Annotated in this window: 193 protein-coding genes and 7 pseudogenes (2 of these 200 only partly in view); 108 read left to right on the plus strand and 92 right to left on the minus strand. The window is 69.9% G+C overall.

Features of this window, described 5'->3' with window-relative positions; translation table 11 throughout:
* Both OG883_RS08200 and OG883_RS08205 read left to right on the plus strand, forming a co-directional pair.
* A protein-coding gene (locus OG883_RS08200; RefSeq protein ID WP_266536988.1) for an OB-fold nucleic acid binding domain-containing protein crosses the window boundary here: on the plus strand, positions 1-63 show its final stretch. It extends 354 nt beyond the left edge of the window; only the last 63 of its 417 coding nucleotides appear in the window; its start codon lies beyond the left edge, outside the window; the stop codon is at positions 61-63.
* Between the two features lie 3 nt (positions 64-66).
* Complete coding sequence (locus tag OG883_RS08205) at positions 67-810, plus strand: DUF3159 domain-containing protein (protein ID WP_266536990.1); 744 nt, start codon at positions 67-69, stop codon at positions 808-810.
* 67 nt (positions 811-877) lie between these two features.
* On the opposite strand, the gene OG883_RS08210 is transcribed toward OG883_RS08205, so the two are convergent.
* Both OG883_RS08210 and OG883_RS08215 read right to left on the minus strand, forming a co-directional pair.
* On the minus strand, positions 878-1,558 hold the full coding sequence (locus OG883_RS08210; RefSeq protein ID WP_266536992.1) for a TrkA family potassium uptake protein: 681 nt from the start codon (positions 1,556-1,558) through the stop codon (positions 878-880).
* A complete protein-coding gene (locus tag OG883_RS08215) occupies positions 1,558-2,226 on the minus strand; it encodes a TrkA family potassium uptake protein (RefSeq protein WP_266536994.1) in 669 nt (222 codons plus the stop codon). The genes OG883_RS08210 and OG883_RS08215 overlap by 1 nt, the downstream gene beginning before the upstream one ends.
* A 178-nt stretch (positions 2,227-2,404) precedes the next feature.
* Between OG883_RS08215 and OG883_RS08220 the strand changes: the two genes are divergently transcribed.
* Both OG883_RS08220 and OG883_RS08225 read left to right on the plus strand, forming a co-directional pair.
* Complete coding sequence (locus OG883_RS08220; RefSeq protein WP_266536996.1) at positions 2,405-4,453, plus strand: APC family permease; 2,049 nt, start codon at positions 2,405-2,407, stop codon at positions 4,451-4,453.
* Positions 4,454-4,572: 119 nt separating this feature from the next.
* Positions 4,573-5,901 (plus strand): class I SAM-dependent RNA methyltransferase, encoded by a 1,329-nt coding sequence (locus OG883_RS08225; protein ID WP_266536998.1) that lies wholly within the window; start codon positions 4,573-4,575, stop codon positions 5,899-5,901.
* 477 nt (positions 5,902-6,378) lie between these two features.
* On the opposite strand, the gene OG883_RS08230 is transcribed toward OG883_RS08225, so the two are convergent.
* The 6 genes from OG883_RS08230 to OG883_RS08255 form a co-directional block, all read right to left on the minus strand.
* A complete protein-coding gene (locus OG883_RS08230; RefSeq protein ID WP_266536999.1) occupies positions 6,379-6,483 on the minus strand; it encodes a hypothetical protein in 105 nt (34 codons plus the stop codon).
* Positions 6,484-6,681: 198 nt separating this feature from the next.
* Positions 6,682-7,923, minus strand: a complete 1,242-nt coding sequence (locus OG883_RS08235; RefSeq protein WP_266541352.1) for a glycosyltransferase — start codon at positions 7,921-7,923, stop codon at positions 6,682-6,684.
* A 174-nt stretch (positions 7,924-8,097) separates the two neighbouring features.
* Entirely contained in the window at positions 8,098-8,880 is a 783-nt protein-coding gene (locus OG883_RS08240; protein WP_266537001.1) for a VOC family protein, read from the minus strand.
* A 64-nt stretch (positions 8,881-8,944) separates the two neighbouring features.
* A complete protein-coding gene (locus tag OG883_RS08245) occupies positions 8,945-9,538 on the minus strand; it encodes a dihydrofolate reductase family protein (protein ID WP_266537003.1) in 594 nt (197 codons plus the stop codon).
* A gap of 26 nt (positions 9,539-9,564) precedes the next feature.
* Positions 9,565-10,566, minus strand: coding sequence for a GNAT family N-acetyltransferase (locus OG883_RS08250; protein WP_266537005.1), 1,002 nt, complete (start codon positions 10,564-10,566; stop codon positions 9,565-9,567).
* A gap of 632 nt (positions 10,567-11,198) precedes the next feature.
* Positions 11,199-12,167 (minus strand): helix-turn-helix domain-containing protein, encoded by a 969-nt coding sequence (locus tag OG883_RS08255; RefSeq protein ID WP_266537007.1) that lies wholly within the window; start codon positions 12,165-12,167, stop codon positions 11,199-11,201.
* A gap of 477 nt (positions 12,168-12,644) precedes the next feature.
* Here OG883_RS08255 and OG883_RS08260 point away from each other — a divergent pair, with 477 nt between their 5' ends.
* The 5 genes from OG883_RS08260 to OG883_RS08280 all read left to right on the plus strand — a co-directional run bounded on the left by OG883_RS08260 (position 12,645) and on the right by OG883_RS08280 (position 16,677).
* Positions 12,645-13,376, plus strand: a complete 732-nt coding sequence (locus tag OG883_RS08260; RefSeq protein ID WP_266537009.1) for a flavodoxin family protein — start codon at positions 12,645-12,647, stop codon at positions 13,374-13,376.
* Between the two features lie 283 nt (positions 13,377-13,659).
* Entirely contained in the window at positions 13,660-14,718 is a 1,059-nt protein-coding gene (locus OG883_RS08265) for an NAD(P)-dependent oxidoreductase (protein WP_266537010.1), read from the plus strand.
* Complete coding sequence (locus tag OG883_RS08270; RefSeq protein ID WP_266537011.1) at positions 14,715-15,392, plus strand: glycosyltransferase family 2 protein; 678 nt, start codon at positions 14,715-14,717, stop codon at positions 15,390-15,392. Before OG883_RS08265 ends, OG883_RS08270 begins: the two co-directional genes overlap by 4 nt.
* Positions 15,389-16,012 (plus strand): DUF2064 domain-containing protein, encoded by a 624-nt coding sequence (locus tag OG883_RS08275; protein ID WP_266537014.1) that lies wholly within the window; start codon positions 15,389-15,391, stop codon positions 16,010-16,012. The genes OG883_RS08270 and OG883_RS08275 overlap by 4 nt, the downstream gene beginning before the upstream one ends.
* Positions 16,009-16,677, plus strand: a complete 669-nt coding sequence (locus OG883_RS08280; protein WP_266537016.1) for a methyltransferase domain-containing protein — start codon at positions 16,009-16,011, stop codon at positions 16,675-16,677. Before OG883_RS08275 ends, OG883_RS08280 begins: the two co-directional genes overlap by 4 nt.
* Before the next feature lie 37 nt (positions 16,678-16,714).
* Here the strand turns inward: OG883_RS08280 and OG883_RS08285 are convergent, their stop codons facing one another.
* Together OG883_RS08285 and OG883_RS08290 are read right to left on the minus strand one after the other, a co-directional pair.
* Positions 16,715-17,191 (minus strand): hypothetical protein, encoded by a 477-nt coding sequence (locus OG883_RS08285; protein ID WP_266537019.1) that lies wholly within the window; start codon positions 17,189-17,191, stop codon positions 16,715-16,717.
* Complete coding sequence (locus OG883_RS08290; RefSeq protein ID WP_266537021.1) at positions 17,191-18,408, minus strand: molybdopterin-dependent oxidoreductase; 1,218 nt, start codon at positions 18,406-18,408, stop codon at positions 17,191-17,193. Before OG883_RS08290 ends, OG883_RS08285 begins: the two co-directional genes overlap by 1 nt.
* 114 nt (positions 18,409-18,522) lie before the next feature.
* Between OG883_RS08290 and OG883_RS08295 the strand changes: the two genes are divergently transcribed.
* Positions 18,523-19,929, plus strand: a complete 1,407-nt coding sequence (locus tag OG883_RS08295; protein WP_323180892.1) for a glycosyltransferase 87 family protein — start codon at positions 18,523-18,525, stop codon at positions 19,927-19,929.
* Positions 19,930-19,961: 32 nt separating this feature from the next.
* Here OG883_RS08295 and OG883_RS08300 read toward each other — a convergent pair whose 3' ends face one another.
* Both OG883_RS08300 and OG883_RS08305 read right to left on the minus strand, forming a co-directional pair.
* The gene (locus OG883_RS08300; protein ID WP_266537024.1) at positions 19,962-21,083 is read right to left on the minus strand and encodes an IS630 family transposase; all 1,122 of its coding nucleotides are present in this window, start codon (positions 21,081-21,083) and stop codon (positions 19,962-19,964) included.
* Positions 21,084-21,353: 270 nt separating this feature from the next.
* Positions 21,354-21,938 (minus strand): helix-turn-helix domain-containing protein, encoded by a 585-nt coding sequence (locus OG883_RS08305; RefSeq protein ID WP_266537026.1) that lies wholly within the window; start codon positions 21,936-21,938, stop codon positions 21,354-21,356.
* 77 nt (positions 21,939-22,015) lie between these two features.
* On the opposite strand from OG883_RS08305, the gene OG883_RS08310 reads away from it, so the two are divergent.
* From OG883_RS08310 to OG883_RS08325, 4 genes are all read left to right on the plus strand, one after another.
* Positions 22,016-22,942: a trans-aconitate 2-methyltransferase gene (locus tag OG883_RS08310; RefSeq protein WP_266537027.1), complete on the plus strand. Its 927-nt coding sequence runs from the start codon at positions 22,016-22,018 to the stop codon at positions 22,940-22,942.
* 283 nt (positions 22,943-23,225) lie between these two features.
* Positions 23,226-24,674 carry an MFS transporter gene (locus tag OG883_RS08315; RefSeq protein WP_266537030.1) on the plus strand — a complete coding sequence of 483 codons (1,449 nt, stop codon included), beginning with the start codon at positions 23,226-23,228 and terminating at the stop codon, positions 24,672-24,674.
* A 2-nt stretch (positions 24,675-24,676) separates the two neighbouring features.
* Positions 24,677-25,024, plus strand: coding sequence for a hypothetical protein (locus tag OG883_RS08320; protein ID WP_266537033.1), 348 nt, complete (start codon positions 24,677-24,679; stop codon positions 25,022-25,024).
* Positions 25,025-25,144: 120 nt separating this feature from the next.
* Positions 25,145-26,209: a serine hydrolase gene (locus OG883_RS08325; protein ID WP_266537036.1), complete on the plus strand. Its 1,065-nt coding sequence runs from the start codon at positions 25,145-25,147 to the stop codon at positions 26,207-26,209.
* A 163-nt stretch (positions 26,210-26,372) separates the two neighbouring features.
* Here OG883_RS08325 and OG883_RS08330 read toward each other — a convergent pair whose 3' ends face one another.
* The 7 genes from OG883_RS08330 to OG883_RS08360 form a co-directional block, all read right to left on the minus strand.
* On the minus strand, positions 26,373-26,561 hold the full coding sequence (locus OG883_RS08330) for a DUF397 domain-containing protein (protein ID WP_266537038.1): 189 nt from the start codon (positions 26,559-26,561) through the stop codon (positions 26,373-26,375).
* Entirely contained in the window at positions 26,558-27,439 is an 882-nt protein-coding gene (locus tag OG883_RS08335) for a helix-turn-helix transcriptional regulator (RefSeq protein WP_266537040.1), read from the minus strand. The genes OG883_RS08330 and OG883_RS08335 overlap by 4 nt, the downstream gene beginning before the upstream one ends.
* A 252-nt stretch (positions 27,440-27,691) precedes the next feature.
* Positions 27,692-29,107 (minus strand): MATE family efflux transporter, encoded by a 1,416-nt coding sequence (locus OG883_RS08340; RefSeq protein WP_266537042.1) that lies wholly within the window; start codon positions 29,105-29,107, stop codon positions 27,692-27,694.
* Between the two features lie 5 nt (positions 29,108-29,112).
* Positions 29,113-30,141 (minus strand): cysteine synthase family protein, encoded by a 1,029-nt coding sequence (locus tag OG883_RS08345; RefSeq protein ID WP_266537045.1) that lies wholly within the window; start codon positions 30,139-30,141, stop codon positions 29,113-29,115.
* A gap of 42 nt (positions 30,142-30,183) precedes the next feature.
* A complete protein-coding gene (locus tag OG883_RS08350) occupies positions 30,184-31,554 on the minus strand; it encodes a Y4yA family PLP-dependent enzyme (protein ID WP_266537047.1) in 1,371 nt (456 codons plus the stop codon).
* The gene (locus OG883_RS08355; RefSeq protein WP_266537049.1) at positions 31,545-32,570 is read right to left on the minus strand and encodes an ornithine cyclodeaminase family protein; all 1,026 of its coding nucleotides are present in this window, start codon (positions 32,568-32,570) and stop codon (positions 31,545-31,547) included. The genes OG883_RS08350 and OG883_RS08355 overlap by 10 nt, the downstream gene beginning before the upstream one ends.
* 28 nt (positions 32,571-32,598) lie before the next feature.
* Positions 32,599-33,594 carry a TauD/TfdA family dioxygenase gene (locus OG883_RS08360; protein ID WP_266537051.1) on the minus strand — a complete coding sequence of 332 codons (996 nt, stop codon included), beginning with the start codon at positions 33,592-33,594 and terminating at the stop codon, positions 32,599-32,601.
* Positions 33,595-33,974: 380 nt separating this feature from the next.
* Between OG883_RS08360 and OG883_RS08365 the strand changes: the two genes are divergently transcribed.
* From OG883_RS08365 to OG883_RS08380, 4 genes are read left to right on the plus strand one after another with little or no spacing between them, the layout of a single operon-like run.
* Complete coding sequence (locus tag OG883_RS08365) at positions 33,975-35,522, plus strand: ABC transporter substrate-binding protein (protein WP_266537053.1); 1,548 nt, start codon at positions 33,975-33,977, stop codon at positions 35,520-35,522.
* Positions 35,507-36,529 (plus strand): ABC transporter permease, encoded by a 1,023-nt coding sequence (locus OG883_RS08370; protein WP_266537055.1) that lies wholly within the window; start codon positions 35,507-35,509, stop codon positions 36,527-36,529. Before OG883_RS08365 ends, OG883_RS08370 begins: the two co-directional genes overlap by 16 nt.
* A complete protein-coding gene (locus OG883_RS08375; protein WP_266537057.1) occupies positions 36,526-37,374 on the plus strand; it encodes an ABC transporter permease in 849 nt (282 codons plus the stop codon). The genes OG883_RS08370 and OG883_RS08375 overlap by 4 nt, the downstream gene beginning before the upstream one ends.
* The gene (locus OG883_RS08380; protein ID WP_266537086.1) at positions 37,371-38,894 is read left to right on the plus strand and encodes an ABC transporter ATP-binding protein; all 1,524 of its coding nucleotides are present in this window, start codon (positions 37,371-37,373) and stop codon (positions 38,892-38,894) included. The genes OG883_RS08375 and OG883_RS08380 overlap by 4 nt, the downstream gene beginning before the upstream one ends.
* A 36-nt stretch (positions 38,895-38,930) precedes the next feature.
* Here the strand turns inward: OG883_RS08380 and OG883_RS08385 are convergent, their stop codons facing one another.
* On the minus strand, positions 38,931-40,361 hold the full coding sequence (locus OG883_RS08385) for a short-chain fatty acyl-CoA regulator family protein (protein WP_266537089.1): 1,431 nt from the start codon (positions 40,359-40,361) through the stop codon (positions 38,931-38,933).
* Positions 40,362-40,722: 361 nt separating this feature from the next.
* Between OG883_RS08385 and aceA the strand changes: the two genes are divergently transcribed.
* The 3 genes from aceA to OG883_RS08400 all read left to right on the plus strand — a co-directional run bounded on the left by aceA (position 40,723) and on the right by OG883_RS08400 (position 44,627).
* Positions 40,723-42,012: an isocitrate lyase gene (gene aceA, locus OG883_RS08390; protein ID WP_266537092.1), complete on the plus strand. Its 1,290-nt coding sequence runs from the start codon at positions 40,723-40,725 to the stop codon at positions 42,010-42,012.
* A 156-nt stretch (positions 42,013-42,168) separates the two neighbouring features.
* Positions 42,169-43,761, plus strand: a complete 1,593-nt coding sequence (gene aceB / locus OG883_RS08395; RefSeq protein ID WP_266537095.1) for a malate synthase A — start codon at positions 42,169-42,171, stop codon at positions 43,759-43,761.
* Positions 43,758-44,627, plus strand: coding sequence for a 3-hydroxybutyryl-CoA dehydrogenase (locus OG883_RS08400; protein ID WP_266537098.1), 870 nt, complete (start codon positions 43,758-43,760; stop codon positions 44,625-44,627). Before aceB ends, OG883_RS08400 begins: the two co-directional genes overlap by 4 nt.
* Positions 44,628-44,898: 271 nt before the next feature.
* Here the strand turns inward: OG883_RS08400 and OG883_RS08405 are convergent, their stop codons facing one another.
* Positions 44,899-45,594, minus strand: a complete 696-nt coding sequence (locus tag OG883_RS08405) for a type 1 glutamine amidotransferase domain-containing protein (RefSeq protein ID WP_266537101.1) — start codon at positions 45,592-45,594, stop codon at positions 44,899-44,901.
* A 178-nt stretch (positions 45,595-45,772) separates the two neighbouring features.
* Between OG883_RS08405 and OG883_RS08410 the strand changes: the two genes are divergently transcribed.
* The 13 genes and pseudogenes from OG883_RS08410 to OG883_RS08470 all read left to right on the plus strand — a co-directional run bounded on the left by OG883_RS08410 (position 45,773) and on the right by OG883_RS08470 (position 60,508).
* Entirely contained in the window at positions 45,773-46,711 is a 939-nt protein-coding gene (locus tag OG883_RS08410) for a LysR family transcriptional regulator (protein WP_266537104.1), read from the plus strand.
* Between the two features lie 127 nt (positions 46,712-46,838).
* Positions 46,839-47,237: a cell division protein SepF gene (locus OG883_RS08415; protein ID WP_266537111.1), complete on the plus strand. Its 399-nt coding sequence runs from the start codon at positions 46,839-46,841 to the stop codon at positions 47,235-47,237.
* 56 nt (positions 47,238-47,293) lie between these two features.
* Positions 47,294-48,466, plus strand: coding sequence for an ATP-binding protein (locus OG883_RS08420; protein WP_266537113.1), 1,173 nt, complete (start codon positions 47,294-47,296; stop codon positions 48,464-48,466).
* Positions 48,463-48,795: a nucleotide pyrophosphohydrolase gene (locus OG883_RS08425; protein ID WP_266537115.1), complete on the plus strand. Its 333-nt coding sequence runs from the start codon at positions 48,463-48,465 to the stop codon at positions 48,793-48,795. Before OG883_RS08420 ends, OG883_RS08425 begins: the two co-directional genes overlap by 4 nt.
* Positions 48,796-49,064: 269 nt before the next feature.
* Positions 49,065-49,514, plus strand: a pseudogene (locus OG883_RS08430) (DUF6099 family protein); the annotation flags it as partial.
* A gap of 313 nt (positions 49,515-49,827) precedes the next feature.
* Positions 49,828-50,754, plus strand: coding sequence for an LLM class F420-dependent oxidoreductase (locus OG883_RS08435; protein WP_266537118.1), 927 nt, complete (start codon positions 49,828-49,830; stop codon positions 50,752-50,754).
* 18 nt (positions 50,755-50,772) lie between these two features.
* Positions 50,773-51,678, plus strand: coding sequence for a homocysteine S-methyltransferase (gene mmuM / locus OG883_RS08440; protein WP_266537120.1), 906 nt, complete (start codon positions 50,773-50,775; stop codon positions 51,676-51,678).
* A gap of 154 nt (positions 51,679-51,832) precedes the next feature.
* On the plus strand, positions 51,833-53,320 hold the full coding sequence (locus tag OG883_RS08445; RefSeq protein WP_266537122.1) for a 3' terminal RNA ribose 2'-O-methyltransferase Hen1: 1,488 nt from the start codon (positions 51,833-51,835) through the stop codon (positions 53,318-53,320).
* Positions 53,317-55,878, plus strand: a complete 2,562-nt coding sequence (locus OG883_RS08450) for a polynucleotide kinase-phosphatase (protein WP_266537125.1) — start codon at positions 53,317-53,319, stop codon at positions 55,876-55,878. The genes OG883_RS08445 and OG883_RS08450 overlap by 4 nt, the downstream gene beginning before the upstream one ends.
* Before the next feature lie 322 nt (positions 55,879-56,200).
* A complete protein-coding gene (locus OG883_RS08455) occupies positions 56,201-56,470 on the plus strand; it encodes a hypothetical protein (protein ID WP_266537128.1) in 270 nt (89 codons plus the stop codon).
* A gap of 58 nt (positions 56,471-56,528) precedes the next feature.
* Positions 56,529-57,761: an arginine deiminase gene (locus OG883_RS08460; RefSeq protein ID WP_266537131.1), complete on the plus strand. Its 1,233-nt coding sequence runs from the start codon at positions 56,529-56,531 to the stop codon at positions 57,759-57,761.
* Positions 57,762-57,868: 107 nt separating this feature from the next.
* Entirely contained in the window at positions 57,869-58,888 is a 1,020-nt protein-coding gene (argF, locus tag OG883_RS08465; RefSeq protein WP_266537134.1) for an ornithine carbamoyltransferase, read from the plus strand.
* Positions 58,889-59,017: 129 nt separating this feature from the next.
* Positions 59,018-60,508: an amino acid permease gene (locus OG883_RS08470; RefSeq protein ID WP_266537137.1), complete on the plus strand. Its 1,491-nt coding sequence runs from the start codon at positions 59,018-59,020 to the stop codon at positions 60,506-60,508.
* On the opposite strand, the gene OG883_RS08475 is transcribed toward OG883_RS08470, so the two are convergent.
* On the minus strand, positions 60,486-60,905 hold the full coding sequence (locus OG883_RS08475; protein ID WP_266537140.1) for an ATP-binding protein: 420 nt from the start codon (positions 60,903-60,905) through the stop codon (positions 60,486-60,488). The two genes, OG883_RS08470 and OG883_RS08475, sit on opposite strands and share 23 nt — an antisense overlap.
* Positions 60,906-61,132: 227 nt before the next feature.
* Here OG883_RS08475 and OG883_RS08480 point away from each other — a divergent pair, with 227 nt between their 5' ends.
* Entirely contained in the window at positions 61,133-61,960 is an 828-nt protein-coding gene (locus OG883_RS08480; protein ID WP_266537143.1) for an enoyl-CoA hydratase family protein, read from the plus strand.
* A 152-nt stretch (positions 61,961-62,112) separates the two neighbouring features.
* On the plus strand, positions 62,113-64,458 hold the full coding sequence (locus tag OG883_RS08485; protein ID WP_266537146.1) for a bifunctional salicylyl-CoA 5-hydroxylase/oxidoreductase: 2,346 nt from the start codon (positions 62,113-62,115) through the stop codon (positions 64,456-64,458).
* On the opposite strand, the gene OG883_RS08490 is transcribed toward OG883_RS08485, so the two are convergent.
* The 3 genes from OG883_RS08490 to OG883_RS08500 form a co-directional block, all read right to left on the minus strand.
* Positions 64,445-64,900, minus strand: coding sequence for a hypothetical protein (locus tag OG883_RS08490; protein ID WP_266537149.1), 456 nt, complete (start codon positions 64,898-64,900; stop codon positions 64,445-64,447). The two genes, OG883_RS08485 and OG883_RS08490, sit on opposite strands and share 14 nt — an antisense overlap.
* A gap of 73 nt (positions 64,901-64,973) precedes the next feature.
* The gene (locus OG883_RS08495) at positions 64,974-65,780 is read right to left on the minus strand and encodes a PaaX family transcriptional regulator C-terminal domain-containing protein (RefSeq protein ID WP_266537151.1); all 807 of its coding nucleotides are present in this window, start codon (positions 65,778-65,780) and stop codon (positions 64,974-64,976) included.
* Positions 65,781-65,784: 4 nt separating this feature from the next.
* A complete protein-coding gene (locus OG883_RS08500) occupies positions 65,785-67,401 on the minus strand; it encodes an AMP-binding protein (protein WP_266537154.1) in 1,617 nt (538 codons plus the stop codon).
* Positions 67,402-67,531: 130 nt separating this feature from the next.
* Between OG883_RS08500 and OG883_RS08505 the strand changes: the two genes are divergently transcribed.
* The 8 genes and pseudogenes from OG883_RS08505 (at position 67,532) to OG883_RS08540 (ending at position 78,876) form a co-directional block, all read left to right on the plus strand.
* Complete coding sequence (locus tag OG883_RS08505; protein ID WP_266537157.1) at positions 67,532-68,686, plus strand: acyl-CoA dehydrogenase family protein; 1,155 nt, start codon at positions 67,532-67,534, stop codon at positions 68,684-68,686.
* Positions 68,683-69,081, plus strand: coding sequence for a RidA family protein (locus tag OG883_RS08510; protein WP_266537160.1), 399 nt, complete (start codon positions 68,683-68,685; stop codon positions 69,079-69,081). Before OG883_RS08505 ends, OG883_RS08510 begins: the two co-directional genes overlap by 4 nt.
* A gap of 289 nt (positions 69,082-69,370) precedes the next feature.
* Complete coding sequence (locus OG883_RS08515; protein WP_266537162.1) at positions 69,371-70,918, plus strand: MFS transporter; 1,548 nt, start codon at positions 69,371-69,373, stop codon at positions 70,916-70,918.
* 272 nt (positions 70,919-71,190) lie between these two features.
* A complete protein-coding gene (locus OG883_RS08520; RefSeq protein ID WP_266537165.1) occupies positions 71,191-72,612 on the plus strand; it encodes an acyl-CoA synthetase in 1,422 nt (473 codons plus the stop codon).
* Positions 72,605-74,110, plus strand: a complete 1,506-nt coding sequence (locus OG883_RS08525) for a carboxyl transferase domain-containing protein (protein ID WP_266537167.1) — start codon at positions 72,605-72,607, stop codon at positions 74,108-74,110. Before OG883_RS08520 ends, OG883_RS08525 begins: the two co-directional genes overlap by 8 nt.
* 315 nt (positions 74,111-74,425) lie before the next feature.
* Positions 74,426-76,132: pseudogene (locus tag OG883_RS08530) on the plus strand (DNRLRE domain-containing protein); the annotation flags it as partial.
* A 258-nt stretch (positions 76,133-76,390) separates the two neighbouring features.
* Positions 76,391-78,361, plus strand: a complete 1,971-nt coding sequence (locus OG883_RS08535; protein ID WP_266541356.1) for an amidase domain-containing protein — start codon at positions 76,391-76,393, stop codon at positions 78,359-78,361.
* A 2-nt stretch (positions 78,362-78,363) separates the two neighbouring features.
* A complete protein-coding gene (locus OG883_RS08540; RefSeq protein WP_266537170.1) occupies positions 78,364-78,876 on the plus strand; it encodes a hypothetical protein in 513 nt (170 codons plus the stop codon).
* Positions 78,877-79,178: 302 nt separating this feature from the next.
* Here the strand turns inward: OG883_RS08540 and OG883_RS08545 are convergent, their stop codons facing one another.
* Both OG883_RS08545 and OG883_RS08550 read right to left on the minus strand, forming a co-directional pair.
* Complete coding sequence (locus OG883_RS08545) at positions 79,179-79,724, minus strand: SMI1/KNR4 family protein (RefSeq protein WP_266537173.1); 546 nt, start codon at positions 79,722-79,724, stop codon at positions 79,179-79,181.
* Between the two features lie 176 nt (positions 79,725-79,900).
* Positions 79,901-81,658 carry an alpha/beta hydrolase gene (locus tag OG883_RS08550; protein WP_266537175.1) on the minus strand — a complete coding sequence of 586 codons (1,758 nt, stop codon included), beginning with the start codon at positions 81,656-81,658 and terminating at the stop codon, positions 79,901-79,903.
* Between the two features lie 488 nt (positions 81,659-82,146).
* Here OG883_RS08550 and OG883_RS08555 point away from each other — a divergent pair, with 488 nt between their 5' ends.
* Together OG883_RS08555 and OG883_RS08560 are read left to right on the plus strand one after the other, a co-directional pair.
* Positions 82,147-83,370, plus strand: a complete 1,224-nt coding sequence (locus OG883_RS08555) for a serine hydrolase (protein WP_266537177.1) — start codon at positions 82,147-82,149, stop codon at positions 83,368-83,370.
* Positions 83,371-83,612: 242 nt separating this feature from the next.
* Entirely contained in the window at positions 83,613-84,044 is a 432-nt protein-coding gene (locus tag OG883_RS08560; protein ID WP_266537180.1) for a hypothetical protein, read from the plus strand.
* Between the two features lie 12 nt (positions 84,045-84,056).
* Here the strand turns inward: OG883_RS08560 and OG883_RS08565 are convergent, their stop codons facing one another.
* The gene (locus OG883_RS08565; RefSeq protein ID WP_266537186.1) at positions 84,057-84,326 is read right to left on the minus strand and encodes a transposase; all 270 of its coding nucleotides are present in this window, start codon (positions 84,324-84,326) and stop codon (positions 84,057-84,059) included.
* A 1,568-nt stretch (positions 84,327-85,894) separates the two neighbouring features.
* Between OG883_RS08565 and OG883_RS08570 the strand changes: the two genes are divergently transcribed.
* The 6 genes and pseudogenes from OG883_RS08570 (at position 85,895) to OG883_RS08595 (ending at position 94,515) form a co-directional block, all read left to right on the plus strand.
* On the plus strand, positions 85,895-86,662 hold the full coding sequence (locus OG883_RS08570; protein WP_266534967.1) for a transposase: 768 nt from the start codon (positions 85,895-85,897) through the stop codon (positions 86,660-86,662).
* 711 nt (positions 86,663-87,373) lie between these two features.
* Complete coding sequence (locus OG883_RS08575) at positions 87,374-89,470, plus strand: site-specific DNA-methyltransferase (RefSeq protein ID WP_266537188.1); 2,097 nt, start codon at positions 87,374-87,376, stop codon at positions 89,468-89,470.
* On the plus strand, positions 89,470-92,022 hold the full coding sequence (locus OG883_RS08580; protein WP_266537191.1) for a DEAD/DEAH box helicase family protein: 2,553 nt from the start codon (positions 89,470-89,472) through the stop codon (positions 92,020-92,022). Before OG883_RS08575 ends, OG883_RS08580 begins: the two co-directional genes overlap by 1 nt.
* 176 nt (positions 92,023-92,198) lie before the next feature.
* Positions 92,199-92,501, plus strand: a pseudogene (locus OG883_RS08585) (replication initiator); the annotation flags it as partial.
* A 327-nt stretch (positions 92,502-92,828) separates the two neighbouring features.
* A complete protein-coding gene (locus OG883_RS08590; RefSeq protein ID WP_266534967.1) occupies positions 92,829-93,596 on the plus strand; it encodes a transposase in 768 nt (255 codons plus the stop codon).
* A gap of 196 nt (positions 93,597-93,792) precedes the next feature.
* A complete protein-coding gene (locus OG883_RS08595) occupies positions 93,793-94,515 on the plus strand; it encodes a hypothetical protein (RefSeq protein WP_266537194.1) in 723 nt (240 codons plus the stop codon).
* An 849-nt stretch (positions 94,516-95,364) separates the two neighbouring features.
* On the opposite strand, the gene OG883_RS08600 is transcribed toward OG883_RS08595, so the two are convergent.
* Together OG883_RS08600 and OG883_RS08605 are read right to left on the minus strand one after the other, a co-directional pair.
* Positions 95,365-96,132, minus strand: a complete 768-nt coding sequence (locus OG883_RS08600; RefSeq protein ID WP_266537196.1) for a transposase — start codon at positions 96,130-96,132, stop codon at positions 95,365-95,367.
* Positions 96,133-96,718: 586 nt separating this feature from the next.
* Positions 96,719-97,294: a hypothetical protein gene (locus OG883_RS08605; RefSeq protein ID WP_266537199.1), complete on the minus strand. Its 576-nt coding sequence runs from the start codon at positions 97,292-97,294 to the stop codon at positions 96,719-96,721.
* 683 nt (positions 97,295-97,977) lie between these two features.
* Between OG883_RS08605 and OG883_RS08610 the strand changes: the two genes are divergently transcribed.
* From OG883_RS08610 to OG883_RS08635, 6 genes and pseudogenes are all read left to right on the plus strand, one after another.
* On the plus strand, positions 97,978-98,625 hold the full coding sequence (locus OG883_RS08610) for an IS5 family transposase (RefSeq protein WP_266537201.1): 648 nt from the start codon (positions 97,978-97,980) through the stop codon (positions 98,623-98,625).
* On the plus strand, positions 98,577-99,731 hold the full coding sequence (locus OG883_RS08615) for a hypothetical protein (protein WP_266537204.1): 1,155 nt from the start codon (positions 98,577-98,579) through the stop codon (positions 99,729-99,731). The genes OG883_RS08610 and OG883_RS08615 overlap by 49 nt, the downstream gene beginning before the upstream one ends.
* A complete protein-coding gene (locus tag OG883_RS08620; protein ID WP_266537207.1) occupies positions 99,640-99,834 on the plus strand; it encodes an AlpA family transcriptional regulator in 195 nt (64 codons plus the stop codon). The genes OG883_RS08615 and OG883_RS08620 overlap by 92 nt, the downstream gene beginning before the upstream one ends.
* Position 99,835: 1 nt before the next feature.
* Positions 99,836-101,052, plus strand: a pseudogene (locus OG883_RS08625) (tyrosine-type recombinase/integrase); the annotation flags it as partial.
* Positions 101,053-101,625: 573 nt separating this feature from the next.
* On the plus strand, positions 101,626-102,231 hold the full coding sequence (locus OG883_RS08630; RefSeq protein WP_266537210.1) for a hypothetical protein: 606 nt from the start codon (positions 101,626-101,628) through the stop codon (positions 102,229-102,231).
* A 134-nt stretch (positions 102,232-102,365) separates the two neighbouring features.
* On the plus strand, positions 102,366-104,849 hold the full coding sequence (locus tag OG883_RS08635) for an AAA family ATPase (protein ID WP_266537212.1): 2,484 nt from the start codon (positions 102,366-102,368) through the stop codon (positions 104,847-104,849).
* On the opposite strand, the gene OG883_RS08640 is transcribed toward OG883_RS08635, so the two are convergent.
* Complete coding sequence (locus tag OG883_RS08640) at positions 104,830-105,825, minus strand: hypothetical protein (RefSeq protein ID WP_266537214.1); 996 nt, start codon at positions 105,823-105,825, stop codon at positions 104,830-104,832. The two genes, OG883_RS08635 and OG883_RS08640, sit on opposite strands and share 20 nt — an antisense overlap.
* A gap of 687 nt (positions 105,826-106,512) precedes the next feature.
* Between OG883_RS08640 and OG883_RS08645 the strand changes: the two genes are divergently transcribed.
* The 3 genes and pseudogenes from OG883_RS08645 to OG883_RS08655 all read left to right on the plus strand — a co-directional run.
* Positions 106,513-106,932 (plus strand): hypothetical protein, encoded by a 420-nt coding sequence (locus tag OG883_RS08645; protein WP_266537216.1) that lies wholly within the window; start codon positions 106,513-106,515, stop codon positions 106,930-106,932.
* 80 nt (positions 106,933-107,012) lie between these two features.
* Positions 107,013-107,906, plus strand: a complete 894-nt coding sequence (locus OG883_RS08650) for a hypothetical protein (protein ID WP_266537218.1) — start codon at positions 107,013-107,015, stop codon at positions 107,904-107,906.
* A gap of 103 nt (positions 107,907-108,009) precedes the next feature.
* A pseudogene (locus OG883_RS08655) lies at positions 108,010-108,363 on the plus strand (site-specific integrase); the annotation flags it as partial.
* Here OG883_RS08655 and OG883_RS08660 read toward each other — a convergent pair.
* The 3 genes from OG883_RS08660 to OG883_RS08670 all read right to left on the minus strand — a co-directional run bounded on the left by OG883_RS08660 (position 108,360) and on the right by OG883_RS08670 (position 110,707).
* Positions 108,360-109,889 (minus strand): UDP-N-acetylglucosamine 1-carboxyvinyltransferase, encoded by a 1,530-nt coding sequence (locus OG883_RS08660; protein ID WP_266537221.1) that lies wholly within the window; start codon positions 109,887-109,889, stop codon positions 108,360-108,362. The pseudogene OG883_RS08655 and the gene OG883_RS08660 overlap by 4 nt on opposite strands.
* Positions 109,890-109,904: 15 nt before the next feature.
* On the minus strand, positions 109,905-110,255 hold the full coding sequence (locus OG883_RS08665) for a cold-shock protein (protein ID WP_266537224.1): 351 nt from the start codon (positions 110,253-110,255) through the stop codon (positions 109,905-109,907).
* Positions 110,256-110,332: 77 nt separating this feature from the next.
* Positions 110,333-110,707 carry a VOC family protein gene (locus tag OG883_RS08670; RefSeq protein WP_266537227.1) on the minus strand — a complete coding sequence of 125 codons (375 nt, stop codon included), beginning with the start codon at positions 110,705-110,707 and terminating at the stop codon, positions 110,333-110,335.
* A 937-nt stretch (positions 110,708-111,644) separates the two neighbouring features.
* Here OG883_RS08670 and acnA point away from each other — a divergent pair.
* Positions 111,645-114,374, plus strand: coding sequence for an aconitate hydratase AcnA (gene acnA, locus OG883_RS08675; RefSeq protein ID WP_266537230.1), 2,730 nt, complete (start codon positions 111,645-111,647; stop codon positions 114,372-114,374).
* Between the two features lie 73 nt (positions 114,375-114,447).
* Here acnA and OG883_RS08680 read toward each other — a convergent pair whose 3' ends face one another.
* The 3 genes from OG883_RS08680 to OG883_RS08690 form a co-directional block, all read right to left on the minus strand.
* Entirely contained in the window at positions 114,448-114,654 is a 207-nt protein-coding gene (locus OG883_RS08680; protein WP_266537232.1) for a DUF397 domain-containing protein, read from the minus strand.
* Entirely contained in the window at positions 114,651-115,481 is an 831-nt protein-coding gene (locus OG883_RS08685; protein WP_266537234.1) for a helix-turn-helix transcriptional regulator, read from the minus strand. The genes OG883_RS08680 and OG883_RS08685 overlap by 4 nt, the downstream gene beginning before the upstream one ends.
* Before the next feature lie 92 nt (positions 115,482-115,573).
* On the minus strand, positions 115,574-119,413 hold the full coding sequence (locus OG883_RS08690) for a GH92 family glycosyl hydrolase (protein ID WP_266537235.1): 3,840 nt from the start codon (positions 119,411-119,413) through the stop codon (positions 115,574-115,576).
* 480 nt (positions 119,414-119,893) lie between these two features.
* Here OG883_RS08690 and ngcE point away from each other — a divergent pair, with 480 nt between their 5' ends.
* From ngcE to OG883_RS08740, 10 genes are all read left to right on the plus strand, one after another.
* Positions 119,894-121,342: an N-acetylglucosamine/diacetylchitobiose ABC transporter substrate-binding protein gene (ngcE, locus tag OG883_RS08695; protein WP_266537237.1), complete on the plus strand. Its 1,449-nt coding sequence runs from the start codon at positions 119,894-119,896 to the stop codon at positions 121,340-121,342.
* A 48-nt stretch (positions 121,343-121,390) separates the two neighbouring features.
* Complete coding sequence (locus tag OG883_RS08700) at positions 121,391-122,320, plus strand: carbohydrate ABC transporter permease (protein WP_266537239.1); 930 nt, start codon at positions 121,391-121,393, stop codon at positions 122,318-122,320.
* The gene (locus OG883_RS08705; protein WP_266537242.1) at positions 122,320-123,237 is read left to right on the plus strand and encodes a carbohydrate ABC transporter permease; all 918 of its coding nucleotides are present in this window, start codon (positions 122,320-122,322) and stop codon (positions 123,235-123,237) included. The genes OG883_RS08700 and OG883_RS08705 overlap by 1 nt, the downstream gene beginning before the upstream one ends.
* Positions 123,238-123,559: 322 nt before the next feature.
* The gene (locus OG883_RS08710) at positions 123,560-124,759 is read left to right on the plus strand and encodes an ROK family transcriptional regulator (RefSeq protein WP_266537246.1); all 1,200 of its coding nucleotides are present in this window, start codon (positions 123,560-123,562) and stop codon (positions 124,757-124,759) included.
* Positions 124,760-124,881: 122 nt separating this feature from the next.
* Positions 124,882-125,994, plus strand: coding sequence for a substrate-binding domain-containing protein (locus OG883_RS08715; protein ID WP_266537248.1), 1,113 nt, complete (start codon positions 124,882-124,884; stop codon positions 125,992-125,994).
* 204 nt (positions 125,995-126,198) lie between these two features.
* On the plus strand, positions 126,199-126,987 hold the full coding sequence (locus tag OG883_RS08720) for an ATP-binding cassette domain-containing protein (protein WP_266537251.1): 789 nt from the start codon (positions 126,199-126,201) through the stop codon (positions 126,985-126,987).
* Positions 126,984-128,273: a sugar ABC transporter permease gene (locus OG883_RS08725; protein ID WP_266537254.1), complete on the plus strand. Its 1,290-nt coding sequence runs from the start codon at positions 126,984-126,986 to the stop codon at positions 128,271-128,273. The genes OG883_RS08720 and OG883_RS08725 overlap by 4 nt, the downstream gene beginning before the upstream one ends.
* Positions 128,274-128,441: 168 nt before the next feature.
* Complete coding sequence (gene dxs / locus OG883_RS08730) at positions 128,442-130,355, plus strand: 1-deoxy-D-xylulose-5-phosphate synthase (RefSeq protein WP_266541358.1); 1,914 nt, start codon at positions 128,442-128,444, stop codon at positions 130,353-130,355.
* A 153-nt stretch (positions 130,356-130,508) separates the two neighbouring features.
* A complete protein-coding gene (locus OG883_RS08735; protein WP_266537257.1) occupies positions 130,509-132,026 on the plus strand; it encodes an amino acid permease in 1,518 nt (505 codons plus the stop codon).
* A 98-nt stretch (positions 132,027-132,124) separates the two neighbouring features.
* Complete coding sequence (locus OG883_RS08740) at positions 132,125-133,618, plus strand: glycosyltransferase family 39 protein (RefSeq protein ID WP_266537260.1); 1,494 nt, start codon at positions 132,125-132,127, stop codon at positions 133,616-133,618.
* Here the strand turns inward: OG883_RS08740 and OG883_RS08745 are convergent.
* Positions 133,597-133,983, minus strand: a complete 387-nt coding sequence (locus OG883_RS08745) for an NYN domain-containing protein (protein ID WP_266537262.1) — start codon at positions 133,981-133,983, stop codon at positions 133,597-133,599. The two genes, OG883_RS08740 and OG883_RS08745, sit on opposite strands and share 22 nt — an antisense overlap.
* A gap of 232 nt (positions 133,984-134,215) precedes the next feature.
* Between OG883_RS08745 and galU the strand changes: the two genes are divergently transcribed.
* Together galU and OG883_RS08755 are read left to right on the plus strand one after the other, a co-directional pair.
* The gene (gene galU / locus OG883_RS08750) at positions 134,216-135,118 is read left to right on the plus strand and encodes a UTP--glucose-1-phosphate uridylyltransferase GalU (protein ID WP_266537266.1); all 903 of its coding nucleotides are present in this window, start codon (positions 134,216-134,218) and stop codon (positions 135,116-135,118) included.
* An 82-nt stretch (positions 135,119-135,200) separates the two neighbouring features.
* Positions 135,201-135,626, plus strand: a complete 426-nt coding sequence (locus OG883_RS08755) for a hypothetical protein (RefSeq protein ID WP_266537269.1) — start codon at positions 135,201-135,203, stop codon at positions 135,624-135,626.
* Positions 135,627-135,715: 89 nt separating this feature from the next.
* On the opposite strand, the gene OG883_RS08760 is transcribed toward OG883_RS08755, so the two are convergent.
* The 5 genes from OG883_RS08760 to OG883_RS08780 form a co-directional block, all read right to left on the minus strand.
* Positions 135,716-137,854: a 3-hydroxyacyl-CoA dehydrogenase NAD-binding domain-containing protein gene (locus tag OG883_RS08760; RefSeq protein WP_266537272.1), complete on the minus strand. Its 2,139-nt coding sequence runs from the start codon at positions 137,852-137,854 to the stop codon at positions 135,716-135,718.
* Positions 137,851-139,071 carry an acetyl-CoA C-acyltransferase gene (locus OG883_RS08765; protein ID WP_266537275.1) on the minus strand — a complete coding sequence of 407 codons (1,221 nt, stop codon included), beginning with the start codon at positions 139,069-139,071 and terminating at the stop codon, positions 137,851-137,853. Before OG883_RS08765 ends, OG883_RS08760 begins: the two co-directional genes overlap by 4 nt.
* A gap of 290 nt (positions 139,072-139,361) precedes the next feature.
* Positions 139,362-140,636 carry a ribonuclease D gene (locus OG883_RS08770; RefSeq protein WP_266537278.1) on the minus strand — a complete coding sequence of 425 codons (1,275 nt, stop codon included), beginning with the start codon at positions 140,634-140,636 and terminating at the stop codon, positions 139,362-139,364.
* 78 nt (positions 140,637-140,714) lie between these two features.
* Positions 140,715-141,377, minus strand: coding sequence for a response regulator transcription factor (locus OG883_RS08775; RefSeq protein ID WP_108153209.1), 663 nt, complete (start codon positions 141,375-141,377; stop codon positions 140,715-140,717).
* A 232-nt stretch (positions 141,378-141,609) separates the two neighbouring features.
* Positions 141,610-142,287, minus strand: coding sequence for a DUF3000 domain-containing protein (locus tag OG883_RS08780; RefSeq protein WP_266537281.1), 678 nt, complete (start codon positions 142,285-142,287; stop codon positions 141,610-141,612).
* A gap of 188 nt (positions 142,288-142,475) precedes the next feature.
* Between OG883_RS08780 and hemE the strand changes: the two genes are divergently transcribed.
* On the plus strand, positions 142,476-143,483 hold the full coding sequence (gene hemE, locus OG883_RS08785) for a uroporphyrinogen decarboxylase (RefSeq protein ID WP_266541360.1): 1,008 nt from the start codon (positions 142,476-142,478) through the stop codon (positions 143,481-143,483).
* 89 nt (positions 143,484-143,572) lie between these two features.
* On the opposite strand, the gene OG883_RS08790 is transcribed toward hemE, so the two are convergent.
* Both OG883_RS08790 and OG883_RS08795 read right to left on the minus strand, forming a co-directional pair.
* Positions 143,573-144,961 carry an FAD-dependent oxidoreductase gene (locus OG883_RS08790; RefSeq protein ID WP_266537284.1) on the minus strand — a complete coding sequence of 463 codons (1,389 nt, stop codon included), beginning with the start codon at positions 144,959-144,961 and terminating at the stop codon, positions 143,573-143,575.
* A 28-nt stretch (positions 144,962-144,989) separates the two neighbouring features.
* Positions 144,990-145,916 (minus strand): DUF4349 domain-containing protein, encoded by a 927-nt coding sequence (locus OG883_RS08795; protein WP_266537286.1) that lies wholly within the window; start codon positions 145,914-145,916, stop codon positions 144,990-144,992.
* A 129-nt stretch (positions 145,917-146,045) separates the two neighbouring features.
* Between OG883_RS08795 and hemG the strand changes: the two genes are divergently transcribed.
* Together hemG and hemQ are read left to right on the plus strand one after the other, a co-directional pair.
* Entirely contained in the window at positions 146,046-147,494 is a 1,449-nt protein-coding gene (gene hemG / locus OG883_RS08800; RefSeq protein ID WP_266537289.1) for a protoporphyrinogen oxidase, read from the plus strand.
* Between the two features lie 4 nt (positions 147,495-147,498).
* A complete protein-coding gene (gene hemQ / locus OG883_RS08805) occupies positions 147,499-148,218 on the plus strand; it encodes a hydrogen peroxide-dependent heme synthase (protein WP_266537292.1) in 720 nt (239 codons plus the stop codon).
* A gap of 57 nt (positions 148,219-148,275) precedes the next feature.
* Here hemQ and OG883_RS08810 read toward each other — a convergent pair whose 3' ends face one another.
* The 6 genes from OG883_RS08810 to OG883_RS08835 all read right to left on the minus strand — a co-directional run bounded on the left by OG883_RS08810 (position 148,276) and on the right by OG883_RS08835 (position 155,362).
* Positions 148,276-149,892, minus strand: a complete 1,617-nt coding sequence (locus tag OG883_RS08810; RefSeq protein WP_266537295.1) for an alpha/beta hydrolase — start codon at positions 149,890-149,892, stop codon at positions 148,276-148,278.
* Positions 149,893-149,995: 103 nt separating this feature from the next.
* Positions 149,996-150,772: a TIGR04222 domain-containing membrane protein gene (locus OG883_RS08815; protein WP_266537298.1), complete on the minus strand. Its 777-nt coding sequence runs from the start codon at positions 150,770-150,772 to the stop codon at positions 149,996-149,998.
* A 235-nt stretch (positions 150,773-151,007) separates the two neighbouring features.
* Positions 151,008-151,985 carry a TIGR04222 domain-containing membrane protein gene (locus OG883_RS08820; RefSeq protein ID WP_266537301.1) on the minus strand — a complete coding sequence of 326 codons (978 nt, stop codon included), beginning with the start codon at positions 151,983-151,985 and terminating at the stop codon, positions 151,008-151,010.
* Between the two features lie 5 nt (positions 151,986-151,990).
* Complete coding sequence (locus OG883_RS08825) at positions 151,991-153,655, minus strand: DUF692 domain-containing protein (RefSeq protein ID WP_266537304.1); 1,665 nt, start codon at positions 153,653-153,655, stop codon at positions 151,991-151,993.
* A gap of 119 nt (positions 153,656-153,774) precedes the next feature.
* Positions 153,775-154,536, minus strand: coding sequence for a DUF4142 domain-containing protein (locus OG883_RS08830; protein WP_266537307.1), 762 nt, complete (start codon positions 154,534-154,536; stop codon positions 153,775-153,777).
* Between the two features lie 109 nt (positions 154,537-154,645).
* Positions 154,646-155,362, minus strand: a complete 717-nt coding sequence (locus OG883_RS08835; RefSeq protein ID WP_266537310.1) for an aminoacyl-tRNA hydrolase — start codon at positions 155,360-155,362, stop codon at positions 154,646-154,648.
* 71 nt (positions 155,363-155,433) lie between these two features.
* Between OG883_RS08835 and OG883_RS08840 the strand changes: the two genes are divergently transcribed.
* The 4 genes from OG883_RS08840 to OG883_RS08855 all read left to right on the plus strand — a co-directional run bounded on the left by OG883_RS08840 (position 155,434) and on the right by OG883_RS08855 (position 157,993).
* Positions 155,434-156,111 (plus strand): AIM24 family protein, encoded by a 678-nt coding sequence (locus OG883_RS08840; RefSeq protein WP_266537312.1) that lies wholly within the window; start codon positions 155,434-155,436, stop codon positions 156,109-156,111.
* A gap of 44 nt (positions 156,112-156,155) precedes the next feature.
* Positions 156,156-157,013, plus strand: coding sequence for an ATP-binding cassette domain-containing protein (locus OG883_RS08845; protein ID WP_266537315.1), 858 nt, complete (start codon positions 156,156-156,158; stop codon positions 157,011-157,013).
* A complete protein-coding gene (locus OG883_RS08850; protein WP_266537318.1) occupies positions 157,010-157,693 on the plus strand; it encodes an ABC transporter in 684 nt (227 codons plus the stop codon). The genes OG883_RS08845 and OG883_RS08850 overlap by 4 nt, the downstream gene beginning before the upstream one ends.
* A gap of 108 nt (positions 157,694-157,801) precedes the next feature.
* Complete coding sequence (locus OG883_RS08855; RefSeq protein WP_266537319.1) at positions 157,802-157,993, plus strand: hypothetical protein; 192 nt, start codon at positions 157,802-157,804, stop codon at positions 157,991-157,993.
* 28 nt (positions 157,994-158,021) lie between these two features.
* Here the strand turns inward: OG883_RS08855 and OG883_RS08860 are convergent, their stop codons facing one another.
* Complete coding sequence (locus OG883_RS08860; RefSeq protein WP_266541363.1) at positions 158,022-158,894, minus strand: polysaccharide deacetylase family protein; 873 nt, start codon at positions 158,892-158,894, stop codon at positions 158,022-158,024.
* A gap of 214 nt (positions 158,895-159,108) precedes the next feature.
* On the opposite strand from OG883_RS08860, the gene OG883_RS08865 reads away from it, so the two are divergent.
* Positions 159,109-160,437 (plus strand): S1 family peptidase, encoded by a 1,329-nt coding sequence (locus OG883_RS08865; protein WP_266537322.1) that lies wholly within the window; start codon positions 159,109-159,111, stop codon positions 160,435-160,437.
* 95 nt (positions 160,438-160,532) lie between these two features.
* Here the strand turns inward: OG883_RS08865 and OG883_RS08870 are convergent, their stop codons facing one another.
* Complete coding sequence (locus tag OG883_RS08870; protein ID WP_266537325.1) at positions 160,533-161,030, minus strand: MarR family winged helix-turn-helix transcriptional regulator; 498 nt, start codon at positions 161,028-161,030, stop codon at positions 160,533-160,535.
* A gap of 99 nt (positions 161,031-161,129) precedes the next feature.
* Here OG883_RS08870 and OG883_RS08875 point away from each other — a divergent pair, with 99 nt between their 5' ends.
* A complete protein-coding gene (locus tag OG883_RS08875; protein ID WP_266541366.1) occupies positions 161,130-161,543 on the plus strand; it encodes an organic hydroperoxide resistance protein in 414 nt (137 codons plus the stop codon).
* Positions 161,544-161,626: 83 nt separating this feature from the next.
* Here the strand turns inward: OG883_RS08875 and OG883_RS08880 are convergent, their stop codons facing one another.
* Positions 161,627-162,211 carry a hypothetical protein gene (locus OG883_RS08880; protein ID WP_266537328.1) on the minus strand — a complete coding sequence of 195 codons (585 nt, stop codon included), beginning with the start codon at positions 162,209-162,211 and terminating at the stop codon, positions 161,627-161,629.
* Positions 162,212-162,727: 516 nt separating this feature from the next.
* On the opposite strand from OG883_RS08880, the gene OG883_RS08885 reads away from it, so the two are divergent.
* Positions 162,728-163,477, plus strand: coding sequence for an SDR family NAD(P)-dependent oxidoreductase (locus tag OG883_RS08885; RefSeq protein WP_266537331.1), 750 nt, complete (start codon positions 162,728-162,730; stop codon positions 163,475-163,477).
* Positions 163,478-164,769: 1,292 nt separating this feature from the next.
* Here the strand turns inward: OG883_RS08885 and OG883_RS08890 are convergent.
* From OG883_RS08890 to zapE, 3 genes and pseudogenes are all read right to left on the minus strand, one after another.
* Positions 164,770-166,128 carry an alkaline phosphatase PhoX gene (locus OG883_RS08890; RefSeq protein WP_266537333.1) on the minus strand — a complete coding sequence of 453 codons (1,359 nt, stop codon included), beginning with the start codon at positions 166,126-166,128 and terminating at the stop codon, positions 164,770-164,772.
* 111 nt (positions 166,129-166,239) lie between these two features.
* Positions 166,240-166,665, minus strand: a pseudogene (locus tag OG883_RS08895) (OsmC family protein).
* Between the two features lie 43 nt (positions 166,666-166,708).
* On the minus strand, positions 166,709-167,818 hold the full coding sequence (gene zapE, locus OG883_RS08900; protein ID WP_266537336.1) for a cell division protein ZapE: 1,110 nt from the start codon (positions 167,816-167,818) through the stop codon (positions 166,709-166,711).
* Between zapE and OG883_RS08905 the strand changes: the two genes are divergently transcribed.
* The 4 genes from OG883_RS08905 (at position 167,817) to msrB (ending at position 171,040) form a co-directional block, all read left to right on the plus strand.
* A complete protein-coding gene (locus tag OG883_RS08905) occupies positions 167,817-168,602 on the plus strand; it encodes a pyrimidine reductase family protein (RefSeq protein ID WP_266537340.1) in 786 nt (261 codons plus the stop codon). The two genes, zapE and OG883_RS08905, sit on opposite strands and share 2 nt — an antisense overlap.
* Positions 168,603-168,708: 106 nt before the next feature.
* Positions 168,709-169,179 carry an indole-3-glycerol phosphate synthase gene (locus tag OG883_RS08910; RefSeq protein WP_266537349.1) on the plus strand — a complete coding sequence of 157 codons (471 nt, stop codon included), beginning with the start codon at positions 168,709-168,711 and terminating at the stop codon, positions 169,177-169,179.
* 44 nt (positions 169,180-169,223) lie between these two features.
* Positions 169,224-170,618, plus strand: coding sequence for a UDP-N-acetylmuramate--L-alanine ligase (gene murC / locus OG883_RS08915; protein WP_266537352.1), 1,395 nt, complete (start codon positions 169,224-169,226; stop codon positions 170,616-170,618).
* 14 nt (positions 170,619-170,632) lie between these two features.
* Positions 170,633-171,040, plus strand: a complete 408-nt coding sequence (gene msrB, locus OG883_RS08920; protein ID WP_266537355.1) for a peptide-methionine (R)-S-oxide reductase MsrB — start codon at positions 170,633-170,635, stop codon at positions 171,038-171,040.
* Positions 171,041-171,104: 64 nt separating this feature from the next.
* Here the strand turns inward: msrB and OG883_RS08925 are convergent, their stop codons facing one another.
* The 10 genes from OG883_RS08925 to OG883_RS08970 form a co-directional block, all read right to left on the minus strand.
* On the minus strand, positions 171,105-172,370 hold the full coding sequence (locus OG883_RS08925) for a DUF1266 domain-containing protein (protein ID WP_266537357.1): 1,266 nt from the start codon (positions 172,368-172,370) through the stop codon (positions 171,105-171,107).
* Positions 172,371-172,477: 107 nt separating this feature from the next.
* A complete protein-coding gene (locus tag OG883_RS08930; protein WP_266537359.1) occupies positions 172,478-173,410 on the minus strand; it encodes an NAD(P)-dependent oxidoreductase in 933 nt (310 codons plus the stop codon).
* Positions 173,407-174,525 carry a cytochrome P450 gene (locus OG883_RS08935; RefSeq protein WP_266537362.1) on the minus strand — a complete coding sequence of 373 codons (1,119 nt, stop codon included), beginning with the start codon at positions 174,523-174,525 and terminating at the stop codon, positions 173,407-173,409. The genes OG883_RS08930 and OG883_RS08935 overlap by 4 nt, the downstream gene beginning before the upstream one ends.
* Entirely contained in the window at positions 174,522-175,277 is a 756-nt protein-coding gene (locus OG883_RS08940; RefSeq protein ID WP_266537365.1) for a glycosyltransferase family 2 protein, read from the minus strand. Before OG883_RS08940 ends, OG883_RS08935 begins: the two co-directional genes overlap by 4 nt.
* Positions 175,274-176,110: a YhjD/YihY/BrkB family envelope integrity protein gene (locus OG883_RS08945; protein WP_266537368.1), complete on the minus strand. Its 837-nt coding sequence runs from the start codon at positions 176,108-176,110 to the stop codon at positions 175,274-175,276. Before OG883_RS08945 ends, OG883_RS08940 begins: the two co-directional genes overlap by 4 nt.
* Positions 176,107-177,633 carry a class I adenylate-forming enzyme family protein gene (locus OG883_RS08950; RefSeq protein ID WP_266537371.1) on the minus strand — a complete coding sequence of 509 codons (1,527 nt, stop codon included), beginning with the start codon at positions 177,631-177,633 and terminating at the stop codon, positions 176,107-176,109. Before OG883_RS08950 ends, OG883_RS08945 begins: the two co-directional genes overlap by 4 nt.
* 271 nt (positions 177,634-177,904) lie before the next feature.
* Complete coding sequence (locus OG883_RS08955) at positions 177,905-178,660, minus strand: glycosyltransferase (RefSeq protein ID WP_266537373.1); 756 nt, start codon at positions 178,658-178,660, stop codon at positions 177,905-177,907.
* Positions 178,657-179,679: a 3-oxoacyl-ACP synthase III family protein gene (locus OG883_RS08960; RefSeq protein ID WP_266537376.1), complete on the minus strand. Its 1,023-nt coding sequence runs from the start codon at positions 179,677-179,679 to the stop codon at positions 178,657-178,659. The genes OG883_RS08955 and OG883_RS08960 overlap by 4 nt, the downstream gene beginning before the upstream one ends.
* A gap of 152 nt (positions 179,680-179,831) precedes the next feature.
* Positions 179,832-181,445 (minus strand): hypothetical protein, encoded by a 1,614-nt coding sequence (locus OG883_RS08965; RefSeq protein WP_266537379.1) that lies wholly within the window; start codon positions 181,443-181,445, stop codon positions 179,832-179,834.
* An 11-nt stretch (positions 181,446-181,456) separates the two neighbouring features.
* Positions 181,457-181,846 carry a VOC family protein gene (locus tag OG883_RS08970; RefSeq protein WP_266537381.1) on the minus strand — a complete coding sequence of 130 codons (390 nt, stop codon included), beginning with the start codon at positions 181,844-181,846 and terminating at the stop codon, positions 181,457-181,459.
* A gap of 58 nt (positions 181,847-181,904) precedes the next feature.
* Here OG883_RS08970 and OG883_RS08975 point away from each other — a divergent pair, with 58 nt between their 5' ends.
* The 3 genes from OG883_RS08975 (at position 181,905) to OG883_RS08985 (ending at position 184,848) form a co-directional block, all read left to right on the plus strand.
* The gene (locus OG883_RS08975) at positions 181,905-182,555 is read left to right on the plus strand and encodes a nucleoside/nucleotide kinase family protein (protein ID WP_266537383.1); all 651 of its coding nucleotides are present in this window, start codon (positions 181,905-181,907) and stop codon (positions 182,553-182,555) included.
* Positions 182,556-182,613: 58 nt separating this feature from the next.
* A complete protein-coding gene (locus OG883_RS08980; protein ID WP_266537385.1) occupies positions 182,614-183,588 on the plus strand; it encodes a hypothetical protein in 975 nt (324 codons plus the stop codon).
* Positions 183,589-183,726: 138 nt separating this feature from the next.
* Positions 183,727-184,848 (plus strand): aminopeptidase P family protein, encoded by a 1,122-nt coding sequence (locus tag OG883_RS08985; RefSeq protein ID WP_266537387.1) that lies wholly within the window; start codon positions 183,727-183,729, stop codon positions 184,846-184,848.
* 129 nt (positions 184,849-184,977) lie between these two features.
* Here OG883_RS08985 and treZ read toward each other — a convergent pair whose 3' ends face one another.
* Positions 184,978-186,723: a malto-oligosyltrehalose trehalohydrolase gene (treZ, locus tag OG883_RS08990; RefSeq protein ID WP_266537389.1), complete on the minus strand. Its 1,746-nt coding sequence runs from the start codon at positions 186,721-186,723 to the stop codon at positions 184,978-184,980.
* Between the two features lie 103 nt (positions 186,724-186,826).
* On the opposite strand from treZ, the gene OG883_RS08995 reads away from it, so the two are divergent.
* Positions 186,827-188,197, plus strand: a complete 1,371-nt coding sequence (locus OG883_RS08995) for a GH1 family beta-glucosidase (protein ID WP_266537392.1) — start codon at positions 186,827-186,829, stop codon at positions 188,195-188,197.
* On the opposite strand, the gene OG883_RS09000 is transcribed toward OG883_RS08995, so the two are convergent.
* Complete coding sequence (locus tag OG883_RS09000; protein WP_266537395.1) at positions 188,186-189,460, minus strand: MFS transporter; 1,275 nt, start codon at positions 189,458-189,460, stop codon at positions 188,186-188,188. The genes OG883_RS08995 and OG883_RS09000 overlap by 12 nt on opposite strands.
* A gap of 145 nt (positions 189,461-189,605) precedes the next feature.
* On the minus strand, positions 189,606-190,496 hold the full coding sequence (locus OG883_RS09005) for a GNAT family N-acetyltransferase (protein WP_266537398.1): 891 nt from the start codon (positions 190,494-190,496) through the stop codon (positions 189,606-189,608).
* A gap of 360 nt (positions 190,497-190,856) precedes the next feature.
* Here OG883_RS09005 and OG883_RS09010 point away from each other — a divergent pair, with 360 nt between their 5' ends.
* Both OG883_RS09010 and OG883_RS09015 read left to right on the plus strand, forming a co-directional pair.
* A complete protein-coding gene (locus OG883_RS09010) occupies positions 190,857-191,405 on the plus strand; it encodes a DUF1707 and FHA domain-containing protein (RefSeq protein WP_266537400.1) in 549 nt (182 codons plus the stop codon).
* A 183-nt stretch (positions 191,406-191,588) separates the two neighbouring features.
* Positions 191,589-193,781 (plus strand): MMPL family transporter, encoded by a 2,193-nt coding sequence (locus OG883_RS09015; protein ID WP_266537401.1) that lies wholly within the window; start codon positions 191,589-191,591, stop codon positions 193,779-193,781.
* A 55-nt stretch (positions 193,782-193,836) separates the two neighbouring features.
* Here OG883_RS09015 and lpdA read toward each other — a convergent pair whose 3' ends face one another.
* Positions 193,837-195,252, minus strand: coding sequence for a dihydrolipoyl dehydrogenase (gene lpdA, locus OG883_RS09020; protein ID WP_266537404.1), 1,416 nt, complete (start codon positions 195,250-195,252; stop codon positions 193,837-193,839).
* 91 nt (positions 195,253-195,343) lie between these two features.
* Between lpdA and OG883_RS09025 the strand changes: the two genes are divergently transcribed.
* On the plus strand, positions 195,344-196,291 hold the full coding sequence (locus OG883_RS09025; protein WP_266537406.1) for a LysR family transcriptional regulator: 948 nt from the start codon (positions 195,344-195,346) through the stop codon (positions 196,289-196,291).
* A gap of 62 nt (positions 196,292-196,353) precedes the next feature.
* On the opposite strand, the gene treY is transcribed toward OG883_RS09025, so the two are convergent.
* Together treY and glgX are read right to left on the minus strand one after the other, a co-directional pair.
* Positions 196,354-198,699 carry a malto-oligosyltrehalose synthase gene (treY, locus tag OG883_RS09030; RefSeq protein ID WP_266537408.1) on the minus strand — a complete coding sequence of 782 codons (2,346 nt, stop codon included), beginning with the start codon at positions 198,697-198,699 and terminating at the stop codon, positions 196,354-196,356.
* A gap of 185 nt (positions 198,700-198,884) precedes the next feature.
* Entirely contained in the window at positions 198,885-201,017 is a 2,133-nt protein-coding gene (gene glgX / locus OG883_RS09035; protein ID WP_266537410.1) for a glycogen debranching protein GlgX, read from the minus strand.
* Positions 201,018-201,315: 298 nt separating this feature from the next.
* On the opposite strand from glgX, the gene OG883_RS09040 reads away from it, so the two are divergent.
* A complete protein-coding gene (locus tag OG883_RS09040) occupies positions 201,316-202,548 on the plus strand; it encodes an SAV2148 family HEPN domain-containing protein (protein ID WP_266537412.1) in 1,233 nt (410 codons plus the stop codon).
* Between the two features lie 73 nt (positions 202,549-202,621).
* Entirely contained in the window at positions 202,622-203,344 is a 723-nt protein-coding gene (locus tag OG883_RS09045; protein ID WP_266537414.1) for a 3'-5' exonuclease, read from the plus strand.
* 99 nt (positions 203,345-203,443) lie between these two features.
* Here OG883_RS09045 and OG883_RS09050 read toward each other — a convergent pair whose 3' ends face one another.
* Positions 203,444-204,295, minus strand: coding sequence for a phosphotransferase enzyme family protein (locus tag OG883_RS09050; RefSeq protein WP_266537416.1), 852 nt, complete (start codon positions 204,293-204,295; stop codon positions 203,444-203,446).
* A gap of 149 nt (positions 204,296-204,444) precedes the next feature.
* Here OG883_RS09050 and OG883_RS09055 point away from each other — a divergent pair, with 149 nt between their 5' ends.
* The 3 genes and pseudogenes from OG883_RS09055 (at position 204,445) to OG883_RS09065 (ending at position 207,501) form a co-directional block, all read left to right on the plus strand.
* Positions 204,445-205,359 carry a carbohydrate ABC transporter permease gene (locus OG883_RS09055; protein WP_266541369.1) on the plus strand — a complete coding sequence of 305 codons (915 nt, stop codon included), beginning with the start codon at positions 204,445-204,447 and terminating at the stop codon, positions 205,357-205,359.
* Positions 205,356-206,198, plus strand: a complete 843-nt coding sequence (locus OG883_RS09060; protein ID WP_266537417.1) for a carbohydrate ABC transporter permease — start codon at positions 205,356-205,358, stop codon at positions 206,196-206,198. The genes OG883_RS09055 and OG883_RS09060 overlap by 4 nt, the downstream gene beginning before the upstream one ends.
* Positions 206,198-207,501: pseudogene (locus tag OG883_RS09065) on the plus strand (ABC transporter substrate-binding protein). The gene OG883_RS09060 and the pseudogene OG883_RS09065 overlap by 1 nt, the downstream one beginning before the upstream one ends.
* 214 nt (positions 207,502-207,715) lie before the next feature.
* Here OG883_RS09065 and OG883_RS09070 read toward each other — a convergent pair.
* On the minus strand, positions 207,716-207,946 hold the full coding sequence (locus tag OG883_RS09070) for a hypothetical protein (protein ID WP_266537419.1): 231 nt from the start codon (positions 207,944-207,946) through the stop codon (positions 207,716-207,718).
* Between the two features lie 213 nt (positions 207,947-208,159).
* Here OG883_RS09070 and mgt point away from each other — a divergent pair, with 213 nt between their 5' ends.
* From mgt to OG883_RS46755, 4 genes are all read left to right on the plus strand, one after another.
* Entirely contained in the window at positions 208,160-209,410 is a 1,251-nt protein-coding gene (gene mgt, locus OG883_RS09075; protein WP_266537420.1) for a macrolide-inactivating glycosyltransferase, read from the plus strand.
* 348 nt (positions 209,411-209,758) lie between these two features.
* Complete coding sequence (locus tag OG883_RS09080) at positions 209,759-210,958, plus strand: S8 family peptidase (protein ID WP_266537422.1); 1,200 nt, start codon at positions 209,759-209,761, stop codon at positions 210,956-210,958.
* Between the two features lie 77 nt (positions 210,959-211,035).
* Entirely contained in the window at positions 211,036-211,584 is a 549-nt protein-coding gene (locus OG883_RS09085) for a DUF1697 domain-containing protein (RefSeq protein WP_266537424.1), read from the plus strand.
* Positions 211,577-211,723, plus strand: a complete 147-nt coding sequence (locus OG883_RS46755) for a hypothetical protein (RefSeq protein ID WP_323180893.1) — start codon at positions 211,577-211,579, stop codon at positions 211,721-211,723. The genes OG883_RS09085 and OG883_RS46755 overlap by 8 nt, the downstream gene beginning before the upstream one ends.
* A gap of 223 nt (positions 211,724-211,946) precedes the next feature.
* On the opposite strand, the gene OG883_RS09095 is transcribed toward OG883_RS46755, so the two are convergent.
* Together OG883_RS09095 and OG883_RS09100 are read right to left on the minus strand one after the other, a co-directional pair.
* Positions 211,947-212,138 carry a DUF4236 domain-containing protein gene (locus OG883_RS09095; RefSeq protein ID WP_266537426.1) on the minus strand — a complete coding sequence of 64 codons (192 nt, stop codon included), beginning with the start codon at positions 212,136-212,138 and terminating at the stop codon, positions 211,947-211,949.
* A 46-nt stretch (positions 212,139-212,184) separates the two neighbouring features.
* Positions 212,185-212,310 carry a hypothetical protein gene (locus OG883_RS09100; RefSeq protein WP_266537428.1) on the minus strand — a complete coding sequence of 42 codons (126 nt, stop codon included), beginning with the start codon at positions 212,308-212,310 and terminating at the stop codon, positions 212,185-212,187.
* 426 nt (positions 212,311-212,736) lie between these two features.
* Between OG883_RS09100 and OG883_RS09105 the strand changes: the two genes are divergently transcribed.
* Both OG883_RS09105 and OG883_RS09110 read left to right on the plus strand, forming a co-directional pair.
* Positions 212,737-213,372 carry a DsbA family protein gene (locus OG883_RS09105; protein ID WP_266537430.1) on the plus strand — a complete coding sequence of 212 codons (636 nt, stop codon included), beginning with the start codon at positions 212,737-212,739 and terminating at the stop codon, positions 213,370-213,372.
* A 67-nt stretch (positions 213,373-213,439) separates the two neighbouring features.
* Complete coding sequence (locus OG883_RS09110) at positions 213,440-214,060, plus strand: TIGR03086 family metal-binding protein (RefSeq protein ID WP_266537432.1); 621 nt, start codon at positions 213,440-213,442, stop codon at positions 214,058-214,060.
* On the opposite strand, the gene OG883_RS09115 is transcribed toward OG883_RS09110, so the two are convergent.
* The 15 genes from OG883_RS09115 to OG883_RS09180 form a co-directional block, all read right to left on the minus strand.
* Entirely contained in the window at positions 214,050-214,793 is a 744-nt protein-coding gene (locus OG883_RS09115) for a sirohydrochlorin chelatase (RefSeq protein WP_266537434.1), read from the minus strand. The genes OG883_RS09110 and OG883_RS09115 overlap by 11 nt on opposite strands.
* Before the next feature lie 8 nt (positions 214,794-214,801).
* Positions 214,802-215,686, minus strand: a complete 885-nt coding sequence (locus OG883_RS09120) for an ABC transporter permease (RefSeq protein ID WP_266537436.1) — start codon at positions 215,684-215,686, stop codon at positions 214,802-214,804.
* A complete protein-coding gene (locus OG883_RS09125) occupies positions 215,673-216,467 on the minus strand; it encodes an ABC transporter ATP-binding protein (RefSeq protein WP_266537439.1) in 795 nt (264 codons plus the stop codon). The genes OG883_RS09120 and OG883_RS09125 overlap by 14 nt, the downstream gene beginning before the upstream one ends.
* A gap of 40 nt (positions 216,468-216,507) precedes the next feature.
* Complete coding sequence (locus OG883_RS09130; RefSeq protein ID WP_266537442.1) at positions 216,508-217,620, minus strand: aliphatic sulfonate ABC transporter substrate-binding protein; 1,113 nt, start codon at positions 217,618-217,620, stop codon at positions 216,508-216,510.
* Between the two features lie 234 nt (positions 217,621-217,854).
* Positions 217,855-219,198 carry a sulfate adenylyltransferase subunit 1 gene (locus OG883_RS09135; RefSeq protein WP_266537445.1) on the minus strand — a complete coding sequence of 448 codons (1,344 nt, stop codon included), beginning with the start codon at positions 219,196-219,198 and terminating at the stop codon, positions 217,855-217,857.
* 2 nt (positions 219,199-219,200) lie between these two features.
* Positions 219,201-220,151, minus strand: a complete 951-nt coding sequence (gene cysD, locus OG883_RS09140; protein ID WP_266537448.1) for a sulfate adenylyltransferase subunit CysD — start codon at positions 220,149-220,151, stop codon at positions 219,201-219,203.
* On the minus strand, positions 220,148-220,723 hold the full coding sequence (cysC, locus tag OG883_RS09145; protein ID WP_266537451.1) for an adenylyl-sulfate kinase: 576 nt from the start codon (positions 220,721-220,723) through the stop codon (positions 220,148-220,150). The genes cysD and cysC overlap by 4 nt, the downstream gene beginning before the upstream one ends.
* Complete coding sequence (locus tag OG883_RS09150) at positions 220,723-221,418, minus strand: phosphoadenylyl-sulfate reductase (RefSeq protein ID WP_266537454.1); 696 nt, start codon at positions 221,416-221,418, stop codon at positions 220,723-220,725. Before OG883_RS09150 ends, cysC begins: the two co-directional genes overlap by 1 nt.
* A complete protein-coding gene (locus OG883_RS09155; RefSeq protein WP_266537456.1) occupies positions 221,415-221,594 on the minus strand; it encodes a hypothetical protein in 180 nt (59 codons plus the stop codon). The genes OG883_RS09150 and OG883_RS09155 overlap by 4 nt, the downstream gene beginning before the upstream one ends.
* Positions 221,591-223,288: a nitrite/sulfite reductase gene (locus OG883_RS09160; protein WP_266537458.1), complete on the minus strand. Its 1,698-nt coding sequence runs from the start codon at positions 223,286-223,288 to the stop codon at positions 221,591-221,593. Before OG883_RS09160 ends, OG883_RS09155 begins: the two co-directional genes overlap by 4 nt.
* Before the next feature lie 116 nt (positions 223,289-223,404).
* Positions 223,405-223,488 (minus strand): putative leader peptide, encoded by an 84-nt coding sequence (locus OG883_RS46760; protein WP_323180923.1) that lies wholly within the window; start codon positions 223,486-223,488, stop codon positions 223,405-223,407.
* 96 nt (positions 223,489-223,584) lie between these two features.
* Positions 223,585-224,151 carry a GNAT family N-acetyltransferase gene (locus tag OG883_RS09165; RefSeq protein WP_266537460.1) on the minus strand — a complete coding sequence of 189 codons (567 nt, stop codon included), beginning with the start codon at positions 224,149-224,151 and terminating at the stop codon, positions 223,585-223,587.
* A gap of 37 nt (positions 224,152-224,188) precedes the next feature.
* On the minus strand, positions 224,189-225,472 hold the full coding sequence (locus OG883_RS09170; RefSeq protein WP_266537463.1) for a helix-turn-helix domain-containing protein: 1,284 nt from the start codon (positions 225,470-225,472) through the stop codon (positions 224,189-224,191).
* A gap of 74 nt (positions 225,473-225,546) precedes the next feature.
* Complete coding sequence (locus OG883_RS09175; protein ID WP_266534610.1) at positions 225,547-226,755, minus strand: IS110 family transposase; 1,209 nt, start codon at positions 226,753-226,755, stop codon at positions 225,547-225,549.
* A 545-nt stretch (positions 226,756-227,300) separates the two neighbouring features.
* Positions 227,301-228,938 carry an acyl-CoA dehydrogenase family protein gene (locus tag OG883_RS09180; RefSeq protein ID WP_266537470.1) on the minus strand — a complete coding sequence of 546 codons (1,638 nt, stop codon included), beginning with the start codon at positions 228,936-228,938 and terminating at the stop codon, positions 227,301-227,303.
* A gap of 17 nt (positions 228,939-228,955) precedes the next feature.
* Between OG883_RS09180 and OG883_RS09185 the strand changes: the two genes are divergently transcribed.
* Positions 228,956-230,116 carry a YihY/virulence factor BrkB family protein gene (locus OG883_RS09185; RefSeq protein ID WP_266537473.1) on the plus strand — a complete coding sequence of 387 codons (1,161 nt, stop codon included), beginning with the start codon at positions 228,956-228,958 and terminating at the stop codon, positions 230,114-230,116.
* Positions 230,117-230,171: 55 nt separating this feature from the next.
* Positions 230,172-230,686, plus strand: the 5' portion of a protein-coding gene (locus OG883_RS09190; RefSeq protein WP_266537475.1) for a DUF6597 domain-containing transcriptional factor. Its footprint extends 223 nt past the window's final position; the window shows 515 of its 738 coding nt (coding positions 1-515); the start codon lies at positions 230,172-230,174; its stop codon lies off the right edge, out of view.

Genomic DNA, 230,686 nt, shown 5'->3' on the forward strand with positions numbered 1-230,686 from the left:
AGCCACGGCCGCCGTGTGCTGTTCAATCCCAAATACGAACTCCGACCGCTCGGACAGGAGTAGCCGGTGACGTCTCTCGACAAGCCGACCACCACGACGAACGACCAGCAGCAGCCGGACAGCCACGACGCCAAAGCCGTCACGGAGGCTGCGCTGTTCGAAGCCTTCGGCGGCGTGCGCGGCATGGTGGAGACGGTCCTGCCCGGACTGCTCTTCGTCACGATCTTCACGATCAACAAGGACCTCCATATCGCGGCCGTCGCGGCCCTGGCGGTCTCGGTGCTGCTCGTCGCGGTCCGGTTGATCCGCAGGGACACCGTCAAGCACGCCTTCAGTGGCGTCTTCGGGGTGGCCTTCGGCGTCGTCTTCGCGATGATGACCGGCAACGCCAAGGACTTCTATCTGCCGGGCATGATCTACACCCTCGGCCTGGCCCTCGCGTACATCGTGACGACGATCGCGGGCGTCCCGCTGATCGGCCTGATCCTCGGTCCGGTCTTCAAGGAGAACCTCTCCTGGCGGACGCGTAACCCCGGCAGGAAGAAGGCCTACGCCAAGGCCAGCTGGGCCTGGGGCCTGATCCTGCTCGCCAAGTGCGCGATCCTTTTCCCGCTCTACTGGTGGGCCGACACCGCTCAGCTCGGCTGGGTGCTGGTGGCGCTGAAGATCCCGCCGTTCCTGCTCGCGGTGTACCTGACCTGGGTGTTCCTGGCGAAGGCGCCGCCGCCCATCGATGTCTTCGCCGAGATGGAGGCCGAGGAGCGCGCCGAGAAGGAGCGCGAGGCGGCCGCCCGGCGGAGCGAGGGGTAAGCACCACGTACGCGAGGGGCCCAGGACCGCATGCGGTCCTGGGCCCCTCGCGTACGTCTCCCGAGCGTCAGCTCGAGGGCTCCTCCTCGCGGCGGACCGAGAGCAGGTCCTCCAGCTGCTCCTCGCGGGCCTGGGCAGCGACGAACAGCAGCTCGTCGCCCGCCTCCAGCGTCTCCTCGGAGCTCGGCGTCAGCACCCGTGAACCGCGGATGATCGTGACCAGCGTGGTGTCCTCCGGCCACGCCACATCGCCGACCGAGGTGCCGGCCAGCGCCGACTCCGGGGGCAGCGTCAGCTCGACCAGGTTCGCGTCGCCGTGACTGAAGCGGAGCAGCCGTACGAGATCGCCGACGCTCACCGCCTCCTCCACCAGCGCCGACATCAGACGCGGGGTGGAGACCGCCACATCGACGCCCCACGACTCGTTGAAGAGCCATTCGTTCTTGGGGTTGTTGACCCGGGCCACCACCCGCGGCACCCCGTACTCGGTCTTCGCGAGCAGCGAGACGACCAGATTGACCTTGTCGTCACCGGTTGCCGCGATCACGACGTTGCAGCGCTGCAGCGCCGCCTCGTCCAGCGAAGTGATCTCGCACGCGTCCGCCAGCAGCCACTCGGCCTGTGGCACCCGCTCCACCGAGATGGCGGTCGGCGCCTTGTCGACCAGGAGCACCTCGTGCCCGTTCTCCAGCAGCTCGGCCGCGATGGAACGGCCCACCGCGCCGGCGCCCGCAATAGCGACCCGCATCAGTGACCGCCCTCCTCAGGGCCCTCGGCGAAGGCCGCCTCGACCTTCTCGATCTCGTCCGTACGCATCATCACGTGGACGAGATCGCCCTCCTGCAGCACGGTCTGCGACGTCGGCAGCACCGCTTCGCCCAGCCGGGTGAGGAAGGCGACGCGCACGCCGGTCTCCTCCTGGAGGGTGCTGACTTTGTGACCGATCCAGGAGGCCGCGGTGTGTACTTCGGCAAGCTGTACGCCGCCGCTCGGATCGCGCCACAGCGGCTCCGAGCCGGACGGCAGCAGCCGCCGGAGCATCTGGTCGGCGGTCCAGCGGACCGTGGCGACGGTTGGGATGCCCAGGCGCTGGTACACCTCGGCGCGCCGCGGGTCGTAGATCCGGGCCGCGACATTCTCGATGCCGAACATCTCGCGCGCCACCCGGGCGGCGATGATGTTGGAGTTGTCGCCGCTGCTGACCGCGGCGAAGGCGCCGGCATCCTCGATCCCGGCTTCGCGCAGCGTGTCCTGGTCGAAACCGACCCCGGTGACGCGGCGGCCGCCGAACCCGGAGCCCAAGCGGCGGAAGGCCGTGGGGTCCTGGTCGACGACGGCGACCGTGTGCCCCTGCTGCTCCAGGGTCTGCGCGAGAGCGGCTCCCACTCGCCCGCATCCCATGATGACGATGTGCACGACCGTCCTTCCGGCTGTCAATGGTCTTTGCTCAGGCTTAACAGGGTCTCAGACCGCTGCCCAAGCTACACACACGCGGTCCGCCCCGGGACCCCTGCGTGACGGGAGCGGGAGATTCCGCGCAGGAAGGGGGGTGGTGGGTGGGCCTGGCCGATTCCGAACGCTTACGATCCTCTGCGTGCCCAAACTGACCGACGTGCCCAAACGGATCCTGATCGGGCGGGCGCTGCGCAGCGACCGACTGGGGGAAACGCTCCTCCCCAAGCGCATCGCCCTCCCCGTCTTTGCCTCCGACCCGCTCTCCTCGGTGGCGTACGCGCCGGGTGAAGTCCTTCTGGTGCTCTCCATCGCGGGTGTGTCGGCCTATCACTTCAGCCCGTGGATCGCGGTTGCCGTCGTGGTGCTGATGTTCACCGTGGTCGCCTCCTACCGGCAGAACGTGCACGCCTACCCGAGCGGTGGCGGCGACTACGAGGTCGCCAACACCAACCTCGGGCCCAGGGCCGGTCTCACCGTCGCCAGCGCCCTGCTGGTCGACTACGTCCTCACGGTGGCCGTGTCGATCTCCTCCGGAGTGGAGAACCTCGGCTCCGCGATCCCCTTCGTCGTCGAGCACAAGGTTCTCTGCGCCATCGGGATAATCGTGCTCCTGACGCTGATGAACCTGCGCGGCGTGAAGGAGTCGGGCAAGCTCTTCGCCATCCCGACATACGTCTTCGTCGCGGGCGTGTTCATCATGATCGCCTGGGGTGCCTACAAGGGCCTCGTCCTCGACGACACGATGAAGGCACCGACCGCCGACTTCACCATCAAGGCGGAGCAGGAGGGCCTGGCAGGCTTCGCCCTGCTCTTCCTGCTGCTGCGGGCCTTCTCCTCCGGCTGTGCGGCCCTGACGGGTGTCGAGGCGATCAGCAACGGCGTCCCGGCCTTCCGCAAGCCGAAGAGCAAGAACGCCGCGACCACGCTGCTGCTGATGGGCGGCCTCGCCGTCACCATGTTCTGCGGCATCATCGGCCTGGCCATGGCCACCGATGTGAAGATGGCCGAGCAGCCGGCGCACGATCTGCTCCAGAACGGCACCCCGGTGGGCGACGACTATGTCCAGGACCCGGTGATCTCCCAGGTGGCTGCCGCCGTCTTCGGTGACGGGACGTTCTTCTTCATCGTGCTCGCCGCCGCCACCGCGCTGGTGCTGTTCCTGGCCGCCAACACGGCGTACAACGGCTTCCCGCTGCTCGGTTCGATCCTCGCGCAGGACCGCTACCTGCCGCGCCAGCTGCACACCCGCGGCGACCGGCTCGCCTTCTCCAACGGCATCGTGCTGCTGGCCGGCGCCGCCATCCTGCTGGTCTGGGTCTACGGCGCCGACTCCACCAAGCTGATCCAGCTGTACATCGTCGGTGTCTTCGTCTCCTTCACGCTCAGCCAGACCGGCATGGTGCGGCACTGGAACCGCCATCTGAAGACCGAGAAGGACGCTGCCAAGCGCCGCCACATGATCCGCTCCCGCGCGATCAACACCTTCGGAGCCTTCTTCACCGGCCTGGTGCTCGTCGTCGTACTCGCCACCAAGTTCACGCACGGCGCCTGGGTGGCGCTGCTGGGCATGGTGATCTTCTACGGGACGATGTCCGCGATCCGCAGGCACTACGACCGGGTGTCGGAGGAGATCGCGGCTCCGGACGAGCCGAGCGACGACACCGTGCGCCCCTCACGTGTGCACGCGATCGTGCTGGTCTCCAAGATCCACCGGCCGACCCTGCGTGCCCTCGCCTACGCCAAGCTGATGCGCGTCGACAAACTCGAGGCGCTCAGCATCAGCGTGGACGCCGCCGAGACCAAGGCGCTGCAGGCGGAGTGGGACCGGCGCGGCATCAATGTGCCGCTGAAGGTCCTCGACTCCCCGTACCGCGAGATCACCAGGCCGATCATCGAGTACGTCAGGGGACTGCGGCGCGAGAGCCCGCGGGACGTGGTCAGCGTCGTCATCCCCGAGTACGTGGTGGGCCACTGGTACGAGCATCTGCTGCACAACCAGAGCGCGCTGCGCCTCAAGGGCCGGCTGCTGTTCACACCGGGAGTGATGGTGACCTCGGTGCCGTACCAGCTGGTGTCCTCGGAGGCCGCGAAGAAGCGGGCCAGGAAGCGCCAGGAATGGAACGCTCCGGGCTCGGTCCGGCGCGGTCCCGTGGACCGGCGTCCCAAGGAGCCCAGCGGGAAGAGCTGAGGCCCCACATGCCTGTGTGAGGCCCCACGTGCCTGTTGGTGAGCGGCCGGGCAACACCCACGTAGAGTGGTGGGTTGTTGTCCGGCCGTTTTCCCTTGATCTTCTGGAGTCACCCCACCATGCAGAACGCATCTGAGTCTTCGCTGGTCGGGGAGGAGTACGAGGTCGAGGTCGGGCCCGTCGCGCACGGCGGCCACTGCATCGCCCGTACCGAGGAGGGGCGCGTGCTGTTCGTACGGCACACGCTGCCCGGCGAGAAGATCGTGGCCCGCATCACCGAGGGCGAGGAGGGCTCCCGCTTTCTGCGCGCCGACGCGGTACGGATCCTCGAGGCCTCCAAGGACCGCGTCGAGGCCCCCTGCCCCTACTCCGGCCCCGGTAACTGCGGCGGCTGCGACTGGCAGCACGCCAAGCCCGGCGCCCAGCGACGGCTCAAGGGCGAGGTGATCGCCGAGCAGCTGCAGCGGCTCGCGGGCCTCACTCCTGAGGAGGCCGGCTGGGACGGCACGGTCATGCCCGCCGCCGGCGACAAGCTGCCGCAGGGCGAAGTACCGGCCTGGCGCACGCGTGTGCAGTACGCGATCGACACGGAGGGCCGCGCGGGGCTGCGCAAGCACCGCTCGCACGACGTCCAGCCGATCGACCACTGCATGATCGCCGCCCCGGGGGTCACCGAACTCGGCATCGAGAAGCAGGACTGGCCGCAGATGGCCACGGTCGAGGCGATCGCGGCGACCGGATCGAACGACCGGCAGGTCATCCTCACCCCGCGCCCCGGCGGCCGGCTCCCGCTGGTGGAGCTGGACAAGCCGGTCTCGGTGCTCCGGGTCGACGAGCGCGACGGCGGAGTGCACCGGGTGCACGGCCGCGCCTTCGTACGGGAGCGCGCGGACGAGCGCACGTACCGCGTCGGCATGGGCGGCTTCTGGCAGGTACACCCGCAGGCCGCCGACACCCTGGTCAAGGCCGTGATGCAGGGTCTGATGCCGCGCAAGGGCGAGACGGCGCTCGACCTGTACTGCGGTGTGGGCCTGTTCGCAGGCGCGATCGCGGAACGGATCGGCGAGAACGGCGCGGTGCTCGGCATCGAGTCCACCAAGCGCGCGGTCGAGGACGCCCGGCACAACCTCCAGGACCTGGAGCGCGTGCGCATCGAGCACGGCAAGGTCGAGCAGGTACTGCCGCGCACGAAGATCACCGAAGCGGACCTGATCGTGCTGGACCCGCCGCGCGCGGGGGCGGGCAAGCAGACGGTGAAGCACCTGGCGGGCTTGGGCGCACGGCGCATCGCGTACGTGGCCTGCGACCCGGCGGCGCTGGCGCGGGACTTGGCGTACTTCGGGGAGAACGGCTACCGGGTGCGGACGCTGCGGGCGTTCGACCTGTTCCCGATGACGCAGCATGTGGAGTGCGTGGCGATTCTGGAGCCGGCTGACAAGGGCGCCTGACCTGCGAGTTCGGTAGGTGTGCGTTACGGGCGATATCTTGACGCATGTTCGACGCGCGTGACGCACGTCTGACGCCCGACCGGGACGTGTTCTGACGGAGCATCATCAGCGGTGATTGTCTCCGGACGGAGTGGTGTTCCGTTGCGGAGGCGCTGCCTTCCCGAAGGGGGGAGGCCGACCGCACCCTGTCGGCGCATTTCGCCAGTCGCATCCGGCCGTGACGTTCCGTGACGGTGCAGTCCGATTCCTGGTGGCGGATGCCGGGCCCCGCCGGCCAGCGGGGCCGATGCCGGTCACCTCGTCTACGGGCAGGCTGCGGCGCTGCGCGCGATACGAGACCCGTAGTGGGAGCGGGAGGGGCCGACGGTGGCTGGAGGGCACGTGCTCTTGGCGCAGCCCGGGACGAGAAACATTCAGAGCCCCTGCTCCGCAAATTGAGTGGGGAGGCAGGAGCCCTGAAGGAGTCTCAGGCGAGAACTACTCGATCCACATCTCCACAGCTTCGAGGTTCAGAGCCTGACCTGTGGTGCCCAGCAGGATCTCCCATCCGGCATCCGGGTCCATCCAGCCCTTGTTCTGCACGTGAGCCGTTGGCGGCCGGAGGTACCGGTATTCAGTGAGACCTCCTCACAGAATGATCCTGGATGCCGGCGCTGTTGATCGCCGGGTGCGTAGGGATGTCGGGCTGCTGCCGCGGCGTGCGCCGTCTCTTCGGGGATGCCGAGTTGACGGTGCAGCCGGGCGCGGGGCACTGGTCCTGCCTTGACAATCCGGTGTGGTTCACGCAGTCATGGGCGGCCTTTCTTGGCTGACCGCGTCGAGCAGCAGCTTCGCGGCCACCGTTGTCCCGTCGGTGCGGATCGTGCCGGCCACGGCGGTCGCTCGTGCGCTGGTCTCCGGTGTCAGGGCCGTCCTGAGGGCGGCCGACAGGGAGTCGAAGGTCGGGGTCGGACCGTCGTGTGCCGCGCCGATGCCGAGCTCGGCCACCCGGCCGGCCCAGTACGGCTGGTCCGCCAACTGGGGCACCACCACCTGGGGAGCGCCGGCCCGAGCGGCCGTCGTCGTCGTCCCCGCGCCACCGTGGTGCACGACGGCAGCCACCCGTCCGAACAACTGCTGGTGGTTGACCTCGCCGACGGCGAAGCAGTCGTCCCGGTCGTCGATGAGGCCCAGATCCGCCCAGCCACGCCCGACGAGTACCCGGCGGCCCTTCGCGCGAACCGCCTCGATGGCCACCCGGGCCGCCTCCTCCCCTGCGCGCACGGCCATGCTGCCGAAGCCCACGTACACGGGCGGCGCGCCGGCGTCCAGGAAGGCCACCAGCTCCGCCGGGAGCGGCCGCTCGTCGGGCACCACCCACGCGCCGGTCTGTACGACGTCGAGATCCGGCGTCTCCAGCCACGGGTCCAGCGCCGGGTCCGTCGCCAGCCACGGCCGGTCGCCGAAGGCGTAGTCGCGGACGTTGTCCACCGGGGGCAGGCCGATCGACGCCCGGCTGGTGTTGAGCGCCTCACCGAACAGCGCATTGATGCTCTGGGCGTCCAGCTCCCACAGTGCCCGGTTGTCGGTCACCTCCGGCGGGAACGGCCGCCCCGGGTACGCCAGCGGCGGGCGCTGCGGCGAGGGCAGGGTCAGCTGCTGGAAGATCACGGACACGTAGCCGATGCCCAGCTTCTCGGCCACCGACCGCGCCCCGGCGATAGCCGGCATCGCGCCCGTCGCCACCAGCACGTCGCACCCCTCTGCCGCCGCGGGTATCACCTGGAACTGACTGGCAATCAATTCGGCCGCACGCTGGGGCAGATTGCCCTTCGACGGTGGCGGCGCCGCGGTCGTCAGCGCGCGCGCCGACTGCCCGACGCCCACCATGGACACGCCGACCCCGGCCAGCCGCTCCGCGAAGTCCTCGTCCGGCGGCGCGCACACCCGCACCTCGGCGCCGAGTTCCCGCAACCGCACCGCGAGTCCCACCAGCGGTTCGACGTCCCCGCGTGACCCATACGTCGACAACAGCACACGCACTTCGTGAATCTCCAATTTCCGTAGTTTCTTGGCCGGGCCGACCATCCTGAGGCACGACCCGGGTCTTGCCCCCGGTGCGCTACGCGTTGAGAGTGGCGAGGAAGGAGTACTCCTCCTTGCCCTTAACGCCCGTAGTCAGCGCGGCCGTGGGGGCGATCAACCATCTCTCTTGAGCTACTGGGCCCAGGGCAGTTCGCGCGTGCCCTCGGTGCCGGGAACGGAGGCGACCCCGTCGGAACGCATCGAGACGTGGACCTCGGCCCGCGCGGGCGCGTGGATCCGGCGGACCAGGTCGGCCGGCAGAATCAGGGTCTGGCCGGCCGAGACCTTCTCGGTACGGCCGTCGCAGGTCACCTCCAGGGCGCCCGCGGTGACCGTCCAGACCTGTTCACGGCTGATGGAGTGCTCGGGGCCGGTCGCACCGGCGTCCATCGCGACCGTCCAGGTGCTGAGTTCGGCGCTGCCGCGGCTGGGGGCCGCCAGGCCGGTCATGGTGGCGTTCGGGGAGACGGTGACGCTCTCGGTCGACGGAGTGAGTACGTGAAGGGCGGTGTCCTCGTCCGGGTCGGCGGGGTGGGCGGGGACGGCCCATTCGACGAGCTGGACGACGACCCCGTTGGGGTCGGTCAGCTGGAACAGGCGCTCGCCCCAGGGCTCTTCGCGCAGCGGCATGGTGATGGGGGCGCCCGCCGCGCGCAGACGGGCCTCCTCGGCATCGAGGTCGGGGACCGTGAGCGCGAGGATCAGGCCGCCCGCGTCCCGGTCCCGCTGCTCGGCGGGGAGGACCGCGGTGCCCTTGCGGAGCAGGACGATGTCGACGGCGGCGCCCTCGCGGGTCAGGGAGGCGAAGCCGTCCTGGGCCATGGCCACTTCGTAGCCGAGGTGGGTGCAGAGGAAGTCACGGGAGGCGTCGACGTCGGCGACGGTCAGGGAGAGGGTGGAGGCTGAGACGTTCACGGCGGCTCCTCGGAAGGTATGCGTGGGGTGCGTGGGTCGGAGGCGTGTCGGAGGGGCGGTCAGGTCAGTTCCGGCCGTCCTTTGACGACAGCGCCTTCGAGAAGGTGGTGATGGTGAGACCGGAGTCGAAGGATCGCGTGGCGACCGGCGCGAAGTTCGTCGGGGTGAAGGGGCCGTCGAACAGGGGGATGCCGGATCCGATGGTGATCGGATGGCGCTTGATGATCAGTTCGTCGATCTCGTCGCGCAGAGCGGCCGCCAGTTTGCCGCCTCCGCACAGCCAGATCCCCATGCCGTCCTGCTTCTTGAGCTCGCGGACCAGTGCGGCGGGGTTGTCGTCGACGACGGTGATCGCCGGATCGGGGCTGGTGAGCGTACGGGAGACGACGTACTGCTTCAGATGGGCGTACGGGCTGGTGAGCCCCGCCTTGAAGCCCGGGTCGTAGGTGCCGCGACCCATGATGACGGTGTCGAACCGTTCGGGGGCGCGGTCGGCGACGCCATACGGCTGGCGCGCGGGGGTGGGCATCGTCTCGGGGAATTCGGCCAGGATCGCCGCGGCTTCCTCCCCTTCGAAGGGGAGGAAGCCGTACTGGCCGTCGGGGCCGGCGATGTAGCCGTCGAGGGTGGCGGCGATGTAGTAGGTCAGCTTGCGCATGGGGAGGCTCGTTTTCTCGGGAGGGATCAGGCCGTCGGCAGGTCGAGTTGGAATTCGCGGGTGCGCCGGTAGGAGCGGAAGCCCAGCTCTCGGTTGACCGCGAGCATGTGGACGTTGTCCTCGGCGTTGTCGGTCTCGACCTCGACGACACCGGGGTGCTCGGCGCGCAGCCGCTGCACCATGGCGGCCTTGAGCCACAGCCCCAGACCGTGGCCCCGGTGTGCGGGCACGACCGCGGTGTCGTATTGCTGGGCCCGTGGCGGTACGCCCTGGGGGAGCAGGATCTCGGTGTAGCCGGCCATGGTGCCGTCGTCGTGGACGGCGGCGATGGTCAGCAGGGTGTCCCCGCGGCCGGCGATCACCTGGGCCATGGCCCGTACGCGGTCGGCGTCCCAGTCCACGCTGCCGTAGTCCAGGTCTCCGACGGGCATGTCGTTCATCGCATTCTTGGCCGCGGCGAAGGCGGCGGCGAGGTCGTCGGGCACCGTGCCGGTCCAACCGGTCAGCCGGTAGCCGGGGTGCTCAGCATCGCCGAGCCGGTGAACCTTGTCCTCGTCCAACTCGTCGAAGCGCAGGATCAGGTGGTCCAGGGCCAGCGCCAGGCGGAACTTCCACCTCTCGCAGAAGGCTTCGCCCGGGCTGTCGGCCGGGGCTTCGACGATCAGGCTGCGCCGGTCCTCGGTGCGGCAGGCCGCCACGACCGCCGACAGCAGGCGTGAGCCGGTGCCCTGGCGCCGGTGCGCGGGGTCGACGTGGAGTTCCAGTTCGGCCAGGTGATCCCTCCCCGGGGAGGTGAACAGCCGCAGGCCCGCGACTCCGACCGGGACGCCGTCCGCCCCGGTGGCCAGCCAGGTCAGCCGGTGGCTGTCCAGGGTGGGCTTGGTGAGCTGGGCGTGGATCTGCTCGGGACCGGGAGGCGGTACGCCCGGCAGGTCGTGGGCCATCGAGGCGGCGACGACCTGATGCCAGGCGGCGGCGTCGGTGACGGAGATGTGATCGAGCGGAGTGGGATGGATGTGCTCGGACAAGGCGGTGACTCCCGAATTCAAGGTGATCGAATTGCTCTGAAGGCATGGGGGGCTGATGGCTCGGCACATCGGTCGACCCGTGCGAGTGAGGTGCCGCCTGCGTCAGCGAGTGCGTCGAGGCGGCGGTTTCCGGCATCTTCTCCGCGAAGGCGGCGGCTTCGTCGCGGTTGGGGCCGGATCGGTTCTTGGGAACGGCCCGCCTGCCCCGACCGCCGAAAGTCCCGGCGCTCCAGAGCGCCGGGCCGCTGCAACGTGCGGCTCTGCATCGACAGATGTTGTCGAACAACCGGAATGTCTATCCGGTCGACAGTTCTGTCGCCTGAGTCCGCACAGCAATTGAACACGGACGCCCCAGGGTGGCCGAACAAGCAACCAGCAGCGCGAGACGCCCTCTGCAGAACGAGACTGCACAGCGTCGCGGTCCTAAGCCACCACGCACATGGTGCATCACTGTTCCCCCAGGGCTGATCCAGCTTGAACGACGTCGCCCTGGCGTGCGCTGAACCCCCAGGCCGAGATCGCTGGAGCAGCACCACTCACTTCGAGGGGTTGCCTCCAGCGATCTTCAACCTATGACCACGTGACGCGCGGCGGTGTGCATGACGTGCAGGCACGTTCGACACTCCGTGCACCTACGTGTGCAGGGCATTCATGCGGTATTCGGTGGGGGACATGCCGTGCGCCTCGCGGAAGGCGCGACCGAAGGCTGTGGCGCTGGAAAACCCCCACCGTGCCGCAATGGCCTGAACAGGCCGGCTACTCAGGTCTCGACACGCCAGGTCAACGCGACAGCGTTCGATCCGCTCTCTGCGGATGGTTGCCGCGACGCTGAAGGGCTCCTCGCGGAACAGGTTGTAGAGAGTGCGCAGGGAGATGTTGTGCCGGTCCGCAATCGACTGAGGCGTCAGGTCCGGGTCCCCGAGGTTGTGCTCGATGAATGCGGTGATGCGCCGCCGCATCACCTGTGCGCGGGCCTCTGCCGGTGCCTCGTCCAGCGCTCCCAATTGCTGGGCCAGGCAGGCGGTGGCCAGGTCGAGCGTCATGGAGCCCAGTCGGTTCATCTCCTCGACGCCGCAGTGCGGGCCGCTACTGAGCAGCGTGCCGAGAAACTCGGCGAGGATCGCCGTAGTTCCCGCGCTCACGGGGATGCGCTGCCCGAGGAGGCGGTCCACTCTGTCCGACCGTAGAGGCAGGACGGTCCGGGGTATCTGCAGCACGACCGCCTCAACCTGCCCGTCGGCGCCGACCCCTTCGTTCTCCATCGGATGCGAAGTGTTGGTCAACACCAGATCCCCGGCGATCACCGACTCGTGGCCAAGCTGAGAAACCCTGAAGGCCCCTCGTGTGACCAGCGCCAGCTGGTACTGCTCGGGATCGCCCCTGCGCACGTGAGCCGAAGTACGGTGCGACAGCACCGGCGAGAAAGCGAAGGTCGACAATCGCACGGCGCCGAGCTCCAGCTCCGTAATCTTTGCCCGGAAGTCGGTCGTGTGCTGGGTGCTGAGACTGACAGGCATCAGGTCACTGGACACCGTCTCGCAGAACCACTCGAACCTGTCTCCACAGGGCACAGCCGCAGCCGATACATCCAACGATCCCACTCAGTCCCCCCACACCCTGCACACCTTCTGCGTGGCATCGATTATCAGCCATGGTTCGCGGGGCACCCGGGCAGGAGTACGGGCCTCCGGAGCGGGACCGCTTGGCGGAGCCGGCCATTGCGGCGCGTTGGTGGCCGGCACCTGTCCGTGCGCGGTGATGCCCATGACCAGCGGCGGGGACGATCCGTACGATCCGCGCGTCCGGACCCGGTGCCACAGGCCGGGGCTCGGACCAGGTGCCGGTGCTCAGTCGGGTGGAGGCGTGCCGCCCGCTCCGAAGCGTCGATGGTGTGCCGGGACGGAAGCGGTCGTCGGGGCGGGCCATGGCCATAGGGCTTGGTTTTCCGGGCCGTTGGGCCGGTGGGGTGGTCATCGGCGGCTGCCCGTGCCGTAGGGGCCATGGCAGTTGTCCGGCCAGCACGATGGACGGCGTTGCGCCGCCGTGAACGGCACGGCGCCAGAAGCCAGGAGGACTCCGTGACCGCCCAGCCGCAGTCTGTCGAGTCACCCCGTTACGACGACCTGCGTGCCCTCGTCGTCAACTGCACTCTCAAGCGGTCGCCCGACGTGAGCAACACGCAAGGACTCATCGACAAGAGCCGGTCGGTGATGGAGGCGCAGGGGGTCCAGGTCGACGTCGTGCGGGCTGTCGACCACGACATCGCGACCGGAGTGTGGCCGGACATGACCGAGCACGGGTGGGCCACCGACGAGTGGCCCGCTCTGTACGAGCGGGTGATGGCCGCCGACATCCTGGTGCTGGCCGGGCCGATCTGGCTGGGCGACAACAGCTCCGTCATGAAGCAGGTCATCGAGCGGCTGTACGCGTGCTCGTCGCTGCTCAACGACCGGGGACAGTACGCGTATTACGGCCGGGTCGGCGGGTGTCTGATCACCGGGAACGAGGACGGCGCGAAGCATTGCGCGATGAACGTCCTGTACAGCCTCCAGCACCTCGGGTACACGATCCCGCCGCAGGCCGACGCGGGATGGATCGGCGAGGCGGGTCCGGGCCCCTCGTACCTCGATCCCGGCTCCGGCGGGCCGGAGAACGATTTCACCAACCGCAACACCACCTTCATGACCTGGAACCTCATGCACCTCGGCGCCATGCTCAAGCAGGCGGGCGGCGTTCCCGCGCACGGCAACCAACGCGCCGAGTGGGACGCAGGCTGCCGGTTCGACTACCCGAACCCCGAACACCGGTAAGCGAGCAGGTGGCCGTGCCGGGTCGGCACTCGGCCGGAAGGACGCGGACCCGGTGGGGCTCGGCGTCCCCGGAGCGGGCCCGCTGTCGTCGCGGCAACGATCGCTGTCCTGGCGACCGGTCTGACGTTCGGTCTCCAGCGTGCCCCCGAAGTACCGAAGTACCGAAGTGCCGAAGTGCCGAAGTGCCGAAGTCGGCATGGCCGGCAGGGGCAGTCCTTACGGACCTGTGACGGCCCGGCGCGGGTCAGGGGCGGATCGTGATCCGCGCCGTAGCGTCGGTGACATGCGAGTACTCCTTACTGGTGGCGCGGGCTTCATCGGTGCGCAGGTCGTGGCCGCCCTTGTCGCGCGCGGCCACGATCCGATCGTCCTTGATGCCCTGCTCCCCTCGGCCCATCCCGTTTCCCCGCTGATGGCTGCCGATGCCGACTGGGTCCACGGGGACATCAGGGACCGCGAGGTCCTTGCGCGGGCGCTGCATGGCGTGGACGCGGTGTGCCATCAGGCGGCGATGGTCGGCCTCGGCAAGGACTTCGCCGACGCACCCGAGTACGTCTCCTGCAATGACCTGGGCACGGCGGTACTGCTCGCGGCCATGGCGGAGGCCGGGGTCCGCGATCTGGTGCTGGCCTCTTCGATGGTCGTGTACGGCGAAGGCCGCTACGACTGTCCGGTCCACGGCCGGGTCCGGCCCGGCCCGCGGCCGGTCGCGGTGCTCGAGGCGGGCCGGTTCGAGCCCGAGTGTCCCGTCTGCGGGCATGAACTGGCGCCCGGTCTGGTGGAGGAGGACACCCCCGCCGATCCGCGCAATGTGTACGCGACGACCAAGCTCGCCCAGGAACATCTCGCGGCGGCCTGGGCCCGGTCGACGGACGGCAGGGCCGTGGCGCTGCGCTACCACAACGTGTACGGACCGGGGATGCCGCGCGACACCCTGTACGCGGGCGTGGCGTCATTCTTCCGCTCGGCGCTGGAGCGCGGCGAGGCGCCGCGTGTCTTCGAGGACGGGCGCCAGCGGCGGGACTTCGTGCATGTACGGGATGTCGCGGCCGCCAACGTGCTGGCGCTGGAGGCGGTGGGCGGCCGCGAGCCCGGCGTACTGACGGCGTACAACACGGGCAGCGGAACACCACACACGGTGGGGGACATGGCGGCCGAGCTGGCTTCCGCGCACGGCGGTCCGGCACCGGTGGTGACAGGGGAGTTCCGGCTCGGCGACGTACGCCACATCACCGCCGACTCGCGCCGTCTGAAGGCCGAGCTGAGCTGGCAGCCGGCGGTCGGCTTCGCTGCGGGCATGGCGGAGTTCGCGACGGCGGGACTGAGGGGTGCGAACGCGTGAGCGTGACGGTGGATGTCGTCCTGCCGTGTCTGGACGAGGCTCAGGCGCTTCCCTGGGTCCTGGAACGGATTCCGGCCGGGTGGAGGGCGGTTGTCGTCGACAACGGTTCGACCGACGGGTCCGCGGACCTTGCACGGTCGCTGGGCGCGACGGTGGTGCACGAACCGCGCCGCGGTTTCGGCGCGGCCTGCCACGCGGGCCTGCTGGCCGCCGATGCGGAGTACGTCTGCTTCTGCGACTGCGACGCCTCGCTGGACCCCGGGCTGCTGCCGGACCTCGTACGACGGGTCGCGGACGGTGAGACGGACCTGGTCCTGGGCCGGCGACGGCCACAGGCGCCGGGTGCATGGCCTCTGCATGCCCGCGCCGGAAATCTGGTGCTGGCGCGCATGCTGCGCCGCCGCACCGGGCTGTCGCTCCGGGACCTCGGCCCGATGCGGGCGGCGCGCCGCAAGGACCTGCTGGGCCTCGGCCTCACGGACCGGCGCAGCGGCTACCCGCTGCAGATGGTCGTCCGGGCCGCTGACGCGGGCTGGCGGGTGACCGAGCTGGACGTGCCGTATCTGCCCAGGACCGGCAGGTCGAAGGTGACCGGGACCTGGCGGGGCACGTGGCAGACGGTCCACGACATGCGGGCGGTGCTGGCGAAGTCGCCCGGGAAGGAGACAGCATGACCACGCTGCTCGTCATCGCGAAGGAACCCGTGCCGGGACGGGTCAAGACCCGGCTCACCCCCCGGTACACGCCCCAGCAAGCCGCCGCGCTGGCCGAGGCGGCACTGGCCGACACTCTGGAGGCGGTACGGGCCACCGCTGCGGCGCGGCACGTACTGGTGCTCGACGGAGTGCCGGGCGCCTGGCTGCCGGCCGGGATCGACGTCGTACCGCAGGTCGGGGGTGGGCTGGACGAGCGGCTGGCCGCCGCGTTCGCAGCCTGCTCGGGACCCGCCCTGCTGATCGGCATGGACACCCCGCAGGTGACACCCGCCCTGCTCGCCCACGGGCTGGAACTCGCCACGAGCGGGGCCGTGATCGGGCCTGCTGAGGATGGTGGCTTCTGGGCGCTGGGCCTGGCCGAGCCCGATCCGGGGCTGCTGCTGGGCGTGCCCATGTCCGTGCCGGAGACCGGGGCCGTCCAACGGCGGCGGCTGGTCGATGCGGGTCTGACGGTGCGCGATCTTCCCCAGCTGCGGGACGTCGACACACCCGACGACGCGCGTCAGGTGGCCGCCGAAACGCCGGGCGGCCGGTTCGCCGCCGCAGTGGCGCGGCTGACCGGGGCGGGGGCTCGATGACGCCGACGGTCCCCATGGGAACGACCCCTGGCACGGCGTGGCGGGCCGATCCCTACACCGCCGCGCTGCGTACCGGCCGCGGCCCGCTGTTCCTGCGTCGCCCGGACGGCTGGCTGTTGCCGCTGGAGGTCGAACGCTGGTGCGCCGCCCCGGACGCGGCGGACCTGACCGTGCTGGACCGCTGCCGGGGGCCTGTCCTGGACATCGGCTGCGGTCCTGGCCGGCTGGTGGCCGCGCTGGCCGAGCTGGGCCGGCCGACCCTGGGGGTGGACGTCAGTCCGGCGGCCGTCGCCCGCACGGTGGTCTCGGGCGGCAGCGCGCTGTGCCGGTCGGTCTTCGATCCGCTGCCGAGGGAGGGCAGTTGGGGTACGGCGCTGCTCATCGACGGCAACATCGGTATCGGCGGCGACCCTCGTGCCCTGCTGTCCCGGATTGCCCAACTCGTCGCCCCGGACGGCCTGCTGATAGCCGAGGCGGCTCCGGTGGACGTCGACGAGCGGGTCGACGTCCGTGTCGTGGACGGCGAGGGGACCCCGGGCGCGGCTTTCCCGTGGGCCCGGTTGGGCTTGGCCGCGCTCCTCGTCTGCGCCACCGAGTCAGGCTGGAGCCACGCGGTGCCGTGGACGGTCGCCGGGCGCACGTTCGCGACCCTCTCCCGCGGCTGACGGCCGTCGAAGGACGCAGCCACGGCCGGGGCAAGCTCTACGACATGCCGTCTCCGGCATCCTCGTCGCTGTCGTTCTCCCGGGTCCCCTCACGGCGGGAACGTCGGCGAACCGGCCACGCGGCCAGTGCCCGGGCGGCCCGGGGCAGGATCAGCACGGCGGCCGCCAGGGCCGCGACGACGCCCAGGGCCAGCAGCCAGTTGCGCAGGTAGTCCAGCGGCAATGCGGACGGGTTCGTCGGGGTACCTGGGCGCAGCAGCGGGGGCAGGGCGATCAGGGTCAGCGCACCGCAGACGATCAGCGCCGCCCGGAGCGCGCCGCGCGCGGGCAGGGCCGCCAGCACGAAGCCCACCGCCAGGACCAGCGGCGCGATGAGTCCGTCGTGGAGGACGATCGCCCCTCCCAGCCAGACCACGACCTCCCACGGATCCCGCACGCCGCCCGCGCCGAACAGCAGCCAGGCTCCGAAGCCCATCACCGCGACGCCGACCGCGCCCACCACGAACCGCAGCATCAGAGCACCTCCAGCCGGGTAACCCACTTGGTCTGGAGAACGCCGGGGCGGTTCGGGGCGATGACGCGGGCCGGGAAGCCGTGATCCAGGGAGAGGATCTCGCCGTTGAGCCGCAGCGCGAGCAGGGTCAGCGGGTCGCGTGCGTAGCCGCGGCCCATCTCCATGATCCGGTAGGCCCCGCGCTTCTCCAGCGACACCACGCGCAGCAGCGCCCCGGGCGGGGCACCCGCCCGGTCCAGCAGATCCCGGATCCGTACACCCGTCCAGTCGGCGGACTTGCTCCAGCCTTCGACGCAGGCGATCGGCAGGGTCACGGTGCGCTGGGGCATGGCCCGGAGCTCGTCGAGTGAGAGCTCGTAAGGGCGTGGCCCGGCAACCGACAGCCGCCATTGGCCCGCCGGGACCCCGGCAGCGAGCCCGGCCGCCGCCGCGGTGCGGTTGACCGGGAGGCCCTGCGGGCCGTGGTCGGGGTGGCGCGGGGCCAGCAGGTCGAAACGCTTCAGCGGGGTGAACGACTGCCCCACCGTGACGACGGTGACCGCGCCGACGGCCGCTGCGACCCCCGTCAGGAACGACCGTCGGTCCGGCCCGTCCTCTGCGGGGAGCTCCAGTGTCCCGGGCGAGCGACGGGTCCAGTGCGCCTTGATCTCCGGTGCCTTGACCGCGATGTGCAGCAGCAGGGCGCCCACCAGCACCCAGGCCACCGCGAAGTGCACCGGGACGAAGGAGAACGGCCACGGGTACCACTGGAAGGTGTTCAAGAGCCCGCTGAACAGCTGGAACACGGCCGCTGCCACCAGCACCGCCACCGACAGCCGCTCCAGCGCGTGCCGGAGGGAGCGGGCCGGCGGCCACACGAACAACCGCGGGTACACGGTCCACAGCTTCGCCATCAGCAGCGGGATCGCCGCGATTCCGCTTGCCACGTGCAGCCCCTGGGTCAGCCGGTAGCCCCAGACCGGGCGCGGCGGCAGCAGCGGCTGCAGCCAGTCCGGCGGCGTCTGCAGAAAGTGGCTGATCAGCCCGGTCAGGAAACACACCGCAATCGCGACACCCAGCCAGCGGCCGACGGCCGTCGCGGTACGCGGATCATGCAGCCGGCCTTTGAAGGACGGCAACCACGCCCCGACGGACGGTGCTTGCCGCGTGAACCCGTGCAGCCGGTCCCTGAGGGATGTCGCGGCACCGCGCGTCGGCTCCGTTGGTCGCAGTCTCATGTCTCCATCACACCCCCGACCGCGGCGTCCGGCGCTGCTTCGACACCTTACGAATCGCTGACGTCAGGCGATGGCAGCCCGTCCGCGAATGCGCGGACTGGCACGCTGAGCAGCGTGATCAGCCCGCGCACACTCGGCACCGGCCTGCTGCTGGCCGCCCTCACCACCACGCTCGCCCTCACTGTCCGCCACGACGGCTACGTCACGGATTCCGTTGGCCTGGCCTGCTGGTACGGGGCCTGCTGGCTGCTGTTCGCACTGGCGGCCTGGTGCCTGAGGAAAGTCCCCGTCCGCCATGCCGTGGCGATGATCCTCGGCGGCTCCGTGATCGTCGCGGCGACCGGTCTCCTCGCTCCCCCACGCACCAGCAGCGACTCGTACCGCTACGCATGGGACGGCCGGGTGCAGGCGGCCGGGATCTCCCCGTACGACCACACGCCCGCCGGCCCCGCCCTCGCCCCGCTGCGCGACCCGTGGCTCTTCCCGACAGGCGCGGGATGCGCAGGCCCGGAACGCGTGCGGATCCCCGGCCCCGCGGGCGAGATCCACTGCACCCGCCTCAACCGGCCGAACGTCCACACCATCTACCCCCCGGTGGCGGAGGGCTACTTCCTGCTGGTCCACGCGCTCTCCCCGGAGGGCTCCCGGAACAAGCCCCTCCAGATGGGAAACGCGCTGTTGTCCGTGGGCGTGACCGGCGCGCTGCTGCTGGTGCTGCGCCGACGTGGCAACCCGCGCGACGCCGCGTACTGGGCCTGGTGTCCGGCCGTGCCCATCGAAGCGGTCAACAACGCCCACGCCGACATCCTCGGTGTGCTCCTGGGCGTGGCCGGTCTCGCCGTCGTCGTACGGCACCGTGCGGCGGGCGGCGCCCTCCTCGGAGCCGCCACCGCCACCAAGCTGCTGCCCGCGATCCTGCTGCCCGGCGCGCTGTCCGGGGTGCGCAGATGGCGTGACGCCGCCGCGGTCGTAGTGCCCGCCGCGGCCGTCGTCGCGCTGACGTACCTCCCGTATGCGCTGCTGTCCGAGGGCTCGGTCCTCGGCTATCTCAGCGGCTACGTCGAGGAGGAGGGGTACGAAGACGCCTCGGCCCGCAGCCGGTACGCCCTGCTGCGGCTCGTGCTGCCCGACAGCTGGGCAGTCCCGGCGGTCGCCGTCGTCATGCTGTGCGTCGTCGCACACGTCCTGCTCCGCGGCGACCCCTGCCGGCCGTGGCGCGGGGCCCTGCTGGTCACCGGCACGGCGTTCCTCCTGCTGACACCCGGCTACTCGTGGTACGGGCTGCTGCTCGTCGCGCTCGTGGCCATGGACGGCGGCTGGGAGTGGCTGACGGTCGCCGCGGCCGGGGCCGCCAAGTACGTCACGGTGCACTCGGGCGGCGACCCGGACGTCATCGGCACGACGGCCTACGCCGTCGCAGCCGTCGCGGTGCTCACCGGCTGTGTCCTGCGCCGCGTGCGACATGTGCGCGGCTCCGACGGACGGGTCAGCACCGACCCCGCCCACTCGATCCCGTCCTAGTGCTGTGGCCGGGATGGTTCACCGTTGGCTGTTCACGCGGCGGTCACGAGGGGGTGTCCGCCCCAGCGGATGCCTTTCTCGCTGCGGATGCGTGCGCGCTCCTTTCGTTGGGCGGCCAGGACGTCGGGGTGGCGGGCGTTGGTGTTGCGCCAGCGCAGGTAGGCGTGCAGGGCGCGGGTCTGGACGGTGTGGTTGGGGTGGTGGGAGTTGGCGAGGGTGAACTGCCGCAGCGGCCCGAAGTGCGCCTCGACGGGGTTGGCCCAGGAGGCGTTGGTCGGGGTGAAGCACAGCTCCACCCTGTTCTTCTTCGCCCAGACGCGGATCTTGGTGCCCTTGTGTGCGGAGAGGTTGTCCATGATCACGTAGATCGGGGCGCCGTCCGGGCGGGCGGCACGGATCGACTTCAGCGCGGCCAGGGAGTTCGCGGCACCTTTGTGGCGGCGGTTGACGCCCCACAGAGTGTCGTCGCCGACCGAGTAGCAGCCGTGGAAGTAGGTGACCCCGTGGGTGCGGTGGTAGGTCGCCGGGACCCGTTCGGGACGGTTCTGCTTCGCCCAGCAGGACCCGCCGGTGGGGCGGATGCCCAGCGGGCCGAACTCGTCGAAGGCGAAAACGCGGTCGGGGAAGTTGTCCAGGATGTGCTCGATGCGGTCGAGCTTGGTGTCGCGCTCGGGGTCGGTGGATTCCTTCCAGGTCTTGGTCCGCTGGAAGGTGACCCCACGGCGGGCGAGCAGGCAGCGCAGGGCCTCGCGGCCGATGCGGATCACCCGGCCGTGGACCTTGCGCAGGTAGGCGGCGAGTTTGCGGATGGACCAGCGGGTGAAGGGCTGGCCGAGTTTGGCCGGGCGGGTAGTGGCCGTCGCCACGACGAAGTCCTCGTCATCACGGCTGAGCAGGCGGGGACGGCCTCCCGCCCACCGAGGGTCCAGGCAGGCCAGGCCGATCTCGTTGAACCGGTGGATCACATCGCGCACCGTGTCCTCATCGGCCTGCACCAGCTGGGCGATGACCGGCACCCGGTTCCCGCCGGCCGAGGCCAGCAGCATCATCGCCCGCCGGTAGCGCACCGTGCTGGTGCTGCCCCGGCGCACGATCTGCTGCAGCCGCTGCCCCTCCTGGTCGGTCAGCCTGCGGACTCGAACGGGCTCTGCCACTACGCGCCTCCACGGTGCCGGATCGGATATGTCCTCACATCCAACCGGCCCAGCACCTACCAACGCGACCAGCAACCCGGTGAACCATCCCGGTCACAGCACTAGCTCCGGAGATCCCGAGGTCCCCCGTATAGAGCAGAGTCGCCCCGACCGGCTGCCTCGATGAGCAGTGCGGGCCTCTGGGCGATGCGGCCAGGACCTGCGCCGTGAGCCCCATGTCGACTCGGCCCGGCGACGTGCCGGTCGTCGCTCCGCCGAGGTGTCATGCCGTCATCCGCGGGGCTTCGCGCGGACGTGCATGCGCTCCCCCTGTCTCCCGAAGAGGCTGAGGATCTCGACGGGCCGTCCGTCCGCGCTGCTGAACCAGTGGGGCAGCCGCGTGTCGAACTCCGCGGCCTCGCCGGGGCCGAGGACCAGATCGTGCTCGGCGAGGACGAGCCGTAGCCGTCCGTCCAGCACATACAGCCACTCGTAGCCCTCGTGCGTACGGAGCTCCGGCTCGGCACCCCGGTCGGGGATGAGCATCTTGTACGCCTGGAGGGGGCCCGGGCTCCGGGTCAGGGGGACGAACGTACCGCCGTTCGGCATCGTGCGGGGTGTCAGCCGTACCCGAGGATCGCCCACTTCGGGGGCGCCGACCAGGTCGTCCAGGGGCACGTGGTACGCGCCGGCGAGCGGCAGCAGCAGTTCCAGGCTGGGGCGGCGCTGTCCGGATTCCAGCCGGGAAAGGGTGCTCTTGGAAATGCCGGTCGCCTCGGAGAGCGCGGCCAGGGTGAGACCGCTCTTGGCACGCATGCGTCTGAGCCGGGGGGCGACCTCGTCGAGGACCGCTTGGTAGGCCGGTGGCTTGTCCATGCGGGCATTCCACCCCGCCGTCCCGGAATCGGCAACAAGATTTGCCGTCACGACCCGGCGAGGGCACGCTCCTCGGCATGAGCCCACACAACGATTCCGGACATGGTCACGGACACGGACACCACCACACCGACATCGACTGGGAGGTCATGGCCACCGAGCTGGAGAACAGCGGCGAACTGCAACTCCCGGTCCTCCGCCGGACGGCGGCCCGCCTGGGGGAACTGCTCGGCCCGGAGAAGGAGGTCCGGCGCATCCTCGACATCGGCAGCGGCCCGGGCGTGATGACCTGCGTGTTCGCCGAGGCTTTCGCGGACGCCGAGGCGGTCGCCGTGGACGGCACGCCCGGGCTGCTGGACCGCGCCCTGGCTCGCGCCGAGCGGCTCGGCCTGGGTGGCAGGGTGGCCGTCCGGCACGCGGAACTGCCCGAGGGCCTGGACGGCGGTGACGAGCACCGGGAGGGTGGCCTCGGCACGGCGGATCTGATCTGGAGCAGCAAGGCCGTGCACCACCTCGGCGATCAGCAGGGCGCGTTGAACGCGCTCGCCGGTGTGCTGAGGCCCGGCGGGCTGCTCGCCGTAGCGGAGGGCGGCCTGCCCGTGCGCTTCCTCCCGCGCGACATCGGCATCGGCAGGCCTGGCCTTCAGGCCCGGCTCGACGCCGCCCAGGAGGACTGGTTCGAGATCATGCGAGTCGAGCTGCCCGGCAGCACCAACCTGGTCGAGGACTGGCCCGCGATGCTCAGCCGCGCCGGGCTCACCCGCGTCGGCAGCTTCACTTCCCTCCTCGACCTGCCGGCACCTCTGGGCGAGATGCCCCGCGCCTTCCTGCACGCCCATCTGACCCGGCTGCGGGAGATGATGAGCGAGTCCCTGGACCTGGAGGACCGCAGGACACTCGACGTACTGCTCGATCCCCGGGCGGCGGAGAACATTCTGCGGCGGCCCGACGTCTTCCTCCTCTCCGCCACCACTGTCTTCACGGGTGTGCGCGCGGCACGGTGACGTGCCGGACACGGGGGCGGCGGCGCACGAGCGGGAACTGGCCCGCGCACGCCGAGGGCCGGGCGGATGAATCCGATGGGGAAGGTGACGCCGTACCGCCGGCCCTCACGGTCGGTCGCGTCCGTTGCCCGGCACAACCCGCATCCCTGGAATCCGGCCGGACTCCTCCGGCCATCCCCTCAGCCTCGGGCCACAGCGTTCACCACCCTGCGGGCAACGCCTGGCTGCCCGGCCCGCAGTCACCTGGCGACCGGGCTTCGAAAGTCACCAGAGAACGGAGTTCATGTTGAAGCCGAGCAGTGCAGGACAAGATGAGGCAGCAGTCGAAAGTGCGGAGCGGACACCTTCGGTGCGGTGGGCGCTCGTCGGCCTTTCGCTGTCCATGTTGCTGTCCTCGCTCGGCACCAGCATCGCCAATGTTGGCCTGCCGACGTTGGCACAGGCGTTCACCGCCTCTTTCCAGGAAGTCCAGTGGATCGTCCTCGCTTATCTCCTCGTCATCACCACCGTGATCGTCAGCGTTGGACGGCTCGGTGACATCACCGGCCGCCGACGACTGCTACTGGCCGGAATCCTCCTGTTCACGGCGGCCTCGGTCCTGTGCGGCGTCGCGCCCACGCTCTGGCTGCTGATTGCCGCCCGGGCGGCGCAGGGCCTCGGAGCGGCCATCATGATGGCCCTCACCATGGCGTTTGTCGTTGAGACGGTTCCGAAGGCAAAGACCGGGAGCGCCATGGGGCTACTCGGAACGATGTCCGCGATCGGCACCGCTCTCGGTCCGTCGCTGGGCGGCGCTCTGATCTCCGGACTCAGTTGGCGGGCAATCTTCCTCGTCAACGCTCCGCTGGGGATCCTGACTCTTCTTCTCGCGCACCGCCACCTGCCCGTTGATCGGCGGGAGCCCAGAACAGACCGGGCCGGCTTCGACCACGTGGGCACACTGCTGCTTGCTCTGACACTCGCGGCCTATGCACTCGCCATGACAGTTGGGCGCGGCAGTTTCGGTTCGCTCAACACGGCTCTGCTGTTGGCTGCCGCCTTCGGAGTCGGCCTCTTCGTCCACGCCGAGGCGAGAGCAGCATCACCCTTGATCCGACTGGCAATGTTCCGCGATCCAGTACTGAGTGCGAGCCTCGCCATGAGCGCGCTCGTCTCGACGGTGATGATGGCCACGCTGGTGGTCGGGCCGTTCTATCTCGCTCGTACGCTCGGGCTCGAGGAGGCTCTTGTCGGACTCGCCTTGTCGGTCGGTCCGCTTGTCACTGCGCTGACCGGTGTGCCGGCCGGTCGCATTGCGGACCGTTTTGGCGCACAACGCATGACCATCGTTGGGCTCATCGTAATGGCGGCCGGTTCCATCATTCTCTCCATGACGTCAGAGACGCTCGGCGTCTCCGGCTACATTGCCCCCATCGTGGTCATCACCGTCGGCTATGCGGTGTTCCAGACGGCCAACAACACCGCCGTGATGACAGATGTCCGCCCGGATCAGCGGGGCGTCATTTCCGGCATGCTCAACCTGTCGCGCAATCTCGGGCTCATCACCGGTGCATCCGTCATGGGCGCTGTGTTCGCGCTCGCATCGGCGACGATGGACGTCACAGCGGCGCGTCCCGAGGCCGTTGCCACCGGTATGCGGCTCACGTTCGCCGTCGCGGCGATTCTGATCGTCGTCGCGCTGACCATTGCGGTGGGAAGCCGTGCTCTCTCGCGACGAAGTTCGAGGGAATGAGGATGCTCGCACTGCTGCCAGGGATAGGGATCCTGCTGCCGGACGGCGCGGGAACACTCCGCTTCGGCATGGACGATGACGCCACGCAGGAGACCTTGGCCCGCCTCGGTCGGGTCCGCGGCGAGGATGTCCTCGAGGCAACGTGGACATACACCGTCCAGTGGGGCGACCTTGAGCTGGCCGCCGGCGCGTACGGCATCGACCGGCCCGACCTGCAACCGGCCGACCTGCTGAAGTGGGGATGCAGGCAGCCAGTGGGCGCGCGGTTGCCGGGGCGTGGTGTCCATCCGGCTGGCACCCGTTCGATCAGGGGTACGGCCTCCATGGCCGGTAACACGTGCCGTCCCTAGCCTCGGATCATGATCTCTCGTCGCTTGTGCTTATCAGCTGCCGTGCTGACGCTGGTTGTGTCCGCTTCACCATCCACTGCCGCCGCGGCCGCGCCGCATCCTGCGGCCGCGGATTCGTCCGTGCAGCGCGACGCCGACGCGCTGCGCGATGCCGGGGTCACGGGGGTGTCGGTCCGGCTGGAAACCCCGCGCGGGACAGTTACGGCGCGTTCCGGTGTAGGAGACCTGGTCAGCCGCCGCCCGGTTCCGAAGGACGGCTATCTACGTCTGGGCAGCACCACCAAGACGTTCGTCGCCACCGTCATGCTGCAACTGGTGGGCGAGAAACGGCTGTCCCTTGACCAGACGGTGGAACAGTTGCTGCCCGGAACCGTTTCCGGCGCCGGCAACGACGGCCGGACCATCACGGTCCGCAACCTGCTGCAGCACACCAGCGGCCTGCACGACTACATCTACGACGTGTTCCCCAACCCCAGTGCCCAGACGTACTACGCCAACCGGTGGCATGCGTACCGGCCCGAACAGCTGGTCGCCATGGCCATGCGCCATGAGCCTGCCTTCCCGGCGGGCACACGCTGGGCGTATTCCAACACGAACTACGTCCTCGCCGGAATGATCATCGAGAAGGTCACCGGCCGTTCATGGGAACAGCAGGTCCACGACCGCATCCTGCGTCCCCTCGGCATGCGGGACACCGACACCCCCGGCACCCGGCCCTTCCTCCCGCATCCGTATACGGCCAACTACCAGCAGTTCACCGCGGACGGCCCTATGGCCGACACCACGATCCCCTACCGTCCCTTCGACAGCGGGGCCGACGGCTCGATGACCGGCACGGCCCGCGACCTCAACCGCTTCTTCGCCGCCCTGACCTCCGGACGGCTGCTGGAGCCCACTGAACTCGCTGCGATGAGGACAACCGTCCCGGTGCCGCAGGACAGCGGCCATCCAGCAGGCACCGGGGACGGCCTGGGCCTGTTCTTCACGCCCCTGTCCTGCGGCGGCGGATACCTCGGGCACGGGGGAAGCGGTTTCGGCTACGTCATCCGGGGCGCCGCCACCACGGATGGCCGGCGCGCCATCACTGTCTCCGCGCACAGCCGCTCCGCAGACCCGCACACCGCGGCCCGCCAGGAAGACGCACTGCGCAACCTGATCGACCACGCCCTCTGCCGCACCGAGTGAAACAGTCGGACAGAAACCGGTGGCCGGGGGAAGCCTCCGGCCACCGATGGGGCCAGCGCCCGTCTACCGGGCGCTCGCCGAGTACGAGAAAGCTCAGGCGTATCCCGAAGCCTGAGCGCTACGCGCCACCTGGCCGCAGTTATACGCATACAGGGCCGTGAAGTCAGGCCCGGGTGGCGTACGAGACGAAGCTCGTCCACGACGAGGGGGAGACGGCGAGCTGCGGGCTCTGCTCGACCTTGGAGTCCCGGACGTGGATCGTCTCGGGTGTCGTCGCCACTTCGACGCAGCTGTCGCCCTGCGTACCGCTGTAGCTGCTCTTGAACCAGGCCAGATCAGAGGTGGTGCTCATAGCGCTCCTCGCATTCGCTCCAGCAGGCTCACGGAGTCCGCGGGGTTGAGAGCCTGTGAGCGCAGTTTTGCATACCGCTGAAGCAGGACGCTGACCTGTTTCGGGTCCGCAATCAGCTGTCCCGACTGTTGCCCTTCGGTGTAGGCGAGCCACTTGTTGTCGGGTGTCTCCAGCAGCTGCATGGGCCCGTCAAGTCCCGCATGATGCTGCTGGTTCGACGGCATCAGCTGCACCTCGACGTTCCGCAGCGCCACACAGTCCAGCACATGCTCCAGTAAGCCCCGCATGACCGGCTCACCCCCGAGGCACCGCATGAGGATGGCCTCCTCGACAATGAAGCTGAAGGGCACATTGGGCCGTTCACGGAACAGCCGCTGACGATCCAGCCGAGCGGTGACCTGCGCTTCGAGCTGGTTGTCCGTCAGCGGCGGCACACTCTGCGCGAACACCGCTCGCGCGTAGCCCTCCGACTGCAACAACCCCGGCACCAACCGGCACTCGTAGGTGTCGAGAGTGACCGCTTCCGCCTCCAACTGCGCCCACTGCCGGAACCAACTGGCCAGCCCCGGCCGCCGCGACAAGTGCCTCGCCGCACCCCTCAGCGCTCCGAACGCGTCCAGGACCTCCTCAGCCCGGTCCACGAAGTCCGCCGGCGGGAAGCGACGCCCCTGCTCGATCGAGGCGACCGTCGGCACCGAGTAGCGCACGCGTGGCGCGAACTGTTCCTGCGTCAGCCGCGCCCGTTTCCGGAAGGCCTTCACGACCTCCCCGAATCCCTTCAAACTGTCGGAGCTCTCCGGCTCCCCGCCGTTCGCCGGACCCGCACAGGCAGGCGTCCCGCCTGTGCCGTCCGTCCCGCTGTTCCCGCCTGCCGCCATACCCGGCCACCTCCACGTACCGTGTCGCAACTGGCCCAGCGTCACGCTTCGTTACGTATGCCGTCCACCGTTCGTACCCGTACGCTGACTCGGCGTACGGGTCCCCGAGCTGGTGAACTGGCATACGCCGCAGGTGGATCAACGCCACACGCCCCCTGCACCGCCGACGAGCGGCCAGGATTCGGTCACCGTACGTACGTGCCCACGCTCACGCGATCGTGATCCTCCGTGGCCTTCGTCGCCGACTGCCGGTCACCCCGGGACCTGTCGCGGCTGGGCAGCGCGAGCGTTCATCAGGCCGGCCCGGACCGTGAGGGATGCCGAGTAGCGGCGCAGGAGGAGTACGGCGGTGGTGGCGAGGCCGATGAGAAGGCCGAGCCAGATGCCCAGGGTGTCGAGGCCCAGGGCATAGGCGAGGAGCCAGGAGGCGGGGAGTCCGACGGCCCAGTAGCCGATGAGGGTGATCCGGAAGCCGCTCTTGGTGTCGTCGAGGCCGCGCAGGAGTCCGACGCCGATGTTCTGTGCGCAGTCGAAGAACTGCAGGAAGGCGGTGACGATGAGCAGATGGGTGGCGATGGTCAAGGCCTGGTCGGAGCCGGAGCCGGAGCCGGAGTCCAGGAAGGGGGCCAGGACCAGCTGGGGAAGTGCGAGGTAGGCGATGCCGACGACGGTCATGACGGCTGCGGCGCAGGCGAGTGCGGTGTTCTTGATGCGGCGTGCGTCGTCGGTGCGGCCGAGAGCGAGTTCGCGGCTGACGTTGATGGACGCGGCGTGGGAGAGTCCGACGGCGACCTGGAAGACGATGTAGACGAGCTGGTTGACCGCGGTGTGCGCGGCGAGGGCGGCGGGACCGAAGGATCCGGCCATCAGCGCCGTGATGGAGAAGAAGCCGGCTTCCGAGCCGTAGGTGGCGGCGATCGGCACGCCGAGGCTGATGAGCCGCTTGACGGTGGCCGGGTCGGCCTTGGCGGCGTTCAGGGTGAGCAGCGGCGCCAGTTCGCGGTCCTTCTTCGCCGAGACGTACAGGGCGACGAAGGACAGAAGGTAGACGGTGGAGGTCGCGACGCCGATGCCGGTCAGTCCCAGGCGGGGTAGTCCCCAAGTGCCGTGGATGAGCACCCAGTTCAGGCCGGCGTTGACGGCGATGGACGCGATGGTGATCTGCAGCAGGGCCTGGGGGCGTCGCATGCCGACGGTGAACTGGCGGATGGCCTGGAACCAGAGGCACGGCAGCAGTCCGGGGGCCAGCGCGATCAGCAGGGTCCGGGTGCGTTCGACGACGGCGGCGTCCTGCCCGAGCCAGGTCAGGGCCTGGCCGATGAGGATCATGAGGACGGCTCCGGCGATGCCGGCGAGCGTGGCCACGGCAAGGCTCGCGCGGACGATCCCACGGACCTCTTCGTGATCCCCTTTTTCCTCCGTCTGCTCGGCGCGAGCTGCTGCGGCGGCTATCTGGTTGCCGACGGAGGTGACCAGGCCGACGCCCATGGTGCGCAGCTGGTTGAAGATGACGATGGCCAGGCCGCCGGCCGCCAGTTCCTGGGTGCCGAGCAGGCCCATCATCAGGGTGTCGGTGGTGGTCAGGGCGACCTGGGCGAGCTGGGTGAGGATGAGCGGGACGGCGAGGGTGGCCAGGGCGCGGCTGTCGCGGAGCAGGGTGGTCAGCATGGGAGTTATCGGTTCCTGCGGAGTTTGGTGAGGAGCTCGTCGACTTCCCGTTCCGCGTCGGGGTCGAGGAGTCCGCGGGCTTGCATCCAGTCGTCGTTGAAGACGGTGTCCATGTACTTCTCCCCGCCGTCGTTGACGAGCGCGACCATAGTCGTGTCCGGGGGAAGCGAGGACAGGCGGGTCAGGGCCTCGTGGACGACGCCGCCTGCGGAGCCGCCGATGAGCAGGCCGGTACGGGCGACGGCGCGGCAGGTCGCGAACGCCTCGATGTCGCCGACCTTGACCCCTTCGTCGATGAGGCCGAAATCGACGAGGGCGCCGATCTCGGCTCCTTCGGGGGTGCCGGTGCCGGACTGGTAGTAGTCGTGGGCGGGGCCGCCGAAGGCGATCGATCCCCTGGGCTCGACGCCGATGGTCGAGAAGCCGGATATGAGCGTGTGCAGTTCGCGTGCGGTGCCGCACAGCGCCCCGCCCGTGCCGACCGCTCCGACGAGGACGTCGATCTTGCCGTCGAGCGCCTCGTTGAGTTCGTGGGCGACAGGGAAGTAGCCGACGCCGTTGCTGGGGTTGTTGTGCTGTTCGGTGAAGATGGTGTTGTCCTGGCCGCGGGCCATGTCCTCGGCGAGTTCCTCGCGGGCGGCGGTGGCGAGCTCTTCGGTACCGTCGTCGACGACGTAGACGAGTTCGGTGCCCAGGGCCTTCATACCGCGCAGCTTGTCGGTGCAGGCGTGGTGGTCGACGACGGCGGTGAAGGTGTAGCCGCGTTCGGCGGCGATGACGGCGAGTCCGAGGCCGGTGTTGCCGGAGGTGGACTCGATGATCTGTCCGCCGGGCCGCAGTTCGCCGCGGTCCTCGGCGTCGGTGACCATCTGGCGGGCCATGCGGATCTTCGCGGTGCCGGTGGGGTTGAACATCTCCAGCTTCAGCAGCAGACGGCTGCCGGTTTCGGTGGTGGCGAGTTCCAGCAGAGGTGTGTACCCGATGAGGTCGGACACGCGGGAGACCACGGCGGGGCGCTGAAGTGCTCCGGTCATCGAATGCTCCTGTGAGGGGGGCGGTGGGGGAGTGGGCCGGGATCAGGTGAAGTGGCGGTCCAGCCGCCAGCGCGGCCGCGGGCGCTCGGTGTGGTCGATCACGACCTTGGGCGGCAGGGCCAGGTCGTGGAAGGGCGACTCGTTGGAGTCCATCTGATAGCCGGCCGTGTTGGGATAGACCAGCAGGTCACCGGCGCGCGGCCGGCGCGGGAAGGGAATCTTCCGCCAGGTGAGCATGTCCGACTCGAGGCAGGTGGCCGCTCCGACGGCGGCGGGGTACGTACCGACCGGGGCGTCCCTGTTCCGGGAGAGCAGATACGGGTCGGGCAGGTACTCGCTGTTGAACCACTGCTCGGACAGGCTCAGGCTGGTGCCGTCGACGGTCAGGAGCTGATAGCCGTTGCGGTCCTTGACTCCCTGGATCCGGAACACGGTGGCGCCCGCCTGGTCCAGCAGGGCGCGACCGGGCTCCATCAGCAGGACGACCCCGGAGTCCCTCAGGAGCTCGGCCAGACTCTGGCGATGCCCCTCGGGGTGGGCGATGAGCAGTGCCCGCAGCGCACCGGCTCCGGCGGCCGGGGAATGGTACGGATAGAAGTCGCCGGTGCTGAAACTCTTGCCCGCGTGGTAGTGGCTGTTGTTCTGCTCGGCGAGGAAGGTGTGCCAGCTGTCGGCGTCGGTGTAGCTGACCGCCAGGCCGCCGCCGATGCTGATCCTGCCGGCCTCCAGCCCCAGGACGCGGGCCTTGAGACAGAGGTCGACCAGCTGTCCGGCAAGGTCGGCGCGCGGCTGGATGGCGTAGCCGGACAAGTGGAAGCTGAAGCCCTCCATGCGTACCGCGTCGCCCGCCTCGACGCAGCGGTCCATGGCGGTGGCCAGTTCGGCGTCGTTCATGCCGAAGCGGCTGTGCGGCTGGGCCGGCGGAAGACACCGCAGCAGCAGCCGGGCCGGGCGGAGCGGCCCGGTCAGCACCGTCTCGATGAGCGCGTCGAGTTCGTCCAGCGCGTCCACGGCGATCAGCGCGCCCTGCTGAACCGCCAGACGCAGCAGGGCCCCGGACTTGGCCGGGCCGGTGACCACGAGGTTCTCCCCGCGCACCCCGTGCCCGAGGGCTTCGCGGAGCTCGCCGACGGAGGCGACGTCGACACCCGCACCACCGGCCTCGGAGCGTTCGACCCACACCGCGGCCTTGCCGGCTTTCTTCGCGAAGTAGACGAATCCCTCCACGCCCGCTTCCTCCAGAGCCGAACGCATCGACCGGAGGTTCGTGTCGAAGGCGTCGGGCAGCAGGAAGTGGAATGGGCCGCCCAGCGCGTACGAGAGTTCCTCGAGCAGCCCGCTGCCCACCACCGCGTCCGTGGCGGGGTCGGGCAGGACAGGCAGTGTGGGCAGGGCCTGTCCGCTCACTGCCACAGCGGCACCTCGGTGCCCAGGCCCTGGGAGAGGGCGAGTTGTGCGAAGCGGTGGCCGAGGGCGATGTCGGTGACGACGAGACCGCTGTTGTAGGCGAAGATCCGCTCCGTGGCCGAGCGGCGTCCCGGGGCGATGCCCGCGATCACCGGCGGGAACTCGGTGTCGACCGCGGGGAGTTTGCCGTCGGCGTCGGCCATGTCGGTGCCGGTGACGTTCATCTGTGCCTCGCTCGTGGCGACGACACGGTCGGCGTCGTGCAGCGTCGAGGGGGCGAGACCGTGACCGACGAGGATGGACAGCGCGCCGGGCTTGAGCCAGCCCGCCTCGACCGCGGCAGGCGTGTGGGCGCCCGCGGTTGCCACGATGACGTCCGCTTCCGCGGCGGCGGCCCGCAGATCGGTGACGAGCTCCACGTCCCGGTCCGGGAAGGAGGTGCGCAGCTGCTCGCGGACGGCGGCGATGCCCTCGGAGTGGGTGCCGAACAGCATCAGCCGGTCCAGGTCCGGGAGGGTGGTGAGCAGGAAGGGCAGGGCGAGACGGCCCTGGGTTCCGGTGCCGATGACCAGGGCGTTGCGCGCGCCGGGGGCGGCGCATTCACGCGCCAGCAGCGCCGAGACGGCCGGGGTGCGCAGCGACCCGATCCTGGAGCAGTCCATCATCGCCACCGGCAGCCCGGTGACATCGTCGTAGAGGGTGAGCGAGGTGTAGTAGTGCTGCTCCTCGCGGCCCTTGTCCAGACCGTGCTTGTACGAGGTCTTGATCGCGACGACGTTGCGGGAGCCGTCCCGGCCCAGCATGGCGTACGAGACGGAGTGCCCGTCCTGCGGTTTGACGGTCAGCTTCCGGGGGTTGTCGGACTGGCCGGCGTGGAGTGTGGAGTAGGCGCCCTCCACGGTGGCGACCACGTCGGCCAGGGATATGTCGATCCCGGCCAGATCTGTGGTCGAAAGGATCCGCAGGTGCTTGTCGTCGCCGGATATCGGCGGGCGGGTGTGGCCGGTCGAGGTGTCGGGCATGGTGTTCCTCCGGTCCGTGGGCGGGTGTTCAGCTCGCGTGCGCTTCGAGGGCGGCCTGACCGTAGCCGTGCTCATCGGCTTCGGCCGGGGGGCGACTGCTTCGCCCGGGGACGCGGACAGAGGCTCGCTTGAGCCACCGGTCGGTACCGTCGTAGCGGGCCTGGAACGGCACCCGGCCGTGGACGACGAGGTCGTTGTCGACGACGAGGACCTCGCCAGGGGTGAGGCTGACCGCGACGGATACGCGGGCGAGTTCGGCCTCCAGGCGCCGGTAGGCAGCCTGGTAGGTCTCGTCGGCGTCCTCCACCGGTGTGTACGCCGGGTCGAAGCGCAGGGTCATGCCCTCGTCGGTCGCGAACAGGGTGGGCACGGCGGGAGGTGCTTCCTCGGCATAGTCCTGCGCCGCGGCGTAGGCGTCGTCGGGGAGGATCGGCAGCGCGGGCCGCGTCAGGATGTCGATGTCCTCGTCCGCGAGGCGGGTTCTGCGGACGCTTGCCGCGGTGGTGGCGATGTTGTCGTGATTGCGCATGCAGCCGAGCATCAGCAGGTGCGCGCGGCCGGGGTGGAAGGCGTCCTCGGTGTGCGGGCTGAGGAGCACCGTGCTGCTGGCGCCGGTCTGCGCGGTCTCGTGGCCGGGCGAGGGAACGATGTTGTGGACGAACCGGCCGTCCTGCTGCCCCTCCCAGGCGATGGGATTGCCCATCACGCTGGCAAGCAGGAGCAGGGTGATGTCGTGGACCGCCCCGCTGTCACCGGCGCTCGCCCAGCCCGAAGGCGTGGGGCCGACGGCTTCGTCGTCGACGTCGAGGCCCCGCAGGACGAACAGGCCGTCGGCGGTGTCGACGGGGCGGCAGTGGTGGCGTAAGGCGTCACTGAACTCGCCGGCCGTCTGCGCCACCCGCTCGAGGAGCTGGGGAGACGTGGCGGACGTGCTGAATTCGGACAGTACTTTCTCCGCGGCCCGGCGGAGTTCGCCCGCGGTGCGGGCGTCGAGCTGGCGGACAGGTGCGGCTGCCGTGCTCATGGCGAAGTGATCCGTTTCCGTCGGATGGCATGGGGGAAGTGGGACTGCTGGCACCTGCCGTCACCGCGATCAGAGCTGCGGATCCGTGACGGGCAGGCTGAACGGGCGCTTGCAGGGGCGGTGTTGGTCTGTGGTCACCGAACGAACGTGTGAACGCTAGCAAGCTTGATTAGGCAAGGCAAACCTTACTCTTAGCCATGGAATGCATCTGCCGCGCCGTCAAGTCAGGGTGTCCACTGGGTAGTTGGCCGTCCGCGTGATATGCCCCTGCGTCATTCGGTCATACGTTCAACCAGTAGAGCGCTGGCTTGTGGGAATTATTATCATTAGGGTAGGCAACCCTAAGCCCCTGGTTACTCTGACGTGGATCGAGGACGTACGTGGACATCAACAGGCGCCAAGTGCTGTGGGCCGGCGGGGCAATTGGCGCGTCAGCGTTGCTTGCCGCCTGCTCGGGGGGCGGTGACACCTCTGCCAAGGCCGCCGCCGGCGCCAAGCCCAGGAAGGGCGGCACGCTCAGGGTCGGTGCACTCGGCCGCGCCTCGGCCGTCACCAGGGACCCGCACGCCACACAGGCCAACGAGAGCGACTACCTCATCATCTCGCTCGTCCACGACACCCTCACCACCCCGGGCGCCAAGACGAACACCGCCCCTCGCCTGGCCTCCGGTTGGAAGGCCTCCGACGACCTCAAGACGTGGCGCTTCACCATCGCCGAGGGTGCGAAGTTCCACGACGGTACTCCGGTCACCGCCGAGGACGCCGTCTGGTCGCTGCGCCGGCTGCGCGGCACTCCCTCCGGCGCCTCCCGCCTGCCCGGCATCAAGGCCGAGAACATCAAGGCCGAAGGCACCGGCACCGTCGTCATGGTGTCCGACTACGCCAACGCCGAACTGCCCGTGCTCACCCGTCTGACGACCTTCGTACTCAAGAAGGACACCAAGGACAGCGAGATCGACAAGGCCCCTGGCACCGGCCCGTTCACGCTGGACTGGTTCCGCTCCGGCAACGCCCGGCTCGTACGCAACGAGAACTGGCACGGCGGCGAGGTCCTGCTCGACGCCATCGAGGTCAAGATCTTCGAATCCCCGCAGGCGATGTCCAACGCCCTGCTCGCCGGGCAGATCGACGTGGCCTCCAACGTCGGTGCGGTCGCGGCCCGTACGGCCGAGAAGCGTGAGGACATCCAGGTCGTCCGCCGCCCCAACGACATGGCCATGCCGATCGTCATGCGCACTGCCGGTGGCCCGTTCGCGGACCCGAAGGTGCGCGAGGCGCTGCGGCTGGCCGTGGACCGCGAGGCCATGGTCAAGCAGGTCCTGTCCGGGTACGGCACTGTCGGCAACGACATCCTGGGCACCGGCGACCCCGCCTACGCCAAGGACATCCCGCAGCGCACCCGCGACCTGGCCAGGGCCAAGTCGCTGCTGGAGGAGGCAGGTTTCGACGTCTCCAGGACGTACAAGCTGGTGACCACCGAGGACATCTCCGGACTGGCCGAGTCCGCGACCCTGTTCGCCACCCAGGTACGCGAAGCCGGGGTGAAGATCGAGGTGGTCAAGCAGGAGTCCGCCACGTTCTGGGACAGGACCTGGCTCAAGGGTGACCTCTACACCACGTACTGGGGCACCAACGACTCCGTGCTGTTCCTGGCCTCCAAGACGATGGTCTCCGAGTCCGCACAGAACGAGGCCGGCTGGAAGAACACCGCGTTCGACGCGGCATACCGCAAGACCGTCGGCACCAAGGACGCCGCCGCCCGCGCCAAGGTGCTGCGAGAACTGCAACAGCTCGAACACGACGCGTCCGGCTACCTGTTGTGGGGGGTGGCCGACGGTATCGACCTGGCCGCCGCCCCGGTGCGCGGCCTGCCCACCCTGCCCGGCTACGGACGCGTACAGCTCGAGCGGGCATGGCTGGCTCGCTGAGCGGTACGGCGACGCGGCCCGGGACCGGGCCGGCCGGAGGCGAAGACCTCCGGCCGGCCCGGCCCGTGCTGTCCTGGGTGCTCCGGCTGGGCGGCCTGCTCGCCCGCCGGGCACTGCTGCTCGCCGTACTGCTCGCCACCGTCTTCGCCGCCGTCGAACTGCTGCCCGGAGACGCGGCCAACGCCACATCGGAACGCGGCGAGAGCGCGGCCGATCTCGCGCAGCGCCGCGAGCTCCTCGGTCTCGACCGCCCGGTCCTCACCCGTTTCACCGACTGGATGACGGGCCTGCCCACCGGCGATCTCGGCACCTCCGCCCGCGGCGAGTCCGTCGCGGAGCTGCTGTCCCGCCCCTTCCCCAACACCCTCCTCCTCGGCGGACTCGCCCTGTTGGCGACACTCGGCGTCTCGCTCGCACTGGGCTGCTGGGCGGCGCTCAAGCCCGGCGGCAAGGCCGACCGAGCCGTCTCGGCCACGGCCACCGGCATCCTCGCGCTGCCCGAATTCGTCGTCGCGGTCGCCCTCGTCCTGGTCTTCGCGCTGTGGACCGACTGGCTGCCCGCCGTCACCCTCACCGACGCCGACGGCTCGCCCGCCTCCTGGCAGATGCTCGTCCTGCCGGTACTGGCCCTGTCGATCCCGCAGATCGGCTGGAACACCCGCATCGTGCGCGCGGCCCTCGCCGACGAGGCCACGGCACCGCACGTGGAGACCGCGGTGATCGACGGGCTGCCCCGCCACCGCATCCTCACCCACCATCTGCTGCCGGGGGCGATGCCCACCATCGCGGCGGGCATCGCCACCTCGACCGGCATGCTGCTGGGCGGAGCTGTGGTGGTGGAGACCATCTTCAACTACCCCGGCATCGGCTCGGTGCTGGCAGGGGCCGTCACCGACCGGGACAGCCCGGTCATCGCGGGGGTCGTCGCCGTCACCGGGGCCGTCATCACCGGCGTGCTCCTGCTCGCCGATCTCGTAAGGACCTGGGCCTCCGGAGGCCGCATATGACCGCTGTGACCGCCCTGAAACAGGCCGTACGGCGGCGCGCCCGCCGTGGCGTCGTGCTGCGCACCCTTCCCGCCCTCCTGCTCATCGCCGTCGCCGTCGCCGGGCCGTGGCTCGCCCCGCACGCCATCGACGTCCCGGTCACCGCTCCGTACGCCGAACCGGGCGGCGAGGCACCCCTCGGTGGCGACGAGCTCGGCCGGGACGTGCTCACCCGCCTCCTCGCCGGCGGACGTGAACTCATCGGCACATCCCTCCTCGTAGCCGTCCTCGTCACCGCGGCGGCGGCCCTGCTCGGCGCGGTCGGCGCACTGCGCCCGGCCGTCGGGCGGATCGTCGAACGCTCGGCGGATGTCCTCATGCTGCTGCCCGCCGTGCTCGGCATCCTCCTCATCGCCCTGTCCTGGCCGGGCGGCGGCCGCTTCGCCGTGATCGCCGCCGCCGTCGTCATGGGTGTGCCCTATGCCGTACGGCTCGTCGCCGGGGCGGCGGCGCCCGTCGCGGCCACCGGCTACATCGAGGCGGCGGCGGTCGGCGGCGAACGGCTGTGGCATCTCGTCGTACGCGAGGTCCTGCCCAACCTGCGCGCCACCCTGCTCGCGCTCTTCGGGCTGCGCTTCGTCGCCGCCGTGTACCTCGTCGCCACAGCAGGCTTCCTGCAGGTCGGCCCCCAGCCACCCGCCGCCGACTGGGCGCTGATGATCCGTGAGAACGCCGGTGGGATCGTCCTCAATCCCTGGGCCGTGCTGGCCCCCAGCATCGCCATCGGCCTCCTGGCCATGAGCGTCAACATGGCGGCCTCGGCACTTGTCCCGCAGGCCGGCCGGAAAGCGGTGGCCGCGCTGTGAACCACCTGCCCCAGTGGTACCCCGAGGGCCAGGTCCTCGCCTCCGAAGCGGCGGTGACCGTCGAGGACTTGACCGTCGCCGCACCCGACGGCCGCCTCCTTCTGGACGGCGGCAGTCTGGAGGTCCGCCCCGGCCTCATCACCGCGCTCACCGGCCCTTCCGGCTGTGGCAAGACCACGCTGCTACGGGCCGTGGCCGGCGTTCTGCCCCCGGCGGCCCGGCGCACGGCCGGGCGTGTGGAGGTCCTCGGCCAGGACGTGCTGGCACTGGGCGCACCCGACCTGCGCGCCCTTCGTCGCCGCCTCGCCTACCTGGGACAGGACCCCGGCTCCGGCCTCAACCCCCGGATGAAGGTACGCCGCCTCCTCGGCGAAGTCGCCGTGGACCGCAGCCCCGAGGCACTGCGCGCCCTCCTCGCCGAGGTCCAGCTCCCCACGGACGACGGTTTCATGGGGCGCCGTACCGGAGAGCTCTCCGGAGGCCAGCAGCGCCGCGTGGCGCTGGCCAGGGCACTGGCCCGCCATCCGGCCGTACTGCTCCTCGACGAACCCACCGCCGGCCTCGACCCGGCGCTGCGGGACGAGATCGCCGAACTCCTGCGGCACCTGGCGGCCAGTCACCGGCTCGCTGTCGCACTGTCGTGCCACGACGCGGATCTGGTCGCCCGGCTGGCGGACGACGTCGTGGACCTGTCCCGGGGCGTGGCCACACCACCGGCCCCTGCACGCACCGTCGGCCGGCCGCTCCCTCAGGGCAGGGAGACGCTCTCCGTGTCCGGCCTGCACGCCGCTTTCGTACAACGTGGCCGCCGCATACCCGTCGTCCACGACATCGACCTGGCCGTTGCCGCCGGATCCAGCACCGGCATCGTCGGCGCCTCCGGCTCGGGCAAGACGACTCTGGTGCGCGCCGTCGTGGGACTCCACCGTCCCACCGGCGGCACGGTGACCCTCGACGGCGTACGCCTCGCCCCCGCCGCGCACGGCCGCACGCGTGATCAGCGGCGAAGGCTCCAACTCGTACCGCAGGACCCGCTGGGCACCCTCAACCCGAGCCGTACGGTCGGCGCGACGATCGGCCGCCCCCTGCAGTTGCACCGGCGCGCCGGACGCGAGCAGTCACCTGCCCGCGTCCTGGAACTCCTGGAGCACGTCGGGCTCCCCGCCAACTTCGCGCACCGCTACCCCCACGAACTCTCGGGCGGCCAGCGCCAGCGCGCTTCCATAGCCCGAGCACTGGCGGCCGACCCCGACGTGCTGGTCTGCGACGAGGTGACCTCCGCCCTGGACGACAGAACCGCCGGGGCGATCATGGACCTGCTGGAAGAACTGCGGGACAGCAGGGGCCTCGCGCTGGTCCTGATCAGCCACGACCTCCGCCTCATCGCAAGCCGTACCGACAGCCTCCTCGTCCTGTCCGCTGGCTGCGCTGTCGAATCGGGCCCCACCCCGCGGATATTCACGTCCCCGTCCCACCCGGTGACCGCCTCCCTGGTAGCCGGCGCGATCCACCCGGCCTGACGGCGGTCATCGGTCCGCATCCCGGATGCGGACCGGCTACGTGACCGGGGGCTGCCGAGGGCGCAGGCGCAGGTCCTCGACGGGATACGGCACGAAGGTGCTGCTGTTCTCGTCGATCGTGAGCGGTCGGCCAAGAGGCGGCACGGCGCGTTGCGGGCAGTCGAGGCGTTCACAGATCCGGCAGCCCATGCCGATCGGGGTGGCTGCGGCGGAGTTGTCGAGGTCGAGGCCGTCGGAGTAGACGAGCCGGGAGGCATGGCGGACCTCACAGCCGAGGCCGATGGCGAACGTCTTGCCGGGCTCGCCCCAGCCGCCGCGGTGCCGGGTCACGGCACGGGCAGTCCACAGGTAGCGCTGTCCGTCCGGCATGGCCGCGATCTGAACGTGGATGCGACCGGGGGCGGCGAATGCCTCGTAGACGTTCCAGAGGGGGCAGGTGCCGCCGGCACGGGAGAAGTGGAAGCCGGTGGCGGACTGGCGCTTGGACATATTGCCCGCGCGGTCGACTCGTACGAAGGAGAAGGGGACGCCGCGCAGTCGCGGGCGCTGGAGGGTGCTGAGGCGATGACAGACGGTCTCGTAGCCGAGGCCGAAGCGATCGGTGAGCCGTTCGATGTCGTAGCGGACCTCCTCGGCGGCGCTGTGGAATGCGCTGTACGGGAGGATCAGCGCGGCGGCGAAGTAGTTGGCGATGCCGATCCGGGCGAGGGACCAGGTCGCGGTGCCCTCCTCGTAGTCCTCCGACGCGAGCGCGGACAGCTGGTCGCCGAACTCGAGCAGAGCAAGCTGGGTGGCCATGCGGAAGGCCTGTTGGCCGGGGCGCAGCCGGTTGGACAGATGCAGGACCCGGGCGACGGGGTCGAAGTGATGCAGCCGGTCGGAGTCGCCGGCCAGGCGTACACCGTGCCGTTCGGCAAGCCGCCCGGAGAGCGCCTGCACCACCTCACCGGGGCGGACGCCGATGGCACGGGCCAGTTCCTCGGCGGCGAGGTCGGTGTCGTGGAGGTAGTTCTGCCGCCGGTAGAAGAACTCGCGAATCTCCTCGTGCGGGGAGCGCGGCAGGGCCGGGTCCTCGTTGCTGCGGCCGTCGGCCGCTTCGGCCAGCCGCTCGGTCAGGGCGTGGCTGCGCCGCCCGAGCTCGAGCAGGACCGCAGCCACGGCCGGCATGCGCGATGCCAGTTCCGCGAGGTCGGACGGGGACACCGCGGCCGCGGCGACCTGGTCGGCAAGGACTTCCCGCAGGTCGGCCAGGAGCCTGCTGGTGTCACGCTCCGAGAAGAAGCCCGGGTCGACACCGAATGCCTCGGTCAGTCGCAGGAGCACCGGCACGGTCAGGGGCCGCGAGTCGTGCTCCATCTGGTTGAGGTAGCTGGGCGAGATCGCCAGCATGCGCGCCAGCTCTGCCTGGCTGAGCCGCCGTTCCTCCCGTAGCCGCCTCAGACGCGCTCCCGCGTAGGTCTTGCTCATCCCGGCCCCTTCCGCCGCCCACAGCGTAAGAGCTTGAGGCACCCTGTGGATCTTTGCAACCTTGGCAAAATGACCAGTAAAGATTCGCAGAAGTTGGCAGACAGCCATGCTTGATGGCACTGAGTGCCGCTGCCAGAGTCTGAGTGCGGCCCGCCGGATCCGGCGACCGAGTCGGACACCGAGCGCGATTTCAAGCCCTGACGTCGTACATCTCGGCTTTCGGCCCGGCGACCGGGCGCATTGCTCACCGCTTCACACACCCGGCGGGGCGGCGGGCCGCACCAAGAGCACGTCACTCAGTGACATGCCTTACGCACACTTCACAAGAACCATGTGATTTCACGCGACCCGGGAGACGGTCATGGCGCAGGCAGGGACGACGACGGCGACGGCCGAGGAGCTGGCACAGCGGTGGGCGACGGACCCGCGCTGGTCGGGCATTGAGCGCACCTACAGTGCGCAGGAGGTCGTGCGGCTGTCGGGCAGTGTCCGTGAGGAGCACACGCTGGCCCGGCGCGGCGCCGAGCGGCTGTGGCGGCAGCTGCACGAAAAGGACTACATCCATGCGCTGGGTGCGCTCACCGGCGGCCAGGCCGTGCAGCAGGTCAAGGCCGGGCTGCAGGCCATCTATCTGTCCGGCTGGCAGGTCGCCGCCGACGCGAACCAGGCCGGTCACACCTACCCGGACCAGAGCCTCTATCCGGTGAACTCGGTGCCGCAGGTGGTCCGTCGGATCAACAACGCGCTGCTGCGAGCCGACCAGATCGCCACGGCCGAGGGTGGCGCGGACACCACGGACTGGCTGGCGCCGATCGTCGCCGACGCCGAGGCGGGCTTCGGCGGTCCGCTCAACGCCTTCGAGCTGACCAAGGCGATGATCGCCGCGGGCGCGGCGGGTATCCACTACGAGGACCAGCTGGCTTCCGAGAAGAAGTGCGGCCACCTCGGCGGCAAGGTCCTGGTGCCCACCGCCCAGCACATCCGTACCCTCAACGCAGCCCGCCTCGCCGCCGACATCGCCGATGTGCCGACGCTGATCGTGGCCCGCACCGACGCGCTTGCCGCGAACCTGCTGACCAGTGACGTGGATGAGCGCGACGCGCAGTTCGTCACCGGCGAGCGCACCGCCGAGGGCTTCTACCGGGTCCGCAACGGCATGGCGCCGGTCATCGCCCGTGGACTCGCCTACGCCCCGTACGCCGACCTCATCTGGGTCGAGACCGGCACCCCGGATCTCGCCCAGGCCAGGGAGTTCGCCGAGGCCATCCACGCCGAGCACCCCGACCAGATGCTCGCCTACAACTGCTCGCCGTCCTTCAACTGGCGTGCGGCGCTGGACGACGACCAGATCGCGAAGTTCCAGCGGGAGCTGGGCGCGATGGGCTACCGCTTCCAGTTCATCACCCTGGCGGGCTTCCACTCCCTCAACCACGGCATGTTCGACCTGGCCCGCGGCTACGCCGATCACGGCATGACCGCCTATGTCGACCTGCAGGAGCGCGAGTTCGCCGCGCAGGCGCAGGGCTTCACCGCCGTGAAGCACCAGCGTGAGGTGGGCACCGGCTACTTCGACCTGGTGTCCACGGCCGTCAACCCGGCCTCCTCGACCACCGCGCTGACCGGCTCCACCGAGGAAGAACAGTTCCACTAGGCCCCACCCGTGCCGGTCCCGTCCGCGGCCGGGACCGGCAGCTCCTCCGGCCTCGACGCGAGGCGCCTCACCCGCACGTCAAGCGAACCCGTGTCCAGGTGGTGGCCGGACGACCGTCCCCGCCCGGCCCTCACCGCTTCCGCTGAGGAGTTCCTCATGTCCACCACCGCACTGACCGGTCGTATCCAGGTCCTCGGCGCACCCGGCGACCGCTTCGACGAGATCCTCACACCCGAGGCGCTGGACTTCATCGCCCGCCTCGACGCCGCCTTCGTCGGCCGTCGCTTCGAGCTGTTCGCCGAGCGGCGGCGGCTGGCGGGCCGACTCACTTCCGGCTTCCCGCTCGACTTCTCCCGCGCCACCACGGGCACCCGTAACGACCCCGACTGGCGGGTCGCCCCGCCCGCCCCGGGCCTGACCGACCGCCGGGTGGAGATCACCGGACCGCCGGACCGGTGGACTGCGGTCGACGCGCTCAACTCCGGCGCCCAGGTGTGGATGGCCGACTTCGAGGACGCCACCTCCCCCACCTGGGACAACATCATCGGCGGTCAGCTGACCCTGCTGGATGCCGTCGAGCGGCGCATCGACTTCACCGCGCCCGACGGCGAGGAACAGCAGCGCGGCGGCGAACTCGCCACTATCATGGTCCGCCCCCGCGGCTGGCACCTCACCGAGAAGCACCTGGTGATCGACGACCGTCCGCTGTCCGCGTCCCTCGTCGACTTCGGCCTGTACTTCTTCCACTGCGCCCAGCGGCAGATCGACGCGGGCCACGGGCCGTACTTCTACCTCCCCAAGCTGGAGCACCGCGACGAAGCCCGCCTGTGGAACGACGTGTTCGTCCTTGCACAGGAGCTCCTGGACATCCCGCGCGGCACCATCCGCGCGACCGTCCTCATCGAGACCGTCACCGCGGCCCTGGAGATGGAGGAGATCCTCTTCGAACTGCGCGAACACAGCGCAGGACTCAACGCGGGCCGCTGGGACTACCTCTTCAGCCTGATCAAGAACTTCGCCCACCGCCCCGACTTCACCCTTCCCGACCGGGACCGGGTCACCATGACCGCCCCGTTCCTGCGGGCCTACACCGAACTGCTCGTCCGCACCTGCCACAAGCGCGGCGCCCACGCCATCGGCGGCATGGCCGCACACGTGCCCGTCCAGGACGCCACGGCACAGGAATCCTCACTCGCCAGGGTCCGGCTCGACAAGGAACGTGAGGCGGAGGACGGCTTCGACGGCACCTGGGTGGCCCACCCGGCACTCGTCCCCCTCTGCCGCGACATCTTCAACGGCGTCCTCGGCGGCCGGCCCCACCAGCTCGACCGCACGCGCGAAGACGTCAGCGTCGGCGCCGACGACCTCCTGGCCGTCCGCCGCACTGCAGGCCCGCCCACGCTGAACGGCGTCCGTTCCAACATCGCCCTCGCCCTGCGCTACTTCGACGCCTGGCTGCGCGGCCAGGGCGCCGTCCCCCTGGACGGCCACATGGAGGACGCCGCAACCGCCGAAATAGCCCGCAGTCAAGTCTGGCAGTGGCTACGACACGGCGCCGTCGACCGCGACAGCGTCCTCGCGATCCTGGACGAGGAGATCGCGGCGCTCGGCCGGGACTTCCCCTGGGCCCGCGTCGAGGAGGTCCGCGAGATCTTCGAACGCACCGCCCTCGCCAGAACACTGCCTGAGTTCTTCACCACCGACGCCTACGCCCGCCACCTCGTTCGCCGGCCGGAGGTGCGGTCATGAGCGCGCCCATCCGACGGGTCGGAGTGGTCGGTGGCGGCCAGATGGGGGCCGGAATCGCCGAGGTCTGCGCCCGCGCCGGGCTCCACACGGTGATCTGCGAGGCGGACGCCACGGCGGCCCGCGGGGCCCGGGAGCGGGTGGCAGACTCCCTCGAACGCGCCGTCCGGCGCGGCAAACTGGACCGTATCGCCGCCGAGGACGCCCTGGCCCGCATCATCTTCACGAGCAGCCTCGACGATCTGGCCGACCGTCAGCTCGTCGTCGAGGCCGTGGTCGAGAACACGGACACGAAGACCGGAATCTTCGCCTCGCTGGACAAGGTCGTCGAGGATCCGGAGGCGATTCTGGCCACCAACACCTCGTCCATCCCGGTCATGCGCCTGGGCATGGCCACCCACCGTGCCGACCGGGTCCTGGGACTGCATTTCTTCAACCCGGCGCCCGTCCTGCCGCTGGTGGAGGTCGTAGCATCCCTGCACACCGCGCCGGAGACCGTCACAGCCGTCGAGGAGTTCGCCCGGGACACCCTCGGCAAGACACCAATCCGCTCCCAGGACCGGGCCGGCTTCGTCGTCAACGCCCTGCTGATCCCGTATCTCCTGTCGGCGATCCGTATGGCCGAGTCGGGATTCGCCACCGCCGCCGACGTGGACGCCGGCATGGAACTGGGCTGCGCTCACCCGATGGGCCCGCTCAAGCTCGCCGACCTGATCGGCCTGGACACCGTTGCCTCCATCGCGGAATCGCTGTACGACGAGTTCAAGGAACCCCTGTACGCCCCGCCGCCGCTGCTCCAGCGGATGGTCGAGGCGGGGCTGCTCGGCCGCAAGGCCGGCCGCGGGTTCCACACCTACGACCGGGGCTGAGGGGCCCGGGTTCGGCGCCGGGGCTGAGGGGCCCGCGGCTGCTGTGGAGGGGCGCGGAGCAGTTGACTGAGCTGCTCCGCGCCCCGCCGTGCTGGAACGCGGTCCGGCGTGCTGCTCCGCGCCCCGCCGTGCTGGAACGCAGGCCGCCGTGCTGCTCCGCGGTCCGGCCGGAAGCCGGTCCAGGTGAAGGCGACCTGGCGGACCGGTCCTGGAGCGGTGGGCGTCAGCTCAGGTGGAGCGGGTGGGCGTCAGCCCGGTGAAGCGCGTGGTGTCAGCCCAGCGCCCGAAGAATCTCGGCGGCGAGCGGGGCGGACGACGCCGGGTTCTGGCCGGTGAACAGATTGCGGTCCACGGCGGTGTTGGGGGCCCACGGCTCGCCCTCCTGGAAATCGGCGCCGAGCTCCACGAGGCGGTTCTGGAGCAGCCACTTCGCCTTGTCGGCAAAGCCTGCCTGGGTCTCCTCGGCGTTGGTGAAACCGGTCAGCCTGTACCCGGCGAACGGGGAGGAACCGTCCGCACGCCTGGCGGCGAGCATCGCGGCCGGGCCGTGGCAGACCACGCCGAGCGGCTTGCCGGAGTCCAGCGCGGCGGTGATGAGGGCGCCGGATTCCGCGTTGACGGCCAGGTCCTCCATGGGGCCGTGGCCGCCGGGGTAGTAGACCGCGGCATAGTCGGCGAGGTCGGCCTTCTCCAGCTCGACCGGGTGTTCCAGCTCGGTCATCGCGCTCAGGCCGGCGGCCATCGAGGCGGCTCCCTCCTCGCCGCCGTTCACCTCGGGCGTCAGACTGCCCCGGTCCACGGTCGGCACCACACCGCCGGGGGTGGCGACGACGACCTCGTGGCCCGCCCCGGCGAAGGCACGGTAGGGGGCCACGGCCTCCTCCGCCCAGAAGCCGCTGGGGTGCTGCGTGCCGTCGGCCAGCGTCCAGTGGTCCGCGCCGGTCATTACGAACAGGATCTTCGCCATCTCACATCTCTCCGTGTGGTCTCACCGTGTGACGACGCCCCGGCGCTACGTACGCAGAGCGTCATCTCGCCGATGTCCTCTGTCCTCTGTCGTCCGTCCCGAACGTAGATGGCCCTGTCCATTGGAATCCAATAGGCTCGCCACCATGAGCCATAGGGAATCCAATGGATCGAGGGGAATGCGGTCGAGGGCAATACAGGAGGCCGCCTCGAACGGTCCGCTCGATCTGACCCTGCTGCGGACCTTCCTCGCCGTGCACCGGGCCGGTTCCTTCACCGCGGCCGCCCGGCTGCTCTCCCTGTCGCAGCCCACCGTCACCACCCAGATCCGTTCCCTGGAGCGGCAGTTGGGCCGTGAGCTGTTCGAGCGGCTGCCGCGCGGAGTCGCCGCCACCCCTTTCGCCGACGGCCTCGCAGCCCAGATCGCCGGCCCCCTGGACACCCTCGCCGCCGTTGCCGAGCGCGGACACCTCGGCGAGAGGGCTCCTGCCGATCCCGTCCATCTCGCGGGTCCGGCCGAGCTGCTCTGCGTACGCGCCCTGCCTTCACTCGCGCCCCTGGTCGAGCAGGGGGTACGGCTCCGAGTGGACACCGGCCTCACCGACGACCTCCTGGACGGACTGCGCGCCGGCCACTACGACCTGGTGATCTCCACCGTCCGCCCGCGCGGCCGCACCCTCACCGCCGTGCCGCTGGCGGACGAGGAGTTCGTGCTGGTCGCCGCGCCGGGATGGGCCGAGCGGATCGGCCCGGAGCGGGTCGCGGCCGAGGGCCCGTCCGGGCTGCGCGGCGTACCGCTGGTGACATACGCGGAGGACCTGCCCATCGCTCGCCGTTACTGGCGCCATGTTTTCGGCACCCGGCTGACGGGACAGGCCGCCGTCACCGTCCCCGACCTGCGGGGGGTGCTCTCGGCGGTGACCGCGGGGGCCGGGATCTCTGTGCTGCCGCGCTATCTCTGCCAGGACGAGCTCGCCGCGGGCGCGCTGGTGACACTGCTCACGCCCGACGATCCGCCCATCAACACCGCCTATCTCGTCGAGCGCCCGGGCGCCGCGGACAGTCCGCACCTGGCCCTGGTCCGCGACCGTCTGCTGCGCGAGGCGCGCGCCTGGTGAGTCGGGCGGCACGGGCCTCGGTTGGCGCCGTCCTGTGCTGCTACAACGGGAAGGCCGCCCCGATCCGTGACCGACTTGCCCGTGTCGCTGTTGGGCCGAACGGGTGAGGAGCGCGAGGATGGTGCACATGAGTAGGTACGAGAGGTACGACGTCACCGACGAGCAGTGGGAGGGGTTGGCCCAGGTCGTCCCCCTGCGAGGCCGCAACGAGTGGCCGTCGCGGGTCGACCACCACACCATCCCGCGGGAGTACGCCTCCGCCGAGCAGCGTCGCTTCGTCGTACTGCGGGTGCAGGTCTTCGCCGACGCGCGCGAGGTCGCCGAGTACCTCGTCGCACAGATCCCGGTGCTGCTGGACCTGACGAGCGCCGAGACCGACGTCGCCAAGCGCATCCTGGACTTCAGCAGTGGTGTCGTCTTCGGGCTCGGCAGCGGCATGCACCGGGTCGACCGTAATGTCTTCCTCCTTGCCCCGGTCGGCACGGAGGTCGAGGGGATCGCGGCCACCGCCGTCCCCCATTCGTAGGAAGGTCACCCAGGCGGAACGGTTCGGCGCGTTTCACGCTGCGTACCGTCCCGCCCATGGATGCAAAAACCCGGCCCACCGGCGCAATCGACGCCCGCCCCACCGGCGCGAACGACGCCCGGCCCACCGTCACCGAACTGCGGCTCTCCGCCTTCAAATCGCACCGGGGCGCGACCTTGCCGCTCGGCCCACTGACGCTCTTCGCCGGGGCGAGCGGCAGTGGCAAGTCGAGCGCGCTGCAGGCGTACGAAGCGCTGGCCCGCCTGGGCGCGGGCGACGAGCTCGGGGCGGCCTTCCCGGACCCTGCTGCGTGCGTGCCGGAGCGGGCGGCGGCGGACGGGCAGGGACGGAAGGGATTCAGGATCGGCTGCACCGTCGACGGCCCGGCCGGACCTGTGGAGCTCGACCTTGCCGTGCAGGCGGAACCCGCATTACGTGTGGTGGGCGAGCGGTTGACCAGCGGCGGGCGGACCTTGCTGACCACCGCGCTGCGCGATCCGGGGCGCTCGTCCGTGCAGGCCGCCTGGTACACCGCCGGGGCCGCGGCGGTCACTCGCGCTCCGCTGCCGGACGACCGGCTCGGCACGGCCCTGTTGCCGTTGCGGGTGGCCGGCAAGACCCAGGGGCAGTTGCAGGTGCTGGCGGCCGCGGAGCAGGTGGTGGTGGCGCTGCGGTCGGTCTTCGCCTGCGATCCGCAGCCGCAGCGGATGCGCGAGCCGGTGGTGGCGGGCGAGGGGCGGCTGTGGCGCGGCTGCGACAACCTGGCGGAGGTACTGCACCGCACACGGAGCCAGTGCGCGAAGCGGCATGCGCGACTGGCGGCCGCGGCGCGCGTGGGATGCGCGGGAGAGGTGGCGGACCTGGCCGTCGAGGAGCTCGACGACGGCAGGGTACGGGCGTTGCTGGGCCGGGGCGGCGGGCGCGGTGCGACCCCCGTGGGGCGGCTCGGGGAGGGCGAGTTGAGATATCTGGGGCTCGCGCTGGTGCTGCTGACCGGGCCGGGAGTGCTGGCCATGGACCAGGCGGCCGAGGTGCCTTCGGTGTACCAGTCGCTCACCGTTCTCGCGGACGGCTTCGACCGCTGCCTGGATCCGTGGCAGGCCCGCGAACTGGTCGCGCTGGGCGCGGAGATGTGCGCGCGGGGGCACATCCGGCTGGTGGGGGCGGTGGCCGATGCGTCGTATGCGCGTGGGGTGGACGGTGTGACGGTGGTAGACCTGGTGCCGTGACGAGAGAAGACGGACTGGATGTGGCGGGGTTGCAGCGCAGGCTGGCCGAGTTCGCGGCGGCGCGCGAGTGGCAGCCGTACCACATCCCGAAGAACCTGGCGGTGGCGCTGAGCGTCGAGGCATCCGAACTGGTCGAGATTTTCCAGTGGTTGACGCCCGAGCAGTCGGCGCGGGTGATGGAGGAGGAGGCGTCGGCGCACCGGGTGCGGGACGAGGTCGCGGATGTGCTGGCGTATCTGCTGCAGTTCTGCGAGGTGCTGGGCATCGATGTGCTCGCGGCGCTCTCCGAGAAGATCGACAGGAACGAGGTCCGCTTCCCGCCGAAGTGAAGAGTCGATCCCGCGTCCAGGACTCCGGATCGACTCTCCGGCCGTCTCCGCTCCCGTCCAGGTCCGTGCCAGGGATCGTCTCCGGCAGGTCTCCGGCCGGTCTTCGATCTTCCTTCACTCTCCCTTCGTCACTCTGTGCAGTGATGGAGTTATCCACAACGGTATTGGTGTCCACAGATTTCCGAATTCCCCTGGCTTTCCGGCTCAAGCGCCTTCACTCTGGGTAATGAACTGGTGGGCAGTAAGTCGTACGAACGGGGGCGGCGTACATGGACGCGGAGCGACTCATCGGGGCCAGTGGGCACGCCCTGGCGCAGAGCCGGGAGGTGCCGGACATCGTGGCGGAGGCATGGCAGGCCCAGGCCCTCGCGCAGGCGATCGGAAGCCGGCTGGCTGTGTGCGGGCCGCCGGAGCTGAGAGGCGAGGCGCGCGGACTCAGCGAGATCGGAGGACGAGGGTGCGGAGTGCTCGACCACCCGACGGTGCGCAGTGGCGGGGTCCGGGCCGCGCAACTGTCCGAGGTGGCGGATGCCCGGCGTACGTTGACGAAGCTGAACGTGCTGCTGGGAGATGTGGGCATCGCCCTGGTCGGGGTCGCGTGCGCCACCGATGAGGAGGGGTTGTACTGGCAGTGCATCGAGGCCATAGACGCCGCCGACGAGTCGAGCGATCGGGTGCGTGGAATGCTGCGCCGGCTCGCGGTGCGGGATTCGGAGAGACCGCCCGGCGAGATCCGGGGCAGAGCGGGTCCGGTCGAGCTGGTGCGTGCGCCGGAGTTGCGGAGCTCCTCCGACTGCCACTCCGACTGCTACGCAGGGTCCGACTGCTACGCCGCGTCCGATTGCGACGCCGCGTCCGATTGCGACGCAGAGTCCGGCTCGGTGGAGGCTGTGGACTCGGCGGCGGGGCCCTGATGACCTCATACGGTCAGGAAAGCATCAGGTGCCGCTGGGCTGTGGTCCTCCGGGGGACTGGGGCCGCCGACGTCGTTCCGTTGAGGTTGACCGCATTTCGAAGGTGCAGGATGGATGCATGGATCTTCGAATTTTCACGGAGCCCCAGCAAGGGGCGAGCTACGAGACTCTGCTGACCGTTGCCAAGGCCACCGAGGACCTGGGCTTCGATGCCTTCTTCCGCTCCGATCACTACGTGCGCATGGGCTCCTCCGCCGACGGTCTGCCCGGGCCGACGGACGCATGGATCACCCTGGCCGGGCTCGCCCGTGAGACCAAGCGGATCCGCCTCGGCACGCTGATGACCGCGGGTACGTTCCGGCTGCCGGGCGTGCTGGCCATCCAGGTCGCGCAGGTCGACCAGATGTCGGGGGGCCGGGTCGAGCTGGGACTGGGCGCCGGCTGGTTCGAGGAGGAGCACCGGGCGTACGGCATCCCGTTTCCCCAGGAGAAGTTCGCGCGGCTGGAGGAGCAACTGGCGATCGTCACCGGGCTGTGGGGCACGGATGTCGGCAAGACGTTCTCGTACGTGGGCAAGCACTACCAGCTGGTCGACTCGCCCGCGCTGCCCAAGCCGGCCCAGCGGAAGGTACCGGTGCTGATCGGCGGGCACGGGGCAGTCCGCACCCCCCGGCTTGCCGCGCAGTACGCCGACGAGTTCAACATTCCGTTCGCCTCGATCGAGGACAGCGAGCGGCAGTTCGGCCGGGTCCGCGCCGCCGCCGAGGCGGCCGGGCGAGGGCCGAACGACCTGGTGTACTCCAACGCCCTGGTCGTGTGCGTGGGCAAGGACGACGCAGAGGTGGCACGCCGCGCGGCCGCCATTGGACGGGAGGTGGACGAGCTGAAGGCGAACGGGCTGGCGGGCTCGCCCGCCGAGGTGGTCGACAGGATCGGGCAGTACTCCGTGATCGGCGCCTCCCGGATCTACCTTCAGGTTCTGGACCTCGCCGACCTCGACCATCTGGAGCTGATCTCCGCCCAGGTCCAGAGCCAGCTCGGCTGATCCGCATCGGAAGTGCTGATGACGCCCGACCGTACACTCGCCGCCGCCACTGCCGAAGGGCCCTTGGTCCTCGACGGGGGCCTGTCCAACCAACTTCGGGCGCAAGGCTGTGATCTGTCCGGCGCTCTCTGGTCGGCACGGCTGCTCGCCGACGATCCGCAGCAGATCGAAGCGGCGCACTCGGCGTATGTGCGGGCGGGCGCACAGGTGCTCATCACGGCTAGCTACCAAGCCACGTTCGAGGGGTTCGCGCGGCGGGGAGTCGAGCGGGAGGAGGCCGCGGGACTGCTGGCCCGCAGTGTGGAACTGGCGCGCAGCGCGGGCGCGTCGGCCGAGTGGGAGGTATGGGTGGCGGCCTCGGTCGGGCCGTACGGCGCGATGCTCGCGGACGGCAGCGAGTACCGGGGCCGGTACGGACTGTCCGTGCGGGAGCTGGAGCGCTTCCACCGGCCGAGGATCGAGGCGCTGGCGGCGGCGGGCCCCGATGCGCTCGCACTGGAGACGGTGCCGGACATGGACGAGGCGGAAGCGCTGCTGCGGGCGGCCGAGGGGTGCGGGGTGCCTGTCTGGCTCTCGTACAGCATCACCGGCGAGCGGACCCGGGCCGGCCAGGAGCTGGCTCAGGCCTTCGCCCTCGCCGCCGGACGGGACGAGGTGATCGCCGTGGGGGTGAACTGCTGCGAGCCGGGTGACGCGGACAGGGCCGTGGAGCTCGCGGCGGCAGTGACGGGCAAGCCCGTGGTGGTCTATCCGAACAGTGGGGAGCGATGGGACGACGCCGCGCGGGAGTGGCGGGGCCGGGCGACGTATGACCCGGCCAGGGTGCGGGACTGGCTTGCGGCCGGGGCGCGGCTGGTCGGCGGCTGCTGCCGGGTCGGGCCGCGCGAGATCGCCGAACTCACGCGGTGGACGGGCACGGCCTGACGGATACGGATTGCGGGCACGGATTGATGGCACGGATTGATGGCACGGGCCCGGGTACGATCACGGTCGATGAGCTGAGGGTGACGTCCAACGGATTCCGGGCCGTGACGAAATCTCCTGGTCAGAGTGTGTGAATGCGGCCATACTCGGACGCGTGTTCCTGACGATCAGTACCACCGGTACCCCCGAACGTCCCGCCACCGATCTCGGCTTCCTGCTGCACAAGCATCCCGACAAGGCGCAGACGTTCTCCACCTCGCACGGCACGGCGCATGTCTTCTACCCCGAGGCATCCGCCGAGCGCTGCACGGCCGCGCTGCTGCTGGAGGTGGATCCGGTGGCGCTGGTGCGTCGCGGCAAGGGCAAGGGCCGTGGTGGTGCGCCCGATTCGGCGCTCGCGCAGTACGTCAACGACCGGCCGTACGCCGCGTCGTCGCTGCTGGCCGTCGCGCTGAGCACGGTCTTCAAGAGCGCCCTGCGAGGTGTGTGCGCCGCGCTGCCCGAGCGTGTCGAGGCTCCTCTGCCGCTGCGCATCGAGGTGCCCGCGCTGCCCGCCCGCGGTGGTGCCGAGCTGGTCCGGAAGCTCTTCGGGCCGCTGGGCTGGACATCGGTCGAGGCGCAGCCCGTGGCGCTGGACGAGCAGTTCCCCGAGTGGGGCGACTCACGCTACGTACAGCTGGTGCTCGAAGGGGAGCTGCGGCTCGCCGACGCGCTGCGGCAGTTGTACATCCTGTTGCCGGTGCTCGACGACGCCAAGCACTACTGGGTCGCGCCCGACGAGGTGGACAAGCTGCTGCGGGCGGGTGAGGGCTGGCTGGCCGAGCACCCCGAGCAGAAGCTGATCACCAGCCGCTATCTGTCGCGCCGCTGGGGTCTGACCCGGCAGGCGATGGAGCGCCTCGAACTGGTGCGGCTGGCCGAGGCCGACGACCTCGAGGTCGAGGACGTGAACAACGCCGTGGACGAGACCACGGACACGGAAGAGAAGCCCGTACCGCTCGCGGAGCAGCGCAGGGACGCGATCCTCGATGCGCTGCGCACCACCGGGGCGAGCCGGGTGCTCGACCTGGGCTGCGGTCAGGGCCAGTTGGTTCAGGCGCTGCTCAAGGATGTGCGCTTCACCGAGGTCGTGGGTGTCGATGTGTCCGTACGGGCGCTCACCATCGCCGGCCGCCGGCTGAAGCTGGACCGGATGGGCGAGCGGCAGGCCGCACGGGTCAAGCTGATGCAGGGTTCGCTCACATACACCGACAAGCGGCTCGGGGGATATGACGCCGCCGTGCTGAGCGAGGTCATCGAGCACCTCGATCTGCCGAGGCTGCCCGCGCTGGAGTACGCGGTGTTCGGGTCGGCCCGCCCGCAGACCGTGATCGTGACGACGCCGAACGTCGAGTACAACGTCCGCTGGGAGACCCTGCCAGCCGGGCATGTGCGCCACGGCGACCACCGCTTCGAATGGACTCGCGAGGAGTTCCGTTCATGGGCCGGGTCCGTGGCGGAACGGCACGGGTACGGCGTTGACTTCGTGCCCGTCGGGCCGGACGACCCGGAGGTGGGGCCGCCGACCCAGATGGCGGTGTTCACACGGACCGACGAAACCAGGCAGACCGAGCAGACCGAGAAGGAGGCGAAGGCCGCATGACCAGTACCACTGACACCAGCAGCACCACCACCGCAGGGCGCAGGCTCCCGGTCACCGACCTGTCCCTCGTGGTCCTCATCGGCGCCACCGGATCGGGCAAGTCCACCTTCGCCCGCAAGCACTTCAAGCCCACCGAGGTCATCTCCTCGGACTTCTGCCGCGGCCTCGTCGCCGACGACGAGAACGACCAGAGCGCGAGCGGCGACGCCTTCGACGTACTGCACTACATCGCGGGCAAGCGGCTCGCCGCCGGGCGGCTGACCGTCGTCGATGCCACCAGCGTGCAGCAGGAGAGCCGCCGGCAGCTCGTGCAGCTGGCGCGAGAGTACGACGTGCTGCCGATCGCGATCGTCCTCGACCTGCCGGAAGAGGTGTGTGCCGAACGCAACAGCGCACGCGCCGAACGGGCCGGGATGCCCCGCCACGTCATCCAGCGCCACCGGCGCGAACTGCGCCGCTCACTGCGCGGACTGGAGCGCGAGGGCTTCCGCAAGGTGCACATCCTGCGCACCGTGGAGGAGGTCGAGAACGCCCAGATCGTTCTCGAGCGCCGCTACAACGACCTCACCCACCTCACCGGCCCCTTCGACATCATCGGTGACATCCACGGCTGCCGCTCCGAGCTGGAGACGCTGCTCGCCAAGCTCGGTTACGTCGACGGCGTCCACCCCGAGGGGCGTACGGCGGTCTTCGTCGGCGACCTCGTCGACCGGGGACCCGACAGCCCCGGCGTGCTGCGCCGGGTGATGAGCATGGTCGCCGACGGCAACGCCCTGTGCGTCCCGGGAAACCACGAGAACAAGCTCGGGCGCTGGCTCAAGGGCAGGAACGTCCAGCACTCGCACGGACTGGCCGAGACCATCGAGCAGTTGGAGAAGGAGGACGACTCCTTCCGCGAACAGGTGCGGGAATTCATCGACGGACTGGTCAGCCACTACGTCCTTGACGGGGGGAACCTGGTCGTCTGCCACGCCGGTCTGCCCGAGAAGTACCACGGCCGCACCTCCGGCCGGGTCCGTTCGCACGCTCTGTACGGCGACACGACCGGCGAGACCGATGAGTTCGGCCTGCCCGTGCGCTACCCGTGGGCAGAGGACTACCGAGGACGGGCGGCTGTGGTCTACGGCCACACGCCCGTGCCCAACACCTCATGGATCAACAACACGATCTGCCTGGACACCGGAGCGGTCTTCGGCGGCAGGATGACCGCGCTGCGCTGGCCGGAGCGCGAACTCGTCGACGTACCGGCCGAGAAGGTCTGGTACGAGCCGGCCAAGCCGCTGACCACCGAGGTTCCGGGCGGCCACGAAGGCCGTCCGCTGGACCTCGCGGACGTGCAGGGCCGACGGGTGGTGGAGACCGGGCACATGGCCCGTATCGGCGTGCGCGAGGAGAATGCCGCGGCGGCGCTCGAAGTCATGAGCCGCTTCGCGGTCGACCCGCGGCTGCTCGCCTACCTGCCGCCGACGATGTCGCCGACGGCGACCTCGAAGGAGGACGGCTATCTGGAGCACCCGGCCGAGGCGTTCGCGCAGTACCGGGCGGACGGTGTGGCGAAGGTCGTGTGCGAGGAGAAGCACATGGGTTCGCGGGCGGTGGCGCTGGTCTGCCGTGACGCCGACGCCGCACGCGAGCGGTTCGGGGTCGAGGGACCGACGGGTGCGCTGCACACCCGCACCGGACGTCCCTTCTTCGACGACGAGACCGTCACCGAGGAGATCCTCGACCGGCTGCGCACAGCCGTCACCGAGGCCGGTCTCTGGGACGAACTCGACACGGACTGGCTGCTGCTCGACGCCGAGCTGATGCCCTGGTCGCTCAAGGCGTCCGGGCTGCTGCGCTCGCAGTACGCGGCGGTGGGTGCCGCCTCCGGAGCTGTCCTGCCGGGTGCCACGGCCGCCCTCGAGGCCGCCGTCGGGCGCGGCGTGCCGGTGGACGGACTGCTGGCCAAGCAGCGGGAGCGCTCCGCCGACGCGGCCGCGTTCACCGAGGCGTACCGGCGCTACTGCTGGACGACCGACGGGCTGGAGGGGGTGCGTCTTGCGCCGTTCCAGATCCTCGCTGTGCAGGGCCGCGCGCTCGCCGCGGTACCGCACGACGAGCAACTGGCCTGGCTGGACCGGCTGGTGGAGCACGACGCCACGGGCCTGCTCCAGGTCACCCGGCGTCTCGTCGTGGAGACCGGCGACGAAGCCTCGGTCCAGGCAGGTGTCGACTGGTGGCTGGAGATGACCGGCCGGGGCGGCGAGGGCATGGTCGTCAAGCCGCTCCAGGCGCTCGCCCGGGACGGGAAGGGCCGGCTCGTGCAGCCGGGCATCAAGGTCCGCGGACGCGAGTATCTGCGGATCATCTACGGCCCCGAGTACACGCGTCCGGAGAACCTGGAGCGCCTGCGCAACCGGTTCCTGAACCACAAGCGCTCGCTGGCTCTGCGCGAGTACGCGCTGGGTCTGGAGGCCCTGGACCGGCTGGCCGCCGGTGAGCCGCTGTGGCGGATCCACGAAGCGGTCTTCGCGGTGCTGGCCCTGGAGTCGGAGCCGGTCGACCCCCGGCTGTGACCCTGCCGCAGGCCGTACGGGGAGGCACTGTCAGTGCCTCCCCGCAGGCGTTGATCACTCGCCTGAGAAGCGCGCCTGGGGCGGGGAACGCGGCGGAGAGCACGATGAGTTCGACCACAGCCCGGACGGCCGTCGGGGAGTACGAGCCGACGCTCGACGCGTACGCCGAGCCGAAGCCGGTGCTGCGCTGCCGCAATGCGGCGGGACGCGAGCTGACGAAGCTGCCGCCCGCGCTCAAGGGCGAGCCGCCGGTCCAGGAGCTGACGGCGCCGGCGGAGCGGATCGGCGACCATGCCGCCGAGGCACGCACCCGCGTCGAGCAGTGGATGACACGATCTCTTCCCGTGCCGGCCGCGCTGATACGGGGCAGGTGTGGCCCGATCCGTACGGGCAGCGCAACACCCATGTGTCGTGGCGGGCCGGCACCGGCACCACCGCCCCGGGGTCTGTACGGCAGACGCTGCTCAGCCTGGTGGGCGCGCACCTTCCGGAGCTTTCCGAGCCCGCCGCCCTACAGTCGGCCACCGAGGCGCCGCACATGGCACTGGCCTGCGAGGTGCGACAGGCTGCCCTGCGGCAGCACATCAGGTGACGGAAGCTGGTGCGTGGCTCGCCGGGTGAACGGCCGCCCACGCGGTGAGGATGGAAGCATGGGATTCCACGTCGACTCCGAGACCGGGCGGCTGCGCCAGGTCATCCTGCACCGCCCCGATCTGGAGCTGAAGCGGCTCACGCCCCGCAACAAGGACGCACTGCTCTTCGACGATGTGCTGTGGGTGCGCCGCGCCCGGCAGGAGCACGACGGGTTCGCGGACGTGCTGCGCGACCGCGGGGTCGAGGTGCACCTCTTCGGCGAGCTGCTCCGTGAGTCGCTGGAGATCCCGGAGGCCAGGAAGCTCGTCCTGGACCGGGTCTTCGTCGAGAAGGAGTACGGACCGCTCGCCACCGATCACCTCAGAGCCGTGTTCGACGAGCTGCCCACGCCGGAACTGGTCGAGGCACTGGTCGGCGGGATGACCAAGCGGGAGTTCCTCGCGGGCCATCCCGAGCCGACGTCCGTCCGCTTCCACGTGATGGATCTGGACGACTTCCTCCTCGCGCCCCTGCCGAACCATCTCTTCACCCGCGACACCTCCGCCTGGATCTACGACGGCGTCTCCATCGACGCGATGCGCTGGCCGGCCCGGCAGCGCGAGACCGTCCACTTCGAGGCGATCTACAAGCACCACCCGCTCTTCACGGGCCCCAAGGCCGGCGCGTTCCACCACTGGTCGGAGGGGCAGGACGACCATCCCTCCACCATCGAGGGCGGGGACGTCCTGGTCATCGGCAACGGCGCGGTGCTGATCGGGATGAGCGAGCGCACCACGCCGCAGGCCGTGGAGATGCTGGCCCGCGGACTCTTCGCCGCCGGTTCCGCCCGGACCATCGTGGCGCTGGACATGCCCAAGCGGCGGGCCTTCATGCATCTCGACACCGTCATGACGATGGTCGACCGCGACACCTTCACCCAGTACGCGGGGCTCGGCATGCTGCGCTCGTACACCATCGAACCGGCCGAGGGCCCTCAGGCGCTCAAGGTCACCGATCATCCGCCTGAGCAGATGCACAGCGCCATCGCCGCCGCCCTGGGGCTCAAGGAGATCCGGGTCCTCACCGCGACCCAGGACGTGCACTCGGCCGAGCGCGAGCAGTGGGACGACGGCTGCAATGTCCTCGCCGTCGAGCCGGGCGTCGTGGTCGCGTACGAGCGCAACGTCACCACAAACACCCACCTGCGCAAACGGGGCATCGAGGTGATCGAGATCCGCGGCAGCGAACTGGGCAGGGGCCGGGGCGGCCCCCGCTGTATGAGCTGTCCGGTCGAACGCGACGCCGCATAGCCGCCCCTCCGGGCATCCCTCACCCCATCCCTCACCCACTGTATAGCGATGCGGAGCTTCGTATAGACTTCCAGGGTTACCGCAGTCGCGATCCAGGAGCAGCCACCATGGCGATACAACTCGAAGGCCGCCACCTCCTCAAGGAGCTGGACTTCACCGCCGAGGAGTTCCGCGGTCTGATCGATCTGGCCGCCGATCTCAAGGCCGCCAAGCGAGCGGGCGCCGAGGTCCAGCGGCTGCGCGGCAAGAACATCGCGCTGATCTTCGAGAAGTCGTCCACCCGTACGCGCTGTTCCTTCGAGGTCGCGGCCGCGGACCAGGGCGCGTCGACGACCTACATCGACCCGGCCGGCTCACACATCGGCAGCAAGGAGTCCGCCAAGGACACTGCCCGGGTGCTCGGCCGGCTGTTCGACGCCATCGAGTACCGCGGCGATGGCCAGGCAATGGTCGAGGAGCTCGCCGCGTTCGCCGGGGTCCCGGTCTACAACGGCCTCACTGATGCCTGGCACCCCACCCAGATGCTCGCCGACGTGCTCACCATGACCGAGCACAGCGACAAGCCGCTCGACCGGATCACCTTCGCGTACCTCGGCGACGCCCGCTTCAACATGGGCAACTCCTACCTGGTCACCGGTGCGCTGCTCGGCATGGACGTACGGATCGTCGCGCCCAGGTCCTACTGGCCGGCCGAGGAGATCGTCACCGAGGCCCGCGCGGCCGCCGAGGTCAGCGGTGCCCGGATCACCCTCACCGAGGACATCGCCGAGGGCGTCCGGGGCGCGGACTTCGTCGCCACCGACGTCTGGGTCTCGATGGGCGAGCCCAAGGAGATCTGGGACGAGCGCATCAAGGTGCTCGGCCCGTACGCCGTGACGATGGATGTGCTGCGCGCCACCGGCAACGCGGAAGTGAAGTTCCTGCACTGCCTTCCCGCATTCCACGACCTGGGTACCAAGGTCGGCCGCGAGATCCACGAGAGTCACGGCCTGACCGAACTCGAAGTCACCGACGAGGTCTTCGAGTCGGACCACTCGATCGTCTTCGACGAGGCGGAGAACCGGATGCACACGATCAAAGCCGTCCTGGTGGCCACCCTGACCGGGGAGCTCGCCGCATCGGAGTAGCCATCCGGCGAATTGGGTGAACATGCAGGTCGGCCGATAGTATGTGGCCGAATAGTGGGGTCCGGGCTCGCGCTCGGACCCCACTTTCTTGTGTCCGACCCGTGAGACCAGACAAGAGAACGGCCCCGAATGCGCATCAAGAGCCCCGCCCAGCTAGTCGCCGATTCCGGCGCGGACACCGAGGGCCACGGCCTCAAGAGAACGATGGGCCTCTTCCAGCTCGTGTGCTTCGGCGTCGGCGCCATCGTCGGTACGGGCATCTTCGTCGGCCTCTCCGACAGCGTCTCCGAAGCCGGTCCCGCCGTTGTCGTCTCGTTCGTCCTGGCCGCGATCACCTGCATCTTCACCGCGTTCTCCTTCGCCGAGCTGGGCAGCGCGATACCGGTCTCCGGCAGTTCGTACTCCTTCGCCTACGCCACGCTCGGCGAACGGGTCGCCTTCCTCGTCGGGTGGTGCCTGCTGCTGGAGTACGGCATATCCGTCTCCGCGGTCGCCGTCGGCTGGGGCCAGTACCTCAACGAACTGCTGAACAGCGTCGTCGGCTGGCAGCTGCCCACCGCGCTCGCCGGCCCGCCCGGCGGCGGCGGCATCGTCAACATTCCCGCCGTCGTGGTGATACTCCTGGCCGCGCTGCTGCTGGTGCGCGGCATCCGTGAGAGCGCCCGCGCCACCGCCGCCATGGCCATCGTGAAGATCGCGATCCTGTTCCTCTTCTGCGCCATCGCCTTCACCGCGTACACGTCGGACAACCTCTCGCCGTTCTCCCCGCACCACCTGGCGGGAGTCACCTCCGGCGCGTCGCTCGCGTTCTTCTCGTACATCGGCTTCGACGCGATCACGACGGCGGGTGAGGAGGTCAAGAACCCGCGGCGCAACATCCCGCTCGCGATCATGATCTGCATCGGCATCGTCACGCTGCTCTACGGTCTGGTCGCCCTCGCCGCGATCGGCGCGATGTCCGCCGACGATGTCGCCGACAAGCCGGCCGCCCTCTCGCTGATCGTCAACCAGGTCACCGAGTCGACCGTCGGCGGCGGCGTCATCGCCTTCGGCGCGGTGGTCGCCATCGCCTCCGTCGTCCTTGCCGTGATGTACGGCCAGACCCGCATCCTGATGTCGATGTCCCGTGACGGTCTGATCCCGCGGGTCTTCGGGCGCGTCTCCGCGAAGACCTCGACGCCCGTCGCCAACACCTGGATCGTCGCCGCGGTCTTCGCGATACCGGCCGCCGTCGTCCCGCTCGACGTGGTGATGAATCTGACGACCATCGGCACGCTCGCCGTCATGGCCACCGTCAATATCGCGGTGATCGCGCTGCGCCGCCGCTACCCGGGGACGGAAACCAAGTTCCGGGTGCCGCTGTATCCGCTCAGCCCGGTGCTGGGCGTGATCTTCTGTCTGTATCTCATCTGGGGCACGGGCTGGACGACGTGGGTCCAGTTCGCGGTGTTTCTGCTGGTCGGCGCGGTGGTGTACGCGCTGTACGGCCGCCGCCACTCGCGCCTGGCGGGTACCGGCACGGCGGGCCCCGATGCGTCCGGCCCCCATGCGTCCGGTTCCGATCGGTCCGACGCCGAGCCGTCCGACTCCGAGCTGGTCAGCTCCTCGTCAGGAGCGTGAACCAGACCGCCTTGCCCGCGGCGGTCATCCGGTGGCCGCACTCCGAGCTCAGTGCGCGGAGCAGCAGCAGCCCGCGGCCGTGCTCCTGCCATGGATCGGGCTCGGATCCCGGCGCGGGCAGGGACAGGTCGCCGGGCGGGGCCGGGTCGGAGTCATGGACCTCGACCTGGCACCCCGTCGACAGCAGTTCCACCACCAGCTGTATGGGGGACCCGCCGCGGGTGTGCTCCACGGCGTTGGCGACCAGCTCGGCCGTGAGCAGCTCGGCCGTGTCGCTGTCCGCGGACACCTCGATCTCCGCCAGCGCCGTACGGATCAGGGCGCGGGCGATGGGCACAGCAGCCGTACTGTGCGGCAGCGCGATGCGCCACGAGGCAGGGCCGGAGGTTTCGAGCAAGGTGGAGAGTTCCGTTCGAGGTGCGACGTCCTGTTCGCAACCTTACGAAGCGCAAGGGGCTGGACAAGGGCCCGGGGCCCGTTCCGGGTGGGAGCTGTGCCACAACTGGGACGGGTCCGGTGCGGAGGCAGTACATACGCGTATCGCGTACTCGTGACGGAAGTCACGTACAAGTGATAGCTTCGAGAGGCAGGCAGCAGACCGCCCGCTGAAGGAGGTCACACTCCATGAGCCCCTTTTCCGGCTCCGCTCCACGTACCGAGGACTGGCGCCATCTGCGCCTCACGACGGACGACGGAGTCGCGACCGTCACCCTCGCCCGCCCCGAGAAACTCAACGCGCTCACCTTCGGCGCCTACGCCGACCTGCGCGATCTGCTCGCCGAGCTGGCGCGGGAGCGGTCCGTGCGGGCGCTGGTGCTCGGCGGCGAGGGCCGCGGGTTCTGCTCCGGCGGCGACGTCGACGAGATCATCGGCGCGACGCTGGCGATGGACACCGCCCAGCTCCTCGACTTCAACCGGATGACCGGCCAGGTCGTGCGGGCGCTGCGGGAATGCCCCTTCCCGGTGATCGCCGCGGTGCACGGCATCGCGGCGGGGGCCGGCGCGGTCCTCGCGCTCGCCGCGGACTTCCGTATCGCGGACCCGTCCGCCCGCTTCGCGTTCCTCTTCACCAAGGTGGGGCTCTCGGGCGGTGACATGGGCGCGGCGTATCTGCTGCCCCGGGTCGTCGGGCTCGGCCACGCCACCCGGCTGCTGATGCTCGGCGAACCGGTCCGAGCCCCCGAGGCCGAACGGATCGGCCTGCTCAGCGAGCTGACCGACGAGGGCCAGGCGGATGCGCGGGCGGCAGAGCTGGCCCGCCGGCTGGCCGAGGGACCGGCCCTGGCGTACGCGCAGACCAAGGCGCTGCTCACCGCCGAACTGGACATGCCGCTCGCCGCGGCGGTCGAGCTGGACGCGGCGACGCAGGCGCTGCTGATGAACGGCGAGGACTACGCGGAGTTCCACGCGGCCTTCACCGAGAAGCGCCCGCCGAAGTGGCAGGGGCGCTGACGATGGCGCGCAGGCCGGGCCCGCCCGCCGTCACCGGTAAGCGGGACTCCGCCCCGGACCCCGCGGCTCGGACGTCGGCGGGGCTGCACAATCCGGCCGGTCCCGCGGGGGATCCGGCCGGTCCCGCCGGGGAACAGCCCGCCGAAGGCGGCATGACACGTCGGCCCCCCGCTGAGCAGCCCGCCCCCGCCCCGCGGCCCGGCACCGCGCCCGACATACCGCGCACCCCCCTCCGCGTCGCCGTCATCGGGGGCGGGCCGGGTGGGCTGTACGCCGCCGCGCTCCTCAAACGGCTCGACCCCGCTCGCGACATCACCGTCTGGGAACGCGGCGCCCCCGACGACACCTTCGGCTTCGGCGTCGTCCTCTCCGACGAGACCCTCGGCGGGATCGAGCACGCCGACCCTGTCATCTACCGGGCGCTCCAGGACGAGTTCGTACGATGGGACGACATCGACATCGTCCACCGCGAGGGGACTCTCACCTCCGGCGGCCACGGGTTCGCGGCGCTCGGGCGGCGCAGGCTGCTGGAGATCCTGCACGAGCGCTGCGACTCCCTCGGCGTACGGCTCCGCTTCCGCACCCCCGCCCCACCCGCCGCCGAACTCTCCCCGGCGTACGACCTCGTCATCGCCGCCGACGGCGTGCACAGCCTCACCCGCGAGGCACACGCCGACGCCTTCGGGCCGCACATCGCGACCCACCGGTGCCGCTACATCTGGCTGGCCGCCGACTTCGCCTTCGACGCCTTCCGCTTCGAGATCGCCGAGACCGAGCACGGCGTGATGCAGCTCCACGGCTACCCTTATGCCGCCGACGCCAGCACGGTCATCGTCGAGATGCGCGAGGAGGTCTGGCAGGCGACGGGTCTGGACGCCTGCGACGAGCAGCAGTCCGCGGACCAGTGCGCCAAGATCTTCGCCGACGCCCTCGGCGGCCGCCCGCTGCGCTCCCACCGATCCGCCTGGACAGCCTTCCGTACCGTCGTCAACGACCGCTGGTCGCACGGCAACACGGTCCTCCTGGGCGACGCGGCCCACACCGCCCACTTCTCCATCGGCTCCGGCACCAAGCTCGCCGTCGAGGACGCCCTCGCCCTCGCCGCCTGCATCGAGGAACAGCCCGACCTGCCCACCGCCCTCGCCGCGTACGAGACCGAGCGCCGCCCGGTCGTCGAGTCCACCCAGCGCGCGGCCGCCGCCAGCCTGCGCTGGTTCGAGGAGCTGGGCACCTATCTCGACCAGCCGGTCCGCCAGTTCGCCTTCAACCTGCTCACCCGCAGCCGCCGCGTCACCCACGACAATCTGCGGCTGCGTGACCGGGCCTTCACCGGCTCCGTCGAGCGCGATTTCGGCTGCCCGCCCGGCACACCCCCGATGTTCACCCCTTTCACGCTGCGCGGACTCACCCTGCGCAACCGGGTCGTCGTCTCCCCCATGGACATGTACAGCGCCGAGGACGGCGTCCCGGGCGACTTCCATCTCGTGCACCTCGGTGCGCGGGCTCTGGGCGGAGCAGGCCTTGTGATGACCGAGATGGTGTGTGTGAGCGCCGAGGGACGGATCACTCCCGGCTGCACCGGCCTCTACACACCCGAACAGGGCGCGGCCTGGCGCCGGGTGACCGACTTCGTCCACGAACGGGCGCCCGGCACGGCCATCGGAGTCCAGCTCGGCCACTCCGGCCGCAAGGGCTCCACCAGGCTCATGTGGGACGGCATCGACGAGCCGCTGGCCGACGGCAACTGGCCCCTTTCGGCCGCCTCACCGCTGCCGTACCGGCCCGGAGTCAACCAGATCCCGCACGCGCTGGACCGCGCCGGGCTCTCCACCGTTCGCGAGCAGTTCGCCGCCGCGACCCGGCGCGCCGCCGACAGCGGCTTCGACCTCCTCGAACTCCACTGTGCCCACGGCTACTTGCTCTCCGGCTTCCTCTCGCCCCTCACCAATCAACGGACCGACTCCTACGGCGGATGTCTCGACAACCGCCTCCGCTTCCCCCTCGAAGTCTTCGACGCCATGCGTGAGGCCTGGCCCGACGACCGGCCCATGACCGTCCGCCTCTCCGCCACCGACTGGGCTGAGGGCGGCACGACGGCCGACGACGCGGTCGAGATCGCCCGTGCCTTCGCCGCCCACGGCGCCGACGCGATCGACGTCTCCACCGGACAGGTGGTCCCCGACGAGGAGCCCGAGTACGGCCGCTCGTACCAGACCCCGTACGCCGACCGGATCCGCAACACCCTCTCCGTCCCGGTCATCGCGGTCGGCGCGATCTCGTCCTGGGACGACGTCAACTCACTCCTGCTGGCGGGCCGCGCCGACCTCTGCGCGCTGGCCCGCCCCCATCTCTACGACCCCCACTGGACGCTGCACGCGGCGGCCGACCAGGAGTACACGGGGCCGGGCGCGCCCTGGCCGCTCCCGTACCGGGCCGGCAGCCGCAAACCGCCCACCGGCCGTACGGACGCCCCGAAACCGAGGCTCACTCTGGGGTGAGGCACGTGTGGCACCGGCACGGATCGGGATGTGGCCCGGCGTGGTACGTCTGCCGTCCCTCGGCCGCGACCCGCTCCAGCAGCGCGGCCTGTTCCTCGGCCTGTTCCCGCGTCATCGGCGGACCGTAGGCGGCCTCGACGTACCGGCGCAGTACTGCGGGGGTGTGGACGAGCTTGGCGCGGAAAGTGTGCAGATGCCGCGTCCCCGTGTCGATGGTGATCCAGCGGCCGGTGTGCCGTCCGCGCCCGACCGTGGTCAGCTGCTCGTGGCCCATGCCCGCGTAGGTCGACACGACGTAGACCTTCGAGCCGCCCTTGTACGCCTTGGTGCCGGGCCGCAGCTCCTGCCCCAGGTCGCCGTAGCGCCGCCACAGCACCACGTTCGCCGCCACCAGCCACATCGGCTCGGGGTTCTCACCCATGCCCGGAACCGACGCGCTCATGCCCGGAACCGACGCACTCATGCCCGGACCGGAATCGACGCGCTCATGCCCGGAAACGACGCAGCCCCGCCCGTCACGGTTGCACGAACGCCGCCCCGGCGTCCCGCAGCAGTGCATGCAGCCGGGCGAAGACGTCCGCCGAGCGGCCGCCCGGCCAGCCCTGTGGCAGCAGCTCGGCCGGCAGACCCGGATCGGCGTACGGCAGCTGCCGCCAGGAGTCCAGCACCGGCAGATAGTCCCGGTACGCGTCCTGCGCGGGCACCTCGCCGCGCGCCTCCCACGCCCGCAGCACCGGCTCGTACAGATCCAGGAAATCCTCGTACTGCTTGGCGATCGCCCCCAGGTCCCACCAGCGTGCCACCGCCTCCGCCGTTGCCGCGAAGCCGAGATGCTCACCGCGGAACATCTCGACGTACCCGTCGAGCTGAAGGCGGTGCAGCGTGTGCCGGGTCTCCTCGTACAGCCGGGCCGGCGCGATCCACACCCCCGGCGCCGCGGACCCGAAACCGAGCCGCCCCAGGCGCGAGCGGAGCAGATGGCGCTTGTGGCGTTCGGCCTCCGGTACGGAGAAGACGGCGAGCATCCAGCCGTCGGAGAGCCGGGGCGAGGGCCGGGCGTAGATTCGGCGGTCGCCGTCGTCGAGCAGCTGGCGGGCGTCGGCCGACAGGGCGTAGCCCGCGGCGCCGTCCGGGGCGCGCTCGGGGGTCAGCAGGCCCCGCCGTTTGAGCCGGGAGACCGAGGAGCGCACGGACGGCGCGTCGACGCCGAGAACGGCCAGCAGGCGGATGAGTTCGGCCACGGGGAAGGGTCCCGGCCTTTCGCGTCCGTACGCGCCGTACAGAGTGACGATCAGGGATCGGGGGGTGTGCTGCTCGGCCACGTGATCACTCTAGAGCCCGCAGGCGGAAGCGTTGCAGCTTGCCGGTCTGGGTGCGCGGAAGCGCGTCGAGGAAGACGAACTCGCGGGGGCATTTGTACGGTGTCAGCCTCCGCTTCACCGAGTCGGCGAGTGCGGCGACGGTGTCGTCGCCGGTCGGGACTCCCGCGCGCAGCACGACGTACGCCACGACGATCTGTCCCCGCAGGCCGTCGGGACGGCCGACCACCGCCGCCTCCGCCACATCCGGGTGGTGCAGCAGGGCGTCCTCGACCTCGGGCCCGGCGATGTTGTACCCGGCCGAAATGATCATGTCGTCGGCGCGGGCGACGTAGCGGAACCAGCCGTCCGGTTCACGTACGTACGTGTCGCCGGTGAGATTCCAGCCGTCGTGGACGTAATCCGCCTGACGAGGGTCGGCCAGATAGCGGCAGCCCACCGGGCCGCGCACGGCCAGCAGCCCTTCCTCCCCGTCCGCCACCGGACGGCCGTCGGCGTCGACCACGCGCGCGTGCCACCCCGGAACCGGGATTCCGGTGGTGCCCGGTCTGATCGACTCGTCCGCCGCCGAGATGAAGATGTGCAGCAGCTCGGTCGCGCCGATGCCGTTGATGATGCGCAGTCCGGTCCGCTCCTGCCAGGCCTGCCAGGTGGCGGCGGGCAGATTCTCACCGGCCGACACGCAGCGCCGCAGCGAGCGGGTGTCGTGGCCGTCGAGGTTGTCCAGCATCACCCGGTACGCGGTCGGCGCGGTGAACAGGACCGACACCCGGTGCTCGGCGATCGCGGACAACAGCCGGGCCGGGCCCGCCTGTTCGAGCAGCAGCGCAGACGCCCCCGCCCGCATCGGGAAGATCACCAGACCACCGAGCCCGAAGGTGAAGCCCAGCGGGGGGCTGCCCGCGAAGACATCATCGGGCTCCGGCCGCAGCACCCGCGCGGAGAAGGTGTCCGCGACGGCCAGCACATCGCGGTGGAAATGCATGCACCCCTTGGGGCGGCCGGTCGTGCCCGAGGTGAAGGCGATCAGCGCGACATCGTCGGCGGCGGTCGGGACGGGCGTGTACGGCTCCGGTGCCGCGGCGGCGGCCAGACTGATCAGATCGTCGGGGGAGTCGCCGCCGTACGCCGTGATGCGCAGCCCCGACACCTCGGCCTTCGCCAGATCGTCGACCGAGCGGATGTCGCACAGCGCGTGGCTGACGGCGGCCATCTCGCACACCGTGGCGAGTTCCCGGGCCCTCTGCTGGGCCAGAACGGTGACGGCCACCGCGCCCGCCCTCATCACGCCCAGCCAGCAGGCCGCGAGCCAGGGGGTCGTCGGGCCGCGCAGCAGGACACGGTTCCCGGGGACCACACCGAGGCAGGAGGTGAGGACATGAGCGATCCGGTCGGCCTGTTCGCGGAGCTCTCCGTACGTCCACACCTCCCCGCCCGCGGTACGGAAGACGGGCCGGTCCGCGCCGAAGCGCTCGATCGTACGGTCCAGCAGCTCGGACCCGCAGTTCAGGCGCTGCGGATAGTGCAGCTCGGGCAGGTCGAAGACGAGTTCCGGCCACTGCCCGGCAGGCGGCAGATGGTCGCGCGCAAAGGTGTCGAGGTGGGCCGAGGGTGTCAGCTCCATGGTTCGCCCCCTTCTCGTGGTGGGGTCGCGAATCGAGCGTATCGTGAAGGTGACGACAGTCAACGGTCCGCGATACCTCGCTTTCCCAGGAGGTGCCCCGGACCCCCGGCCGCACGAAGTGGGGGCTCGAATGCCCGTATTCTCACTGGAACCGGCACAGACCGCCTGGTGTGCGCAGCTGCGGACCCTGGCAGCCGAGCGGCTGCGCCCGCTGGCGGAGAAGGGAGAACCGGGCCGCGTCAACCGCCCCTTGGTCGCCGCCCTCGGTGAACTCCGCCTCCTTGAGCGCCTGTTCGGGGCCGGGGCGCTGGAGCTGTGCCTGCTGCGCGAGTCGCTGGCGTACGGATGTACGGAGGCCGAGACCGCCCTCGCTCTCCAGGGCCTCGGCAGCTACCCCCTGGTCCAGGCGGGCAGCGCCGCGCAACGGGAACGCTGGCTCCCCGAGGTGGTCGCCGGGCGCGCCGTCGCCGCCTTCGCGCTGAGCGAGCCCGACGCCGGGTCGGACGCGGCTGCCCTGGCCCTCAAGGCCGTGCCCGACCGGGCAGAAGGCCGGGGCGGCTGGCGCCTCAGCGGCGAGAAGCGGTGGATCTCCAACGCCCCCGAGGCCGACTTCTACACCGTCTTCGCCCGTACGACGGAGGGTGCGGGCGCCCGCGGTGTCACCGCGTTCCTCGTCCCCGCCGACCGCCCGGGGCTGACCGGGACCGCGCTGGAGATGCTCTCCCCGCACCCCATCGGCGCGCTGAACTTCGACGACGTCCCCGTCACCCGCGACGATGTCCTCGGTGACCCGGACGGCGGCTTCCGGGTCGCCATGAACACCCTGAACCTCTTCCGGCCCAGCGTCGGCGCGTTCGCCGTCGGGATGGCCCAGGCGGCCCTGGACGCGGCTCTCGGGCACACGGCGCGTCGCACCGCCTTCGGCGGCCCCCTGAAGGATCTCCAGTCGGTCGCCCATCAGGTCGCCGAGATGGCCACCCGCACCGAAGCCGCCCGGCTGCTCGTCTACGCGGCGGCCGCCGCGTACGACGAAGGTGCCGAAGACGTACCGAAGCGGTCGGCCATGGCCAAGCTGCTCGCCACGGAGACCGCCCAGTACGTCGTGGACGCCGCCGTTCAGCTGCACGGCGCCCGCGCGCTTCAACGCGGCCATGTGCTGGAACATCTCTACCGCGAGGTCCGCGCCCCCCGGATCTACGAGGGCGCCACCGAGGTCCAGCGCACGATCATCGCCAAGGAGCTGTACGCAAAGGACGCAAAGGACGCAAAGGAGCCGTACGCATGACCCTGCACCGCCAGAATCCGGCCGAGCTCTCGCCGCCCACGGGTTTCTCCCACGCCGTCACCGCCTCCGGCTCACGGATCGTCTTCCTGGCCGGGCAGACCGCGCTCGACACCGACGGCAAGCTCGTCGGGGAGACACTGCCCGAGCAGTTCGAGACGGCACTCGCCAATCTCCTCACCGCTCTCGTGGCCGCGGACGGCGCCCCGCAGGACCTCGCCCGCGTCACCGTCTATGCCACCGATGTCGCCGACTACCGCGCCCATGCGGTCGAACTGGGCCGGATCTGGCGCCGGCTGGCCGGCCGCGACTACCCCGCCATGGCGGTGATCGGAGTGGTCCGCCTCTGGGACGATCAGGCCCTGGTCGAGCTGGACGGGGTGGCCGTACTGCCCTGAGCCCGGCGACCCGCTCATCCCCACGACGAGGTAAGGACCGGATGATGCCGCGCCAGCACGGCCGACGGCCGGTCGAACTGCTCGTTCAGGGAAGCCCGTTGGCGGTCGAGGACAGTTGCACAGTGATCGCGCGGGACCGGCCGGAGCGCCTGTCGTCGGCCCTGCGTACGTGTATCGGTGAGACGGGCGGAGGCCGGTCTTGATCGACTGGTGGCGGGCACGCCCCGGGTTTACGGTCGACTAGTGGACGCAACCGTCTACTGAGGCTCCCCAGAGGGCGCGATGTGCCATGACCACGCCGCAGCCGACACCCACCTCGCAGACCGCCGCCTCGGACAAGCGCATGGGTGGCAACGGGATAGCGCTTCTCGTCATCGCCTCGTGCCAGTTGATGGTGGTCCTCGACATCACCATCGTGAACATCGCGCTGCCGCACATCCAGACCTCGCTGGACTTCTCCACCACAAGTCTGTCCTGGGTGGTCAACGCCTATACGCTCACCTTCGGCGGCCTGCTGCTCCTCGGCGGCCGCGCCGGTGACATTCTCGGTCGGCGCAGGGTCTTCGTCTTCGGAGTGCTGCTCTTCGCGCTCGCCTCCCTGCTCGGTGGCCTGTCCCAGGATTCCGGCCAACTTCTCGCCGCGCGCGCCCTGCAGGGTGTCGGCGGAGCCATCGCCTCGCCGACCGCGCTCGCCCTGATCACCACCACCTTCACCGAAGGACCCGCCCGCAACCGGGCGTTCGGTGTGTTCGCCGCGGTCTCCGCGGGCGGTGGCGCGATCGGCCTGCTGGCCGGTGGCATGCTCGTCGAATGGCTCGACTGGCGCTGGGTGTTCTTCGTCAATGTGCCGATCGCCCTGCTCATCGTTCTGGCGACCCCCCGTCACATCAAGGAGTCCGAGCGCCATCCGGGCAATTTCGACCTGCTCGGTGCGCTGACCTCCACCCTCGGCATGGTCGCGCTGGTCTATGGCTTCATCCGGGCTGCGCAGGAGGGCTGGCGGGACCCGATCACTCTGGCGTCCTTCGGCGCGGCTGTGGCGCTTCTCACGACCTTCATCATGATCGAGCGCCGCTCGAAGCAGCCGATCACTCCGCTGCACATGTTCGCCGACCGCAACCGCGCGGGCACGTACGGAATCATGCTGAACCTCGCCGCCGCCATTTTCGGCATGTTCTTCTTCCTCACGCTCTTTGTGCAGAACGTGCTGGACTTCAGCCCCCTTCAGGCCGGCCTCGCCTTCCTGCCCGTGAGCGCGCTCATCGCGGTGGGCGCCGGACTGACCTCCCAACTCCTGCCCAGGTACGGCCCGAAGCCGTTCATGGTGACCGGAGCGATCCTCGCCGCGGCCGGACTGTCCTGGCTGACGCTGACCGACATCCACTCCACGTATCTGGGCAGCATCCTGGGGCCGATGCTCATCTTCAGCCTCGGCATGGGCATGCAGTTCGTCTCACTGACGCTGATGGCCGTCTCCGGGGTTCCCGCCCACGAGTCGGGCGCCGCCTCGGGCTTGCTCAACACCACCCAGCAGGTGGGCGGTTCGCTGGGCCTGTCCATCCTGGTCACCGTCTTCGGCACGGCCAGCCGCAACGAGGCCGAGGACCAGGTCCTCAGTTTCCTGGCCTCAGCCACTCCGGAGGAGCGGCTGAGCTTCCGACGCACCGGACAGCTCCCGCCACCCTGGGGCGACGAGGTACTGACTTCCGGAGTCTCCGCCGCCTTCGTCGTTGCCGCCATCTTCACGTTGATCGCCGCGCTGATCGCACTCGTCGTGATCCAAGTACGCCCCTCGGACCTGGAACGCCTCCAGGGCGGCATCACGCCGGGGCCCTGAGACCGGCCTGCCGCCGCGTACGACGCCCGCCCGGGCGCCGGGGAAGGGCGCGCCGTTCCGCGGGGCCGCGCGCAAGCGCTGGGGGAGGCCTGCCTCCACCCGGCCGCAGTGTAGAGCGCCGAGGAAGGGTGCCGAGGAATGGCGTCAGGAGGGTGAAAGGCCCGCAGGGGCATGATGGCGGCCGGAAGCGTTTGCTCCGGCAGCTGATGGTGTATGCCGGTGAGACGGTCAGATCCGAACCCAGGGCCCGACTACAGCAAGGAGTGCGACGCGTGTCCCCTCTCTTCCCGGCCCTCGCCGCGGGTTCGCCGCGGCCGGCGCTCAGCTTCGGCGACCGGTCCCTGAGCCACGCCGAACTGGGCGCGGCGGCAGGCTCACTGGCCGCCGAGATCTCCACCGCGCAGCGGGTCGCCGTCTGGGCCACCCCCACCCTGGAGACCGCGGTGGGCGTGGTGGCCGCGCTGCTGGCCGGCGTGCCCGCCGTACCTCTCAATCCGAAGACCGGGGAGCGGGAACTGGCGCACATCCTCGCGGACAGCACCCCCTCGCTGGTGCTCGCCGAACCGGGCGCCGAACTGCCACCGGCGCTCAGGACCCTGCCCCGCACGGACATCGAGGTCCGGGGCGCAGGTGCGGCGCCGCTGCCCCCCGAGCCGTCCGCCGAGGCCCCCGCCCTGATCGTCTACACCTCGGGCACCACGGGCCCGCCCAAAGGCGCCGTCCTGCCGCGCCGCGCGATCACCTCGACCCTGGACGCCCTCGCGGACGCCTGGCAGTGGACCGCCGACGACATCCTCGTCCACGGGCTGCCCCTCTTCCATGTCCATGGACTGATCCTCGGCATCCTCGGCCCGCTGCGCCGCGGCGGCTCGGTACGGCATCTGGGGCGGTTCAGTACGGAGGGGGTGGCGCGCGAGCTGGCGTCGGGCGCCACCATGCTCTTCGGCGTGCCGACGATGTACCACCGCATCGCCGAGGCGCTCACCGGCGATGCCCGGGATCCACAGCTGGCCAAGGCCCTGGCCGGTGCGCGGCTGCTGGTCTCCGGCTCCGCCGCGCTGCCCGTGCGCGACCACGAGCGGATCGCGGCCGCGACGGGCCGCCGGGTCATCGAGCGGTACGGCATGACGGAGACGCTGATGAACACGTCCGTACGCGCCGACGGCGAGCCGCGAGCGGGGACGGTCGGGGTCCCCCTCAGGGGAGTTGAGCTGCGGCTGGTCGAGGAGAGCGACGGCATCGGTGAGATCCAGGTACGGGGACCGAACCTCTTCACGGAGTATCTGAACCGGCCCGACGCGACGGCGGCCGCCTTCGACGGCGACTGGTTCCGTACGGGGGACCTGGCGAGCCGCGACGCCGACGGCTATGTCCGGATCGTCGGACGCAGGGCCACCGACCTCATCAAGAGCGGCGGCTACAAGATCGGGGCGGGTGAGATCGAGAATGCGCTGCTCGACCATCCGGGCGTACGGGAAGCGGCGGTGACCGGGGAGCCGGACGCGGACCTGGGGGAGCGGATCGTCGCCTGGATCGTCCCGGCACGGCCTCAGGATCCGCCGCCCGCCGAGGAGTTGGCGGACCATGTGGCGGCGCAGCTCGCCCCGCACAAGCGCCCGCGCGAGGTGCGCTATCTGGAGGCCCTGCCCCGCAACGACATGGGCAAAATCATGAAGCGGGCACTCCATGAATGAGCGGCGAAGCGCCCGCGAGGCAGTCGCACGGGTGACGTCCGCCTTCACCGAACTGCCCACCCCTCGGGGCACGTCCGCCCCCGACGGGCCGATCGTCTGGCAGGGGTACGACGCTTCGCGCGGCCGCGCCGCGGAACACACCGGCGAGGACGAGTCCGTCGTCTGTGGGACCGGCCTGATCGGGGCCACCGAGGCGGTGCTGATCTCCTTCGAGTTCGGCTTCCTCGGCGGATCGCTGGGCGAGCGCACCGGCGACCGGCTCGAGGCGGCGTACAGCCATGCGCGGGAGCGCCGCCTGCCCGTCGTCTCGCTGATCGCGACCGGCGGGAGCCGGATGCAGGAGGGGATGCGCGCACTGGTCCAACTCCAGCGTGTGGCCCACCAGTCCGCGCTGACCCGCGAGGCGGGACTCCCGCAGCTCGCGGTGGTGTGCGACCCGACGACGGGCGGCGGCTGGGCCACGCTGGGCGCCGGCGCGGACGTCATACTGGCGCTGCCGGGAGCGCAGATCGGCTTCGCAGGCGCACGAGTCCGCCCACCGGACGCAGATCCTCGGGCGTACACGGCGGAAGCGCAACTGGCCGCGGGCGCGATCGACGACGTGGTACCGGAGGAGGATCTGCGCGACACGCTCGCTCGCTGGCTGCCCCTGCTGACGGGCGGATCCGTGACACCGACGGGCGACGCGACGGGGGCCGAGCCCGACAAGGACGCTGCGCCGCCGACGGCTGCCGGCCCGGCCGCACCGGCGACCGGTCGCGCGCCCGGCCCCGGCACGGCCGGCCGCCTCGCACCTCCGGCCGGCCGGTCCCCGCAGCCCGCGCCGCCGCCCGCCGCCCTCGGCGGCACCGAACTCCCCGGCACCGGCTGGGACGCCGTCCGCCAGGCACGCTCACCGGAGCGCCCCCGCGCCGACGCCTATCTGGACGCGTACTTCGAGACCCGCGAGGCGATCCGCGGCGACCGGTGCGGCGGGACGGATCCCGGCATACGGTGCGGCTTCGGTCTGCGCGAAGGCCGGGCCATCGCCTACGCCGCCCAGTGCGGCACTCCCACCCTCCCGGCCGGCTACCGCACCGCGGCCCGGCTGATCCGTCTCGCCGACCGCCTCGGCGTCCCCGTACTCACTCTGGTCGACACCCCGGGCGCCGCCAACGACGCCGAGGCGGAACGCGCGGGCGCGGGCGCCGCCATCGCGGACCTGTTCACTGCCGTGGCCACCGCCCGCGTACCGGTCACCACCCTGCTCATCGGCGAGGGCGGCTCCGGCGGCGCGCTCGCGTTCGCCGCGCCCCACAACACCTGGGCCACGCCGGACAGTTACTTCTCCGTCATCGCCCCCGAACTCGCGGCCGCGATCCTCAAACGCACGCCGGACGACACCCGCACGACCGCCGACCAGCTCCGCCTGCGCCCCCAGGACCTCGTGGACCTCGGGGTCGCGCGCGGCATCGTGCCGCGTCACCCCTCACGCCCGGACGGCCCGGCGACGGCCTGAGGCGAACCCTGCGACCGGCGCTCCTGTACGGGGAGTGCCTGGACCCCTTCCCTCCAGGTGATCAAGGTCACCTGACCGTCAAAGCCGAAAAACGGGCCAATCGCCCTTCTCGTCAACATGGGCACATGATCCACCCATTAGCTTTACATCTCATTTACCGATCTCTTGACCAAAGGTCGCGCACAGCACATGCATAGATCTCTGCCTGCTCCCGAGGAGCGGCAATCGATATGGGTCGCAAGGCGACTCCCGCGTACCACGGCAGCTCTGGCCCTTTCGGTGGCCCTGCTGGGGGGCTCCGCCTACGCTTCGCCCCTGCCGTCCGTCGCACAGTCGGCCGGTGGGGCAACCTCTGCCGTACAGAACGCTCCTGACGTACCATCAGCCATTGCCGCGGCCAAACGCTCCGGCGACCGGGTGGAGGCGCTCTCCGAGCGCACCGAGACCTCCACGACCTGGGCCAATCAGGACGGCTCGCTGACGACCGAACTCACCGCCGGGCCCATCCGCTTCGACCGTGACGGCACCTGGGTCACCGTGGACACCGATCTCGCCGAGCGCAGCGACGGCACGGTTGCGGCCAAGGCCCACCCCGCCGCGCTCACCCTCGCGGGCAAGGGCGGCAGTCCGGCCAAGTCCCTGAGCGCGAGCCGGAAGGCCGGGGCCCGTGACCTTGTCACGCTGGGCGAGGGCGAGCAGCAGGTCACCCTCCAGTGGAAGGGCGGTCTGCCCCGGCCCACACTGGACGGCAACCGCGCCACGTATGCCGATGCCGTCCCCGGCGCCGACGTGATCGTGGAGGCGACCCGGACCGGCTTCGAGCAGTACGTCGAGATAAAGCAGCACCCGACCGCGAACGACTACAGCTACACCTTGCCGCTGAGGGCCAAGGGGCTGCGCGCCACGCAACAGGCGGACGGCAGTGTGCTGTTCACGGACCGCAGGACCGGCCAGGAGCGGGCCGTGATGCCGGCTCCGGTCATGTGGGACGCGACAGTCGACGAGAGGTCCGGCGAGCACACACGCCGTGTGCCGGTGGCCATGAAGGTCGAGCAGAAGGGCTCCTCGGTCGACCTGGTGGTGACCCCGGACGCCGCGTTCCTGGCCGATCCCAGGACGCGGTACCCGGTCACCGTCGACCCGTCGACGTCGGCGCTCGGCAACGTCTTCGACACCTACGTCCAGCAGGGCGAGACCCGCGACTGGTCCACCGACACCGAACTGGACTTCGGCAACCCGGGCACCAAGAACGCGAACGGCACGCCGCGCACCGCGCAGTCGTACATCACCTGGGGTACGGCACCGATCGCGGACGCCCTGGTGACCAGCGCCAAGCTGAGCCTGTGGAACTTCCACGCGGCCAACACCGACTGCAAGGCGCAGCCGTGGGAGGTCTGGTCGGCCGACAAGGCCACGATCGGCAGCCGTTGGACCAGCCGGCCCAAGATGCACACGAAGTACGCGACGTCCTCCGAGACCAAGGGCAGTCCTGGCTGCGGCACCGACGGCTGGATCACCGCCGACGTGACCTCGCTCGTACAGTCCTGGGCATCGGCGAAGGCACCGCAGTCGGGTATGGGCCTGAGCGCCGCCGACGAGTCGGCGGTGGCGCAGTGGAAGCGGGTCAACTCGGCCAACGCCACCAGCAACCCGCCCAAGCTGACGGTCACGTACAACTTCCGTCCCCGTTCCGGCAACAACCGGCAGGCCGGTCCTCCGTTCGTCAAGGACGCCTCGGGCACCTGGCAGGTCAACACCACCACGCCGACGCTGCGGGACACCTTCTCCGACAAGGACGGCGACCGTATCAACGGCACGTTCGAGGTCGTCGAGGCAGCAACAGGCAAGCGTGTGGGCGACTATCTCGTCTCGCCCTACGTGGAGTCCGGGCGGGCCGCGGCCGTGACCCTGCCCGACGGTCTGCTGAAGGACGGTACGACGTACCGCTTCCGCACCAGCCCGTACGACGGCACCCACTTCAACAACGCCTGGTCGGACTGGGCCACCTTCACGGTCAGCACGGGCCGCAGGCCCGGCGGTCTGCCGGACATGCCGCAGGCCCTGGAGTCGGGTGCGACGCGGACGCTCACCCCCCTGCTCTCCGGTCTGGTCTCCAGCCCCGAACAGGGGCGTGTGCGGGCCGAGTTCGTACTCCGTGACGCCGACGGCAAGCCGCTGCCGGGTGTGACGGTCCCCGAGGCGTGGGTGGACAGCGGCCACCGTGCGGCGGCCCGGATACCCGAGGGTGCTCTGCGCGACGGAACCACCTACCTCTGGGCGATGCGCGCCTGCACCGGCCTGGGCTGCTCGGCCTGGTCGTACGAGCAGGAGTTCACCGCCACTGCCGGACCGGGGCCGAAGGCGCCCGAGACCACCTCCGTCACCCTCACCGGCGCCTCCCTCGACGATGCCACCGTGGCCGTCGGCGAGCAGGCGTGCACGTCCGGCGGCTGCCCGGCCGCGAGGGACACCCGGCTGCCGCTCGGCGGCGGCTCCGGTGCCGAGCGGACCGCCTGGCTCAAGCCGGATCTCAGCAAGGTGCCCGCGGGGGCCCGGGTCACCCGAGCCCGTCTTGTCCTCACCCCCGCCGAGTGCGGCACGGGAACCTGCGCGCAGCGGCCGGTCGAGATGTACCAGTTGCACGAGCCCTGGGCCGCCCCGCAGAACGGCACCGGCCTGCTGAGCGTGCTGGACGACGCCCCGTTCACCGACGCGGCGCTCCCGGACGGTCAGGACCTCGCTCCGGTCGTACAGTCCTGGCTGGAAGCCGGGGCGGGCGAGGGCCTGGCCCTGCGGCTCCCGTCCGCGGACCGCGACTCCACCGTCTCCTACCACTCCAGCCGCACTCCGGACGCCGCGAAGCGACCGCAGCTGGTGATCGACTACATGGCGCCGGCCGCGCCGGGCGCGCCGCAGGACCTGCGGACGACCGCCGGTGACGGCGGGCTGCTGGCGACGTGGAACGCGCCGCTGGACCTGGGTTCGGCGACCGACGGCGCCGAGTACACGGTGGTCGTCAAGAAGGAGGACGGGAGCGAGGCCGCGAAGGCCACCACCCGCGACCCCCACCTCGTGGTGAGCGGACTGCAGAACGCCACCGCCTACCGGGTGGCCGTGTCGGCGCGTACGCCGCACGGTACGAGCCCGGTCATCACCTCGGAACCGAAGACCACCGCGGCGGTACCCGCCGGCGCGGCCGTGTACCGGGAAATCGTGCAGCAGTACGTCGATGCGCGCGGCGCCCTCCTCAGCAACACGCACCCGACGGCTGCCGCCGCCGTGGCGGCGAGCTCCCGCGGGGCCTCGTTCCAGGATCTGCTGGGTGCCCAGGCCGCGGACCTCATCGGATCCCGGGAGGCGCTGTCCCGGCACGGGCAGCGCTACACGGACATGGCCACCAAGCTGTCCGACGTCCTGGTGGGCGTCGACGAGAGCGGCACGGTGTTCCTGCGCGCGGCCCTCGACGAGACGGCTGTACTGACGGCCAAGGACTCCACCGGCGAGCCCGAGGAGGGACGACGGGAGCAGCGGTTCACCTTCAGCACCAACAGCGGCGCGCCGATCCTCCACCTGGAGGCCGACGCTCCCGCGGCGGAGACCGTCCTGTCGGCCTCGGCGTCAGCGTCGGCGGAGAACGGGCTGGACGTGACCGACGACGCCGAGGGCCCGATCAGCGAAGTGCCCGAAGAGCCGATCGAACTCGACGCGGACGGCTTCCCGGTCGAGGAGGCGGCCCCCGTGGCCGCCACGCGCGTCAAGCGTGCCGCGGTCTCCGGTTCCGGAACGGTCAAGTGGGCATCGCGCAACGCCAACACCAAGTGGGAGTACGGCCAGGACTGCACCAACTTCGTGTCGAAGGCCCTCTACTACGGTGGTGGGATGAAGACTCGTTCCGGCGGGCGCAAGCACGACCGCGCCTGGTGGCAGCAGTACTTCTTGTTCGGCACGGTCAAGAACAAGAGTTACACCTGGGCCGGCGCCGAGAACTTCCGCCGGCACATGATCAACTACCGCGGCGCCACGTACGTCAAAAGCGTGTACGCGAAGCCCGGGGACATCGTGCTCTTCAAGTGGAAGAAGGAGCGCGGGTACAACCACGTGGCCATCGTGGAGCGCAACAGGCACGGGCTCCAGCTGCTCCAGCACGGCAACAAGAACAGGACCAGCCTCGCCGCCGCCATCCTCCGATACCGCAACAAGCCGAACTACATCGAGCGGGTCATCATCCTCCGCCCGAGGTCAAGGAACTGATCATGCCGCTGAGGACGAGGCTGCCCGGCTTCGCCGCGGCCGCCGGAGTGCTGGGTGTACTCCTGACGGGCTGTTCGCCGGACGAGTCTCTGAACTACCAGAGCGACTACAGCAATCACGAGCCGCTGCATGTCGTCGGCTATCCCTCCACGGGGAGCCTCGACATGGTGCAGCAGGCCGTCTGGCGGCTCGCCGACGGTGACGCCGAGGCGCTGGCAGCCCTCGCCGTGGACGACGCCTCCGCCGACGCCACGGCGCGCAACTGGGTCAAGGCCTTCGGCGCCGCGGCCAAGGGCGAGGTGACGGCGGACTTCTACGACGAGGGCTCCGTACGGCAGGTCGTGGTCCTGTACTTCGCCAAGAGCGGCCAGATCAAGGAGATCGAGGCGCGCATCGGCGAGGACGACGCCTGGGGCCTCACACTCGCCGAGACCGATCCCGCCGAGGCGACGGCCAAGCCCACCTGGGCGCCGGCCAAGCCCGGAGGATCCGGCTCTCGTACGGCGGACAAGTAGCCGCACGGCAACCATCGAGGGACCGCACACCCGGCGCACGCCGCCGGGTGTGCGGTCCCTTCTTCCGTCGGATGCCGTGGAACTGACGGCACGGGCTGTTGCAGCTTCCGCGCAGGGTGCGGCGCTTCCGCCGGGATCACCGTCCGGCCGGTGGACACGACTGGCTCTGTACACGAGAACGGACAGCAGTCGTGCAGCGCTACGGGAGGCACTTGGGGGCCCAACCTGAATCGAACAGTTCACGAGTTTCGACAGCGCCGGTGAAGCGGGGCCATCATCGCTCCGAGTCTCGGGCGCGGCGCTCAGTCCCACCAGCCGTCGCCGGAATGCCAGCGCTGCACCCACTGCTCGAAGCCCCAGGCGTCGTCCCCGGGCACCGGGCCGGCGCCTACGTCGGACACCATCCAGACCTCGCCCCGGCGAGGCCCCGTGGTCACCAGCACCCAAAATGACTGCCCGTCCTCCGATCCGAGCACGATCGACCCCTGGGTGTACACGGCATCGATGCGCGGATCCTCCTCGGGATCGACGTTCTCGTCGTCCTCCCACGGCCAGGCTGCCTCCAGGGGGAACGGTTCCCCGGGATGCCGCGGGCCGAGGTCGGGCCAGCCGGCGGGCAGCCAGCCGAGCGGCTGGAGGCCGCCGTCTTCTGCTGGGCCGAAGCTGCACCCGTTGCTGATCTCGGCAACAAAGGTCCGGTACGGCTCCGGAAGGGTCGTCTTGTTCTCGGACTCCCAGGCTGCAACGGCTTCATGCCCGAGAGCAGGTTCGCGCCACTCCGGCGCGAACGCAGCGCCCAAGAAGTCGAGCGTGGCCTCGTCCGGGGGCTGATCAGGTGTGGTCGTCACGGCAGGATGCTCGCAGAAGCGGCTGACACTCTGATCTCCGGGTCCCTCCCGCCTGTTGGCCGTTGCGGGGTCTGTCTGCGATCGAGTGCTGTCCGTTCTCGTGAACATCGAACACGCACCATTGGCGGCGGCTCCCGAAGTGGTGAACATCCGCTGTCCGTTCTCGGGTTCTGGCTCTACTTCCGTGAAACTGACACGTTGAGTGACGGCTCACGCCCGCAACGGTCTCGGGAAGTTGCCTGAAAATGATCAGCGACGAAGCTCGTGTCGAGCCAGCGCGTGCCCAAGGCTGCGAGTTGTCGGCGGCCCTGGATGATGTCGGCCATCCCGCCCCCGCCTGTGGTGACGCCGCCGCGCGGCTTGGGTGCGGGGAAGGGCGGCATGTCCTGTCGGCACGTCGTTCCGGCCGGCGGGAGGGTGCCGTCGATGAGGTAGCGGCTCTCGTGGGCCTGGATGCAGCTGCTGGGGTTGAGCAGTGCCGTGTGCCCGTGCCCGCTGTTGGTGAGCAGGCGGGCGTCGGCCAGTTCTCGGGTCATGGCCTTCGTGCCCGAGTAGGGAGTGGAGGGGTCGTAGATGGTGCCGACCACCAGGATGGGATGCGCTGTCGGCTTGTTCCACGGTCCGCGATAGGGGTTGGCGGCGACTCCCGGCCAGTCGGCACACACCACGGCAGCCCAGGCCCAGTGGCGTCCGGTGTCGCCCGCACGGGCGGCGCTGGCCTCCTCCAGGACGTGGTAGGCAGCGGGGTCACGCGGGTTGGGGCTGTCGCCGCAGAACACCGCACCGGCCTGTTCTTCGCCCAGGTACGGACTCGGATCCGGGACCGCTGGGGCGGGTGGGAGCGGGGACGGCTCCGGGGCGCGGCCCTGCCACAGGCTCTGCAGTCCGCCGGCGACGTCCGTCCATCGGGGGTGGACGACGTAGAAGCCGCTCACCATGTCACTGACCGTACGGGCATAGGTCCACTCGCCCACGGGATGCTCCCGGAGGCGCTTCATCAGCTGGTGGTACTTGTCCCGGGTCGCTTTCGGGCTGCCGGCGGAGAAGGCGCAGCGGGCGGTGGTAGTGGACCCGCACAGGGTGAGGAACTGGTCCAGGGTTTCTGCCGCGGCGCGGTCCGAACCCAGGCGCAGCATTGCCGTGGACCGGGGGGCCTCGTTGGACCCATGGTTCGTCCAGGCCTGCGGATCCCAGTCGCTGTCGAGGACCATGGCGCGGACGTTGCCGGGGAAGAGGTTGGCGTAGGTAGCGCCCAGGAAGGTGCCGTAGGAGATCCCGTAGTAGGTGAGCTGTGGGTCACCCACTGCCTGCCGGAGCTGGTCGAGGTCGCGAGCGGTGTCGGCGGTCGACACATGGCGCAGGAGCTCGGGGTCACGCTGCTGACAGCGCCGGCCCAGATCCTTGTACGCAGCGATGTAGGTCTTCCGCTCCTGTTCGCCCACCGGGAAGCCTGCCGGTTTGCTCGCATTCCAGGCGGCGGCTTCCTCGGGACTCGCGAAGCAGTTCACCGCGGTGCTGTTGCCGATCCCGCGGGGGTCCCAGCTGACGATGTCGAACCGCTCCCGCACCTCCCGCGGGAAAGACTCGTAGTTCTGCGGCATCTGCACTGTTCCGGGCCCGCCGGGGCCGCCGGGGTTGAAGAACAGGGTGCCAATGCGCCGTCCGGGGCCGGTTGCCTTCCGTTTGACGACTGCCAGTTCGATGGTGCGGCCGCGGGGGGTGCGGTAGTCCAGCGGCACCTTCGCGGTCGCGCAGTCGAACGGGCTGCCCTGAAGGCAGGGTCTCCAGTCCAGCTTCGGGGCGGGCACCGAAGGTGTCGGAGTACCGCCGGCGACGGCGGGGTTCGGCCCGATGAACACCGTCGAGCAGGCCACCACCGCGGCAACGACCGCGGCGCAACTCCGACGGCCTGCTATCGGTGCAGATATGTGCATGTCTTGTCCTTCCACGACTGCGCGCGACGCGCCCGTGCGCCGGACGTCGGCACGCATCTGTGTCAACAACACCGCGGTCCGGCAAAACGCGCGAGCCATCCGCAGCCGAATGGGAGCCCTGCGCCGACGACTCCGCCCGAATCACGGCCGAACCTCGCATGCCGCAAGAACTCGTCCGACTTCTGTAGCAGGGTCAAGAGACAGCACTCAGCGTTACCGCTCCACAGAAGTTGAGCCAGAACCCGTTCTCGTGTACAGAACCACACGACTGAACTTCGGCGAGTGAGGGCCGCCCCGTATCCGGGCGCGCAGCGCTTTCGGCGAGGCCGCCGCTGCGACTGCCGTCGGCCGGCACGACATCGCCGCGACCGACGGCGGCGAGGCGGCGGGTGTGAGGCGGCGGGTGCGAGGGGCGCCGCCGTGCGAGGGCGCCCACGCGGGCTTAGCGTGGTGGTGGAGTGTTGTCCTCGTCTGGCAGGAGGCCTGCCATGGGGTACTCGCAGATGCGTTGGCGCAAGGCGTGTGTGGGTCTGGCGGCGGCCGCGATGCTGGTCCTCCCGGCGTCCGCGGGGAGCGCGTACGGCGGAGCCACCCTGGCACCGTCCCTCTCCGCGTCGTCCTCCACCGATACCGAGTTCCCCGAGCTCAGCCCGGCAGTCGCCGCGCGTCTGGACAAGGCGATCCGGCAGGTCATGCGCGAGGCCAAGGTGCCCGGTGTGATCGTCGCGCTGTCGGCTCCCGGCAAGGGCAGTTACATCCGGACCTTCGGCGTCGCCGACAAGGCTACCGGCGCGCCCATGGAGCCGGATCTGAACATGCGGATCGGCAGCGAGACCAAGACCTTCACCGTGACCGCCCTGCTCGAACTGGTCGACGAGGGCAAGGTGGGTCTGGACGATCCGATCGCGAAGTACATCGACGGAGTCCCCAACGGAGACCGGATCACCCTGCGCGACCTGGCGGAGATGCGCAGCGGGCTGTTCAACTACACCATGGACGAGGGCTTCTTCAAGGCGCTGACCTCCGACCCACGACGCCCCTTCACGCCGCAGGAGTTGCTGGACTTCTCCTTCAAGCACCCGGTGCAGTTCCAGCCCGGTGAGAAGTTCGACTACTGCAACACCAACCTGATCCTGCTGGGGCTGGTCGTGGAGAAGGCCGGCGGTATGCCGCTGCACGATTTCATTGAGCAGAACGTCGTGAAGCCGGCCGGGCTGCGCCACACCCTCTTCCCGACGGGCGCCGAGTTCCCCAGCCCGCACGCCCACGGCTACACCAACCAGACCGCCTCGGGCAAGGTCGAGGACTCCACGGACTGGAACCCCTCCTGGGGCTGGGCAGCCGGGGCGATGATCTCCGACCTGCAGGACCTGCGCAGCTGGGCCCGTACTCTCGCCACCGGTACCCTGCTGACCCCCGAGACACAGGCCCAGCGCCTCAAGACCGAACCGACAACCATTCCGGGTGCCCACTACGGTCTGGGCATCTTCAACGTCCAGGGCTGGATCGGCCACAACGGCTCACTGCCCGGCTACGAGTCGCTGACCATCTATCTCCCCGAAGCGCAGGCGACGTTGGTCGTGCTCCTCAACACGGACATCCTGCACGACCAGGCGGAGCCCAGCACACTCTTCGGCCAGGCGATCACCCGCATCGTGACCCCCGAGCACGTGTTCAACCTGCCGGTCCAGGCGTCCCGGCCGAAGTCCTAGGACGGAAAACGGGTGTCGTCGTCCTTGGCCGGCCTTGCGTGACCTTGCACGGCCCACGACGGGCCGACGTAGCGTCGCCATCAGCGAGCGTCCAGAGGAGATTGCGGTGCACGCTGGGGTCATGCCAAGCGCTGCTCTTTCTGGCGTGCTTGTGGCACGACCGATCGTCTCGATGCGAACCGCCGGCAGGATGGTCGCTCAGGACGTGTATCGCAAGTGAATCGTGCGCATAGGGTGTCGGCATGTCGCTGAGTTGCATAGCCCTCTCGTCCGGTCGTTCGATCGAGCTCACCGAGCTGCGGATGTCTTCGACCTACGGGGGGATGTTGGAGGGCTACCCGTGCAAGCGCATCAACGACATGAAGGTCAGCCGCCTCCAGCAGCAGGCCGAACGCGCGTTTACCTCCGCGCCGGTCCATCTCGTTCCGCCCTTCCGTGAGTACCCGGACCAGACCGGTGGCGCCTTCGGCCCTGTTGAGGTGCTGCCTTCCGTGGCTTGCATCGGCGTCTTCCGCTCGACAGCGGTCGCTCCCGAGCTCGACCCGGTACTGCACCGTTCCGCCCTCACTGTGGCCTGGTTCCAGCCCGTACCGGATGTCCCGTCAGGCGAGGATGCTGATCTTGCGCTTCGCAGCATTCACTGGGAGAAGCTGGCCCAGGACTACGAGCTTTAGCGACCGTCCTCATCACAGCCACTCGTTGATGGCTGCGATGAGGACGGTCGCCTCGTAGCGGACTGCGAGCTTGACGTAGCGCTTGGGGACGGCGCGGGGCCTCTTGAGGCGGTTGATCCCGCACTCGACCGCATGGCGCTCGCGGTGGTCGGCCGGGTCGAAGCGCGGTGGCCGGCCGCCGCGGGAGCCGAGCTTTCTGCGGTTGCGCGCCTGGTCAATCTTGTCCGGGATGGTGCAGCGGATCCCGCGGCGGCGCAGACAAGCGCGGTTTGTGTACTTCACTGACGTTACGGCGACTCGTGAACACAGGCGCAGTCGACTCAGTAGGTCACTGGCTTCAATGTGTACGTCGCGTTGACCGGCGAGTAAAGCCAGCAGTCGCCATACCCGGTCACCGAGTGCCACATGGTCGCCGGCAGCCTGTAGGACTTGGGCCAAGGGTTCGGTGCTGAGTAGCAGTCAGCCTTCCCCCCGGGCGCGCTGGTGCTTGCCGCATAGGCAACGTCGTACCATCCCCAGCCCCACAGCACCTTCTTCCACTTACCCGCCTGGAGGGTTCCCGTGATGCTTGCGGATGCAAGAGGCACCGCCTGCCTGCCTGCGGCTTTCGAGTGCGGTTCGGCCGGATGTGCCGAAGCAGATCCCGCAGATCCCAACGTCATCCCTGTGAGCGCAAGGGTCACAACCACCCCGGCCAATCGCGAGCCACCACTCACTGCTCCCCCTGGAGTGAAGGTAAGGGCACGTCAGGAAGCAAGCCCCTACAGGTGAACCCAGCCCCAAAGCTGGGATATTGAAAGAGTTGCAGCATTTTGAGTGAATCGAAAGGAGAGTGCTGAGATGTAACGATTCGCCATAGGTCGATTGTCGAATTCGATCGCAGACCCGACCAGGAGTGGCATGAGTGACATCGGCTGTGTCTTCCACAAGGGCGATGACACGGCCGACGGCCCACAGACGGCCCCGGAAGCAGAGAACCCTCCTGATCTGGGATGCGTCAGATGTCGCGGAACTGATGGCGCGGGTTTCTGAGCTCTGCCTTCGTCAACGATGGCCCCTCCCACCTGCGGCGGGGCTGTCGTTGACTGTCGTCCTTGGTCAGCCTTGCGCTACGTTCCACGGCCCCGGGACGGCCCGAGCTGGCCGCGCGCGGTGCAGTGGGCAGGCGCTTAGAAAGCGCTGGGCCTCAACTGCTACAGACAGCTATTGACATGGGAAAACGGCACGGTCAAGCCTGCTGCCCACCAGACTTCGACGCGCATTCGACAGGGAAGGCCGACTCCTCAGTCTTGGGATGACGCGCCTCTGGGTGCCGTAGGCATGGCCAACCACCTGGGCTAGCTTCTGGGGGTGGACTGGATATCTCCGCTGAGCACGTTGGCTGGTGCCATCGTCGGTGTGAGTTCTGCCTTGATCGCCGAGCGGATCCGCTGGCGTCGCGACAGAGAGAAGGAGGCCGCGCAGACCCGCAGAGGCGTGTACTCCGAGTTCCTCATGTCTCTGAGTCAGAGTCACTCGGACATGAGGTCCGTGATACTCCAAGGTGATGTGGCGTCGGCTGAGGTCCGTTACGGCCTGCTCCATCAGGCACTCGATGGCTCAGGCATATGGCGACTCCGTCAGAGCCTGTCCTTGACTGCACCAGCCGAGATCATTCAGTTGGCGGTGAGCACGTGCGATGCCCTCACGACTATGAGAGATGTGCTCATCGACATCCCTGACGTGAGGAACGATGCCTACCTGCGTTCAAGGGCAGAGCTCTGGCGCACGAATGCCAACCTTCGCGAGACCATGCGTCGAGATCTAAGACTTGTCCCGTAACTGCTGGTCACGGGTGAGATGATCTTCGGGTGTCTGGTGTGATCACGGCGTCGGAGCCGTCCTGGATAGCCCCGTTCACCGGGCTGAGCCCGCGTTCCTTCGGCAGGTTGGTGACCGCACTGCGCCGCGAAGGTGCAGATCCGGTCCGTAAGGGCCGCCCGTGGGGACTTCCGCTGGAGGACCGGGTTCTGCTCGTCGCGGCCTACTGGCGCACGAACCTGACAATGCGCCAACTCGCTCCGCTCTTCGGTGTATCGAAGTCCGCGGCGGACCGCATCATCGACCACCTCGGCCCGTCGCTGGCGCTCCAGCCCCGCAAACGGTTCCGCAAGGACACCGTGCTCATCGTGGACGGCACCCTGGTGCCCACCCGCGACCACAGCATCGCCGAGCAGTCCAAGAACTACCGGTACTCCACGAACCACCAGGTCGTCATCGACGCCGATACCCGCCTGGTCGTCGTGGTCGGCCGGCCCTTGCCCGGCAACCGCAACGACTGCAGGGCGTGGGAGGAGTCCGGCGCGAAGGCCGCCGTCGGCAAGGCCATGACGATCGCCGACGGCGGCTATCCGGGCACCGGACTCGTCATGCCACACCGTCGGCGCAAAGGTGAAGAACTGCCTGACTGGAAGCAGGCCCACAACAAGTCCCACAAACAGGTTCGCGCCCGCGTGGAGCACGTTTTTGCCCGCATGAAGACCTGGAAGATCCTCCGCGACTGCCGCCTCAAGGGCGATGGCGTCCACCACGCCATGCTCGGAATCGCCCGCCTCCACAACCTCAACCTCGCCGGATAGGCGGGCGGCCGGACCGGCCACCAGCCACGCCCGCACCCCACCCAAGATCATTTACGGGACAAGCCTTAGGCATGGATGGTCCGCCGGACCCAGAGGTCGGTCTATACCGCTTTCCGGCTCCTCCGTGAACAGGGGCGGTCGCCGGCAGACCGAAAACGGCTCCGGAGGGCCCTGCACTGTTCAGCATTCCCGCAGGTCACGGGTCCCCCATGGCCTTTCGAGTGATTCCCCGTCCACGGATGGTCCACGGCACGCCAGACGGTTGAGGGCGACTGCTGTCCCAGGTTGCCTTGTGGCGGCAGGCCCCGCAGCCAGGACCACCAGTACTGCAATAGCCCACGCCTTGGGGGCGGCGTTTGACAGTTCCGCCAACTCGAAGAACGGATGGCCACCTGGGTCACCGGCATGGACAACCCCGACCGCACGGACGCCGCCGTCCGTCCACGCACTCACCGAACTCGCCGACCCCGACCAGCTCGCCACCGGCCGCAGTCCCTCGCCGACAACCGTCTCGAAGGACGCCGATGAGCCTCAGAAGCGTCCCGGTGAAGCCCAACCGCCGTACTTGGGCGCGGAGTCACGTTCAACGCAAGCAGGCAGGTCACTCGGGTCAGCAGAACGGAGATCTTCGAGAGGACGCGATGATTCCTGTATACCCAGCACGATCTTTACGCCAGGATGAGATCACGACTCGATCCTCAAGGACGCTGCATGGCAACAAAATTGACGCCCCGTCATCAAGGGCGACTTGAACTGACCTGGACCGACAAGGACAAGACTCTCCTGTCCACGGGCGACGGCAGGTATGACTACTCATTCGTCGACTCGTCCGACTACCGCGTCTCCGAGGTCCGGTTACTCCACGAGGTCAGTCGGTTCGCGGCCGCCACGCCCCAGGAGCGGCCGGCGGAGTTGCCGGAGCCGACCGAAGATAATCTCCTCGTCACCGGCGACGCTATGCATGTCCTCGACGCCCTGGCGAAGATCCCGGCCTACGCCAACCGGTATCTCGGCAAGGTGAAGCTGGTCTACATCGATCCGCCGTTCAACACCGGTCAGGCGTTCTCGCAGTACGAGGACAGCATCGCGCACTCGATCTGGCTCACCCTTCTCAGAGACCGCATCCGCCAGATCAGGCCGCTGCTGGCCGAGGACGGCTCCGTGTGGGTCCACCTGGACCATACGGAGTCCCACCGGTGCCGCGTGGTGTTGGATGAGGAGCTGGGAGAGCACAATTTCGTCGCCGAAGTCGCCTGGCAGAAGGCTGACTCGCCCCGAAACGATACCAAGGGGCTCTCGACGTCGCAGGACACCATCCTCGTGTACCGCAAGAGCGAGTCCTGGATCCCGAACCGCATGCCGAGGCTTGCCATCTCGAACACGTCCCGCTTTAAGTCCCGGGACGGAGACCCCATCCCTTGGAGCGACGGTGACGCAACGGCTGGCAAGGCCGCGACGAACCAGCCGATGGTCTACGCGATCGAGCACCCGGTCACCGGGAAGCGGATGTATCCGCCGCCGGGCCGCTGCTGGGGCAAGGCACAGTCATGGATGTTCGAGCAAATGTCCGCGTACGCTCCGTATGAGCTTCGCGACATCGGCGACGAGGCGGAGCGGGCCCGGATATGCGGAACCACACCGGACAAGGTGAAGCCCGGGGTCCCCGCGATCGCGCTGTCCGTGCCGCTCGACGAGGCCGCGGCGAAGGCCCGGGCGCGGTTCGACGCCGGTCACTGGCCGGACCTCGTCATGCTCGGCCTTCGGGAGCGGCTCCGGCGCAAGAAGCACCTCGAGGACAACGGCCGGGTACCGGAAACGTTATGGCTTGGCAGCGAGGTCGGCGGCAATCTGCGCGGGAAGAACGAGATCAGGAACCTCTTCCCGGACGAGCACCCGTTCGCCACCCCTAAGCCGGAGCAGCTGATTGCCCGCATTGTTCATATCGGGTCGCTCCCAGGCGACATCGTTCTGGACTGCTTCGGTGGATCCGGCACGACAGCGGCGGTCGCCCACAAGATGGGACGCCGATGGGCGACCTGCGAGCTGCTCTCCTCCAATGTGAGCCGATTCCTGCTTCCTCGCCTGACGAAGGTAGTCAACGGAGAGGATCCCGGAGGCGTCACCAGCATCACCGAGCGAATAGCCGCGGTCGCCGGTGACGACGAAGATGACATGGAGCTACCCGAGGGGGTCTCTCCAGGGGACGCGCAGGAGTTCAACCGGGTGCTCAGCAAAGTGACCAAGGCAAGCCTGGTCGACCTCGACGAGAAGACTGTCAAGGCATTGAAGGCCGCTACCAAGACCAAGAACGTCACGACCCTGAACTGGCATGGGGGTGGCGGCTTCACGCACCTGCGCGTCGGGGAGTCCATGTTCGAGGAGGTCGCCGGCATCGTCGTGCTCGCCGACTGGGCAACCCAGGGGGCGCTCGCCGAGGCGATGTGCGCTCAACTGTCCGTGTCCTACGAACCCGACGACATCTTCGCCGGTCGCCAGGGCCGCACCCGCTATCTCGTGATCGACGGGATGGTCGGGAAAGGGACCATCGCGTCCGTCCTCGACCGGCTGCCCGAGGGCGAGGTCGTCGAGATCTGGGCCACCCAGATCGACAGCGATGCAACCGAGACACTGAGGGTTGACCGACCCGGCTCCAAGCTCGAACTGATCCCGGACAAAGTCCTGGACAACTACCGCCGCACGTCCGCCTCGAAGGCTCCGTTCGGGGCTGGCCGAACCGTACCGTCACCCCGCACCGCCACGGAGACGAGCGACTCCGCCGCCGCAGGGGTCGAGAGGGAGAGTGCCTGATGGGGGAGCTGAGATTCCAGGCCGATCTCCTCGACGAGGTAGCGCACCGTCTTGACCTGCGTGAGCCCAACCGCAAGGCCATCGAGTCGGTGGTCCTCCGCGCCTCCGATCACTACGACGTCCAGGAGATCACCGGCCCCTTCGAATGCATCGTCGACTCGGCGACCGGTGTCGGGAAGACCTATGTGATGGCCGGGATCATGGAGTACCTGGCAGGCGCCGAGAGTCCGGCACGGAACTTCCTGCTGCTGGCACCCGGCCGCACCATCCGCGACAAGTCGGTCCAGAACTTCACGCCCGGCAACCCCAAGTCACTGCGGCCCGTGATGCGCTCGGACCCGTACATCGTCACCGCCGACAATTTCAACGCGCCGGCCACCAGGGTCGCCATGGACGACGCGAGTGTCACCAAGCTGTACATCTTCACCGTTCAGGCACTGACCACGTCCACGGGCGAGGGCCGCGCCACCCATGTCCACTCCGAGAACCTAGGCGCCTCGTTCTTCGAACGTCTCGCCCGTCTCGACGACCTGGTGATCCTTGCCGATGAGCACCACTGCTACCGCGGGCCGGCGTTCTCCCGGACCCTCACCGACCTCAAGCCGGAACTCGTGGTCGGCCTGACCGCCACACCGGTCAGGGCCGACGAGGACCTGGTCGCATTCAGGTATCCGCTCGCTGCAGCGATCGCGGACGAACTGGTCAAGACCCCGGTGATGGTCGCGCGCCGTGACGACCGCACCGACACGGAGACCAAGCTCCTCGATGGCGTCAACCTTCTGCGGTACAAGGGCGCAGCAGCCGATGCGTACTGCACCGAGCGTGAACTGCCGCGCGTCAACCCAGTCATGCTGGTCATCGCCGGGTCTATCGAAGAAGCGAGCGAGTACCAGGACGTCCTTGACTCCAGCTCCTTCGATGCCGGCGCCTGGGTCGGTACGACCTTGCTCGTGCACTCGAAGCTGAAAGGCGACGAAAAGGAGAGAGCCCTCGCTGACCTGCAGGCGGTGGAGGAACCCGACTCGCCTGTGCGGATCATCATCAGCATAGGGATGCTCAAGGAGGGCTGGGATGTGAAGAACGTTTACGTCATCGCATCCATGCGCGCCTCCGTCTCCACAGTGCTCACCGAGCAGACCCTTGGCCGCGGCATGCGGCTCCCGTTCGGGCGCTATACACAGGTGGAGTTCCTCGACACCCTCGAGGTCCTGGCCCACGAGAAGTACGGCGACCTGCTGAAGAAGCGCAGCGTCCTCAACGAGGCGTTCATCGACTACGGCACCTACGCGCACCTACGGCGAGCGGCCGACGGCAGCTTGGAGGTCCGCCAGGCGGCCATCCCCGCGCCGGGCCCGGTCATCCCGGCTAAACGGCCTTCCGCAACGGCCCAGACCGGAGATCCTGCGACAGGCGAAGAGTTCTTGCTGGCGCCGGAGCCGGGCGATCTCAAGACAGCCCCGGCATCGACAGCCGCAGCTCCCATCGTCGGGATCGTGGACCAGGAGAGCCGGACACGCCAGGCGAGGAAGGACGCGCAGTCCGGCACGATCATCGAGTATCCGCCGTTGCCGGACCGGGAGCCGATCGTGATCCCGCGACTCGTGTCCGTACCTCAGCCGACAACGGTCAGCCTGAACGACATCGATCCGGAGGACTACGGGCCGTTCCAGCGCCTCGGACGGGCTCTGGCCACCGAGCACTCCGAGGAGCTGCGCCGCACCAAGCTGTCTGCGAGCCACAACTGGCAAAAGGCCCAGGTCCGCGCGGAGACTGCCCGAGACTCGATAAGGGCCGCTCTGCCTCTGGACATCCCGCTCCCGGAGACCCGCAAGGCGCTCATCCGCCGCGTCATGTCGGCCAAGGACGTGCCGAACCGCAAGAACGAACTCGGGGCAGCGGAGAGGATCGTCGACTGCGTCATCAAGGCCATGGGCGACGAGGCCCAGGAGTGCCTGTCGGCCTTCGTCGAGGTGTGCGGCCAGCGACTCGCTAGGCAGATCAGCAAGACACTCCGAGACTTCAACCCCACCCAGATCACGTACACCGACGACGTCGAATGGCTAGCGATCGACAAGATCCGTAAAGCGCAGCGGAAACAGGAAGCCGGACACGCAGACGGGACGTTCGACAAGACCCTGGCGTTCAACGGATGGCAGAAGAACCTGTACAGCCACGCCTGGTTCGACAGCTCTCCGGAGTTCCAGGCGGCCAGTCTGATCGACAGCAGCAGCGCCGTCGTGGTCTGGGCACGCCTGCACATCAACGACGTGCCGATCCAGTGGACCACGGACGGCCGGAACTACAACCCGGACTTCGTCGTCATTGAGGAGATCGACGGGAACCGCTTCGCCTGGCTCGTGGAGACGAAGAGCGACAAGGACATGACCACTGCGGAGGTCCAGGCCAAACGGCGCGCAGCGAAGAAGTGGGCGAACACTGCCAACTCCTCCCCGCAGGTCCAAGGGGTCACGTGGAAGTACCTCCTCGCCGGTGAGCAGGACGTCGACGACGCGGCTGGGCTGTGGGGGCGACTGAAGGAGTTCTGCGGCTAACCTCAGTCCGCCACCCACCCCAGCTCTCATCCCGTCCGCCGTCGACCTGCACACCGTGGAGCGGGCGTGGTTCATGGCGTCCAGGTGGACCGCGCCACTGTACGGACGACCTGGACGCCACGGGCCACGTCTGCTCGGCTCTGCCTGGGTCGATGGCGGACGGGATGGATGCCCACTACCACCTCATCCGCGCCGGCCTCGTCGGCGATCCCGACATGGGAACTCCGCACACGATCCGGGACCACCCCCCCCGGGTCTTCGCCACCCTGACCGTCTCTTCGTTCGGCCCGGTCCACAACCGGCATGGCAACCGGCCCTGCCGTTGTCGCACCCGCTACGCCGTGGACGCACCCGGGTTGGGTACCCAAGCTCGACCCGGACCCTATGACTGCGCGGGCGCCGTGCTGTGGAATAACTACGCTTCCGACCTGTGGCGCTACTTCACGATCTACCTGCGCCGCGAGATCGCCAAGCGTGCGTGAGCATCGCTGTACCCCCACCGGCCTCAGCCACGATATCGGTGCCGTCGACCAAGGCAGGCCGCGACGGCCGGCGCGTGGTCGCGACTCGAAGCGGCTGCCCGTTCTCAAGGCCCGCAGCTTGGGAAGCTGCGATCATCTACAGTCGGTCTGGGCGTGGACCTGGGCGAACAGCTGAGGGGCGGTGTCGTCACACTCGGTGGCTTTCACCGTGGTCCCCCGCCGTTCCCCGCTCGATCTGGTGCGCTTGTGGTCCGGGTCTAGACCCAGCCCGTTGTACCTAAGACTTGTCCCGTAACTGCTGGTCACGGGTGAGATGATCTTCGGGTGTCTGGTGTGATCACGGCGTCGGAGCCGTCCTGGATAGCCCCGTTCACCGGGCTGAGCCCGCGTTCCTTCGGCAGGTTGGTGACCGCACTGCGCCGCGAAGGTGCAGATCCGGTCCGTAAGGGCCGCCCGTGGGGACTTCCGCTGGAGGACCGGGTTCTGCTCGTCGCGGCCTACTGGCGCACGAACCTGACAATGCGCCAACTCGCTCCGCTCTTCGGTGTATCGAAGTCCGCGGCGGACCGCATCATCGACCACCTCGGCCCGTCGCTGGCGCTCCAGCCCCGCAAACGGTTCCGCAAGGACACCGTGCTCATCGTGGACGGCACCCTGGTGCCCACCCGCGACCACAGCATCGCCGAGCAGTCCAAGAACTACCGGTACTCCACGAACCACCAGGTCGTCATCGACGCCGATACCCGCCTGGTCGTCGTGGTCGGCCGGCCCTTGCCCGGCAACCGCAACGACTGCAGGGCGTGGGAGGAGTCCGGCGCGAAGGCCGCCGTCGGCAAGGCCATGACGATCGCCGACGGCGGCTATCCGGGCACCGGACTCGTCATGCCACACCGTCGGCGCAAAGGTGAAGAACTGCCTGACTGGAAGCAGGCCCACAACAAGTCCCACAAACAGGTTCGCGCCCGCGTGGAGCACGTTTTTGCCCGCATGAAGACCTGGAAGATCCTCCGCGACTGCCGCCTCAAGGGCGATGGCGTCCACCACGCCATGCTCGGAATCGCCCGCCTCCACAACCTCAACCTCGCCGGATAGGCGGGCGGCCGGACCGGCCACCAGCCACGCCCGCACCCACCCAAGATCATTTACGGGACAAGCCTTAGGTTCACTGACTTCAGTTACCAGGCCACGGAATTGAGCCGCATTCTGAGAGGGTGGCCCGTCCCAGCGGATGCTCTCGAGTCAAGCGTGGTCCGGCCGCTGTATGGCCACGTGCGAAGGAGACGGTTGCGTGGACACCCTCTCGGTAACGCTGGTTTCGGCGTTTACCTCAGGCGTCATCTCAGTGGGTCTCGTGTGGCTTACCAGCCGGCAGCAACGGCGAGATAGCAATCGAACTCAACGCGAGACCCACAACATGTCGTACCTCAACCCTCTCAGGTGGCACACCGCTGAGGCACACCATCGCCTCTCCCTCTACGCCACCTCTATCGACCGGCATGGCTTCTATCGACCTGCTCAAGTCCTCAACGAACCACGAGAGATCGATGAGCAAAGCTCAGCTTGGTTCGCCGGAACAGGCGTCGCGCTGGTTTCCAGCGTCTGGATGACTGCCTGTCTATTCGCTCAGATGACTCGCACCCGTCACGACATACCGTTCCTGCACTTGCCGGGGAAGGACGACACACGATTAGCCGCACTGATACTGCGGGTCCATGTAGCTTTTGCCGCCTGTGACGTCTACTACGCGACACAGTCCAGCATCGGCACCGACGTCATCCTCGAACCCGAAGGACGACTGAGAAGCTACAGAGAATTTTGTGACCTCCTTTTGCAACCGGATCGGAGGGTGTGGGCCGATCCCCTCATCTGGTTCCACCTCGCCATCGCCAACGGCGAGCGTCGCCCCAGCCTCCAGCGTGCCTTGGATGCCCTCCAAGAGCTTTCTGGGTTCCTTGACGAGAGTCTTGCTGGCGGCGCGTCACTGCGAGCGCGTTGGGACGCCGAGTTCTAGAGCACTCTGCGACGGCCGGTCCGGGATGACGGTCCTAGAACCCGAGCTTGGGAATCACTGGCTCTCTCGACTCAGTGTTGGGCCTGACCAGCGGCAACAGCCGTTGAGGAGGCGCCTCGGACTCATCCTGGTACCCGCGAGCGACCGTGGCTTACCGACCTGTCGGGCACGGATCGGGCACGGCGGTGACCACTGCCTTACAAGTTCGATCGCCCTCCAGGGCGGCGTGCTGAAACGGGGGTTGGTGGTCGCTCGTTGATCCGGTTGTGGCCGCTTCAGTGCGTCATCGTTTGCAGCCGTTGATGTCAGGTGGTGACGTCAGCCCGAGGGCCTACGCGCAGTGGACAACCCTCGTGCCTATTGGCGGGCTACTGTCAATGTCGCAAGCGGCTGTCAGCGTGCGTGACAACCAGCCAGTGCCAGGACTCGCCGCGGTAATGGGTGCCGAACTCGTCAACTGAGGTGAAGCCCTTCATCCAGCGCCCCGTGGTACTTCGCTAAGCACGAACAGTGGCAATACGGCCCATGGGCCGTATTGCAGCTCGCAGTGCATTTCTCGTGCGGGTTGTACTCGCGGCCAAGCATCAGGTGCGTATGACGGCCGAGGAGCCTGCCAGCCATCACCAGGAAGTGGTTCTTCGGGACCGTCCAGCACTCGCGCTGCGGGTCCCACTCCGGCCGCGTCTTGGTGCTCATCATGTCGTCGATCGAAGCGATGTGTCCCAACGAGGTGGTGTGGGGCAACCAGATGCGGAGCGCGCCGGAGGCCGGGAGAGCGAGAGTAAGGGTTGTCCCGTAATGATCTTGGAGTCGATGGAGACGCGGCAGGTCGCTGTCCTGCCCATTCGCCTATCCGGCGAGGGTGAGGTTGTGCAGGCGGGCGATGCCGAGCATGGCGTGATGGACGCCGTCGCCTTTGAGTCGGCAGTCGCGCAGGATCTTCCAGCCCTTCATACGGGCGAAGGTGTGCTCAACGCGGGCCCTCACCTGCTTGTGCGACCGGTTGTGTTCCTCCTTCCAGTCCGGGAGTTCCTCGCCCTTGCGGCGGCGGTGCGGGATGACCAGTCCGGTCCCCTGGTAGCCACCGTCCGCGATGGTCATGGTGTTGCCGACGGCGGCCTTGGCGCCGGATTCTTCCCAGCCGCGGGAGTCGTGCCGGTTGCCCGGCAAGGGCCGGCCGACCACGACGACCAGGCGAGTGTCGGCGTCGATGACGACCTGATGGGCCGTGGAATACCGGTAGTTCTTCGACTGCTCTGCGACCTGGTGGTCGCGGGTGGGCACCAGGGTGCCATCCACGATCAAGACGGTGTCCTTACGGAACCGCTTCCTCGGCTGCAACGCGAGCACCGGTCCGAGGTGGTCGATGATCCGGTCCGCCGCCGACTTCGAGATCCCGAACAGCGGGGCCAGCTGGCGCATCGTCAAGTTCGTGCGCCAGTACGCCGCGATCAACAGGACTCGGTCTTCCAGCGGGAGCCCCCAGGGCCGCCCGCGCTGGAGCTCAGCAGCGGTCTCGCGGCGCACCGCGGTCACCAACTTGCCAAAGCAGCGCGGGCTCAGCCCGGTGAAGGGACCTATCCAAGACGGCTCCGACGCCGTGATCACACCAGCCACACCAAGATCATCTCACCCCTGACCAGCGGTTACGGGACAGCCCTTAGTCACGTGTCGCTGCTGCCACGGCGGCAGCCACCCGGGCGCCGCAAGGTGCTTGGCTGGTTGCTTTGCGGGCTTAGCGTCACGCCTCGCCCCTTCCGTGTCCCGTACAGGTTGCTTGCCTTCTCCTTTGCAGCGAAGCTCGCTGTATTCAGTCAGGAGGTGAGGGGCCACTTGTCCCTGCTCGGTTCGTTCGACGGGCTGAGCACAGTGCGGACAGAGATACACAGTTCCCCCTCTCAGCTGTGATCCCGCCGGGTTTCTCATCATGCTCTGTGCCCATGGGTGTGGAAACGATTTCAACTACACGAGGTACGTCGGTGGAGTCTCAGTGGGCGAGTCACGACGTGTCTTCTTGCCTGGTTCTTGCGGGCGAACTTGGCGACCTGGCTTTTCGCTGGTCATGCGGTGGGTTGTCGGCTTCTGGCTGGTCGTCATTGGTCATCCTTGGCCACCGCCGAGCGACCTCGGACGGCCCAGAGACGGCCCCACAGCGAGGCCACGAACGAGCGAGTTGAGCCGGACACCTAGCGGCATGGCCCGATCATTCGCTGGCCGCCTGCCGCCAAATACGCATGCAGGTGGGTGAGTCCTTGATGACCCCTACCTCGGCGCCGAACGACCTACCGTCGGGGTGATTGAACGCAAACTCAAAGCTCTTGTTTGCAGCATCCGTTTCCGACCGCAGGAGGGTGAGGCTGTTGGCAGCTACACCGTACTGAGAGGCGATGTGCGTCTTGGCCACCGCTAGGGCCGTCTCCTCCGAGATCACATCACCCCAGTGGTCGCCCCGCGAACGGTCGCGGAACTTTCCGTACAGGGCACTGACTCCGGTTGTCACGGCGGCGGCCTGCACCCCACCCAGTCCACCAGCACCCATCTGCAAGATGAACTCGGAGAACGATGAGGAAGCACCCCAGTTAGTGATGCCCTGACGCGTGCTGATGTTGCTCATGAGCGGGTACTCCGCTCCAGGAAGCCACGTCAGGGACTGCAGTTCCTTGATCACTTCTTCAGCAGGCATCTGGAACTCGTCAAGAGTCAGGATCCAGACTTCGTCAGGTTCTGAAGCGGGCTGATCCGCCAGTTTGACCACGAATGTGGTCTTACCTTGATGCATGCTCTCCACCGTTCCCTTATGCAGACCTCCCGTGAACCGTAGCGACCGGAGCAGGTCGGGGGAGCCTCAATGGCTGAGCCAAGCCAGGGGACTTGATCGGTCGAAGATCACGCCATTGGCCGGACACAGGTTTTGTCCTCCGGCCTCATCCTTGATCAGGTCGGCCCCTGGATGAGCCGCAGCTGCGTGCTCCCTCGCTCACGACATGTGACCCGCTGCTATGGTCCAACGCCATCCGCATTGGTTCGCCGCTGTTGATGTCGGCTGTTGTTGTCAGACCTCAGCGACTCCTTGGCTTACCCCTCCGCCGCCTGCGAAGGGCTGTCGGGTCGGGTGCATCGCGAGACTTCTCGATGAGTTCGACATAGCCGCGGAAGCGAACCGACGGGTCCGCGAGAAGGTCAGGGTTCCGCGTCGCAGCATGCTCCAACTGTGCGCGGCTCCTCGCTCGACGCCAAGCCCGTGCCTCCGCGCTGCCTACACCGGCAGCTATCACCAGCACCATCAAGGCCGCTGCGACCCACCACGGAGCCCCTCCAGCCAGTGTGCTCAGAGAAGCCAAGGACGTGAGAGGGGGTTCGGTAGAGGATTCCCTCTAACTGTCCGGTACGCGCGGTGGCGGAATGGACGTGGGTTCCATGATCTCGTAGCGGGTGTCGCTGTAGGGCTGTATTGACTATGTGGTGACTGAACGACGCGTGTATCCCTCGGACTTGAAGGACGACCAGTGGGAGCTGATCGAGCCGTTGCTGCTGGAATGGCGGGCGGCCCAGGCCGAGGGCGGGGAGCCCACCACCGACCTGCGCGAGGTCGTCAACGCGATCCTCTACGTGGCCCGAACCGGCATCGCCTGGCGGTATCTGCCGCATGATCTGCCCCCTCACACGACGGTCTACGGATACTTCCAGGCATGGGAGACGGACGGGACCGCCGAGGAGATTCACGACACGCTCCGTGTGCAGTTACGGAAGAAGAAGGGCCGCCGGATCCTCCCCACGGCCGCGGTGATCGACGCGCAGAGCGTCAAGGCCTCACCGAATGCGCCGGACGCCACGCAGGGCTGGGACGGTGGCAAGAAGGTCAAGGGCCGCAAGCGGCACATCGCCACCGACGCCCTCGGGCTCCTGCTGGTCCTGATCATCACGGCCGCCGGCGTGCAGGACACCAACGGCGGCAGACTCGTCGCCGATGAACTCGCCGCGAAGTTGCCCAGCGTGACGAAAGCCTGGGTGGACGCCGGATACAAAGCGAAGATGATCGCTGGGCGCTGTGCATCGACAACGTGTCGTGCATCCCCGACTGGTTCTCCGACGCGCTGTGCCGTGCAGTGACCGGAGACGGAATCGTCGACCGCGCGCTGTACACCGACGATGACGTGGTCGTGCTGGAGTTCAGGCGGGTACTGGCCATGACGACCATTGACGCTGGCGCGCTCGCGGGCGATCTCGCCGAACGGCTGCTCACCATCGAGCTGCACACCATCCCCGACCGCAACCGGCGCGAGGAAGCCGAGTTGGACCGCGCGTATCGCGACGCGCATCCCGCCATCCTCGCCTCGCTCTTCGATCTCCTGACCCAGGTACTGGGAGCTCTGCCGAGCGTCCAGCTCACCGCCCGGCCGCGCATGGCGGACTTCGCGCGGATGTTGGCAGCCGTGGACCACGTCACCGGCTGGGACACGCAGGGCAGCTACCGTGCGACTGCCGCCGATGCCGTTGCCGATGTCCTCGAAGGCGAGCCGTTCGCCCGCGCCGTCGTCGATCTCGTACGGGCAGCTGGCCCCGCTGGGATCTGCATGACCGCGGCCGACATCCTCGGCAAAGTCGCGACCCCGGAGAAGCTGCCTCGCAAGTGGCCCAAGGATCCGACCCGCGCCGGGGGACAGCTCAAGCGCCTCGCCCCCGCCCTACGGGCGATCGGCATCGACGACACGCAGCGTGAACCCGACGGGAACCGCTCGCGCCTCTACCGGCTCGCATCAGTGGAGAGAAGCTGCATTCCAGCGCCCGGAGCCCCCACAGCGCCCGAAGGTCCTTCTCACCAGCACGAACGCCCGGGCGCTGCGCACGACGTCAGCACCCGCATGGCACCCGCCGGCACCCGCGAGCGCCCGATCCCGGGTGCTGCGGCAGCGCCAGCACCCGGACACCACACCCTCTTTGACCACGCCGAACACCCGCCCCCGGGTGCTGCGGGCGCTCCGGGTGCTGCGTTGCAGGTCATCTCCGTTCCGCCCGTTCTCTGCGATGGCTGCCGTACCCCGCTCGACCCGTTCCTCGTCACGCAGGGTGCAACAGCGCACCCGTGTTGCGACCCCAGTCGGCCGGCGCTGACGGAGGACTGGCATGAGCGCACTGCCAGAGCGCTACTTCACTCCGCACGACGTCGCCGCGCTGCTCGGAGTGCCCCTCGAGACCGTCTACCAGTGGCGCCGTAAGCGCACGGGACCGCCTGGGTTCCGTGTCGGCAAGCACCTCCGCTACGACCCGGACGCACTTCACCGCTGGATCAAGTCCCTCACCGAAAGGGAGCGTGATTAGCGTGGCAGGCCACATCCAAGACTGGTGGTTCAAGACTGAGCTGGGCCCCGACGGCAAACCGCGTCGGCAGAGGAGCGACCGCCACGGTATCGGCATGCGCTACCGCGCACGTTACGTCGGCCCTGACGGCAGCGAGAAGAGCCGCGCTTTCCCCGACAAGCAAAAGCGGCTCGCGGAATCATGGCTGGCCCAAGTTGCTGCAGACATGACCCGCGGCCAGTACGCCGACCCGACAGCCGGCAAGGTGACGTTTCAGGCTTACGCTACCGCGTGGCTGCGGTCGCAGACGACGAACGTGTCCACCATCCACGCCGTTGACCAGCGGTTTCGGCTGCACATCCTTCCGGACATCGGGTCCCGTTCCTTAGGTGCGTTCCTCCCCGCCCATATCCGGGAGTGGGGGAGGGCTCTGCAAGATGCAGGTCTCTCGCCGTCGTATCAGCGCGTGATCTTCGCCAATGTCTCTTCGGTGTTTGGTGCGACAGTCGATGACGGCATCATCGTCAGGAATCCCTGCCGGGCGAGTTCTGTGCGACTGCCGCGGGCCGACACCCGCAAGCTCAAGCCGTGGCCCGAGGAGTCTTAGCTGTACGCGAGGCCCTGCCAGGGGCCTACCGCAAGGTGGTTGACCTGGGTGCTGGATGCGGACTGCGACAGGGAGAGATCTTCGGCCTGGCCGTCGATGAGGTCGACTTCCTGAACGGAGTTGTCCACGTCGTCCGCCAGGTGAAGATGGTCAAAGCGGAGTTGGTGTTCGCTCCGCCCAAGGGCGGAAGTTGCGGGAACGTGCCGCTGCCCGATGCCGTGGCCTTCGCCCTTGCTGAGCACATCAGTGACCGCCCGCCCCTCGCAGTCACCCTTCCTTGGAAGACCCCGGACGGGCCGCCGGTCACCGCATCGCTGCTCTTCTACTCACGGGAGCGCAAGCCGGTGAACCGGAACTACTTCAACATGCGCGTGTGGAAGCCGGCCCTCGCCCGGGCCGGCGTGATCCCCGAGCGGGAGGTGAGGGAGAAGCGCTTCGTGTCGTCCCGCGAGCACGGCATGCACGCGCTTCGGCACTTCTACGCCTCTGTCCTCCTGGACGCCGGGGAGAACATCAAGGCTCTGGCGGAGTACCTCGGCCACGGCGATCCCGGCTTCACCCTGCGGACCTGCACGCACCTCATGCCCAACAGTCAGGCGCGAGCGCGGAAGGCCGTCGACAGTGTCTTCCGCGGGGGCGGAGACACCGACGACGGCCCCCAGACGGCCCAGGGCGGAGAAAACCTCCTGACCTGCGGATACCTCAGATGTCGCGGGAGAGACCGGCCGGCCCCCTGTAACCGCGACCAGGGGCGGTCGCGCTCCTGACGTCCACGCAGCCTCCATCCCTGTTCCGTCACAGCGACAGCGAAGCAGCGGCCCTCTTGCGGGCGACGTCAGCCATGACGTGGGGACGGTGTACGGCACGGTCCGGCGCCTGGACGACGACGTGCCGCGAGCGGGGGACTCGCCGGCCGCCGTGCAGGAGAGCCGCACTGTGGGGCCGACTGCGGGAGATACGGCGCGAGATGCGGGCCGATCTGGGCGCGTCCCGGGCGGATTCCGGGCGTTGAGCACGAGAAGCGCGGGATCTTGTCGCCATGCGTCCTGCGGATCGGCATAGTGGCGTTGATTGCAAGGGCTGTCGAGGTCCCGGAGAGGCAGGGTGCCGGTGAGCGACGAAGAGAGCGGCGGCGTACAGGTGCTGCGCGCATGGGCGGCGGACGCCGCGGAGCGGGTCAAGATGCCGAGTCTGTCGCCGGGTACATGCTTGATGTCGCGCACTGGTCCGAGGGCGAGTACGACGGGGTGCGGCAGGACACCGCCCGGGCGCTCACCCGGGCCCGTGACCCGCGGACCGGCTTGGAGGACCTGCGCGTCTTGCGCGACGAGGAGGCGCCCCTGCTCGAGCGGAGCCTGGGCGAGGCCGTCGAGAGGGCCGGGATGCGCCAGCTCACCTCGCAGATGCGGGTGAACCTGGCCGACGTCGTGGCCGACACACTCGCCGAGCTCGCCTTCTACGACCTCGTGGAGGAGGAGACCGGGTACGACAACGGTGATCCGCGGGGAGCGTTCCGGGCCCGGTTCCGCAACGAGGCCGGCGGCAACGAGATCACGGTCGAGATCGAGCAGGCCGACAAGGACTCGGACCAGTGCGTGATCCGCGTGGTGTCTCACGACCACGACACCACTGCCGAGGCCGAGCTCCGGGACCGGGCCGACGCGGTGTACCAGGCGCTGCGGGAGCAGGGCGTGCCAGTCGGTCTGAACACGTCTGCACCACAGGCGGAGCCCGGCTCTTCGGGCCCGTCGGCTGCCCGTCCCGGGGAGCAGCCGCAGCGCCGGGCAGGCCGGGAGGACCCCGGCGCGTGAACATGAACAGGACCTGGATGAAGGGAAGCCGTCCTCCCCGTCCTCCCCGTCCTCCCCGTCCGCCGGGGACGGAGCGGCTGGACCCTGCGGCCGTCCGTACCGGCGAACCCTTCACCATCCTTCACGGGCCCGGTGTGGGCGACGTCTTCGTCGACAGCGCCGCCCAGGTGTGCTCCATGGAGCAGGCACTCTGGCGCATGCTGCGTTCCGCCGGGTTCGAGCGGATCGTCTTCAGCACCCTGCACAACCCGGTCTATTTCCGGGACAGAGCGTCGTGGGATCTGTCCCGCCGGCCGGCCGGCCGCACTGAGGAGACGGCCGACCGCCGCGGGCCGCGCACCATGCGGCACGCACGCCTGCAGGGGCCCCTCGGCGGGACGCAGCTGCTGGGTGCCGCACCCCGGTCCGCGGCGGAACCTGCCCCGGACCCAGGCCGAAGAGGCCGTGCGGCACTCGCGTCCGGGATCTCCGATCCGTTCGGGGTGATGACCTTCACCGCTCATCTCCGCAGCCCGGAACACCGTACGGCCGTGGTCTTCCCGCACGCGGACGAGTTCCTGCTCCTCAACCAGGCCCCGCGGCAACTGGCCGGAGCCATGGCCGAATGGGCGGCCGACACCGTCGAAGGAAACCAGTGGATCCTCGTGTTCCGCAGGCCCTCCTTGAACAGAGTGGCCGCATTCCTGGAGGGGCTCGGACGCTATCCGCAGCTGGAGACCTTCGTGAACGAACGGCGGGACGAGCCCATCCGCGGTGGCACCTTCCGGGTCGGACTTCCTCAGGCAGCGGAACTGGAGCGGCTGGTGCACTCGGTGCGGCTGCGGAAGGGACTGCGGCTCGAGTGGCAGGACCTGGACCGGGTGGTCCGGTCGATGGCCGGTCAGCCCGAGACAGCCCGCATCTGGCGCGAGCGCCTTGAACAGCTGCCGGCGGAAGAGGCGTCGTTGAGCCGCCGCTCGGTGCGTCGGTGGGTGGCCGGCGCCCTGTCCGACGATCGGACCCCCTGGGAGCGACTTGCCGCGATGCCCGGCATGGAGGCATTGGTACGGCGCTTCGAGGACATGCGGGCCGAGATGGCGGCAGCCGAGGAACTGCGTGCTCGCGGGCTGGCCTCCGTCGGTGAACCGCCCGCCCGGCACCTGGTGTTCACCGGCAACCCCGGGACAGGGAAGACGACCGTGGCCCGGCTCGTCGGCGAAATGTACCGGGACCTGGGTGTGCTGAGCCGTGGCCACTGTGTGGAGGCGAAGGCCGGTGACCTGGTTGCCGGTTACGTCGGGCAGACCGCTGCACGGACCGACGCGCTGGTGGACCGGGCTCTGGACGGTGTGTTGTTCATCGACGAGGCGTACGGGCTCAGTGACCAGAGCGACGGCTTCGGCGACGAGGCCGTCACGACGCTGCTCAAGCGCATGGAGGACGACCGTGGCCGCCTGGTGGTCATCGTGGCCGGCTACCCGGAGAAGATGAAGGAGTTCCTCGAGGCCAACGTCGGCCTCAAGAGCCGGCTCCCGAATCTCGTCGAGTTCCCCGACTACGAACCCGGCATCCTGCACACGATCCTGCTGCGCCGCCTGGATGAGAACGGCCTGTGTCCCGCAGCGGAGGCCGCACAGGCGCTGCGGCAGATCGTGGAGGGCATGCACGGCTCCCGGGACGAGGGCTTCGGCAACGCCCGGGAGATGCGCACCCTCGCCGACGCGGTCCGCCCCCGATGGGCCGTCCGCGTGGGACGGGACGTGGAACAGCCCGTCATCGTCGACGACATCCCGGAGCAGTACCGGGACCACCTGCCGCGCCCGGCGCCCGAGCCCGGCGAACTGCTGGCCGGACTCGACCGGTATGTGGGCCTCGCGGTGGTCCGCGGGGAGCTGGAAGGACTCGCGAACCGGCTGAGGATGCGTCAGGAGCGTGGCACGGAGGCATTCGCCCCGCCCCACCTCCTGTTCACCGGCCCTCCGGGCACCGGCAAGACCACGGTGGCCCGGCTCGTCGGCGATCTGTTCCGCGGACTGGGGCTGCTGCGCCGGGGGCATGTCGTGGAGGTGACCCGCACCGATCTGGTAGCCGGGTACGTGGGGCAGACCGCGGGCAGGGTCCGCGACGCGGTCGAGCGGGCGCTGGACGGCGTGCTGTTCATCGACGAGGCCTACAGCCTGGTCCGGGACACAGGGGGACACGGCGGTTTCGGCGCGGAGGCGGTGGACACCCTGCTCCGTGAAATGGAGCACCGGCGCGGCCGACTGGTCGTGATCGCGGCCGGATACCCGCAGGACATGGAGCGGCTTCTCGACTTCAACCCGGGACTGCGGTCACGGTTCACCACCGAGGTGCCCTTCCCCGAGTACTCCCTGGACGACCTGGTGGAGATCCTCCGTCGGATGGCTGCTGAGGGCGGCTACACCCTCGGCACCGGGACCGCAGAACGCGCCGGGTTGTGGCTCGTGGCGACCCGGCAGGACCGTCCGGCCTCGTTCGGCAATGCCCGGGAGGTGCGCAGACTGCTGGAGCAGATGGAGGGCCGCAAGGCGGCGCGGTGGGATCAGGGCGTCAAGGGGTCGGAGTATCTGCCCGAGGACGTGCCGGATCCGCCGCCCATCAGGGCTCGGCGCGGGTGATTCTTGTCCTGCCGTCCTGCTCCTGCTCCTGACGCTCTGTCAGGACGCGGCCCAGGGTCCGGTCCGCGTCGGCCAGCCGCTGCTCGACGGTCCGGGTGAGGGCCTCCACCTCATCGAGGGCAAGGCCCGGCTCCTGCGCGAGGCCGCCGGTGTCCGCGCCGGCGGCCTCGCGCAGGGCCTGCGCCAGCTCCCGGTCGGCCCGGGCATGGCGGGTCAGGGACGTGAACACCGTGCCCCGTTCCGCCCGGATGCGCTCCAGCCGGTCCTGGCAGGCGGCGAGTTCGCGGGAGCCCTCACTCAGTTCGCGCTCCGCGGCCGCCAGCGCTTCCTGCGCCGCTGCGGCCAGCTCCAGGGTCTGCCGGGTACGCGGCGTCAGCACGGCGAGCTGCTGCTCGGTGAGCCGCAGCAGGGCGTCGGCCCCGGTGCGCAGCTCCCGGTCGGCCGCCCCGAGGTCCCGGCCGCGCAGCTCCCGCAGCCGTGTGTCGATGACCTCCTGCTGCGCCTGCAGCTCGTCCAGCTCTTCCACCAGCCGTTCCAGCCGCCGCAGCTCGTCCACCTCCCGCCGCAGGTTCTCGTGTTCCGCCAGGCGGTGGCGCAGCTCCTTCTCCCTCTCCGCGAGTTTTTCCAGAGCCGCGCGTTCGGACGCCACCTGCTCGGCCGCCGCGGTGAGTTCGTCCATCAGGTCCCGGGTGCCCCGCCCCACCCTCTCCCCCGGCCGGGCGGCCTCCAGCAGCCCGGGCAGCGCCTCGGCCAGGTCACGGGCGTCCGCCAGCGCGTCGTCCAGCGCGTACAGGGCGGTCAGGGCGCCGGCCCCGTCGGCATCGTCCGGCGTGCCGCCGTCGGATGCACGGTCCGGCCGGCCGATGGTGTCGGCGGCCCACCGGACGGCGCGTCCCAGCACATGGAGGGCCGTCTCCCGGTCGGTGCGCCCGGAGTCCGCCAGCGCGTCCGCGATCTCCTGCCTGCTGTCGCGCACGATGCCCCCCTCGTGGAACCCTCGGCGGGGCCGCTCGGCGACCCGGGCCGTCCTGGTCGCCAGCCTATCGCCGTGAACCGGGCCCCGAGGTCACTCCTACGACTACCCTGCACGGGCCACTGCCCGGCCATCAGGGATACGGGGCTCCATGTAGGCCGGCCGCAGCGAGCGGCCGGGGCAGGGCGGGGTCTTCGCCGCCTCGCCGTACCTTTCCGAGTACCTCGAATCCCGGTCCGGTGACCCGGCCGCCGCGTTGGTGCATGCCCGCAGCCGCAGGCGGCCATCGATGCTGTGCTCGGGTGGCCAGGGAGCGGAAGCAGCTCAGTCAGAGCCTGCCCACGAGTCGTGTGACTGGACCGCATTCATGTCGTTCCGGCGGTGTGGGGAGGTGTGATCTCTCGAACGCGGTGTGGGCTCGGTCGCATCCACACCTGCCGAGGGGCGTGGGCCGGGGCAGGCGTGGGGAAGAGTCACCGCCGGGTCGATGTCCCACAGGGCCGCCTGATGGCCATGCCGCCGACCGTACGCGAAGACCGGGATGCCTATCCGGAATTCTACTCTCCCTTTGGAATTTAAGGTTCCACTTCTTGTGATCTTGACTTAATGGCTGGTCATCCGCCTACACTCCGTCCGCCACTGTGGCGATCAAGGTTCCAGGAGGAACTCGTGACAAATATTCGGCGTGCTATGGCTATTGCACTTCCTGCTGCTGCCGCCCTGGCCTTCAGCATGACCCCGGCTCAGGCCGGAACCGGCATTTACTGCACCGGGGAGGCCAACTGCGGAACCTTCTACTACAACTCCGGCCTCACCGGCTCGCGCACCACCTTCACCGGAAGTGGCGGGATCAACGGCAGCATCAACGACCTTGCTGGTTACAAGTTCCTGGACTCGGGAGCCGGTCAGGGCACTCCGGTCAAGAACGGCGCCGCCTCCTTCTACAACGGCAGCCCCACCCCCACCACGATCTTCTTCAATAGCTACTCCAACGGCCCGTGCGACACTGTCGCGCCCTACACCAACGCCAAGCGCCTGGTGAACACGTACAACGAGAATGCCTCGTTCATGTTCGGCACGTCCGGCTCGCACTGCTACAAGTTCAACTGACGGGCAGCCGTTCCTTCTTTGCACGTCAGCCCCGCGTGAAGGCCACAGCCCACGCGGGGCTCCGCAGGGGAAGCATCCTCATGAGACGTTTGACGACAGCCATGTTCGCCCTGTTTGCCCTGGTCGGATGCACGGCTCAGGGATCACAGGGAAATACCGGGGCACGGCCCGAGGCGAGCGGCGCCAACGAGTCCGACGCCGCCGGGGGGAACTACACCTACCGGCTGCCCATCGCTGCCTACAGCTACACCGACGCCGAGTACGCGTCCATCGACGCGGCCGAGAATGTGCTGGCAGGCAAATGCATGGCACGCTATTCGCTGACCTATCAGCCGCCGAAGCCGACCCCCGCGACGCCGGGCGCCGATCGTAGGTACGGCTTGTCCGAGGAGAGAAGCGCCACCCTTTTCGGCTATCGTCCGGATTCTTCCTATCGAGCGGCACCCCAGCCCATGAAGCTCGGCAAGCATGAACGCACCGTGCTGTACGGAAATCGAGAGGGCGCCGGAAACTCCAAACCGCTCGAGTATCGCGGGAAAAAGGTTCCGGACCACGGATGCCTCGGGCAGGCCAAGGATGAGTTCGGCAAGGCATACGCATATCCGGAAGGCGCCGGGAAGGCCAGCCGGATATCGTCGCAAAGCTATCGGGACTCCATGCTTCTGCCGGAAGTGCAGGCCGTCTTCAAGCAGTGGTCGGCTTGCATGAAGAAAAGTGGATACACCTACAGCTTGCCCAGCGACCCGTTTTCCGCGGAGAAATTCCGCGTAGGTCCCGTGACGGCGCAGGAAAAAGAAACAGCACAAGCCGACGTCGCCTGCAAGCGGAGCACTGGTCTCCTGGAGGTGTGGTTCACGGCGGAGTCGGCAGTCCAGAAGACGATGATCGCCGAGCACTCCGAGGCGCTGGAGAAGCTGCGCGATCTGCACGCCAAGAAGGTGGCGGCGGCACGGAAGGTCCTCGCGGAGGGCTGATCCCCTCCCCGCGTTTGCCCCACGTACCAGTACCCGCACAGCACGTGGCTCGGCCCCTCCTCGGGGCTGGGCCGCGTCGGGGTCCGGAATCGGTTTGAGCCCGCCGCTTACCGTGACGTTGCCATGGAAGGCACCGGACGGGCCGCCGGTCACGGCGTCGCTGCTCTTCTACTCGCGGGAGCGGTTCGCCGAGTCGCGCGAGCACGGGATGCGCGCCCTGCGGCACTTCTACGCGTCCGTTCTGTTGGACGCGGGGGAGAACGTCAAGGCCCTGTCGGAGTACCTCGGTCACGGCGACCCCGGATTCACCTTGCGGACCTACACGCACCTCATGCCCAACAGCCAGGCGCGAGCGCGGAAGGCCGTCGACAGCGTCTTCCGCGGGGGCGGAGACACCGACGACGGCCCACAGACGGCCCAGGATGGCGGAAAGCGTCCTGACCTGCGGCTTGGTTAAATGTCGCGGAAGATCTCGATCTGCGCGCCCACCGAGTTCAGGCGCTCCGCCAGATCCTCGTAACCCCGGTTGATGACATACACATTGCGCAGTACGGACGTACCCTCCGCCGCCATCATCGCCAGCAGTACGACCACGGCCGGCCGCAGCGCGGGCGGGCACATCATCTCCGCCGCACGCCACCGGGTCGGGCCCTCGACCAGAACCCGGTGCGGGTCGAGCAGTTGGAGGCGGCCGCCCAGGCGGTTGAGGTCGGTCAGGTAGATCGCGCGGTTGTCGTAGACCCAGTCGTGGATCAGAGTCTTGCCCTGGGCGACCGCCGCGATGGCCGCGAAGAACGGCACGTTGTCGATGTTCAGCCCGGGGAACGGCATCGGGTGGATCTTGTCGATCGGCGCCTCCAGTTTGGAGGGCCGTACGGTCAGGTCCACCAACCGCGTGCGCCCGTTGTCCGCGGTGTACTCGCTGGTGCGGTCGTGGTCGAGGCCCATCTCCTCGAGTACCGCGAGCTCGATCTCCAGGAACTCGATCGGCACGCGTCGGATGGTCAGCTCCGACTCGGTGACGACCGCGGCGGCGAGCAGGCTCATCGCCTCGACCGGGTCCTCGGAAGGGGAGTAGTCGACGTCCACGTCGATGGTCGGGATGCCGTGCACGGTCAGCGTGGTCGTGCCGATGCCCTCGACCGTGACGCCCAACGCCTCCAGGAAGAAGCACAGATCCTGGACCATGTAGTTGGACGAGGCGTTGCGGATGACGGTCACACCGTCGTGGCGGGCGGCGGCCAGCAGCGCGTTCTCGGTCACCGTGTCGCCGCGCTCGGTCAGCACGATCGGCCGGTCCGGCGAGGTCGAGCGGTCCACCCGGGCGTGGTAGATCCCCTCGGTCGCGGTGATGTCCAGTCCGAAGCGGCGCAGCGCGATCATGTGCGGCTCGATGGTCCGCGTGCCGAGGTCGCAACCGCCCGCGTACGGCAGCCTGAACGAGTCCGTCCGGTGCAGCAGCGGGCCGAGGAACATGATGATCGAGCGAGTCCGCCGCGCGGCGTCCGCGTCCATGGCGTCCAGGTCGAGCTGCGCGGGCGGCACGATCTCCAGGTCCACGCCCTCGTTGATCCAGCGGGTGCGGACCCCGATGGAGTTGAGCACCTCGAGCAGGCGGAAGACTTCCTCGATACGGGCCACTCGCCTCAGCACCGTACGGCCCTTGTTGAGCAGTGAACCGCAGAGCAGCGCGACGCAGGCGTTCTTGCTCGTCTTGACGTCGATGGTGCCGGAGAGGCGGCGCCGGCCGACCACCCGAAGATGCATGGGACCGGCGTAGCCGAGAGAAACGATCTCGCTGTCGAGCGCCTCACCGATGCGTGCGATCATCTCAAGGCTGATGTTCTGGTTGCCGCGCTCGATGCGGTTCACGGCGCTCTGGCTGGTGCCGAGAGCCTCGGCAAGCTGCGTCTGTGTCCAGCCCCGGTGCTGCCGGGCGTCACGGATGAGCTTGCCGATGCGTACGAGGTAGTCGTCTGCCATGGCCCGCAGGCTATCTCAGATATGAGATCCCCTCGTTCCGGGGGGTCCGTTGGAGTGACGTCGTTCGGTTCGCTCGCCCAGGCTGTGCGGCCGCTGCGTCACAGCCCCGGGCCAGACGCGCAGAGCCCGCCAGCGGAATCCGTCCTGCTCGGCCTCCTCCGCCGAGAACGTCACGGACTGACCGGCCGTCAGCTCGCGAAAGCCCTCGGACTCGGTGCTTCCTATGCCCCCGATGATTTCGATGCTCGAGAAATGGGCCCACGTCATCTCGGGGAGCGCGGGGGACGCGAGAACGCCCCACCCTTCCTCGCTGTGCCATTCATGGACGTGCCCCGTGAAAACGTGGTCCGGCGTCCTCTCGGACATGTTCCCCCTGTCGATGATGATCACCGTAACAGCGGCGCCGCGGCCGTCCGGAGAGGATCGCGTCACACCGTCTTCCGTCAGGGTGTCAGCCGATGGGCCACTGGATGTCGCGGTTCGTACAGCGGGAGTTCGGCTCCGCTGGGCATGCGTACCGATGCCAGCACTCCCCACCCCTGGTCGCTCGGCGGCTGCGCGATCTCGACGCCGCGTTCCGTGAGCCGGGCGAGGGTCTGATCGAGGTCGTCGCACATCAGGTAGAACTCGGACTTCAGCTGGGACGCGGCCTTCGGCGCGGGGCGCGTCGGATGGACGGCGATCTCCGCCGGGGGCAGCGCGAAAATCAGCCAGCCGTGCCCGGCGTCGACATGAGGGAAGCCGAGAATGTCCTTGACGAAGGCCCGGTCGGCGTCCGCGTCCTGTGTGTAGAGGATCACATGCGCACCACTGAACATGCTCCGATGCTGGGTGGGGTGCGGGGGCCCGGCAAGTGCAGTGCGGCCGTACGGGCGCACTGCGCCGCCGTGACGCGAGCCGTCGTGTGCTCCTGGCCATGGGCGCGGAAGGTGATCCCCGGCCGGTCGATGGGCCGGGTTCCCGCAGTGGGGCTTTGGCCGGCGCCCCGCGGAGGGCCTCTCAGGGAGCTGCGGCCTGCGAAACGGTGGTTCCTTCCGCGCCGACGCGATCAGGGTGGAGGCGTCCAGGGCGGCGAAGCTGCTGAGCCGGTCAGCTGGTTCGAGTTTTCGTCGGGCAAGGAAGAGGAGCGATGTGAGGAGCGGAAGCCCGGATCCGCCGGCGGGCGGCCGGTGAGCGGACGGCGCCGTCGCTCGCGTGCTCCTTCGCTGCCTTGCCTTCGGTCACGCGCGGTCCCTTTTCACCGGATGTCCGTTGTTCCTCATCGCTGAGTGTGGGCGCGAAGGCCGGCTGGGTGATGAAGGGATGTGATGGTCGTCGATGCGCTCAATGTGCCAGCCACACGCCCATCAGCGGGCGCCGTATCTCCGAGCCGGCCGGGTGACGTAACCTCGCCCCTCGATGCAGGGTCCGGCCTGTGCGAAATCGGATGCGGCTGAGATCTGACACGTGCAAGGCCGGGAGCCGTACTGGACGGCAGCCACTCAACCTTCAGGGAGGAAACGTGGCGGTCACCAGCCTCCGGTGACGACGCTCGGCCTTCGCTGCGGCAGATCGGACGACCCTCCGGGCATGACCGCGCAGCGGTCATGTACTAGAGTTATCTCGACATCGAGATAACTGCCGAAGGCGTACCGCCGCCGCCATCAGCTAAGGGTGACCTAACTAAGTCTTACCTTAGCGGATCGGCGAGGTCGTAGGCGGCACCGCGCGGCGTCAGCCGCAATTGAGTCGCAGCGCGGTAGCACGCGCACATTGATGAAGGAGACTGTCGTGTCGGCGAACAGCTTCGACGCCCGCAGCACGCTGCGCGTGGGCGACGAGTCGTACGAGATCTTCAAGCTGGACAAGGTCGAGGGCTCCGCGCGCCTCCCTTACAGCCTGAAGGTGCTGCTGGAGAACCTGCTCCGTACCGAGGACGGCGCGAACATCACCGCCGACCACATCCGGGCGCTCGGCGACTGGGACTCCCAGGCGCAGCCCAGCCAGGAGATCCAGTTCACGCCGGCCCGCGTGATCATGCAGGACTTCACCGGTGTGCCCTGTGTCGTCGACCTCGCCACCATGCGTGAGGCCGTGAAGGAGCTCGGCGGTGACCCGGCGAAGATCAACCCGCTGGCCCCGGCCGAGCTGGTCATCGACCACTCCGTCATCGCCGACAAGTTCGGCACCTCGGACGCCTTCGCGCAGAACGTGGAGCTGGAGTACGGCCGCAACAAGGAGCGCTACCAGTTCCTGCGCTGGGGCCAGACCGCGTTCGACGAGTTCAAGGTCGTCCCGCCCGGCACCGGCATCGTCCACCAGGTCAACATCGAGCACCTCGCTCGTACGGTCATGGTCCGCAAGGGCCAGGCGTACCCCGACACCCTCGTCGGCACCGACTCGCACACCACCATGGTCAACGGCCTCGGTGTGCTGGGCTGGGGCGTCGGCGGCATCGAGGCCGAGGCCGCGATGCTCGGCCAGCCGGTCTCCATGCTCATCCCGCGTGTCGTCGGCTTCAAGCTGACCGGTGAGCTCAAGCCCGGCACCACCGCCACCGACCTGGTCCTCACGATCACCGAGATGCTGCGCAAGCACGGCGTCGTCGGCAAGTTCGTCGAGTTCTACGGTGAGGGCGTCGCCGCGACCTCGCTCGCCAACCGCGCCACCATCGGTAACATGTCGCCGGAGTTCGGCTCCACCGCCGCGATCTTCCCGATCGACGACGAGACGCTGAAGTACCTGCGCCTGACCGGCCGCGACGCGCAGCAGGTCGCGCTCGTCGAGGCGTACGCCAAGGAGCAGGGCCTCTGGCTCGACCCGGCCGCCGAGCCCGACTTCTCCGAGAAGCTCGAGCTGGACCTCTCCACGGTCGTCCCCTCGATCGCCGGTCCCAAGCGCCCGCAGGACCGCATCGTCCTGGCCAACGCCAAGGAGCAGTTCGCGCAGGACGTGCGCAACTACGTCGAGGACGACGACGAGGCGGGCAAGGAGTCCTTCCCGGCCTCCGACGCCCCGGCCTCCGCCAACGGTGTGCCGACCCGCCCGACGCTCGTCACCGCCGCCGACGGTTCGACGTACGAGATCGACCACGGCGCCGTCACCGTCGCCGCGATCACCTCCTGCACCAACACCTCGAACCCGTACGTCATGGTCGCCGCCGCGCTGGTGGCCAAGAAGGCGGTCGAGAAGGGCCTGACCCGCAAGCCGTGGGTCAAGACCACGCTCGCCCCGGGCTCGAAGGTCGTCACGGACTACTTCGACAAGGCCGGCCTGACCCCGTACCTCGACAAGCTCGGTTTCAACCTTGTCGGCTACGGCTGCACCACCTGCATCGGCAACTCCGGTCCGCTCGACGAAGAGGTCTCCAAGGCCGTCAACGAGCACGACCTGGCGGTCACCTCGGTGCTCTCCGGCAACCGCAACTTCGAGGGCCGGATCAACCCCGACGTCAAGATGAACTACCTGGCGTCCCCGCCGCTGGTCGTCGCGTACGCCATCGCCGGTTCGATGAAGGTCGACATCACGCGCGACGCCATCGGCACGGACACCGAGGGCAAGCCGGTCCACCTCGAGGACATCTGGCCGACCGAGGCCGAGGTCAACGAGGTTGTCGCCTCCGCGATCGGCGAGGACATGTTCAACAAGTCCTACCAGGACGTCTTCGCGGGCGACGCGCAGTGGCAGGCGCTGCCGATCCCGACCGGCAACACCTTCGAGTGGGACCCGCAGTCCACCTACGTACGGAAGCCCCCGTACTTCGAGGGCATGACGATGGAGACCACCCCGGTCTCGGACATCGCCGACGCCCGTGTGCTGGCCAAGCTGGGCGACTCGGTCACCACCGACCACATCTCCCCGGCCGGTGCGATCAAGGCCGACACCCCGGCCGGCAAGTACCTCACGGAGCACGGCGTCGAGCGTCGCGACTTCAACTCGTACGGCTCGCGCCGTGGTAACCACGAGGTGATGATCCGCGGCACCTTCGCGAACATCCGTCTGCGCAACCAGATCGCGCCGGGCACCGAGGGCGGCTTCACCCGCGACTTCACCGTCGAGGGCACCCCGGTCTCCTTCATCTACGACGCCTCGCAGAACTACCAGGCCGCCGGCATCCCGCTGGTCATCCTGGCGGGCAAGGAGTACGGCTCGGGCTCGTCCCGCGACTGGGCCGCCAAGGGCACCGCGCTCCTCGGCGTCAAGGCCGTCATCGCCGAGTCGTACGAGCGCATCCACCGCTCGAACCTGATCGGCATGGGCGTGCTGCCGCTGCAGTTCCCGGAGGGCGCCACGGCGCAGTCCCTCGGCCTGACCGGCGAGGAGACCTTCTCCTTCACCGGTGTGACCGAGCTGAACAACGGCACCACCCCGCGTACGGTCAAGGTGACCACCGACACCGGTGTGGACTTCGACGCGGTTGTCCGCATCGACACCCCCGGTGAGGCGGACTACTACCGCAACGGCGGCATCATGCAGTACGTGCTGCGGAACCTGATCCGCGGCTGACCGCGCACCCAGCCGTAAGGGCCGCATCCGATCCCCGGATGCGGCTCTTCGGTGTGTGCGGCGGTGCTACGGGTCAGATGTCGTCGCGCTTCACGGCAGCGACGAAAGAGGTCCAGCCCGCCGACGAGAAGACCAGCGCGGGGCCTTCCGGCATCTTGCTGTCGCGGACGGGCAGTACACCGGTGAAGCCGTCGGCGACCTCGACGCAGCTGCCGCCGGTGCCGTCGCTGAAGGACGACTTGCGCCAGTCGGCGTGACTCAGATCGTGTGTGGTGGTCATGGATTCGCGTAGTCCTCCGCCACCGATGCGAGCAGGGCCAGGGACGCCGACGGTGACAAGGCGGCGGCCCTGGCCAGATCGTATGCCCGCGTGCTGTGCTCGACCAGGGCCGGTTCCTCGATCAGCTGTCCGCTGCCCGCGCCCTCGGTGTACACCACGGTCGGCGAGTCGGCGAACGCCATGACGGACAGCATGCTGCCCATGAACGCCTCCGTCATGGCGGTGAAGGGGAGGATCTGGACCACCACCCTGGGCCGGCGGGCCAGCTCGGCGATGTGCAGGGCCTGATGGCGCATGACCTCACGCCCGCCGATCGGCGCGAGCAGCACCGCCTCGTGCAGGATTGCCCAAAGGACAGGGGCGGCCGGGCCGTCCAGGACCTGCTGACGGTCCATCCGGGCGCGGACCAGCTCTTCCACGTCCTCCGGCGGCGCGAACGGGTTCGCGGTGCGCGTGATGGCGCGCGCGTACTCCTCCGTCTGCAGCAGGCCCGGCACCAGCACGGGGGCGTACTCACTGATGGCCCTCGCGAGACACTCCAGCTCCGCCGCATCCGCGAAGTAGTCGGCGACCTTCGACGTCCGGGCCAGACGGCACAGCCGCTGGAGATGCTCGCCGCTACCCAGCAGCTCGTCGAACATGCGGGACATGTCGAGCTGGGGCCGTCGTGCCGCGGACTCGAACTGCCCGATGTACGAGCCCGAGCAGAACACCCGCTCCCCGAGCTGTTCCTGCGACATCTTCGCCTGCTCACGCAGGCGGCGAAGTTCCGCTCCGTAGAACGCCCTTGGACCGGTATACGGGTCCAGGTTCCTGGGCTGAGACATGCCACCAAGAGTAGTCATGCCGCTGCTTTACGTGTGCATGAATGCCGGAAACGGGCCGCCGGCGTATGCCGACGGCCCGATTCCGGCAGGGGTTATCCGAGCAGCTCGACCTCCGCGAGCGTCCCCGAGCCTGCGGCCACCAGCCGGTAGTGCGCGTACGAGCCCGGCCGCGCCACCGTGAAGACACGCGTCTGCCGGTCCCACGCGAAGCTCTCACCCGACCGCTTGTCCAGGTCACTCCACTTCTGGCCGTCGTCCGACCCCTGGAGCACCCACCCCGCCGGGGCCTTGGCCCGTGCTGATGAGGTGAGCGTGTACTGCACCGCCCGCGTCTTCGCCGCCACCGGCAGCTCCACCGTCTCGAACGTGGCCTCCGTGGCGGAGGCGTTGTCGAAGAGCGGGCCGTCGGCCGTGATCGCGTCCTGGCGCGGCGAGGGCACCTCGTCGTCCCGGGTGATGGAGACCGGGGCCGCCTTCTTGCCCGTACCCCAGGCGGACGGCTTCGGGCCCATCGCGAACTCCAGGGTGCCGCCCCGCGCGATCAGATCGTGCGGCAGCGCAGTGGAGTTCCAGGACCTTCCGTTCACCTTCAGGCCCTGGACATAGATGTTCTTCGCGCTGTTCCCCGGAGCCCTGACCACCAGGTCGCGGCCGTTCTCCAGGTGCACGGTCGCCTTGGTGAAGAGCGGCGAGCCGATCGCGTACTCACCGCTGCCCATCACCAGCGGGTAGAAGCCGAGCGCGGAGAAGAGGTACCAGGCCGACTGCTCGCCGTTGTCCTCGTCGCCGTGGTAGCCCTGCCCGATCTCGCTGCCGGTGTAGAGGCGGGAGAGCACCTCGCGCACCTTCTCCTGCGTCTTCCACGGCTGCGAGGCGGCGTTGTACATGTACGTGACGTGGTGGGCGACCTGGTTGGAGTGGCCGTACATCCCCATCCGTACGTCACGGGCCTCCGTCATCTCGTGGATGACGCTGCCGTAGGAGCCGACGAACTCCGGCGAGGCGGTCTCGGGGGTGGAGAAGTAGGTGTCGAGCTTCTCGCCGAGGCCGGAGCGGCCGCCGTAGAGATTGGCCAGGCCGCGGCTGTCCTGAGGTGCCGTGAAGGCATAGCCCCAGCCGTTGGTCTCGGTGTAGTCGTAGCCCCACACCCGCGGGTCGTACTGGTCGGACGGGACCCGCCAGTCGCCCTTCACGTCCCGGCCCTGGAAGAAGCCGGCCCTGGAGTCGAAGAGCGAGACATAGTTGCGCGCCCGGTTGAGGAAGTACGCGGACTCCTCCTTGTAGCGGGCCTTCCCGGTCTTCTTGTGGAGCGCGTCGCCCATCGTGGAGAGTCCGTAATCGTTGAGGTAGCCCTCCAGCGACCACGACAGGCCCTCATGGGTCTTGGTGGAGGCATAGCCGAGGAACGGCGAGGTCTCCATGCCCTTGCGGCCGACACCCGAACTGGGCGGCACGACCGTGGCGTTCTTGAGCGCCGCCTCGTACGCCGCCTCGGCGTCGAAGTCCACGCCCTTGACGTACGCGTCGGCGAAGGCGACGTCCGAGCTGGTGCCGGTCATCAGATCGGCGTAGCCGGGCGAGGACCAGCGGGAGATCCAGCCGCCGTCCTTGTACTGCTGGACGAAGCCGTCCACCAGCTCGCCCGCCTTCTTCGGGGTCAGGAAGGAGTACGCGGGCCAGGTCGTCCGGTAGGTGTCCCAGAAGCCGTTGTTGACATAGACCTTGCCGTCGACGATCTTCGCGCCGGTACGGGTCGGGGTGTCGGGTCCGGTCATCGGCGAGAACGGGCTCGCGTACTGGTGCCGGGGACGGGACCGGGTGCCGGTGTTCTCGAAGCCGGAGTTGGGATAGAGGTACAGCCGGTACAGGCTGGAGTAGAGCGTGGTCAGCTGGTCGCGGTTCGCGCCTTCGACCTCGACCTTGCCGAGCAGCTCGTCCCAGGCGTCCTGTGCCCGGTCCTTGATCCGCTCGAAGCGGCTGCCCGCGGGGATCTCGTCGGCGAGGTTCTTCTTCGCCTGGTCGACACTGATGAGTGAAGTGGCCAGGCGCAGATTGACGGTGCGGTCCCTGCCCGCGTCGAACCGCAGCCGGCCGGTGACACCCTCGGAGCCGGAGTCGGTGACCGGCGCGTCGAAGACGCCGTACACGAACATCCGGGTGGCGCCCGTGGACAGACCGCTCTTGACGTCCGAGAAGCCGGTGAAGGAGCGGGTGCCCGGGTCGAGGGTCAGACCGCCCTCTTTCGTGACGTTGTCGAAGATGACACTCGCGTCGTCACCCGGGTAGGTGAACCTCATCATCGCCGCATGATCGGTCGGGGCGATCTCGGCCTCGAGGCCGTTCTCGAAGGTGACGCCGTAGTAGTGCGGGCGCGCGGTCTCCTTCCCGTGGCGGAAGGGGAGGGCGCGCTTGACGCGGTCGGTCTCCGGAGTGCCGGCGGCCGCGGACGGCATCAGCTGGAAGGTCTGCCGGTCACCCATCCAGGGGCTCGGCTCATGGCTGGCGCTGAACGCCTGCACAGTGGGCAGATTGTCCGCGTTGTTGCCGCGCGCGTACTCGTACAGCCAGCTCTTGGACGCGGAGTTGGTCGCCGGCGTCCAGAAGTTGAAGCCGTGCGGGACGGCGGTGGCGGGGAAGGTGTTGCCGCGCGAGAAGGAGCCGCTGGAGTTGGTGCCACGCGTGGTCGAGACGTAGTCCGACAGATGGGCGAGCCGCTTCTCGGGGGCCTTGGGCATCAGGGCGATGTCGTCGATCCAGCCCTGGAACTTCGCCGGGCCCTTGGGGGAGTCGTACGCCACCAGAATCCGGTCGACCGTCCTGCCCGCCGCGACCGTGCCGATCCTGGACGCGACCTGGTTCCACTGGTTGGCGTACAGACGCTTGGCGGCCCCCTGGCCCTGCGGGGTGAGCAGCCCGCCGTGGGAGTCGACGGCCTTCAGACCACTCAGATAGGTGCCGTCGGTGAAGGCGAGGTCGACCGACACATGGGTGGCGGGGTAGTGGAGATCCGTCTCCGGCAGGGAGGGGTAAATGCGGTACGAGAGCTCGGTGTCGCGCCGCACGGGCGTATCGACGTCGAAAACCTTGTTGTACGAGTAGGCCCGGCCGTCCGGCTGATGGGTGCCGGCGTACTTCAGTGCCCTCGTTCCGGTGAATCCGGCATTGGCCTTGGCGGTGGGGGAACCGCCGGGGCCGCGGTCGACCTGGCTGCGCATGTCGTCGGGCACCGGCGTGCTGGTGTCGCCGTTGGAGAACTGGACGTCGGCGAGCTGGGTGGCGTCCGAGGCGCCGTTGTTCCTGGTGATCTCCAGCCGGTAGTGCGCGTACGCCGTCGCGTCGGCCGGATCACCGATGCCGTACGTCTTCGTCTCGAAGCGCTTCTCGAAGGTCTGGCCCTCCCGGGAGTCCAGGACCTTCCATTCCTTGCCGTCGGACGAGCCCTTGAGGGTCCAGTCCCTGGGGTCGCGTTCGGCGTGGTCGTTCGCCGAGGTCAGGGCATAGGTCACTACCTTGACTGCTGCATCCGTGTCGAACTCGATCCAGGCGGTGGGCTCGAATCCCAGCCATTTTGTGCCGGGCTGGAGATCGACCAGGTTCTCCTTGGTCTCGCCCGCACCGGCGTTCTCGCCGCTGGCGCGCAGGACTGTCACCTTGTCGGTGACATTGCCCGGTATTCCGCTGGAGAATCCGCCGTTGACACCGGACGACCGCCTGTTTCCGTCGGCTCCGACTTCAACGGTATTGCGCCAGTCGGGCTGGTGTTCGTCCGCCTCGAAAGATGACGTGAACTGCTGGTCCGGTGCTTCGAGTCGGGTGGGCTGGGTGGGCTGGGCGACGGCGGCCGACTGCATCGTCACGACGAGCAGTGAAGCGGCCGCCACGAGGGCGGCCGTTCGGGTCTGCCTGAGCCGAGTTCTGGATCTGCGCTGCATCCCGGGCCTTTCCTCCTGCGGAAGAAGTTGGACAACGTTGTCAAGCGTGAGGCGCAGGCTCCAGTAGGAAGCCAAGTGGAGAGTGGTGTCAAGGGTGTTGAAGGCGGAAAGTGCCTGGATTTGGCCATTCCGCTGAGACCCGAGTGGTCGAATGCGTACACAAGCGGCTCAGATATCCGCGAGGTCTCAACTCGGGAAAGACTGCCGCCCAAAGCTGCTTTCGATCTTGCTCAGTCGGCCTGAAGTGGACTATACCTGTCGGCATCTGCCTCACCGTGTTCGAGAACGGTGACGGACCGGGGGAACGGGGGACGGTGGAGAAGCGCGGACGCGTCCTCGGCCGCCCATTCAGCCCGTTTCTGCTGTAATCCTGCACGACCCAGCTTCATTTGACCGCGGTTGCGGGGCCCTTTCGCCTCAGGCGAGCAGTACGGGCGACCGGTACACCGCCTGAGTCCTGGAGAAGGCGAGGACTTGAGCATGGGATCCACCTCCGCTCACAGCAATGAGGGCCTTGGCCGTCGTGATCTGATCAAGCGATCTGCGGCCATCGGCCTGATCACCGTCCCGACGATGGGCTTTCTGGCCTCCTGTGCGAGCAGCGACAGCGGCAGCAAGAACAAGGTCGAGAAGGGCAAGACCTCCGCGAAGAACCCGCTCGGCGTCAATGAGACGGCGCAGCTCGATGTCGTCATCTTCGACGGCGGCTTCGGTCAGCAGTACGCGATCGACGCGGAGAAGCGGTTCAACGAGGCCTTCCCCAAGGCCCCGAAGGTGAAGCACGCGGCGACCCAGAAGATCCAGTCGGAGCTTCAGCCGAAGTTCAACGGCGGCACCCCGCCGGACCTGATCGACAACTCGGGCGCCGAGCAGATGGACATGGGTGTCCTGGTCGGCAAGAAGCAGCTGACCGACCTCACGGCGCTGATGGACGCCCCGTCCTACGACGACCCGAAGAAGAAGGTCCGCGACACGCTGCGCCCCGGCGTTCTGGAGATGGGTCAGTTCGACGGCGACCCGGTCTGGATCATGTACTACGCCTACACGGTGTACGGCGTGTGGTACTCGGAGACGGCGCTCGAGAAGCTCGACGCCACGTACCCCGAGAACTGGGACGACATGCTCGCCCTCTGCGCGAAGGCGAAGAAGCAGGGCATCGCCGGCTGGACGTACGCGGGCAAGCACCCGTACTACCTCCCCTTCTCCCTCTACCCGTTCATCGCCAAGATCGGCGGCCGCGAGGTTCTCGACAAGATCGACAACCTGGAGCCGAACGCGTGGAAGGACCCGGCGGTCAAGGCCGCCTTCGAGGCGTACTTCGAGCTCTACAAGAAGGGCTACATCCTCCAGGGCACCCCCGGCTTGGACCACATCCAGTCCCAGACCGCGTGGACCAAGGGCAAGGCGCTCTTCATCCCCAACGGCTCCTGGGTGGAGAACGAGGCGGCCAAGACGATGCCGGCCGACTTCAAGCTGGCCGTCTCCGGCCCCTCCGGCCTCGACGCGTCCGACAAGATGCCGTTCGGCACCATCTGGGCGTCGGGCGGTGAGCCCTTCATCGTTCCGCGGAACGCGAAGAACCCGCAGGCCGGTATGGAACTGCTGCGCATCATGCTCAGCGAGGCGTCGTCCAAGAACTTCACCACACAGGTGAAGTCGCTGACCGCCCTCAACGGCGGCACGGACGGCATCGAGCTGACCTCCGGTCTCAAGTCCGGTGTCGCGGCGCTGGACAAGGCGGGGGAGAACGTCGTCAACCCGCGTCTCCAGGACTGGTACGTCAAGCTGCAGAAGGAGCAGATCGGCGTCGCCGGTCTCGGTGAGATGATGGCCGGCCGTCTGACCCCCGCCGAGGCGATCAAGAGGATCCAGGACTACGCCGACAAGGCCGCCAAGGACCAGTCCATCAAGCACTACAAGCACCAGTGAGTACGCGTCACCAGCGGCGGCACCCGCGGAAAGATCGGGGTCGGATCAATGCAACACGGTAAGTACCGGTTCATCGTGGGGTTCCTGGCGGCACCCCTGACGTTGTACGCAGTCTTCGTCATCTGGCCGTTCATCCAGTCCATCTACTACTCGTTCACGGACTGGACAGGTCTGAGCCCGGACTTCGAAATGGTCGGCTTCGACAACTACGTGAAGATGTTCGACGACGACATCTTCTGGAAGTCCCTGCAGCACAGCGTGCTGTTCGCTCTGCTGCTGCCGCTGGTGACGCTCGGCCTGGCCCTGTTCTTCGCTTTCATGATCAACGTCGGCGGACGTCGCCGTAAGGGCGCCGCGATCGTGGGGGTGCGGGGCTCGGGCTTCTACAAGATCGCGTACTTCTTCCCGCAAGTGCTGTCCATTGCGATCGTCGCCCTGCTCTTCCAGTTCGCGTACAACCCGGAGAGCGGCGCGATCAACTCGGCGCTCAAGGCCGTCGGTCTCGGCGACATCCAGCCGCTCTGGCTGGGCGACCCGGACCTCGCCCTCTGGTGTGTCATGGCGGTCCTCGTCTGGAGTACGGTCGGCTTCTTCGTCGTCCTCTTCTCCGCCGGCATGGCATCCATCCCGAGGGACTTCTACGAGGCGGCGCTGCTGGACGGTGCGAACCGCGTCACCACGTTCTTCAGGATCACGCTGCCGCTGCTCTGGGACACGGTCCAGTCGGGCTGGGTGTACATGGGCATCCTGGCGCTGGGCGCGGAAGCCTTCGCGGTCGTACAGATCATGACGGTGGGACCGGGCGGCGGCGGACCCGACTACTCGACCACCGTTCTGCCCCTGTACGTCTACCAAACAGCCTTCCGGGACGCGCAGGCGGGCTACGCAACGACGATCGGTGTGGCTCTGCTCGTCGTGACGCTGGCCTTTGCGGCCGTCGTCACGAAGCTGGGCCGGCGTGAGCGGCTGGAGTTCTGATGAAGACCACTGACGTTCCTCCCGCCGAGGTGCCCGAGGCCAGTCCGGCCGTGGCCAAGGTGACCGTCGCGCCGCCGGTGAAGGAGAAGCGCGAGGGCTTCGTCCTCAACGTCTTCTCGCACGGCATGCTGATCCTCTGGGCGATCATGGTTGTCATGCCGCTGCTGTGGGCGGTCATGTCGTCCTTCAAGGACGACAACGCCATTTTCAGCTCGCCGTGGGCACTGCCGGACACGCTCCACTTCGACAACTGGTCGCGGGCCTGGACCCAGGCACACATGAGCGACTACTTCTTCAACACCATCGTGGTGGTGGGCGGTTCACTGGTCGGCACCCTGGTGCTGGGCTCCATGGCCGCATATGTGCTGGCGCGCTTCGACTTCCCCGGGAACCGCTTCATCTACTTCCTCTTCATCGGAGGAATGAGCTTCCCGATCATCCTGGCGCTCGTCCCGCTGTTCTACGTCATGAACAACATGGAGCTGCTGAACACGAAGCACGGCCTGATCATGGTGTACATCGCCTACTCACTGCCGTTCACGGTGTTCTTCCTGTCCTCCTTCTTCCGGACCCTGCCGAGCTCGGTCGCGGAGGCGGCGATCATCGACGGGGCCTCGCACACCCGGACCTTCTTCCAGGTCATGCTGCCGATGGCCAAACCCGGCCTGATCAGCGTGGGCATCTTCAACTTCCTCGGACAGTGGAATCAGTACATGCTGCCCACGGTGCTGAACAACGAGCCGGAACAGAAGGTGCTCTCCCAGGGGCTGGTGCAGCTGGCCGTCAGCCAGGGATACAAGGGGGACTACTCCGGGCTCTTCGCGGGACTGGTGATGGCGATGCTGCCCGTGCTGGCCGCGTACATCATCTTCCAGCGCCAGGTGGTCGCCGGCCTGACCGCGGGGGCGCTGAAGTAGCGGCGCCCCGCTCCTCCGGTCTTTTCCCGTACGGAGAATGCCCCCGCAGATCTTCTGCCGGGGCATTCTCCGTGTGGGAGGGGGCCACGGGAGCCCGCCCTGGTGGGGCTACAGGGGCCCGCACCGGTGGGCCACGGCGCCCGCTCCGGCGCCCGGGGGAGCCGCTCATCCGTGGTTGACCCCGCTCAAGGTCTTGACGGGATAAGCCCCCGAGAGTTGAGCTTAGGGTTCACAAGTTGGAGAAACGTCGGGTCCCCCTCGCGGTGATCCCGGCCGGGGGCGGTCGTCGTACCGCCCACCGGGGGCAGGAGTGGATGAGTCGATGGAGACTCCGGGTTCGCAGACGTCTCTGCACCGGGCCAATCTCGAGCGCGTCGTGCGTGCGGTGCGCATGGCGGGCTCGCTCACGCAGGCGGAGATCGCGAGGGGCACCGGCCTCTCCGCGGCCACCGTCTCCAATATCGTTCGTGAACTGAAGGACGGCGGCACCGTCGAGGTCACACCCACCTCGGCCGGCGGCCGCCGGGCCCGCAGCGTCTCGCTCAGCGGGGACGCGGGCATCGTCATCGGCGTCGATTTCGGGCACACCCATCTGCGGGTCGCCGTCGGCAACCTCGCCCACCAGGTGCTCGCCGAGGAGTCCGAGCCGCTCGACGTCGACGCCTCGTCCGCGCAGGGCTTCGGGCGGGCGGAACAGCTGGTCAACCGGCTGATCGAGGCGACCGGGATCGGCCCGGACAAGGTGATCGGCGTCGGCCTGGGCGTACCCGGCCCGATCGACGTGGAGTCGGGCACCCTCGGCTCCACGTCGATCCTGCCGGGGTGGACCGGGATCAACCCGAGCGAGGAGCTCTCCGGGCGGCTCGGAGTGCCCGTGTACGTCGACAACGACGCCAACCTCGGCGCGCTGGGCGAGATGGTCTGGGGCAGCGGGCGCGGGGCCAAGGATCTTGCGTACATCAAGGTCGCGAGCGGTGTCGGCGCCGGTCTGGTGATCGACGGCCAGATCTACCGAGGCCCCGGCGGCACGGCCGGCGAGATCGGCCACATCACCCTGGACGAGTCGGGCCCGGTCTGCCGTTGTGGCAACCGCGGCTGCCTGGAGACCTTCGCCGCCGCCCGTTATGTGCTGCCCCTGCTCCAGTCCAGCCACGGCTTCGATCTGACCATGGAGCGCGTGGTGCAGCTGGCCCGCGAGGGCGACCCCGGCTGCCGTCGCGTCATCGCGGACGTCGGCCGCCATATCGGCAGTGGTGTCGCCAACCTCTGCAACCTGCTCAACCCCAGCCGGGTGGTGCTCGGTGGCGACCTGGCGGAGGCTGGGGAACTAGTACTGGGGCCGATCCGTGAGTCCGTCTCCAGGTACGCGATCCCCAGTGCCGCGAGGCAGCTCTCGGTGGCCCCGGGAGCGCTCGGCGGCCGGGCCGAAGTGCTGGGCGCACTGGCTCTTGTGCTCAGCGAAATGGGCGATTCAACCCTTCTGGGCAGCGCGTTGCCCGCCGGTGCACCTGCCTTCACTTAGATAACGAATGGCACCGTTGTCATCTCGTTAAGGATTTACTCCTTGACGCTGACTCCGGGGCCGAGTTGACTTCCAGCCACCTCGGCCGCAACGACGCGGCCTCGTCAGGGAGGTTTCTTCAGATGAACGCACATCTGCGTCGTGCCGCTGTTGCTACTGCCGCCACTGCGATGGCCGTTTCGCTCGCCGCCTGTGGCAGCGCCAAGGAGTCGGGCGACAACGCCACCGAGTCCGGCGCCAAGAAGGGCGACGACATCGTCGTCGGCCTGCTCCTTCCCGAGAACCAGACCGCTCGCTACGAGAAGTTCGACAAGCCCCTGATCGAGAAGAAGGTCAAGGAGCTCACGAACGGCAAGGGCAAGGTCGTCTACGCCAACGCCAAGCAGGACGCCACCCTGCAGACGCAGCAGGTGGACACCATGATCACCAACAAGGTCGATGTCCTGATCGTGGACGCCGTCGACTCCAAGGCCATCGCCGGCGGGGTGAAGAAGGCCAAGGAGTCCAAGATCCCGGTCGTCGCCTTCGACCGCCTTGCCGAGGGCCCCATCGACGCCTACACCTCGTTCGACAACGAAGAGGTCGGCCACGTCCAGGGCAAGGCCCTCCTCGGGGCGCTCGGCGACAAGGCCAAGGACGGCCAGATCGTCATGATGAACGGTGCCGTCACCGACCCGAACGCCGCTCTCTTCAAGAAGGGCGCGCTCGCCGAGCTCAAGGGCAAGGTGGACATCGGCAAGGAGTACGACACCAAGGAGTGGAAGCCGGAGAACGCCAACGCCAACATGGAGGCCGCGATCTCGGCCCTCGGCAAGGACAAGATCACCGGCGTCTACTCCGCCAACGACGGCATGGCGGGCGGCATCATCACCGCCCTGAAGGCCGGCGGCTTCAGCAAGCTCCCGCCGGTCACCGGCCAGGACGCCGAGCTCGCCGGTGTGCAGCGGATCGTCGCGGGTGAGCAGTTCATGAGCGTGTACAAGCCGTACGCGCCGGAGGCCGCCGCCGCCGCCGAGATGGCCGTCCTGCTCGCCAAGGGCGAGAGCCTCGGCTCCGTCGCCCAGTCGGACGTCGACAGCCCGACCACCAAGAAGATCCCCTCGGTGCTGGTCCCGGTCGTCTCGCTGACCAAGGACAACATCAAGGACACGGTCATCAAGGACGGCGTCTACACGGTTGCCGAGATATGCACCCCGAAGTACAAGGCCGCCTGTGACGCGCTCGGCCTGAAGTAGGCCCGCCCCCTCGGGGGCTCCCTCAGGGGACTCCTCGGGGATCTGCGCTCTCCCTGAAGCCTGTCCGGTACCCCGCCCCACCTTCCCGCCCCGCTATCGGGGCGGGGTACCGGAACAGAAACGCTTCTTCCCACTGTTCGCTTCTGCTCAACCGCCGCGCCAACCCCCCGGCGCGGCATCTCCGCCGGTCAGGCGGCGAAGGAGATGGTTCACGTGTCCGCTACGCCCGTGCTGGCGTTGCGCGGGGTCTCCAAGCGATTCGGTGCCGTCCAGGCGCTCACCGACGTAGAGCTTGAGGTCCACGGCGGCGAGGTGGTCGCTCTCGTAGGCGACAACGGCGCCGGAAAGTCCACGCTGGTCAAGACGATTGCCGGCGTGCATCCCATCGATGAAGGCCGCATCGAGTGGGAAGGCAAGTCCGTATCGATCAACAGGCCGCACGACGCCCAGAACCTGGGCATCGCGACGGTCTACCAGGACCTCGCGCTGTGCGACAACATCGACGTTGTCGGCAACCTCTACCTCGGCCGGGAGCTCCGCAAGCGCGGCATCCTCAACGAGGTCGAGATGGAGCGCCGCGCCCGCGAGCTGCTCGACACGCTGTCGATCCGGATTCCCAGCGTGCGCATCCCGATCGCCTCGCTCTCCGGCGGTCAGCGCCAGACCGTGGCCATCGCCCGCTCCATGCTCGGCGAGCCGAAGCTCGTCATCCTCGACGAGCCCACCGCGGCCCTCGGCGTCGAGCAGACCGCCCAGGTCCTCGACCTCGTCGAGCGGCTCCGCGAGCGCGGTCACGCGGTGATCCTCATCAGCCACAACATGGCCGATGTGAAGGCTGTCGCGGACAAGGTGGCGGTGCTCCGGCTCGGCCGGAACAACGGCGTCTTCGACGTCAAGTCCACCTCGCAGGAAGAGATCATCTCCGCCATCACCGGCGCCACGGACAATGCCGTGACCCGGCGCGCGGCGCGCACCACGGAGGTTCAGAAGTGAACACGGAAAAGACCTCCCCACACGCCGACGCGCCCGTCGTGAACCCGGAGGCCGCCCACGACGCGGTCACCGCGGTCGACCCCCGGCTGCTCGTCCGTGAGCAGGGCTTCGCCGGCTACATCTCGGAGTTCAAGCGCAAGCTGCACTCCGGCGACCTGGGCTCCATGCCCGTGGTGATCGGCCTGATCATCATCGCCGTGGTCTTCCAGAGCCTGAACTCGAACTTCCTCTCCGCGCAGAACCTCAGCAACATCGCCGTGACGATGGTCGCCACCGGCATGATGGCCGTCGGCATCATCTTCGTGCTGCTGCTCGGTGAGATCGACCTGTCGGTCGGTTCGGTCAGTGGAGTCGCCGGTGCGATCACCGCCGTACTGACCGTCACCCACGGCATGAACGAGTGGCTCGCGGTGATCGTCGCGATCGCGAGCGGCGCGGTCATCGGCGCGCTCCACGGCTTCTTCTTCGCCCGGATCGGCGCACCCGCGTTCGCCGTCACGCTGGCCGGCCTGCTCTTCTGGCTGGGCTTCATGCTCCAGCTCCTCGGCGACCAGGGCACCATCAACCTGGACAGCGAAGGTGTGGTCGGCAAGCTGACCACGTACTACTTCACGGACGTGGCGGCCGCCTACGGACTGGCCGCGGTCGCGGTGGCCGGGTTCTTCCTCTCGTCGTTCCTGGACAGCCGCCGCCGCGAGGCCGCGGGCATCCCGTCCCGTCCGCTCGTCGACATCGTGGTGCGTACGGTTCTGCTCGCCGTGGTGGCCTTCGCCGCAGCGATCATGTTCAACCAGTACAAGGGCCTGCCGCTGGCGCTGGTCCTGTTCCTGGTGGTGCTGGTGGTGACGGACTTCGTCCTCCGGCGCACCACGTACGGCCGCAAGATCTTCGCGCTCGGCGGCAGCGTCGAGGCCTCCCGCCGCGCGGGCATCAACGTCACGGCGGTCCGGGTCTCGGTCTTCGCGATCGCGGGCACCTTCGCCGCCGTCGGCGGTCTGTTCTGGGCGTCCAAGATCGCGGCGGCCAACCAGAGCGCCGGCGCCGGTGACCTGCTGATGAACGTCATCGCGGCGGCCGTCATCGGCGGCACCAGCCTGTTCGGCGGACGCGGCCGGACCTGGAACGCGCTGCTCGGTGTCATGGTGATCGTCTCGATCCAGTACGGGCTGGCGCTGGAAGGCATCGCCACCCCGATCCAGTACATGATCACCGGTGGCGTGCTGCTGGCGACCGTGGTGATCGACTCCGTTACCCGGAAGACCCAGAAGACGGCGGGCCGCGCCTGACCGCAGCTCAGCAGGAGTGCCCGGCACCGCTCAGCGGCGCCGGGCATCTCTGCGTGTTCACTCGAATGCGTGATGTAGATCGCACCGCCCGGCGACCGGCGTCGAAGTCGGAACATTAGACTCGGCGGAATCGGCATGCTCGACCAGCTCAAACGCAAGGAGGCACGGGTGGCGCTGCTGACCCGCATCAGGGGACCGCGCGATCTGGACCGGCTCGGCCCGGAGCAGCTGGATCAGCTGGCCGCAGAGATCCGGACGTTCCTCGTGGACGCGGTCTCCAAGACCGGCGGACACCTCGGCCCCAATCTCGGCGTGGTCGAGCTGACCATCGCCCTGCACCGGGTGTTCGACTCCCCGAAGGACAAGGTCCTCTTCGACACCGGCCACCAGAGCTATGTGCACAAGCTGCTCACCGGCCGTCAGGACTTCTCCAGGCTCAAGATGAAGGGCGGCCTCTCCGGCTACCCCGCCCGTGCCGAGTCCGAGCACGACGTCATCGAGAACTCCCACGCATCGACCGTGCTCGGCTGGGCCGACGGCCTTGCCAAGGCCAACGAGGTCCTGAAGAAGGACGACCACGTCGTCGCGGTCATCGGCGACGGAGCGCTCACCGGCGGTATGGCCTGGGAGGCGCTGAACAACATCGCGGCCGCCAAGGACCGCCCGCTGGTGATCGTCGTCAACGACAACGAGCGTTCCTACGCCCCGACGATCGGCGGGCTCGCCAACCACCTCGCCACGCTGCGTACGACCGATGGCTACGAGCGTTTCCTGGCCCGCGGCAAGGACATCCTCGAGCGCACCCCCGTCGTCGGGAAGCCGCTGTACGAGACCCTGCACGGCGCCAAGAAGGGCCTCAAGGACTTCATCGCCCCGCAGGGCATGTTCGAGGACCTCGGCCTGAAGTACGTCGGCCCCATCGACGGCCACGACATCGAGGCCCTGGAGTCCGCTCTCGCGCGTGCCAAGCGCTTCGGCGGGCCCGTGATCGTCCACTGCCTCACCGAGAAGGGCCGCGGCTACCAGCCCGCCCTCCAGGACGAGGCGGACCGCTTCCACGCCGTCGGCAAGATCCACCCGGACACCGGTCTGCCGATCGCCAGCTCCGGCGTCGACTGGACCTCGGTCTTCGGCGAGGAGATGGTCAAGCTCGGCAGGGAGCGCAAGGACATCGTCGCGATCACCGCCGCGATGCTCCAGCCGGTCGGTCTCGACAAGTTCGCCAAGGCCTTCCCCGACCGGGTCTACGACGTCGGCATCGCCGAGCAGCACGGCGCCGTCTCCGCGGCGGGCCTGGCCACCGGCGGACTGCACCCCGTCTTCGCCGTGTACGCCACCTTCCTCAACCGCGCCTTCGACCAGGTCCTGATGGACGTGGCCCTGCACCAGTGCGGTGTCACCTTCGTCCTCGACCGGGCCGGCGTCACCGGCACCGACGGCGCCTCGCACAACGGCATGTGGGACATGTCGATCCTGCAGTGCGTGCCGAGCCTGCGGATCGCGGCCCCGCGCGACGCCGACCAGGTCCGCGCCCAGCTGCGCGAGGCCGTCCAGGTCGAGGACGCACCCACCGTGGTCCGTTTCTCCAAGGGCGCGGTCGGCCCGGCCGTGAAGGCCGTGGGCAGGATCGGCGGCATGGACGTGCTGCGCACCGCCGACTCGGACCGGCCCGATGTGCTGCTCGTCTCCATCGGCGCGCTCGCCCCGATGTGCCTGGAGATCGCCGATCTGCTGGACGCGCAGGGCATCACGACCACCGTCGTCGACCCGCGCTGGGTCAAGCCGGTCGACGAGGCCCTCGCGCCGCTCGCCGATCAGCACCGCGTCGTCGTCACCGTCGAGGACAACAGCAGGGCAGGTGGCGTCGGCTCCGCCGTCGCCCAGGCGCTGCGCGACGCGGGAGTCGACGTACCGCTGCGTGACTTCGGTATCCCGCCGCGCTTCCTCGACCACGCCTCCCGCAAGGAGGTCATGGCGGAGATCGGCCTGACCGCGCCCGATATCGCACGCCAGGTCACGGGTCTCGTCTCGCGGCTGGACGGCCGGTTCGAGAGCGAGGCGGTGGAGCCGGCCCGCGACTGATCCGCGGCGCCAGGTTGTCGTCGATGGGCCGGTCGGTCACCCTGTATGGGTGGTCCGACCGGCCCATTCGCGTGAAATCCACCCGTACGGAGCCCTCTTCGGCCGCTGATGTCCCAATCATGGCGTTCACGACAAGTGCGTGGAGGTACGCCGGTGAGTACGCAGCAGGACACACCCCCAGGCGGACAAGGACTGTTCCGGACCAAGACGGTCGAACAGTCGATCCGTGATACCGAAGAGCCGGAGCATGCGCTCAAGAAATCCCTCTCCGCGCTGGACCTGACGGTCTTCGGGGTCGGGGTCATCATCGGCACCGGCATCTTCGTCCTCACGGGCAAGGTGGCCAAGGAGACGGCAGGCCCCGCCACGGCCCTCGCGTTCGTGGCCGCGGGCGTCGTCTGCGCCCTCGCCGCGCTCTGCTACGCGGAATTCGCCTCCACGGTCCCGGTGGCCGGCTCCGCGTACACGTTCTCGTACGCCTCGCTCGGTGAACTGGTCGCCTGGATCATCGGCTGGGACCTGGTCCTGGAGTTCGCCCTGGGCACGGCCGTGGTGGCGGTCGGCTGGTCGGGCTACGTCCGCTCACTGATGGACAACGTGCACTGGACCATGCCCGAGGCGCTCTCCGGGCCCGATGTGGCGGAAGGATTCGGCTTCGACATCCTGGCCTTCGCCCTGGTGCTGGTGCTGACCGTCATCCTCGTGCTCGGCATGAAGCTCTCCGCCCGGGTCACGGCGGTCGTGGTCGCCATCAAGCTGACCGTGGTCATGATCGTGATCATCGCGGGCCTCTTCTTCATCAAGGCCGACAACTACTCGCCCTTCATCCCCGAGGCGCAGAAGCAGGAGGGCGGCGCGGGCCTGGACGCCCCCCTGGTCCAGTTGATCTTCGGCTACGAGCCCACCGACTTCGGTGTCATGGGCATCTTCACCGCCGCCTCCGTCGTCTTCTTCGCCTTCATCGGATTCGATGTCGTGGCCACCGCCGCAGAGGAGACCAAGCTCCCCCAGCGGGACATGCCGCGCGGAATCCTCGGCTCGCTCCTCATCTGCACCGTGCTCTACGTCGCCGTGTCGCTCGTGGTCACCGGAATGCAGCACTACTCCGAGATGTCGGTGAGCGCCCCGCTCGCCGACGCCTTCAAATCCGTGGGGCACCCCTTCTACGCGGGCGTCATCAGCTTCGGCGCCGCGGTCGGTCTCACCACGGTGTGCATGATCCTGCTGCTCGGTCAGACCCGGGTGTTCTTCGCGATGAGCCGCGACGGGCTGCTGCCGCGGTTCTTCTCCATCACACACCCGCGGTTCGGCACCCCGTACCGCCCGACCATCCTGCTCGGCGTGATCATCGCGATCATCGCGGGCTTCACCAGCATCAACGAGCTCGCGACACTGGTGAACATCGGCACGCTCTTCGCTTTCGTCGTGGTCGCCCTCGGTGTGATCGTCCTGCGCCGCACCCGGCCCGAGCTGCATCGTGCCTTCCGTACCCCGTGGGTTCCGCTGGTCCCCATCCTCTCGGTGGCCGCGTCGGTCTGGCTGATGCTCAATCTGCCGGCCGAGACCTGGCTGCGGTTCGGCATCTGGATGGCGATCGGCGTCCTGGTGTACCTCGCGTACGGGCGCAGGCACAGCCGCCTCGGCCGCTCGGGCCCCGACGCCAAGTACTAGACCCGGTAGTGTCCGGCCCCGTATGTCCCGCTTCGGTGTGGACTGCGGGGCCGCATACCGTGCTTTTCCGGGGGCGCCCCCGGACCCGAAAGGCAGGCATGCCCGTCGAGCCGCCATCCTCACTGCGGTACGTATCCGCACCGCGGTGGCCCAGGCAGCGCAGCAGCGTCCAGGCCGCCGTCCCTCCGCCCCACTACTGGCGGCGGCTGCTCCCGGCACTCGCCCTGCTCGCCGTTGTCACCCGCCTTCCCTCCTTCGGGCGTCGGCTGTGGAACCCGGACGAGGGTTATCTCGCCGTCCAGGCACGGATGCTGGCGGACGGCGGGGCGCTGTACTCCACGGTGGTCGACCGCAAGCCGCCCCTGCTCCCATGGCTCTACGAGGCGTCGTTCGCTGTCTTCGGCGACGGATCGCTCCACTCGGTCAAGGTGCTGGCGGTACTCGCCCAGGTGCTCACCGCCGCGCTGCTCGCGAGCGTCGCCCGCCGCCGCTGGGGGGACCGGGCGGGCCGCACCGCCGGGGTGCTGTATCTGCTGGTCTCCATCGGCCTCAACCCTCAGGACGCACAGGCGGCCACCTTCGAGGTCTTCATGCTGCCCTTCACGGCCGCGGCGATCAGGAGCGCGGACCGGGGCCGGTGGGGTGCGGCGGGCCTGGCGGTGGCCGGAGCCTTCCTCACCAAACAGACCGGCGGAGCCGTACTGGTGCCCGTCCTGTGGCTGCTCTGGCAGGCGTCACCGACCCGAACGGCCGTGCTGCGCACGGTACTCGGCCTCGTGCTGCCGGTGATCTGCGTCGCCGTGCTCACCACGCCGTCGGGGTTTGTCTTCTGGACAGTGACCGGCTCGGGAGCGTACGCCTCCTTCACCGGCTCCGAACTTCACGTCCTGTTGCGGGCGTTGGCGAACACCGCGCTGCTCATGGCCGCATGCGCCGGGCTGCTCCCGCCCATCGTGAGGGTGCTGCGGATCGCCAGGACGGGCGCGAGCGACCTGTGGCTGTGGCTGGCAGCATCGGCCGCCGCGGTGATGCTGGGCTTCCATTTCTTCGGCCACTACTACCTTCAGCTCATCCCGCCACTGACCCTGTTGGCGACCGCGGCGCTGCAGACCCTGCCGCGGGCCCGGCTCGCGCCGGCGCTGCTCACCTCGGCCTGCGGCTGCGTGCTGTTCCTCGCCTGGGGGATGCTGGCCCCGCGCGGGGAACTGGCCCACGCCGAACGGGTCGCCGCCGCGGTCGAGGCGCGTACGGAGCCCGGTGAGCGGGTCCTTGTGTGGGGGATACACCCGGAGACGTACTGGCTCGCCGACCGCCCGCCCGCCAGCCGGTATCTGACCGCCGGGCTGCTCACCAACTACAGCGGCGGCCGCAACGGCCCGCAGGTCGGCGAGAAGCACGCAGTGGAGGGGGCCTGGCCGGTCTTCAGCGGCGAGATGCGCACCCACCGGCCGGCCCTGATCGTCGACGACTCGCGCGGCAAGCCGTTCGCCCCGGAGCGCATCCCCACGTTGCGCCGGCTGCTGGCCGGCCACTACGAGCCGCTGCCCGAAGAGGTCGACGGTGCGGTGTTCTACGTGCGTTCGCCCGGCTGACGTACCGCGCGCGGACCCGCGCAGTGGGCGCCGTGCGCCTCGACCCGCCGCTGAAGCTCCCGGTCGGCCGTGACGACAAGGCAGGTGCGGCCGGCCGCCTCGGCGGCCACCAGCTCCACGATGCGGTCGTCGCCGCTGCCGGGCGCGGAGACGACCCGTACGCCGGGAACGGAGTCCACATCCCGGGCGGCACCCTCCACGACATGTACGATCTCGACCGGCCCGGGATGCCCCGCCACCCCGTCCTCCGCGAGGGCTACGAGCGAGTCCCGCAGCCGCTCGGCCGCCCCGTGCCGGTCGCGCCACCAGCCATCGGGTACGGAACCCACGACGTTGGCGGCGTCGACGACCACGAGTGTGTCCATGGGCTCAGCCTCGCACGGCAGCGCGGCGCCAGCGCGGGAACGCCCCTCTACGGTGATCACGTGGCTGACCATGCACTATAGGCAGATTTCCAACTCGCCGCCGTCGGCGCTACATTCTTGGCGTTCACCGTATCGCCACCGTCCCGCCACGGTCCCACCACGTCCTTGCGCCTGTCCCGGCACGGCGCGGTCTCCCGGCGGGCGGCCCGTCATCGTATGGAGCAGGAATCTCGTGACTGAAGTGCGCCCCGGAATTGTCAAGGCCGTCATACCCGCTGCCGGTCTGGGGACCAGGTTTCTGCCTGCGACGAAGGCAACACCCAAGGAAATGCTTCCCGTCGTGGACAAGCCGGCCATCCAGTACGTCGTCGAGGAGGCGGTCGCCGCCGGTCTCGAGGACGTACTGCTGGTGACCGGGCGCAACAAGCGGGCGCTGGAAGACCACTTCGACCGCAACTACGAACTCGAACACGCCCTGAGCCGCAAGGGTGACGACCAGCGCCTGTCGCTGGTGCGCGAGTCGGCGGACCTGGCGGCGGTGCACTACGTGCGGCAGGGTGACCCGCGCGGCCTGGGGCATGCGGTGCTCTCCGCCGCCTCCCACGTGGGGGACCAGCCCTTCGCCGTACTCCTCGGCGACGACCTGATAGATCCGCGCGATCCCCTGCTGGCCCGGATGATCGAGGTGCAGCAGGAACGGGGCGGCAGCGTGGTCGCGCTGATGGAGGTGGCCGAGGAGCAGATCCATCTCTACGGCTGTGCGGCCGTAGAGGCGACGGCCGAGGACGATGTGGTGCGCGTCACGGACCTCGTCGAGAAGCCCGCGCGGGGGGAGGCGCCCAGCTCCTATGCGGTGATCGGCCGGTATGTCCTCGAACCCCAGGTGTTCGACGTGTTGGCCCGTACGGCTCCGGGGCGTGGCGGCGAGATCCAACTGACCGACGCGCTCCAGGAGTTGGCGAAGAGCGACGCGCCCGGCGGTCCGGTGCACGGGGTGCTCTTCGACGGGCGGCGGTACGACACCGGGGACCGCGGCGACTATCTGCGGGCCATCGTCCGGCTCGCCTGTGAGCGCGAGGACCTCGGCCCCGACTTCCGGACGTGGCTGCGCGACTGGGTGCGCGAAGAGCTCTGAGCGCCGGCCCTCCCCGGCGACCATCGGCCCACGCCGACATCACGCCCCGGCAGTGTCAGTGCCGCCGTACACAATGCGCACCATGAGCGACCACTACGAAGTCGTCTTCTCCTGCTTCCTGCGCGACGACACCCCGGAATCCGTCCTCGCTGCCTTGCGCTGGCACCTGGGCATGGACGCCGAGCGTCCCGGAGATCTCGACCCGGAGGAGCATCTGTACCCACTGCTCACCCCGGACCGGAACAACAGCAGGCTGCCCGGAGGAGACATCGTGTCCCTGCGCCGCACGGTGCAGGGTTCCACTGCCTTCGGGCAACAGCACGCATGGGAACTCTTCTCGCGCAACTACTGGGTCGACGACTCCATGCTCTGCCTCGACAGCATCCTGGGCCTGCTCGCCCCGCACATCGCACGGCCCGGCTACGGCGGATACTTTCGCGACGAATACGACACCGCACTGACCGTCTTCACGTTTCGCGAGGGAACGTACGGCCCCGTCGAGATCTGACAGGGCACGTCCGACCGGACCGGCGAACGTAGTCCGCCCCGGCACCGCGGTGAGCGGTGCCGGGGCGGAATCCCGGATGAGCTGCGGCGTTACGCCGGGACGCTCGCCACACCCGGCGCCAGGAACGGCTTGCCGTTCACACGCTGGGAGACACCCTCACGGTCCAGGTACGGCGTGATGCCGCCCAGGTGGAAGGGCCAGCCGGCGCCCGTGATCAGGCAGAGGTCGATGTCCTGGGCCTCGGCCACGACACCCTCCTCGAGCATCAGACCGATCTCCTGCGCCACCGCGTCCAGGACACGGTCGCGGGTCTGCTCCTCGGTCAGGACGACATCGCCCTGCTTGAGGAGGGCGGCGACCTCCGGGTCCAGCTCCGGCTTGAAGTTGTTCTCCGCGGAGTAGACGTAGAAGCCGCGCTTGCCCGCCTTGACGACCGCGGCCAGGTTCCCGGAGACCGTGAAGCGGTCCGGGAAGGCGCGGTTGAGGGTCTCGGAGACATGCAGACCGATCGCGGGGCCCACCAGCTCCAGCAGGACCAGCGGCGACATCGGCAGACCGAGGGGCTCGACGGCCTTCTCGGCGACGGCGACCGGCGTGCCCTCGTCGATGACGTTCTGGATCTCGCCCATGAAGCGGGTGAGGATGCGGTTGACGACGAACGCCGGGGCGTCCTTGCACAGCACCGCGGTCTTCTTCAGCTTCTTGGCCACGCCGAAGGCGGTGGCCAGCGAGGCGTCGTCGGTCTTGTCGCCGCGGACGATCTCCAGCAGCGGGAGGATCGCGACCGGGTTGAAGAAGTGGAAGCCCACGACCCGCTCGGGGTGCTTCAGCTTCGAGGCCATCTCGGTGACCGACAGCGAGGAGGTGTTGGTGGCGAGGATCGCGTGCGCCGGGGCGACCGCCTCGACCTCGGCGAACACCTGCTGCTTGACGCCGATCTCCTCGAAGACGGCCTCGATGATGAAGTCGGCGTCGGCGAAGCCCTCGGCCTTGTCCAGCACACCGGTGACCAGGCCCTTGTAACGGTTGGCCTTGTCCTGGTTGATACGGCCCTTGCCGAGCAGCTTCTCGATCTCGGCGTGGACGTAGCCCACACCCTTGTCGACGCGCTCCTGGTCGATGTCGGTCAGCACGACCGGCACCTCGAGGCGGCGCAGGAAGAGCAGCGCCAGCTGGGAGGCCATCAGACCGGCGCCGACGACGCCGACCTTGGTGACCGGGCGGGCCAGGGACTTGTCCGGGGCGCCGGCCGGGCGCTTGGCGCGCTTCTGGACCAGGTTGAAGGCGTAGATGCCGCTGCGCAGCTCCCCGCCCATGATCAGGTCCGCGAGCGCGGTGTCCTCGGCGTCGAAGCCCGCCTGCAGGTCCCCGCTCTTCGCGGCGGCGATGATGTCCAGCGCGCGATACGCGGCCGGGGCAGCGCCGTGCACCTTGGAGTCGGCGACGAACCGGCCGCGCGCGACGGCCTGGTCCCAGGCCTCGCCGCGGTCGATCTCGGCACGCTCGACGGCGATCTCGCCCTTGAGGACGGCCGCGGTCCAGATCAGCGACTGCTCCAGGAAGTCCGCGCCCTCGAAGATCGCGTCGGCGATCCCGAGCTCGAAGACCTGCTTGCCCTTCAGCTGCTTGTTCTGGTTGAGCGAGTTCTCGATGATCACCGAGACCGCGCGGTCCGCACCGATCAGGTTCGGGAGGATGGCGCAGCCGCCCCAGCCCGGGACGAGACCGAGGAAGACCTCGGGCAGCGAGAAGGCGGGGATCGCCTTGGAGACGGTGCGGTACGAGCAGTGCAGACCGACCTCGACACCGCCGCCCATCGCCGCGCCGTTGTAGTACGCGAAGGTCGGGACCGCGAGGCCGGACAGCCGCTTGAAGACGTCGTGGCCGCCCTTGCCGATCGCGAGCGCGTCGGAGTGCTGCTTCAGCAGCTCCACGCCCTTGAGGTCGGCGCCGACCGCGAAGATGAACGGCTTGCCGGTGATGCCGATGCCGACGATCGTGCCCTCGGCCGCCTCCTTCTCGACCTGGTCGACGGCGGCGTTCAGGTTCGCCAGCGACTGGGGACCGAAGGTGGTCGGCTTGGTGTGGTCCAGGCCGTTGTCCAAGGTGATGAGCGCGAACTTGCCCGCGCCCGCCGGGAGGTCGAGGTGGCGTACGTGCGCCTGGGTGACGACCTCGTCCGGGAACAGCTCGGCCGCGCCCTTCAGGAGTTCCGTGGTGCCGCTCACTTGTTGCCTCCGTCGAAGTGCGGGTTCTCCCAGATGACCGTCGCGCCCATGCCGAAGCCGACACACATGGTGGTCAGGCCGTAGCGGACGTGCGGCTGCTCCTCGAACTGCCGGGCCAGCTGCGTCATGAGACGGACGCCGGAGGAGGCGAGCGGGTGGCCGTACGCGATGGCGCCGCCGTACTGGTTGACGCGGGCGTCGTCGTCGGCGATGCCGTAGTGGTCGAGGAAGGCCAGCACCTGGACGGCGAAGGCCTCGTTGATCTCGAACAGGCCGATGTCGTCGATCGACAGACCCGCCTTGGCGAGCGCCTTGTCGGTCGACGGGATCGGGCCGTAGCCCATGACCTCGGGCTCGACACCGACGTACGCGTACGAGACGAGACGCATCTTGACCGGCAGGCCGAGCTCGCGCGCCACGTCCTCGGAGGCGAGCAGCGAGGCGGTGGCACCGTCGTTGAGACCGGCCGCGTTGCCCGCGGTGATGCGGCCGTGCGCACGGAAGGGGGTCTTCAGACCGGCCAGCGACTCCAGGGTGGTCCCCGGGCGCATCGGCTCGTCGGCGGTGACCAGGCCCCAGCCGGTCTCGCCGGCCTCGGGGTTGGTGCGGCGCACGGAGACCGGCACCAGGTCGGGCTGGATCTTGCCGTTGGCGTACGCCTTCGCGGCCTTCTCCTGCGAGTTCACCGCGTAGGCGTCGGTACGCGCCTTGGTGATGTGCGGGTAGCGGTCGTGCAGGTTCTCCGCGGTCATGCCCATGAACAGGGCGGACTCGTCGACCAGCTTCTCGGACACGAAGCGCGGGTTCGGGTCCACGCCCTCGCCCATCGGGTGGCGGCCCATGTGCTCCACGCCACCGGCGACCACGATGTCGTACGCGCCGAAGGCGATCGAACCGGCGGTCGAGGTCACGGCGGTCATCGCACCGGCACACATGCGGTCGATGGAGTAGCCGGGCACGGACTGCGGGAGGCCCGCGAGGATACCGGCGGTGCGGCCGAGGGTCAGGCCCTGGTCACCGATCTGCGTGGTCGCGGCGATCGCGACCTCGTCGATCTTCGCGGGGTCGAGGTCCGGGTTGCGGCGCAGCAGCTCCCGGATCGCCTTCACGACGAGATCGTCGGCCCGGGTCTCGTGGTAGATGCCCTTCGGGCCCGCCTTGCCGAACGGGGTGCGGACGCCGTCGACGAAGACGACATCCCTGACGGTACGAGGCACGATGGCTCTCCTCCAGGGTGCGGGATGGCACTGCTGCGGGCACGCGCCTAAGCGCGCGCTTCCTCCCTCATGCTACTTGTGGGTAACCAGCCTGCCCAGCCCCAGCGGCGGGAGCGGTGAAGGTCACACGGAGGGCGCACCTTCTCGGTCGCCGAGCGGGCCCGCCGGCTGTGCCGTGCCCCCAGTCGCCGGGCGGCTGGGGGCAGCCTCGCCGGCGACTGAGGCGCAAGGTCCGGGGCGGAGCCCCGGCTCGGGAGGGGAAGGGGCGGGGAACGGTCCCGCCGCAGGCGTCAGTCCGTCGCCGTCAGCGCAACGGTCAGCAGCGGGGCCACCAGCTCGATCTGCCAGGCGCGCGCGCCGTATCCGGCCAGCGCCTCGGTCACCGCGGCCTCCGAGGGCTCGAACGGCGGCTCCCAGCAGACCCGGCGGACCGTGTCCGGAGTGATCAGGTTCTCCTGCGGCAGGCTGAGCTCCTCCGCGAGAGCGGAGACCGCCGCGCGCGCAGCGGAGAGCCGGGCCGCGGCCACGGGGTCCTTGTCCGCCCAGGAACGGGGCGGCGGCGGGCCGTTCAGCGGCTGGCCGGGCTGCGGGAGCTCGGCGTCGGGCAGCGCCTTGGCGCGCTCGACGGCCGCCTGCCACTGCTCCAGCTGACGCCGCCCCATCCGGTGCCCGAAGCCGGGCAGTGCGGTCAGGGCCTGAAGGTTCGCCGGCACGGCGAGCGCCGCCTCGACGATCGCGCCGTCGCTCAGCACCTTGCCCGGCGACACATCGCGCCGCTGGGCGACCTTGTCGCGGGCGGTCCACAGCTCCCGTACGACCGCCATCTGCCGACGACGGCGCACCTTGTGCATCCCGGACGTACGCCGCCAGGGGTCCTTGCGCGGCGGCGCGGGCGGGGCCGAGGCGATCGCGTCGAACTCCTGGCGGGCCCAATCCAGCTTGCCCTGCCGGTCGAGCTCCTTCTCCAGCGCGTCGCGCAGGTCGACCAGCAGCTCCACATCGAGCGCGGCGTAGCGCAGCCAGGGATCGGGGAGCGGGCGGGTGGACCAGTCGACCGCGGAGTGGCCCTTCTCCAGTGCGTATCCCAGAACGCTCTCGACCATCGCGCCGAGCCCGACCCGCGGGAAGCCCGCCAGCCGCCCGGCCAGCTCGGTGTCGAAGAGCCGGGTGGGGATCATGCCTATTTCGCGCAGGCAGGGGAGGTCCTGCGTCGCGGCATGCAGGATCCACTCGGTGCCGGACAGTACGTCACCGAGCCCCGAGAGGTCGGGGCAGCCGACGGGGTCGATCAGCGCGGTGCCTGCGCCCTCGCGGCGCAGCTGTACCAGATAGGCCCGCTGGCCGTACCGGTAGCCGGACGCGCGCTCGGCGTCGACGGCCACGGGGCCGGTGCCCGCGGCGAAGGCGGCGATCACTTCGGCGAGCGCGTCGTTGTCGGCAACCACCGGCGGAACGCCTTCACGGGGCTCCAGCAAGGGAGTCGGCGCCGGTTCGACGTCGTCCGGGGGAGCGCCCCCGGTGGTTCGCAGTGCGGTCTCTGCTGCGGTCTCTTGGGCGTCGGTCACGTGTCAAGGGTATCCGTGAACGGACAGCGCCCGTCGACGGAACGTTCCGTCGACGGGCGCGAATGAAATACAGAGCGGTCAGTGGATGATGCCCGTACGCAGAGCCACGGCCACCATTCCGGCCCGGTCCCCCGTCCCGAGCTTGCGTGCGATGCGGGCGAGGTGGCTTTTCACGGTCAGTGCGGACAGGCCCATGGAGACGCCGATCGCCTTGTTGGACTGGCCCTCCGCGACCAGGCGGAGCACCTCGACCTCACGGCCGGAGAGCTCGCGGTAGCCGCCCGGGTGGCTCGGGGCACCCGGGGGACGGCGGTGCATCCGGCCGGCCGCGGCGCCGATGGGCGCGGCGCCGGGGCGGGTCGGATGCCCGATGTTCGTACGCGTACCGGTGACGACATATCCCTTGACGCCGCCCGCGAGGGCGTTGCGTACGGCGCCGATGTCGTCGGCGGCGGAAAGGGCAAGGCCATTGGGCCAGCCCGCGGCTCGGGTCTCGGAGAGCAGGGTCAGCCCGGAACCGTCGGGCAGGTGGACGTCGGCAACGCAGATGTCGCGCGGGTTGCCGACGCGGGGACGGGCCTCCGCGATGGACGACGCCTCGATCACGTCACGCACTCCGAGGGCCCACAGGTGGCGGGTGACGGTGGAGCGAACGCGCGGGTCGGCCACGACGACCATGGCCGTCGGTTTGTTCGGGCGGTAGGCGACCAGGCTTGCGGGCTGCTCAAGAAGAACGGACACCAGGCCTCCTGGGAAGGTGCGGGACGGAGCCGGCTCGGGGATGTAGCCGGGGCGAACCGTGCAGTTAGGGTCACAGACCTCTTCGGCACCAAACCCGCAAGCCTTTAGAGAATGATCACGATTTGGTGAGTAATAATCGGGGCAATTCGGACGCGTGATCGATCATCCTACGAGCGGACCGTCCGGAGCGGTGCCCCCGGCGCAGTCTCCCGGCGCCGAACGCGGTGCGGATTCACGGCCGGTGGGGACCACGCCGCTGCGGAAGCGAGACCACACCGGTCGCCGAGTCCGCGGGGCCGGCCGGCGAGGGCGGCAGCCCGGCGACCTGACACAGCAGATCGCACCAGGCTGCAAGGTGTGCGGCCGCGTCAGGAACCCCGCCCGGGGATTCGCGCGGAGTCCAGGATGCGCGGATCTCGATCTGCGTCGTCGGACGGCGATCGGAGAGTCCACCGAAATAGTGAGACCCCGCGCGGGTGACCGTGCCGCTCGCTTCTCCGTACGACAGCCCGCGCGCCTCCAGCGCGCCCGTCAGCCACGACCAGCAGACCTCGGGGAGGAGCGGGTCGGCCGCCATCTCCGGCTCCAGCTCGGCACGCACCAGCGTCACCAGCCGGAAGGTTCCCTGCCAGGCTTCATGACCGGCCGGATCGTGCAGCAGGACGAGCCGGCCGTCCGCCAGATCGTCGTCCTCGTCGCCGTCGACGACCGCAGCCTCCAGCGCGTACGCATGCGGGGCGAGCCGCTGCGGAGGGCGGGTCGGATCCACTTCGATCTCGGGCCGCAGCCGCGCCGCCCGCAGCGCATCGACCGCCTGCCGGAACGCGCGCGGGACGGCATTCTCCTCCGCACTGTCCGCGTCGTCAGTGCTGTTGGAATGATCGGAAAAATGTCCCTGAGCCGCAGCCATGCGGGGAAGAGTAGGCGGAACGGGGGCTCCGCGCAGGGAGGGACACCCGGCCCGGGGCGGCCACTTCTTGCGTACGTGCGAAGATTCTGGGCGTGAGTGCCAACGACCTTCCCCTCGCTCGAGGCTCCGCCCGAGCTGGGGATGCCCCATCCTCGGGCCAGCAGACAAAGACGTACGACTCCACTTTTCTGAAGGCGTGCAGGCGTGAGCCGGTGTCGCACACGCCGGTCTGGTTCATGCGTCAGGCGGGGCGCTCACTGCCCGAGTACCTCAAGGTGCGCGAGGGCATCCCGATGCTCGATTCCTGCATGCGGCCCGAGCTCGTCACCGAGATCACGCTGCAGCCCGTGCGCCGCCACAAGGTCGACGCGGCGATCTACTTCAGCGACATCGTCGTACCGCTGAAGGCCATCGGTATCGACCTCGACATCAAGCCGGGCGTCGGTCCCGTCGTCGCCGAGCCGATCCGCACACGGGCCGATCTGGCGCGGCTGCGCGACCTCACACCCGAGGATGTCTGGTACGTCACCGAGGCGATCGGGATGCTCACCGAGGAGCTCGGCGCCACCCCGCTCATCGGGTTCGCCGGTGCGCCGTTCACTCTCGCGAGCTATCTCGTGGAGGGCGGCCCCTCCCGCAACCACGAGCACACCAAGGCACTGATGTACGGCGACCCGCAGCTGTGGGCCGATCTGCTCGACCGGCTCGCGGAGATCACCTCGGCCTTCCTCAAGGTCCAGATCGAGGCGGGCGCCTCGGCCGTCCAGCTCTTCGACTCCTGGGTGGGCGCGCTCGCCCCCGCCGACTACCGGCGCTCGGTGATGCCGGCCTCCACCAAGGTGTTCGACGCGGTGGCCTCGTACGGCGTGCCGCGCATCCACTTCGGCGTCGGCACCGGCGAACTGCTCGGACCGATGGGCGAGGCGGGCGCGGACGTCGTCGGCGTCGACTGGCGCGTGCCGCTGGACGAGGCCGCACGCCGGGTCGGCCCGGGCAAGGCGCTCCAGGGCAACCTCGACCCGGCCGTGCTCTTCTCCACGACGGAGGCGGTGGAGACGAAGACCCGCGAGGTGCTGGACGCGGCGGCGGGCCTGGAGGGGCATGTCTTCAACCTGGGTCACGGGGTGCTGCCCACGACGGACCCGGACGCGCTGACGCGTCTGGTGGAGTACGTGCACACGCAGACGGCGCGCTAGGGGCGTCGTTTCCTCGAACGCCGGACGGGCTGGATTCCGGCCCCGCCGGCGATCGAGGCGCGAGGCACGGGGCGGAGCCGGAGCCGCGCTCACGGGCGGCCCTGGCCCGACGTGCGCACCGCAGCCGCCGCCTTGCGCGCCGCCACCAGGACCGGGTCCCAGACCGGCGAGAACGGCGGGGCATAGCCAAGGTCCAGAGCCGTCATCTGTTCCACCGTCATGCCCGCGGTCAGCGCGACCGCCGCGATGTCCACGCGCTTGGCCGCGCCCTCGCGGCCGACGATCTGGACGCCGAGCAGCCGGCCCGTACGGCGTTCCGCGAGCATCTTCACCGTCATCAGGGCCGCCCCGGGGTAGTAGCCGGCACGGTTCGTCGACTCGATCGTGGCGGTGACGAACTGGAGGCCCACCGCGCGGGCGTCCTTCTCGCGCAGGCCCGTGCGGGCGATCTCCAGTTCGCAGACCTTGCTGACGGCCGTACCGACGACACCGGGGAAGATCCCGTAGCCGCCGCCGACGTTCGCGCCGATGATCTGGCCGTGCTTGTTGGCGTGGGTGCCCAGGGCGATATGGCGATCGCGGCCCGAGACCAGATCGAGGACCTCCACACAGTCGCCGCCCGCCCAGATGTTCTCGTGGCCGCGGACCCGCATCGCGAGATCGGTGAGCAGCCCGCCGTACACGCCCAGGGGAAGGCCCGCCGCGCGGGCGAGGGCGGTCTCCGGCTCGACGCCGATGCCGAGGACCACCACATCCGCCGGGTACTCCGCGTCCTCGGTAGCCACGGCGCGGACCCGGCCGTCGCCGCCCGTGAGGATCTTCGTGACCGCGGCACCCGTCACCGTCGTGATGCCCAGGCCGTCCATCGCGTCGTGGACCAGACGGCCCATGTCCGGGTCGAGGGTGGACATCGGCTGATCGCCGCGGTTGAGGACGGTCACCTCGTAGCCGCGGTTCAGCAGCGCCTCCGCCATCTCGACGCCGATGTATCCGGCGCCCACGACGACCGCGCGCCTGCCGTCCGTACGGGCGAGGCTGTCCAGCAGGGCCTGGCCGTCGTCGAGGGTCTGCACGCCGTGCACACCGGGCGCGTCGATGCCGGGGAGCGGTGGACGGGTCGGGCGCGCACCGGTGGCGATGACGAGTTTGTCGTACGCCGTCCAGGAGTCGGTGCCCGCTTCCAGGTCGTGGGTGCGCACGCGCTGCCCGGCGACGTCGATCTCCGTCACCTCCGTACGCAGCCGCAGACCGATGCCTCGCTCGCGGTGCTCGGCCGGCGTACGGGCGATCAGGTCGTCGCGCTCCGGCACATCACCGCCGACCCAGTAGGGGATCCCGCACGCCGAGTACGAGCTGAAGTGCCCGCGCTCGAACGCCACGATCTCCAGCTCGTCCGGGGCCTTCAGCCTGCGTGCCTGCGATGCGGCGGACATACCCGCCGCATCGCCCCCGATGACCACCAGTCGCTCCGTTGCCATGGGGAACACGCTACGGGGCAGCGGCTGTTCAGTCCTGCTCAGGTGCCGGTGCAGGGGCAGAGGCAGGGGCGGTGCGCCTCGGCAGGCGCGGACGCACCACCCACCGCCACACCGCATACAGCACCGCCAGCGCCGCGACCCACGGAGCGATGGCCGCGAGTACGATCCCGATCCACACCGCCGCCGTCACCAGCGCGTTCCAGCCGCCCCCGAGAGCGTCCAGGAACCCCGGGTCGTCGTCCGCCTGCTCGGTCTTCTTCTTCTCCGTCTCGGAGAGATTCAGGGTGATCGTCGCCAGGGTGGTGCGGTCCCTGAGAGAGGCCTGCTGAGCCAGTAGTGACTCCAACTCCGCCTGGCGAGTGCTCAGTTGACCCTCCAGAGTGACCACGTCACTGAGCTTGGACGCCCGGTCCATCAGCGCCCGTACCCGGGTCACGCTCGCCCGCTGCGTGGCGATCCGGCTCTCCACGTCCACCACCTGGTCGGTGACGTCCTTCGCGCCTGCCGTGCGGGAGAGCAGCTTCCCGGCGCCCGCCAGCTCGGTCAGCACGGCGTCGTACTCCTCCTGCGGCACGCGCAGCACGACCTGGGAGGTCACATGGGTGTCGTCGAGCCGCTCGGTGGTCTCGTCGGAGACATGGCCGCCGGCCTTCTCCGTCGTCGCGCGCGCCGCGGCCAGGGCCTTGGGGGCGTCCTTGACCTCCACGCTCAGTTCGGCGGTGCGGATGATGTGGGTCTGCGGCAGGGCGGCCGGCTTCCCCGGACGTCCCTGCTTGCCGCCGTCGGCCGGCTTCTCGGCGGAGTATCCGGAGTCGGCCGCGCCGTTCTGGCCGCCCTCCACGGGCTTCGCCGCGCTCTGCCCCTTGCTGTCGGAAGTGGAATCGGCCGCGCTGCACCCGGCCAGGCCGAGTGAAGCGGTGAGAAGTACGGCCGCGAACGTACGCCGTGCAGGCAATGTCGGCTCCCCCGGGGACTGATGGTGGATGTTGCCGGTTCGACGCACGGGACAGCAGCGCGGGTTGCCCTTTTCCGATCCCGAAGCGGTCACGGTCGGGACTCGGAACGGGTCTGAGAGAGTGGAGGCATGCTGGGTAGTTCAAACGTGGACACACATACGGGCCGTACGGGTCATGTCGTCGTGGTCGGAGGCGGCATCGCCGGTCTCGCCGCCGCACACCGGCTGCTGGCCTCCGGGGTGCGTGTGACCCTCCTCGAAGCTACCGACCGCCTCGGCGGCAAGCTGCAGGCGGGCGAGATCGAGGGCGCCCCCGTCGACTTCGGCGCCGAGTCGATGCTCGCGCGGCGCCCCGAAGCGGTCGAACTGGCCCGCGCGGTCGGTCTCGCCGACCGGCTCCAGCCGCCCGCCACCGCCACCGCATCGGTCTGGACGCGTGACGCACTGCGCCCGATGCCCAAGGGCCATGTGATGGGCGTGCCCGGCGACCCGGCGGCGCTGGCCGGACTGCTCTCCCCGGAAGGCATCGCCCGCATCGCGCGGGAAAGCGACCTGCCGCCCGCCGAGCTCGGCGACGATGTCGCCGTCGGCGCGTACGTCGCCGAGCGCCTCGGCCGCGAGGTCGTCGACCGGCTGGTGGAGCCGCTGCTCGGCGGGGTGTACGCGGGTGACGCGTACCGCATTTCGATGCGCGCCGCCGTCCCCCAGCTGTTCGAGGCCGCCAGGACCCACCACTCGCTGCTCGCGGGCGTACGGGACATCCAGGAGCAGGCCGCCCGGCAGCAGCAGAGCGGGCCGGTCTTCATGGGCATCGAAGGCGGAGTCGGACAGCTGCCCGGCGCCGTCGCCGACGCCGTACGCGACCGGGGCGGCGAGATCCTCATGGAGACGCCCGTCCTCGGCCTGACCCGGACCGCCGACGGCTGGCGGATCCGCACCGACCAGGGCGTCATCGCCGCCGACGGTGTGGTGCTCTCGACCCCCGCCTGGTCCGCCTCCGCGCTGCTCGCCGCCGAGTCACCGGCGGCCGCCGCCGAGCTCGGCCGGATCGAGTACGCCTCGATGGCGCTGGTCACCATGGCCTTCCGCCGCGCCGACCTGGCCGGGATGCCGGACGGCAGCGGCTTCCTGGTGCCGCCCGTGGACGGCCGCACCATCAAGGCGTCCACCTTCTCCAGCCGCAAGTGGGGCTGGGTCGACAAGGGTTCCTCCGACCTCTTCCTCCTGCGCACCTCCATCGGACGGTACGGCGAGGAGGAGCATCTGCACCGTGAGGACGCCGAGCTCGTCGCCGTATCCCTGCGGGACCTCGGCGAGGCGACCGGGCTCGCGGCCAGGCCGGTGGCCACCGAGGTGACCCGGTGGACCGGCGGGCTGCCGCAGTACCCCGTCGGGCACCTGGCGCGCGTCGCCCGCATCCGCGCCGAGATCGCCAGGATGCCGGGCCTCAAGGTCTGCGGCGCGGCGTACGACGGCGTCGGCATCCCTGCCTGCATCGCCGGAGCCCAGCGCGCGGCGGACGAGATCATCGCCACGTCCCCCCTGGTGCAGGGCACTGCGGACGACGCGGGAGAATAGCCTCATGACTGCACCGGAAAAGACTCCCAACGCGGGGAAGAAGGCGAAGGACCTCAACGAGGTCATCCGCTACACCCTGTGGTCCGTCTTCAAGCTGCGCGATGTGCTCCCCGAGGACACGTCCCGCGCCGGTTACGCCGACGAGGTCCAGGAGCTGTTCGACCAGCTCGCCGCCAAGGACATCACCGTCCGCGGCACATACGACGTGTCCGGGCTGCGCGCCGACGCGGACGTCATGATCTGGTGGCACGCGGAGACCGCGGACGAGCTCCAGGAGGCGTACAACCTCTTCCGGCGCACCAAGCTGGGCCGCGCGCTCGAGCCGGTCTGGTCGAACATGGCGCTGCACCGCCCCGCCGAGTTCAACAAGTCGCACGTCCCGGCCTTCCTGGCCGACGAGACGCCGCGCAACTACGTCAGCGTCTACCCCTTCGTCCGCTCCTACGACTGGTACCTGCTGCCCGACGAGGACCGCCGCCGGATGCTCGCCGACCACGGCAAGATGGCCCGCGGCTACCCGGACGTGCGCGCCAACACGGTCGCGTCGTTCTCCCTCGGTGACTACGAGTGGGTGCTGGCCTTCGAGGCCGACGAGCTGTACCGGATCGTCGACCTGATGCGTCACCTGCGCGCCTCCGAGGCCCGTCTGCACGTCCGCGAAGAGGTCCCGTTCTACACGGGCCGCCGCAAGTCCGTCGCCGAGCTGGTGGCCGGGCTCGCCTGAAAGCATGGTGGCCGGGTCCGCTCCTGGAGCGGACCCGGCCATCCCTGACCCGGAAGATCAGACGGTGAGCGGCGGCTTCGGCTGTGCCGCCCACCGGTCCAGCGACACCGGGTCCGGCTCCGGGTGCGGCGCGCATTCAGCGCGCCGCACCGGCGTCTTACCGTGCAGCAGGTAGTTCTCCAGGTGAGCGTTGACGCAGTCATTGCTGCCGCCGCCGATACCGTGCGTGCCGGCGTCCCGCTCCGTGATCAGTACGGACCCCTGCAGCCGCCGCGAAAGCTCCCGCGCACCCTCGTACGGTGTCGCCGCGTCCCGCTCGGCCGCCAGGATCAGCGTCGGAGGCAGCGCGCCCTTCTTCGTACGGACGTCCAGCGGCTGCTGCCGCGGCGCGAGCCAGTAGGCGCACGGCAGATTCATCCAGGCGTTGTCCCAGGTCTCGAAGGGCGCCAGGCGCGCGAGGTCGCTGTTGTCGCGGTCCCACACCGCCCAGTCCGTCGGCCAGGGGGCGTCGTTGCACATGACGGCGGTGTAGACGGCGTTGCCGTTCTCCGACTCCCGCGCCTGTCCGGGCTTCGGCGCCGCCTGGTCGATCAGCGGCTTGGCGTTGCCCTTCAGATACTCCGAGAGCGCGGTGGCCCGGGGCGGCCAGACGCCGTCGTAGTAACCGGCGCTCAGGAACGCCGCGTGCAGCTGGCCGGGACCGACCCTGCCGCCCGCCGGCTCGGCGGCGAGGCGGGCGCGCACCTGCTCGTAGCTGTGGGAGACCTCCTCGGGCGTGGCACCCAGGTGGTACGTCGCGTCGTGCTTGGCGACCCAGGCGCGGAAGTCCCCCCAGCGGCTCTCGAAGGCGAGCGACTGGTCGAGGTTGTTGCGGTACCAGACCTGGTGCTCCGCCGGGTTGACCGCCGAGTCGAAGACCATCCGGCGCACATGAGAGGGGAAGAGGGTCGCGTACAGCGCGCCGAAGTAGGTGCCGTACGAGGCGCCCATGAAGGTCAGTTGCTGCTCGCCGAGCGCCGCACGCAGCACCTCCAGGTCCCGGGCGTTGTTGAGGGACGTGTAGTGGCGCAGCGCTGGTCCCGCGTTGCGCGCGCAGCCCTGGGCGTATGCCTGCGCCCGGGCGATCCGCTCCCTCTTGTACGAGGGGGAGGGGTGACTGGGGGCGAGGGTGGGCGCCTTGGTGAAGTCGTCCGGGTCCTGGCAGGAGAGCGGGGCGGAGCGGCCGACGCCGCGCGGGGAGTAGCCCACGATGTCGTACGCCCGGGCGATCCGCTTCCACTTGGCGCGCGTGGCGATCAGCGGGAAGTCCATGCTGGAGGCGCCGGGCCCCCCGGGGTTGTAGACCAGCGCGCCCTGGCGCTCGGCCGGCTTGCCGCTCGCACGTACGCGGCTGACGGTCAGGGTGATCCGGCGGCCCGAGGGGGCGGCGTAGTCGAGCGGGACCTCGACCGTGCCGCACTGGACGGGGGCGGGCAGCATCTCGGCCTTGGGGCAGCGGCCGAAGGTGATGCCCGCGGCGGCGGCGCGCCCGGCGGCGAGGGCCGTGCCGTGGAACTCGGCGCTCGCGGTGGCCGTAGTGGTGGCGGTCGCGCCGTCGGCCGGGGCGACCGCAAATGTGGTCAGGACCAAGGAACTGAGGCTGGCCACCGCCCCGTACTTCGCAACTGCTCTCATCGCGTTCCCTTCGTGCGGACGGCGGCGGCCGTGCGGCCACAACACGAAAGGGATCCTTGGCGGGGCACCTGATGATGTAAAGCACCACTGTGCGGTGTCGGGGTCAATGACTCCGATGCGCCATTCGGCCGCCGGTGAGTGCCGCGCGCAGGGCCGGATCGTCGAGCGCGCCGACTCCCTGGACGGCCACCGCGGTCAGCAGCGCGCGCTCGTCACCGTCGCTCCTCGGGGAGAGCGAGCCGAGCAGCCGCTGACCGTCGGGCGAGGCCCAGCGGGTGTACGGATACACCTCGATCCGCGCGATGGCCAGACAGCCCAGGGTGAGCAGCAGCGGAAGCGCGAACCAGGCGATCACCAGGACCGTGGAGCCCTGCTCCTGAGGGAGCATCAGCAACGTGGCCGCCGCCAGCGCCAGGGTCAGCGCGGCCGCGCCCTGCACGGCACGCACGGCGGAGGCGACATGTGACCTGGCGGCGTCGGGGACGGCGAGTCCGGCGCCGACAAGACGGTCGGCCAGGGCGCGTACGGCATCGGCGGCGGACGCGGCGGCCCGCACCGCCGCTGTACGGGCCTGACCCGCGGGCCCTATCGCGCCGAGGACCGAGCGCTCGAGATCGTCCTCGCCCTCCGGGTCGACGACCGTGGTCCAGCCGGTGTGCGCGAGCAGCAGTGTGCGGCGGCGGTGCATCGAGACGAGCGTGAGCTCGGCGACCCGCTGCGGGCCGCCGGCCAGGAAAGCGGCCTCGTACAGGCTCAACTGCCGCTCCAGCCCCGGGCCTTCGGGTGCGGGACGAGCGGCTTCGACGGCGGCGAGGCAGAGCCGGGCGCAGGTGATCCCCGCCACGGCCCAGGCGACCAGAAGGAATAGGACCCAGAGCATGGCCGAGTTGTACGCGAGGTGTCCTCGAGTGCGCCACGGGTTGTTCACCATGTGGACCGGGGGGTTATTGGTTCGTGACACCGGGGCGTGGGCGTGAGACCGCAGGTGGCAGTGGGAAGTCAGGGTGTTGCGGGTGCTGTTGCGGACCCCGGCGATCAGGCAGAAGGCCCGGGGCTGTGGGGGAAGTGCGTGACGGGACGGGACGGTTGCGGCCCGGCCCGGCCCGGCGCGTACGTCAGGAACTGCTGCTGCCACCGCTGGACGAACCTCCGCAGCTGGATCCGCCACCGGAGGAGCCGCCGCAACTCGAGCCCCCGCCCCCGCCCCCGCCGGAGGACCCGCCGCAGCTGGAGCTGCCGCAGCCGGATCCCGGGTTCGACCCCGCGCACCACACGGCCACGGAGCCGGCGTACGAAGCCGAGTAATCGCCGCTGCCGCTACCGCTGCCGCCGCCGGCCCTGGGCATCCGGGCAGCCGCGGTCAACTGCGCCTGGAGCGCCGGATCCGGCAGTCCGGGCAGACCGTGCAGCGCGACCAGTTGGGCGGGCGCGTACGCCTGCGCGTACTGGGCCCGGTACGCGCGCAGCGCGTCAAGGCCGGCCGGGCTGATCCGGCGGCGGGCGCGTCCCGCCACGGTGAAGCCGGTCACGATGCCGCCGATCAGCGCGGGCAGCACCACCACGATGAAGGGGAGACCTCCTTCGTACGGTCCCTCATCCATGAAGGTGTTGACGGTGATGAAGAAGGCGACGGGGAGAGACAGCAGGCCAAGCATGCCCTGGGTGGTGGCCCACCCCGTCAGCGCCCGGTTCTGTCCGGGCGGCACCATCAGCCCGCGCGCCGCGAGGCCATGGCCGATCTCCTGCACGGCGGGTCCGCGCATCACCTCGAGCCGGAGCGTGTGCAGGGCGCCCGTGGGCGCGACGGCCAGCTGCTCGAACACCGCACGCTCCACGGGGTCATGGGCGACCGAGTGCCGTACGGACACGATTCCGGGGCCGCCGATGGCCAGCCGGCCGTCCGCGTGCAGGGCGGCGAGCGCGGCGTCCACGACCCTGGCCGGTCCGCCGGCGAGGAACGCGGCCTCGTAGACGTCGTGGATACGGCCGGGAGCCGAGCCCTGGTGGGCGCGCCCGGCGATGGACAGCCGGATGATCAGCAGCACGGAGGAGGTGCCGACGGCGAGGTAGACGAGTACGGCAAGAACGGTCATTCTGCTCACCTCCGGACGAGAGCGGCGCGGGCCGCGCGTACGAAACGAGTGGCCCTGCCGGGCGGATGCGGAGTGGCGCGCTCCTCCCACCAACGGGTGAGCCGGCGGCGGGCGCTGTCTTCCTCGGGGCGGCCGGCGATCAGCAGATGCTCGGCGAAGTCGAGGGCGTCACGGCGGTAGCCGGCCTGCATGGGGCGGGACTTGGCGTACGCGAGGAACGCGGAGCGGTAACCGGCGCCGAGGATCTCGGGCAGCTCCGGCGCGACCTTGCCGACGACATCGGCGCGCTTGGCCGCGAGAGCGTGACTCTGCACCCGCAGCCGTCGTGAGTCGAAGCCCTCCGGGACGGGGGTCCCGGCAACGAGTGCGGAAAGCAGGGCGGCCTGCGCAAGGCCGACCCGCTCTCGCATGGCGAGGGTGTCGGTGGGGCTCCCCTGCCCCGCTCCTTCCCGGAGCTGGGCACAGGCCTTCGGACCCCCGTCGGCGGCGGGGGCTTCACCGCGCGACGACGCGGTTGTGGGGGTGGGGGGCAGGGCCACGAGGCCGTCCCCGGCACGGGCTTGGCCGTGCTCGCGAACAGCCTGACCTGCTGCGGCCGGGCTCGACGGGGCGCCGACGGCGACCGACACCGGGACGCGCCCGGCGGCGCCCGGCGCCCCGGTCGCCGGGCTCGTGCCGCGCGGGCGCACGTCTGTGCCGCGGGATGCGGCGGATGCTGCGCGGGTGGGTGCGGCCGACAGCTTGGGGGTCGGTGCCGCGTCTGTGACGTTGGGTGCGGCGGGCGTCGTTCGCGTGCGTGCCGTGCCCGGACCCGCGGCGCCGTCGCGCGCGGATGACCGGCCCTGCCCGGCCGCGGCCGCCAGCGTCGCGCGGATCGTCGTCAGTTCCGCCTCGAGCTCCGCCGGCGGCGGGAAGTCGTCGTCCCTTTCCAGCAGGACGCCCGGCGGGGACACCCGGGAGCGGAGTTCCGTCAGAACGTCCAGGACCGGCCGGGTGACCGGGTGGGCGTGGGTGTCGTGCCAGACGCCGTCGCGTTCGACGCCGCCCGCGACATGGACGTACGCGATCGCCTCGACCGGGAGTTCGTCGAGCGCCTTGGCCGGGTCCTCGCCGCGGTTGACGTGGTTCGTGTGGAGGTTGGCCACGTCGATCAGCAGGCGTACGCCCGTCCGCTCGACCAGCTCCGCGAGGAACTGGCCTTCCGTGAGCTCCTCGTCCGGCCAGGAGATCAGCGCCGCGATGTTCTCCAGGGCGAGCGGCACCGGCAGCAGGTCCTGGGCGATGCGGACGTTCTCGCAGAGCACCTTCAGCGCGTCCCAGGTGCGGGGCACGGGCAGCAGATGGCCCGCCTCCAACTGAGGGGACGCCGTGAGGATGCCACCGGCCCGTACGAACGCGATGTGCTCGGTCACCAGCGGCGCGTCCAGCGCCGTCGCCCGCTCCGCCAGGTCCGCGAGGCGCGCCTCGGACGGGCGGTCCGCGCCACCCAGGCCCAGCGAGACGCCGTGCGGGATGATCCGGGTTCCGCGCGAGCGCAGGCGGGTCAGCGCGGCGGGCAGATGGCCCGGGCAGATGTTCTCCGCGACGACCTCGACCCAGTCGACGCCCGGCAGCCGTTCCACCGCGTCCGCGATCTCCGGCCGCCAGCCGATTCCGATACCGAGTTCCATGGCCCCCTCCTCTGCGCCGACGTATGACGGTGCGTGCAGAGCTCATGGCCCCGCCGGACGGCGGTGAACCCAGAGGAGGGGACGTTCAGAGGTTGATTTGAGGTTCCCGGGACCCTCGGTTACGGACGGTTGGTATTGATTGCTGTCGGTGCCCCCGGCTGCGGGGTCGGCCGCGAGGTGAACTTCGCGTCACCCGTCGGCGTCGCCGGCGGAGGTGACGGCGGCAGGTTGCCGTCCGGGGGCGGCGGTCCCGACGGGCTGGCCGTCGCTCCGCCCGCCGCCTCGTTGGCGATGCTGTCGAAGTCCACCATTCCAGTGGCTTCCAGCATGGTGATGTGGTCCAGGACCGTCTGGTTGGCGTCGGTCGCCAGCTGCCGTATCAGCATGTTGCGGGTGGTGTGCCGGACCTCGGCGACCAGCGCGAAGACCTTGCCGTGGGCGTTGCGGAGCAGGTTCGCGAACTTCCGGTCGTACTCCTGTCCGCTCGCCGCGGACAGCTCCTGCAGCCAGCCCTGCTGAAGCTCGGTCGGCTGGTTCGGCAGCTCCACGCCGAGCTTGGCCGCCACATCGCGCGCCCGCTTGTCGAGGTCCGTGTGGCCGACGACGAGATGGTCGCCGGCGTCCTTGATGGCCTGACTCGGCGCACGCTCGATGGCCTGCTGTCCGGCGGGCAGCTCCCAGAGCCCAGCCAGCCGGACCTTCACCAGGAAATCGCGGTCAGTGGCCGAAAGTGGCCCCCACTGCGTCGCGACGCTCGAGGCGTTGAGGTTGTCCTGACCTGTTCCGGAACGATCCGCGTATGACCACACAGGGAACGCGAGAGCACCGACCGTGACGACCAGAGCCGCGATGATGAGTGCTGATCCGTTGATGCGCCGCAACAATGTGCCTCCAGAGCCGATGCGTTACACGGCAAACCAACCGCCGGGCTGAGCCAGCGCTCAACCTACTTGGCGGTATGGAGAAATACGTAATGAGGGCCCCCGGCGTTCAGCCGCGCAGCGACGGATGGTCCGCGACCACCGTGCAGGAGCCCGGAGCGATCTCCGTGAACCCCGCGTCGCGCACCACGGGCAGGCCGCTGACCGCGAGTTTCGGCCAGTCCGCGGCTGCCGCCGTGCGGACGGAGAGCGGGAAGCCGGCCTCGCGCCACGCCTTGCGGTCCGCCTCCGTCAGCTCCCACCAGGCCAGTTGCGCGCCGTGCCCGGCCTGCGCCATCGCCTTGCCGGCCGACATGTCCAGCTGAGGGCTCAGCCAGAGCACGGGCGCCGTGCGGGCGGGCGCGGCGGGCGGCTCGGGGTCCTCCAGGTCGGTGCCGGAGACCTGGAGCTTGGCCAGCTCCTTCGGCCAGCCGTCCAGCGGGACGGGCGGGAAGACCCGTACCTCCGCCGCCTCGCCCGTGACCGTGATGCCGGGCAGCGTCGAGGCCTTGCGCCACTCCGCGCCGCGCGCCCGCCGCACCACCTTGCGGATACGCGCGTCCTGCCAGTCCCGCATCGCCTGCGCCCACTCGCCGTCGTCCAGAGACCGCTCGTCGCCGAGCATGGTGAGCACGGCGCGGGCCGCCGTCTCCAGAGCGTCGGTACGGGCCGGGGGTTCGGCCTTCTCGATGTGTACCACCAGCGGCAGGACGAACTGCGGGGCCTGGTCGCGGGAGGTGCTCGCGTGCCGGAAGGGACTGTCGGGGCGGGATTCTTCGCTGCTCACCGGTCCAGTCTGCCAGCCCTGCTTTCCGGGGTTGTTGGCGGAATGCATTCCTCCGGGCCACGATGCACCCCATGAAGAGCGATCTTTTCTCAGCGGAGAACATGGCGCAGCAGGCCTCCGTGCCGGGGATGACCCTGCAGAACGCCAAGTCGATCAAGTACGCCGTCAACGGGGAGATGCACGCACGGCAGGGGGCGATGATCGCCTTCCGCGGAAATCTCCAGTTCGAGCGCAAGGGCCAGGGCATAGGCGGCATGCTCAAGCGCGCCGTCACGGGCGAGGGCCTGCCGGTGATGGCGGTGCGCGGCCAGGGTGAGGCCTGGTTCGCGCACGAGGCGGCCAACTGCTTCATCGTCGACATCGAACAGGGCGACGCACTCACCATCAACGGCCGCAACGTTCTCTGTTTCGACGCCACGCTCTCGTACGAGATCAAGACGGTGAAGGGCGCCGGTATGACCGGCGGCGGCATCTTCAACAGTGTCTTCACCGGGTACGGCAAGCTCGGTGTCATCTGCGAGGGCACCCCCATAGTGATACCCGTGACGGCGCAGCAGCCGGTGTTCGCCGACACGGACGCGGTCGTCGGCTGGAGCGCGCAGCTGCACACCTCGCTGCACCGCTCGCAGTCGTTCGGTTCGATGATCCGCGGCGGCTCGGGCGAGGCCGTTCAGCTCAAGCTGGAGGGCGAGGGGTTCGTGATCGTACGGCCCAGCGAGCTCACCCCGCAGAAGGCGACGCAGAACTGAAACTCCAAGGAGTCGGCCGCCGTTACGGCCTCGGCGGACCGTGGGTGCTGCGCGGGGTCGATCTCGAACTGCGCGCAAGCGCCCTGGTTCGCGTCGAGGGGACGAACGGCAGCGGTAAGTCGACACTGTTGCGGCTGCTCGCCGGGATCGACGCACCGACCGAGGGGCGGATCACCGGCCGGCCGCGTACGGCCTATGTCCCCGAGCGTTTCCCGGCCGCGCTGCCGTTCACGGCGACCGGCTATCTGACGCACCTGGGGCGGATCCAGGGGCTGAGCCGTCGGACGGCCCAGGCGCGGGCCACCGAGTGGCTGGAGCGCTTCGGGGCCGCCGGCCACGCCCGTACGCCGCTGGCCGAACTGTCCAAGGGCACCAGCCAGAAGGTGGCGGTGGCGCAGGCGCTGCTCGCGGAGCCGGAGCTGCTGGTGCTCGACGAGGCGTGGACGGGCCTGGACACGGTGGCGCGCGAGGAGTTCGACCGGGCGGTCGCGGAACGGGTCACGGCCGGGGCGACGGTCGTCTTCGTCGACCACGACCCCCGCCGACTGGCCGGGGCGGTGGATGCGGCCTACGCGGTGGACGGCGGCGCGCTGGTGCGCAGCGCGGGCGCGACCGGCGCGAGCCTTGCCACCGGCGCGAGCGGCGACGCGGCCGAACAGGGCCCGCGGGTAAGGATCGTGGCGGCCGGACCACCCGGCGCACCGGTGCCCGCCGGGCTGCCGGGCGCTCCCGCGCACGAGGCAGGACCGGACGGCAGCACGCTGCTGACGGTGGCGGCGGTGTACTCCGACGCGCTGCTCACCGCACTGCTCACGTCCCGACCGCCGTGGCACATCCGCCAGTTGAGAGAGACCGAAGCCGCCACAACGACGAGCACCACGACGAGGCACGCCACTCCATGACCGCACTCTTCGGCTACCAGACCGCCCTGCTGCTGCGCTCGCAGCGCTGGCTGCCGCCCGTCCTGCTGTACGGGATCTTCCTCGTCGTCGGCATCCAGTCCGGGCAGCCCGTGCTGGACTCGCTCGGCTACGCGGCCGCCGCGCTGCTGCCGGTCACGGCCTGGCTGGTACGGGTCTGCGCCAACCAGGAGCCCTTGGCCGCCCGCAGCATCACAGCCGCCGCGACCAGTCCGCCGCGTGTGCATCTGGCGTCCCTGCTCGCCGCCGTGGCGTGCGCCGGTGCGGTGGGCGCGGCGGGAACGATGTTCGTCGCCCTGATCAGCCGGGCGAAGAGCGCGGACGGCCAGGTGGAGATCCCGCTGCTCCCGGCGATCGCCGCCGGGCTGATCGCCGCCGCGGTCTGTCTGCTGACCGGCGCGGCGGTCGGCGCGCTGTGCACCAGGCCGCTGCTGCACGGCCGGGGCTGGTCGATGTCGGTCACGGCACTCTGCGCGCTGCTGGCCCTGGTGACCAGCGGCTCGCCCGCAAAGTACGCCGTGACCGGGCTGGTCACCGGTTCGCGGACCGGGTCGGTGCAGCCGGCCGTGCTGCCGCTGGTCGCCGCCGTGCTGATCGCGGGCGCGGCGACGGCGGCGGTCTGCACCCTCAGCTCGTTCCGGACGGCGGACGGCGCGAGCTAGACGCGAGGTTGCGGGCCTGACGAGGAGGCGCGAGCCGGACGCGGGCGGTGCGAGCCTGACGCGGGCGGTGCGAGCCTGACGAGGACCGCGCGAGCTAGAGTCGTACGTATGGACGAGCCGTACTGCGAGACGCCGACCCCCGCGTCCGCGGCGGCCGCAGGCCACCCCGGAACGGGCGGCCCGTTTGCCGAATGCGTGCTGTGCCGGAAGCCCACCGAGTACCCGGAGTCGGTGAAGGGCGCGACGCTGTGTCCTGTCTGTGAGTGGCAGGAGGCCCAGCGGACAGCGTGCTCCGGGTAGCCCTGCCTGCCCGGTCCGCCGGCCCCGGCTAGCCCCGCCCTCCCCGTTCTGTCGGCGCCCCCCGCATCAGCTCGGAGACCTTCACGAAGCGGTAGCCGCGCTCGCGCAGCTCGGGGACGATCTGCGTGATCGCTTCCTCCGTGACCGGGGCGGCGCTGCGGGTGCAGTGCATCACCACCACGGACCCCGGCTGCACCTCCGCGAGCACCTGCTGGGCGACCGCGTCCGCGTCCGTAGTGAATGCGTCGCCGCTGATGACGTCCCACTGGACCGCGGTCATCTTGGCAGGAGCGATCTCCCGCAGTGCCGTGTCGTTGTAACAGCCGCCGGGGAAGCGGAAGTACGGCACCACATTGCGCGCCCCGGCCTTCCTGAACGCGGTGAAGGCCCGGTCGACGTCGGCCCGCATGTCGTTCCTGCCGATCGTGGGCAGGTCGTAGCAGGGGGACGTGAAGGCGTAATGGCTGTAGGAGTGATTGGCGATCTCGAAGAGCGGGTCGTTGCCGATCGCCTTCGTCTGGTCCGGGTACTCCTCGGCCCAGCGGCCGGTCATGAAGACCGTCGAGGGGACGTTCAGCCTCCGCAGCGAGGAGATCAGCGCAGGGTTGTCGAAACGCTCGCCCTCCGCCGCCCGCGGTCCCTGATCGGCCGTCATGTCGGCGTCGAAGGTGAGCGCGACGGTCTTCTCCGCCTTCGCGGCCGCCGCCGGCCTGAGCCCGCGCTCGAAGACGGGCGTCAGCCCTCCGGGCCCGGGCGCCATGGTGGGGGCCTTCTTCGCGATCCCGTCGAGCGGATTCCCGGGCTGTGGTGAGGCGGCGCCGGTCCTGTCGGGTGAGGCCTTGTCAGGGGCACTGCCGCTCCCGCAGCCGACGAGTACGGCTCCCATGACGGTCACGGCCATCAGTCTTCGTACGAAAATGGTCACTGACGGAAAATATATGATCAATCCGATAATCGACGTTTGTGGCACTCCGGCGTTCGGGTTACGCGTCGTCAGGAACTGATTTTCATAAGGGAATGAACACACCTTGCGCCTCGGCCGTATCAAGTGGCGGACGCGTCCCCCCGGTTCCGTCGGCAACCGGGCTCCGTAACCCCCCGCAGGAGGCGACGAGTTGAGTCACAGGCGAATACCCAAGCGAACGGCCGTTCTTGCAGGCGCAGGGGCGGTGGGCATTGCTGCAGCAGCCATTCTGCTGCCCCACGCCAACGCCTCGCAGGACGGTTCCGAGGCGGCCCAGGCCCCCAGAACGATGAGCGCCGCATCGGCGGCAGAGCTTGTCGCCCAGCTGGGCAAGCAGCTCGGCGAGGCATACGGCGGGGCGTACTACGACGCCGAGAAGCAGCAGGTCGTCGTCAACGTCGTCGGCAACAGCAACAACGTCATTGTCGACGTCAAAAAGGCCGGCGCCGTGCCGAGGAGTGTCCAGAACAGCTTCGGCGAACTGAAGGCTGCCACGAACACACTGGCCCAGCAGGCCACCATTCCGGGAACGGCGTGGGCCGTCGACCCGAAGTCCAATCAGCTCCTGGTCACGGCGGACCGCACGGTCACCGGTGACCGGTGGAACAAGCTCGAGGCGGCAGTGGGTTCACTGGGCTCGGGCATGGCCCGGGTGCAGAAGTCGGAAGGCGAGTTCAAGCCCTTCCTCGAAGGCGGCGACGCCATCTTCGGCGGCGGCTCGCGCTGCTCCCTCGGCTTCAACGTGACCACTCAGGACGGCAGCCCCGGCTTCCTGACCGCGGGCCACTGCGGTGTCGCAGCCGAGCAGTGGTCGGAGGAGGCGAACGGAGCGCCCATCGGTACGGTCCAGGAGGCGACGTTCCCCGGTGACGGTGACTTCGCACTTGTGACGTACGACGACCCGGCCGTCGAGGCCCCGAGCGCGGTCGACACGGGTAACGGGCAGATCCTGCAGATCACCCAGGCGGCCGACGCGGCGGTCGGCCAGGAGGTGTTCCGTATGGGCAGCACCACCGGCCTGAAGGACGGTGCGGTCACCGGACTCAACGCCACGGTGAACTACCCGGAAGGCACCGTCACCGGGCTCATCCAGACCGATGTCTGCGCGGAGCCCGGCGACAGCGGCGGTGCCCTCTTCACGCAGGACGGAAGCGCGGTCGGCCTCACCTCCGGCGGCAGCGGAGACTGCACCGTGGGCGGCGAGACGTTCTTCCAGCCCGTGACGACCGCGCTGGCCGCGGTCGGCGCCCAGATCGGCGCGGGTGGCAACGGCGGCGGCGCGGCGGACAACGGCGGTGCCGGTGACGCGGGTAACGCGGGCGCGGGTGACGGCGGAGATGCCGAGGACATCGGCGGTGCCGGTGACGCGGGTAACGCGGGCGCGGGCGATGCGGGTAACGCGGGCGCGGGCGACGCCGGAGATGCGGGCGCCGGTAACGCGGGCGACGCGGGAGGGGGCCAGGTCGGTCAGACCGGCTGACGCGCGGTCGGGCAACCAGGGGTAAAGGGAGGAGGACCCCGGGCATCGGCAGATGCCCGGGGTCGCCTGCGTTGTCAGGCGTCAGGCATCCGACGTCAGCCGTCGGTGGTTGCGCAGTCGGCGGCGTCCAGGTCGGCCGTGTCCAAGGTGGCGGTCAGAGCGTCCAGGCCGGCGCGCAGCTCCCGGATCTGGTCCAGTGACATGCCGGTCGCCGCTGCGATCCTGCGCGGTACGCCCAGTGCCTTCTCGCGGAGCGCGGCGCCCTCGGCGGTGGGCCGGGCGGTGACGGAGCGCTCGTCCTCGGGGCTGCGCCTGCGTTCCACGTAGCCCGCCGACTCCAGCCGCTTGAGCAGGGGTGACAGGGTGCCCGAGTCCAGGCGCAGATGCTCACCGATCCGCTTGACCGGCAGCTCGCCGTGCTCCCAGAGCACCAGCATCACCAGGTACTGCGGGTAGGTGAGGGCCAGGTCCTTCAGTGCCGCGCGGTAGACGCCGTTGAAGGCGCGGGACGCCGCGTGCAGCGAGAAGCAGATCTGGTGGTCCAGACGCAGGAAGTCCTCGTCGGGCACGGTGGTCGGCGTCGTCTTCTCCATGGAGCCAGCGTATACCTGCGCATCACTTGGTTGTGTGCAATTGAATTGTGTGCTGTACTTGCGTCATCGGTTCCCCACGGACGAAGAGGTATGCAACTCATGGACGCGCTCTACACCGCTGTCGCCACCGCCAACGGCCGCGAAGACCGTGCCGTCAGCTCCGACGGTCACATCGACCTGCCGCTCGCCTTCCCTCAGGCGCTGGGCGGCAACGGGCAGGGAACCAACCCCGAGCAGCTCTTCGCCGCCGGTTACGCCGCCTGCTTCGCCAGCGCGATGGGCGCCATCGGCCGACAGGAGAAGATCGACGTCAAGGACGCCTCGGTGACCGCCGAGGTCAGCATCGGCAAGGACACCGACGGCGGTTTCGGCCTCTCCGTGATCATGCGGGTCGAGCTGCCCGACCACCTGCAGGGCGAGGCGGGCCGTGACCTCCTCGAGAAGACCCACGCCTACTGCCCCTACTCCAAGGCCACCCGGGGCAACCTCCCGGTCGAGCTCGTCATCGAGTAGCCCGGGACGGGTGTCCGGGGCGTCCCCTGTCCGCCGGTGCGGGGATGACCCGGCACTCTCTCGGGTGGGGGTGACCGGGACGCTCAGCCGACTGCGTCGCGTTGCGCCTTGACGATCCGCGGGAAGGTCTTCACGTCGCCGGCTTTCCTGCTGATGGCATAACGCTGGGCTTTGGCGCCGGGGCCCACCTTGTCGAAGCCGACCACGACGGAGTCGAGTGTCTTGCCCTGTTCATCGACGAAGTCGACCTGCACCGAGTAGAACGCCGTTTCGTTCGTGCTGTTGGTGACCGTGACGAGGGCAGCACGCAGCCCGTCCGTCTGCGCGGTCGGTACACCCCTCTGGCCCACGTCCGCCATGGCGTTGCCCTGGCCACTCGCGTCGCGCAGAGCCGCGGACGCGGATGCCTGAACGCGAGCGGTTTCCGCATTCGCCGAAGCCTCGAACTCCTCCGATGTTCTCGGCTGCGGGGCGGATCTGGTCGGACTCGGCGATGGGTGAGTGGTGCTTTCGTCCTCTCCGCACGCGGTCAGGCCGGTGACCAGCAGCGTCGCCAGGAAGGCTGGTGCTGCCCGCTTTGCGAGCCCGCCGGGCTCGACGCGGCGAGTGCGGAAGTACGTCACGATGCCTCCGGTCTGCGGTGCCGGCCGCAGTGTGCGCTGAGGCATGGGCAGGGGGAGTGGGCGGCGGGAGCGGCCGGGAGGCCCTCGCGCGCGGCGGCGTCGGGTGAGTCGCACTTCCATACCGTGAGGGTGGCCACGGCAACCTCCGTAGAGCGGGACGAACGAGACTCTCGGGGGCAAAAGTATTCCAATCTCCCTCATGCCGCTCGTCAATGCGGCTGGACGCCGACCGGTCCGTGCCGAGACGGGCGCGGATCGACGCCGGGGCCCAACGGGACCGGTCCGCGGTGGACGCGGATCTGCGCAAGGCTCCGGACGGGTTGACCTTCTCCACCGGGCCGGACGAGTGGCAGGTCCGCGCAGCGGCGTCGATGCTCGGCCACAGAGTGGCACAAGCCGAGGACTGGCCACAGGCGGTGCGTGGGCGACGAAGTGTCCCTGCCGCTTGTCCCTGCCGCATCCGGCAGGGACGGTGTGTCGATTTCCGGTGGGCAGCTGCGACGTCTCTGATGAAAGCCGGGTCACCGGAGCGTTCACCCTGAGGAAGGGACGTGGCTGGAGATGTTGCTGGAGAACAAAGTGGCTGTGCTGTACGGGGCGGGCGGGCCGATCGGCGCTGCGGTGGCGGGTGCGTTCGCCCGCGAGGGGGCGCGGGTTTTTCTTAGCGGGCGCACCAAGCCGAAGCTCGACGAACTCGCTGACACGATCCGCTCGCAAGGCGGCGTGGCGGAGGCCACCGTCGTCGACGCCCTGGACGAGCGTGCTGTGGGCGAGTATGTCGACGCCATCGCCTCGCAGACCGGGCAGATCGATATTTCGTTCAACGTCATCGGGTACGGAGGCGTCCAGCAACCGCTGGCCGAGATCTCGGTGGCAGACTTCCTGCAGCCGATCGCAAACGCCATGCGGTCACAGTTCCTGACGACCAGGGCTGCGGCGCGGCACATGACCCCACGCGGGTCGGGGGTGATCCTGGCGTTCGGCGGGGGCGGTCCGCAGACGCAGCCCGGACTGGGCGGCTTCAAGATCGCTCTCGACGCGATCGAGGGGCTGCGCCGCCAGTGGGCGTGCGAACTCGGCCCGTACGGCATCCGCGTGGTCACTCTGAAAACGGGGGGCGTGCCCGAGTGCCTCCCCGAGGGGTTCGCAGGGCGCGACGAGATCACGGCAGGGATTCAGCAGGCAACGCTGTTGAACCGGACCGCGACCCTGGGAGATGTGGGCAGCGTGGCCGCGTTCGTTGCCTCGGACCAGGCCCGCACGCTGACATCCACTGACGTGAACATCTCCTGCGGCGCCATCGTGGATTAGCGGGCCGGGCGGGAAGACCTGGCGTTCACCCCGCCGCGCCGCATCACAGGATCCGTCTGTCGGCACCTCACCTCCCGGCGATCGTGCCACCGCCCGCCCCGCTTCGGCGCAGGTCCGGCCGCAATGGCCCCGTCCGTTCCCTGAGCGCGCCGGTGATCGGCACGCCCGTGGCGCTCGGCGTGGGACTGATCGTGGGCGAGATGCTGACGCTGGTGGTAGGGCTTGCGGAAGGTGGCGTCGTCGGCGAGGCCGAAGGGCTGGGGCCGCCACTGGAGGGGCGGGGGGTCGGCCTGGCCTTCACCGGCGGGCTGGTGGTGGCCGGGGGAGCCTGGGAAGCCGGTGATTCCCGTTCAGTGGCCGTCTCGCGAGGGCGCGGAGTCATACCAGTGCTCCGGTCCCGGACGCCGCCTCTGGCCGGGCGCGTGTCCGGACGTTCCGGTGAACGTGAGGCTGTCGGTGATGTGGTGACGTCGGCGGGGGACTGGTCGGGGGATGCCCGTTCCGGGCTCGGCCCTGCCTTTGGGGCGCCGGCGGAGTGCTGGGGCACCAGCGATGCGGCGGCCAGGCCGCCGAGCACGGAGAGGGCGGCCGAGGTGAGAGTCCGACGGCCGTGCTTCTTCAGCCAGGTGGGGCAGCGGCGCCCGACTGCGGGCACGTCGGCTGCGGGCACCTCGGCCGAGGGAGCGGGGGGCGCGGAAGGGGCGGCGGACTCGAAGGAGTCCGGTCCCTCGCTGAAGAGGACCTCCAGCACAGCCGTGTCGACTGCCGGAGCATCGCTGCTCCGATCGCTCGGCGGTGCCATGCCGGAGTCGTACGCCCCGCACTCCGGGCACGTCACGGCATCGTTGAGGGCGCGGCGGCAGGGGTAGCAGTAGTTCATGGGCTCGCCGCTCAGTGTGTGGGTCGCTGGAAGGAACCGTGGCCGGCCGGGCAGGCCGGGCAGCAGCCGGCCGGAAGGCGGCGCTCGCTGTCTTTCGGAAGGATCCTCGGCATGTGCGAACCTCACTCACTCACCGGTCTGCAGGCGGGCACCGGTTACCGAGGTCAACGGGCCTGAGTGAGTCGGCGTTCAATCAGCGGCCGAAACGTGGGGCACGCAACTCCCGGGGTTGTGTGGCTGGTCACCCGGCGTGCCCGCTTCGGAATCCGGGCCGACAGCCACGGCTTTCTTCGAGTCGACTGCGTTCGCCCCCTGGGGCTGCACCTCCTCTTCGGCGCGGTACGACGGCGGAGGAGACCCGGCGCCCACGGGGCCGGGGCGGCATGCCGCCCCGGCCGCATGACTCAGCCCGTCAGCACCACGGCCCGGTGACCGCGAATGTCGTCCCGGGTACATAGCAGTTGACGTACATCGTCTCGCCGTCCGGCGAGAAGGTCACGCCCGCGAACTCGCCCCACTCCGGCTCCTCGGGTGTGCCGATGTTCTGGGCGTTCCGTGCCATGGGGTAGACCTCGCCGCGCTTGGTCAGCCCGTACACATGCTGCGTGCCGCCGCCGTCCTCGCAGACCATCAGGCCGCCGCTGGGCGCGAGGCAGATGTTGTCCGGGGACTCGCCGGGCAGCTGGATGTCCGTGCTCGGACCGAAGACGATCACGAGCGTGAGTCGCCGCCGGTGCGGCTCGTACTTCCACACCTGCCCGAAGTGGTCGGCCGCCGAGCCCTCCGCGCTGTGCGCGAAGCTGGAGACGAAGTAGACCGAACTCCCGCCCCAGTAGCAGCCCTCCAGCTTCTGGGCATGGGTGATGCCCTTCGGGCCGAAGTCCTGCAGCCGGATGGGGGTTTGCCTGGCCTGACTGTCCGGTACGGGCACCCACTCGATCCGGTCGAAGCTCGCGCCGGTCTCCTGGATCGCCGAGAGGTCGGGCACGCCCGGCACCCGCATCGCCTCCAGGACCCCGCCCGCGCGCAGGGAGCCCGTGCCGCCCCCCGGCTTGTTCGGCAGGAAGCGGTAGAAGAGCCCGAACGGCCTGTCGAACGCGTCCTCCGTCTCGTACACGATCCCGCTCTTCGGGTCGACGGCGATCGCCTCGTGCTGGAAGCGGCCCATCGCGGTCAGCGGTACGGCTCCGGTACGGTGCGGATCCGCGCCGTCGACCTCGAAGATGAAGCCGTGGTCCTTGGTGTAGCCGTTGGTGCCGGCCCTGTCCTCGTTCTCCTCGCAGGTGAGCCAGGTGCCCCAGGGCGTCGGCCCGCCCGCGCAGTTCACGGCCGTACCGGCGATGGCGACGCGCTCGGACAGGACGTTGCCCCGGCCGTCGAGCTCCAGGGCCGTACAGCCGCCCTTGGCCATCGGGTCGTAGGTGAGGCCCTCCACGACCGGCACGCCGATCCTGCCGTTGTGGCGGTTCTCGTGGTTGCGGACGAGATGGACGCGGCCGCGGCGGCCCGCGAAGGCAGCCATGCCGTCATGGTTGCCGGGGACCTTGCCCTCGCCCGAGCGCAGTGGCTCGCCCTCCCGGGAGAGGACCCGGTAGCGGAAACCTTTCGGCAGGTCGAGCAGTCCGGCGGGGTCGGGGACGAGCGGGCCGTACCCGCTGTGGCCGCGGGCGGCGGCAGTGCCCGCGAAGAGTTCGGAGAACGCGCCGGTGAACGCGATTCCCGCGCCCAACGCACCCGTACGGGCGAGAACTTGACGTCGTGTCGCAGACATGAGGCAACTCCCTGCTGGCGGACAGGAGATGTGACGTGACCCGCACGTGTGTATCACGCAGATAGGTGACACGTGAACCGTACGGGCCACTGTGCCTCAGGGGTTTCTGGGTCAGGCGAGCGACGCGGTGAGCGTGATGCTCGTACCGGTGAGGGCCTGGCTGACGGGGCAGTTCGCCTTCGCGTCCTCGGCCGCCTTGACGAAGCCGGCCTCGTCGAGACCGGGGACGTCGCCCTGGACGGTGAGGTGGATGTCGGTGATGCCCGTGCCCGGCTGGAAGGTCACCTCGGCCTGGGTGTTCAGCCTGGTCGGCGGGTTGCCGGCCTGGGCGAGCCCGTGCGAGAGAGCCATGGAGAAGCAGCTGGAGTGGGCGGCGGCGATCAGCTCTTCGGGGCTGGTCTTGCCGTTCGCCTGCTCGGCGCGCGACGGCCAGGACACGGCGTAGTCGCCGATGCCCGAGGAATCGAAGGTCACGGTGCCCGTGCCCTCGGTGAGGTTGCCCTACCAGATCGTGTGCGCCTGACGCTTGGTGGCCATGATGCGTTCCCTTCTGACGGAAAGATGGGTTACGCCCATGAACCTACTGGTCCACCAGGCCCTTTGCGTCCCGCGCCAGGGCGGTGAGCCGGGAGATCGCCCGGAAATACTTCTTGCGGTAGCCGCCGTTCAGCATTTCGTCGCTGAACAGACGGTCGAAGGGCAGGCCGGAGGCGAGCACCGGCACCTCCCGGTCGTACAGCCGGTCGGCGAGTACCACCAGCCGCAGCGCCGTCGACTGGTCGGGGACGGGCCGGACGTCGGTGAGGCAGACCGCGCGCAGTCCGTCGGTGAGCGCCCCGTACCGGCTCGGGTGCACCTTCGCGAGATGCTCCAGCAGCCCGGGGAAGTCGTCGAGGGACGCACCCTCGGTGGCGTACGCGGCCTTGGTGACCTGCTCGTCGGCGTACGGAGGAGGGGCCTCGGGGAGCCCGCGGTGCCGGTAGTCCTCGCCGTCGATCCGCAGCGGGCGGAAGCGCGCGGACAGTCCCTGGATCTCGCGGAGGAAGTCGGCTGCCGCGAAGCGGCCCTCACCGAGCTTGCCGGGCAGCGTGTTGGAGGTGGCCGCCAGCGCGACGCCGGCGTCGACGAGCCGTCCGAGCAGCGTCGATACGAGGACGGTGTCGCCCGGGTCGTCCAGTTCGAATTCGTCGATGCAGAGCAGCCGGTGTCCGCTCAGTGTCTGCACGGTCTGCTGGAAGCCGAGGGCGCCCACCAGATTCGTCAGCTCCACGAAGGTGCCGAAGGCCTTGAGCGTCGGCTCCGCCGGGGTGGCGTGCCAGAGAGAGGCGAGCAGGTGCGTCTTGCCGACGCCGTAGCCGCCGTCGAGATAGACGCCGCGCGGGCCGGTGGGGGCGGCGGGCTTCTTCGCGAACCAGCGGCGCTTGGCGGCTCCGGTGGCGTGCGCCCCGCCCAGGCCCGCCGCGAAGGAGCTCAGGACCGTGACGGCCTCGCTCTGGCTGGGCTGGTTCGGATCGGGGACGTATGTATCGAAGCGCACCGCGTCGAAGCGGGGCGGCGGCACCATCTCCGCGACCAGCCGGTCGGCGGGGACATGCGGCTCGCGGGCGCAGAGGGAGAGTGGGGCCGCTTCGGTTATGGCACTGGTCGACACAGTTCCCCACTGTAAGGGGCGTGCCAGACTGCACAGCATGCGACGCCTGTTCCCTGTGACCGACCAGACAGTTCAGACAGCAGACGAGCCGGACCGGAGCGCCGACCACGAGTGGTCCCTGGACGAGCTGGCCGACGCCTATGCCTACCCGGCCGTGGACGGACCGTGGCTGCGGGCCAACATGGTCTCCTCGCTGGACGGGGCGGCCCAGCACGAGGGCCGCTCACAGCCGATCTCCTCCGACACGGACATGCGGATCTTCGGCACGCTGCGGGGCCTGGCCGACGTGGTAGTGGTGGGCGCGGAAACGGTACGGCTGGAGGGGTACCGCCCCGCCCGCGCCCGGGAGGCCTTCGCGGACCGGCGGGCCGCGGCCGGGCAGGGGCCCGCGCCCGCGATCGCCGTGGTCAGCGCCTCGCTGGAGCTGGACTTCTCGCTCCCGCTGTTCGCCGAGCCGCTTGTCCCGACACTGGTACTGACGGGGGCGGCGGCGTCCCCGGACCGTATCCGTGAGGCCGAGAAGGCGGGCGCGGAGGTGGTGATCGCCGGGGACGGTCCCGGGGTGGAGCCGGCCAAGGCCGTGCGCGCCTTGGCGGAGCGGGGCCTGGTGCGCCAGCTCACCGAGGGCGGGCCGCGGATGCTGGGTCAGTTCGTGGCGGCCGGGGTACTCGACGAGCTGTGTCTGACCGTGTCGCCGACGCTGACGGTGGGGGATGCGCAGCGGATCGCGGGCGGGCCCTCGCTGAGCATTCCCGAGCGCTTCGCCCTGGCGTCCGTGCTGGAGGAGGCGGGGTTCCTCTTCACCCGCTACCGTCGCATCTGACAATCGGTGGAATTTGTCGCTCCGGTTAGCCTCCGCCGGGCACACTTACTCTCGCAGACCCCGTGCGGCCACGGGGAAGGATGGTTTCCGCAGAAGGGCTCCTGACGTGTTCACAAGCGTAATGATGATCGAGAAGCCCCTGACGTCGGAAGACGTGGAATTCGTCACGAGCCTGCACGGGGACGAGGCCGTGTCCTTCGTCGTGCTGATGCAGCCTCGCGGTGATCAGGCCGATGTGCTGCTGCGGGCCATCGACGACGTCGCACTCGGCGAACTGAAGGAAGCCGTCCGCGAGGGCGACAAGCCCGAGGGGAAGGACGCCGAGGCCCCCGCCAGGCTCGCCCTGGAGCACTCACTGGCCGCCTTGCGGGCGGCGGGCTGCCAGGCCGTGGGCGAGGTCGTCGAGAAGCACCCGCTGGACAAGCTGACGGCCGTGGTGGACGAGTCGGGCGCCGACGAGGTGATCGTGCTGACCGAGCCGCATTATGTGGAGGAGTTCTTCCACCGGGACTGGGCCTCCAGAGCCCGCCACAAGGTCGGCGTACCGGTGCTCAAGCTCTTCGCGCACAGCGAATAGGCTGGGCGCTCGCACGTACTCGTACATCTTGGGGAGACATACGCATGGCACCCGCCATCCCTAGCGCCATGGAACGCCCGCACTTCATCGGCATCGGCGGCGCCGGAATGTCGGGCATCGCGAAGATCCTCGCCCAGCGCGGCGCGAAGGTCGCGGGCAGCGACGCGAAGGAGTCGGTGACGGCGGAGTCCCTGCGCGGGCTCGGCGCCACCGTCCACATCGGGCACGCGGCCGAGCACCTGGCCCCGGACGCCACCTGCGTCGTCGTCTCCAGCGCGATCCGCGCCGACAACCCGGAGCTGGCGCGCGCCGCCGAGCTGTCCGTCCCGGTCGTCCACCGTTCCGACGCGCTGGCCTCCCTGATGACCGGCCTGCGCTCGATCGCCGTCGCGGGCACCCATGGCAAGACCACCACGACCTCGATGCTGGCCGTGGCCCTGACCGAGCTCGGCCTCGACCCCTCGTACGCGATCGGCGGCGACCTCGCCGGGCCCGGCACCAACGCGCGGCACGGCAAGGGCGACATCTTCGTCGCCGAGGCCGACGAGAGCGACCGCAGCTTCCAGAAGTACGACCCCGAGGTCGCGATCATCCTCAACGTGGAGCTCGACCACCACGCCAACTACGCCTCGATGGACGAGATCTACGACTCCTTCGAGACCTTCGTCGGCAAGGTCGTGCCGGGCGGCACGCTGGTGATCTCCGCGGACCAGCCCGGGGCCGTCGAGCTCACGTCCCGTATCCGCGACCTGTCCACGCTCAAGGTCGTCACCTACGGCGAGTCCGAGTCGGCCGACGTCCGCGTCCACAAGGTCACGCCGCGCGGCCTCACCAGCGAGGTCACCGTCCTGCTGAACGGCAAGTTCCTGACCTTCGGCGTCTCGGTGCCCGGCAGCCACTACGCGCACAACGCCGTGGCCGCCCTCGCCGCCGGCGTCGCCCTCGGCATCCCGGCGCACAACCTCGCCTCGGCGATCGGCAAGTACACCGGCGTCAAGCGCCGCCTCCAGCTCAAGGGCGAGGCCGCCGGCGTCCAGGTCATCGACTCCTACGCCCACCACCCGACCGAGATGACGGCCGACCTCGAGGCGATGCGCGGCGCGGCGGCCGACGCCCGGCTGCTCGTCGTCTTCCAGCCCCATCTCTTCTCCCGCACCCAGGAACTGGGCACGGAGATGGGCCAGGCCCTCGCGCTGGCGGACTCCTCGGTGGTCCTCGACATCTACCCGGCCCGCGAGGACCCGATCCCGGGCATCACCAGCGCCCTGATCATCGACGCGGCCCGCGCGGCCGGCGCCGAGGTCACGGCCGTCCACGACAGGACGACCGTCCCCGACGTCGTCGCGGGAATGGCCAAGCCCGGCGATCTTGTTCTCACCATGGGCGCGGGCGATGTCACGGACCTCGGCCCCGACATCCTGGCCCGCTTGTCGAACTGAGGGAGAGCCGATTCATGTCGTACGACGTCGAGAAGCCGGACGAGCAGTGGCGCGCGGAGCTGTCACCGGCGGAGTACCAGGTTCTGCGCCAGGCCGGCACCGAGCCCGCCTTCGTCGGTGAGTACACGGACACCAAGACGGCGGGCGTCTACTCCTGCCGTGCGTGCGGCGCGGAGCTGTTCCGGTCCGACACGAAGTTCGAGTCGCGCTGCGGCTGGCCGTCCTTCTACGACCCGAAGGACACGGACGCGGTCGAGCTGATCGAGGACCGCTCGCACGGCATGGCCCGCACGGAGGTGCGGTGCGCGCGGTGCGGGTCGCACCTCGGGCATGTCTTCGAGGGTGAGGGCTACCCGACACCGACCGATCAGCGGTACTGCATCAACTCGATCTCGCTGCGGCTCAGCCCCGACGAGGGCTGAGCGCTCCGCCAGGGCTGACCCCCGGGCCGGGACTGTGTCCCCGACGGGGGCTGAGCACCCTTCCTCAGCAGTGGAACGGGACGGTCAGCCAGGGGCTGTCCGGGTCCGTGGTGAGGGCCCGGTGTGCGTACAGGACGTCGGTGTACCACTCGCCGAACTCCTCCTCGTCGAAGTGGAGACACCGGCCGAGGATGTAGCCGGCGGAGAACTCCTCCCAGGAGCTGTACGCGGACCGGGCGGCGTCGCCGGCGCGCTCGACGGCCCGGTGCAGTTCCGCCTGGGTCGCATGGCGGGAGCCTCTGCCCCAGCGGGCCATCTTGGAGGCGCGGCCGATGTCCCAGGCCGCGACGGTGCGGACGAGGCCGTCGGGCGCAAGGAGTCCGTCGGCGCGGAAGCGGGCCTCGTACCGCAGCACCTTGCCCACCAGGTCCCGCAGGACGCCGACGAAGGCGTCCAGTTCGGCGTCGTCGCCCGGCCGGTGCGGGGTGTCGGGTCCGCCGCTTTTGCGGAGCTGATTGCGCAGGGTCACTTCCACGCACCGGCGCCAGAGTCCGGCATCCACGGGGGTGCCCTGCTCCCGGGCCAGTGAGTTCCGTGCGTCCAGGACGAAGTCCCAGTACCACGGGCTGACTTCGCGGCTCAGCAGCCGCTCCTGCATACCGAGCCAGTCGTCCCTGGTGCGTACGCCCCAGGACTCCTGGAGCCGCTCGACCTCACCGCTGTAGCCCGTGCCGTGCCAGTCGAGCGTGTTCCAGGCGTCGCCGTTGGCGAAGCAGAGGTGTGCGCCGCACGCCAGACCGTGCAGGAGCGGTCCGGGAGCGGGTGCCCCGGTGCGGCGGGTGTCGATGCGGTCGCCCAGCCGGGAGGGGCGGAAGTGGTCCCGGTGCAGGTCGGCCCAGACCTCCCGCTCGTCCTCGGTGGTGAGGAAGTACTGCTCGCACGGCGTCCTGCAGTTGACCACCAGCACATCGACATCATCGGGCCAGATCTGCGCGAGGGTGCCGAGAGTGACGAACTCGTACACCACATGCGGATGCGGGCGCGGCAGCAGCCCGGCGGTGTAGACCTGCGCCACCTTCCGTCCGTCGCCGGCGTCGACGGTGAGCAGCGGACGCTTCTGCGGATCGAGCGTGGCATCGGCCCGCGACACCGGTTGGTACACGCCCTCGACGGCGATGGCCCGCAGATAGGTATGGGCGTCGTCCGCCCGGGCCAGCTCGTACAGGTGCTCTTCCAGGTCGGCGGGCGCCTGCCAGGCGCTGCCGTCCTCCGGGTCGGGTATGTCGGGGAAGATCTCGTCGTGGTCGTCGTCCTCGGCTGCCGCCTGCACGATGGAAGTCCCCTCCAGACATGAAGATCGTCACCGCACGGTACCGGACGCCGGCATCGGCGGATCTTGAGGGGCTGTGGGGGCTGCTGGGGGCGACGGATGCGGACTCATGTGCGCGCGGCCCCGGTGCTGTCCGCAAGGTAGTCCTGCAGCGTCCGGCGCGGAGCCCAGCCCTGTGACCGGGCCCGGGTCACATCCAGCACCACCGTGTGGGCCAGCTGATCCACCGCATAGCGGCTGAGAGCAGGTTCGGCGGAGCCGGGGCCGCGGCGGGCGAGGGCCTCGGCGGCGCGTGCGGCGGTGCGGGCAACGCCCAGTGGGAGATGCCGAATCCGCGCCGTGACGCCGTGGGCCCGCAGCACCTGTCGTACGGCCGCATCACGGTCGTACGGGACGGCGTCGGCCACGTTGTACGCCCCCGGTGCCCAGTCCGCCGCCGCCAGGCAGGCGTCGGCGAGGTTCTCCACCGCCGTGAGGCTGAGCCGGACGTCGGGGCCGGGCAGCAGCAGCGTCCGGGCGCGGACGCGGGAGAGCAGCCGGGGGAGGAGCTGGCTGTCGCCCGGACCGTAGACCGCGCGCGGCCGCAGCACCACCGCGCCCGCCGCGAGGGCGAGCGCTTCGCCCGCCGCCTTGGTCCGGCCGTAGGCGTTCAGGTGGCCGGTGCGCGGATGGTCTTCGCCGACCAGGCTGCGGTCGCGGCGCGGGTCGTAGACGCTGGCGCTGCTCACCCAGACCACGGGCCTGCCGGCCGCGGCCTCCAGCAGCCGTGCGGTGCCCTCGACGTTGACCGCGTGCATCCCGGCCTCGGCCGGTGAGCCCGGTACGGGGTCGCCGACCGCCGCCGCGCAGTGCACGACGAGGTCGGTGCCCGCGAAGTCCGGGACCGTGCGGGCGGCGTCCCAGAAGCGGTGTTCGCCCAGCGGCCCCGGCCTGCGGCCGACACAGACCACGTCCGCTCCCGCGGCGGCCGCGGCTCTGGCGACATGGCCGCCGCAGAAGCCGCTCGCCCCGGTGACGGCGATGCGCGGCCGGGTCGTCATGGGCGTATCTCCGCTCGCAGGGTCAGCGACCGCCAGCCGGGCAGGGCGGCACGCCGGTCGACGCGGGCCCGCACCACGACCGGCCGGTGCGGGGCGAGCGCCGCCAGGGTGTCGGCCAGCTGTACGCGGGCGAGCCGGGCGCCGGGGCAGGTGTGCGGACCGGCGCCGAAGACCAGGTGGGCGAGGTCCGGTCCGGCGGGGCGGTGGGCGTCGGGATCGCGTTGGTGCGCGCCGACGGCATGCCGGGCGACCAGCAGCAGCCGGTCGCCGGAGCGGACCGGGCAGCCGCCGACGGTGCCGTCCGCGGCGGCGACCCGGGGCAGCAGCGGTGAAGGCGCAGTGACCCGCAGCAGCTCGTCGGCCAGGCTCTGGCGCAGCGTCTCGTCCACGGCCTGGTCCCACAGTCCGGCGTCCGCGCACCAGGCCGCGGCCCGCGGCAGACCGGCGACGGTCGTGTTGACGGCCGCCACCGCCACCATCGCGGACAGCGCGTCGTCCGCGGTGCCGAGAAGCTGCTGGAGGCGTGCGGTGGCGCGGGCCGTGGCGGCCTGCGCACCGGGGCGGCCGGGGCCGGGCAGATGGGCTCGGACAGAGGCGGCCGCGGCCTCGGCGGCGGCGTCCGCCACCGCCGCCGGATCGGCATCCGAGCCCAGCAGTTCACAGACCACCGAGCCGGACATCTCCCGCGCGAGGTCCACCAGGTCCACCTCGCCGCCCTGCGCGAGCGGCGCGAGCCGCCGCACGAGCAACGGCTGCCACATCGCACGCAGTTGCTCCACCCCGGCCGTGCCGAGGTCCCCGGCGAGACCGCGCCGTCCCGCCCGGTGCACGCTGCCCTCCTGGTCGAACAGCACACCGCCGTGCCGTGTCCCCGCGGTGGAGAGTGCGGCTTGCGCCGCGCCGCCCGTCGTACCGGCCGCCGTACGGTCGAGCGGCAGCCGGGTCAGCGCCTCGCGATAGGCGTCGGGGTCGTGCACCAGCAGCGTCCGCCCGATCCTCCGTACGGGGCGCCCGCGGGTCGCGGCGAGCAGCGCGAACAGCACGGGGTGGCTGCGCGCATAGACCCGGCGGTCGCGGCGGCGGGCTCGCGCCGGGCTGGGGGCCTTGGATGTCATCGGACGTGTACCTCCGTGAGGTCGGCGGGCCGGTAGCGCCGGTCCCAGTACCAGAGCAGGGTCCGGCGCGCGCCCCAGGAACGCAGTCTGCGCAGGCTGTTGTGCACCACCAGGTGCTCGGCGCGGACGATGCGATCGCTGTGCTCCCGGGCCCGGTTGAGCAGGGCCACGTCCTCGGACTGCTCATGCAGCGGTACCCGCAGCGCGCCGCCGCAGCGCAGATAGAGATCGGCGGTGATGGCGAGGTTGTGGCCGTGGCACAGGACGTACGGGGTGCGGTAGCGCGGATGGCGGTGTTCCCTGCGGTAGCGGCCGTACAGCGCGGTCAGCCGGATCAGCGCGGGCAGCAGCCACGCCTCCGCCGGGCCGGGCCGCTCGTCGGGGCGCGGCACGCTGCGGCCGCAGGCCATCTCGGTGCCGCGCCCGAACTCCGCCTTCGCCACGGCGGTCCAGTCCGGGGCCGGCAGACAGTCCGCGTCGGTGCGCAGCAGGTGGCGTGCGCCGCTGTCGATGGCGTACCGGAAACCGGTGTCGGCGGCAGCACCCGCACCGGGCTGCGCCTCGCCGACCAGTTCCACGGAGAAGGGCGCGGTACGGGCGAAGTTCCGTACGACGCCCGCCGTGTCGTCGGTGGAGCCGTTGTCGACGACCACCAGCGAGAACCCGGTGTCCTGTTGGGACGCGAGCGCGGCCAGGGTGTCGCCGATCGAGGCCGCCTCGTTGTAGGCGGGAATGACGACCCACAGTGTCAACTCTTGCTCCCGGGTTCAGTGGTGGGGGAGGTGGCCGCCCAGGCGACGGCCCTCAGCAGGACCCGCGCGCACAGGCCGCACCAGATCAGCAGCCCGACCAGGAGCCCGGCGGAGCGGTACAGCTCCTCGTGGAGTGCGGCGGTCGCCGCGAGGTAGTGACACCCGGCGAGAGCGAGCAGCTGACACACCAGTGCCGCCACCAGCGCCGCACGCAGCGCGACGGCCGCGGTCGGCCGCCCGGGCGCGGGCCACGGGGCGTACCGCAGTACGGCCGTGAACAGCGCCCACAGTGCCGGGAGGGCGAGCACCGGCCCGCCCACGGACACTGCCACGGCGACGGCCGCGAGGCAGCCGCACAGCCCCACCGCGAGCACGGCGTCGAGCGCCGCGTCGCGGAAGGGATTGCCGCTGCCCGCGTTCTGTCCGCACATCGCCCTGACCCCCGTGCGCAGCGCCCGGGTCAGGCGCACCACTGCCCAGCCGAGGGCGAGGGCAAGGAGCGGGCGCCAGTGTGCCGCCTCGGTGGGCAGCCGGGCGGCCGCCGCGGCGCCCTCCGCGGGCAGCATCGCCTCGGTGAGGTCCCCTACGACGCGGTGGACGGCTGCCTCCCCCGCCCCGGTCCCGCCGGCGAGGGATGCCAGCAGGAGCACGGCCGGGGCCGTCCCGACCAGCAGCGCGTACGTCAGCGCTCCGGCGAGTGCGTCGCCGTTGGCGGAGGTGTAGCGGCGGTGGGCGACCAGGACCCGGTCCCCGGCCGGGCGGAGGGCGCGTAGGGCCGGGCGGAGGGCGCGTACGGCCGCGCTCGTGTGCGGGCGGAGGGCCGGGGCGCTCACGCGGGGCCGTCCGTCCGTGCCGCCGTGCGCGGTGCGGTGGCGAGCCCTGCGGTGGCGAGTCGTGCGGTCGCGAGTTGTGCGGTCGCTGCCCGGTCCGGCTTGCGGGAGCGGCCGGACAGGGGGATGTCCGCGAACAGCAGGGCGTCGGGGCGGGCCGTGCCCATCCGCCGCAGCGGGCCCGACAGGGCGCTGCGCAGCTCGCGTTCACCGGCTCCGTGCTGCGGCTGTACGACGGCGACGAGCCGTTCGTCGCCGTCACCCGCCGGTACGCCGACGAGTACGGCCAGCTCCACACCCGGCACCTGCAGGGCGGGCTCGTACAAGCCGGGATATATGTTCTCCGCCCGGCGCAGCACCATGTCCTTGCAGCGGCCCTCGAGGACGATCCGGCCCGTGCCGTCCAGATGCGCCCGGTCGCCGGTACGCACCCAGGGATCGGGATCGTCGCCGAGATAGCGGTGCCGGGCCGCGGGCCCGGCCAGCAGCAGCTCTCCGTGCTCGTCGGGCTTGGCCTCGACGCCCGGCAGCGGGGCACCGACGAGGTCGCCGGCGCCGTCGAACGCGGCCTTCTCCCGCTCCTCGACGGCGGCGGCGGGAAAGAGCTCGGTGAGCGCATAGACGCCCCACGCCTCCGCCGCGCCCGCGCGCCGCACCCGGGTCAGCAGTTCGGCGCTCGCGGGAGCCGAGCCCGTCCACACCCTCCCCGTGAACGCGGCCCCTGCCCGCAGCGCGTCGCGCAGCTGCGGCGGCGTCAGATACGTGCCCTGGGGGCGCAGCCGGTGCAGCTGCCGCGCCAGTACCTTCGGGGAGCGCGCCGGGAGGGCGACGGGAGCGCCGTGCGCCAGGGACGGAACGAGAACGAAGAAGGTGCCGCCGAGCACCGGTTCGTCCGGCCGTGCTCCGAAGAGCGAGGAAACCGTGCCCATCCCGGCGGCCAGGCTCGCCCGGGTGTGCACCACGGCGCGTGGCCGGTCGGTCGTACCGGAGGTGAAGACGATGACCGCGTCGCCGTCCCCGTGGTCCGCGCCGGGGACGGGGACGCCGAGCCGGGGCGCCGTCGCGTCGAGCCGGGGCGCGCAGCCCGGGAGCCGGCGGCCGACGGTGGCCACCGGACCCAGCTCGCCCAGGTCCGGCAGGGCGAGCCGGGCGCGGCGGGCCAGCGGACGGGCCCAGCCCGCGACGGCCTGCGCGGTGGCGTCGGCCAGGACGAGCGAGGGCCGGGCCAGCGCGAGCCGGGCGCGCAGGACCTCGGGGCCCGCGCCGGGGTCGAGAACGGCGCCGCGCAGCCCGAGCCGCCACAGGGCGAGCAGAACGGCGAGCGCGCGCGGCCCGGGGCGTACGGCGACGCCGACGGTGTCCCCGGCGCGCAGCCCGCGTGCGTGCAGCGCGGCGGCATACGCGTCGGCCAGCTCGGCGAGTTCCCCGCGGGTCGCGCGGACCCGGGGCGCGCCGGTGCGGGTGGCGGCGAGCACGGCGGGGCGGTCGGGGCGGGTGCGGAGTGCGTGGTCGAGGCGGTCGAGCATCGGGGGCGGGTCCTCTCCGTGCGGTGTGCGCGATGTGTGCGGTGTTGTGCCGTGTCGGGTGGGGCGGGTCGCCTGCGGCGGGCTGTTCCCCCACCCCGCCCCTTCCCGAACCCGGGCTCCGCCCCAGACCCCTGTACGGCCTTCGGCCGTGTCCTCAATCGCCGGACGGGCTGGATCGCAGCCCCGCCGGCGATCGAGGCGCGGGGTCCGGGCGGAGCCCCAGCCAGGGGGCGGGGCCGCAAGGGAAGGGCGGGAGGGGAAGGACACCCCCTCAGCGAGGGTCCTCCCCGTGCCGCCCCGGCCCCCGGTCCAGGTACCAGCGCGCCGTGCCCGCGATCCCGTACGCCCGCAGCCGCCGCGTCGAGTTCTCCACGACCATCTCCCGTGAACGAACGATCCGCGTGGTGTGCCGGCGCACCGCATTGAGGAAGAGACGGTCCGTCGGCGAGGGCCGCCGCGGCATGCCGCCGACCTCCAGATACAGCCCTGCGGTGATGGCCATGTTGTTCCCGGCGTGCATGCGGTACGGGGCCAGATAGCCGTTCCTGCGGGCATGCGCCGGGCGCAGCCGCCCGAACAGCGCGGCAAGCGTCACCATCCCGGCGAAGCAGGCCCGGCCGAGCGGGCCGTGTTCGTCGCGCCGGGCCACAATCCGCCCGCAGACCAGCCGCTCGCTCCCGCCGTGCGCCAGCGCGGCCCGCGCGGCGGCGGTCCAGCCGGGGCGGGGCAGGCAGTCCGCGTCCGTACGGGCGAGCAGCCTCGCGCCCCGGTCGATCGCGTACCGGAAGCCGGTGTCCACGGCGCACCCCACGCCCTTCTCCGGCTCCTCGATCACCTCCACCGGGAACGGCGCCTCCGCGGCGAACTTCCGGGCGATGGTCCCGGTGCCGTCGGACGAGCCGTTGTCGACCACGAGCAGCGTGAAGTCCTTTTCCCGCTGCGCGGCGAGCGCCCGGAGCGTCGCACCGAGGCGTGCCGCCTCCTGGTGGGCGGGCACGATCACCCACAACTCGTCCTGGCTGCTCAAGACTTCTCCCAGATCATCGTCATGATGCTGATGCCGCCGCCGAGCCCCACGAAGAGCACCCGGTCCCCGGGACGCAGCTCACCGTGCACCCGCTCCAGCTGCACGCCGATGCTTGCGCTGGCTATGTTGCCCAGCTCGGGAACGGTGACCACCAGCTTCTCCTGCGGCACCCCGGTGAGCTCCGCGAAGCGCTCCAGATACGGCACCGTCACCTGGTGCACCAGCACCTTGGCGACGTCGTCCCAGTCCATCCCCGTACGGTGCAGTGCCCGGTCGATGACGGCCGTTCCCACCTTCTCGAACACACCGCGCAGCTCCCGGCCGTCGCCGCGGAAGTAGGTGTACTCGTCGCCGCGCGGATGCCGGGAACCTCCGCCCGGTATGCCGCCGACCTCCCAGTGCTCGGAGCACGTCTCGGTGTCCACGTCGAGGATCCCGCCGCGCTCCACGGCCTCCAGTACGACGGCCGCCCCCGCGTCGCCGAAGGTGTAACCGGCGAACCCGTCGCGGAACCCGGCGAAACCGGCGGGTGCCCGGTGCATCGCCCGGCTCGGGGTCTCCCCGGTGACCACCAGGGCCCGGCGCGCCCGCCCGGCGAGGATCATGACGCGGGCGAGGTCGATCCCGTTGACAAAGCTGTTGCAGGCATTGGTGACATCCAGTGCATGCGCCTTCGAACCGAGCTCCGCCTGCACGATGTGCGCGGTGGCGGGCTCGACCATGTCACGCGACGCGGAGGCGAACAGCAGCAGGTCGACATCGAGCGGATCGAGCCCGGCCGCGGCCAGCGCCCGGCGCCCTGCGCCCACAGCGAGCGTCGAGGCGAACACGCCGTTGCCCGCGATACGGCGGGTGGCGATGCCGGTGGCCTGCCTCAGCAGCGTAGGCGGCAGCGTGAAGCCGCTGTTTTCGGCCACCTCCTGCTGCAGGCGGTCCGACGACAGGACCTCATCGGGCAGCAGGCTGCCGACGGCGGTTATCCCGACCCGCTGCTGCGGATCGCTCATCTGTTTGGGCATGGGTAGATGATTTCAGGTCATCCGTGGCCCGGGCCTGAGTACCCATGCTCAGATCAACAGACCGGTCGGGTAAGCACGCGCGCGGAGGGTGGCCGTCGCCGGAGGGGGAGGCCGAGGGGAGGGCCGGGGGAGGGGCGGAGGCCGGGGACCGCTCACTCCGCCGCGGCCGCGCGGTTCTTCAGCTGGGCTACGGCCCACTTCGCTTCCCGGGACAGGGCATTGAGCTCCTCGCGGTTCTTTCTGTGGAACTCCTTGCCGATCAGTGTGAGGAGGACCTTGGTGTGCGCCATGGCCTCCAGGGCGAGGTCCCTCTCGCCCGACTCGACGGCGCTCAGGACGAGCCGCAGATGCTCCTTGACGATCGTCTGGCCCAGGCCGAGCCGGTGCCACTGCTCGGCCGTCGTGTCCTTCGGGGGCGCCTCGAGCCCCCGCGCCGACCCGGGCTGTTTCCCGGAGCCGACGGGCCGCGGACCAGGCTTGTCGACACCGAGCGGACCGGGTTTGTCGACACCGATCGCCGTCCGCACCCGCCCCAGCGCCCGCCACGCGGCCGCCAGATCGCCCGCACTCCTCTCCAGCCGGGCCAGGCTGTGGCCCGCCATCGCCCGGTCCCACGCCGTGTCCTTGAGCGACACCACATTGCGCTGTGCCCGCGCGGCCTGCGCGAAGGCGCCGAGCTGCTCCAGCTCACGGCTCAGCGCGCTCAGCCGTTCCGCGTCCGGCCCGGTGTCGTCCAGCATGCGGATCAGCGCGATCCGGACATGCTCGCTTCGCCCCTGACGGCGGGCCAGGCCGGTCCAGGTGAACTCCGGCTCCTGCGCGGGGTCCTGCCCGAAGCGCGCGATGTCCAGCGAGCGCGCCCATGCCGCCATCGGGGCAGGTGCCCCCGGCAGCTCCCACAGCCCGCTCCGGATGTGCGGGCTCGTCTCGCGGACCGCGTGGAGCAGCGGCAGATCCTCCGCCAGTCCGTGCACGGCGATCAGCACCGCCGCGAGCCGCAGTTCCTCACTCATGTTCCCGGCCTCGGCCTCGGCCCTCAACAGGCGGCGCAGCAACGGGAGATCACCGTCCCGCCGGTCGTACTGCGCGGCCCGCAGCACCGTCGCCCGGCGCACCGCCTCGCCGGCCACCGTGTCCCAGGGCGCGCGGTCCGCCCGCATCCGGGCCAGGTCGGCCCGGCCCGGGGCGAGGACGACGTCCCGCAGCGGCGTACGCACACGGTCGTGCAGCACCTTGTATGCCATCAACTCCCGTGCGCTGAGCAGCACATGATCCGGATCGGTACGCAGCAGAGCGCCGTGCAGCCGGCCGATCAGCTCGACGGGGGAGCGCTCCGGCAGCCCCAGAGCCGTACGCAACTCGGCCCGCCCGGAGTCCCGTTCAGGCCCGTACGAGGAGCGGATCCCGTGCTCCAGCTCCACGATCTCCGCAACCAGCCGCTCCTCGCCGTCGACCGGCGCGAGGTGCACACAGTCGTACCAGCCGGGCAGCCCGACGATCACCTCGAGCGCCTCCGCGACGCTGTCGCCGAGCAGTCCCGCCTGTCCGTCCGGCGAGGCGTAGAGCACCGGACCCCCACCGCAGACGAAGAACGTGCCGCCGGTGTCGTCGCCGGCTATCGGCTCCAGCGTGGCGCCCGAGGCCAGCACGGCCTCCTCGGCATGCTCGGCCCGCCGGAGGTCGAAGTGGAAGGGGAACGCGGCCAGTCCGGCCAGGCGCGGCTGCTGCCTGAGCAGTTCCAGGGTGCGGTCGGTGCGGTCGGTCATGCCCCCGAACGCTACTTGGGCTGCAGCAGGTCCCAGCGGTTGCCGTACAGATCCTCGAAGACCGCGACCGAGCCGTACGTCTCGTGCCGCGGCTCCTCCAGGAAGCGGACACCCGCCGCCGTCATCCGGGCGTGATCGCGCGCGAAGTCCTCGGTGTGCAGGAAGAAGCCGACCCGGCCGCCCGTCTGCGCGCCGACGCTCGCGCGCTCGGCCTCGTCCTTGGCGCGGGCCAGCAGCAGCGCGGTGCCGTGGCCCGTACCGGGCGGGCGGACCACCACCCAGCGCGAACCGTCCCCGCGGTCGGTGTCCTCGACGAGCTCGAAGCCGAGGGAGCCGGTGTAGAAGGCGAGGGCCTCGTCGTAGTCACGGACGACGAGGGTGATCAGAGCGATGTACGGCATGCACTCCACGTTATACGTATGACTGGCGAAGGTTCAACGCGATGGAACAATGCGCACCATGCATGCGCCGCCGCCCCCGCCACGACCGCAGTACCCACCGCACCTCCTGTACCGCGTCCGCGACCTCGCTGTCCCCGGCCGCCGTCTCGTCCTGGGCATCGCTGGAGCCCCCGGGGCCGGGAAGTCGAGCCTCGCGGCCCATCTCGTCGACTCCCTCGACGGACTCGCCGTCCTCGTCCCCATGGACGGCTTCCACCTCGCCCAGGCCGAGCTCCGGCGCCTCGGCCGCGCCGACCGCAAGGGCGCCCCCGACACCTTCGACGCCGCCGGGTACGCCGCCCTGCTCGCCCGGCTGCGCGCCCCCGCCCCGGGCGAGACGGTCTACGCCCCCGCCTTCGACCGCGCCCTGGAGGAAGCGGTCGCCGGCAGTATCCCGGTCCCCGCCGACGTTCCCCTCGTCGTCACCGAGGGGAACTACCTCCTGCACGACGAAGGCCCCTGGGCACAGGTCCGCCCGCTGCTCGACGAGGTCTGGTACCTGGAGATCGACGACGCCGTACGCGTGAGCCGCCTCGTCGACCGCCATGTGCGCTTCGGGAAGCAGCGGCCGTACGCAGAGCGCTGGGTCCAGGAATCCGACGAGCCCAACGCCCGGCTGGTCGCGCGCGGCCGCAACCGCGCCGACTTCGTGGTCACACAGGCCCCGTAGCCCGCTGGACGCGGTCGGTACGCTCGGAGTCCTGGCACCCGAGTGAAAGGCGGCTGACGTGGGGTTGTTCCGGCGAGGGCCGAAGCGTGACGGACGCGATGCACCCCGGGACCCCGAGTTCTCCTTCTTCTCGGCCGACGAGGGGGCACGGTTCCGCGCCCAGGTGCGGGCAGCCTTCGCCGAGAAGGGCCTGGAGGTGACCGTCTACGCGGATGTGGTCTCCGACAGCGGGGGCCGGCAGTTCGGGCTCGGCAATCTCGCCGCCGTCTGCCACAACGACGACCGCGGACCGCGGGTCTGGCCCGAACTGGTCCGCCAGCACGTCGGGATGGTGCTGCGCACGATGGAGGCGCCCTCCGCGCTGGACACCCTGCCGACCGAGCAGATCCGCGCCCAGCTCTACCCCCGCGTCATCGGCGCCGACGGGCTCAACCGGGAGAACTTCGCCTACGCGCGTCCGGTCGCCCCCGGTCTGTACGAGATCCTCGCGCTCGACCTCCCCGAGAGCGTCATGATGCTCACCGACGAGGCCCTGGAGCCGCTCGGGGACCTTCAGTACCTGCGCGAGCAGGCCCTGTACAACCTCAGAGGGCTGCCCGTCGAGGGGCACGAGACCGTCAAGGACTCCGAGGGCATGCGCTTCGAGGTGGTCCTCGGCGACTCCTTCTACACCGCGAGCCGGGTCCTGGCGCTGGACACCCTGGTACTCCAGGTCACCGGCGAGCAGCTCACCGCCGACGGAGCCCTGGTGGCGCTGCCCTTCCGCCACCAGATCGCCTTCCACGCCATCCACGACACCGGCATGATCTCCGCACTCAACGCCATGGCCTCCTTCGCCGCCACCGGCTTCGAGGACACCCCGGGCGCCATCAGCCCGTACGTCTACTGGTGGCGCGAGGGCACGCTCACGCAGCTCAGCGACCGCGAGGAGGACGGCGAGGGCCTGCGGATCGTGGTCGGTGACGACTTCCAGGAGCTGCTGGAGCGGCTGCTCGCCCAGGAGAGGCGGGACCGCGGCACAGGCGACGGCTGAGCGCTCGCGCCCTCCCCGCCCTCCCCGCAGCCCCCGTCCTCCCCGCAGCCCCTGCACTCCCCGCAGCCCCCGTCCTCCTCGCACTCCCCGCCCTCCCCACGCTCGCGCCCTCCCGCGACCTGGGGGCAGGATGGCTCCATGTCCACGATGCCTGCGCCCTTCACCGCCGATGACTACCGAGCCCGGATGACCCGCGCCGCCGAGGCCGCCGCCGACGCGGGGCTCGCGGGCGTGCTCGTCGCGCCCGGCCCCGACCTGGTGTATCTCACCGGCTACCGGCCGGCGGCCACCGAGCGCCTCACGCTCCTCGTCCTCGCCGCAGGCCACGACCCGGTCCTCGTCGTCCCCACGCTCGAGGCACCGGACGCCGAGGAGGCCCCGGGCGCGTCCGCGCTCACCCTGCGCGACTGGACCGACGGCAGGGATCCGTACGCCGTCACCGCGCCGCTCCTCGACGGCGACGGCCGCTTCGGGGTGAGCGACAACGCCTGGGCGATGCACCTGCTCGGACTGCAGAAGGAACTGCCCGGCACCTCGTACGTGGCGCTGACCGAGGCGCTGCCGATGCTGCGGGCGGTGAAGGACGAGCGGGAACTGCTCCGCCTCGAAGCGGCCGGGGCCGCCGCCGACGAGGTGTACGGCGAGATTCTCCAGGTGCGCTTCGCCGGTCGCAGGGAGACGGACATCGCGTCCGATCTCGCCGCGCTGCTCATGCGGTTCGGCCACTCCCAGGTCGACTTCACGGTCGTCGGCTCGGGGCCCAACGGCGCCAACCCGCACCACGAGGCGGGCGATCGCACCATCGCCGAGGGCGACATGGTCGTGCTCGACTTCGGCGGCCTCAAGCACGGCTACGGCTCCGACACCTCCCGTACCGTCCATGTCGGCGAGCCGTCCGTCGCCGAGCAGCGCGTCCACGACGTCGTACGGGAGGCGCAGCAGGCCGGTTTCGGGGCCGTACGGCCGGGGGCCTCGTGCCAGGACGTGGACCGTGCGGCGCGCGCGGTGATCACCGAGTTCGGGTACGGCAAGAACTTCATCCACCGCACAGGACACGGCATCGGTGTCACCACCCACGAACCCCCGTACATGATCGAGGGTGAGGAGCAGCCGCTCGTCCCTGGCATGTGCTTCTCCGTGGAGCCCGGGATCTATCTCCCGGGCCGCTTCGGCGTCCGTATCGAGGACATCGTCACGGTCACCGAGGACGGCGGCCGCCGCTTCAACAACACCCCGCGCGAGATGGCTGTCGTGGAGTAGGCCGCGACGTGGGCAGCGCGGATCGTGGTGACTCCGGCGCCGCCGGAACGGCCGGGACCGAGTTGCTTCATGACGGCGACAGCAGAAGGTGGAGCGCGCTCGAAGGCAAGGGGTTCTCCCGCCGTCGGATCAGTCGTCGGCCAGGACGACACACGACTGCGGCGGCAGACGCAACAGGCCGTCCGCGCCCGGTGGTTCGACCGGTTCCCAGGCCGCCAGCACCCGGCCGCGGCCGCCCAGCGGGATCACGGCCGGCTCCTTCGCGAGATTGACCGCGATCCGCGCGTCGCCGCGCCGGTACGCCAGCCAGCGCGCCTCGTCGTCGTACGCCACCTTCACCGCCGCCAGATCCGGATCGGTCAGATCCGACTGGGTACGGCGCAGGGCGATCAGGTCGCGGTGCCAGGCGAGCAGCCGGGCATGCGGCTCCCGGTCCCGCTCGGAGCGGTCCAGGCAGGAGCGCTCCCGGGTCCCCGGATCCTGTGGGTCGGGAATGTGCTCCTCGGCCCAGCCGTGCACCGCGAACTCCCGCCGTCTGCCGCTGCGTACCGCCTCGGCGAGCTCCGGGTCGGTGTGGTCCGTGAAGAACTGCCAGGGCGTGCGGGCGCCCCACTCCTCGCCCATGAACAGCATCGGGGTGAAAGGACCGGTCAGCACCAGCGCCGCCGCGCAGGCCAGCAGCCCGGGGGAGAGAGTGGCCGAGAGCCGGTCGCCCAGCGCCCGGTTGCCGATCTGATCGTGCGTCTGGGCGTAGCCGAGAAAGCGGTGCGCGGCGGTTCTCGTCACGTCGACGGGCCGGCCGTGGACGCGGCCCCGGAAGCTCGAGTACGTGCCGTCGTGGAAGAAGCCACGGGTGAGGGTCTTCCCCAGGGCCGCCAGGGGAGCGGTGGCGAAGTCGGCGTAGTAGCCCTGGGACTCGCCGGTCAGAGCGGTGTGCAGGGCGTGATGGAAGTCGTCGTTCCACTGGGCGTGCAGACCGAGCCCGCCCGCCCGGCGCGGCGACGTGGTCCGTGGGTCGCACAGATCGGACTCGGCGATCAGGGCCAGCGGGCGGCCGAGTTCGCCGGAGAGCGCGTCGACGGCGGTGGAGAGCTCCTCCAGGAAAGGCAGCGCACGCGTGTCGGCGAGGGCGTGCACCGCGTCCAGACGCAGCCCGTCGAGGCGGAAGTCACGCAGCCACGCCAGTGCGCTCCCCAGCAGATAGGCGCGGACCTCGTCCGAGCCCGGGGCGTCGAGGTTGACCGCCGCGCCCCAGGGGGTGTGGTGCGTGTCGGTGAAGTACGGCCCGAAGGCGGGCAGATAGTTCCCGGAGGGGCCGAGGTGGTTGTGGACCACGTCGAGCACCACCCCGAGGCCGTGGCCGTGCGCCGTGTCGACAAAGCGCTTGAGCGCCTCCGGGCCGCCGTACGGTTCGTGCACCGCCCACAGCGACACACCCTCGTACCCCCAGCCGTGCACTCCCGGGAAGGGGCAGAGCGGCATCAGCTCGACATGGGTGATCCCCAGATCGGCCAGCTCGCCCAGCCGTTCGGCCGCGGCGTCCAGCGTGCCCTCGCGGGTGTACGTGCCGATGTGCAGCTCGTACAGGACGGCGCCGCCGAGCCCGCGTCCCGCCCAGTCGCTCCGCCAGGAGTACGCCCCCGGGTCGACCACCGCGCTCGTGCCGTCAGGACCTTCCGGCTGACGGCGCGAGCGCGGATCGGGCAGCACGGGCCCGCCGTCCAGAGCGAAGCCGTACCGCGCGCCCCCGGCCGCCTCGGCCTCCGTGCTCCACCAGCCCGCACGCCCTTCGGCGCGCTCCATGGGAAGCTCCGCGCCCTCCAGCCACAGCGCGACCCGGTCCTCGGCCTGCGGCGCCCACACCTCGAACAGCACTGGCGGTCCCCTCGTCGTCGATGCACTCGTCGATGCCCGGCCACCATCCTGGCAAGACCGGGGTCTGGAAGCGGTGTCCTTGCGGCCATTAAGGTCACGAACCATGTCGCCGCTGCCGTCGTCGCCGCTGCCCGCCTTCCCGCCCGGTTTCCTCTGGGGTGCGTCCGCCTCCGCCTTCCAGACCGAGGGAGCCGCCGACACGGAGGGCAAGGGGCCCTCCGGATGGGACGCCTTCGCCGCCCGGGGCCGGATCAAGGACGGTGCCGACGCCTCCCGCGGCACCGGCTTCCACGCCCGCTACCGCGAGGACGTCGCCCTGCTCGCCGGACTCGGCGCGGACGCCTTCCGCTTCTCGGTCAGCTGGCCGCGCGTCGTCCCCGGTGGCAGCGGCCCGGTCAACACCGCCGGGCTCGACTTCTACGACCGGCTCGTCGACGAACTCTGCGCCCACGGCATCACACCCGCCCCCACCCTCTACCACTGGGACACCCCGCTCCCGCTGGAGGAGGCGGGCGGCTGGCTCAACCGGGACACGGCCGCCCGCTTCGCCGAGTACGCCTCCGTCGTCGCCGGACGGCTCGCCGACCGCGTACCGATGTGGATCACCATCAACGAACCGGCCGAGGTCACCCTGCTCGGCTACGCCCTCGGCGAGCACGCGCCCGGCAGGCAGCTGCTCTTCGACGCGCTGCCCGCCGCCCACCACCAGCTCCTCGCCCATGGCCTCGCCGTCCAGGCGCTGCGCGCCGCGGGAGCGGCCCATATCGGCATCGCCGTCTCCCACTCGCCCGTACGGACCGCCGGGACGAGCGAGGAGGACCGCTTCGGCGCGGAGCTGTACGACACGGTCACCAACTGGATGTTCGCCGAGCCGCTCCTGAACGGCCGCTACCCCGACGAGAACTTCGCCGCCCTGATGCCCGGTCCGGTCGCCGAGGACCTCGCCGTCATCTCCGCTCCGCTGGACTGGTACGGCGTGAACTACTACCACCCCATGCTCGTCGGCGCGCCTTCGCCGGACGCCCTCGGCACGTTCGCAGGCCTCGGCATGCCCGCCGGACTGCCCTTCGGGCTGCGGGACATCGAGAGCGACGAGCGCACCGACTTCGGCTGGCCGGTCGTCCCCGACGGACTGCGCGAGCTGCTGGTCCTCCTCAAGGACCGGTTCGGAAAACGGCTGCCGCCGGTGTACATCACCGAGAACGGCTGCTCCTACGACGGTCTCGACGACCAGAGCCGTATCGCCTTCCTCGACGCCCATCTGCGGTCGCTGCACCGGGCGATGGACGCGGGCGTCGACGTACGCGGCTACTTCACCTGGTCGCTCACCGACAACATCGAGTGGGTCGAGGGCGCGGCCCAGCGCTTCGGTCTCGTCCACGTCGACTACGAGACGCTGGAGCGCACGCCGAAGGCGTCGTACGCCTGGTACCGCGACGCGATCGCCGCCCAGCGGCCGGCCTCACGGCACTGAGCGGATCCTCCACACCAGCACCCCGCCGAGGGCGGTCACCACGGTGGCGGTCAGATACAGCCCGGCGTACCCGCCCGCGTACGCGACGATCGGCGCGGCCAGCGCCGGGCCGAGGACCTGCGGGGCCGAGTTGGCGATGTTGATCACGCCCAGATCCTTGGCCCGGTCGCCCGCCTGCGGCAGCACCTGAGTGATCAGCGCCTGGTCGACCGCGATGTACACCCCGAAGCCGAGCCCGAGCAGTGCCGCCGCGCCCATGGCCACCGGCCAGGTGTGCCAGAACGTCAGCAGCAACGAGGCCGCCGCCATCACCACGGAGCCGGCCGCCACCAACATCTTGCGCCGCCCCAGCCGGTCCGACACCATCCCGCCGGTCACCGCGGTCACCACCACGCCCGCCGTGTAGAGCAGCGTCAGAATCAGTACGCCCTCGTCCGGATCGGCGTAGTGCACCGCGTCCTTGAGGAAATACAGCAGATAGAGCGTGCCCATCGCGTTCCCGAGCATCACCAGAAAACGGGTGAGCCAGGCCCACCCGAAATCCGGATGCGCCCGCGGGCTCACCCAGAAGTCCTTCAGTCGCACCGACTCCCTTGCGCGGAGCGGCACTTGGGGGTCGGGCGTCAGGAGTACGAAGGGCAGCGCGCACAGCACGACCAGTACCGCAAGCAGTAGATAGCCGGCCGCGATCCCGGTCACCACCATGGTGACCAGCAGTGCGCCGGTCACCAGGCCGAGTGTCTGCGGGATCCCGATGAAACCGGAGACCGCGGCCCGTTGGCGTACCGGTACCTGGTCGGGCACGACGGCGTTCGTCCCGGCGAGCATGGCGTTCAGGCCGAACTGCGCCAGACACCAGCCGAGCGTCACCCCGACCACCGTCGTCTGCACCGAGGTGACCGTGAGCCCCACCGCGCCCAGCGCCGCACCGCCCAGGATCCACGGGTGGCGGCGGCCGAAGCGCCCGCGCGTACGGTCCGAGAGCGCACCCGCGAGCGGATTGGCGACGACGGCGACCAGGGCCCCCACCCCGGTCGCCCAGCCGAGCGCGATCTCCTTGCCCGACGGGGCGAGTGCATCGATCTGCTCGGCCAGCAGCACTTGGATCGGGGTGAGGAAGGCCATGTACAGGCCCAGGTTGGCCAGGACGAGACCGGATACCCAGCCGCCGCCGACGCGGGTGCGCGGCTCTGACTCCGGCCCGGACTGCGGCTCGGAATCCGACTCCGGTCCCGGCTCCGACTCCGGCTCTTCGGTCAGCATGGGCCGCTCGCCATCAGCTCGGCCGGCGCCGGTGGCGCGGGGGAGCCCGGAGCTTACGGACACCCCCGCGCGTCATCAATACCCAGGGGGCGTCTTTCGGATCTTGCCGGGCTCGCCTGATCCGAAGTCACCCCCTGGGAACCACCTACGACCCCGGGACGAAGTGGATCCGTTCCTGCACGACCGGATGCCCGGCCTTGGTGAAGTTCGCGGCCATCGGGAAGTTGCCCTGATCGGTCGCGCCCGCGATGAACTCAGCGCCCTGCTCGGCCAGGAAGTGCGTGCACTCCACGAGCAGGTCGTACGCATAGCCGTGGCCGCGATGCTCCGGTACGACCCCGATGAAGCCGACACACGGCCCCGACGGGTTGTGCGCCGGGATATGGATGCCGACCAGCTCACCCTCCGGTGTGTGGGCGAGCTGCCACCACTCGCGCGGCGAGGGGCACCAGTGGAAGAAGTCCAGCTCCTCCTGGGCGGCCTGGTCCAGGCCCCCCTCGGCGATGGCGCGCAGCGCGTGCGTGTCGAGCGTGGCGGAGTGGATCCGGCGCAGCGCGTCGAGGAACGCGGCGTCGTCGGGCTCCGGCCTGAACTCCAGCCGCCCGGGCCGCTTCGGCAGTTGGCACTCCGGTGTCCACCGGTACTGGTACCGCTCCACCAGGACCTTCATCCCGGCCGCCGCGGCGGCACGGGTCCTGGCCTCGCCGGCCGCCAGGGCCGCCGGGTCCTCGCGCCAGTTGGCGGGCAGGATCAGTTCGTACTCGACCTGGAACGGCGAGGTGCGCAGCAGCTCGGCGCCCGCCTCCTCCTCGCCCTCGGCGACGTCGAACCAGTTGACGTTGACGGGACTTTCGTCGTCCGGGCCGCCCCACCAGGCGGCTCGCGCGACGACCTTGCCGTCGCGCAGTGCGACCCGCTTCCAGTCGGGGCGGTGTGTGGCAAGGGCCAGCGCGCTGCCCACGCCGAGCGGGTCGGGCAGGGTGTCGAAGAGATGCGCGTCGCTCGAGGTGAGCGCGCGGATGACCAGATCGGTCATGGGAGAAGTCCTCCGGGAAGAGATGTGCGGAATGCGCTCCCGGTCAGACAGCGAACGCCGGGCGGACGGGGCGGGAGCGCGGGAATGGTGTGTTGGACACTGCTCTCGCCTCCTTCCGTCGGTCTCGGGCGTCGTGATCACGTTAGACGGCAACCGGCGGAGCCGTCCAGCGGTTTCCTCAGCCTTTCAGGAGCCCTTCGGGCCCATTTCCAGGTGCCGCCGATCGCGGGTCCGAACGCGCGGCGACCTCCCCACGGAGAGCGGAACAGATACTTCCGCGCAGGTCAGAAGCCGCGCCGGACGGACAGGAACGCCGCTTCATCTGGACACCCCGGCCCCTTCGGCCCGACAATCTCGAATGTGACGTCGTCTTTCGAGTTCCACACGTATCCCGCCCGGCTCTCCGATGCCGAGCGCGACCGTGTCCTCGATGTACTCAGAGAGGGCGCCGCACAGGGCAGGCTGTCGCACGAGACATTCGTGCACCGCATGGAGTTGGCTCTCGGCGCCCGCAGGTCCGAGGAACTGCGGGCACTCACCGCCGACCTCGAGACCGAGAGCCGCTGGTCGCGGCGGCTGTACAGCGCGGTGGGCAGGATATCCGCGTTCTCGGTACGGCTGCGCAGGGCCTGGCAGGCCGAAAAGCTGCCGCCGCTGCTGCTGCCCGAACCCGCCCCGTACCCCCTGCGGATCGGCCGCGACCCGGCGAACGGGCTGCGGCTGAGCCATGACACGGTCTCGCGCCTGCACGCCGAGCTGAGCAGGCAGGGCAGTCTGTGGATCCTGCGCGACCTCGGCTCGACCAACGGCACCACCGTCAACGGACGTCGGGTGACCGGATCGGTCGTGGTGCACGACGGGGACATGGTGGGCTTCGGACGGATGAGCTTCCGTCTCACCGCGCGCTGAATCCGCGCTGAATCCGCGCTGAATCCGCGCGGGCCCGACCGGGACCGGCAACGGGTAACCTCACGCACGGGGTAGGGCCAGCCCCAGGGCGATACGCCTGTGGTCACCAGTGACCTGGATACACCCCCGGCGGGACGCTGATCACGTAACAGCAGATCAGTTGTCCCCAGGGGAGGTGCCCGCATGCCGGGCAGAAATCCGATCACGGTCCGTACGGCGCGCTGGTGCGCCATCCATCCATGGCGGGCGGTGGTCGGCTGGCTCGTGTTCGTCGTGCTGTGTATCGGCGCGGGTGCCGCGGCAGGCACCAACAAGGGGAAGTTCGAGGACTTCTGGGTCGGCGAGGCGGGCCGCGCCGAGGCGATGGCCGCCCACAGCGGGCTCACCCCGGCGCCCGTGGAGCAGATCCTCATCACCGCACCGGGCGGCAGGCTCGACGATGCCGCCGCCGACGCGGCAGCGCGTGAGGTCGGCCGGCGGATGGACGGACTGCCCGCCGTCGTCTCGGTCGCCGACCCGCAACGGGCGCGCGGCGGTGAGGCGCTGATGGTCGCCGTGACCCTGCGCGGGGACAAGGAGACCGCCAAGGAGGACGTCGACGCGCTGCTGAAGCAGACGGAGGCCGTCCAGGGCGCGCACAAGGACCTGCGGATCGAGCAGACCGGCAGCGCGTCCATCTCGAACGGCGTCAACGACAAGCAGGGGCAGGATCTGCAGCGGACCGAGATGATCAGTCTCCCGGTCACGTTCGTCATTCTCTTCGTCGTCTTCGGGGCAGTGCTCGCCGCAGGTATCCCGGTGCTGCTCGCACTCTCCGCCTTCGCCGGCGCGGTGGGCCTGTACGGGATGGCGTCCTGGGTCTTCCCCGACGCGGGCGGCGCGGCGCTCAGCGTCATCTTCATGCTCGGCATGGCCGTCGGCGTCGACTACTCGCTCTTCTACCTGAAGCGGGCCCGTGAGGAGCGCGAACGCAGCGGCGGGACCATCAGCCACGCAGCGGCGGTCGAGCTCGCCGCGGCCACCTCCGGCCGGGCGATCGTCGACTCCGGGCTCGCCGTCGCGCTCGCCCTCGGCGGCCTCTATCTGATGGACGACGTGATCTTCTCGTCCATCGCGACCGGGGCGATCCTCGTCACGCTGGTCGCGGTCGTCGGATCGCTGACCGTACTGCCCGCGCTGCTCACCACGTTGGGCCGACGCATGGACGGGCGCCGCGGCACCCGGCGCCGTCGCCCGGGACAGGCGGGAGGGACCGCACAGGCGGGAGAGAGCCGTGTGTGGGCCGCGATGCTGCGGCCCGTCATGCGCCGCCCGCTCGTCACCCTGCTCGTCGGCGTCGCCGCGACGGCCGCGCTCGCCCTGCCCGTGCTCAACATGACGCTCGGTACGGAGGGCAAGGAGACGTTCCCCGACAGCCTGCCGGCAGTCGCCGCGTACGACCGGCTGACCGACGCCTACCCGTCCGAGGGGCCCGCCCATCTTGTGCTCCTCAAGGCGGACGACCCCGCCACCGGACTGCGGCAGCTCGCCGAACGCACCCAGGGCGACCCGCTCTTCGCGCACGACCGCGCACCGCAGGTGACCCTCTCCAAGGACGGAAACACCGGGCTGCTGCGGCTGGCGGTTCCGTACGCACAGAACTCCGACGAGGCGACCCGCTCGCTGGAGCGGCTGCGCGACGAGCTGATCCCGGCCACGGTGGGCCGGACGACGGGCGCGGAGTTCGCCGTCAGCGGCGAGATCGCCGCCGGCGCCGACTACGCCGAGCACCAGGAGAACCGACTTCCCTGGGTGATCGCCTTCGTCTCGCTGGCCACCCTCCTCGTCATGTACGCGGCCTTCCGCTCCCTGGTCCTCGCGGTTCTCGGCGTACTGCTCAACCTGGCAGCGGTGATGGTCTCCTGGGGCGTACTGACTCTGGTCTTCCAGGGGACCTGGGCACAGGGGCTGCTCGGCTTCGAGTCGGTCGGCTTCGTCGGTTCACGCACGCCGCTGCTGGTCTTCGCGATCCTGGTGGGGCTCTCCACCGACTACCAGATCTTCGTGGTCAGCCGGGTCAGGGAGGCCGTACGCAGAGGCATCCCGACCCGGCAGGCGGTGGTCGACGGGATCGCGGGCTCCGCGAGCGTCGTCACCAGCGCCGCCGTGATCATGGTGTCGGTCTTCGTCAGCTTCCTCTTCATCGACCGGATCGAGATGAAGCAGATCGCCGTCGGGCTCACGGTGGCGGTGCTGTTCGACGCGATCGTGCTGCGGGCGCTGATCCTGCCGGCCGCGCTGGCGCTGCTCGGCGAGCGGTCCTGGTGGCCGGTCAGGCCGGGCGCGGAGGCCGCAGGGCCGCAGGCGGTCCGGCTGACGGCGAACTCCGCCGGCTGAGGCGCGCACACCACCGGCTGACGCGCGGTCCGTCGGCTGACGCCTCCGCGCCGCCTCACTGCTGGTGCAGACCGCGGCCGGCCAGCGTCAGGAACGTCTCGCCGACCGCTTCCGAGAGCGTCGGGTGGGCGTGGATGTGCCGGGCCACGTCCGACGGTTCCGCGTCCCACCCGACGATCAGCTGGCTCTCGGCGATCATCTCGGAGACGTTCGGGCCGACGAGATGCACGCCGAGCACCCGGCCTTCCCGCTCGGCGACGACCTTCACCACACCTCCCTGGCCGTGCACCATGCCCTTGGCGACCGCGGTCAGGGGCATGGTGTTGACGCTCACCTCGATACCGCGGGCGCGCGCCTCCGCCTCGCTCAGACCTACTGCCGCGGTCTGCGGCGAGGAGTACGTGACCCGGGGGACCGCGGCGTAGTCGACCGGCGGGGACGAGAGACCGGCCAGCGTCTCGGCGACCAGCAGCCCTTCCGCGAACGAGGCGTGGGCCAGTCCCAGTGAGGGCGGCGGCAGCAGATCGCCGACCACATGGATGCCGGGGACGGCGGTCTCCAGCCGGGACCAGTCGGCGGGGGCGACGTATCCCCGCTCGTCGGCGGCCAGTCCGGCCCGCTCCGGGCCGAGGCCGTCGGTCACCGGGACGCGGCCCACCGCGACCAGCAGCCGCTCGGCCTCGACGGCGCGGGTCTCGCCGCGGGCGGTGCGGACCGTGGCCCGTATGCCGTTCTCCAGTACCTCGGTCTCCAGCAGCCGCGCATCCACCTGCACATCGATGCCACGCTTCTTCAGCCCGCGGGTCAGGTGCCGTGACACGTCGGCGTCTTCGAGTGGTACGAGTCGCTCTGCGGCCTCGACGAGGATCACCTCCGCGCCCATGGAACGGTGGAACGAGGCGTACTCCACGCCGATCGCACCACCGCCGAGGACGAGGACCGACTGCGGGAGGCCGGGTGCGAAGAGGGCGTCGTCGCTGGTGACCACGCGGTGCCCGTCCGCCTGGAGGCCGGGCAGCATCCGGGGCCGGGACCCGGTCGCCAGCACGATGCCGCGGCGCGCGCTCACCTCGCCGTACCCTTCGATCCGAACCGTTCTCGGGCTCGTCAACTCCGCGCTGCCGCGCACCACTACGACCCCGGCGTGCGACAGATGCCCCTCCACACCCTTGTGATTGCGGGAGACGATGTCGTCCCGTGTGGCCACCAGCGCGGACCAGTCCACGGAGTCGACGCTCGCCTTCACACCCCACCGGTCACGGGCCTCCGCGATGCCGTCGACCAGTTCGGCGGCGTGCAGCATCGCCTTGCTGGGGATGCAGCCGCGGTGCAGGCAGGTGCCGCCGACCTTGTCGCGCTCGGCGAGGACGACCTCGAGGCCGAGGGCCGCGGCGCGCAGAGCGGTGGAGTAGCCACCCGTGCCGCCGCCGATCACGATCACATCTGCTTCGTTTCCCTGGCGCTGTGTCATGCCCCCACACTCCGGCAGGCTCTTACCATGCGTCCAAGGCAATGTTCTTGTGGCTTCGATGCACAGTCTTTATGGGGGACGGGATCTCGGGATGAGCCTTCGGCAGATGGAGTACTTCCTCATGGTCGTCGAGGAGTCCTCCTTCACCCGTGCCGCGCAGTCGCTGCACGTCACACAGCCCGCGCTGTCCCACCAGATCAAGGCGCTGGAGAAGTCGGTGGGCGGTGAGCTGCTCGAACGGATGACGCGCGGCGTACGGCTCACCGCGATGGGCCGCGCCTTCCTGCCGCACGCCGAACTGGCTGTCCGCAGCGCGGCGCAGGCGCGGCGCGCGGCCCGGGCGGCTGCCGGTGCTGAGGGCGGCGAACTGCACATCGCGGCGATCCACGCGGTCGCGGTGGGCGTACTCCCGGAGGTCTTCGCTCGCTGGCATCGCGAGCACCCCGGCGTCGCGCTGGTCCTGCACGAGTACGGCACCACCGAGGCGCTGGAGGAGCAGATCGAACGCGGCACGGCAGACCTCGCGGTGGGCCCGCCGCCTCGGAACTGGCAGGGGCCCGTCGTCCAGGTCGCCGAGGAGGAGATCGTCCTTGTCGTCCCCTTCGACGACCGTCTCGCGGGCCGTACGTCGGTCCGCCTCGAAGAGCTCGCCGACCACACCTGGGTGCGGTGTGCGATGGAACCGGTGGTGGAGGGTCAGGCGTTCCTGAACTGGGCGTGCGGGAAGGCCGGCTTCACCCCTCGTACGGCGGTATGGACCGAGCACACCTCTACGGCGGTGCGCATGGCGGCCGCGGGGGTCGGCATCGCGGTCGCGCCCTCCCATGTCCTGCGGGGAGCGGTCGGTGAGGACTGCGTGGTCCTGCCGGCGGACCCGCCGTGGCGGCGGGCGATGACCGTCTTCTCCCGGGTGGAACTGACGGGCGCCGCGGCCGCCTTCACCGACCTGCTGCGCACGTCACTGCCGTACGGCGGGACGGTGTCGTCACCCGTGCGGGCGTACCCGGACTGCGACGCGGACGCTTCGGCCGTCGCCTGACGGCCCGGGTCCCCGCCCGCTCCCTGCGTCGTTTCCCATCCGGATCAACCGAATCAACCGGGTCATCCGGACCTGCGGCCGAGCAGTGCCACCGGACGGTCCGCGAACAGCTCGGCCAGCCCCACGGACCCGCCCCCGAACTCCCGTTCCGGAGCGAGCAGATCAGTCCACCGGCCCCGCGGCAGCGTCAGCTCCGTCCCCGCCCAGCCGCCCGCCCCTGCCGCCGTGTCCGCCAGCCGCAGCGAGAGCCGGGTGACGGCCGTGACGACCTCACCCGAGCGGCAGAACGCCAGGCAGTGGTCCGCGGCCGGTCCGCTCGCGTTCAGCGCCTGGTACGTCCCCGACTCGCCGAAGACCTCCGGGCGTTCCCGGCGCAGCCGCAGCGCCGCCTTCATGAGCACCGTCTTCTCGTTCGGCGGGCCCTCGCGGAACGGCTGCCGGTTGTCGGGGTCCACCAGAGCCAGGTACTCCCGCTCCGTGCCCTGGTACACATCGGGCACCCCCGGCATCGTCAGCTGCACCAGCGCCGCACCGAGCACATTGGCCCGGACGTACGGGTCCAGCTCACGCGCGAAGAGCGCCATCGAGTACAGCGGCGGGCCGGCCGGCCCCGCGCCCACGAACGCGGTGAGCGCCCGCTCGTAGACCGGGTCCGGCTCCGTCCAGCTCGTGTACAGCCCCGCCTCCCGCGCAGCCTTCAGCAGCGCCGTCTCCAGCCTGCCGCCGTGCGGAAAGCCGAACCCGGCCGCGGTCTGCCAGGCCACCCACGCCAGATGCGGATCGGGAGCACGCCCGCCCTCGAGGCGCCCCGCCTCCTTCGTGATGCGCCCCAGGATCTCCGCCCACCGGTCCGGGCACTCGGACAGGACGGCGATGCGGGCCCGCACGTCCGCGCTGCGCTTGGTGTCGTGCGTGGACAGTACGGTGCCGGTGGCCGGCCAGTCGCGCGCCAGCCGTGCGCAGTACGCATGGAACTGCTCCGGGCCGACCGCCGGGTCCCCCGGATCGCCGCCCACCTCGTTCGCCGACAGCAACGGCGCGTACCGGTAGAAGGCCGTGTCCTCCACGGACTTGGCGCGCAGCGCGGACGCCGTCTGGGCGAAGCGCGTACGGAACCGGTCGTGGTCCGGTCCGTCGCCGAGCCGCCCGAGCGCCAGGTCCCGCACCACGTCGACGGCCCCGGCCTCCTCGACTACCGCGAACGCCGCCTTCGCACTGAGCGCCGCCTCTGCGGGCAGGGCGTCCTCGCCGCCGATGCGGTACGGGCGGTACACGGGGACCCGCACCAGCAGTTCCCGTACCGCGGCCCGCAGCGCCCAGGGGGCGTGGTCGCGCAGTGCGGGGTCCGCGGCGCAGACCCGCTCCGCCAGCCGGGTGAGCGCGGCGGTCTCGGCGGCCAGCTCATAGGTGACCACCTTGTACGCGGCGCGGCGCACCGTCGCCTCCCAGAAGCCGCCGCGATCGCCTGGGGGACCCGCGAACTCCCGGTACTGTGCGGCCAGTTCGGTCACCCCCGCCGGATCGGTGAACAGGCCGTCGATGTGGCGCAGCGCGTCGTACCCCGTCGTGCCCGCGACGGGCCAGCCGGCGGGCAGCCTTTCGTCCCCGGTGAGGATCTTCTCGACGACGGTCCAGCACGCCCCGCCGGTCGCCTCGCCCAGCCGCCGCAGATACTCCTCGGGGTCGGCAAGACCGTCCGGATGATCCACCCGCAGGCCCTCCAGCACTCCCTCCCGTACCAGCTCCAGGATCTTGCCGTGGGTCGCCCCGAAGACCTCCGGGTCCTCCACCCGTACCCCGATCAGGTCCGAAATGGTGAAGAACCGGCGGTAGTTGAGCTCGGTGCGGGCCAGCCGCCACCACCCGAGCCGGTACCACTGGGCGTCCAGCAGCTCGGGCAGCGGCAGCTCCCCGGTGGACTCGCGCAGCGGAAAGCGCTGCTCCCCGTAGTGCAGTACGTCCCCCTCCACCCGCATCCCGCCCATCTCGTCGCCGACCCGGCCCGCGAGCACCGGCAGCAGAACCTTTCCGCCGCCCGCTTCCCAGTCGATGTCGAACCAGCGGGCGTACGGCGACCGTGGTCCTTCGCGCAGCACCTCCCACAGGGCGTGGTTGTGGCGCGGCGCGGCGGCCATATGGTTCGGGACGATGTCCAGGACGAGTCCGAGACCGTGCTCGCGTGCCGTGCGGGACAGCTCCCGCAGGCCCTCCTCGCCGCCCAGCTCGCCCCGTACCCGCGTCGGGTCGACGACGTCGTAGCCGTGCACCGACCCCGGCACCGCCTCCAGCACCGGCGACAGGTGCAGATGCGAGACGCCGAGCGCGGCGAGGTAGGGCACTGCCCGGGCAGCGGCCGAGAACGGGAAGTCCGGCTGGAGCTGAAGCCGGTAGGTGGAGGTGGGCGTCATGCGAACGTACGTACCCGGCTTGAGGGCTTCTGCGTCACCGCCGCAGGTAAATTCAGCCCCGCTGGGGACCCGCGGGCGCCGCAGCACGCCCGGGGCCCGACGAGCCGCTACGCCGGGCGCCGTAGCCCCCGAGTCCGGCCGGGTGCTGCGCGGGGCGCCACAGCCCCCCGGGCCGGGCCGGGGGGCTACGCCGGGCGCCGCAGCACCGTCAGGCTCCGTCCCAGCAGCCGCACCCGCTCCCCGGCCGCCACCTTGGGGCCCTGGCCCGGCGGGACGCCCTCCTTGCGGGCCGTGTCCACGACCACCTGCCACTGGCGGCCGTGGTTCACCGGAACCGCGAAGTCCAGCTCCTCCGCGCTCGCGTTGAACATCAGCAGAAACGAGTCGTCGGCGATCCGCTCGCCCCGCGGTCCCGGCTCCGAGATCGCGTTGCCGTTGAGGAAGACCGACAGCGCCTTGGCGTGCGCCGCCTGCCAGTCCCGCTGGACCATCTCCTCGCCCTCCGGAGTGAACCAGGCGATGTCGGACAGCTCGTCGTGCGTCCCCTCCACCGGCCGTCCGTGGAAGAAGCGCCGCCGTCTGAAGACCGGATGGTCGCGCCGCAGCCACACCATGGCCCGGGTGAAGGCCAGCAGCGTGCCGTCCTCGCCCTCTTCCCCGCTCTTGCCGGGCTCCGGCCAGTGCACCCAGGAGATCTCGTTGTCCTGGCAGTAGGCGTTGTTGTTGCCGCCCTGTGTACGTGCGAACTCGTCGCCGTGACTGAGCATCGGCACACCCTGCGAGAGCATCAGCGTCGCGATGAAGTTCCGCATCTGCCGGTCCCGCAGGTCGAGGATCTCGGGGTCGTCGGTCTCGCCCTCCGCCCCGCAGTTCCAGGACCGGTTGTGGCTCTCGCCGTCGCGGTTGCCCTCGCCGTTGGCCTCGTTGTGCTTGTCGTTGTACGCGACCAGATCGTGCAGGGTGAAACCGTCGTGGCAGGTGGTGAAATTGATGGAGGCGAGCGGCCGCCGCCCGTCGTCCTGGTAGAGATCCGACGACCCGGTCAGCCGGGAGGCGAACTCCGCCAGCGTCCGCGGCTCGCCCCGCCACAGATCCCGCACGGTGTCGCGGTACTTGCCGTTCCACTCCGTCCACAAGGGCGGGAAGTTCCCCACCTGGTAGCCGCCCTCGCCCACGTCCCAGGGCTCGGCGATCAGCTTCACCTGGCTGACCACCGGATCCTGCTGCACCAGGTCGAAGAACGACGACAGCCGGTCCACCTCGTGGAACTGCCGCGCCAGCGTCGCCGCGAGGTCGAAGCGGAACCCGTCGACATGCATTTCGGTCACCCAGTACCGCAGCGAGTCCATGATCAGTTGCAGCACATGGGGGCTGCGCATCAGCAGGGAGTTCCCGGTGCCGGTGGTGTCCGTGTAGTAGCGGGGGTTGTCGGACAGCCGGTAGTACGAGGCGTTGTCCAGGCCCCGGAAGGACAGGGTCGGCCCCAGGTGGTTGCCCTCCGCCGTGTGGTTGTAGACCACGTCGAGGATGACCTCGATGCCGGCCTTGTGCAGTGCCCGCACCGCCTGCTTGAACTCCAGCACCTGCTCGCCCCGGTCGCCCCAGGACGCGTACGAATTGTGCGGCGCGAAGAACCCGATGGTGTTGTAACCCCAGTAGTTGTTCAGCCCCTCGTCCACCAGCCGGTGGTCGTTGACGAACTGGTGCACCGGCATCAACTCGAGCGTGGTGACACCCAGTTCGGCGAGATGGGAAATGATCGCGGGATGCGCGAGCCCGGCGTACGTACCGCGCAGCTCCTGCGGCAGCTCCGGATGCAGCATGGTGAGACCCTTCACATGGGCCTCGTAGATCACCATGCGGTGGTAGTCGGTCCGCGGCGGCCGGTCGTCACCCCAGTCGAAGTAGGGGTTGACGACGACCGAGGACATCGTGTGCGGTGCCGAGTCCAGGTCGTTGCGCGAGTCCGGCTTGCCGAAGTGGTAGCCGTACACCGATTCGCCCCAGTCGATGGAACCGCTGATCGCACGGGCGTACGGATCGAGCAGCAGCTTCGCGGAGTTGCAGCGCTGCCCGCGCTCCGGGGCGTACGGACCATGGAGCCTGAATCCGTACCGCTGGCCCGGCATCACGCCCGGCAGATACGCATGCCGCACAAACGCGTCGGTCTCCCGCAGCTCCACCGCGGTCTCCGAGCCGTCGTCGTGCAGGAGGCACAGCTCGATTCGTCGGGCGGCTTCTGAGTACACCGCGAAGTTGGTGCCGGCGCCGTCGTACGTGGCACCGAGTGGATACGCCTGTCCCGGCCAGACCTGCATAGATATGACTCTTCCACTTCTGACCCGGGTGCTGGGGGGCACGTGGCCCGGATCCTCCCCGAAAGTATTGCCGGTCAGATGCCCCGGCAGACGAGGACGACGCGGTCAACATCGGGTTCCTGACATCGCCCGGGGGCGCAACCGCTATGAATCCGCTCACTACGGCAGATCTCGCCTGCGAGAACCGCCGGAACGTGCAAGGGAGTTGGGAAGGGACCCTGGCGATCCGGCTGCACCGCGTCCCGCTGGCGGAGTAGTCTTCCTTGATCGTTGAAGGGGGAAGGAAGGCGGTGCACGGGTGAGCTCGGGAGGGCTGGAGCTACCCCCAGGTGACCCTGGTCACGAGGGGGGCTCCGCCGACGTCCCGCCCGGAGCGGTCTCCCTCGCGCGGCCGATGGAGATCGGGGCGGAACTGGACTGGGGCGCGGACGCCTGGAGCGAGGTGCGTACGCGCGCCCAACGTGCCGGGCGTGCCTACATTTGGCTGAACCTGGTGGAACAGCGGCTGCGGGCCGTGGTGGCCGCGGTCCTGCGCCCCATCTACGAACCGGTGCACGGCGACGACTGGGTGGTGGCCGCGGCGGGCCCTGCGGGGCAGGAGTGGGTACAGCGGGCGGTCGCGGTCCGGGAGGTCTCCCGGCGCAAGGGCTATCTGCTGGACCCGGCGGACGACAATGTGCTGTCCTTCCTCACCCTTCCCCAGCTGCGCGAGCTGATGGTCCAGCACTGGCCGTGCTTCGAGCCGTACTTCGACGACCGCCGCGATGTCGAGCTCGCGCTGGACGAGCTGGAGGTAGCCCGTAACGTCGTCTCCCGCAACCGCGCGCTGAACGAGGCGGTCCTCGCCCAGGCGGAGCGTGCCTCCGCGCGGCTGCTCGAAATACTCGGCAGTGGCGCGGGTGTCCCCTCCGCGGACCGGCTCCCCGTCGACGCGGTCGAGGAGCTCGTCGGCGACCGCTACGCGGACGTGGTCTCCGTCCACCCCGACCGGGTCCGCCTGCAGCGTCAGCTCCCGGCCGAGGACCTCTTCGGAGGCGCGCGCCGCCTCGACGCGATCGGCATAGGCCTGAACCTCCTGGTCCAGAACTTCTCCGGCCGGAGGCTGGTCCGCCTTGCCGAGTCCGGTTGCCGGGTCCGGCTTGTCTTCCTCAACCCGGCGAGCAGTGCGGTCAAGCGCCGCGAGCGTGAACTGGGCCTGAAGAAGGGAGAGCTGAGCCGTACGGTGGAGATGAACATCCTCCATATGCGCCGGGTGCGCTCCCGCCTCCGCGATCCGGGCGCCTTCGAGATCCAGGTCTTCGACGAGACCCCCCGCTTCACCGCCTACCTGGTCGACGGCGACGGTCCCGACGGCCTTGCCGTCGTCCAGTCCTATCTGCGCCGTGCCCGCGGCATGGAAGCGCCGGTCCTGGTCCTGCGGGGTGGCGGGCGCGCGGTCGTCCGTGCGGGCCACGACAGCGAGAACGGACTTTTCCAGACATATCGCGAGGAGTTCGAGTCCGTATGGGCGGACTCCCGTCCTGTCTCCTGAGTTGTCAGTGCCGCGTGGGAGGGTGAATACCCACTGGGGGAGCGCATCACCGCACCACGAAGGAGGGGCCACGATGGCTTGGCACGGGGAACCGCTGGTCGGCTTCGATCTGGAGACGACGGGCACGGAGCCGCTCGAAGCGCGGATCGTGACGGCAGCGGTCATCGGGGTGAAGGCGGGGGAGCCGGTCCGGCAGCGGGGATGGCTGGCGGACCCGGGGATCCGTATCCCGGCACAGGCGTCGGCGATCCACGGCATCAGCAGCGAACGGGCGACGGCGGAGGGCCGCCCCGCGAGCGAGGTGGCCGACGAGATCGCTCAGACGCTGTGCGGGTACTGGGCGCAGGGCGTCCCGGTCGTCGCATACAACGCCGCGTTCGATCTGACGCTGCTCACCGCGGAGTTGCACCGGCACGGGCTGCCGTCGATGAGTGAGCGACTGGGCGGGGCGGAGATCGGCCCGGTCATCGACCCGTACACGATCGACCGCGCAGTCGACCGCTACCGCAAGGGCAAGCGCACGCTCGAGGCGGTCTGTCTCGAATACGGAGTGATCCTGTCCGGCGCCCACGAAGCGGCGGCGGACGCGCTCGCGGCGGTCCGGGTGGCCTGCGCGATAGCGACCCGCCACGCGTCGGTGGCGGCGCTGTCGCCGGCGGAACTGCACGAGAGCCAGATCCGGTGGTACGCGGAGTGGGCGACGGACTTCCAGAACTTCCTCCGCAAAAAGGGCAACCCGGAAGCGGTGGTGGACGCGTCGTGGCCCTTGCGCGAGCCGGCAGCGACGCCGCGCTGACGGCCCCCGCTCTCAGGGCCGGCGCTTCGGCCGGGCTCCGCCAGGGCGTCGGCCGGACGCCGGGTGGGTGGGCAGACCCCCGCCGGAGGCGGGCCGCCCTCAGAACGGGTGCCAGCGGACCTCGGGGTCGTTGTCGCGGAGCGAGGACACCCGGCGGCGGAACTCCGCCAGTGCCCTCGGGTTCGTCGGGGCATGCTGGGCCACCCACGCGCAGCTCGCCGTCTCGCGGGCGCCCCGCAGGACACCGCAGCCCTCCCACTCGCGGACGTCCCAGCCGTACGCCGCCGTGAAGGACGCGTACGCCTCCGGGGCGAGGCCGTACCGGTCGCGGGACAGTGCCATGACCACCAGATCGTGCTCGCGGAAGTCCGCCGAGAACGTCTCCAGGTCGACCAGGACCGGGCCGTCCGGGCCCACATGGACATTGCGGGGGAGCGCGTCGCCGTGGATCGGTCCCGGCGGCAGGTGGGGGATGAGCGCGGCCGCCGCTTCGGCGAAACCGTCACGGCGCTCGCGCAGATACGCCGCGTCGGCCGGATCGATCGCGTCCCCCGCCAGCCGCAGCCACCGCTCGACCCCACCGAGCAGTTCCCGCCGCGGAAGGGAGAAGGCGGGAGGGGGAAGCGCATGGATCAGTCGCAGGAGCCCCGCCAGATCCGCGGGCTCCGCCGCACGCACCGCGTCCGGCAGCCGGTGCCAGACCGTCACCGGGTGCCCCTCCACCAGCCGCGGCTTCGGGTCGGCGGGACGGACCGCCGGCACCCCCGCCTCCGCCAGCCACTGCGCGACGGACAGTTCACGCTCCGCGCGCCCCAGCAGCTCCGCGTCGCGGCCGATCTTCACGACGACATCGCCCGCCCCGAACACCGCGTTCTCGCCCAGCGCCAGCAGCCTCGCATCGGCGGGGACCCCGGCGGCCGTCAGTACCTCGCGTGCGCGTGTCTCGTCCATCCGTCTCTCCCACCGCTTCGTACGAATCCGGCAAAGTCTCGCATCCGCGCAGGCTGCCTTGACGAACCAACGGACCGTCAGCACGATGACGGGGGCCGCCAGGGCGGCCGGACCAGGATGAGCCGCCCGAGGGGGTCGAATCCGTGACATTGGCGACCGCGGACCCGCGGTCCGGGAAGCCGCGGTCCGCAAAGCACCTGGACCACGGCGCCTGGTTCCTCGTACTGCCCGCGCTGATACCGATCCTGGTGCTGAGTGTCGGCCCGCTGCTCTACGGCATCTCGCTCGCCCTCACCGATTCCCAGGCAGGCCGCACCGAACCCACCGAGTGGATCGGCACACTCAACTTCCGGGACCTGCTCCACGACACGCTCTTCTGGGACTCGTTCACGATCGGCCTGCTGTGGGCGGTCGGCGTGACGGTTCCTCAGTTCCTGCTCGCCCTCGGCCTCGCGCTCCTGCTCAACCAGAACCTCCGCTTCCGCTGGCTGGCGCGGGCCCTTGCGATCACCCCCTGGGCCATGCCCGAGGTCGTCGTGGGCATCATGTGGCGGCTCGTCTACAACCCCGACGCCGGCATCCTGAACGAGACCATCCGCAACCTCGGACTCGGAGAAGGCCGCGACTGGCTCACCGGACTCGCCACCGCCCTGCCCGCCGTGATCGTCGTCGGTATCTGGGCCGGTATGCCGCAGACCACCGTCGCCCTCCTCGCCGGCCTCCAGAACACCCCGCACGAGCTCCACGAAGCCGCCGCGCTCGACGGAGCGGGGGCGTGGCGCCGGTTCCGTACCGTCACCTGGCCGGCACTCAAGCCCGTCGCACTCGCGATCACCGCGCTCAACCTCATCTGGAACTTCAACTCCTTCGCGCTGGTGTACGTCCTCACCAACGGCGGCCCCGGCGGGCGTACCCGCCTCCCCATGCTCTTCGCGTACGAAGAGGCCTTCCGCTACGGCCAGTTCGGGTACGCCGCCGCCATGGGCTGCGTCATGGTCGCGGTGATCTCGGTGATGCTCGCCCTCTATCTCGTGGGACGGCTCAGGGGAGGCGAGGAGAAGTGAGTGCCCTTCGCACCAGCAGGTCCGGACGCGCCGGGCAGTACGCCGCGCTGCTGGGCTATCTCGTCTTTCTCGCGTTCCCGTTCCTGTGGCTGATCTCGACCGCCTTCAAACCGCCGCGCGAACTGGGCTCCCTTCACCCCACCTGGATCCCGAAGGACCCGACACTCGAGAACTTCCGGCAGGCCTTCGACGAACAGCCGCTCCTCCAGGCAGCCGGCAACAGCCTGATCGCGGCCCTGTCCGCCGCCCTGATCGCCGTGGTGATCGCGACACCCATGGCGTACGTCATGGCCCGCAACCGCAGCAGGCTCTCCACCGCCGCCACGGGCTGGGTCGTGGTCAGCCAGGCGTTCCCGTTCGTCCTGGTGATCATTCCGCTGTTTTTGATCCTCAAGAACCTGCATCTGATCAACACCCTGTTCGGTCTGGTCATGGTGTACGTCGTCTGGTCGCTGCCGTTCGCGCTGTGGATGCTGGTCGGGTACGTACGGGCCGTGCCGCGCGAGCTGGAGGAGGCCGCGGCCGTCGACGGCGCGGGCAGGCTCCGCACGCTCGTCTCGGTCACCGCCCCGCTGCTCGCCCCCGGCATCGTCGCCACCTCGATGTTCGCCTTCATCACCGCATGGAACGAGTTCTTCTTCGCGCTCGTCCTGCTCAAGACCCCGGAGAAGCAGACCTTGCCGGTCGTCCTCACCCACTTCCTCGGCGCGGAGGGCGTCGCCGACCTCGGGCCGCTCGCCGCGGCCGCGTTCCTCGCGACGATCCCCTCTCTCGTCCTCTTCGCGATCATCCAGAAGCGGATCACCGGCGGGATGCTGGCCGGGGCGGTGAAGAGCTGATGCGTACGGGGACAAGGACGGGAAGGCTCGCGGCGGCGGCCGCCGTGTGCGCGCTGCTGCTGACCGGCTGTTCGGGAGGAGGAACGGACGCGGACGACGGGAAGATCAGACTCCGCTTCCAGTCCCTCGCCTGGCAGAAGGAGTCGGTCGACGCCAACAGGGAACTGGTCGACGAGTGGAACGCCGCCCACCCCGACATCCAGGTCCAGTACGTCCAGGGCAGCTGGGACAGCGTCCACGACCAGCTGCTGACCTCCTTCGAGGGCGGTGAGGCGCCGGACATCATCCATGACGCCTCCGACGACCTCGCCGACTTCGCGTACGGCGGCTATCTCGCCGATCTGACCGAGCTGCTGCCCGGCCGGCTGAAGTCCGACATCGGCAGAGTTGGGAGACGGCCACCTTCAACACGGGGATCTACGGCGTCCCCTTCCTCCAGGAGCCGCGTGTCCTGATCGCCAACAAGAAGATCCTCGACTCGTCCGGCGTCCGGATCCCCACGGTCGGCAAGCCATGGAGCTGGGAGGAGTTCCGGCAGATCACCAAGGTGCTGACGGAGCGGATGGGAGACGGGAAGCACGGCGTTGCCTGGCCGCTCAAGGAGCCGGTCTCCGTCACCCTCAACCTCGGGCTCTCCGCGGGCGGGCAGCTCTTCCACCGAGGCGACGACGGCAAGGTCACGGTCAGGTTCACCGACGGGGACGGCGTCGTGCCCGGCACCGTCCACGATCAGGTCAACACCGACGGGAGCGCCTCCCGTTCCACCCTCGGCATGGGCGGCTCGGACACGCTGCCCGGATTCTTCGGCGGCAAGTACGCAATGGTCCCGCTGGGTTTCTCCTACCGGCAGCAGATCGTGCAGCAGGCGCCCGAGGGCTTCGAGTGGACGGTCCTGCCCGCCCCGGCCGGACCGGAAGGACCGGCCCAGGGCGTGAGCCCGCAGACCCTCTCGGTCGCCGAGGACAGTCCGTACAAGAAGGAAGCGGTGCAGTTCATCGACTTCATGCTTCAGCCGCGGAACATGGTGCGACTGGCGAAGGGCGACTGGATGCTGCCGACGGGCACGCAGGCGCTTCGGGATCCGTCCCTGCACACCGAGAAGGACGGCTGGGCGACGGGCGCCGCACTGGCGCGGGATCTGCGCTCCGCACCGGCCCAGTCGGTGCGCGGCTATCCGGAGTGGAAGGACAAGATCGCCACTCCGGCGTTCCAGGAGTACTACAGCGGGGCGATCGACGCCGACGAGCTCGAGAAACGGCTCGTCAAGGACGGCAATCTGGTGCTGGCGCGCTACCAGCGCTGAGCGCGGCCACGGCGCGCTGAGCGCGGCACCAGTGTCGAGCGTGGCTCCAGGATCGGGCAGCCGAGGACCGAAACGGCGTCCGGGAGCAGGCCCGGGATTGCCGCCGCTCCACAGGGAACTGACAACCTGCCGGGTCCATCTGCTGCCGTCGGTGTTCAGGGTCATGCCGGCCAGGGGTTGGCGGGCGGTGAGATCCGGGGCGTTGGACGACGGATCACGGCTTGGCCAGGGAAGTGCGGGCAGTGGGAGGCGCCGTGGTCGTCGGGCAGGCGCTGGAGGCCGTGAACTCCGCCAGGGGTGTGTCCAGTTCGGCGCGGGTACGGCGCTGGGAGCGTCGTGGGGGTGCGCTGCGGCGGCGGATGATCCGGGCCGCCAGGAGTGAGAGCGGAAAGAGGACGAGGGGGGCGAGCAGGAGGCCGAGAGGGATGCCGGCCAATGCTCGCACGGGGTGACCTTCAGGGGCCTGCGGGCGCCGGCCCCCGCTGACTGTATACAACCGGCCGCATACAACCGGCCGCTCTTCACCTGGTGGCTGCTCGGCCGGATCCCGCGGCGCGAGCGCCCGTTGCTGCCCGCTGCCTGCCGACGGCTGGTCGAGACGGGCTTCTTCACCTGTGTACCTCCTTGCGTACCCCCTGTGGCTCACGCTCACCGGACAGTGCGCAAGAAATACTTGCACGAGACGTCTCGTCTCGCTTACGCTCAGGGCATGACCCCATCACAGCGTGCCCACATCGCCATGTTCTCCATCGCCGCCCACGGGCACGTGAACCCGAGCCTCGAAGTGATCCGAGAGCTCGTCGCCCGTGGGCACCGTGTCAGTTACGCGATCCCCGCCGCCTTCGCCGAGCGAATCGCCGCCACCGGCGCCGAGCCGGTGATCTACACCTCCACGCTCCCCACCGAGGACGACCCGGAGGGCTGGGGCACCGAGCTGATCGACAACCTCGAGCCCTTCCTCCACGACGCCATCCAGGCGCAGGCGCAGCTGGCCGAGGCGTTCGAGGGCGACGAGCCGGACCTGGTGATCCACGACATCACCGCGTACGAGGCGACGGTCCTCGCCCACCGGTGGGGCGTTCCCTCCGTCTCCCTCTCGCCCAACCTGGTCGCCTGGGAGGGGTATGAGGAAGAGGTCGCGGAGCCGATGTTCTCCGGGATGAAAGCGTCCGAGCGCGGGAAGGCGTACTACGCCCGCTTCGCCGGCTGGCTCGCCGAGAACGGCATCAGCACCCACCCCGACCCCTTCGTCGGCCGCCCGCGGCGCTCCGTCGTACTGATCCCCAAGGCGCTGCAGCCCCACTCCGACCGGGTCGACGAGTCCGTCCACACCTTCGTCGGCGCATGCCAGGGCGACCGCACGGACCAGGGGGAGTGGCAGCGGCCCGCCGATGCGGAGAAGGTCCTGCTGGTCTCGCTCGGCTCGGCCTACACCAAGCAGCCCGCCTTCTACCGTGCGTGCGTCGAGGCCTTCGGCGGACTGTCCGGCTGGCATGTCGTGCTGCAGATCGGCAAGTACGTCGACGAGGCCGAGTTGGGCGACATCCCGGCCAATGTGGAGGTGCACCGCTGGGTGCCACAGCTGGCGATCCTCAAGCAGGCCGACGCTTTCGTCACCCACGCCGGCGCGGGCGGCAGCCAGGAGGGTCTGGCCACCGGTACCCCGATGGTCGCCGTCCCGCAGGCCGTCGACCAGTTCGGCAACGCCGACATGCTCGTGGCCCTGGGCGTGGCCCGGCGCCTGGACTCGGAGACGGCGACGCCGCAGGAGCTGCGCGAGGCGGTGCTCGCCCTGGTGGGCGACCCCGAAGTGGCACGGAATCTGAAGGAGATCGGTCTGCGGATGGCGGCCGAGGGTGGCACCAAGCAGGCGGCGGACCTGATCGAGAACGAACTGCCCGCCAGGTAGCCCCCGTACCCCACCCGCCCGCTCGGCCGGGGCGAAAACCACGGACACATTCAGGCCTTCTCCTGCTGCTCGCCGGTAAACCCGAGTGGTGCCACTCGCCTCCTTTCGGGCGGGCCGCATCCCCCACAAGAAGGATCGAAGCCCCTTACATCTCAAGGGGGTTGGGGGTGAAGTCCGACTTGTTCAAGCCTGGCCGATTCATTATTACGAAAGCTTGTTGAGTAAGTCACAGCTGTATGAAGGTCTTGATCTGGGCGCGTCAATCGGTCAGGGTTTCGAACCAGCCCCCGGAGATTTTCCGTCCGCGGGGCCATCCCCCCACAAATGTTGACGAGGAGACCCCTCTTCATGGCAACTCACAAGCGGACGAGCAGGATGAAGCTCACCGCGGCGATCACCGCCGTGGCTGCCGCAGCCGGAGTGACCGTACTCGGCACCTCTTTCGCCGGAGCGGCGCCCGCCCCGCAGGGCACCATCTACGGTGCGAACGCCGAAGGCGCCGTCGCCGGAAGCTACATCGTGATGCTGGACGAGAAGGCCGACAAGCAGGACCTGGCCAAGGAGTACGGCGGCAAGCTGCAGCGCAACTACAGCTCGGCCATCAACGGCTTCTCCGCCAGCGGCCTTTCGGAGACCGAGGCCAAGCGCCTCGCCGCCGACCCGGCCGTCGCCAAGGTCGTCCAGAACAAGAAGTTCTCGATCAACGCCACCCAGGACAACCCGCCGTCGTGGGGCCTGGACCGGATCGACCAGGCCGACACCGCCAGTGACAGCAAGTACACCTACCCGGACAGCGCGGGCGAGGGTGTGACGGCGTACGTCATCGACACCGGAGTCCGTATCTCCCACAAGGACTTCGCGGGCCGCGCCACCCACGGCTTCGACGCCGTGGACAACGACGACTCCGCCGACGACGGCAACGGCCACGGCACGCACGTCGCCGGAACCATCGCCGGCACGGCGCACGGTGTCGCCAAGAAGGCGAAGATCGTCGCCGTCCGCGTCCTCGACGACGGCGGCTCCGGCAGCACGGAGCAGGTCGTCGCGGGCATCGACTGGGTCACCAAGAACCACAAGGGCCCCTCCGTCGCCAACCTGAGCCTCGGCGGCGGCGTCGACGAGGCCCTCGACGCGGCTGTCAGCAAGGCGATCGCCGCAGGCGTCACCTTCGGCGTCGCGGCCGGCAACGAGTCCACGGACGCGGGCCAGAGCTCCCCGGCGCGTGTCCCGGAGGCCATCACCGTTGCCTCCTCCACCAAGGAGGACGCGCAGTCGGACTTCTCCAACTTCGGCAAGGTCGTGGACATCTACGCCCCGGGCTCGGACATCACCTCGTCGTGGAACGACAGTGACGAGGGTACGAAGACCATCTCCGGCACCTCCATGGCGACACCGCATGTCGTCGGCGCCGCGGCGGCCTACCTCGCCGGTCACCAGGACGCCACCCCGGAGCAGGTCGCCAAGGCCCTCATCGACGGTGCCACGCCCGACAAGATCTCCAACCCCAGCGAGGGCACGCCCAACAAGCTGCTGAAGGTCGTCGAGTAGTCGTCGGTCCTTCCTGCTGAGCCGGTGGTCGCCGTGCCCTCCCCCACGGGGTGCGGCGGCCGCCTTATCGTGTGTACATGACGACGAGGTACGCGGCACTGCTGCGCGGGATCAATGTGGGCGGGCACAAGAGGGTCCCCATGGCCGAGCTGCGTGAACTGCTCGCCGAACTGGGACACCGGGACGTCGTCACGTATCTGCAGAGCGGCAACGCCGTCTTCACCAGCGACTCGGACGACGAGAAGGCACTCACCGCCGGCCTGGAACAGGCCATGGAGGAGCGCTTCGGCTTCCGGATCGACTGCCTGGTGCGCAACAGCGCGTATCTGAGCGCGGTGGCCGACGCGTGCCCGTTCCCCGCCGCCGGGCTTCAGGGCAAGCAGCTGCACGTCACCTATCTCTCGCAGTCCGTCGGACCCGAGCGGTTCGCGTCGATCGACGGGGCGGCGCATCTGCCGGAGGAATTCCGGCTCGGCGACCGGGTGCTGTATCTGTACGCACCGAACGGCCTCGGCCGCTCCAAACTCGCGGCGGCGCTCGGGAGGCCGAGCCTGTACAAGGGCATCACCGTCACCACCCGCAACTGGAACACCGTGGTCAAGCTGGTGGAGCTGACCCGTGACTGATCCCGCGGCCGCGGGTCGACGCCGCCACGGAGGGGGAGTTCCGGAGTTCCGTCTCCTCGACCCGGCGGTGCGGGCCTCGCCCGAGCGGCTGGACGAGCTGCTCCACCCGGACTACCGCGCAGGGGTGTCTCGGGGGTGATTCGGGACCGGGACTCGGTCATCGCGTCCCGCGCGGCGCGGGACGCGCCCGCGCCCCGGCCGATCACCGCCTCACGGATGAAGGGCGTTCAGCTCGCCCCCGACGGGGTGCATCCGACCTTCCACACCGGGTCGGGCGCCCAACGTGCCCGTCGCAGCTCGCTGTGGCTCCTGACCGACGGCAGCCGGCAGCCGACTGCTCCACTACGACCGGAGCACGCGGTTCAGTGACGACGGGAGTGGCGGCGCCAGGTGAATCCGCCGGGCAGACGCACCAAGGCACTGCGGTGACCGTGGCTGTCGCCGGTGACCTGGGCCCGGCGCCCGCCGAACGTCCACGACCAGCCGTGTGAGCTGACAGTGAGGTGAAGCAGCTTCGGGATCAGGGTGATCCGCTTGTTGTAATACAGCGACATGTCGGCCTCCTTCCTCCGATAGTGCGCTGTACGCGCCCCGTACCGGTCACCGACGCGCCACGGTTGTGTCACCGAGGGCGGCCGGATCCTCCGCGGAGAGCAGGATCGCCGCCGCTTCCAGGTTCTCCTCCGCAGGCGCGAGCGAACCGGCGCCCGGCTTCGGGCACGGCAACAGCGCGCACCCCCCGGCCCCGGCACCGGGCCCGTCAGCCGGGCGGAGCGGTGGCCGGTCAGGCGTACGAGCAGGTCTCCGCCGAGCCGAAAGGTTCGCGAAGATCACGGCCGGGCCGCATCCGGCTGTGCGAGTCTCGTACGTATGTGCCAGGTCATCATTGGGGCAGGGGCGATCGGTGGCACCATCGGCGAACGGCTTCGCCCTGCCGGCCCGGATGCACGGCGTACGCACCCCGGTTCATGACGCCCTGCGGCGGATGGCGAACAGCTTCCCCGCGAGGGCAGGGCGGCGGGGTCGATGTCGACTGCCGAGCTGAACCGCGCCGGTGGACGCCGAAGTGGCCCGGTGATCCCGAAGTGGCCCAGTGATCAAGGCTCCAAGTGGCCCGGGGAATCGGGCCACTTCCGGTCTAGTCTCGTTGCCATGAGCGCCGAGAAGAGCACCCGCGCACGCAAGACCGCCGCCGTCGACCTCTGGTTCGACCCCGCTTGTCCCTTCGCCTGGATCACCTCCCGCTGGATGCTCGAGGTGGAGAAGGAGCGCGACATCGATCTGCGCTTCCGGCCGATGAGCCTGTATCTGCACAACACCGGCAATGAACTGCCCGACTGGTACCGGGAGTTGGTCGACAAGTCGATCGGCCCGGTACGGGTCGCGGTCGCCGCCGCCGAACAGTACGGGGACGGGATCCTGCGCGAGCTCTACACCGCCTTCGGCACCCGTATCCACCAGGACAGGAACGAGGACTTCGACGAGGTGATCGCCCAGTCGCTGGCCGGGCTCGGACTGTCCGCGTCGCTCGCGAAGGCCGCACACGACCCCGCGTACGACGAAGCCGTCCGCCGCAGCCACGACGCGGGCAGGGACCCGGCGGCCGATGCCTATGTCGGCACGCCGACCCTCCATGTCGACGGCACGGTCTGGTTCGGCCCGGTCCTCAACTCGATCCCCCGCGGCGAGGAGGCCGCCCGGCTCTTCGACAGCTTCCGGGTCATCGCCGGCTACCCGGACTTCTTCGAGCTCAAGCGCACCCGCACCGGCAGCCTCAGCTTCGACTGAGACCTGTCCGCCCGGGCGTCGCGTTTGTTCAAGACCCGGCCCGGCGCCCGGACCCAGCATGGGGGACATGGACAAGGACACCGTGTACCCGCACCTGACCGAATGCGCCGCCGAGACCGCCCGTATCGCCCGTGGCGTCGTCGCCGACCAGCTGACCGCGGCGACCCCCTGCGAGGAGTGGGACGTGCGGACCCTCGTCAACCACCTCGTCCTCTACTCCTCCCACGGCCTCGAACACCGCGCGCAGCGCACGCAGCTCCCCGAGGAGCTCACCGCCCGTGACTTCACCACCGATGCCGACTGGGCCCAGCAGTACGCGGACCAGCTGGACCGTGCGCTGGCCGCCTGGTCGGACCCGGCCGTCTGGGAGGGCGAGGTGGACCTCGGTTTCATGGCGATGCCCGCACCCGAGATCGCTTCGCTGATCACCAAGGAACTGGCCGTCCACGGCTGGGACCTGGCCCGCGCCACCGGTCAGGAGTACCGGATCTCGGAGGCGGCCGCGGCGCTGATCCTGACCGTCGTCGACAAGCACGCCGAGGTGTACCGCCAGTACGACGGCTTCACCGATCCCGTACCGCTGCCCGGTTCCGCACCGGCCTTCGAGCGGGCGCTCGCGGACAGCGGCCGCGATCCGCACTGGAGTGCCCAGCCGGCCGGCGTCCCCGGTGCCGCGGTCAGGCGCTGACAGCCAGCGACTGCTCGACGCGCGCCCGGTCGTAGCGCCGGAGCAGCAGCTGCGCCAACTCCGGGGAAGCGCCCAGGACATCGGCGAGTACGTCGGCCCCCGCCTCCCCGGCCCCGCGTGCGATGCGGTCCGGGAGGAAGCCGGGGGCGATGACGTACGGAGCCACCGCCACCTGCCGCACGCCCTCGGCGCGCAGCTCCCGTACCGCGTCCTCGGTACGGGGCAGAGATGCGGAGGCGAACGCAGGCCGCACGGCGCACCAACCGGTGTGCCGCAGCTCCCGCGCAATTTCAGCGATCACTGCGATCGCCTCCGGGTCCGTGGAGCCCGCCGAGGCCAGGACCAGCCCCGTCGAGCGCCTGTCGCCGGGCGCCACCCCGGCTTCGTACAGCCGCCGCTGCACGGCGGTGAGCAGCAGCGGGGACGGGCCGAGCACCTCGGCCTGGCGGATGTTCAGCACCGCCGGCGCCCGGTGCAGTACGGCGGGGATGTCCGCCTTGGCGTGGAAGGCACGGGTCAGCAGCAGAGGCAGGGCGACCACATCGCGTACGCCCTCGGCCGCCAGCCGCTCCAGCACCCTGGGCACCGCAGGGGCATTGAAGTCCAGGAAGCCCGTCTCCACGCGCAGCCCGGGCCGCAGCGACTGCACACGCCGGGTGAGGGCGTGCACGGTCGCCGCGTGCCGCGGATCGCGGCTGCCGTGGGCGATGACGAGAAGGACCGGGCTGTGCATGGCGGGACTCAGCTCCTGACCAGCAGACCGCGGCTGCGCAGCACGCGCCGCTCCAGCGGGGAGAAGAACAGCAGGTCGACGCCGATGCCGACGATCAGGATCAGAATGATCGTGGCGAGGACACCCGACATGTCGCTGTAGGTACGGAAGTTCTCCATCAACTGGCCGAGACCGGTACCGAGATCGGGCGACTTCGCGATCAGTTCGGCGGCCATCAGCGAGCGCCAGGAGAATGCCCAGCCCTGCTTGAGGCCGGCCAGATAGCCAGGGAGCGCGGCGGGCAGGAGGACATGCCGGATGCCGTTGATCCCGGTGGCGCCGATGGTGCGGCCCGCCCGCAGATACAGCGGCGGGATCTGGTCGACGCCGGCCACCAGGCCGTTCGCGATGGACGGTACGGCCCCCAGAAGCACCACCGCGTAGATCGTCGCATCGGTCAGCCCGAACCAGATGATCGCGGCCGGGACCCACGCCACGGACGGCAGGGACTGCAGACCCGACAGGATCGGGCCGATCGCCGCCCGAACCGGCTTGACCCGGGCGACCAGCAGACCGAGCGGCGTACCGATCGCCACCGAGACCGCGAAGCCGAGCGCACCGCGCGACAGGCTGGTCCAGATGTAGCCGAGGAGCGTGCCGTCGAGCCACATGTCCGAGATGGAGTGCCAGACGTCCACCGGGCCCGGCAGCACGTAGTCCGGCTTGAGGTCGGAGGCAGCAGCGAGCTGCCAGACCGTGATGACCAGGGCGACGGCTATCAGCGGCGGAACGATCTTCGAGAGGAGGATGCTGCCGAAGGACACCCGCTCGGCGGCCGGTGTCGCCTCCAGCGCGTCCAGGCCGGCTTCCAGTCCGGCCAGATCGTGCTTGTCAGTGGTCTCAGTGCTGGCCATGGCGGCGGATCTCCCCACGCAACTGTTCAGTGATCTCGACGGAGAGCTCCGCCACCGCGGAGTCCTCGATCCGGCGCGGCTGCGGGATGTCGATCTGCCATTCGCGCGCGATGCGCCCCGGCCGGGACGACAGGAGCACCACGCGCTGGGCCAGACGGACGGCCTCGCGGACGTTGTGCGTGACGAAGAGGACCGAGACGTCCGTCTCGGACCAGATGCGGGTCAGCTCCTCGTGCAGCACATCGCGGGTGATGGCGTCGAGCGCGGCGAACGGCTCGTCCATCAGGAGAAGCCGGCTGTCCTGGGCGAGCGCGCGGGCGAGCGCGACACGCTGGCGCATACCGCCCGACAGCTCGTGCACCCGCTTCCCGTACGCGCCCTTGAGCCGTACGAGATCGAGCAGCCGCTCCGCCTCGCCGCGCCGCTCCGACTTGGGCATGCCCCGCATCTTCAGGGCGAGCTCGATGTTCTTTCCCGCGGTGAGCCACGGGAAGAGCGCATGCTCCTGGAACATCAGGGCCGGACGCCCGCCGGGTACGTCGATCGTCCCGGCGGACGGCAGGTCGAGCCCCGCGGCCAGATTGAGCAGCGTGGACTTTCCGCAGCCGGAAGCCCCCAGGAGGGTCACGAACTCGCCGGGACGGACATCAATACTGATGTCGTCCAGCACCAACTGCTGGGCGCCGGCCCGGCCGAACGACTTCGACACATGGTCGAGACGTGCCGCGTACTGCACCGTGTCATCGACCGGTGTGGCCTGCTTGATGAGTGTGGTGGCCATGAGTCTCACCTCCTGAGGGCGTTACGGCGATTGACTGCGGTTACTTGACGCCGAGGCCGGCGTCGGCGACCGCGGGCTGTCCCTCGGCCTTCAGCACCTTGTTGAGCAGCGTCAGGTCGTAGATGCCGTCGAGCACCGGGTCCTCGAGCAGACCGGCCTTGACCGCGTGATCGGCCTCGTCGCGCAGCGTCGAGGCGAGCGGGTCATTGAGGAGTTCGACGTTCTTGAACGCCGGGTCGATCACCTCGGCCGGCAGCTCCTTGCCGGAGTCCGCCTTCAGCCTGCTGTTGATCGAGGCCTTGGCCTTGTCGGGGTTGGCGGTGATCCACGCGTTGGTCTTCACCGAGCCGCGCAGCACGGCCTCGACGACATCCGGGTGCTCCTCGAGGAACTTCTGGGAGACGATCACGTTCGTGATGACGAACTTGCCGTCCTTCCACAGCTTCTTCTCGTCGAGCAGCACCTTGCCGCCGCCCGCGACCAGCTTGGACGCGGTGGGCTCGGGCACCCAGGCGCCGTCCAGCGCGCCGGACTCGAAGGAGGCCGGGATCTCCTTGTTGTCCTGCCGGACGACGGTGACATCGCCCTTGCCGGTGTTGGCGTCGACCTTCAGGCCCTTCTCCGACAGGTAGTTGAGCAGTGCCACATCCTGCGTGTTGCCGAGCTGCGGGGTGGCGATGCGCTTGCCCTTGAGGTCGTCCAGGGACTTGATCTTGTCGGAGTTGACGACCAGCGAGACACCGCCGGAGGCAGAACCGGAGATGATCCGCAGGTTCTGGCCCTTGGACTTGGTGAAGCCGTTGATCGAGGGGGAGGGGCCGATCCAGCCGATGTCGATGGCGCCGGCGTTGAGCGCCTCGATCTCGGACGGGCCCGCGTTGAACACCTGCGGCTTGATCGCGGTGCCGCCGAGCTCCTTCTGGATCAGGCCTTCCTGGAGGCCGACCAGGGCGGTGGCGTGGGTGACGTTGGCGAAGTAACCGATCTTCACCTCGTCGAGCCCACCGATTTTCTCGCCCTTGGCGGCGGGGGCGACCTTGTCGTCCTTCTTCGCCTCGGAGCCGTAGCCGCAGGCGGTGAGCGCCACGGCCAGCAGTGGCAGGGCGGCGGCTGCGGCGAGGCTGCGGCGCAAGGTGATGCGGATGGCAGGCACGGGAGGTGTTCCTCTCGGTGGCCCGGTTCTTACGTCCTACGGCTGTTGCGGGACGCGGCCGGGAAGTCGGCATGTCTTCGTCGGTGCAGGTACGGCTCGTGGGGGGTGCGGGCGCGCAGGCAGTGCGCGTACGTCATCACGCACATCGCGCCACCCCGCCCGTTCCCGCGCCGAGGGCGCCGCTGCCGACGCGGCCGCCCTCCTTCGCGAAGGTCGCGTACATGTCGATGCTCATCAGAAGTCCCACTCCGCGTCGTCGTCCGCGGCCTGCACGGCCTTGGCCGTGGCGAAGGAGTCGCCCGCCATACCGGCGGCCAGGGTGGTGCCGTCCGACGGGTCGATCAGCAGGAAGGACCCGGTGCGGCGGGAGTCGGCGTACGAGTCGAGCGCGAGCGGCTCGGCGGTACGGACCTTCACGCGGCCGATGTCATTGGCGACCAGCTGCCCGGGGTTCGGGTGCTGGGAGAGGTCGTCGAGGGTCAGCCGGGACGGGATCTCCTTGACGATCGCCTTGACCGTACGGGTGGTGTGCTTGAGCAGCACCCGCTGGCCGACGGCGAGCGGCTGGTCGGCGACATGGCAGACCGTCGCCTCGACGTCCTGCGTGGTCGCGGGCGCGTCGCCGCTCGGCACGATCAGGTCGCCGCGGGAGATGTCGATGTCGTCCTCCAGCAGGAGGGTGACGGACTGCGGGGTCCAGGCGATGTCCACCGCCTCGCCGAGCAGGTCGATCCCGGCGATCTTCGAGGTGCGGCCGGACGGCAGGACGGTCACCTGCTCGCCGACCCGGAACGTCCCGGCGGCGATCTGGCCCGCGTAGCCGCGGTAGTCGGGGTGCTCGGCGGTCTGCGGGCGGATCACGTACTGCACCGGCAGCCGGGCATGGCAACCGGTCAGGTCGTGACTGGCCGGGACCGTCTCCAGGTGCTCCAGCACGGTCGGGCCGCCGTACCAGTCCATGTTGGCGCTGGGCTCCACCACATTGTCGCCGGCGAGCGCGGAGATCGGGATCGCGGTGATCTCGGGGACGCCGAGGGAGGCGGCGTACGAGGTGAACTCCTCGGCGATCGCGGCGAAGACGGGCTCGGCGTACTCGACGAGGTCCATCTTGTTCACGGCGAGGACGACATGCGGGACGCGCAGCAGGGCGGCGACGGCGGCGTGACGGCGGGTCTGCTCGACCACGCCGTTGCGCGCGTCGACCAGGACCACGGCCAGTTCGGCGGTGGACGCACCGGTGACCATGTTCCGGGTGTACTGCACGTGGCCCGGGGTGTCGGCGAGGATGAACCGCCGGCGCGCGGTGGCGAAGTAGCGGTACGCGACATCGATGGTGATGCCCTGCTCACGCTCGGCCCGCAGACCGTCGGTGAGCAGCGCCAGGTCCGGGGCCTCCTGGCCGCGGCTCAGGGACACCGCCTCGACGGCCTCCAGCTGGTCGGTGAGGATCGACTTGGAGTCGTGCAGCAGCCGGCCCACCAGGGTCGACTTGCCGTCGTCTACGGACCCGGCGGTGGCGAAGCGCAGCAGGGTGGTGGCCGAGAGCTGCTCGGTCAACTGCTCCGTGGTGCTGGTCATCTCTAGAAGTACCCTTCGCGCTTGCGGTCTTCCATCGCGGCCTCGGACATCTTGTCGTCGGCGCGGGTGGCGCCCCGCTCGGTGAGCCGGGAGGCGGCGATCTCGGCGATCACGGCGTCCAGCGTGGTGGCGTCGGAGTCGACGGCGCCGGTGCAGGACATGTCGCCGACCGTGCGGTAGCGGATGAGACGCGTCTCGACGCTCTCGCTGTCCTTGGGGCCGCCCCAGTCTCCGGCGGTCAGCCACATGCCGGCGCGCTGGAAGACCTCGCGCTCGTGTGCGAAGTAGATCTCGGGAAGCGCGATCTTCTCGCGGGCGATGTACTGCCAGACGTCCAGCTCGGTCCAGTTGGACAGCGGGAAGACCCGGACGTGCTCACCGGGCGCGTGGCGGCCGTTGTAGAGCTGCCACAGCTCCGGGCGCTGCCGGCGCGGGTCCCACTGCGAGAACTCGTCCCGCAGCGAGAACACCCGCTCCTTGGCACGAGCCTTCTCCTCGTCCCGGCGGCCGCCGCCGAACACCGCGTCGAAGCGGTGCTGCTGGATGGCCTCGGTCAGCGGCACGGTCTGCAGCGGGTTGCGGGTGCCGTCGGGACGCTCGCGCAGCTTCCCGGCGTCGATGTACTCCTGTACGGAGGCGACATGGAGCCGCAGCCCGTGCTCGGCGACCGCGCGGTCGCGGTACTCGAGGACCTCGGGGAAGTTGTGCCCGGTGTCCACGTGCAGCAGCGTGAAGGGGACCGGCGCCGGCGCGAACGCCTTGAGCGCCAGATGCAGCATGACGATCGAGTCCTTGCCGCCGGAGAAGAGGATCACCGGCCGCTCGAACTCGCCCGCCACCTCACGGAAGATGTGGACCGCCTCGGACTCCAGGGCGTCCAAGTGGCTGAGCGCGTACGGGCTGGAGTGCTCGGAGTTGTCTGCAGTCTCGTGCACAGTGGCGGCAGTCGTCATGCCAGGCCCCTCTCGGTGAGCAGTGCGTGGAGTGCGGCTGCGGACTCCTGCACGGTCTGGTGGTGCGACTCGATCCGCAAGTCCGGGTTCTGCGGCTCCTCGTACGGATCGTCGACGCCGGTCAGCCCGCTGATCTCGCCGGCCGCCTGCTTAGCATACAAACCCTTGACATCACGAACGGAGCAGACTTCAACGGGAGTTGCGACATGCACCTCCAGATACGGGGTGCCCTCGCCCTGATGGCGTTTGCGCACGGCCTCGCGGCTCTCCTCGTACGGCGCGATGACCGGGACGAGCGCCTTGACCCCGTTGGACGCCAGCAACTCGGCGACGAAGCCGATCCGCTGGACGTTGGTGTGGCGGTCCTCGCGGCTGAAGCCGAGACCCGCGGAGAGGAATTCGCGGATCTCGTCGCCGTCGAGCACCTCGGTCCGGTGTCCGTCCGCGCGCAGCCGGTCCGCCAGCTCGTAGGCGATGGTGGTCTTGCCCGCGCTCGGCAGACCGGTCAGCCAGATGGTGGCCCCCGTCACGTGGTTCTCCTGCTGGTTCGCGTTGTCGTCGTGGGTCGTCATCAGCCGTGCAGCCCGCATTCCGTCTTGGCCCGGCCGGCCCAGCGGCCGGCCCGGGCGTCCTCGCCCTCCTGCACCCGGAAGGTGCAGGGTGCGCAGCCTACGGAGGCATAACCGTCCATCAGCAGCGGATTGGTGAGAACGCCGTGCTCGGCGACGTACGCGTCCACGTCGTCCTGCGTCCAGCGGGCGATCGGGGAGATCTTGACCTTCTGCCGCTTCTCGTCCCAGCCGACGACCGGGGTGTTCGCCCGGGTGGGGGACTCGTCGCGGCGCAGGCCCGTCGCCCACGCGTCGTACCCGGTCAGGCCCTCTTCGAGGGGCTTGACCTTGCGCAGGGCGCAGCACAGGTCGGGGTCGCGGTCGTGCAGCTTCGGGCCGTACTCGGCGCCCTGCTCGGCCACCGTCTGCCGCGGTGTGAGCGTGATGACATGGACGTCCATCACGGCCTCGACCGCGTCCCGGGTCCCGATGGTCTCGGGGAAGTGGTACCCCGTGTCGAGGAAGACGACGTCGACGCCGGGCAGGACACGGGAGGCGAGGTGGGCGACCACCGCGTCCTCCATCGAGGAAGTGACGCAGAAGCGCTTGCCGAACGTGTCGGCCGCCCACTTCAGGATGTCGAGCGGTGCGGCGTCCTCGAGCTCACGGCCCGCCCGCTCGGCGAGTGCCCTGAGATCTTCCTGAACCATCGTCATATCTCGTCCCCTCCACCGTCGTTGCGCTGAACTCCCCGGGACAGCAGTCCGAGGAACTTCAACTGGAAGGCTCGATTGCATGCCCCGCATTCCCAGGCGCCGTGGCCCTGCTCGTGGGGACGCAGGTCCTCGTCGCCGCAGTACGGGCAGTAGAAGGGTGCGGCGCGCTCGCTCATGACAGCGCCTCCTCGGAAGCACGCGCCGCCCAGGTGGCGAAGCGCTCGTCCTCCTCGCGCTCCGCCTGGAAGCGCGCGAGGACCCGCTCGACGTAGTCGGGCAGCTCCGCGGAGGTGACCTTCAGACCGCGGACCTTGCGGCCGAAACCGGCCTCCAGGCCCAGCGCGCCGCCCAGGTGCACCTGGAAGCCCTCGACCTGGTTGCCGTCCTCGTCCAGCATCAGCTGACCCTTGAGACCGATGTCCGCGACCTGGATACGGGCGCAGGCGTTGGGGCAGCCGTTGATGTTGATGGTGATCGGGTGGTCGAACTCGGGGATGCGGCGCTCGAGTTCATCGATCAGCGAGGCGCCGCGCGCCTTGGTCTCGACGATCGCCAGCTTGCAGAACTCGATGCCGGTGCAGGCCATCGTGCCCCGCCGGAACGGCGAGGGGTTGACCCGCAGGTCCAGTGACTCAAGACCCGAGACGAGGGACTCGACCTGGTCCTCCGCCACATCGAGCACGATCATCTTCTGCTCGGCGGTGGTACGCAGCCGTCCCGAGCCGTGCGCCGCGGCGACCTCGGCGATCTTCGTCAGGGTCGTGCCGTCGACGCGGCCGACGCGCGGGGCGAAGCCGACGTAGAAGCGGCCGTCCTTCTGCCGGTGCACGCCGAGGTGGTCGCGCCACGTGCCGGTCGGCTGCTCGGGGGCGGGACCGTCGATCAGCGTGTACTTGAGGTACTCGTCCTCGAGGACCTGGCGGAACTTCTCCGGGCCCCAGTCGGCGACCAGGAACTTCAGCCGGGCGCGGGTGCGCAGCCTGCGGTAGCCGTAGTCGCGGAAGATGCCGATGACGCCGCCGAACACGTCGGGCACCTCGTCGAGCGGCACCCAGGCGCCCAGCCGGACACCGAGCTTGGGGTTGGTGGAGAGCCCGCCGCCGACCCACAGGTCGAAGCCGGGGCCGTGCTCGGGGTGGTTGACACCCACGAACGCGATGTCGTTGATCTCGTGCGCGACATCCAGCTGCGGGGAGCCGGAGATCGCGGACTTGAACTTGCGCGGCAGGTTCGAGAAGTCGGGGTTGCCGATGAAGCGGCGCTGTATCTCGTCGATGGCGGGCGAGCCGTCGATGATCTCGTTCTCGGCGATGCCGGCCACGGGGGACCCGAGGATCACCCGGGGAGTGTCGCCGCAGGCCTCGGTCGTGGACAGCCCCACGGCCTCCAGGCGCTTCCAGATCTCCGGGACGTCCTCGATCCGGATCCAGTGGTACTGCACGTTCTGCCGGTCGGTGAGATCGGCCGTCCCGCGCGCGAACTCCTGCGAGATCTCGCCGATGACCCGCAGCTGCTCGGTGGTCAGCCGCCCGCCGTCGATACGGACGCGGAGCATGAAGTACTTGTCGTCCAGCTCCTCCGGCTCCAGGATCGCGGTCTTGCCGCCGTCGATGCCGGGCTTGCGCTGGGTGTACAGCCCCCACCAGCGCATACGTCCGCGCAGGTCGGCGCCGTCGATCGAGTCGAAGCCGCGGTGGGCGTAGATCGTCTCAATGCGTGTCCGCACATTGAGACCGTCGTCGTCTCTCTTCGCCTGCTCATTGGCGTTGAGCGGCGTCAGGTGGCCAACGGCCCATTGGCCCTCGCCGCGGTGGCGTCCGGCCTTGCGGCGGGGCGCGGCGGAGCTGGGCGTTTCGGGGATGGCGGCCATGGCGGTACGTCCTTCGACACTGCAGGAGGGCGGCTCTGAGCTGCACACTCGCGCGAGGGCGCGGCGGTGCGCAGGGGCTGGTGCTGAGGGCGGTGAAAGCGCGGCTGTGCTGGGCTTCAGCAGGCCGGACAGATGGCGCTGGACATGCGGCCGAGGTCGACGTGCCGCCGACTCACCAAGGCAATTCCAGCTCGAGACATGACGGAAGCGTGTCACGGCGATCCGAGACGAGTCCACCGTCGTCCAGAATCTGGACAACACTGTCCCGCATCGCGAGACAGTGTGTTGCCCGTCACTCAGCCGTGGGCGCCTGGCCAGGGGCCGGGAGCGGCCGTCTCCGGCTCCTGTTCCGTCCTGGTGTCGAAGAGGGTGAAGCCCCGCCGCAGGTAGTTGTCCATGGCGTGCGGGCCGTCCTTGGAGCAGGTGTGCAGCCAGACCCGCTTGGTCGGTATCAGGCTCGGGTGGCGCTCGGCGAGGTCCCAGGCCCGGGCGATTCCGTACGAGAGGAGATGGCCGCCGATCCGCCGTCCCCGGAACGCGGGGATCAGCCCGAAGTAGACGATCTCGACGGAACCCTCGTCCTGCGCCTCCAGCTCCACATAGCCGGCCGGTGTCCCCTTCTCGTACGCCACCCAGGTCTCGGTGCCCGGCCGGCCGAGCGCCTCCTCCCACTGCGCGTACGTCATATCGAGCCGGTCGGTCCAGTGGATGTCACCGCCGACGGCCGTGTACAGAAAGCGGCTGAACTCGGGCGAGGGCACCTCGGCCCGAACGATCCGCAGATCCCCTTCGGGCACGGCCGACGGCCGCAGATCGGCGTGCGAGGTCTGCTCCAGGGACCAGGTGGTCACAGTTGTGCTCATGCGCGCCAGGGAACCATGGCGTCGCGATCCGGCCAACTCATCCCCGGTCCGTACGCGCGCTCACCACCGCCGGGGCCGTCGAGTGCGGCAGCAGACCGGCCGGGTGTTCCGGCCTGATCACCTCCACCTCCACCTCCTCCACGAAGCGGTACGGGCGGTGCGCCAGGACATGGGCGAGATGGCGCCGCAGCCGCGACATCTCGGCCCGCACCGTCACCGTGCGCGTCCGGTCCTCGAAGATCTCCTGCGCGAGCTGAGCCGCGCTCCGCCCGTCCCGGTGCAGCGCCAGCACAAAGAGGAGCTCGGCATGGCGCGGGCTCAGCTCCTGCGCCCAGCTGCCCGCCGTACCCGAGACGGTGACAGAAGGCCGCCGCGGCCTGCTCAGATCCAGCACCACCCGCCCCGGTACCGCCGCCACCTGCTCGTCGTCCACCCGCACCAGCCAGCCGCCCGGCAGCGGCTCGATCGCGCACATACCGAGCGAGGGCAGCCAGAGCCGGCCGCCGCGGACGGACTTCGGCAGCCGCAGCCGTCCGGTCGGCGGCATCCCGGTGACGGCGGCCGGCCAGCCGTTGCCGTCCAGGGCCAGCGCCCGTCCGCCCACGCGCGCGAGCAGCGGAGACGCCACGCAGCGCAGCCGGTCCAGCGCCTCGAAGTGCCGGTTGCGCAGCTCGGCCTCCGCCAGCCGGCCGACCGAGGTGACCAGGGAGAGCGTGGCCGGATGCATGGTGGACAGCGGTCCGCTGATGTCGACGACGCCGATCAGCCTGCCGTCCCGCGGATCGGTGATCGGAGCCCCCGCGCAGGTCCAGGTGTGGTGAGTGGCGACGAAGTGCTCGGCGGAGTGCACCTGGACCGGCCGCCCGGACACCAGGGGAGTGCCGACGCCGTTCGTGCCGACCAGCGACTCGTTCCAGTCGGCGCCCGGGACGAAGCCGTGCGAGTCACCCTTGCGCAGCACGGCCGCGCTGCCCTCACGCCACAGCAGCCGCCCCTCCGTGTCCGCGACGACCATGATGTGGTGCGCGGCCTCCGCGACGGACACCAGGCCTTCGCGCAGCACCGGCAGCACCTCCCGCAGGGGCGAGGCGAGGCGGCGGCGTTCCAACTCCTCCAGCGGCAGCAGCCCGGCTCTGCGGTCCCGGTCGGGGTCCACGCCACCGCGCAGCATCCGCTGCCAGGACTCGCTGATGTCCGCTCGCGGAGCCAGGCGGGAGTGGCGTCCCGCGAGCGTTGCGTCTCGTACGCCCTTCAGCAGCCGGGTGGCTTCCGCACTGTCCATGGCAGCGAGTCTGGCCATGTCGAGAGATGTGTTCTGCACTGGGTCCTCCTGGGCGACGCCAGCGTCCGGTGGTGGGGGGGGTGCCTCTATGTCCTTCGTCAAGCCTGAGCAGGTCATGCGGTGGCTGTCTCGGGGGTGCGGGATTCGTAGAAGGTGCCGTCGCGGAGCATGGCGAACAGCACGCTGATGCGGTGGCGGGCGAGGCGGAGCAAGGCCTGTGTGTGGGTCTTGCCGCGGGCTCTTTGCCGTTCGTAGTAGGTGCGGGAGGCGGGGTCGTGCAGGGCGGCGAACGCGGAGAGGAACATGGCCCGTTTCAGGAGCCGGTTGCCTGTTCTGGGGGCGTGTTCGCCGTGGATGGAGGATCCGGAGGACCTCGTTGCCGGGGCGAGGCCGGCGTAGGAGGCAAGGTGGGCGGCAGTGGGGAACGAGGTGCCGTCGCCGATGGTGACCAGCAAGGTGGCGGCGGTCCTGACACCGACTCCGGGCATCGAGGTCAGGACCTGGGAAAGAGGGTGCGACTCAAGCAGCTCGCCGATCTGGGCTTCCAGAGCGCGTCGTTGTTCGTGGACGGCGGCCAGCGAGCGGGCCAGCGAGGGCACGACCACGTCCAGGGTGCCGGTGCCCGGGACCACGACGGTCTGTTCGTCGAGCGCGTCGAAGATGTCGTCCACCAGGCGTTCGGCCATGCGCGGGGCCTTGGGCCGTATCAGGTTCACGAGCCTGCGGCGTCCGGCCTTACGCAGGGCGGCGGGCGAGCCGAAGCGTTCCAGCAGGTGCGTCACAGCCTGGTGGTCCAGGCGGGGCCCCAGTACTCGCTCCAGGCTCGGGTGGAACTGGGTGAGCAGGCCGCGGAGCCGGTTGCTGGTGCGGGTAGCCTCGGCGGCGAGGTCCTGGTCGAAGCCGGTCAGGACGGTAAGCTGGGCCGCGGTCTCGTCGGCCAGTTCCAGGGCCCGCAGGGTGTGAGGCATGGTGCGGGCGGCGTCCGCGATCACGTGCGCGTCGCGGGCATCGGTCTTGGCCTCACCGGGATACAAATCGGCGATCCGCCGCATCGCCAGCCCTGGCAGGTAGGCCACGTGGCAGCCGGCGTCCCGGGCCACCGCGAGCGGCAGGGCGCCGATCGATGCGGGCTGGTCCACGATGACCAGCACGCGGCCGAACCTGGCCGTGAGCTTGTCGAACACGGCCCGCAGTTTCGGCTCGCTGTTGGGCAGCCGCTTGTCGTAGACGGTCTTGCCGCCCGCTGTCAGGCCGTGGCCGTGGTGGTCGCCCTTGCCGACGTCCAGGCCGAGGAAGACCGCGATTTCACCGGTGTCGAGCACCGCACCCCCCGAGGGTGGTCGTTCCGTCCCGGCCTCACCCACCGGCACCGAGCGCGCGCATCCACGTTACGCAGACCTGCCACCCTTCAACGGCCGGGCGTTGCGCTCGGCCGGGTGACGGTCGGGCCTCTCATCAGCGGTCAGACGGTGCCCCGGACCCGGTGACACCACCCCCCAGGTCATCACTTCGACAGGGGGCAACAGTCATGCCGGGCCCGGAGGCCAGGAGCCCCGTTTCAGGGCCACGAAGAAAGTAACGGGGGCTGGCTCAATCGTGCCCTTCCCCGTTGCCGTGCGCGGCGATATGGGCCACAACGCTGCAACCCTTTGCAACCCTCGCGAACGGGCGTGCGCCTGTACGAAGGTGACGGAACACCGGTTCGCCGGTGGTCATGCACCGCACCGCTCTGTCCGCGGAGCGCATGACAGCGCGCGGGGTGGTGCCGTGTCGGCGCAGCACCACCCCGACATCGTGAGAGGTGCGGCCGGGGCCTTCGGACCCCGGCCCGCGCCAGTCCCCAGCCCGCGCCAGTCCTGGGCCCGCGTCAGATCACGGCCCGCGACCGCTCGACTACCGACCGCAGATCCAGCGTGTGGGGCAGCGTGCCGAAGGTCGTGCCCCAGTCCCCGCCGAGCCGTGAGGCGCAGAACGCGTCCGCCACCTCCGGCGGCGCCCACCGCACCAGCAGCGACGCCTGCAGCACCAGTGCGAGTCGCTCGACGAGCCGGCGTCCCCCCGCCTCGATGCCGTTCAGATCGGCCAGTTCGGTCAGCAGACCCTTGATCGCCCGGTCCAGCCGGTGATCGGCGCCGTACGCCGTGCCGACCTCCTTGAGGAAGGCGTCCAGCGCCTGCGGCTCACGCTGGAGCGCCCGCAGGACGTCCAGTGCCTGGACGTTCCCCGAACCCTCCCAGATGGAGTTGAGCGGAGACTCGCGCAGCAGCCGCGGCAGCCCCGACTCCTCGACATAGCCGTTGCCGCCCAGACACTCGAGGGCCTCGGCGACCAGGGGCGTACAGCGCTTGGTCACCCAGTACTTGGCGGCAGGCACCGCAAGACGCAGGAACGCGCGCTCCTCGTCCGTATCGGCGTCGTACGCGGCGGCGAGCCGCAGCGCGAGCGTCGTGGCGGCCTCCGACTCCAGTGCAAGATCGGCCAGTACGTTGCGCATCAGCGGCTTGTCGATCAGCAGCCCGCCGAACGCGCTGCGGTACGCGGTGTGGTGGATCGCCTGCGCCACGGCCTGGCGCATCAGCGCGGCCGACCCGGTGACACAGTCGAGCCGGGTCGCCGCCACCATCCCGATGATGGTGCGCACCCCGCGCCCCTCCTCACCGACCCGGCGCGCCCACGTCCCCTCGAACTCGACCTCGCTCGACGCATTGGAACGGTTGCCCAGCTTGTCCTTGAGGCGCTGGATCCGGAACACATTCCGGGTCCCGTCCTCCAGCACCCGGGGAACCAGGAAACACGTCAGACCTTCTGCCGCCTGGGCGAGCACCAGAAAGCCGTCACACATCGGCGCGGAGCAGAACCACTTGTGCCCCGTGAGCAGATACTCCCCGTCACTGCCGGCGATCGGCTCGGCCCGCGTCGTATTGGCCCTGACGTCACTGCCGCCCTGCTTCTCCGTCATTCCCATCCCGAACAGGACCCCGGACTTCTGTGCGACCGGCCGCAGCCCCTCTTCGTACAGCTGCGAGGTGAGGCGCGGCTCCCACTCGGCCGCCAGCGCCGGATCCGTACGCAGCGCCGGCACCGCCGCATGCGTCATGGAGAGCGGACAGCCGTGCCCGGCCTCCACCTGCGTCCACACCAGGAATCCGGCCGCGCGCCGCACATGGCCGGCGGGCCTGCCCCAGGCACTCACCAGCCCCGCGGTGACGCCTTTCCCCAGCAGGCGGTGCCAGGCCGGATGGAAGTCGACCTCGTCGATCCGGTTTCCGTAGCGGTCGTGGGTGCGGAGTTTCGGCAGGTTCTCGTTGGCCTGAACCCCCCACTCCTGGGCCTGCGCGGAGCCCGCGGTGCGACCGAGCAGCGCGAGCTCCTCCCGCATCCCGTCGAAAAGGCCGGGTGCGACATGCCGCTCCACAGCCTCCGAGAGTGCCCGGTCGGCGGTGTAGACGTCGTACCCGACCAGGGGCGGAGCCTGGTTGGTCACTGTGTGGGTGGTGGCTGCCATGCCGCTACGGTAAGGAGGTGCAGGCAGCAAATGAAACACCCGAGCGGCCGTCGGGCCGACTTCACCGGGCCCGAGTCCTCTACCGCAACGTTTCCAAGCGGAAGATGGCATGGCTGCTGCTCAAGGACACCGTGAATTCGTGCATCGAGTACCGCATCCTCGGTCTCGCGGCCGAGGCGGCCTTCTTCACGCTGCTGTCCCTGCCGCCTCTCATGCTCGGCCTGATCGGCCTCCTCGGCTACATCGACGACTGGACCAACACCACGACCGTCGCCTCCATCGAGGAGAACATCCTGGGCGCGGTCGGCACGGTCCTGTCCGACCGGGGCGTCAACGAGATCGCCAAGCCTCTGCTGGAGGACGTCACCCACGGCGGCCGTCCCGACATCATCTCCATCGGCTTCGCCATCGCCCTCTGGTCGGGCTCGCGCGCGGTGAACGTCTTCATCGACACCATCACCGTGATGTACGGGCTGGACGGCCAGCGCGGCATCGTCGCCACCCGGCTGCTCGCCTTCCTGCTCTACATCGTGGCGCTGCTGATCGGCGCGGTGGTGCTGCCGCTGGCGGTGGTGGGGCCCGACCGGGTCGTGGAGTTCATCCCCTGGGGCACGGAAGTCGTCAGCGTCATGTACTGGCCGGTGGTCAGCCTGCTCTCGATCGCGTTCCTCACCACGCTCTACCACGTGTCCGTCCCCGTCCGGTCCCCGTGGATCGAGGATGTGCCCGGAGCGCTGGTGGCGCTCGGAATGGGTGTGTTCGGCAGCTTCCTGCTCCGCATCTACCTCACCAGCACGGTCGAGGGCCCCACGATCTACGGTTCGCTCGCCGCCCCCATCGCCGTCCTGCTGTGGATCGGCCTCACCGCCTTCGCCGTACTGGTGGGCGCGGCCGTGAACGCCGCGATCGACCGTGTCTGGCCGTCGGTCGCCACGGCCGCGGCCCGCGCCGCCAACGAGCGCGTACGCGCCGCCCACGCGGCGGAGCTCGTCGCCCGGGCGAGGGCGGCCCATGTCTTCGGTGACGAGGACGACGACGAGGACGACGACGGGGACATGCCCTCCGAGTTCCCGGAGCGGTGGTCGCGGTTCCTGCCGCCGGACGATGTGAAGTCGCGGCTGCACACGGGACGGGACAACGGCCGCGAGAAGGAGCCCCGCAACGGCGGAGATGACTAGGGGGCGGGGGGTAAGCGGGCGCGGACCGTACCGCCGGAGCCGTAGCCTCGGTGGTGTGTACGAGGAATGGGCGTCGCGGATCGACGGTGCCGTCGTCTGGACGCGGACCACGGACCTCCGCGCCGGTGCTGTGTACCCGGTGCTGCCCGACGGCTGCATGGATCTGCTGTGGAGCGAGGGCAGGCTGTTCGTGGCCGGCCCCGACACCCATGCCTACGTCCCGGCGGGCGGCTGGGGCGCGAGCTTCGCCGGGGTGCGCTTCGCGCCCGGCACCGCGCCCGCGTTCTTCGGCGTACCGGCGCACGAGCTGCGCGACCGGCGGGTGGACCTCGCCGACCTGTGGGGCGGGGCCGAAGCCGGCCGGCTCACCGAGCGGATCGACGCGGCCGCGGACCCGGTGGCCGAACTGGAGGCCGTGGCGCTGCGGCGGACGGCCCGGTCCGGGCCGCCCGACCCGCTGCTGAGCGCCGTGGTGCGGCATCTGGAGGCGGGTGGCACCGTCGCCGGGGCCGCGGACACGGTCGGCCTCGGTGCCCGGCAGCTGCACCGGCGCTCCCTGGACGCCTTCGG

Origin of the sequence: Streptomyces sp. NBC_01142, from assembly GCF_026341125.1 — a bacterium.
Lineage (GTDB): Bacteria > Actinomycetota > Actinomycetes > Streptomycetales > Streptomycetaceae > Streptomyces.

Excerpts from the sequence above, each read along its gene's own strand:
- OG883_RS08210 (WP_266536992.1), bottom strand. The coding sequence starts at position 1,558 with ATGCGGGTCGCTATTGCGGGCGCCGGCGCGGTGGGCCGTTCCATCGCG.
- OG883_RS08225 (WP_266536998.1), top strand. The coding sequence starts at position 4,573 with ATGCAGAACGCATCTGAGTCTTCGCTGGTCGGGGAGGAGTACGAGGTC.
- OG883_RS08245 (WP_266537003.1), bottom strand. The coding sequence starts at position 9,538 with ATGCGCAAGCTGACCTACTACATCGCCGCCACCCTCGACGGCTACATC.
- OG883_RS08265 (WP_266537010.1), top strand. The coding sequence starts at position 13,660 with ATGCGAGTACTCCTTACTGGTGGCGCGGGCTTCATCGGTGCGCAGGTC.
- OG883_RS08275 (WP_266537014.1), top strand. The coding sequence starts at position 15,389 with ATGACCACGCTGCTCGTCATCGCGAAGGAACCCGTGCCGGGACGGGTC.
- OG883_RS08280 (WP_266537016.1), top strand. The coding sequence starts at position 16,009 with ATGACGCCGACGGTCCCCATGGGAACGACCCCTGGCACGGCGTGGCGG.
- OG883_RS08285 (WP_266537019.1), bottom strand. The coding sequence starts at position 17,191 with ATGCTGCGGTTCGTGGTGGGCGCGGTCGGCGTCGCGGTGATGGGCTTC.
- OG883_RS08290 (WP_266537021.1), bottom strand. The coding sequence starts at position 18,408 with ATGAGACTGCGACCAACGGAGCCGACGCGCGGTGCCGCGACATCCCTC.
- OG883_RS08305 (WP_266537026.1), bottom strand. The coding sequence starts at position 21,938 with ATGGACAAGCCACCGGCCTACCAAGCGGTCCTCGACGAGGTCGCCCCC.
- OG883_RS08310 (WP_266537027.1), top strand. The coding sequence starts at position 22,016 with ATGAGCCCACACAACGATTCCGGACATGGTCACGGACACGGACACCAC.
- OG883_RS08315 (WP_266537030.1), top strand. The coding sequence starts at position 23,226 with ATGTTGAAGCCGAGCAGTGCAGGACAAGATGAGGCAGCAGTCGAAAGT.
- OG883_RS08320 (WP_266537033.1), top strand. The coding sequence starts at position 24,677 with ATGCTCGCACTGCTGCCAGGGATAGGGATCCTGCTGCCGGACGGCGCG.
- OG883_RS08330 (WP_266537038.1), bottom strand. The coding sequence starts at position 26,561 with ATGAGCACCACCTCTGATCTGGCCTGGTTCAAGAGCAGCTACAGCGGT.
- OG883_RS08335 (WP_266537040.1), bottom strand. The coding sequence starts at position 27,439 with ATGGCGGCAGGCGGGAACAGCGGGACGGACGGCACAGGCGGGACGCCT.
- OG883_RS08340 (WP_266537042.1), bottom strand. The coding sequence starts at position 29,107 with ATGCTGACCACCCTGCTCCGCGACAGCCGCGCCCTGGCCACCCTCGCC.
- OG883_RS08345 (WP_266537045.1), bottom strand. The coding sequence starts at position 30,141 with ATGACCGGAGCACTTCAGCGCCCCGCCGTGGTCTCCCGCGTGTCCGAC.
- OG883_RS08355 (WP_266537049.1), bottom strand. The coding sequence starts at position 32,570 with ATGCCCGACACCTCGACCGGCCACACCCGCCCGCCGATATCCGGCGAC.
- OG883_RS08360 (WP_266537051.1), bottom strand. The coding sequence starts at position 33,594 with ATGAGCACGGCAGCCGCACCTGTCCGCCAGCTCGACGCCCGCACCGCG.
- OG883_RS08370 (WP_266537055.1), top strand. The coding sequence starts at position 35,507 with ATGGCTGGCTCGCTGAGCGGTACGGCGACGCGGCCCGGGACCGGGCCG.
- OG883_RS08375 (WP_266537057.1), top strand. The coding sequence starts at position 36,526 with ATGACCGCTGTGACCGCCCTGAAACAGGCCGTACGGCGGCGCGCCCGC.
- OG883_RS08385 (WP_266537089.1), bottom strand. The coding sequence starts at position 40,361 with ATGAGCAAGACCTACGCGGGAGCGCGTCTGAGGCGGCTACGGGAGGAA.
- aceA (WP_266537092.1), top strand. The coding sequence starts at position 40,723 with ATGGCGCAGGCAGGGACGACGACGGCGACGGCCGAGGAGCTGGCACAG.
- aceB (WP_266537095.1), top strand. The coding sequence starts at position 42,169 with ATGTCCACCACCGCACTGACCGGTCGTATCCAGGTCCTCGGCGCACCC.
- OG883_RS08400 (WP_266537098.1), top strand. The coding sequence starts at position 43,758 with ATGAGCGCGCCCATCCGACGGGTCGGAGTGGTCGGTGGCGGCCAGATG.
- OG883_RS08405 (WP_266537101.1), bottom strand. The coding sequence starts at position 45,594 with ATGGCGAAGATCCTGTTCGTAATGACCGGCGCGGACCACTGGACGCTG.
- OG883_RS08410 (WP_266537104.1), top strand. The coding sequence starts at position 45,773 with ATGCGGTCGAGGGCAATACAGGAGGCCGCCTCGAACGGTCCGCTCGAT.
- OG883_RS08415 (WP_266537111.1), top strand. The coding sequence starts at position 46,839 with ATGAGTAGGTACGAGAGGTACGACGTCACCGACGAGCAGTGGGAGGGG.
- OG883_RS08420 (WP_266537113.1), top strand. The coding sequence starts at position 47,294 with ATGGATGCAAAAACCCGGCCCACCGGCGCAATCGACGCCCGCCCCACC.
- OG883_RS08435 (WP_266537118.1), top strand. The coding sequence starts at position 49,828 with ATGGATCTTCGAATTTTCACGGAGCCCCAGCAAGGGGCGAGCTACGAG.
- mmuM (WP_266537120.1), top strand. The coding sequence starts at position 50,773 with ATGACGCCCGACCGTACACTCGCCGCCGCCACTGCCGAAGGGCCCTTG.
- OG883_RS08450 (WP_266537125.1), top strand. The coding sequence starts at position 53,317 with ATGACCAGTACCACTGACACCAGCAGCACCACCACCGCAGGGCGCAGG.
- OG883_RS08460 (WP_266537131.1), top strand. The coding sequence starts at position 56,529 with ATGGGATTCCACGTCGACTCCGAGACCGGGCGGCTGCGCCAGGTCATC.
- argF (WP_266537134.1), top strand. The coding sequence starts at position 57,869 with ATGGCGATACAACTCGAAGGCCGCCACCTCCTCAAGGAGCTGGACTTC.
- OG883_RS08470 (WP_266537137.1), top strand. The coding sequence starts at position 59,018 with ATGCGCATCAAGAGCCCCGCCCAGCTAGTCGCCGATTCCGGCGCGGAC.
- OG883_RS08480 (WP_266537143.1), top strand. The coding sequence starts at position 61,133 with ATGAGCCCCTTTTCCGGCTCCGCTCCACGTACCGAGGACTGGCGCCAT.
- OG883_RS08485 (WP_266537146.1), top strand. The coding sequence starts at position 62,113 with ATGACACGTCGGCCCCCCGCTGAGCAGCCCGCCCCCGCCCCGCGGCCC.
- OG883_RS08490 (WP_266537149.1), bottom strand. The coding sequence starts at position 64,900 with ATGAGCGCGTCGGTTCCGGGCATGGGTGAGAACCCCGAGCCGATGTGG.
- OG883_RS08500 (WP_266537154.1), bottom strand. The coding sequence starts at position 67,401 with ATGGAGCTGACACCCTCGGCCCACCTCGACACCTTTGCGCGCGACCAT.
- OG883_RS08505 (WP_266537157.1), top strand. The coding sequence starts at position 67,532 with ATGCCCGTATTCTCACTGGAACCGGCACAGACCGCCTGGTGTGCGCAG.
- OG883_RS08510 (WP_266537160.1), top strand. The coding sequence starts at position 68,683 with ATGACCCTGCACCGCCAGAATCCGGCCGAGCTCTCGCCGCCCACGGGT.
- OG883_RS08515 (WP_266537162.1), top strand. The coding sequence starts at position 69,371 with ATGACCACGCCGCAGCCGACACCCACCTCGCAGACCGCCGCCTCGGAC.
- OG883_RS08525 (WP_266537167.1), top strand. The coding sequence starts at position 72,605 with ATGAATGAGCGGCGAAGCGCCCGCGAGGCAGTCGCACGGGTGACGTCC.
- OG883_RS08535 (WP_266541356.1), top strand. The coding sequence starts at position 76,391 with ATGCGCGCCTGCACCGGCCTGGGCTGCTCGGCCTGGTCGTACGAGCAG.
- OG883_RS08540 (WP_266537170.1), top strand. The coding sequence starts at position 78,364 with ATGCCGCTGAGGACGAGGCTGCCCGGCTTCGCCGCGGCCGCCGGAGTG.
- OG883_RS08550 (WP_266537175.1), bottom strand. The coding sequence starts at position 81,658 with ATGCACATATCTGCACCGATAGCAGGCCGTCGGAGTTGCGCCGCGGTC.
- OG883_RS08555 (WP_266537177.1), top strand. The coding sequence starts at position 82,147 with ATGGGGTACTCGCAGATGCGTTGGCGCAAGGCGTGTGTGGGTCTGGCG.
- OG883_RS08560 (WP_266537180.1), top strand. The coding sequence starts at position 83,613 with ATGTCGCTGAGTTGCATAGCCCTCTCGTCCGGTCGTTCGATCGAGCTC.
- OG883_RS08575 (WP_266537188.1), top strand. The coding sequence starts at position 87,374 with ATGGCAACAAAATTGACGCCCCGTCATCAAGGGCGACTTGAACTGACC.
- OG883_RS08580 (WP_266537191.1), top strand. The coding sequence starts at position 89,470 with ATGGGGGAGCTGAGATTCCAGGCCGATCTCCTCGACGAGGTAGCGCAC.
- OG883_RS08605 (WP_266537199.1), bottom strand. The coding sequence starts at position 97,294 with ATGCATCAAGGTAAGACCACATTCGTGGTCAAACTGGCGGATCAGCCC.
- OG883_RS08620 (WP_266537207.1), top strand. The coding sequence starts at position 99,640 with ATGAGCGCACTGCCAGAGCGCTACTTCACTCCGCACGACGTCGCCGCG.
- OG883_RS08630 (WP_266537210.1), top strand. The coding sequence starts at position 101,626 with ATGCTTGATGTCGCGCACTGGTCCGAGGGCGAGTACGACGGGGTGCGG.
- OG883_RS08645 (WP_266537216.1), top strand. The coding sequence starts at position 106,513 with ATGGCTATTGCACTTCCTGCTGCTGCCGCCCTGGCCTTCAGCATGACC.
- OG883_RS08650 (WP_266537218.1), top strand. The coding sequence starts at position 107,013 with ATGAGACGTTTGACGACAGCCATGTTCGCCCTGTTTGCCCTGGTCGGA.
- OG883_RS08660 (WP_266537221.1), bottom strand. The coding sequence starts at position 109,889 with ATGGCAGACGACTACCTCGTACGCATCGGCAAGCTCATCCGTGACGCC.
- OG883_RS08665 (WP_266537224.1), bottom strand. The coding sequence starts at position 110,255 with ATGTCCGAGAGGACGCCGGACCACGTTTTCACGGGGCACGTCCATGAA.
- OG883_RS08670 (WP_266537227.1), bottom strand. The coding sequence starts at position 110,707 with ATGTTCAGTGGTGCGCATGTGATCCTCTACACACAGGACGCGGACGCC.
- acnA (WP_266537230.1), top strand. The coding sequence starts at position 111,645 with ATGAAGGAGACTGTCGTGTCGGCGAACAGCTTCGACGCCCGCAGCACG.
- OG883_RS08680 (WP_266537232.1), bottom strand. The coding sequence starts at position 114,654 with ATGACCACCACACACGATCTGAGTCACGCCGACTGGCGCAAGTCGTCC.
- OG883_RS08685 (WP_266537234.1), bottom strand. The coding sequence starts at position 115,481 with ATGTCTCAGCCCAGGAACCTGGACCCGTATACCGGTCCAAGGGCGTTC.
- OG883_RS08690 (WP_266537235.1), bottom strand. The coding sequence starts at position 119,413 with ATGCAGCGCAGATCCAGAACTCGGCTCAGGCAGACCCGAACGGCCGCC.
- ngcE (WP_266537237.1), top strand. The coding sequence starts at position 119,894 with ATGGGATCCACCTCCGCTCACAGCAATGAGGGCCTTGGCCGTCGTGAT.
- OG883_RS08700 (WP_266537239.1), top strand. The coding sequence starts at position 121,391 with ATGCAACACGGTAAGTACCGGTTCATCGTGGGGTTCCTGGCGGCACCC.
- OG883_RS08705 (WP_266537242.1), top strand. The coding sequence starts at position 122,320 with ATGAAGACCACTGACGTTCCTCCCGCCGAGGTGCCCGAGGCCAGTCCG.
- OG883_RS08710 (WP_266537246.1), top strand. The coding sequence starts at position 123,560 with ATGGAGACTCCGGGTTCGCAGACGTCTCTGCACCGGGCCAATCTCGAG.
- OG883_RS08715 (WP_266537248.1), top strand. The coding sequence starts at position 124,882 with ATGAACGCACATCTGCGTCGTGCCGCTGTTGCTACTGCCGCCACTGCG.
- OG883_RS08720 (WP_266537251.1), top strand. The coding sequence starts at position 126,199 with ATGGTTCACGTGTCCGCTACGCCCGTGCTGGCGTTGCGCGGGGTCTCC.
- OG883_RS08740 (WP_266537260.1), top strand. The coding sequence starts at position 132,125 with ATGCCCGTCGAGCCGCCATCCTCACTGCGGTACGTATCCGCACCGCGG.
- OG883_RS08745 (WP_266537262.1), bottom strand. The coding sequence starts at position 133,983 with ATGGACACACTCGTGGTCGTCGACGCCGCCAACGTCGTGGGTTCCGTA.
- OG883_RS08755 (WP_266537269.1), top strand. The coding sequence starts at position 135,201 with ATGAGCGACCACTACGAAGTCGTCTTCTCCTGCTTCCTGCGCGACGAC.
- OG883_RS08780 (WP_266537281.1), bottom strand. The coding sequence starts at position 142,287 with ATGGCTGCGGCTCAGGGACATTTTTCCGATCATTCCAACAGCACTGAC.
- OG883_RS08790 (WP_266537284.1), bottom strand. The coding sequence starts at position 144,961 with ATGGCAACGGAGCGACTGGTGGTCATCGGGGGCGATGCGGCGGGTATG.
- hemG (WP_266537289.1), top strand. The coding sequence starts at position 146,046 with ATGCTGGGTAGTTCAAACGTGGACACACATACGGGCCGTACGGGTCAT.
- hemQ (WP_266537292.1), top strand. The coding sequence starts at position 147,499 with ATGACTGCACCGGAAAAGACTCCCAACGCGGGGAAGAAGGCGAAGGAC.
- OG883_RS08810 (WP_266537295.1), bottom strand. The coding sequence starts at position 149,892 with ATGAGAGCAGTTGCGAAGTACGGGGCGGTGGCCAGCCTCAGTTCCTTG.
- OG883_RS08815 (WP_266537298.1), bottom strand. The coding sequence starts at position 150,772 with ATGCTCTGGGTCCTATTCCTTCTGGTCGCCTGGGCCGTGGCGGGGATC.
- OG883_RS08820 (WP_266537301.1), bottom strand. The coding sequence starts at position 151,985 with ATGACCGTTCTTGCCGTACTCGTCTACCTCGCCGTCGGCACCTCCTCC.
- OG883_RS08825 (WP_266537304.1), bottom strand. The coding sequence starts at position 153,655 with ATGGAACTCGGTATCGGAATCGGCTGGCGGCCGGAGATCGCGGACGCG.
- OG883_RS08840 (WP_266537312.1), top strand. The coding sequence starts at position 155,434 with ATGAAGAGCGATCTTTTCTCAGCGGAGAACATGGCGCAGCAGGCCTCC.
- OG883_RS08850 (WP_266537318.1), top strand. The coding sequence starts at position 157,010 with ATGACCGCACTCTTCGGCTACCAGACCGCCCTGCTGCTGCGCTCGCAG.
- OG883_RS08855 (WP_266537319.1), top strand. The coding sequence starts at position 157,802 with ATGGACGAGCCGTACTGCGAGACGCCGACCCCCGCGTCCGCGGCGGCC.
- OG883_RS08860 (WP_266541363.1), bottom strand. The coding sequence starts at position 158,894 with ATGGCCGTGACCGTCATGGGAGCCGTACTCGTCGGCTGCGGGAGCGGC.
- OG883_RS08870 (WP_266537325.1), bottom strand. The coding sequence starts at position 161,030 with ATGGAGAAGACGACGCCGACCACCGTGCCCGACGAGGACTTCCTGCGT.
- OG883_RS08875 (WP_266541366.1), top strand. The coding sequence starts at position 161,130 with ATGGACGCGCTCTACACCGCTGTCGCCACCGCCAACGGCCGCGAAGAC.
- OG883_RS08880 (WP_266537328.1), bottom strand. The coding sequence starts at position 162,211 with ATGCCTCAGCGCACACTGCGGCCGGCACCGCAGACCGGAGGCATCGTG.
- OG883_RS08885 (WP_266537331.1), top strand. The coding sequence starts at position 162,728 with ATGTTGCTGGAGAACAAAGTGGCTGTGCTGTACGGGGCGGGCGGGCCG.
- OG883_RS08890 (WP_266537333.1), bottom strand. The coding sequence starts at position 166,128 with ATGTCTGCGACACGACGTCAAGTTCTCGCCCGTACGGGTGCGTTGGGC.
- OG883_RS08905 (WP_266537340.1), top strand. The coding sequence starts at position 167,817 with ATGCGACGCCTGTTCCCTGTGACCGACCAGACAGTTCAGACAGCAGAC.
- zapE (WP_266537336.1), bottom strand. The coding sequence starts at position 167,818 with ATGCTGTGCAGTCTGGCACGCCCCTTACAGTGGGGAACTGTGTCGACC.
- murC (WP_266537352.1), top strand. The coding sequence starts at position 169,224 with ATGGCACCCGCCATCCCTAGCGCCATGGAACGCCCGCACTTCATCGGC.
- msrB (WP_266537355.1), top strand. The coding sequence starts at position 170,633 with ATGTCGTACGACGTCGAGAAGCCGGACGAGCAGTGGCGCGCGGAGCTG.
- OG883_RS08930 (WP_266537359.1), bottom strand. The coding sequence starts at position 173,410 with ATGACGACCCGGCCGCGCATCGCCGTCACCGGGGCGAGCGGCTTCTGC.
- OG883_RS08935 (WP_266537362.1), bottom strand. The coding sequence starts at position 174,525 with ATGACATCCAAGGCCCCCAGCCCGGCGCGAGCCCGCCGCCGCGACCGC.
- OG883_RS08950 (WP_266537371.1), bottom strand. The coding sequence starts at position 177,633 with ATGCTCGACCGCCTCGACCACGCACTCCGCACCCGCCCCGACCGCCCC.
- OG883_RS08960 (WP_266537376.1), bottom strand. The coding sequence starts at position 179,679 with ATGCCCAAACAGATGAGCGATCCGCAGCAGCGGGTCGGGATAACCGCC.
- OG883_RS08965 (WP_266537379.1), bottom strand. The coding sequence starts at position 181,445 with ATGACCGACCGCACCGACCGCACCCTGGAACTGCTCAGGCAGCAGCCG.
- OG883_RS08970 (WP_266537381.1), bottom strand. The coding sequence starts at position 181,846 with ATGCCGTACATCGCTCTGATCACCCTCGTCGTCCGTGACTACGACGAG.
- OG883_RS08975 (WP_266537383.1), top strand. The coding sequence starts at position 181,905 with ATGCATGCGCCGCCGCCCCCGCCACGACCGCAGTACCCACCGCACCTC.
- OG883_RS08985 (WP_266537387.1), top strand. The coding sequence starts at position 183,727 with ATGTCCACGATGCCTGCGCCCTTCACCGCCGATGACTACCGAGCCCGG.
- OG883_RS08995 (WP_266537392.1), top strand. The coding sequence starts at position 186,827 with ATGTCGCCGCTGCCGTCGTCGCCGCTGCCCGCCTTCCCGCCCGGTTTC.
- OG883_RS09000 (WP_266537395.1), bottom strand. The coding sequence starts at position 189,460 with ATGCTGACCGAAGAGCCGGAGTCGGAGCCGGGACCGGAGTCGGATTCC.
- OG883_RS09005 (WP_266537398.1), bottom strand. The coding sequence starts at position 190,496 with ATGACCGATCTGGTCATCCGCGCGCTCACCTCGAGCGACGCGCATCTC.
- OG883_RS09015 (WP_266537401.1), top strand. The coding sequence starts at position 191,589 with ATGCCGGGCAGAAATCCGATCACGGTCCGTACGGCGCGCTGGTGCGCC.
- lpdA (WP_266537404.1), bottom strand. The coding sequence starts at position 195,252 with ATGACACAGCGCCAGGGAAACGAAGCAGATGTGATCGTGATCGGCGGC.
- OG883_RS09025 (WP_266537406.1), top strand. The coding sequence starts at position 195,344 with ATGAGCCTTCGGCAGATGGAGTACTTCCTCATGGTCGTCGAGGAGTCC.
- treY (WP_266537408.1), bottom strand. The coding sequence starts at position 198,699 with ATGACGCCCACCTCCACCTACCGGCTTCAGCTCCAGCCGGACTTCCCG.
- glgX (WP_266537410.1), bottom strand. The coding sequence starts at position 201,017 with ATGCAGGTCTGGCCGGGACAGGCGTATCCACTCGGTGCCACGTACGAC.
- OG883_RS09045 (WP_266537414.1), top strand. The coding sequence starts at position 202,622 with ATGGCTTGGCACGGGGAACCGCTGGTCGGCTTCGATCTGGAGACGACG.
- OG883_RS09050 (WP_266537416.1), bottom strand. The coding sequence starts at position 204,295 with ATGGACGAGACACGCGCACGCGAGGTACTGACGGCCGCCGGGGTCCCC.
- OG883_RS09080 (WP_266537422.1), top strand. The coding sequence starts at position 209,759 with ATGGCAACTCACAAGCGGACGAGCAGGATGAAGCTCACCGCGGCGATC.
- OG883_RS09085 (WP_266537424.1), top strand. The coding sequence starts at position 211,036 with ATGACGACGAGGTACGCGGCACTGCTGCGCGGGATCAATGTGGGCGGG.
- OG883_RS09095 (WP_266537426.1), bottom strand. The coding sequence starts at position 212,138 with ATGTCGCTGTATTACAACAAGCGGATCACCCTGATCCCGAAGCTGCTT.
- OG883_RS09105 (WP_266537430.1), top strand. The coding sequence starts at position 212,737 with ATGAGCGCCGAGAAGAGCACCCGCGCACGCAAGACCGCCGCCGTCGAC.
- OG883_RS09110 (WP_266537432.1), top strand. The coding sequence starts at position 213,440 with ATGGACAAGGACACCGTGTACCCGCACCTGACCGAATGCGCCGCCGAG.
- OG883_RS09115 (WP_266537434.1), bottom strand. The coding sequence starts at position 214,793 with ATGCACAGCCCGGTCCTTCTCGTCATCGCCCACGGCAGCCGCGATCCG.
- OG883_RS09120 (WP_266537436.1), bottom strand. The coding sequence starts at position 215,686 with ATGGCCAGCACTGAGACCACTGACAAGCACGATCTGGCCGGACTGGAA.
- OG883_RS09125 (WP_266537439.1), bottom strand. The coding sequence starts at position 216,467 with ATGGCCACCACACTCATCAAGCAGGCCACACCGGTCGATGACACGGTG.
- OG883_RS09135 (WP_266537445.1), bottom strand. The coding sequence starts at position 219,198 with ATGACCAGCACCACGGAGCAGTTGACCGAGCAGCTCTCGGCCACCACC.
- cysD (WP_266537448.1), bottom strand. The coding sequence starts at position 220,151 with ATGACGACTGCCGCCACTGTGCACGAGACTGCAGACAACTCCGAGCAC.
- cysC (WP_266537451.1), bottom strand. The coding sequence starts at position 220,723 with ATGACGACCCACGACGACAACGCGAACCAGCAGGAGAACCACGTGACG.
- OG883_RS09150 (WP_266537454.1), bottom strand. The coding sequence starts at position 221,418 with ATGACGATGGTTCAGGAAGATCTCAGGGCACTCGCCGAGCGGGCGGGC.
- OG883_RS09155 (WP_266537456.1), bottom strand. The coding sequence starts at position 221,594 with ATGAGCGAGCGCGCCGCACCCTTCTACTGCCCGTACTGCGGCGACGAG.
- OG883_RS09160 (WP_266537458.1), bottom strand. The coding sequence starts at position 223,288 with ATGGCCGCCATCCCCGAAACGCCCAGCTCCGCCGCGCCCCGCCGCAAG.
- OG883_RS46760 (WP_323180923.1), bottom strand. The coding sequence starts at position 223,488 with ATGTCTCGAGCTGGAATTGCCTTGGTGAGTCGGCGGCACGTCGACCTC.
- OG883_RS09165 (WP_266537460.1), bottom strand. The coding sequence starts at position 224,151 with ATGAGCACAACTGTGACCACCTGGTCCCTGGAGCAGACCTCGCACGCC.
- OG883_RS09180 (WP_266537470.1), bottom strand. The coding sequence starts at position 228,938 with ATGGCAGCCACCACCCACACAGTGACCAACCAGGCTCCGCCCCTGGTC.